194 protein-coding genes, 5 tRNA genes, 1 rRNA gene and 1 pseudogene (1 of these 201 cut by a window edge) are annotated in these 230,686 nt (G+C 43.7%); 97 read left to right on the top strand and 104 right to left on the bottom strand.

Translation table 11 applies throughout. From position 1 onward, the window contains the following. The 5 genes from KHS38_RS09920 to KHS38_RS09900 form a co-directional block, all read right to left on the bottom strand. A protein-coding gene (locus KHS38_RS09920; protein ID WP_213488407.1) for a GH92 family glycosyl hydrolase crosses the window boundary here: on the bottom strand, nucleotides 1-1,113 show its 5' portion. The gene continues 1,215 nt to the left of window position 1, outside the view; 1,113 of the gene's 2,328 nt are visible here — the first part of the coding sequence; the start codon lies at nucleotides 1,111-1,113; its stop codon lies off the left edge, out of view. Between the two features lie 196 nt (nucleotides 1,114-1,309). Further along, complete coding sequence (locus KHS38_RS09915; protein ID WP_213488406.1) at nucleotides 1,310-2,458, bottom strand: TlpA disulfide reductase family protein; 1,149 nt, start codon at nucleotides 2,456-2,458, stop codon at nucleotides 1,310-1,312. Between the two features lie 447 nt (nucleotides 2,459-2,905). Further along, a complete protein-coding gene (locus KHS38_RS09910) occupies nucleotides 2,906-4,066 on the bottom strand; it encodes a beta-1,2-mannosidase (RefSeq protein WP_213488405.1) in 1,161 nt (386 codons plus the stop codon). A gap of 12 nt (nucleotides 4,067-4,078) precedes the next feature. Beyond that, entirely contained in the window at nucleotides 4,079-6,799 is a 2,721-nt protein-coding gene (locus KHS38_RS09905) for a glycoside hydrolase family 2 protein (protein ID WP_213488404.1), read from the bottom strand. A 153-nt stretch (nucleotides 6,800-6,952) separates the two neighbouring features. Beyond that, on the bottom strand, nucleotides 6,953-7,540 hold the full coding sequence (locus tag KHS38_RS09900) for a sigma-70 family RNA polymerase sigma factor (RefSeq protein ID WP_213488403.1): 588 nt from the start codon (nucleotides 7,538-7,540) through the stop codon (nucleotides 6,953-6,955). Nucleotides 7,541-7,830: 290 nt separating this feature from the next. On the opposite strand from KHS38_RS09900, the gene KHS38_RS09895 reads away from it, so the two are divergent. The 3 genes from KHS38_RS09895 (at nucleotide 7,831) to KHS38_RS09885 (ending at nucleotide 14,186) form a co-directional block, all read left to right on the top strand. After that, nucleotides 7,831-8,988: a FecR family protein gene (locus KHS38_RS09895; protein WP_213488402.1), complete on the top strand. Its 1,158-nt coding sequence runs from the start codon at nucleotides 7,831-7,833 to the stop codon at nucleotides 8,986-8,988. A gap of 138 nt (nucleotides 8,989-9,126) precedes the next feature. Then, nucleotides 9,127-12,522 carry a TonB-dependent receptor gene (locus tag KHS38_RS09890; protein WP_213488401.1) on the top strand — a complete coding sequence of 1,132 codons (3,396 nt, stop codon included), beginning with the start codon at nucleotides 9,127-9,129 and terminating at the stop codon, nucleotides 12,520-12,522. Nucleotides 12,523-12,536: 14 nt separating this feature from the next. Continuing rightward, nucleotides 12,537-14,186: a RagB/SusD family nutrient uptake outer membrane protein gene (locus KHS38_RS09885; protein WP_213488400.1), complete on the top strand. Its 1,650-nt coding sequence runs from the start codon at nucleotides 12,537-12,539 to the stop codon at nucleotides 14,184-14,186. Between the two features lie 106 nt (nucleotides 14,187-14,292). On the opposite strand, the gene KHS38_RS09880 is transcribed toward KHS38_RS09885, so the two are convergent. Further along, nucleotides 14,293-15,858 (bottom strand): family 43 glycosylhydrolase, encoded by a 1,566-nt coding sequence (locus KHS38_RS09880; RefSeq protein WP_213488399.1) that lies wholly within the window; start codon nucleotides 15,856-15,858, stop codon nucleotides 14,293-14,295. 519 nt (nucleotides 15,859-16,377) lie between these two features. On the opposite strand from KHS38_RS09880, the gene KHS38_RS09875 reads away from it, so the two are divergent. Beyond that, complete coding sequence (locus KHS38_RS09875; RefSeq protein ID WP_213488398.1) at nucleotides 16,378-19,575, top strand: ligand-binding sensor domain-containing protein; 3,198 nt, start codon at nucleotides 16,378-16,380, stop codon at nucleotides 19,573-19,575. Next, nucleotides 19,572-20,345 (top strand): response regulator transcription factor, encoded by a 774-nt coding sequence (locus KHS38_RS09870; RefSeq protein WP_213488397.1) that lies wholly within the window; start codon nucleotides 19,572-19,574, stop codon nucleotides 20,343-20,345. The genes KHS38_RS09875 and KHS38_RS09870 overlap by 4 nt, the downstream gene beginning before the upstream one ends. A gap of 72 nt (nucleotides 20,346-20,417) precedes the next feature. Here KHS38_RS09870 and KHS38_RS09865 read toward each other — a convergent pair whose 3' ends face one another. The 9 genes from KHS38_RS09865 to KHS38_RS09825 form a co-directional block, all read right to left on the bottom strand. Continuing rightward, nucleotides 20,418-21,170, bottom strand: a complete 753-nt coding sequence (locus KHS38_RS09865; RefSeq protein ID WP_213488396.1) for a 3-keto-disaccharide hydrolase — start codon at nucleotides 21,168-21,170, stop codon at nucleotides 20,418-20,420. Nucleotides 21,171-21,177: 7 nt separating this feature from the next. Further along, nucleotides 21,178-22,056 (bottom strand): sugar phosphate isomerase/epimerase family protein, encoded by an 879-nt coding sequence (locus KHS38_RS09860; RefSeq protein ID WP_213488395.1) that lies wholly within the window; start codon nucleotides 22,054-22,056, stop codon nucleotides 21,178-21,180. A gap of 13 nt (nucleotides 22,057-22,069) precedes the next feature. After that, complete coding sequence (locus tag KHS38_RS09855) at nucleotides 22,070-23,140, bottom strand: DUF6807 domain-containing protein (RefSeq protein ID WP_213488394.1); 1,071 nt, start codon at nucleotides 23,138-23,140, stop codon at nucleotides 22,070-22,072. A 5-nt stretch (nucleotides 23,141-23,145) separates the two neighbouring features. Then, the gene (locus KHS38_RS09850; RefSeq protein ID WP_213489044.1) at nucleotides 23,146-24,501 is read right to left on the bottom strand and encodes a Gfo/Idh/MocA family protein; all 1,356 of its coding nucleotides are present in this window, start codon (nucleotides 24,499-24,501) and stop codon (nucleotides 23,146-23,148) included. Between the two features lie 472 nt (nucleotides 24,502-24,973). Next, nucleotides 24,974-26,077, bottom strand: coding sequence for a glycoside hydrolase family 88/105 protein (locus KHS38_RS09845; RefSeq protein ID WP_213488393.1), 1,104 nt, complete (start codon nucleotides 26,075-26,077; stop codon nucleotides 24,974-24,976). A 119-nt stretch (nucleotides 26,078-26,196) separates the two neighbouring features. Further along, on the bottom strand, nucleotides 26,197-28,125 hold the full coding sequence (locus tag KHS38_RS09840) for a RagB/SusD family nutrient uptake outer membrane protein (protein WP_213488392.1): 1,929 nt from the start codon (nucleotides 28,123-28,125) through the stop codon (nucleotides 26,197-26,199). Nucleotides 28,126-28,136: 11 nt separating this feature from the next. Next, complete coding sequence (locus KHS38_RS09835) at nucleotides 28,137-31,436, bottom strand: SusC/RagA family TonB-linked outer membrane protein (RefSeq protein ID WP_213488391.1); 3,300 nt, start codon at nucleotides 31,434-31,436, stop codon at nucleotides 28,137-28,139. Between the two features lie 1,352 nt (nucleotides 31,437-32,788). After that, nucleotides 32,789-32,878, bottom strand: a tRNA-Ser gene (locus KHS38_RS09830). Between the two features lie 77 nt (nucleotides 32,879-32,955). Next, on the bottom strand, nucleotides 32,956-35,022 hold the full coding sequence (locus tag KHS38_RS09825) for an HD family phosphohydrolase (protein ID WP_213488390.1): 2,067 nt from the start codon (nucleotides 35,020-35,022) through the stop codon (nucleotides 32,956-32,958). A gap of 200 nt (nucleotides 35,023-35,222) precedes the next feature. Here KHS38_RS09825 and KHS38_RS09820 point away from each other — a divergent pair, with 200 nt between their 5' ends. The 3 genes from KHS38_RS09820 (at nucleotide 35,223) to KHS38_RS09810 (ending at nucleotide 38,836) form a co-directional block, all read left to right on the top strand. Further along, entirely contained in the window at nucleotides 35,223-36,137 is a 915-nt protein-coding gene (locus tag KHS38_RS09820) for a hypothetical protein (protein WP_213488389.1), read from the top strand. Nucleotides 36,138-36,247: 110 nt separating this feature from the next. Further along, nucleotides 36,248-37,966, top strand: coding sequence for a peptide MFS transporter (locus KHS38_RS09815; protein WP_213488388.1), 1,719 nt, complete (start codon nucleotides 36,248-36,250; stop codon nucleotides 37,964-37,966). 135 nt (nucleotides 37,967-38,101) lie between these two features. Beyond that, nucleotides 38,102-38,836 (top strand): polyprenol monophosphomannose synthase, encoded by a 735-nt coding sequence (locus tag KHS38_RS09810; RefSeq protein WP_213488387.1) that lies wholly within the window; start codon nucleotides 38,102-38,104, stop codon nucleotides 38,834-38,836. Between the two features lie 108 nt (nucleotides 38,837-38,944). Here KHS38_RS09810 and KHS38_RS09805 read toward each other — a convergent pair whose 3' ends face one another. Both KHS38_RS09805 and gltB read right to left on the bottom strand, forming a co-directional pair. Continuing rightward, the gene (locus KHS38_RS09805) at nucleotides 38,945-40,417 is read right to left on the bottom strand and encodes a glutamate synthase subunit beta (RefSeq protein WP_213488386.1); all 1,473 of its coding nucleotides are present in this window, start codon (nucleotides 40,415-40,417) and stop codon (nucleotides 38,945-38,947) included. 6 nt (nucleotides 40,418-40,423) lie between these two features. Beyond that, a complete protein-coding gene (gene gltB / locus KHS38_RS09800; protein WP_213488385.1) occupies nucleotides 40,424-44,953 on the bottom strand; it encodes a glutamate synthase large subunit in 4,530 nt (1,509 codons plus the stop codon). 240 nt (nucleotides 44,954-45,193) lie between these two features. Between gltB and KHS38_RS09795 the strand changes: the two genes are divergently transcribed. Further along, nucleotides 45,194-45,685: a D-glycero-alpha-D-manno-heptose-1,7-bisphosphate 7-phosphatase gene (locus KHS38_RS09795; RefSeq protein WP_213488384.1), complete on the top strand. Its 492-nt coding sequence runs from the start codon at nucleotides 45,194-45,196 to the stop codon at nucleotides 45,683-45,685. Here the strand turns inward: KHS38_RS09795 and KHS38_RS09790 are convergent. Genes KHS38_RS09790 through KHS38_RS09780 form a run of 3 tightly spaced genes read right to left on the bottom strand, consistent with a single transcriptional unit; the run spans nucleotide 45,674 to nucleotide 48,580 of the window. Next, complete coding sequence (locus tag KHS38_RS09790; RefSeq protein WP_213488383.1) at nucleotides 45,674-46,264, bottom strand: D-glycero-alpha-D-manno-heptose-1,7-bisphosphate 7-phosphatase; 591 nt, start codon at nucleotides 46,262-46,264, stop codon at nucleotides 45,674-45,676. The genes KHS38_RS09795 and KHS38_RS09790 overlap by 12 nt on opposite strands. Before the next feature lie 9 nt (nucleotides 46,265-46,273). Beyond that, a complete protein-coding gene (locus tag KHS38_RS09785; protein WP_213488382.1) occupies nucleotides 46,274-47,566 on the bottom strand; it encodes a glycosyltransferase family 4 protein in 1,293 nt (430 codons plus the stop codon). A gap of 42 nt (nucleotides 47,567-47,608) precedes the next feature. Further along, nucleotides 47,609-48,580, bottom strand: coding sequence for a glycosyltransferase family 4 protein (locus tag KHS38_RS09780; RefSeq protein WP_213488381.1), 972 nt, complete (start codon nucleotides 48,578-48,580; stop codon nucleotides 47,609-47,611). Between the two features lie 221 nt (nucleotides 48,581-48,801). On the opposite strand from KHS38_RS09780, the gene KHS38_RS09775 reads away from it, so the two are divergent. From KHS38_RS09775 to KHS38_RS09765, 3 genes are all read left to right on the top strand, one after another. After that, nucleotides 48,802-49,086 (top strand): hypothetical protein, encoded by a 285-nt coding sequence (locus KHS38_RS09775; RefSeq protein WP_213488380.1) that lies wholly within the window; start codon nucleotides 48,802-48,804, stop codon nucleotides 49,084-49,086. Between the two features lie 246 nt (nucleotides 49,087-49,332). Continuing rightward, complete coding sequence (rbp, locus tag KHS38_RS09770) at nucleotides 49,333-49,713, top strand: RNA-binding regulator (RefSeq protein WP_213488379.1); 381 nt, start codon at nucleotides 49,333-49,335, stop codon at nucleotides 49,711-49,713. A gap of 818 nt (nucleotides 49,714-50,531) precedes the next feature. Then, the gene (locus KHS38_RS09765) at nucleotides 50,532-53,297 is read left to right on the top strand and encodes a M16 family metallopeptidase (protein ID WP_213488378.1); all 2,766 of its coding nucleotides are present in this window, start codon (nucleotides 50,532-50,534) and stop codon (nucleotides 53,295-53,297) included. Between the two features lie 61 nt (nucleotides 53,298-53,358). Here the strand turns inward: KHS38_RS09765 and KHS38_RS09760 are convergent, their stop codons facing one another. Beyond that, nucleotides 53,359-53,643 carry a hypothetical protein gene (locus KHS38_RS09760; protein ID WP_213488377.1) on the bottom strand — a complete coding sequence of 95 codons (285 nt, stop codon included), beginning with the start codon at nucleotides 53,641-53,643 and terminating at the stop codon, nucleotides 53,359-53,361. A gap of 404 nt (nucleotides 53,644-54,047) precedes the next feature. Beyond that, on the bottom strand, nucleotides 54,048-54,743 hold the full coding sequence (locus KHS38_RS09755; RefSeq protein ID WP_213488376.1) for a S24 family peptidase: 696 nt from the start codon (nucleotides 54,741-54,743) through the stop codon (nucleotides 54,048-54,050). A gap of 198 nt (nucleotides 54,744-54,941) precedes the next feature. Between KHS38_RS09755 and KHS38_RS09750 the strand changes: the two genes are divergently transcribed. The 3 genes from KHS38_RS09750 (at nucleotide 54,942) to KHS38_RS09740 (ending at nucleotide 56,248) form a co-directional block, all read left to right on the top strand. Then, on the top strand, nucleotides 54,942-55,133 hold the full coding sequence (locus KHS38_RS09750) for a hypothetical protein (RefSeq protein WP_213488375.1): 192 nt from the start codon (nucleotides 54,942-54,944) through the stop codon (nucleotides 55,131-55,133). A gap of 54 nt (nucleotides 55,134-55,187) precedes the next feature. Continuing rightward, a complete protein-coding gene (locus KHS38_RS09745) occupies nucleotides 55,188-55,613 on the top strand; it encodes a hypothetical protein (protein ID WP_213488374.1) in 426 nt (141 codons plus the stop codon). Nucleotides 55,614-55,723: 110 nt separating this feature from the next. Beyond that, the gene (locus KHS38_RS09740; RefSeq protein WP_213488373.1) at nucleotides 55,724-56,248 is read left to right on the top strand and encodes a BON domain-containing protein; all 525 of its coding nucleotides are present in this window, start codon (nucleotides 55,724-55,726) and stop codon (nucleotides 56,246-56,248) included. Nucleotides 56,249-56,278: 30 nt separating this feature from the next. Here the strand turns inward: KHS38_RS09740 and KHS38_RS09735 are convergent, their stop codons facing one another. Beyond that, nucleotides 56,279-56,782, bottom strand: coding sequence for a GNAT family N-acetyltransferase (locus KHS38_RS09735; protein ID WP_213488372.1), 504 nt, complete (start codon nucleotides 56,780-56,782; stop codon nucleotides 56,279-56,281). A 77-nt stretch (nucleotides 56,783-56,859) separates the two neighbouring features. Next, nucleotides 56,860-57,195 carry a hypothetical protein gene (locus tag KHS38_RS09730; RefSeq protein ID WP_213488371.1) on the bottom strand — a complete coding sequence of 112 codons (336 nt, stop codon included), beginning with the start codon at nucleotides 57,193-57,195 and terminating at the stop codon, nucleotides 56,860-56,862. A 165-nt stretch (nucleotides 57,196-57,360) separates the two neighbouring features. On the opposite strand from KHS38_RS09730, the gene KHS38_RS09725 reads away from it, so the two are divergent. The 18 genes from KHS38_RS09725 to KHS38_RS09640 all read left to right on the top strand — a co-directional run bounded on the left by KHS38_RS09725 (nucleotide 57,361) and on the right by KHS38_RS09640 (nucleotide 77,535). Continuing rightward, a complete protein-coding gene (locus KHS38_RS09725; protein WP_213488370.1) occupies nucleotides 57,361-57,840 on the top strand; it encodes a terminase small subunit in 480 nt (159 codons plus the stop codon). Nucleotides 57,841-57,979: 139 nt separating this feature from the next. After that, a complete protein-coding gene (locus KHS38_RS09720) occupies nucleotides 57,980-59,188 on the top strand; it encodes a PBSX family phage terminase large subunit (RefSeq protein ID WP_213488369.1) in 1,209 nt (402 codons plus the stop codon). Nucleotides 59,189-59,246: 58 nt separating this feature from the next. Continuing rightward, nucleotides 59,247-59,993, top strand: coding sequence for a hypothetical protein (locus tag KHS38_RS09715; RefSeq protein WP_213488368.1), 747 nt, complete (start codon nucleotides 59,247-59,249; stop codon nucleotides 59,991-59,993). A gap of 162 nt (nucleotides 59,994-60,155) precedes the next feature. Next, entirely contained in the window at nucleotides 60,156-60,611 is a 456-nt protein-coding gene (locus KHS38_RS09710; RefSeq protein ID WP_213488367.1) for a hypothetical protein, read from the top strand. 79 nt (nucleotides 60,612-60,690) lie between these two features. Then, nucleotides 60,691-62,808, top strand: a complete 2,118-nt coding sequence (locus KHS38_RS09705; RefSeq protein ID WP_213488366.1) for a hypothetical protein — start codon at nucleotides 60,691-60,693, stop codon at nucleotides 62,806-62,808. Nucleotides 62,809-62,842: 34 nt separating this feature from the next. Beyond that, complete coding sequence (locus KHS38_RS09700; protein ID WP_213488365.1) at nucleotides 62,843-64,906, top strand: hypothetical protein; 2,064 nt, start codon at nucleotides 62,843-62,845, stop codon at nucleotides 64,904-64,906. Nucleotides 64,907-65,002: 96 nt separating this feature from the next. Continuing rightward, entirely contained in the window at nucleotides 65,003-65,644 is a 642-nt protein-coding gene (locus KHS38_RS09695) for a hypothetical protein (RefSeq protein ID WP_213488364.1), read from the top strand. A gap of 63 nt (nucleotides 65,645-65,707) precedes the next feature. Further along, nucleotides 65,708-66,349, top strand: coding sequence for a hypothetical protein (locus KHS38_RS09690; protein ID WP_213488363.1), 642 nt, complete (start codon nucleotides 65,708-65,710; stop codon nucleotides 66,347-66,349). 73 nt (nucleotides 66,350-66,422) lie between these two features. Then, nucleotides 66,423-68,984: a hypothetical protein gene (locus KHS38_RS09685; protein ID WP_213488362.1), complete on the top strand. Its 2,562-nt coding sequence runs from the start codon at nucleotides 66,423-66,425 to the stop codon at nucleotides 68,982-68,984. Nucleotides 68,985-69,038: 54 nt separating this feature from the next. Continuing rightward, the gene (locus KHS38_RS09680; protein WP_213488361.1) at nucleotides 69,039-69,329 is read left to right on the top strand and encodes a hypothetical protein; all 291 of its coding nucleotides are present in this window, start codon (nucleotides 69,039-69,041) and stop codon (nucleotides 69,327-69,329) included. A gap of 233 nt (nucleotides 69,330-69,562) precedes the next feature. Continuing rightward, nucleotides 69,563-70,774 (top strand): head maturation protease, ClpP-related, encoded by a 1,212-nt coding sequence (locus KHS38_RS09675; RefSeq protein ID WP_213488360.1) that lies wholly within the window; start codon nucleotides 69,563-69,565, stop codon nucleotides 70,772-70,774. A 128-nt stretch (nucleotides 70,775-70,902) separates the two neighbouring features. Next, nucleotides 70,903-72,114 (top strand): hypothetical protein, encoded by a 1,212-nt coding sequence (locus KHS38_RS09670; RefSeq protein ID WP_213488359.1) that lies wholly within the window; start codon nucleotides 70,903-70,905, stop codon nucleotides 72,112-72,114. Nucleotides 72,115-72,226: 112 nt separating this feature from the next. Then, nucleotides 72,227-72,811, top strand: coding sequence for a hypothetical protein (locus KHS38_RS09665; protein ID WP_213488358.1), 585 nt, complete (start codon nucleotides 72,227-72,229; stop codon nucleotides 72,809-72,811). 131 nt (nucleotides 72,812-72,942) lie between these two features. Next, nucleotides 72,943-74,229, top strand: a complete 1,287-nt coding sequence (locus KHS38_RS09660) for a hypothetical protein (protein WP_213488357.1) — start codon at nucleotides 72,943-72,945, stop codon at nucleotides 74,227-74,229. Nucleotides 74,230-74,261: 32 nt separating this feature from the next. After that, nucleotides 74,262-74,879 (top strand): DUF6712 family protein, encoded by a 618-nt coding sequence (locus KHS38_RS09655; RefSeq protein ID WP_213488356.1) that lies wholly within the window; start codon nucleotides 74,262-74,264, stop codon nucleotides 74,877-74,879. Between the two features lie 3 nt (nucleotides 74,880-74,882). Next, entirely contained in the window at nucleotides 74,883-76,442 is a 1,560-nt protein-coding gene (locus tag KHS38_RS09650; RefSeq protein WP_213488355.1) for a hypothetical protein, read from the top strand. Beyond that, nucleotides 76,442-77,272 (top strand): hypothetical protein, encoded by an 831-nt coding sequence (locus tag KHS38_RS09645; RefSeq protein ID WP_213488354.1) that lies wholly within the window; start codon nucleotides 76,442-76,444, stop codon nucleotides 77,270-77,272. Before KHS38_RS09650 ends, KHS38_RS09645 begins: the two co-directional genes overlap by 1 nt. Next, nucleotides 77,269-77,535: a hypothetical protein gene (locus KHS38_RS09640; RefSeq protein WP_213488353.1), complete on the top strand. Its 267-nt coding sequence runs from the start codon at nucleotides 77,269-77,271 to the stop codon at nucleotides 77,533-77,535. The genes KHS38_RS09645 and KHS38_RS09640 overlap by 4 nt, the downstream gene beginning before the upstream one ends. A 347-nt stretch (nucleotides 77,536-77,882) precedes the next feature. Here KHS38_RS09640 and KHS38_RS09635 read toward each other — a convergent pair whose 3' ends face one another. Next, on the bottom strand, nucleotides 77,883-78,038 hold the full coding sequence (locus KHS38_RS09635) for a hypothetical protein (RefSeq protein ID WP_213488352.1): 156 nt from the start codon (nucleotides 78,036-78,038) through the stop codon (nucleotides 77,883-77,885). 70 nt (nucleotides 78,039-78,108) lie between these two features. Between KHS38_RS09635 and KHS38_RS09630 the strand changes: the two genes are divergently transcribed. The 3 genes from KHS38_RS09630 to KHS38_RS09620 all read left to right on the top strand — a co-directional run bounded on the left by KHS38_RS09630 (nucleotide 78,109) and on the right by KHS38_RS09620 (nucleotide 80,611). After that, nucleotides 78,109-78,921 (top strand): hypothetical protein, encoded by an 813-nt coding sequence (locus tag KHS38_RS09630; RefSeq protein WP_213488351.1) that lies wholly within the window; start codon nucleotides 78,109-78,111, stop codon nucleotides 78,919-78,921. A 528-nt stretch (nucleotides 78,922-79,449) separates the two neighbouring features. After that, complete coding sequence (locus KHS38_RS09625) at nucleotides 79,450-79,965, top strand: glycoside hydrolase family 73 protein (protein ID WP_213488350.1); 516 nt, start codon at nucleotides 79,450-79,452, stop codon at nucleotides 79,963-79,965. A 193-nt stretch (nucleotides 79,966-80,158) separates the two neighbouring features. Further along, a complete protein-coding gene (locus tag KHS38_RS09620; protein WP_213488349.1) occupies nucleotides 80,159-80,611 on the top strand; it encodes a hypothetical protein in 453 nt (150 codons plus the stop codon). Nucleotides 80,612-80,631: 20 nt separating this feature from the next. Here KHS38_RS09620 and KHS38_RS09615 read toward each other — a convergent pair whose 3' ends face one another. Then, nucleotides 80,632-81,006, bottom strand: coding sequence for an AraC family ligand binding domain-containing protein (locus KHS38_RS09615; RefSeq protein WP_213488348.1), 375 nt, complete (start codon nucleotides 81,004-81,006; stop codon nucleotides 80,632-80,634). A gap of 199 nt (nucleotides 81,007-81,205) precedes the next feature. On the opposite strand from KHS38_RS09615, the gene KHS38_RS09610 reads away from it, so the two are divergent. Continuing rightward, the gene (locus tag KHS38_RS09610; protein WP_213488347.1) at nucleotides 81,206-81,493 is read left to right on the top strand and encodes a hypothetical protein; all 288 of its coding nucleotides are present in this window, start codon (nucleotides 81,206-81,208) and stop codon (nucleotides 81,491-81,493) included. A gap of 42 nt (nucleotides 81,494-81,535) precedes the next feature. Here the strand turns inward: KHS38_RS09610 and KHS38_RS09605 are convergent. Then, nucleotides 81,536-81,619 (bottom strand) — tRNA-Leu (locus KHS38_RS09605). Between the two features lie 86 nt (nucleotides 81,620-81,705). Further along, nucleotides 81,706-81,789 (bottom strand) — tRNA-Leu (locus KHS38_RS09600). Nucleotides 81,790-81,985: 196 nt separating this feature from the next. Between KHS38_RS09600 and KHS38_RS09595 the strand changes: the two genes are divergently transcribed. From KHS38_RS09595 to KHS38_RS09575, 5 genes are all read left to right on the top strand, one after another. Next, a complete protein-coding gene (locus KHS38_RS09595; protein WP_213488346.1) occupies nucleotides 81,986-82,423 on the top strand; it encodes a DUF2147 domain-containing protein in 438 nt (145 codons plus the stop codon). A 57-nt stretch (nucleotides 82,424-82,480) separates the two neighbouring features. After that, complete coding sequence (locus KHS38_RS09590; protein WP_213488345.1) at nucleotides 82,481-83,455, top strand: WD40/YVTN/BNR-like repeat-containing protein; 975 nt, start codon at nucleotides 82,481-82,483, stop codon at nucleotides 83,453-83,455. 128 nt (nucleotides 83,456-83,583) lie between these two features. Further along, nucleotides 83,584-83,656, top strand: a tRNA-Lys gene (locus KHS38_RS09585). A 121-nt stretch (nucleotides 83,657-83,777) separates the two neighbouring features. After that, nucleotides 83,778-83,850: transfer RNA gene (locus KHS38_RS09580), tRNA-Lys, on the top strand. Nucleotides 83,851-84,224: 374 nt separating this feature from the next. Then, nucleotides 84,225-85,853: an ArnT family glycosyltransferase gene (locus tag KHS38_RS09575; RefSeq protein WP_213488344.1), complete on the top strand. Its 1,629-nt coding sequence runs from the start codon at nucleotides 84,225-84,227 to the stop codon at nucleotides 85,851-85,853. A 72-nt stretch (nucleotides 85,854-85,925) separates the two neighbouring features. On the opposite strand, the gene KHS38_RS09570 is transcribed toward KHS38_RS09575, so the two are convergent. Next, nucleotides 85,926-86,279 carry a hypothetical protein gene (locus tag KHS38_RS09570; RefSeq protein ID WP_213488343.1) on the bottom strand — a complete coding sequence of 118 codons (354 nt, stop codon included), beginning with the start codon at nucleotides 86,277-86,279 and terminating at the stop codon, nucleotides 85,926-85,928. 188 nt (nucleotides 86,280-86,467) lie between these two features. On the opposite strand from KHS38_RS09570, the gene KHS38_RS09565 reads away from it, so the two are divergent. The 6 genes and pseudogenes from KHS38_RS09565 (at nucleotide 86,468) to KHS38_RS09535 (ending at nucleotide 93,158) form a co-directional block, all read left to right on the top strand. Further along, complete coding sequence (locus tag KHS38_RS09565) at nucleotides 86,468-87,913, top strand: RtcB family protein (protein ID WP_213488342.1); 1,446 nt, start codon at nucleotides 86,468-86,470, stop codon at nucleotides 87,911-87,913. A gap of 51 nt (nucleotides 87,914-87,964) precedes the next feature. Continuing rightward, nucleotides 87,965-89,368 (top strand): annotated as a pseudogene (locus KHS38_RS09555) (KAP family P-loop NTPase fold protein). Between the two features lie 152 nt (nucleotides 89,369-89,520). Continuing rightward, entirely contained in the window at nucleotides 89,521-89,967 is a 447-nt protein-coding gene (locus KHS38_RS09550) for an SMI1/KNR4 family protein (protein WP_213488339.1), read from the top strand. 789 nt (nucleotides 89,968-90,756) lie between these two features. Further along, complete coding sequence (locus KHS38_RS09545; protein WP_213488338.1) at nucleotides 90,757-91,254, top strand: hypothetical protein; 498 nt, start codon at nucleotides 90,757-90,759, stop codon at nucleotides 91,252-91,254. Nucleotides 91,255-91,726: 472 nt separating this feature from the next. Next, entirely contained in the window at nucleotides 91,727-92,440 is a 714-nt protein-coding gene (locus KHS38_RS09540; protein WP_213488337.1) for an endonuclease III domain-containing protein, read from the top strand. Continuing rightward, nucleotides 92,415-93,158, top strand: coding sequence for an SOS response-associated peptidase (locus tag KHS38_RS09535; RefSeq protein ID WP_213488336.1), 744 nt, complete (start codon nucleotides 92,415-92,417; stop codon nucleotides 93,156-93,158). Before KHS38_RS09540 ends, KHS38_RS09535 begins: the two co-directional genes overlap by 26 nt. Here KHS38_RS09535 and KHS38_RS09530 read toward each other — a convergent pair whose 3' ends face one another. Beyond that, nucleotides 93,159-93,734 carry a DUF6252 domain-containing protein gene (locus KHS38_RS09530; RefSeq protein ID WP_213488335.1) on the bottom strand — a complete coding sequence of 192 codons (576 nt, stop codon included), beginning with the start codon at nucleotides 93,732-93,734 and terminating at the stop codon, nucleotides 93,159-93,161. 142 nt (nucleotides 93,735-93,876) lie between these two features. On the opposite strand from KHS38_RS09530, the gene KHS38_RS09525 reads away from it, so the two are divergent. Then, complete coding sequence (locus tag KHS38_RS09525) at nucleotides 93,877-94,488, top strand: class I SAM-dependent methyltransferase (RefSeq protein WP_213488334.1); 612 nt, start codon at nucleotides 93,877-93,879, stop codon at nucleotides 94,486-94,488. A 4-nt stretch (nucleotides 94,489-94,492) separates the two neighbouring features. Here the strand turns inward: KHS38_RS09525 and KHS38_RS09520 are convergent, their stop codons facing one another. Next, a complete protein-coding gene (locus KHS38_RS09520; RefSeq protein ID WP_213488333.1) occupies nucleotides 94,493-94,819 on the bottom strand; it encodes a hypothetical protein in 327 nt (108 codons plus the stop codon). A gap of 118 nt (nucleotides 94,820-94,937) precedes the next feature. On the opposite strand from KHS38_RS09520, the gene KHS38_RS09515 reads away from it, so the two are divergent. The 5 genes from KHS38_RS09515 to KHS38_RS09495 all read left to right on the top strand — a co-directional run bounded on the left by KHS38_RS09515 (nucleotide 94,938) and on the right by KHS38_RS09495 (nucleotide 100,738). Further along, nucleotides 94,938-95,600 (top strand): MBL fold metallo-hydrolase, encoded by a 663-nt coding sequence (locus KHS38_RS09515; protein ID WP_213488332.1) that lies wholly within the window; start codon nucleotides 94,938-94,940, stop codon nucleotides 95,598-95,600. Between the two features lie 68 nt (nucleotides 95,601-95,668). Next, nucleotides 95,669-96,505, top strand: a complete 837-nt coding sequence (locus tag KHS38_RS09510; RefSeq protein WP_213488331.1) for an MBL fold metallo-hydrolase — start codon at nucleotides 95,669-95,671, stop codon at nucleotides 96,503-96,505. Nucleotides 96,506-96,649: 144 nt separating this feature from the next. Next, nucleotides 96,650-99,613 (top strand): PAS domain S-box protein, encoded by a 2,964-nt coding sequence (locus tag KHS38_RS09505; protein WP_213488330.1) that lies wholly within the window; start codon nucleotides 96,650-96,652, stop codon nucleotides 99,611-99,613. A gap of 126 nt (nucleotides 99,614-99,739) precedes the next feature. After that, the gene (locus KHS38_RS09500; protein WP_213488329.1) at nucleotides 99,740-100,138 is read left to right on the top strand and encodes a response regulator; all 399 of its coding nucleotides are present in this window, start codon (nucleotides 99,740-99,742) and stop codon (nucleotides 100,136-100,138) included. Between the two features lie 231 nt (nucleotides 100,139-100,369). Then, the gene (locus KHS38_RS09495; RefSeq protein WP_213488328.1) at nucleotides 100,370-100,738 is read left to right on the top strand and encodes a response regulator transcription factor; all 369 of its coding nucleotides are present in this window, start codon (nucleotides 100,370-100,372) and stop codon (nucleotides 100,736-100,738) included. Nucleotides 100,739-100,811: 73 nt separating this feature from the next. On the opposite strand, the gene KHS38_RS09490 is transcribed toward KHS38_RS09495, so the two are convergent. Continuing rightward, nucleotides 100,812-103,328, bottom strand: a complete 2,517-nt coding sequence (locus KHS38_RS09490; protein WP_249665350.1) for a BamA/TamA family outer membrane protein — start codon at nucleotides 103,326-103,328, stop codon at nucleotides 100,812-100,814. A gap of 354 nt (nucleotides 103,329-103,682) precedes the next feature. On the opposite strand from KHS38_RS09490, the gene KHS38_RS09485 reads away from it, so the two are divergent. Then, nucleotides 103,683-104,363, top strand: a complete 681-nt coding sequence (locus KHS38_RS09485) for a phosphatase PAP2 family protein (RefSeq protein ID WP_213488326.1) — start codon at nucleotides 103,683-103,685, stop codon at nucleotides 104,361-104,363. 65 nt (nucleotides 104,364-104,428) lie between these two features. Here the strand turns inward: KHS38_RS09485 and KHS38_RS09480 are convergent, their stop codons facing one another. From KHS38_RS09480 to KHS38_RS09460, 5 genes are all read right to left on the bottom strand, one after another. Further along, complete coding sequence (locus tag KHS38_RS09480) at nucleotides 104,429-106,777, bottom strand: hypothetical protein (protein ID WP_213488325.1); 2,349 nt, start codon at nucleotides 106,775-106,777, stop codon at nucleotides 104,429-104,431. A gap of 64 nt (nucleotides 106,778-106,841) precedes the next feature. Continuing rightward, nucleotides 106,842-107,717: an SdiA-regulated family protein gene (locus KHS38_RS09475; protein ID WP_213488324.1), complete on the bottom strand. Its 876-nt coding sequence runs from the start codon at nucleotides 107,715-107,717 to the stop codon at nucleotides 106,842-106,844. A gap of 24 nt (nucleotides 107,718-107,741) precedes the next feature. Next, on the bottom strand, nucleotides 107,742-109,784 hold the full coding sequence (gene ppk1 / locus KHS38_RS09470) for a polyphosphate kinase 1 (protein WP_213488323.1): 2,043 nt from the start codon (nucleotides 109,782-109,784) through the stop codon (nucleotides 107,742-107,744). A gap of 11 nt (nucleotides 109,785-109,795) precedes the next feature. After that, a complete protein-coding gene (locus KHS38_RS09465) occupies nucleotides 109,796-111,067 on the bottom strand; it encodes a Pycsar system effector family protein (RefSeq protein ID WP_213488322.1) in 1,272 nt (423 codons plus the stop codon). Between the two features lie 288 nt (nucleotides 111,068-111,355). Next, on the bottom strand, nucleotides 111,356-111,595 hold the full coding sequence (locus KHS38_RS09460) for a hypothetical protein (RefSeq protein WP_213488321.1): 240 nt from the start codon (nucleotides 111,593-111,595) through the stop codon (nucleotides 111,356-111,358). A 119-nt stretch (nucleotides 111,596-111,714) separates the two neighbouring features. On the opposite strand from KHS38_RS09460, the gene KHS38_RS09455 reads away from it, so the two are divergent. Next, complete coding sequence (locus tag KHS38_RS09455) at nucleotides 111,715-112,362, top strand: DUF47 domain-containing protein (RefSeq protein ID WP_213488320.1); 648 nt, start codon at nucleotides 111,715-111,717, stop codon at nucleotides 112,360-112,362. On the opposite strand, the gene KHS38_RS09450 is transcribed toward KHS38_RS09455, so the two are convergent. Next, entirely contained in the window at nucleotides 112,363-113,457 is a 1,095-nt protein-coding gene (locus tag KHS38_RS09450; protein ID WP_213488319.1) for a DUF3810 domain-containing protein, read from the bottom strand. A gap of 221 nt (nucleotides 113,458-113,678) precedes the next feature. Between KHS38_RS09450 and KHS38_RS09445 the strand changes: the two genes are divergently transcribed. Continuing rightward, entirely contained in the window at nucleotides 113,679-114,593 is a 915-nt protein-coding gene (locus KHS38_RS09445) for a hypothetical protein (protein WP_213488318.1), read from the top strand. 121 nt (nucleotides 114,594-114,714) lie between these two features. Next, nucleotides 114,715-115,419, top strand: a complete 705-nt coding sequence (locus KHS38_RS09440) for a DsbA family oxidoreductase (protein ID WP_213488317.1) — start codon at nucleotides 114,715-114,717, stop codon at nucleotides 115,417-115,419. Between the two features lie 74 nt (nucleotides 115,420-115,493). Here KHS38_RS09440 and KHS38_RS09435 read toward each other — a convergent pair whose 3' ends face one another. The 3 genes from KHS38_RS09435 to KHS38_RS09425 all read right to left on the bottom strand — a co-directional run bounded on the left by KHS38_RS09435 (nucleotide 115,494) and on the right by KHS38_RS09425 (nucleotide 118,379). Then, nucleotides 115,494-116,504 (bottom strand): fatty acid desaturase, encoded by a 1,011-nt coding sequence (locus KHS38_RS09435; protein ID WP_213488316.1) that lies wholly within the window; start codon nucleotides 116,502-116,504, stop codon nucleotides 115,494-115,496. 147 nt (nucleotides 116,505-116,651) lie between these two features. Next, nucleotides 116,652-117,173, bottom strand: a complete 522-nt coding sequence (locus KHS38_RS09430; RefSeq protein WP_213488315.1) for a hypothetical protein — start codon at nucleotides 117,171-117,173, stop codon at nucleotides 116,652-116,654. 75 nt (nucleotides 117,174-117,248) lie between these two features. Further along, entirely contained in the window at nucleotides 117,249-118,379 is a 1,131-nt protein-coding gene (locus KHS38_RS09425) for an alpha/beta hydrolase (protein WP_213488314.1), read from the bottom strand. Between the two features lie 169 nt (nucleotides 118,380-118,548). Between KHS38_RS09425 and KHS38_RS09420 the strand changes: the two genes are divergently transcribed. Next, nucleotides 118,549-120,750 (top strand): penicillin acylase family protein, encoded by a 2,202-nt coding sequence (locus KHS38_RS09420; RefSeq protein WP_213488313.1) that lies wholly within the window; start codon nucleotides 118,549-118,551, stop codon nucleotides 120,748-120,750. A 33-nt stretch (nucleotides 120,751-120,783) separates the two neighbouring features. Here KHS38_RS09420 and KHS38_RS09415 read toward each other — a convergent pair whose 3' ends face one another. Next, nucleotides 120,784-121,575 carry a DUF3050 domain-containing protein gene (locus KHS38_RS09415; protein ID WP_213488312.1) on the bottom strand — a complete coding sequence of 264 codons (792 nt, stop codon included), beginning with the start codon at nucleotides 121,573-121,575 and terminating at the stop codon, nucleotides 120,784-120,786. A gap of 145 nt (nucleotides 121,576-121,720) precedes the next feature. Here KHS38_RS09415 and KHS38_RS09410 point away from each other — a divergent pair, with 145 nt between their 5' ends. Further along, nucleotides 121,721-122,389: a hypothetical protein gene (locus tag KHS38_RS09410; RefSeq protein WP_213488311.1), complete on the top strand. Its 669-nt coding sequence runs from the start codon at nucleotides 121,721-121,723 to the stop codon at nucleotides 122,387-122,389. Here KHS38_RS09410 and fmt read toward each other — a convergent pair. Continuing rightward, on the bottom strand, nucleotides 122,379-123,296 hold the full coding sequence (fmt, locus tag KHS38_RS09405; RefSeq protein WP_213488310.1) for a methionyl-tRNA formyltransferase: 918 nt from the start codon (nucleotides 123,294-123,296) through the stop codon (nucleotides 122,379-122,381). The genes KHS38_RS09410 and fmt overlap by 11 nt on opposite strands. Nucleotides 123,297-123,485: 189 nt before the next feature. After that, nucleotides 123,486-124,727, bottom strand: a complete 1,242-nt coding sequence (locus tag KHS38_RS09400; protein ID WP_213488309.1) for an exo-beta-N-acetylmuramidase NamZ family protein — start codon at nucleotides 124,725-124,727, stop codon at nucleotides 123,486-123,488. Between the two features lie 88 nt (nucleotides 124,728-124,815). On the opposite strand from KHS38_RS09400, the gene KHS38_RS09395 reads away from it, so the two are divergent. Further along, on the top strand, nucleotides 124,816-126,036 hold the full coding sequence (locus KHS38_RS09395; RefSeq protein WP_213489043.1) for an FtsX-like permease family protein: 1,221 nt from the start codon (nucleotides 124,816-124,818) through the stop codon (nucleotides 126,034-126,036). A gap of 1 nt (nucleotide 126,037) precedes the next feature. On the opposite strand, the gene KHS38_RS09390 is transcribed toward KHS38_RS09395, so the two are convergent. The 4 genes from KHS38_RS09390 to mazG form a co-directional block, all read right to left on the bottom strand. Next, nucleotides 126,038-127,537 (bottom strand): hypothetical protein, encoded by a 1,500-nt coding sequence (locus KHS38_RS09390; RefSeq protein ID WP_213488308.1) that lies wholly within the window; start codon nucleotides 127,535-127,537, stop codon nucleotides 126,038-126,040. Beyond that, complete coding sequence (locus KHS38_RS09385) at nucleotides 127,534-128,085, bottom strand: RNA polymerase sigma factor (RefSeq protein WP_213488307.1); 552 nt, start codon at nucleotides 128,083-128,085, stop codon at nucleotides 127,534-127,536. The genes KHS38_RS09390 and KHS38_RS09385 overlap by 4 nt, the downstream gene beginning before the upstream one ends. A 46-nt stretch (nucleotides 128,086-128,131) precedes the next feature. Continuing rightward, nucleotides 128,132-128,566, bottom strand: coding sequence for a hypothetical protein (locus tag KHS38_RS09380; RefSeq protein ID WP_213488306.1), 435 nt, complete (start codon nucleotides 128,564-128,566; stop codon nucleotides 128,132-128,134). Between the two features lie 66 nt (nucleotides 128,567-128,632). After that, nucleotides 128,633-129,436 carry a nucleoside triphosphate pyrophosphohydrolase gene (gene mazG / locus KHS38_RS09375; protein WP_213488305.1) on the bottom strand — a complete coding sequence of 268 codons (804 nt, stop codon included), beginning with the start codon at nucleotides 129,434-129,436 and terminating at the stop codon, nucleotides 128,633-128,635. Nucleotides 129,437-129,662: 226 nt separating this feature from the next. On the opposite strand from mazG, the gene KHS38_RS09370 reads away from it, so the two are divergent. Next, nucleotides 129,663-130,235, top strand: coding sequence for a hypothetical protein (locus tag KHS38_RS09370; RefSeq protein WP_213488304.1), 573 nt, complete (start codon nucleotides 129,663-129,665; stop codon nucleotides 130,233-130,235). A gap of 117 nt (nucleotides 130,236-130,352) precedes the next feature. Here KHS38_RS09370 and mnmC2 read toward each other — a convergent pair whose 3' ends face one another. From mnmC2 to KHS38_RS09350, 4 genes are all read right to left on the bottom strand, one after another. Then, complete coding sequence (gene mnmC2 / locus KHS38_RS09365) at nucleotides 130,353-131,033, bottom strand: tRNA (5-methylaminomethyl-2-thiouridine)(34)-methyltransferase MnmC2 (protein WP_213488303.1); 681 nt, start codon at nucleotides 131,031-131,033, stop codon at nucleotides 130,353-130,355. Nucleotides 131,034-131,037: 4 nt separating this feature from the next. Further along, on the bottom strand, nucleotides 131,038-132,375 hold the full coding sequence (locus tag KHS38_RS09360; protein WP_213488302.1) for a rhodanese-like domain-containing protein: 1,338 nt from the start codon (nucleotides 132,373-132,375) through the stop codon (nucleotides 131,038-131,040). Nucleotides 132,376-132,487: 112 nt separating this feature from the next. Beyond that, the gene (locus KHS38_RS09355; protein ID WP_213488301.1) at nucleotides 132,488-133,324 is read right to left on the bottom strand and encodes an aminotransferase class IV; all 837 of its coding nucleotides are present in this window, start codon (nucleotides 133,322-133,324) and stop codon (nucleotides 132,488-132,490) included. Nucleotides 133,325-133,344: 20 nt separating this feature from the next. Continuing rightward, a complete protein-coding gene (locus tag KHS38_RS09350) occupies nucleotides 133,345-134,391 on the bottom strand; it encodes an RluA family pseudouridine synthase (RefSeq protein ID WP_213488300.1) in 1,047 nt (348 codons plus the stop codon). A gap of 82 nt (nucleotides 134,392-134,473) precedes the next feature. Here KHS38_RS09350 and KHS38_RS09345 point away from each other — a divergent pair, with 82 nt between their 5' ends. The 3 genes from KHS38_RS09345 (at nucleotide 134,474) to KHS38_RS09335 (ending at nucleotide 137,511) form a co-directional block, all read left to right on the top strand. Further along, entirely contained in the window at nucleotides 134,474-135,418 is a 945-nt protein-coding gene (locus tag KHS38_RS09345) for a 1-aminocyclopropane-1-carboxylate deaminase/D-cysteine desulfhydrase (protein WP_249665349.1), read from the top strand. Nucleotides 135,419-135,563: 145 nt separating this feature from the next. Beyond that, nucleotides 135,564-136,895, top strand: coding sequence for an L-lysine 6-transaminase (gene lat, locus KHS38_RS09340; RefSeq protein WP_213488299.1), 1,332 nt, complete (start codon nucleotides 135,564-135,566; stop codon nucleotides 136,893-136,895). Nucleotides 136,896-137,085: 190 nt separating this feature from the next. After that, nucleotides 137,086-137,511, top strand: a complete 426-nt coding sequence (locus tag KHS38_RS09335; RefSeq protein ID WP_213488298.1) for a hypothetical protein — start codon at nucleotides 137,086-137,088, stop codon at nucleotides 137,509-137,511. A 57-nt stretch (nucleotides 137,512-137,568) separates the two neighbouring features. Here the strand turns inward: KHS38_RS09335 and bshB1 are convergent, their stop codons facing one another. The 3 genes from bshB1 to KHS38_RS09320 are packed head-to-tail and all read right to left on the bottom strand — an operon-like array spanning nucleotide 137,569 to nucleotide 139,426. After that, nucleotides 137,569-138,291 carry a bacillithiol biosynthesis deacetylase BshB1 gene (gene bshB1, locus KHS38_RS09330; RefSeq protein WP_213488297.1) on the bottom strand — a complete coding sequence of 241 codons (723 nt, stop codon included), beginning with the start codon at nucleotides 138,289-138,291 and terminating at the stop codon, nucleotides 137,569-137,571. After that, nucleotides 138,285-138,809: a glutathione peroxidase gene (locus tag KHS38_RS09325; protein ID WP_213488296.1), complete on the bottom strand. Its 525-nt coding sequence runs from the start codon at nucleotides 138,807-138,809 to the stop codon at nucleotides 138,285-138,287. Before KHS38_RS09325 ends, bshB1 begins: the two co-directional genes overlap by 7 nt. 5 nt (nucleotides 138,810-138,814) lie before the next feature. After that, nucleotides 138,815-139,426: a DUF4294 domain-containing protein gene (locus tag KHS38_RS09320; protein ID WP_213488295.1), complete on the bottom strand. Its 612-nt coding sequence runs from the start codon at nucleotides 139,424-139,426 to the stop codon at nucleotides 138,815-138,817. Between the two features lie 110 nt (nucleotides 139,427-139,536). Here KHS38_RS09320 and KHS38_RS09315 point away from each other — a divergent pair, with 110 nt between their 5' ends. From KHS38_RS09315 to KHS38_RS09300, 4 genes are all read left to right on the top strand, one after another. After that, nucleotides 139,537-141,768 (top strand): RelA/SpoT family protein, encoded by a 2,232-nt coding sequence (locus KHS38_RS09315; protein WP_213488294.1) that lies wholly within the window; start codon nucleotides 139,537-139,539, stop codon nucleotides 141,766-141,768. A 132-nt stretch (nucleotides 141,769-141,900) separates the two neighbouring features. Further along, nucleotides 141,901-142,371 (top strand): Fur family transcriptional regulator, encoded by a 471-nt coding sequence (locus KHS38_RS09310; protein ID WP_213488293.1) that lies wholly within the window; start codon nucleotides 141,901-141,903, stop codon nucleotides 142,369-142,371. A gap of 224 nt (nucleotides 142,372-142,595) precedes the next feature. Next, nucleotides 142,596-143,873: an adenylosuccinate synthase gene (locus KHS38_RS09305; RefSeq protein WP_213488292.1), complete on the top strand. Its 1,278-nt coding sequence runs from the start codon at nucleotides 142,596-142,598 to the stop codon at nucleotides 143,871-143,873. 156 nt (nucleotides 143,874-144,029) lie between these two features. Next, entirely contained in the window at nucleotides 144,030-145,301 is a 1,272-nt protein-coding gene (locus KHS38_RS09300; RefSeq protein ID WP_213488291.1) for an anthranilate synthase component I family protein, read from the top strand. Here KHS38_RS09300 and KHS38_RS09295 read toward each other — a convergent pair. The 4 genes from KHS38_RS09295 to nadC are packed head-to-tail and all read right to left on the bottom strand — an operon-like array spanning nucleotide 145,294 to nucleotide 148,431. Next, nucleotides 145,294-146,019: a YqjF family protein gene (locus KHS38_RS09295; RefSeq protein ID WP_213488290.1), complete on the bottom strand. Its 726-nt coding sequence runs from the start codon at nucleotides 146,017-146,019 to the stop codon at nucleotides 145,294-145,296. The two genes, KHS38_RS09300 and KHS38_RS09295, sit on opposite strands and share 8 nt — an antisense overlap. A gap of 39 nt (nucleotides 146,020-146,058) precedes the next feature. Next, entirely contained in the window at nucleotides 146,059-146,859 is an 801-nt protein-coding gene (locus tag KHS38_RS09290) for a M48 family metallopeptidase (protein WP_213488289.1), read from the bottom strand. Nucleotides 146,860-146,881: 22 nt separating this feature from the next. Then, nucleotides 146,882-147,532 carry a glycerol-3-phosphate 1-O-acyltransferase PlsY gene (gene plsY / locus KHS38_RS09285; protein ID WP_213488288.1) on the bottom strand — a complete coding sequence of 217 codons (651 nt, stop codon included), beginning with the start codon at nucleotides 147,530-147,532 and terminating at the stop codon, nucleotides 146,882-146,884. A gap of 41 nt (nucleotides 147,533-147,573) precedes the next feature. After that, nucleotides 147,574-148,431, bottom strand: coding sequence for a carboxylating nicotinate-nucleotide diphosphorylase (nadC, locus tag KHS38_RS09280; RefSeq protein WP_213488287.1), 858 nt, complete (start codon nucleotides 148,429-148,431; stop codon nucleotides 147,574-147,576). A 219-nt stretch (nucleotides 148,432-148,650) separates the two neighbouring features. Between nadC and gpmI the strand changes: the two genes are divergently transcribed. Beyond that, nucleotides 148,651-150,174, top strand: coding sequence for a 2,3-bisphosphoglycerate-independent phosphoglycerate mutase (gene gpmI / locus KHS38_RS09275; RefSeq protein WP_213488286.1), 1,524 nt, complete (start codon nucleotides 148,651-148,653; stop codon nucleotides 150,172-150,174). After that, nucleotides 150,161-150,706 (top strand): hypothetical protein, encoded by a 546-nt coding sequence (locus tag KHS38_RS09270; protein ID WP_213488285.1) that lies wholly within the window; start codon nucleotides 150,161-150,163, stop codon nucleotides 150,704-150,706. Before gpmI ends, KHS38_RS09270 begins: the two co-directional genes overlap by 14 nt. A 284-nt stretch (nucleotides 150,707-150,990) precedes the next feature. Here KHS38_RS09270 and KHS38_RS09265 read toward each other — a convergent pair whose 3' ends face one another. Then, nucleotides 150,991-151,611: a tetratricopeptide repeat protein gene (locus KHS38_RS09265; RefSeq protein ID WP_213488284.1), complete on the bottom strand. Its 621-nt coding sequence runs from the start codon at nucleotides 151,609-151,611 to the stop codon at nucleotides 150,991-150,993. Between the two features lie 370 nt (nucleotides 151,612-151,981). On the opposite strand from KHS38_RS09265, the gene lon reads away from it, so the two are divergent. Both lon and KHS38_RS09255 read left to right on the top strand, forming a co-directional pair. Continuing rightward, complete coding sequence (gene lon, locus KHS38_RS09260; protein ID WP_213488283.1) at nucleotides 151,982-154,456, top strand: endopeptidase La; 2,475 nt, start codon at nucleotides 151,982-151,984, stop codon at nucleotides 154,454-154,456. Between the two features lie 102 nt (nucleotides 154,457-154,558). Continuing rightward, nucleotides 154,559-155,521, top strand: coding sequence for a lipid A deacylase LpxR family protein (locus KHS38_RS09255; RefSeq protein WP_213488282.1), 963 nt, complete (start codon nucleotides 154,559-154,561; stop codon nucleotides 155,519-155,521). On the opposite strand, the gene arfB is transcribed toward KHS38_RS09255, so the two are convergent. Then, nucleotides 155,518-155,922, bottom strand: a complete 405-nt coding sequence (gene arfB / locus KHS38_RS09250) for an alternative ribosome rescue aminoacyl-tRNA hydrolase ArfB (RefSeq protein WP_213488281.1) — start codon at nucleotides 155,920-155,922, stop codon at nucleotides 155,518-155,520. The two genes, KHS38_RS09255 and arfB, sit on opposite strands and share 4 nt — an antisense overlap. Nucleotides 155,923-155,988: 66 nt before the next feature. Here arfB and cmk point away from each other — a divergent pair, with 66 nt between their 5' ends. Further along, nucleotides 155,989-156,672: a (d)CMP kinase gene (cmk, locus tag KHS38_RS09245; protein ID WP_213488280.1), complete on the top strand. Its 684-nt coding sequence runs from the start codon at nucleotides 155,989-155,991 to the stop codon at nucleotides 156,670-156,672. 79 nt (nucleotides 156,673-156,751) lie between these two features. Here cmk and KHS38_RS09240 read toward each other — a convergent pair whose 3' ends face one another. Together KHS38_RS09240 and KHS38_RS09235 are read right to left on the bottom strand one after the other, a co-directional pair. Next, the gene (locus tag KHS38_RS09240) at nucleotides 156,752-157,234 is read right to left on the bottom strand and encodes a deoxycytidylate deaminase (RefSeq protein WP_213488279.1); all 483 of its coding nucleotides are present in this window, start codon (nucleotides 157,232-157,234) and stop codon (nucleotides 156,752-156,754) included. Nucleotides 157,235-157,242: 8 nt separating this feature from the next. Then, the gene (locus KHS38_RS09235; RefSeq protein WP_213488278.1) at nucleotides 157,243-158,712 is read right to left on the bottom strand and encodes an MFS transporter; all 1,470 of its coding nucleotides are present in this window, start codon (nucleotides 158,710-158,712) and stop codon (nucleotides 157,243-157,245) included. A 159-nt stretch (nucleotides 158,713-158,871) separates the two neighbouring features. On the opposite strand from KHS38_RS09235, the gene KHS38_RS09230 reads away from it, so the two are divergent. Beyond that, entirely contained in the window at nucleotides 158,872-159,528 is a 657-nt protein-coding gene (locus KHS38_RS09230; protein ID WP_213488277.1) for a LysE family translocator, read from the top strand. 164 nt (nucleotides 159,529-159,692) lie between these two features. Here KHS38_RS09230 and KHS38_RS09225 read toward each other — a convergent pair whose 3' ends face one another. From KHS38_RS09225 to ubiE, 26 genes are all read right to left on the bottom strand, one after another. Next, nucleotides 159,693-161,600, bottom strand: a complete 1,908-nt coding sequence (locus KHS38_RS09225; RefSeq protein WP_213488276.1) for an amidophosphoribosyltransferase — start codon at nucleotides 161,598-161,600, stop codon at nucleotides 159,693-159,695. A 155-nt stretch (nucleotides 161,601-161,755) separates the two neighbouring features. Next, nucleotides 161,756-163,066 carry an ammonium transporter gene (locus KHS38_RS09220; RefSeq protein WP_213488275.1) on the bottom strand — a complete coding sequence of 437 codons (1,311 nt, stop codon included), beginning with the start codon at nucleotides 163,064-163,066 and terminating at the stop codon, nucleotides 161,756-161,758. A gap of 102 nt (nucleotides 163,067-163,168) precedes the next feature. Next, on the bottom strand, nucleotides 163,169-164,677 hold the full coding sequence (locus KHS38_RS09215) for an NADH-quinone oxidoreductase subunit N (protein WP_213488274.1): 1,509 nt from the start codon (nucleotides 164,675-164,677) through the stop codon (nucleotides 163,169-163,171). A gap of 4 nt (nucleotides 164,678-164,681) precedes the next feature. Then, nucleotides 164,682-166,556, bottom strand: a complete 1,875-nt coding sequence (locus KHS38_RS09210) for a DUF4139 domain-containing protein (RefSeq protein ID WP_213488273.1) — start codon at nucleotides 166,554-166,556, stop codon at nucleotides 164,682-164,684. 128 nt (nucleotides 166,557-166,684) lie between these two features. After that, nucleotides 166,685-168,277 (bottom strand): complex I subunit 4 family protein, encoded by a 1,593-nt coding sequence (locus KHS38_RS09205; protein WP_213488272.1) that lies wholly within the window; start codon nucleotides 168,275-168,277, stop codon nucleotides 166,685-166,687. Nucleotides 168,278-168,282: 5 nt separating this feature from the next. Beyond that, complete coding sequence (locus KHS38_RS09200) at nucleotides 168,283-170,343, bottom strand: NADH-quinone oxidoreductase subunit 5 family protein (RefSeq protein ID WP_249665348.1); 2,061 nt, start codon at nucleotides 170,341-170,343, stop codon at nucleotides 168,283-168,285. A 4-nt stretch (nucleotides 170,344-170,347) separates the two neighbouring features. Then, nucleotides 170,348-170,653 carry an NADH-quinone oxidoreductase subunit NuoK gene (gene nuoK / locus KHS38_RS09195; RefSeq protein ID WP_249665347.1) on the bottom strand — a complete coding sequence of 102 codons (306 nt, stop codon included), beginning with the start codon at nucleotides 170,651-170,653 and terminating at the stop codon, nucleotides 170,348-170,350. Continuing rightward, the gene (locus KHS38_RS09190; RefSeq protein ID WP_213488271.1) at nucleotides 170,650-171,198 is read right to left on the bottom strand and encodes an NADH-quinone oxidoreductase subunit J family protein; all 549 of its coding nucleotides are present in this window, start codon (nucleotides 171,196-171,198) and stop codon (nucleotides 170,650-170,652) included. The genes nuoK and KHS38_RS09190 overlap by 4 nt, the downstream gene beginning before the upstream one ends. Then, nucleotides 171,195-171,791 (bottom strand): 4Fe-4S binding protein, encoded by a 597-nt coding sequence (locus KHS38_RS09185; RefSeq protein WP_249665346.1) that lies wholly within the window; start codon nucleotides 171,789-171,791, stop codon nucleotides 171,195-171,197. Before KHS38_RS09185 ends, KHS38_RS09190 begins: the two co-directional genes overlap by 4 nt. A gap of 75 nt (nucleotides 171,792-171,866) precedes the next feature. Continuing rightward, the gene (gene nuoH, locus KHS38_RS09180; RefSeq protein WP_213488270.1) at nucleotides 171,867-172,937 is read right to left on the bottom strand and encodes an NADH-quinone oxidoreductase subunit NuoH; all 1,071 of its coding nucleotides are present in this window, start codon (nucleotides 172,935-172,937) and stop codon (nucleotides 171,867-171,869) included. A gap of 165 nt (nucleotides 172,938-173,102) precedes the next feature. Beyond that, nucleotides 173,103-173,972 carry a glutamate racemase gene (murI, locus tag KHS38_RS09175; protein ID WP_249665345.1) on the bottom strand — a complete coding sequence of 290 codons (870 nt, stop codon included), beginning with the start codon at nucleotides 173,970-173,972 and terminating at the stop codon, nucleotides 173,103-173,105. A 31-nt stretch (nucleotides 173,973-174,003) separates the two neighbouring features. Then, complete coding sequence (locus KHS38_RS09170; protein WP_213488269.1) at nucleotides 174,004-174,516, bottom strand: OmpH/Skp family outer membrane protein; 513 nt, start codon at nucleotides 174,514-174,516, stop codon at nucleotides 174,004-174,006. A 49-nt stretch (nucleotides 174,517-174,565) separates the two neighbouring features. Next, a complete protein-coding gene (locus KHS38_RS09165) occupies nucleotides 174,566-175,096 on the bottom strand; it encodes an OmpH/Skp family outer membrane protein (protein WP_213488268.1) in 531 nt (176 codons plus the stop codon). Nucleotides 175,097-175,107: 11 nt separating this feature from the next. Beyond that, nucleotides 175,108-177,663 carry an outer membrane protein assembly factor BamA gene (gene bamA / locus KHS38_RS09160; protein ID WP_213488267.1) on the bottom strand — a complete coding sequence of 852 codons (2,556 nt, stop codon included), beginning with the start codon at nucleotides 177,661-177,663 and terminating at the stop codon, nucleotides 175,108-175,110. Between the two features lie 60 nt (nucleotides 177,664-177,723). Continuing rightward, the gene (uppS, locus tag KHS38_RS09155; RefSeq protein WP_213488266.1) at nucleotides 177,724-178,464 is read right to left on the bottom strand and encodes an undecaprenyl pyrophosphate synthase; all 741 of its coding nucleotides are present in this window, start codon (nucleotides 178,462-178,464) and stop codon (nucleotides 177,724-177,726) included. Nucleotides 178,465-178,783: 319 nt separating this feature from the next. Continuing rightward, nucleotides 178,784-179,299, bottom strand: a complete 516-nt coding sequence (locus KHS38_RS09150; protein ID WP_213488265.1) for an ExbD/TolR family protein — start codon at nucleotides 179,297-179,299, stop codon at nucleotides 178,784-178,786. A gap of 110 nt (nucleotides 179,300-179,409) precedes the next feature. Continuing rightward, a complete protein-coding gene (locus tag KHS38_RS09145) occupies nucleotides 179,410-180,546 on the bottom strand; it encodes a hypothetical protein (protein ID WP_213488264.1) in 1,137 nt (378 codons plus the stop codon). A gap of 2 nt (nucleotides 180,547-180,548) precedes the next feature. After that, entirely contained in the window at nucleotides 180,549-181,976 is a 1,428-nt protein-coding gene (locus tag KHS38_RS09140) for an MBOAT family O-acyltransferase (RefSeq protein WP_213488263.1), read from the bottom strand. Between the two features lie 128 nt (nucleotides 181,977-182,104). Beyond that, nucleotides 182,105-182,893 (bottom strand): type IX secretion system protein PorG, encoded by a 789-nt coding sequence (porG, locus tag KHS38_RS09135; protein WP_213488262.1) that lies wholly within the window; start codon nucleotides 182,891-182,893, stop codon nucleotides 182,105-182,107. 9 nt (nucleotides 182,894-182,902) lie between these two features. Continuing rightward, the gene (locus KHS38_RS09130; protein WP_349627921.1) at nucleotides 182,903-183,784 is read right to left on the bottom strand and encodes an NAD kinase; all 882 of its coding nucleotides are present in this window, start codon (nucleotides 183,782-183,784) and stop codon (nucleotides 182,903-182,905) included. Nucleotides 183,785-183,793: 9 nt separating this feature from the next. Further along, nucleotides 183,794-184,453, bottom strand: coding sequence for a CBS domain-containing protein (locus tag KHS38_RS09125; protein ID WP_213488261.1), 660 nt, complete (start codon nucleotides 184,451-184,453; stop codon nucleotides 183,794-183,796). Nucleotides 184,454-184,456: 3 nt separating this feature from the next. Next, complete coding sequence (locus KHS38_RS09120; protein ID WP_213488260.1) at nucleotides 184,457-185,224, bottom strand: alpha/beta fold hydrolase; 768 nt, start codon at nucleotides 185,222-185,224, stop codon at nucleotides 184,457-184,459. 125 nt (nucleotides 185,225-185,349) lie between these two features. Next, nucleotides 185,350-185,799: a GatB/YqeY domain-containing protein gene (locus tag KHS38_RS09115; protein ID WP_213488259.1), complete on the bottom strand. Its 450-nt coding sequence runs from the start codon at nucleotides 185,797-185,799 to the stop codon at nucleotides 185,350-185,352. 95 nt (nucleotides 185,800-185,894) lie between these two features. Beyond that, a complete protein-coding gene (locus KHS38_RS09110) occupies nucleotides 185,895-186,659 on the bottom strand; it encodes an SDR family NAD(P)-dependent oxidoreductase (RefSeq protein WP_213488258.1) in 765 nt (254 codons plus the stop codon). 135 nt (nucleotides 186,660-186,794) lie between these two features. Further along, nucleotides 186,795-187,532 (bottom strand): type IX secretion/gliding motility protein PorT/SprT, encoded by a 738-nt coding sequence (gene porT / locus KHS38_RS09105; protein WP_213488257.1) that lies wholly within the window; start codon nucleotides 187,530-187,532, stop codon nucleotides 186,795-186,797. 3 nt (nucleotides 187,533-187,535) lie between these two features. Continuing rightward, the gene (gene ubiE / locus KHS38_RS09100; protein WP_213488256.1) at nucleotides 187,536-188,267 is read right to left on the bottom strand and encodes a bifunctional demethylmenaquinone methyltransferase/2-methoxy-6-polyprenyl-1,4-benzoquinol methylase UbiE; all 732 of its coding nucleotides are present in this window, start codon (nucleotides 188,265-188,267) and stop codon (nucleotides 187,536-187,538) included. 148 nt (nucleotides 188,268-188,415) lie between these two features. Here ubiE and KHS38_RS09095 point away from each other — a divergent pair, with 148 nt between their 5' ends. Then, nucleotides 188,416-188,700 carry a DUF3072 domain-containing protein gene (locus KHS38_RS09095; protein WP_213488255.1) on the top strand — a complete coding sequence of 95 codons (285 nt, stop codon included), beginning with the start codon at nucleotides 188,416-188,418 and terminating at the stop codon, nucleotides 188,698-188,700. Between the two features lie 65 nt (nucleotides 188,701-188,765). Then, nucleotides 188,766-189,755, top strand: a complete 990-nt coding sequence (locus KHS38_RS09090) for a glycosyltransferase family 9 protein (RefSeq protein WP_213488254.1) — start codon at nucleotides 188,766-188,768, stop codon at nucleotides 189,753-189,755. On the opposite strand, the gene KHS38_RS09085 is transcribed toward KHS38_RS09090, so the two are convergent. Beyond that, entirely contained in the window at nucleotides 189,756-190,169 is a 414-nt protein-coding gene (locus tag KHS38_RS09085; RefSeq protein ID WP_213488253.1) for a BLUF domain-containing protein, read from the bottom strand. 23 nt (nucleotides 190,170-190,192) lie between these two features. Beyond that, nucleotides 190,193-190,564 carry a response regulator transcription factor gene (locus KHS38_RS09080; protein ID WP_213488252.1) on the bottom strand — a complete coding sequence of 124 codons (372 nt, stop codon included), beginning with the start codon at nucleotides 190,562-190,564 and terminating at the stop codon, nucleotides 190,193-190,195. Nucleotides 190,565-190,786: 222 nt separating this feature from the next. Here KHS38_RS09080 and KHS38_RS09075 point away from each other — a divergent pair, with 222 nt between their 5' ends. After that, the gene (locus KHS38_RS09075; protein ID WP_213488251.1) at nucleotides 190,787-191,365 is read left to right on the top strand and encodes a Crp/Fnr family transcriptional regulator; all 579 of its coding nucleotides are present in this window, start codon (nucleotides 190,787-190,789) and stop codon (nucleotides 191,363-191,365) included. Between the two features lie 129 nt (nucleotides 191,366-191,494). Here KHS38_RS09075 and KHS38_RS09070 read toward each other — a convergent pair whose 3' ends face one another. Beyond that, nucleotides 191,495-192,931, bottom strand: a complete 1,437-nt coding sequence (locus KHS38_RS09070) for an ATP-dependent DNA helicase (RefSeq protein ID WP_213488250.1) — start codon at nucleotides 192,929-192,931, stop codon at nucleotides 191,495-191,497. Nucleotides 192,932-192,994: 63 nt separating this feature from the next. Here KHS38_RS09070 and KHS38_RS09065 point away from each other — a divergent pair, with 63 nt between their 5' ends. The 5 genes from KHS38_RS09065 (at nucleotide 192,995) to KHS38_RS09045 (ending at nucleotide 196,556) form a co-directional block, all read left to right on the top strand. Further along, entirely contained in the window at nucleotides 192,995-193,807 is an 813-nt protein-coding gene (locus KHS38_RS09065) for a DUF3822 family protein (RefSeq protein ID WP_213488249.1), read from the top strand. After that, the gene (locus KHS38_RS09060) at nucleotides 193,783-194,322 is read left to right on the top strand and encodes an RsmD family RNA methyltransferase (protein ID WP_213488248.1); all 540 of its coding nucleotides are present in this window, start codon (nucleotides 193,783-193,785) and stop codon (nucleotides 194,320-194,322) included. The genes KHS38_RS09065 and KHS38_RS09060 overlap by 25 nt, the downstream gene beginning before the upstream one ends. A gap of 170 nt (nucleotides 194,323-194,492) precedes the next feature. Continuing rightward, nucleotides 194,493-195,410: a ligand-binding sensor domain-containing protein gene (locus KHS38_RS22355; protein ID WP_213488247.1), complete on the top strand. Its 918-nt coding sequence runs from the start codon at nucleotides 194,493-194,495 to the stop codon at nucleotides 195,408-195,410. 108 nt (nucleotides 195,411-195,518) lie between these two features. Then, the gene (locus KHS38_RS09050) at nucleotides 195,519-196,238 is read left to right on the top strand and encodes a pirin family protein (RefSeq protein ID WP_213488246.1); all 720 of its coding nucleotides are present in this window, start codon (nucleotides 195,519-195,521) and stop codon (nucleotides 196,236-196,238) included. Nucleotides 196,239-196,247: 9 nt separating this feature from the next. Continuing rightward, the gene (locus KHS38_RS09045; protein WP_213488245.1) at nucleotides 196,248-196,556 is read left to right on the top strand and encodes a response regulator; all 309 of its coding nucleotides are present in this window, start codon (nucleotides 196,248-196,250) and stop codon (nucleotides 196,554-196,556) included. Nucleotides 196,557-196,630: 74 nt separating this feature from the next. Here the strand turns inward: KHS38_RS09045 and KHS38_RS09040 are convergent, their stop codons facing one another. From KHS38_RS09040 to KHS38_RS09015, 6 genes are all read right to left on the bottom strand, one after another. Further along, nucleotides 196,631-196,939, bottom strand: coding sequence for a hypothetical protein (locus KHS38_RS09040; protein WP_213488244.1), 309 nt, complete (start codon nucleotides 196,937-196,939; stop codon nucleotides 196,631-196,633). A 91-nt stretch (nucleotides 196,940-197,030) separates the two neighbouring features. Then, complete coding sequence (locus tag KHS38_RS09035) at nucleotides 197,031-197,540, bottom strand: GNAT family N-acetyltransferase (RefSeq protein ID WP_213488243.1); 510 nt, start codon at nucleotides 197,538-197,540, stop codon at nucleotides 197,031-197,033. A 138-nt stretch (nucleotides 197,541-197,678) separates the two neighbouring features. Next, on the bottom strand, nucleotides 197,679-198,479 hold the full coding sequence (locus tag KHS38_RS09030) for an SDR family NAD(P)-dependent oxidoreductase (protein WP_213488242.1): 801 nt from the start codon (nucleotides 198,477-198,479) through the stop codon (nucleotides 197,679-197,681). Nucleotides 198,480-198,594: 115 nt separating this feature from the next. Further along, the gene (locus KHS38_RS09025) at nucleotides 198,595-198,819 is read right to left on the bottom strand and encodes a hypothetical protein (RefSeq protein ID WP_213488241.1); all 225 of its coding nucleotides are present in this window, start codon (nucleotides 198,817-198,819) and stop codon (nucleotides 198,595-198,597) included. Nucleotides 198,820-198,919: 100 nt separating this feature from the next. Then, nucleotides 198,920-199,255 carry a cupin domain-containing protein gene (locus tag KHS38_RS09020; protein WP_213488240.1) on the bottom strand — a complete coding sequence of 112 codons (336 nt, stop codon included), beginning with the start codon at nucleotides 199,253-199,255 and terminating at the stop codon, nucleotides 198,920-198,922. Between the two features lie 72 nt (nucleotides 199,256-199,327). After that, nucleotides 199,328-201,283, bottom strand: a complete 1,956-nt coding sequence (locus KHS38_RS09015) for a KUP/HAK/KT family potassium transporter (RefSeq protein ID WP_213488239.1) — start codon at nucleotides 201,281-201,283, stop codon at nucleotides 199,328-199,330. A gap of 200 nt (nucleotides 201,284-201,483) precedes the next feature. Here KHS38_RS09015 and KHS38_RS09010 point away from each other — a divergent pair, with 200 nt between their 5' ends. From KHS38_RS09010 to KHS38_RS08965, 10 genes are all read left to right on the top strand, one after another. Beyond that, nucleotides 201,484-201,981: a T9SS type A sorting domain-containing protein gene (locus KHS38_RS09010; protein ID WP_213488238.1), complete on the top strand. Its 498-nt coding sequence runs from the start codon at nucleotides 201,484-201,486 to the stop codon at nucleotides 201,979-201,981. Between the two features lie 73 nt (nucleotides 201,982-202,054). Beyond that, the gene (locus KHS38_RS09005) at nucleotides 202,055-202,666 is read left to right on the top strand and encodes a fumarylacetoacetate hydrolase family protein (protein ID WP_213488237.1); all 612 of its coding nucleotides are present in this window, start codon (nucleotides 202,055-202,057) and stop codon (nucleotides 202,664-202,666) included. Nucleotides 202,667-202,670: 4 nt separating this feature from the next. Next, nucleotides 202,671-204,386 (top strand): M23 family metallopeptidase, encoded by a 1,716-nt coding sequence (locus KHS38_RS09000; protein ID WP_213488236.1) that lies wholly within the window; start codon nucleotides 202,671-202,673, stop codon nucleotides 204,384-204,386. 4 nt (nucleotides 204,387-204,390) lie between these two features. Continuing rightward, nucleotides 204,391-204,855, top strand: coding sequence for a thioredoxin-dependent thiol peroxidase (bcp, locus tag KHS38_RS08995; RefSeq protein WP_213488235.1), 465 nt, complete (start codon nucleotides 204,391-204,393; stop codon nucleotides 204,853-204,855). 114 nt (nucleotides 204,856-204,969) lie between these two features. Then, nucleotides 204,970-205,524, top strand: a complete 555-nt coding sequence (locus KHS38_RS08990; protein ID WP_213488234.1) for an RNA polymerase sigma factor — start codon at nucleotides 204,970-204,972, stop codon at nucleotides 205,522-205,524. A 50-nt stretch (nucleotides 205,525-205,574) separates the two neighbouring features. Continuing rightward, complete coding sequence (locus tag KHS38_RS08985; protein ID WP_213488233.1) at nucleotides 205,575-206,519, top strand: hypothetical protein; 945 nt, start codon at nucleotides 205,575-205,577, stop codon at nucleotides 206,517-206,519. 11 nt (nucleotides 206,520-206,530) lie between these two features. Next, nucleotides 206,531-207,001: a hypothetical protein gene (locus tag KHS38_RS08980; RefSeq protein WP_213488232.1), complete on the top strand. Its 471-nt coding sequence runs from the start codon at nucleotides 206,531-206,533 to the stop codon at nucleotides 206,999-207,001. A gap of 54 nt (nucleotides 207,002-207,055) precedes the next feature. After that, a complete protein-coding gene (locus tag KHS38_RS08975) occupies nucleotides 207,056-208,246 on the top strand; it encodes an aspartate aminotransferase family protein (protein ID WP_213488231.1) in 1,191 nt (396 codons plus the stop codon). Nucleotides 208,247-208,633: 387 nt separating this feature from the next. Further along, nucleotides 208,634-210,913 (top strand): glycosyltransferase family 4 protein, encoded by a 2,280-nt coding sequence (locus tag KHS38_RS08970; RefSeq protein WP_213488230.1) that lies wholly within the window; start codon nucleotides 208,634-208,636, stop codon nucleotides 210,911-210,913. Then, the gene (locus KHS38_RS08965; RefSeq protein ID WP_213488229.1) at nucleotides 210,914-211,924 is read left to right on the top strand and encodes a glycosyltransferase family 4 protein; all 1,011 of its coding nucleotides are present in this window, start codon (nucleotides 210,914-210,916) and stop codon (nucleotides 211,922-211,924) included. 68 nt (nucleotides 211,925-211,992) lie between these two features. On the opposite strand, the gene KHS38_RS08960 is transcribed toward KHS38_RS08965, so the two are convergent. The 4 genes from KHS38_RS08960 to KHS38_RS08945 all read right to left on the bottom strand — a co-directional run bounded on the left by KHS38_RS08960 (nucleotide 211,993) and on the right by KHS38_RS08945 (nucleotide 216,292). After that, a complete protein-coding gene (locus tag KHS38_RS08960; RefSeq protein ID WP_213488228.1) occupies nucleotides 211,993-213,459 on the bottom strand; it encodes a glycoside hydrolase family 130 protein in 1,467 nt (488 codons plus the stop codon). Nucleotides 213,460-213,627: 168 nt separating this feature from the next. Continuing rightward, nucleotides 213,628-214,548 (bottom strand): DUF58 domain-containing protein, encoded by a 921-nt coding sequence (locus tag KHS38_RS08955; RefSeq protein WP_213488227.1) that lies wholly within the window; start codon nucleotides 214,546-214,548, stop codon nucleotides 213,628-213,630. 70 nt (nucleotides 214,549-214,618) lie between these two features. Then, on the bottom strand, nucleotides 214,619-214,939 hold the full coding sequence (gene trxA, locus KHS38_RS08950; RefSeq protein WP_213488226.1) for a thioredoxin: 321 nt from the start codon (nucleotides 214,937-214,939) through the stop codon (nucleotides 214,619-214,621). A gap of 150 nt (nucleotides 214,940-215,089) precedes the next feature. After that, the gene (locus tag KHS38_RS08945) at nucleotides 215,090-216,292 is read right to left on the bottom strand and encodes a glycosyltransferase (RefSeq protein ID WP_213488225.1); all 1,203 of its coding nucleotides are present in this window, start codon (nucleotides 216,290-216,292) and stop codon (nucleotides 215,090-215,092) included. A gap of 284 nt (nucleotides 216,293-216,576) precedes the next feature. Here KHS38_RS08945 and KHS38_RS08940 point away from each other — a divergent pair, with 284 nt between their 5' ends. Further along, nucleotides 216,577-217,878 carry an O-antigen ligase family protein gene (locus KHS38_RS08940; RefSeq protein WP_213488224.1) on the top strand — a complete coding sequence of 434 codons (1,302 nt, stop codon included), beginning with the start codon at nucleotides 216,577-216,579 and terminating at the stop codon, nucleotides 217,876-217,878. Between the two features lie 84 nt (nucleotides 217,879-217,962). On the opposite strand, the gene dnaE is transcribed toward KHS38_RS08940, so the two are convergent. Continuing rightward, a complete protein-coding gene (gene dnaE / locus KHS38_RS08935; protein WP_213488223.1) occupies nucleotides 217,963-221,547 on the bottom strand; it encodes a DNA polymerase III subunit alpha in 3,585 nt (1,194 codons plus the stop codon). Nucleotides 221,548-221,877: 330 nt separating this feature from the next. Here dnaE and KHS38_RS08930 point away from each other — a divergent pair, with 330 nt between their 5' ends. From KHS38_RS08930 to KHS38_RS08920, 3 genes are all read left to right on the top strand, one after another. Next, nucleotides 221,878-227,040, top strand: coding sequence for a translocation/assembly module TamB domain-containing protein (locus tag KHS38_RS08930; RefSeq protein WP_213488222.1), 5,163 nt, complete (start codon nucleotides 221,878-221,880; stop codon nucleotides 227,038-227,040). Between the two features lie 4 nt (nucleotides 227,041-227,044). Further along, complete coding sequence (gene tamL, locus KHS38_RS08925; protein WP_213488221.1) at nucleotides 227,045-229,303, top strand: translocation and assembly module lipoprotein TamL; 2,259 nt, start codon at nucleotides 227,045-227,047, stop codon at nucleotides 229,301-229,303. A gap of 95 nt (nucleotides 229,304-229,398) precedes the next feature. After that, nucleotides 229,399-229,842: an aspartyl protease family protein gene (locus tag KHS38_RS08920; protein ID WP_213488220.1), complete on the top strand. Its 444-nt coding sequence runs from the start codon at nucleotides 229,399-229,401 to the stop codon at nucleotides 229,840-229,842. A gap of 718 nt (nucleotides 229,843-230,560) precedes the next feature. Here the strand turns inward: KHS38_RS08920 and rrf are convergent. Beyond that, nucleotides 230,561-230,672, bottom strand: a 5S ribosomal RNA gene (gene rrf, locus KHS38_RS08915). Nucleotides 230,673-230,686 lie beyond the last annotated feature (14 nt).

The following is a 230,686-nucleotide window of genomic DNA, read 5'->3' as shown; positions in this document are numbered from 1 at the left end:
CGACTCTTTTTCAGGAGCAATAAGGGTAATTAATGGGTGGCTGGTACGGTAGGTATCCCAAATGCAATAGAAGTCGTCAAAATAGGGCGCGTCACTTTTCCACAAAGGGTTCTCCCCTGTTTTATCTGTTGGCTGCATCAAGGTATGATATAACGCCGTGTAAAACTTCACCTTTTCGGCTTTATCGGTAGTTGCTATTTCAATCCGGCCTAAATAGCTATTCCATTCGGCCTTAGCTCGTGCCACTGCCTGATCAAAAGACAGACCGGCTGCTTCTTTCTGACAGTTTTCTTTAGCCTTTCCTATGCTTAGGAATGAAATACCCACACGCATCTCTACCTGTTGTGGGGCATTCTTGTTGAATGAGAACCATGCGCCTACAGGTTCGCCCGAATCATACTCCATTTTATTACCTGGGTGCTTGGCGCCTGATTTCCATGTGCCAAAAGAACTGGCTGGTGTATTAAACTGCGCATAAAAGTAAACTGTAAACGGTTCTCCGATATTCCACCCTCCACTAACGCGGTTATATCCGGCTATTTCGGTATTCGATCGTATTTCGATCTCAGATCCTAACATCTTCTGATTCTCATGGCAGCAGGCCTGCTTTCCCAATATACTTCCGGCATCTATCAGTATCCCGGTTTGTCCGGCTTTGTTGAAAGTATATCGATGAAGCCCGGTTTTAGGTGTAGCAGTCAGTTCGGCCAGGATATTCGATTCTTTCAATTCAGCAGAGAAATACCCTGCCGTAGCCGTTTCCTTGCCTCTATCGGACCCATATCCCTCTATTTTGACATCACCGGCAAAAGGATAGACTAATATGTTTCCATATTTGGGACCACCGCCTGTACCACTAACATGCAAGTGACTAAAGCCTCTTATCTTGCCTGTTTCTTTGTACCCCATATTGGTACTTAAGTCGTCACAATCAGGCCCTAATTTCACCATTCCAAACGGATAGGTTGCTCCCGGAAACGTGTTACCATTGCCTTGCGTTCCAATAAACGGATCAACGAATGTAGCCAAGCTGGTCTGTGAGCGCTCCTGTGCTTTTATACAAGGCGAAAAAAAGAAAATATTGAGAATAACTGCGAGTGTGACAAGTTTCATAACCTTCCAAATAATCTAAGCGAATAAAATGAAGAAGGCTAAAGTAGCAAGTTTTATTTAAGTCTGCCTCCGAAACCAGCCTGCTTTATATTAAAGTAAAGGGGGTGTTTACCTAAGTATAATAATTACAATTATTAATGCTGGCAATCAATCTTAAGGAACCTGCCTCTCTTGGATAAACAACTTGGTGTATCATTTACTTAAGAACTTCTGCAATTTCCTTTTTCACCGCGTGCTCATCACCAGAGGCTATAATTATGTTTCCTTTTTTATCTATTAACACAAAATAAGGGAGGGAATGTACGTTATATTGTTGACCAACTCTACCTGATAAAGTTCCCGGTGGAGCGTCATCGATAACTTGCGTCCAGGGCATTTTCTCTTGATCGAGTGCTATTTTCCAGCTCTTCCAACTTTTGTCATCCGTTATGCTGATGATATTGAAACCTTTCTGATGATATTTCGCGTACACTTTTTTCCAGCCAGGAATGCCAGCCCTACAAGGCTTGCACCAACTTGCCCAGAAATCTAGCATAACAACAGAGCCCAGTGTTGTTGAAAGCTTAAATTTATTATTATCTCTTTTTAGTAAAGTAAAGTCAGGTGCAGGTTTACCAACCCGAATGTTTTCCAATCGTAACAATTCACTCATTAGCGACTCATAATAAACCGATGACTTTGCTGGACCGGAAAACTGACTTATAATCGACCTCAAATAGACAGACGAATTTTTACCTAATTCATGAAAATATTCTTTGAATATATAAACTGCTGGAATGGATGTAGGATGTTGTCGAACATAGTCTTCAACCCAAATTTTAAACTTTGGAGGAAGCGCCTTGCGAAGCGAATCGACCTTTTCATTAAAATAGGCTACAGAATCATTTTTGGCTAATCTCAATTTTCTGGTGAAATAAAGAAGTTCTGCTAAGCCTGTTCCCTTTTGATAACTATCGTAAACATCAGCGAACGGAGAGCCGGTCTCCTTAATTTGACGTATTAAGGGGTAATCTTTACCAGCAAAATAGTAATGCTCTGCACCGGCAGTGTCTATGTCAAAGGTGATACGCGGGGCATCTACAAACGCTGCAAATTCCCATTGTCCGGGGTTGAGCCTGAATACTTTTTGTTCGGGCAAATAAAGTTTTCCGCTGATGGAAAATTGTCCTTTGACAATATCAGCACTGTCGATCACCTTTCTATCGGACGAGAGGCTGTATATTTTTCCTGAATCGATACCGGTAATGTTGCCGTTAATTACATAGGTGGGACTATTAGTAATTTGTGCATAAGTCTGCAGCGAAAATAAAATAAGTAAAGGGAATGCGCTTAATACTTTGTTCATGTTGAACTTTGAAAGATTAGGTTGTTGCCGCCGATATGAAGTAGCGTGTTGGTAAAGTAGCTGTATTTAATTAAAAAAGCAAGGCTCATTGCCTTAAATTACCATTCCAAAAAACGACTTTTTTCTGATTTGGGTCCAAATCACAAACAGTAAGGAATCTGAGATAACCAACAGTGCTTTTAAATTGCCTAAAGCCTTTTTTTCGTTTTTATACCTGATTCTTATAATCTAAATTCAATATTCAACAAGCAGCACGTAGTTTATAATCCTGATTATCTGATAGAAGATGAAATTAAGCAAACTTAAATACAACGCTACCTTTTGGATCTAATACCAGCCTCCCGACAAGCTTGAACCCTAGCCCTCTCCTATCATTTAAGGCGGGTTTGAAGGATGATTTAACGATATTTGCCTATTCCACGGAAAAGATGGAATAATTTATTTTATTCAATCCTCAATTGGATCCGGTGCAGTTCTTTTTTTGGGATCGTGAACAGCAACACCAACCCTTGAATCGGCACAGCCATAGTAAAGAAACCATTTATGCTTAAACCACACCATACCTTCAATAAATACTGTGCCACTGGAATATTGTCCCTTCCTTTCAAATGCCTCCATAGGCCGAAAAAATGGCACATCCAAGCGTCCAATCATTTTTGTCAGATCATTTTTATCAAATAACAGCTGACCTGCAGAATAAGCCCCCCCACCAAATCTTTTATCACCACGAGTGCCATTGCTGTTTCTACCATTATAAAGCAGCACTACGCCCTTTTCTGTCATAATCGCCGGCGGACCACATTCTGTAAAATCACTATCAAAAAACCCGTTTCGCGGCGATGCCAGTTTTAATAATTTCCCTTCAGCATCTACCAACGGTGTCCAGTCAACAAGATTTACTGACGTTGCTGCATAAACATTTCTTTCCCCCCAGTACATAAAGTACTTGCCATTGATTTGCATGATGGTTTGCTTATCATTTTTAACCTGCGTTACAATAGATGCTGATTTGGTTGGTATGTTCATGAATTCACCATTAAACGCGTCCTGAAATATCGGCCCATGCTTTTTCCAATGAATAAGATCTTTAGAAGTAGCGGCGCCTAACCGAGGCACTTTGCGGTTCCATTGGGTGTAAATAACCAGGTAAGTACCATCTTTCGTAACCGCTACCCGTGGGTCTTCACATCCACCTGGCCACTCAAATTCCTTCTGATCATCATTGTCTGGATACAGAACGGGCTTGCCGCTTCGTTTAAATTCAAGGCCGTTCTTACTAACCGCATATCCTAAACGTGAGGTACGGGTACTGATTTTGATACCACTTTTATCTTCTGAGCGGTAAAGAACAACCACCTTTCCATCTTTAACCACTGCAGCAGGATTGAACGTATCGTTATCTTCCCATTTCGTTCTGGTATTCGACATTGGATCAAGAAATACAGAATTAGTATCGGGCGAAATGATGGGATTAACGCCTTTAGGTCTTACAAAGCCACCAATTGCCCAATCTGGCAATACATTCTTAGTTTGCGCGGAAGAACGTTCGCCAACCAACAAGGTAAGCAATAGAACAAATAAGCTATGTTGTAATTTTATATGTATCATATCTGGCTTGCTTTAATTTTTGATTGCTGTAACGTATTCTTTGGAGTTAAGTGCGGAGGTAACCAATACGAGGTCGCTTTTACTTGCTATCAGTGGAATTTCAACATTGATTTGCTTTACTTCGCCGGGAAGTAACGAAAAGAAATTGTTTGAAAAGTAGGTGGGCGGATAACTGTTTCCTTGGCGGTCCTGAACTCTTAGCTGTGTAAAAAAAGATAAGTTTTCAGAAGAATTGCGCACCACGACCTTTAAGATTGGTTTTCGGCCGATAAATTGCTTCTTTGCAGAAACATTTAGATCCGTTTCAGGCAGGTTGTTAATATCTTGAAAGCCCGAAACGGCCGGTCCGGTCATCGTCCAGGCTCCTTTATAAGTGTCAGTAGAGCGCCAGTAAAAAGCATCATTTACCAGCTTACCGCTTTTGTCGAGCAACTTTAACTTAATGAAATGCACTTTGGTGATGTCTTGAGGGAATGAAACCTGAATGGCATCTTTTACCACCCCATCCGCAGGAATGTTAATTGACGAAGAGGTAGACCAAACCGGCTTACTGTTGAAATCATAGACGGTTGCTTCGACCCGGTAACCGGCAAAAGACCTGCGATAATCGTTGTATACAGATACCGTATTCTTTAAATAATCGAACTGCGGGTGTAGCGGGGCTAACCCATTTTGAGAATAGTATAATGCGGCTGTGGGCTCCAGGTACCAATCATACATTCGTGAAGCGGTTTGTGGTAACGCACTGTTATGATACCAGAACAAGAACCCGGATGCCCATCGATCGCCAAAACCAAATTTGTTATAATTCCACGCCTCCCATATTGCTCTGAAATTCATTGCACCAACCAACTGCGCTTTTTGTGCATAATCTTTAATTGATGATGCTTCGCCATAATTATTGACAGCCTGTCTAAATTTTCCAGTTACGCCATGAAAACCATTGCCATCCAGGTAGTTCCAAACGGTATCGTTGATGGGCCACAGGTCTTTCTCGGGCATCATGCGCTGTAAAGAGGAAAGTACAGGTGTAGAGAGTGTACCATACTCGGGATTGAACCCGTCAACGCGGCTGCCCCGGGGCGATGCCGTATTTTCATAATACTGCATTGGATTTTCATACTTATACGGACTTCCGTCATGTACACCGCAGCACTCTGATTGTTCCTGATAGCCATGAGTGGGGTCAAGCTTGCTGATTAATACGCCAGCGCCGGGAACCTCCTTGCCTTCATTTGCACCTACATAATAGGCCACCGAAGCATGATTTCGGATACGCTTAACGGTACTGGTCAAGTTTTTAAAATACATTGCAGTATCTGACGGAAGCTTAGTGTCCGCAGTAACCCAGAATTCAGTCCAGACCAGAATCCCATATGTATCACACAACTGATAAAAATAATCGGACTCTGCTATGCCGCCGCCCCATAGTCTTATCAAATTCAGGCCGGCCTGCCGGGTATAGCGCAGCTCGGCTTGCGTACGGTATTCGCTGTTTCTGAGCATAGCCTCCGGAATCCAGTTTGTGCCCCTTATAAAAACGGGAACGCCGTTGACCAGAAACCTTCTCGACTTGTCGGGCGTGTTCTGATCGGTCTGAACCTCGCGTATACCAAACTTGGAAACCAAATTGTGTGAAACCTTATTTTGGGCGCTGATGAACCGAAGCGATAAAGTATACAGTGGCTGATTTCCTTTATTAACCGGCCACCAAAGCTTAGGTTTAGCAATCTTCAGGGCAGCGTATTCAGCCGGCGAGAACTGAACAGTTTTTGTTTCATTGGGTAAAAGTGTTATGGCTTTATTAAAGCGCTTTCCTGTTTCAATAATAACGCCAGACACCGTTCCTGTCTGTTTTTTGGCGGATGCGTTTTTTATTTCTACAGTAACCGTTTCACTTGCAGATGACGTATCCGGCAACGGAAGCTTGGTTTTCACAAACGCATTTTCCAGTACCACGTCGCCTGTTGCATATAATTCCACATCGCGCCAAATACCCGTATTACGGTCACGTATGCCATCATGCGCTGTAAAATCCCAGCCAACGCTCATTAGCATGGTTACGTCTTTTCCAATTTCACCATCTCCCCCATTATGATTTTCACCAACGGCGCCTGTCTTGTTTTTACCGGGCTTGAATGTAGTACCCGGATTGTCAACCGGCTGAACATCTACTGCTAAAATGTTATGGCCATTCCATTCAGCTATCCGGGTAATGTCAAAACTTTGATCATTGAACATACCGGCCATCTGCCCCAAACGCTGGCCATTTAACCAAATGGCGCAACGGTAATTTATTCCATGAAATTTCAACCACAACCGCTTTCCTTTGAACCTAGCGGGGATGCCAAACCCGGTTCTGAACCAATAATGATAAAACGCCCTCCCAACGTCAGAAATGTCGGGAATGAGTTTATTTGTTTTCCGGTTGTTATCACTAAAATAAGGTTCGGGATATACTTTATTGGCAACTAAACTATTGAGTACCGTGCCCGGTACAATAGCGTTGGTCCAGCGTGCGGTATTGTAATTGGATGTAGAGATGATTTCCCCACCTGCCTGAGCGTCGGCAGCCTTTACCATTTGCCACGAATAAGCGCCTCGGTGGGATTTCTGAGACCTCAAAAAAACTGAGTTTTCGGATGAATGTGATACGAGCGAGGCACTTCCTTGTGCTAATGCTATACCACAGGTTGCAATATAGGTTAGCATACACCATAAAATTGTTTTCATTCAGAATTTAGCAATTGGCTTATGTACTATAAGAGCACAATTGCCATCCTGAACTCACACGAGCGTAAAAGAAATATAAGACTTAGGAGATATTATATATCGTTGAAGAGAGTTGAATGTTTACGAAACGATGGGTTAAGTTGAAGTAAACGTTTATTGCAGCAAAAATGCGATGAGGATTCCAAGCGCAATATTCTTAGAATTTTGTTGGATAAATTTTTGGGCAATCGATATCTGGTTTTCAACCGTTCTTTTCGAAATAGCCAGTTTTTCAGCAATTTCTGTATTAGTTAGATTGCCAAGCCGGCTTAGCAGGAAAATCTCCCGGCATCGTGCGGGTAACGATGTTAGCAACGCCTCAATCTCGCTTTGCAAATTCAAATATCGTATTTTCTCTTCACCTGTATTTGTTACTACGATGCTGGAAGATAGCTTTTCATAATCTGCAACATAGGCTAACTTAAGTGATTGTTTTGCCTTGAGCACCTTGTACACATGGTAACGGGCACTGGTGGTTAAGTAATTTTTAAATGAAGCGATATCTATAACTTCCCTTTTCTGCCAAATATTAAAAAAGGTATCGTTGGTTATTTCCATAGCCACGTCCCTGTCATGCAGAAAGGAAAAAGCAGTTGTATAAACAGCCTGCCAATACTTATCGACCAGCGATTCAAAAGCAGAAACACTACCTGCTTTAATGGCTAACCATAAAGCAGCATCAGTAAAATTTTTATAAGGCATATAATCGGTTCCATAAAATTAGAATTAATTATCTTCAAATTAAAGATGCGGATACATAAATTTAACCGCAGGTATTGCAATTGATATACCTATAGCGCTGTTTGTAGGAAGCAAACGATCCCCACCTTAGGCTTATTAATCAGTGGAAATAGCCTATCAGCTATCATGCAGAACACCTTTTTACTTAAATTTTTTTAATCGTATGAGTTCGGTAGGTGAAAAAGTCTCTATATTATTAAAACCAATTGAAATTTAATTTTTGCCAGTTATTGTCTTAACCGACAGTTTTCATGACTAAAGAGGAATTTGTAGCGCTTTATGAAAAGTGCCAGACAGAACAATGCACCACTGAAGATTTACGATTGCTCGAAAAATATCAGGATGATTTTGAGTTGGAAGAAAGGCCATGGCTACCGGAGATGGGCGATAAGCAGCAATTAAGAAATCAGCTTTTAAGCGAACTCCGGGCAAAATTACCTTCGCCTAGAAAGGAGGCTCGTTCGTTATTTCGCAAAATGGCTTTTGCAGCCGCCATCCTTGCCTTTATTTCGACAGGTATATTTTTCTATCATCGATGGAACGGGCGTGCAGTAGATGTAAAGGATCATTTCACCAAAGTAAAGGATGAAAAAGCGCCCATACTGCCAGGAAGAAACAAAGCCATTCTTATACAAGCAAACGGAAACATGATTGACCTGGACGGATCGGGTAACGGCCATCTATCAAAAGAAGGGGGCGCGGACGTAACGAAGCTGGCCAACGGAAAACTGGTTTATAACAAAGGAGCCGTTCCAGAAGGCCAAAACATAACGGCCTATAACACCATAGCAACACCCCGGGGAGGTCAATATCAACTAACGCTTGCTGACGGAACATCTGTATGGTTGAATGCCGCTTCATCTTTAAAATTCCCTACCACCTTTTCTGGCCGGGAAAGAATGGTTGAGCTAACAGGAGAGGCATACTTTGAAGTTGCAAAAAATCGAAACATGCCATTTAGAGTATTAGCCAATGGGGTGAACGTAAAAGTTTTAGGAACACATTTCAATGTAATGGCCTACCCAGATGAAAACGCTGTTCAAACAACGCTTTTGGAGGGTTCGGTAAGGTTGCAGAAAGATAGTGCGGAAGTAATGCTGACCCCGGGAGAACAAGGACAGATACGACCTGGGGCGCGTGCATTCAAAGTCCGCGAAGTAAAAGTTAATGACGTTATCTCCTGGAAGAACGGTCTGTTTACGTTTGATAATGAAAACATAAAAACCATTATGCGAAACGTTTCCAGGTGGTATGATGTGGATATTGAATATGAAGGGCAGCTTGGTAAACAGAATTTTGGTGGATCGGTATCTAAATTCAATGATATTTCATACCTGTTGAAAACCCTCGAATTAACGGGAACCGTTCATTTTAAAGTAGACGGAAGGAGGATAACTGTTATGCCGTAATTTTTACTCTGCACCTAAAGTGGATTACTGCATAAACGAAAACCAGGAGCGTTGGCCCGCTCCCGGTAATCTGCCGTTAGGCGTAAGCAATCCCATCAATCGTACCAACAATCAATTACGAATTAACTTATTAACCAAATGTATAAATTTCTCCATGCATTTCCATGCAGGATACCCTCCTGCGTGCTTTTAAAACTCAGTCGTATCGTGAAGCTCGTGGTTATTATTGTTACCGCCTGTTTTTTGCAGGCCAGCGCGGCAACCTTCGCCCAGGTTATTAGTATTTCAGTTAAAAACGCCTCCATTACACAAGTGTTTGATAAGTTGAAGCAACAAACCGGTTACAACTTTATATACAACACCGAGATGCTAAGCGAGGCAAAGCCGGTGACCTTGTATTTAAAAAAGGTCCAGCTTAAAGATGCGCTTGACGAGATTTTTGCCAATATACCACTTACTTATGTCATTTACCAGAAAACGGTAGTTGTTCAGAAAAAACCTGCAGTTGTGCCAATTAGGGTTACAGCAATTACCGTTAATGGTATGGTTAAAGACACGGAAGGGCAACCGGTACCCGGCGTTACAGTTGCCGTAAAAGGGTCAACCGGTGGAACAGTTACCAGCCTTAACGGAACTTATACGATAAAACTGCCCGATGGAAACGAAACCCTTGTGTTTACAGCTATCGGTTTCGAACCGCTTGAAATAGCTGTTAACAACCAAACTCAAATAAATGTAACGTTAAAGAAAAAGGTCTCTACAATGAACGAAGTTGTAGTAGTAGGTTATGGTTCTCAGAAAAAGGCCGATGTTACAGGTTCTATAGCCTCTGTTAATGAAGAGGCATTAAAAAGCGTGCCTGCAAGCAATTTGCTGGGTGCACTTCAGGGCCAGGCACCGGGTCTGGATATTCAAAAAAGCGGCGGCAACAGCCACCCGGGATCAACCCCTTCCATATCTATCCGCGGACAGCGGTCATTAGGTGCATCTAATGATGTGCTTTACGTGGTAGATGGAATTCCCTATAACGGCACTTATATTAACGACCTGAATCAGGATGATGTAGTTTCGGTTCAAATATTAAAAGATGCATCGGCAACTGCCATTTACGGCTCAAGAGGCGCAAATGGTGTTATACTTATCTCAACCAGGCGCGGTAAAACCGGAGCACCTGTAATAACTTATAGTGGTTACGCCGGGGTGATGAAACCTTTGGGCTACTACGATGTGATGGAACCGGCAGAATATCAGGTTTATAAAAAGTGGGGCAGCTACAATGCAAACAATCCAAATGTTGCCAATGCGCCTAACCCTTACAACGGGATAGATGATCCCAAGTTTTATACCGACGGGATAACTTTTTTGCCGGCCGAACTTGCAGGCTTACAGAATGGAACGAATACGAATTGGCAAAAACTTATTTATAAAAATGGTTTGCGGACTAATCACCAATTGGGCGTTTCGGGCGGTACAGAGCAAACCAAGTATGCAATCTCGGCCGGATATTTTAATGAAACCGGGGTGTTTCCCGGACTATCTTTTCAACGCTACAGTTTTAAGGTAAGTATTGACCAGCAATTGGGCAAAATCTTTAAAGTCGGTGTTAGCTCACTTAATTCAGTAAGCCGCACCAACGGCGAGGGCATCAATCCAATATCCCAAGCCCTGCAATCCAGCCCGCTAACCGTTCCGTATGATGCGGCAGGCAATTTGATTCCGTTTCCGGGTGGTGGTTCTTTAATTTACAACCCGCTTGCCAATCTCGTTCCTGGTGCCGTTGTTCAGAACCGAACCCGTTATAACACCTTCACCACCGTATATGCCGAGGCCAAATTTACGCCTCATCTGAAATACAGATTTAACGGCGGCGTAGAACTAACACCTGAAACCTACGGTGATTTTTACAGCAGTGCTACTTTCCAAAACTTAAGTGGCCCATCAACCGCCCGGAACACCAACTATGATTACCACAACTTTACGCTGGAAAATCTTTTGGTTTACGAGAATACGTTTGCTCAAAATCATCACGTTACTGGCACCGGGCTTTTCAGCTATCAGCAGGATAACAAGTCTACCACGTCTCTGACCTATAATAATATCCTGGCAGATTATGCACAATATTACAACCCCGAGTTGGGTTCCAACTTTAAGGGAACAGGTGCATACTCCAAGTTCTCCATCGTATCTTTTATGGGCCGCATTAATTACGACTATAAAAGCAAGTACCTGCTTACGCTCACCATGCGCTCTGACGGGTCGTCCACGCTGGCTCCCGGTAATAAATATCACTTGTTCCCGTCCGCAGCAATTGGTTGGAACATTTCGGAAGAAAACTTTATGAAACAAATCAATGCCGTATCCAGCTTAAAACTACGCGTTGGCTATGGTACAGTGGGTAATGCAGCAGTTAGCCCTTATCAAACCCTGGGTGGCCTTGCTATTATCAACTACAATTACGGAACAACCAACACAACCGGCACTTACCCCAATAATGTACCTAATCCGAAGCTCGGCTGGGAGTATACGGCGTCGTTAAATATAGGTGTGGATTTCGGCTTGCTTAAAGAGCGTATAACCGGTACGGTAGATGTTTATCATCAAAAAACCAATGACCTGATACTTCCTCAAAATCTGCCGATCACCACGGGCTATACTTCGCAATTTTTGGCCAACGTAGGCAAAACGGAAAATAAGGGTCTGGAAATCACTATTAATTCGGTAAATATTAAGGCAAAGTCAAGAAAGGATTTCGGCTGGACAACCAATTTCAACATGACCTTTAACCGGAATAAGATTACTGCATTACAAAATGGTGTTACGCAAGACATCGGCAATAACCGGTTCGTTGGGTCACCAATAAACTCGTTGTATAATTACCAGCAGGTAGGTATCTGGCAAAATACCAGGGCAGACTCCGCCGAAGCCAGGCGCCTTAATCTGACCATGACTGGCGCAGGCTCTGTTATAGGCACCATCAGAGTAGCAGACTTAAACGGAGACGGTGTAATTAACTCCAACGACCGTACGATTGTAGGCACACGGCAACCAAAGTTTTTTGGCGGTTTTACCAACCGCTTCAGTTACCGGGGCATTGATTTGGCAGTGGTTGGCTCTTACCGCGTAGGCGGAACGCAAATAGCTACCTGGCTGCAGCCGGCCAGCAACGTTAATGTGCTTAACGGCAGGGCTAATAACTTAAATGTTGATTACTGGACGCCCTTCAATAACGCAAACAAGTATCCCAAACCTAATTTCAATTTAGGTTCACCCGCTTATGGCGACTTATTGGGTTACTATAACGCATCTTATCTAAAAATCAGGACCATCAGTTTAGGTTACACGTTCCCTTCAGTGATTGCATCGAAAATCAGGGCCAGATCTTTAAGACTGTACACCTCATTAAATGATGCCATCATCTTATTTTCTCCACTGCACAAGCAATTTAGCGGGGTCGACCCCGAATCGGCCGGTACGCTCGGGGTGGATACACCGCCGGTTAAATCCCTGTTATTTGGTTTAAACGTTTCATTTTAATTGATTTAGTAGACATGAAATCATTTCTATATCGAATTGTAGCTATCGCGTCAATAGCTATCGTTATTTCCGGTTGCACTAAGCAATTGATTGAAGATCCCAAATCTTCGCTTACACCGCAATATTTCAATACGGCACAGGGTTTCCAATCTGGGCTTGATGCTGCGTATGCAGGCAACCGTAATTTATGGGGATCAGAAAGTTTGATGACCATGACGGTGCCCGGAACAGATGAATTTAAATCAGGCGGCGGCGGAAACTCCAACTTTAATATTTATTCCAGCAGTTATGACTCCAGCAGTGGATTTTTGTCGGGTGTCTGGAACCCATGCTATACCTTCATTAATACCTGCAATGGTGTAATTGATAACGGCGCAAAGGTAACTGGCCTTGATGCCAACACGATTAGGCAGAAAGTAGCAGAAGCTAAGTTTTTGCGTGCCAATTATTACTTTCTATTAGTTAGATTTTTCGGGCCTGTAACGCTAAGCAAGAATTTTATCAGCGAACCCAGCACCAGTGCAGACAGAGCGCCAATTGCCGATGTTTATAACTTCATTGTGCAGGATTTGAAAGATGCGATTGCGGCCCTTCCTGCAAGCCCCACCCAGAACGGGGTATTACCAGGCAAGGCAACTGCGGCGGCCGCTTCGCACCTGCTGGCGAAAGTATATTTAACCAGAGCTTATTCATCTGCCAAACAGCCTGACGATTTTCAGAATGCTTACAATACGGCAAAAGGGCTTATTGATAATGTTGCAGCTTTGAACTTAGGCTTATTACCCGATTTTGGGTCCGTTTATGCAGAAGGTAACGAGGCTAACAAAGAAGTGCTTTGGAGCGTGCAGCACACTTCAAATTTGACTTATAATGCTATTAGCAATGAATTGAATTTTCATTACGTAATGGGCTATGAAAACTTTCCCGGTCTTGTTCGCTCCATGACATACGGGCGACCATATGCCCGTGTACAATTGACCAGTTGGCTGGCCAATGTTTGTTTTGCCGATAAAACTAATGACACCAGGTACTATAAAACTTTCCAATCTGTATGGCTATCCAATTCAGCCGATAAAATTCCGAAAGTTAATGGTGTACCGAAATACGCGCTGGGTGATACAGCCATTTATATGCCGGGGGTTGATGTTACCAACGCCAAAATCAATGCAAGCCGCTACTTATTAGTCCCTCCACGCAACTATACCTTACAGCTATACCCAACCATGACTAAATACCAGGACACCAGACGGGCCGGCATAAACGATCCGTCGGTTAGACCGGTAATCGTTTACCGTTTGGCAGAAACCTATTTGCTGGCTGCGGAAGCTGCGTTTAACCTGGGTGATAACGTTAATGCCGCTAAATACATCAATGTGGTAAGAGAGCGTGCAGCTTACCCCACAGGCAACACTGCGGCCATGACAATTACACCGGCACAAATTACGCTGGACTATATTTTGGATGAGCGTGCCCGCGAATTATGCGGGGAGCAAACCCGCTGGCTCGATCTTGTTAGAACAAATAAACTGATAGAGCGCGTTAAGCTTTATAATCCGGATGCCGCACCCAACATTCAGGAAAGGCATATTTTGAGGCCCATTCCGCAAAGTCAGATTGACCGCATAATTACCGGACCAAAATACCCGCAAAATAACGGCTTTTAACCTAAACCTTCCTTTTAACACTTACCTTTTACCCTTGAAATGATCAAAGGATTATATTAGCAAAAAAAGCAACCCTTTTGGGTTGCTTTTTTTTGCTAATGAATGATTATTCGCCAATTGGCACACTAAGCTTAGTGCCCAAGGCTACCGCCGTACCAAAATCGGGAGAACCATCCGCATTCCAGTTCAGTTTCTGCATTCGCGGCATACGCCCGCCATTGGATGTATTGGCTACGCTCCGGGCATGGTAGATGAACCAGTTTTCGGACTTCAATGTACCATTGCCATCAGTATAGCTGCTTGTAAAGAACCCATTATGCCCGGGCGCGTATACGGAGTTCGCGTCGTTTCTCACAAACACCTGCTTTTTATTTATCCAATCGGTGGCAATGGTTGGGTCTCCACCACTTTTCAGTTGTATCTGGGCAAGGCAGTAATTATCGCTGGTATACCTACTGGCCGAGTAGATAATGAAAACAGGGCTGTTCGCATCCTTGCTCAAAGCTTCAGGTCCCTCATTTACACCAGCTCCCAGGTTGCCACTCGGCTCGTACCTTTCCCAATTGTTGGTAGGCGATGATATTTTCACGCGTGTGCCCGTAATTGTCCACGGATTAAACATGGGTGCTAAGTAAAGATATTGCTTGTATTTTGAGGAAGTACTCTCCCAGCCCGACCACACAAAATAATTGTTTGTGCCAATGGTGAGTACGGTTCCGTCTATTGCCCACTGATCTGTTGTATCATGTATCCTGCCTTTAAAGGTCCACGTGCCTGTTGTAGGATCAGCGTTTGGATTTTCTATTACGAACATGTGATGGCTATCGTTAACGCCAGCCTCTGCGGCAGCAAAATAAATATACCACTTGCCCGACAAGAAGTACAATTCCGGAGCCCAGATGTTCACAGAATGGTCTGTACCCGTAGGAGGAGTCCAAACGGTTGTTTCACCTGCATTTGCCAGCAGAGACATATCCTGCGTTTTGCTTATGGCAATCTTATTTCCTTTGGTATAAAGGAAGTAGTAATAGCCATCCTTTTGCGCCACATAAGGATCTGGACGACTTGCGTTGATAACCGGATTTTGAAATTCAAGGTTGTGGAAGTCAAACCTATCCTGAGTTCCGGTTACCGTACTTTTTTGCCTGATCTTTGATCCGGGTGTGTTTGTTTCCGGGTCAATCACCATCTTCATGCCTGTTGCCTTGTTAGTGAGCGTATATATGCTTCCGCTACCTGCGTAAGACACGGCCCATCGCTGTGCATCTGTACCATCATCTGTTCCCTGCACCAGGATAGATCCTGATGTTGCATCGGGCGACTTTAAGCACTTGCTGCTGGTTAGGTTGACCAGCTTGTAATAGGTTGCATCCGTTTTGATCAATCGCCACTTTTGCCCGCCATTTGGAAACCATGACCATTGCTGAATTTGTTGATTTTCTGCCGTTGAGTTTCCGGTCACTTCTACAACCGGGCCGTAAGGCAAAGCCGAGCTTGCCCTTAACCTGTATACACCGCTATCTACCAACGTGCCTAACGCAGGTGCGGCATTTGTTTGATAACGCCCGGTTGGCCCTGCACCATTGGGTGCATTAAGTTGTGGTTGCTCTTTTAAACAAGCCGTAACGAGGAGGGTAATACTGGCAAGCGCCGTAAGTAATTTGTTTCTCATAATAAAAACTTTAGGTTAAAAAATATAATTGATTATTGGTAAGCTATGGGTAGGCAAACGCGGCTGGAAATATCGTTTCCTGCGGCGAGCGTACTGGTTGCATTGAAGCTGCGTTATGCTATATATGGATCCCCTTTCGGGGCGAGAAATGTATGGCTTAGCTATTGGTTAAGTCAAATAAACAGATAAGTAAAATTAATTTTATCTCAACTTTTTGTCGATGTGTATCAATGTACAGAGATGTTTTGTGCGTGTGCCGGTTTCCGATGAATTTATATCATTTGTAGCTTACCAAAGCATATTGCCCGGCTAAGCAGTAGTTAACTAGCCCAATGAGCATTGTACAAACTGTTCAACTTTTTGTCCATTCGTCTCAATTTTTTACATACCTGTAATCTCAGGGCCTTAAAACAACCCCATCATAGCATTTATTTAAAATCACAGAATTTATCAGCTATATCAACCCTTGCAGCGCGACGAACAAACCGGGCGTTTTGTTATATTTGAAGTTAACCGATTATGCGCCTTTACTTACGTTTGATATGCTCATTCACTTGGGTAATAATTGTTGCTTTTACCTGCCATGGACAGTCTTACTATTTTAAGCGGTTTCAGGTGGATGAAGGCCTATCGCATAATTCGGTTACCACCATATTACAGGACAGCAAGGGATTGATGTGGATTGGTACACGCGGAGGTTTAAACCGTTTTGACGGTTACACCTTTAAAACCATAAAAGATCCATCAAATCAGCTGGGTTACATAGGTAATAATCAGATCACGAGCATTACGGAGGATAGACAAGGCATGTTATGGATAGGCACCGGCAAGGGTTTATTCAGGTACGATCCCGTAAAGGAGCTTTTAACACCACTGGACATTGTTCCTAAGTTTTACATCAGAGGTTTGGTAATTGATGCTCAAAACAATTTGTGGCTTCTTTCAGGTTATGAACTGTTCAGGTATGATCCGGTTCGGAAGAAGCTTGAGGATATGAAGCTATTAGGTTTTTGTATTGCGATCGATAAAGAAATGAAAATCTGGCTGGGTACCGGCGATGGTAGTATCAAAATCTTTTCAACGCAAAACAGGTCGTTAAAAACCCTAAAGATCATCACAGACGGCGTTTCCGAACAGCAGAAATCAATCAGTAAAATACTACCGTTAGAGAATGGCAAGGTTTTAATCGGATGCTTTAAACTGGGATTAAAAAGCCTCGACATGCATACAGGGCAGGTTCAAACGATACCGTTAAGCAAAAGCGCCAAAGACGAAATATTTGTACGTGACATAACAGCCGCCAGCGATCATGAATTTTGGATTGCTACCGAGACAGGCATTTACATCTATAATTTTTTGAACAACACCAGCCGCAACATCCGCAAAAGTGCCGGCGACCCCTATTCAATTGCAGATAACGCAGTCTATACAATTTGCAAGGATCACCAAAACGGGATGTGGATTGGAACCTTCTTCGGTGGGTTGAATTATTATTCGCTCGATAACGCACGCTTCGAAAAGTTTTATCCGAAGCTCGGCGTTAACTCCATATCCGGCAATGCCGTTAGAGAAATCTGTTCTGATTACAAAGGCACTATCTGGATAGGCACTGAAGATGCGGGACTAAATAAACTTAACCCGAAGACAGGAAAATTCACCAATTATACAGTAACAGGCAGCAGCAAGGATCTATCATACCACAACATTCATGGCCTCATCGCGGTGAAGAATCAACTGTTTATAGGGCCATTCTTCAACGGTATGGAGATCATGGACCTCAATACCGAAAAGATAACTGACCGTTTTAAATATATCGGCAATAGAAATGACAATAAAAGCGATTTTATTTTGAGCATGTGTCTTACCCGTGATAGCACACTGCTTGTTGGAACAGCTTATAACGCATCGGGGCTATTTAAATACGACATCAAGAAAAAGACGTTCGACCGGATTAAACAAATACCCTATAATTCGTATGTGTTTGACATTTACGAAGATGACAAAGGCAATATCTGGACAGGCAGCGTATCTCAAGGGGTTTTTTATTACAACCCTAAAACCGGCAAAACCAACAACATACATTTTGGCAACACCAATAAAGCGAATTTCTTCGGTGAGTTTGCTGTGAGGTATATTTTGCAAGACAGCAACCATTTGATGTGGTTTGCAACTGAAGGAGGCGGACTCATTAAATTGGATGCAAACCTAAAGACCTTTAAGCGATATACCGTAAAAAATGGCTTGTTAAGCAACGTGATATTCAGTATACAGGAAGACGATGCCAAACATTTATGGATTACCACTACACGTGGACTGGCCTGCCTGGATCTGAAAACTGAAAAAATTATAACCTACACTAAAGCCAATGGATTGATTACCGACCAGTTTAATTACAGTTCGGCTTATAAAGATGGGAAAGGAAAAATGTATTTCGGATCGGTAAAGGGAATGATCGCCTTTAACCCGGCCGACTTTTTTAAACGGGAAACAAATCCGCCAACTTATATTACCGGCTTTCAGATTAACAACAAAGATATTGCACCGGATGAAAAAGCCGGGCCTCTTTCGCGCTCAGTTCTGTTTACAGACACCATTGTACTGGCACATGATCAAAGCAGCTTTAGTATTGAGTTTGCGGCACTAAACTACTCATCGCCCAATGTAACACGTTATAAATACCGCATGAAGGGCCTTGATAAGGAATGGACCTACCTTAATAGTAACCGCAAGGCTTATTTCACTGATCTGTCTGCCGGTGATTACACGTTTACGGTACAGGCAGAAAGTAATACCGGTAGCTGGACGGGAAAAGAACGTCGCTTGTTCATCAGGATTCTGCCCCCATTTTGGAAAAGTAGTACGGCCATTTGTTTTTATGTTCTTGTATGTGGCTTAAGCCTTTACTACGCGGTTCGAAGTTACCATGCCAACAACGAGCGCAGAAATACCAACAAGTTGCGGCTGTTTGAACATGAGAAGGAAAAGGAAATTTATCAGGCTAAAATTGAGTTCTTTACTAACATTGCTCACGAGATACAAACGCCGCTAACATTGATTGTCGGTCCGGTGGAATGGCTCATCAAAAAGACGGAAGACCAGCCGGGAATAAAGAAAAACCTGCTGATGGTAGAAAAGAATGCCAAGCGGCTCTCTGCACTAACAGCTCAACTTTTAGATTTCAGGAAAACCGAAATGCACCAGTTTGGGCTCAACTTCGTTAGTACCGATATTACGTTGCTGCTGAAAGAACAAGTCGCCATTTTTAGAAAGGAAGTGGAGAAAGCTAATATTCAGCTTGTTTTAAATACCCCTCAGGCCCATCTCAACGCGTTTGTTGATAGGGAAGCATTAATTAAGATTTTCAGCAACCTTATCTCCAATGCAATCAAATATGCCGCCACAAAGGCAACGGTATGTTTGTATCTGGCGGCAGATGCGTCGGATGAAAACTTTAGCGTTTGGTTCGAAAACGACGGAGATTTGATACCAGACGAATACCGTGAAAAAATATTTGAACCGTTTTACCGGCTAAAGGGCACAAACAAACCCGGTACAGGCATCGGGCTTTCTCTTGCTAAATCACTGGCAGAGCTGCACAATGGCCGCCTGCAACTGCTTGAAAATAGCCCCCAGATAACCGTTTTCGAATTGAGCCTCCCTATTCATCAGCAGTTTGAATTTAATTTAAGCACTTGGAAAAAAATGAAACAAGTATGAACGATAGCATCTTGATAGTTGACGACAACGAAGAAATTTTAGAATTTTTATCTGAAGTATTGACTGACAGTTACACCTTGCACCTGGCAACTGATGGCGAAAAAGCGCAGGCCATTCTTGCGAAAGAGATGGTTCACCTTATTATATCGGATATCATGATGCCGGGTATTGATGGCTTCGAGCTGTGCAACCAATTGAAATCCAACGTGGATTTCTGTCACATTCCCATTATTCTGTTAACGTCAAAAAATACGTACAGCGCCCATATTGAGGGCTTGGAAGCAGGTGCTGATGCCTACGTTCAAAAGCCGTTTTCACCCGAATTGCTACAACATCAGATAGCTAATTTGTTGCGAAACCGGAAAAAGGTCAAAGAACATTTTTCCGGTTCTCCTTTTGAAGACATCAGGGTTATGGCGCATTCGAAAACGGACGAAGCTTTTCTGAAAAAATTAGACGAGTACATCCGCAAGAACATGAAAGACCCCAATCTGGATGTCGAGAAGTTATCGGATCATATGATTATGAGCCGACCTACCTTCTACCGTAAAATCAAGTCGCTTTCATCACTTTCTCCCAAAGGGTTAATTGACTTAACGCGGCTTAAGAAAGCAACCAGCCTTATAGCCGAAGATCAGTACAGTTTGTTTGAAATATCCAAGGCTGTAGGATACAGCTCACAAAGTCTTTTGACACGAAAGTTTCAGAAATATTTCAAAGTTACACCAATGGAATATTTCAATTCTTTGCCGAGAGAAGCCAGGCAGTAGCGTGCTAAAAAGCGGTAATAGTTGCAGCTTGTGGCGTTAACTATTACCGCTCGTCAATCCGGCAATTGCCTGTTACTTTAATTCCCTGATCTTTATATTCCGGTAACTTACCTCGTTACCGTGATCCTGTAATAAGATGTGACCTTTATCGGCTTCGCCAAAATCTTTCCAAACCTTGTGCTTGCTTAATTTTACCAGCTCGCGATATTCCGGCGATTTGCGTTCATACTCCAAAACTTTAACGCCGTTTAGCCAATGCTCAACGTGATTGTTGGGGTAAATTATAATTTTACCTGTGTTCCATTCGCCAATGGGCTTAACTGCACCCGCTTTTGTTGAGGTCTTTAAATCATACAGCGATGCCAACGTGCGGTTTCCGTCGCGGCCCAGTTTTGCATCCGGATGAACATCATCATCAAGAATCTGGTACTCCAGGCCAATTGCCGACGCGCCTGATTTTTCTTGAAGTGTAACAAAGTATTTTACGCCGCTGTTAGCACCGCGGGTAAGCTTAAAGTCAAAGCTCAGCTCAAATGCCCCATATTCGCCGGTTGTAACAATGTCGCCAACGTTTTTAGATTCCGCTCCGTTAGCAGCCTGAATTGTTAATGTACCATCTTTAATTATCCAGCCGTTTGCAGCCGTTGGAAACGTATCAGCATTAGCACTGCGCCAGCCTTTGCTGCTCTTTCCATCAAATAGCAACTTCCATCCGGCTTTTTTTTCAGCAGGTGTAAGTGTGTTCAGTTGTGCCGATGCTGTAAAGCCAAGTAGCATAAAAAGCGCAGCACATTTTAATGTTTTACGGTAGTTTATAAATTTCATATGTGTGTTATTTTTTCAGATTTTTAAGGTATTGGATACTTAAGGGCACTTGTTCTAATGCCAAACTGCTCTCATCTTCCAGGTAATAATGCTGTATCCCGGCCTGGCGGGCTGCCTTGATTACTGCAGGAATATCAATTTGTCCGGCTCCTAACACAACGTTATTATCATGATCAGTTTTTCCCGATGTATTTCGGGCAACATCTTTCTTCAGGTCTTTCAAATGCAATGCCTTATAACGTTGGGGATAAGTATTAATTAACCTTGCAGGATCCATGCCTGGCAAGTAAGCCCAAAGAATGTCCAGTTCAAAGCTTACGTATTCGGGATTAGTGTTCTGGACCATGTAGTCATATAACGTTCCATTTTCATACGGAGCAAATTCATCACCGTGGTTATGGTATAGCAATTCAAGTCCATATTCCGTTTTCAACAGCTTTCCAACGCGGTTAAACTCAGCAACGGCATTTTGGGCGTCGCCCGGTGTTAAAGCCGGGCCTTTATGCGGAATGCTCCCTAAATGGATGTACTGTGCGCCCAAAGCTTTGGCAGCGACTGCAACTTCGGTAGTTTTGTTGATAACATCGTTCCACCCGGTGCCAAATACAGAGCATTTTAAGCCCCGTTCATCCAGCATCTTACGAAGCGCTTCCTGTTCCAGTCCGTATAGCTTGGAGAATTCTATATCTTTAATTCCAAGATTGCGAATTATATCTAAAGTTGCAGGTACGTCCTTGGTGAAGTTTGACCGGAAAGTATACGATTCGATACCCGGTGCCTCTGGAAACAACAGCTTTTTACTTTGCGCTTTTAATTTATATATGGGCAAGGTAACCGCCAACAGAGCAGCTGTAAGAACTGTAGCTTTTACTATTGAAAATTTCATATCGGTTTGGAAATCATTTCGATTTTTGTTCGTTGGAGAGATACATCCCCGCAAAGCTCTTGGCTGAAGCATTCAACAGTTGTTTTGAGGGCGTTTGCGTGCCTTGATTGATGAGTATCCTGAATTTGAACGTAACTGATTTTCCTTTTTCTAATTTTAAATTTTTAGCGGACAGGCCATTGGTAAAAATCTGCTCCCCTAATGGGTTCGCTGCAAACAGACCATATCCTCGGGCATGCCAAAAAGTAGGATAACTTGGGTTATCCGGATGATCAATGATAGTTACGCTCACCGAGTCGGCACCTATTTTGCCGAATGCGTTACACCATACAGCGCGGCTGCTCCAAGCGTCGTTGCCCGTTTTACCCTCACTGGTTATATAATTACCTGTCGGCACCTGATCCGAACCTCCTTTTACAACCGTGACGATGCCTTTGCTATCGCTAAAGCTTTCATCCTTTTGAGTAGGCATTTGCAGTTCATGTGCCAGGCGCAACCCCAGCAGGCCATCTTTTGCATCCTTAAATAGCGCAACCTGCACAGCTTTTAATGTAGTAATGCGGTCTATTTGCCGGGTGGTTTTGCTTCCGCTGAATACAAAGCGCGTGGTTTCTGTTAAGATCACATGCCCCGCCTGGTCCGTCCAGTCGGCAGTATAGGCCAGTACTCCACTTTTACCGCTTCTTACTTCTTTTATATTTTTGGTTCTGATCCAGCCATAATGGCTCTTTTTGGCCGCAGGAATTGCATATGAGTTGTTCCAGAAGTCTAAACCGTTTACGTTTTCGAAGTTAAACCACAGCCCGATATGATGGGGATGATCAGTAGGATCTCCCGGCCTTGGATCAAGCGGAAATCCACGTGTGACCACCTTTCCTCCTGCTGTCCGTAAAGGGTACAAAACGGGTTTCTCTAAAGAATCAGGATACATAAAAGTGGTAAACGGTTTACCGCCTATCAGCACCTCTACTTTTTGTTCCTTATCGTACCGTTTAATGTCAACTGCTTCATCCTGAGCGATAGCTGCAAATGACGAACAGAACATCATGAAGACTAAGCAGGTTACGTTTTCGGCTGGGAGCATGGTAATTAGTATTTGAAGACTTTATTGTTCACCATAACCTCCTGGGTTTTCTCATCAAAGGTTGCTTTAGACCCGGTATGCGCCGCTGCCGTTGTCATGATGTTGGCAATGCTGTGGCTGTAACCCGCTTCAACCGGGGCATTTGGCTGCTTGCGGCTGCGTACGCATTCCATCCAATTACGTATGTGGTTAGAAGTGAGGCTATCACCACCGGTATTGGCCGAGGCTACCACCTGTTCTGAATTATCTAAGCTTACTTCCGGTAACAAATTCGCTTCCATATTCATTGCTGCCGCGGCTTTTTGGGTCAGTCCGCCTTTGGGCGAAATTTTGTTGGTAATTAGATTAAGTTCGCCACCGTTTGAGTAGTAAATTTCTGCCGGATGCTCATCGCCGTTGTGCATGCGAGACCCGAAGGTTACCTGAAAGCCTTTGGTAAGGTCATCCTGCGGCCCGTAATCAAAAGCCGCCATAATGGTATCCCAATTACGTCTGCCATCTTTCCACTGGTAAATTCCCCCGTTGGCTACCACACTGCGTGGATGTTTTAAGCCGGTGAACCAATGCACTGTGTCTATCTGATGGCTCATCCATTGCCCGGGCAAGCCAGACGAGTAAGGCCAAAACAAGCGGTATTCGAGATAGATGCGCGGATCGAATTTTTCAAACGGGCGATTCATTAAAAAGCGTTTCCAGTCGGTATCCTGCTCTTTTAATTGCGGCAGAAGCTCCGGACGGCGCCAGCGGCCGGGCTGATTTACATTCCAGGTAAGCTCCACCATGGTTATAGGTCCAAATTTACCGGATTTAATAAAGTCGTTAGCTGCATGGTAATTGGCACCACTGCGGCGCTGTGAACCTATTTGCACAATTTTACCGGTTTCCTTTACTGCTTTCAGGGCTGCTTTATTGTCATCCATGGTTTCAGCAAAAGGCTTCTCAACGTAAGCATCACAACCGGCTTTTACAGCTTCAATAGTATGCAGGGCGTGTTGAAAGTCGGCTGTCCCGATAAATACAGCATCGACCGTTTTACTGCTGTATAGTTCATCGTTATTCCGAAATGCCTTTACATCATGCTGCATCTTATCCTTCCATAGCGCGGCCCCTTCTTCTCGTCGCTTTTTCCAGATGTCGGATACAGCTACAATCTCGAAGTTAAGCTCTTTGTAATGATTCAGGAAACATGGCATGTGCGAGGACCGGTGGCGGTCGGAAAACCCCACTACGCCAACGCGTACCCGGTCATTGGCACCAATAATGCGTTTATAACTTTTGGCGCTCCAGCTCGTTTTACTAAGCAATACGCCGGCCCCGGCTATAGATGCCTGCCTGATGAATTGACGACGGGTATTCTCCATCATTATTTAAGTTTAATTTGAACAGTAAGGATAATTGGCGATTCACGGCTATAAGCCGGCTATTCTCAAATATCGGTGATAAATCTTGTAGATGTACTATCTTACTTCAAACATCTCACGCCCATACCCCTCTGCAAGCCAGCAAAACACCACATTATCAGTTAATTAAAATCAACAGCAGAAATCAATCGTTTGAATTATGAGACGAATCCACAAAAAAATGAACAGTTTTTTGTAACGGTTTACTTCAAATGCAGCGAGTTCTACAGGCAAAGCCTATCATTACAGGAAACATAAGGCAAGCAATAGCTCATATAAAAGGGGTATGCTTCTTATGCTTTATTTATTTGAGGGGGAGGTAAGGTAGTTGACGTAAATGCAGATGGGCTTGTAAAGCTTAGATAACTTTGAGCGCGGAACAAATCCGTGCTCAAAGTATTAAGGATGTTTTCGGCTTAACTATCTTGTAGGGTTATTTTTCAAGTAAAGCTACCGTACACCATAAATACGGAGCCTGTCCATGGTAATCTCCGGTGTGTCTTGGACGATCGTAATAATATTGTTTATCATTCTTTTTATTCGTTCCAACACAAACCTCGGTTACATTTCCATCCTCATTGATGTATGGAACCATAGCCATCCAGGCTTTCCGTGCAACTGGCCCGTATTCTTTTTCATTTAACCATCCCGCCTTTACTCCCGAAATCATGGCAAAGGTAAACATGGCAGTTCCTGAGGTTTCTGCCCAAAAGCCCGGCTCATCTATTAACTGGTTCCACATACCACTTTTTGTCTGGAAGTTTTTGAGGCTTTTCATCATTGCTTGATAACCTTTTAATATACGGGGGCGGTATTGGTTGTTTTTGGGAAGCTCTTTAAGCAATTCAGTCATTCCTGCGGCCATCCACCCGTTACCGCGCCCCCAATAAAATGGCGCATCGGGAGCATGATAAAATAAACCATTAGGCTTTTGCAGTGAATCCAGATAAAGAACCATCTCTTTTGCTGCACGGTCTATGTACTTTTTATCGCCTGTAATTCTGTAAGCCTGCGTTTGTACGATGGTTATCATGTACATATCATCAATCCATAGGCGGGTTTGCCAGGAGTAACCCTTGTTGGCCCAGGCTTTTTCGGTTGCATTTGCATTTTCGGGTACTATCCATTGCGTTTCTGCATAAGGCAGGGCAACATCCAGATAGCGCTTGTCTTTAGTTACCTTATAAAGTTCAAAAGGCAAGCTTCCGAACATGTTAACATCCACATGATTCATGATAGGCAAAAGCTGTTTTTCCGTTGTGAATAATGGCTCAAACCTTGCCTGTAGCTTGTTTATCAATTCCTGATCTTTAGTAAGTGACGCAAACTTTAAAGCACCCATCCAGTTAAAAACTTCCGGGTAGCCAATCCACTTGCCCATATGCAGCGCATGTTTACCCTCAACGAAACGGTTAGCCAAACGTTTGCCAACTACTTCCGGCTCATACCCACTTGGAAAATCCTTGAGGGTTTTAGATTGCGCAAACAGTAATTGGAAGGGTAGTAATAGTAGTAGTGTCAGTAATTTCTTATTCATGAGTAACTTTATTGCTTAAAAATTTTATTGATTTTGTCCTGTGAGTTCGGTGTTTCTTGTGGTTAATTAGATTAGAAACAGCCTCGATTAATTATAGCCTTTTAAGATAAGGAGATGTATCAATTGGTGTCTTCATCAGCTACCGCATCCTGCCATTTGGTCCAAACAGAGGTTCCGGCATCAAAACCGGTATAGCCTTCATTCTGGCGTATTTTGCCATAAAGGTTGGAGTTTATTGCGGTTTGTGGAATTGGCCAGTAAATGTTATAAGCCGCGATGGTGTAACTACGATTTCTTACAGTGACTTTGTTTTTGTTGTAATAGTCGTTATACTTTTGAATACGCTGAAACCAATAGTTATTGGTTGATAAGGCATCTTTGGTGTATACATTCCCAAATTCATCTGGCTTGCCACTTAGGGCCAAACTGTATGATATCCGGCTCAGTTCCATATGCCGCCACTCCTCCATGTATAGTTCGCGTGCGCGCTCATTCACAATATCGCCTATGTTAACGCTGGTATAAAACTGACTGCACTGCGCTCTTCTTCTTACTGTGTTAACATCTTCGGTTGCTGCAGAAATGTTGCCCTTGTAATACTGCGCTTCGGCCCTGAGCAAGTAGGTTTCGGCCAAGCGGTAGCAATACCAATCGGCGGCCCCACCGTCGTTCCTGTTAGAATTGAGATTGGCCTGATAAACCGGATCATCAATATAAACTTTATAATGAGGCCAGTTAAACCAGCTACGAATGGTATCTGTACACAATAAGGTCGTCCCGTTATATAGTCTCAGATTCTGCCCATAAAAGGAATCAGCGGGATCGTTGTACTTCAGTGCTTCCATGGTTGCCCAGTTACCAACCGCGGCGCTATGCCGAAGATCGGTTGCGTCGTTTACACCATTGATTTGCCAGAGGCCGAACTGCGCAAAATGGGTGGGCCTGATCATACCCAGCCCGCGCCCTACCGAACCATTAATATCATACTGGGCTCTGTAATTGGAAGCTGTTCTTGCTGCTGATAAAAGCACTTTTCCGCTGGGCGACTTCAATGCTGCCTGGTTCCACATTGGTCCCCAGTTACGCATTGATTTGTACCTGATCGTAGCATCGGTATTTTCGCGGTTAGGCATCAGTAATAAAACTTCCTTATTTGCCGCTATGGCTTTATTTACAGGCCGGTGAAGATCCCATATCACATTTCGGGTAACCGGCCAGGCTAATGGAGACGGATTATCAAACGTACCGAACGTATTGGTCATTAATGCATAGCCCGAATTATTAATCAGTATATTAGCTTGCACTATCGCCTTATCCCACTGGCCGGTGGCCAAGTAACATTTGATGAGCAGTTGGCGGCAGGCCGCTTTATTAATCATGCCGATATACTGCATACCCGATTGATCAGGAACCCATTCCACTGCCTTTTCCATATCAGCGGTGATCATTTCCAGAATAGCCTCCCGGCTCGTGGTTTTATAATTTTGTTTGGGCACTGTCAGTATTTTAGTTACCAATGGAACGTCCTTAAACTGGAAGCAGAGCGCGAGGTACCGGAAAGCACGGTGAAAATAAGCCCGCCCCAGATACTCCTGTTTAGTAGCCTGATCCAGCCCTGGTACATTATCGATAAAGCTGGTAATAGTATTTGCATACTTAATACCGTTATAGGTTTCTCCCCAAAAAAATGATATCATATTCACATCATCATTTTGTATACCATTGGTTGGCGTTAAGCGAGTGGAAACATCGGCGAAAATATTACCATCATCCGTTTTACCCGAAACGGCAATATCTGAAAGCATGTACTCGGTATTAATAGGAACTGATATGTCTCGAGTTGTTGTGTGGCTCCAATAAGTGCGCAAATGCCTGTCGGCCATAGCAATGGTTGCATCAAGGCCGGCCCGGGTCTTGAACGTAACTTCGGGTGAGTAAAAGGAGAGCGGATCGGGCTTGAGATAGTCTGTTTTACAACCACTGAAAACAGTAGCAGCCAATATCCCGATTAATGAAAAGGCTGATCTATACAAATTATTCGCTTTCATACTTAATTCGATTAAAAAGTTAGGTTTACGCCGAATGTGAATATCCTTGGCGCCATTTGCCCGGTTTCGATATCCCAGTATCGCCAGTTCTTATCTTTACGCCATACTGCTACGTTGCGGATAGAAGCAAACACCTTCAGATTTTCGATATTATAAGTTGATATGGCCTTTTTCGGGATGCTATACCCCATTGTAATGTTATCGAGCCTGATAAAGGAACGATCAAAAATTCGTTGTGGTGCATTCAGACCGGCCGGCCCTTTTGATTCCAGGCGCGCCCAAAATTCGCTGGGATTCTCCGGCGTCCAGTATGGCTTCTCGTAAGTATTGGCAAGTCCCTGACTAATGGTAGATGTACCATTGTCCTGGTTTAGATAAGCCCCGTTGAGGCTCTTGTGTCCCCAATAAGAGTAAATATTGAAGGAGAAATTGAAACTTTTGTAGGCAAAGTCGTTACGCAACGACCACATGATCGGCGCTTGTTCCTGACCCAGAAATTCCTTGTCATCATCATTGTAAACCGGTGTAATGCTTCCATCTGCATTTTTAGTATCATTCGCACTATTGCTGTTAGCTATTTTAGGGTCGCCGGGACGCTGACCGTATTTGGCAGCTTCAGCAATTTCGTTAACCTGCCATATACCAGTCACCCTGTAGTTCCAGATAGTACTGATGGGTTGCCCGATAAACCAGCCATTACCGATATCGTTTACTTCCCTGCTTGATACAACGTTACCGTTCGCATCCAATACATCCTCAAAACGGTAGTACAAGTGCTTGATCTTGTTCTTGTATTTGGAAAAGCCAAAAGCGGTATTCCATCCAAAGTTTTTTGTTTTTATGTTTTGTGATGAGATAGATAGCTCAAAACCATTATTCTGCACCTCCCCCAGGTTAGTAGTGATACTACTGAACCCTGAAAAACCCGGCAGGGATTGATTCATGATCATGTCAGTAGTAGACATCACAAAATAATCTAAGGAGGTGGTAATGCGATCTTTTATAAATCCAAGATCGAGACCGACATTGAATGAAGCCGTTTTTTCCCATTGCAAATCCCGGTTAGCCAGGCGGTCTATCCGCAGGTAAAAGAACTGTACATAATCCCCGTTTGCATTGATATAGCCCTGGGTGCCGGCGCCGTTAGCCAGATTGGCCAACGCGATGTAAGGGTTATCGAGAGAGCGATTACCATTTTGACCGTACGATAAACGCAGCTTACCGTTGCTCAGAACATTATTCCACTTAAAAAACTTTTCGTTGGTAAACGTCCACCCCAGTGCAGCCGAAAGGAATGTTGCGCGCGGATTGGATGTGCCGAATGCTGAATATCCGTCGCGACGTGCAGAACCTGTGAACATGTACCTATCATCATACGAATAGAACAGACGGGCCAGTAAACCATCGGCTGTTTGACGGCCATCGTCTGTATCGAATGAGCTCAAAAGCCGGTCGCCATTTGAGGTTTCATGAAAGCCCAAAGCATCAGTAGGCGTTATATTTCTTGCCCTGATTACGTCATACCATGACTGTCGTTCTTCGGCTTCTTGTACCAGGGTTACATTGACCCTGTGCTTTTGGGCAAAAACTTTCTCCCAGTTAATGGTATTATTGAGCGACCAGTCAAAACGTGAACTGTTCTCGCGATCAACTCCGGCATTGTTAGACAGGGGGCTCCAGTCGGGATGAGACGACGAAGCAAAATAACGCCTGTAAAACCATTGTTGTCGCGGAGAATAATTGAAGGAGTAATTAATATTAAAAGGCAGCTTTACCTTAGCGTTGAAAATAGTGTTCAACACACTGTAGCCGCTCTGTAGATCCTGATATTGCCTGTTGAAATCATAGTTATACCCCCTAACCGTTCCTGTAAGACCATCGCCCTGTGGATGCACAACCAAGTTACCGTTGTCATCTTTATAAGAAGCAAAAGGGCTGTTAAAAATGATAGCATTACCCCAATCCGTAGCAATATTTCCATCAGAACGGTTCTGATAGTTAACGTTAGCGCCAATATTCAGCCATCTGGTAACCTGCCCGTCCACTTTCAAATTTGCACGAATAGCTTTATAATTATCGCCTACAATAACGCCCTGGTTGTTGAGGTAACCCGCAGACATATAGTAATTGATCTTATCGCTTGCACCGGAAACGCTAACATTATGATCCTGATTTAAACCATTACGAAAGCTATGGTCATACCAGTCGAAGGTTTTCCCGGACAGGTAGTTTGCCATAACGTTATGATCGAGCCCGAGGCGCCTTGCATAAATCCGTTCATCAGATGCACCTGGCTCGTTAACAGAGTATGCTCTCCATGCATCTAAGGTGAGGCCGTATCTGGATAACATTTCTGCAGTGGGTTTATCATAATAGCCCGGTTTACCTGCAGATTCTCCTGATGTGGCATTATAAGACTCGTAATTTCCGGTTGACGGCTTTGTACCGTAAGTAGCAGACTTGTACCAGTCCTCCCGGTATTTCAAATACCCTTCTGGTCCCCAAACCGGCCTGTTCGCCCCCATGGTTGATAGTCCAAAGTTAGAGGTAAAATTGATCTTCGGCTTACCCTGCTTTCCGCGCTTGGTGGTAATAATAAGTACTCCATTTGCCGATTGGGCACCGTAAACAGCGGCAGCCGATGCATCTTTAAGCACATCTATTTGCTCAATATTATCGGGATTGATTTCTGACAGTTCGCCATAGAAGATCATGCCGTCGAGAACAAGTAATGGTGAATTGTGGTTGCCGGCCGTGTAAACCGACCTCTGCCCCCGTATGTTGATCGATCCGCCGCTTTTTGCTGACGGATCCTGCCCGATGATCAGACCCGGGGTGCCTCGCAGAATATCCTGTACGGTACGCGGATTCTCATCCGCGATCTTATCCGGCTTAAGCTGTGTAATAGCACCGGTAAGGTCTTTCTTTCTTGCGGTACCATAGCCAATCACCACCACATCGCTAAGACTATTGGTAGACTCGCGCAACCTGATATTCAAAGGAGCACCTCCATCCGCCACAAGTTCACGGCTAACGTAGCCAAGTAAAGACACAACCAAAACGGCACCTTTTTTTGCGCGGATATTAAAGTTGCCGGCTACGTCTGTACTTGTGCCCACAGTTGTCCCCTTAACAGTTACAACCGCGCCCGGTAGCGCTATGCCGAGTGTATCAGTCACTTTTCCCTTAATTGATACGTCTTGTGCGCGCACGCTCAAGGAAAATGATATGAGCGTTAAAATGATCGAGAGCAGCTTGCCACGGCTGGCAAAGACGCAGCTCCGCCTGTCTTGATGTAAAACTTTCTTCATATGGTTTACTATTAGGTATTGGTTATAGGCAACTGGTTAACTACCGACTGCTATTACAATTCCGGGCGCTTCTTACATTTTTACACTTCATCTATCCAGGATGTGTCAGATCCGGGCGTTCCAGCTCATCTTAAAAAATAAGGCCGCCAAAAATAAGGCGGTCACCGATTTCATTAATTCGTGTACTCAAGGTAATTAGTTAGCCACAGTAGAGTGAATGCCTGCGGCAGCGCGGTTTATAATTTGTTTACAATGTCAAAGTAAACGGTTAGCCAATATATATTCTGTTCATCTTTTTGTGGATTCGTCTCATAATTTCATCAAGCCATTGATTTATACACTTTATGAGTTTATAAACTGCAAGTTTACTCAACCAATTATTGACATGCACCTGAATACCTTGACAGACGAAGACTTATGATCTTTAATCATTAAAGATAATTATAGAGCATTCACCGTACTTTTTGATCGCTACCGGTTAAGACCGTTTAAAACTGCACGCAATACATCCATAATTAGACTGCCTGTGAAGAGGTAATGCACGGCCTTTTTAAACCTTTGGAACAGAGAAAAACTTTGGGTTATCTAAAAGCTTTAATTATTATCTAAAGAGTCCAGATCCGCTACGATGAGACCGGCAGAGAAACTGGTATAACTAACTTGGTGGTGACTTCAGATTTTTAAACCAGAGTAGAAGCCAGCAACGACAGTAAACAAAAATGTGTATTATCACATCAAGCATTGAAATGAGCGATCAGGTAACATCAAGGTTGATCTCACCAATAGAATTATTTATGGTGAGATCAACTCAGTTTCAAATGCCGGAATCAGTAGTAAGGTCGCTAATTCGCCAGAATAACCGTTCGGATAAGGTTGTTAAAATGGTGGCTATACCCCCACTCGGGCTTTCTTCGGGAATAATCTGTGTCTTGTTGTCTCCGGCTTGAGCCTTATAATTCCAGCGCGTAGAGGACCAAGAACGTTTCACGGACACTTCCATGGAACGCCGTCTACCATAACTTTGAGGTAAACGTACATCAAATCTGATTTTTAATTTCTTTGCTTTCTGAGGTAAAATAAAATACCAAAACTTTTTTCCAACATGACGACACATTTTTTGGGTGAATAAATATCGAAATGCGGCTAAGAAAAATCAAGATGTACATCTTGTGAACATCCTATCAAACAGAGTATTGCAGGCTTCTCATTGTGGCTTTTCTCTTGGAAAAAAGTCACAATGAAAGTCACAACGGAATTATGTGAAAATATGTGCGTTTTACGATATGACTGAGAATAAAAAAAGCCCGTAAATGCATCATTTACAGGCTTTTAATGCGTTTTACTATAGTTGCTGGCGGTGAGGGAGGGATTCGAACCCTCGGTACAGTTTCCCGTACGTCAGTTTAGCAAACTGATCCTTTCGGCCTCTCAGGCACCTCACCTTTTGCGTTAGCACCCCGTGTTTGGGGACTGCAAATATAGGAAACAGGTTAATCTTTCAAAACTTTTTTAAAAATTTTCAATAATCTATTCGCACGTGATAAATACTCATCAGCATGCGTTTAAATATGCTTTTTATCGTCTCTATATCCTTCAAAGTTATATCACTGTCTTTCAGTTGGTTTTGATTTAGTTTGTAGCTTACAATCCGATCCACAAGATCATTGATGGATTGTGCGTCAGGTTCACGAAGGGAGCGGGATGCCGCTTCAACCGAGTCGGCCATCATTAAAACACCTGTTTCTTTGGAGAAAGGAATAGGCCCTGGATACCGGAAAGTATTCTCGTCGACAAACTTTTCGGGGAAATTTTTCAGAAAAGATTGATAAAAATAGTCTACCCGGGTATTGCCATGGTGTGTGCGTATGAAGTTGATTATCGTTTCGGGCAGGTTGGCTTTGCGTGCCATTTCCACGCCTGTACGCACGTGCCGTATGATGATCTGGGCACTTTCTTCATATGATAGCTTATCATGCGGGTTAAAGCCCGAACTTTGATTCTCGATAAAATAAAGCGGGTTCTCCATTTTACCTATATCGTGATACAATGCCCCTGCCCTTACAAGTAAAGCATTACCACCTATGGCATAAATAGCATTCTCGGCCAGGTTAGCTACCTGTAGGGAGTGCTGAAAGGTACCCGGTGCTTTAAAGGCCATTTCACGCAGCAATGGTGCATTGGTATTAGTGAGCTCAATTAATGTAAGATCGGATGTAATACGGAATGCCTTCTCAAATGCATATATTAAAGGATAAGCCAAAAGAGTAAGCATTACACTTACAATGAACGGCAAAAATTCTCCCCATTCAATACTGTTGATATTCCCTTCCCGTATCAGCGATATCCCAACAAAGGCAACAAAATAATTAAGTGTAATAATTACCGCTGAGGTAAGGAACTGCCCGCGACGCAGCAGATTTTTGATACTGTAAATAGATACCATGCCTGCCGTAATTTCATAGTAGGCAAACTCAAAACTGTTGGGCACAAAAAATCCGGCAATTAATATAACCAGTAAATGGATATTGAGAGCCAAACGCGTATCAAACAGAATGCGGATGATGATTGGAACAATGCAATAAGGTATATAGTACAAGTTGGGAATCTGTACATAAATAGCCCATGACAAGGTGGCCAGCATGGCCGTTATAACCAGCAGTATCAGGCCAACTAACCGGTTGTCGTAATAAATATCTTTACGGAAAAGACGTAAAAACACCACCAATAGCAGCACCACAATGCATACCAGCAAAAACTGACCTAACAATACCAATTTATGGTCGCCATTCGTTTGGGCATTATCCTCAAATGATTGCTTGTAAGATTGTAGTCTTTGGTAAACCTCATCGTTAATTACCGTTCCCTTGGTTACAATCAGCTCTCCCTTTTGCACCACGCCCCGTGTAGTCGACAGGTTTTCCAGCACATCGTTTTCCAGTTTCCGGGTAAGTTTATCATCGTAGTTCAGGTTGTTTTGCAGGCGGTTTTGCAGCACATCCAGCATAAATGCTTTATCCACCAGGCTGTATCTATTCAGTTCAGCATTGCAGTAAGCCAATGCTTTTTCTTTAGTATACAAACCGGTAGTATTTTTTTCGACAGCAACGTTATGATTTACGATAGTTATGCCATAGTTTTCGGAATGGCGCAGGTATTTCGCATTGAGCGTAAGCAAGCCCGTTTCGTAAACGTGTTTTAATAAGGCCTGTCCTGCCTTCAGATGTACGTTCTTTAACTTTTCGCTGATGCCGGAGTTGGCCCATTTAATATCAAAGTCACTTTTGAAGCCCTCCATCTGTTGCTGCTCAACGGCTGCATCAAGCTGATAAATGGGAAAAACACTTTTTAGCGCTTCTTCCTGATCGGCTTCTATTTGCTGAGGGCTTTTCAGGATAGCAAAGCTGTATGGTGCTACCAGATCTTTCTGGCTCCAGATACGGCCTTTCTCAAACTCGTACCTGAACTTAGCTTGTCGGGGTAAGCACAAAACGATCAAGCACACGCTCGATAGGATCATTAAAAACTTAACACCGACGGCGTATTTACGTAATAAAGCCTTTTGGCGCGAAACCGAAAATTTTGCCATCTAATTAATTAAACTATCAACTACAGTTGCATGTCAAAGGTAAAAGTAAATTGCTTAACATTTCACCACATTACCCGCTATTTGCTTCGTTTGCTGCAAAGGCATGTATGGTTATCTTTACAGCTATTATTCATTTCAACCTTTTTCTCCAACAATTTAGCACTATAAAAGCTTATTATACGATTACACACAACATGCGCATGAAAAAAATTCTGTTTATCTGTTTGCTTTGCAGCATTTTACCAATAGTAACACGTGCCCAGGCACACATTACTGGGCAAGATGCCAAGGTGTTGCAAACCTATCATGACAGCCTAACACGCATTGGTCGCCGGATAATTAATAATCCAAACGAGGCGGAGCGTAAAAACGCCAATTACAATTTTATACGAACGTTGGTAAGCGCATTGAAAGTTAACAACTCCTTTGCCTATGAGTTTGATTCGTTGAAAACGATCAGCATACTGAAGTCGCCAGACAACAAGTTCCGTATATTCAGCTGGTTTGTGATGAATGAGGACGGCAGTTATCGTTTTTACGGCGCCATGCAAATGAACTCCCCTACCCTGGTACTGCACCCGCTTGAAGATTACTCGCCTTTGTTAAAAAACCCCGAAGACTCGGTAACAGATAACCGCAAATGGTACGGTGCCGAATATTATAAAATAATCCCGGTAACCGGCGTATCACCTTATTATGTATTGCTGGGCTGGAAGGGCAACAACGTAAAATCTACCAAAAAGGTAATCGAGGTATTATCATTTAAAAACGGCAAGCCGGTATTTGGCTCACCCGTATTGCAAAGCAAGGGCAAAACCCGGCACAGAGCCGTATTTGAATACAGCAGGCAGGCTTCCATGCTGCTGCGCTACATACCCGAGCAAAACCTGATTGTTTTTGATCACCTGGCACCACCCGACGAAAAGCTGAAAGATCAGCCCAATTTATATGGCCCCGATTTTACCTATGATGGCTACCAGTTAATGAAAGGCAAATGGATATTGAAAGAGAATCTTGATATGCGCAATGTACCGTCAGCACAGGATGTAGATATTGAAGATCCTAAAAAGCAAGCCCTGCGCGACCGCTCAACAATTCCAGTACGCAGAAACTGATGTTATTGCTTAAAACCAGCAAATTATAAATCTTTTTTGGTAAAGATTTCAACACAAAATTTCGATTGCGTGGAAATATAGTATTTTTAGAAAATTTTTTAAAAAACTATATGAGTAGAGATCCTGAATTTGCCTTAGATGAATCGCTGGCTCAGCAACCGGCAAAAGGCCATCCTAAAGGCTTATATGTACTGTTTTCGACCGAGATGTGGGAGCGCTTTAACTTTTATGGTATGCGCGCCCTGCTTACCCTGTTTCTAGTAAGCGCCCTGAAATTTTCTGACAAAGATGCCTCCATTATTTATGGCGGATTTTTAGGCCTGTCATACCTTACGCCTATGTTTGGCGGCTATATATCCGATAGGTATCTAGGCAACCGTAATTGTATCATTTTGGGCGGTGCCATTATGGGTGTTGGCCAGTTGCTGCTTTTTTTAAGTGGCTATACCTATGCAGGCAACCTTAGCCTGGCAACAAACATTGCCTGGGCTGCATTGGCAGTTATCATTATAGGTAATGGCTTTTTTAAACCCAATATCTCATCAATGGTGGGGCAGCTTTACCGTAAAGGTGATACACGGTTAGACTCTGCTTTTACCATATTTTATATGGGTATCAACTGCGGTGCTTTTTTAGGCATGAGTATATGTCCGTTTTTGGGCGATGTAAAAGTTGGCGAGGTACGTGTAGTCGAAGCTTTTAAATGGGGCTTTTTGGCAGCTGGCACAGCGATGTTTTTAGGCGTAATCCTGTTCATCTTCCTTAAAAATAAGTACGTAACCGATCCGGAAGGAAAGGCAATCGGCACCAAGCCCGATTTTTCCAAATCAACGCTTAGCCCTACCGGCGAGGCTGAAAAGGCACAGTTTACAACCGCATCTATCCTGGGCGTATCTGTATTCATGATCCTTGCTTTCTTCGGCATTCACTATTTGTCTATTGACCCTAACCCCATCAAAAGCTGGGTATATCCATTCATTTATGCATCGGGTATTAGCCTTGCCATTTTAATCCTTACCGATAAAACCATTACTTCTGTTGAACGCCAGCGTATTATTGCACTATACATTGTAGCATTCTTCGTTATTTTCTTTTGGGCGGCATTTGAGCAGGCAGGCTCATCGCTTACGTTTGTGGCCGATAAGCAAACCGATCTGAACTTATTCGGATTTTTATTACCACCAAGCTTTGTGCAGAATGCTAATTCAATTTTCATTATCGTTTTGGCGTTTCCGTTCAGCTGGTTCTGGCTACAGTTACAAAAGCGTAACAGCGAGCCTATATCACCCGTTAAACAAGCTATTGGTTTGGCCCTGCTGGCATTAGGTTATTATATTATTGCCGTACAGGTAAAAGACATCGGTACCAGTGGTAAAGTGGGTGTGATCTGGTTAATTGTAATGTATTTGTTTCACACCATGGGCGAGCTTTGCTTGTCACCTATCGGCCTGTCACTGGTGGCTAAATTAGCTCCTAAGCGCTTTTCATCATTATTGATGGGTGTATGGTTCATCAGTAACGCCGCTGGCTATGCATTGGCTGGTACATTGGGCGCTATCATTCCACCAACCGGCGACAAGTTTGCTTTTGCAGCATCTAAAGGCATTGACCTGCAAGGTGTATTAGACGGTAAAATACAGGCTACAGCCTCGCAGTTAGCCGTATTAGCTAAAGAGAATATTGATATCCACTACCCTACTTTTGTAGGCTTCACTATCCATAACTTGTATGAGTTTTTTATGGTGTTTGTAACCCTATCTGGTGTTGCAGCTGTTTTATTATTCCTGCTATCAGGCATCTTGAAAAAGCTGATGAACGGTGTAAGATAAAACCGGCCTTTGCGCTTTAACTCTTTTTAACAAAAGCCGGCTGGTTTAAACCAGCCGGCTTTTTGCGTTTTTAGCGCCGAATTGATACTTTTGTTGCCTTGCATTGTTTGCAATATCTTTTTAAACATTATCCTGGTGCCAGATAGCATTGTTATTATACCCACTTACAATGAAAAGGAAAATATTGAGCGTATGATACGCAAAGTATTTTCTTTACCTCATGATTTTCATTTGCTGATTATAGATGACGGCTCGCCCGATGGTACAGCGGCTATTGTAAAAGGCTTGCAGACTGAGTTTCCGGAGAGGTTATTTATTGAGGAGCGGCAAGGCAAGCAGGGGCTGGGTACGGCTTACATTCACGGCTTTAAATGGTCCATACAGCACAAATATGATTTTATATTTGAAATGGATGCCGACTTTTCGCACAACCCGAGCGATTTGCTGAAACTGCGCCAGGCTTGTGCAGAGGGCGCAGATATGGCTATAGGCTCGCGCTATGTGAAAGGGGTTAACGTAGTTAACTGGCCCATGAGCCGGGTGCTCATGAGTTATTATGCATCTGTTTACGTACGCTTTGTTACCGGCATTGATGTACATGATGCTACAGCCGGCTTTGTATGCTACAAACGCCGAGTACTGGAAACCATCAGGCTGGACAAGATCAAATTTGTGGGCTATGCCTTCCAGATTGAAATGAAGTATACCACCATTAAACATGGCTTTAAGGTGGTAGAAATTCCAATCATATTTACCGACCGTACGGAGGGTACGTCTAAAATGTCGACCGGCATATTTCGTGAAGCATTCTTTGGCGTGATACAGATGAAGTTCAACAGCATTTTCCGTAAGTATCCGGAAGGGGAATAATGCTGAAGCTACCTACCCTCTCTTAATTGCTTTCCATTCTCACTTAATAAAAAAAGTCGCCTGCGGTTTAACACAGACGACTTTTTAGTTTTATAATGGTTACTGATTTTAGTATTCAAATGCAGCTACGGCATCTTTAGTTTCCAGTATGGAATGGCCCATCAAAAACTGATCTACCTTACGGGCAGTTTCACGGCCTTCGGAAATAGCCCAAACCACCAGCGACTGGCCACGGCGGGCATCGCCACAGGCAAACACCTTACTTACGTTAGTGCGGTATAAACCTTCCTGAGCATGGATATTTTTGCGCTGATCAACCACCACGTTCAGTTGCTCCAGCAAGCCATCGTATTGCGGATGGGAAAATCCTATGGCTACAAATACCATATCGCAAGGTATTTCACGTTCCGAACCTTCTACCTCCTGGAATTTTACCCTGCGGCCAAAATCATCCAGTTCCCAACTGATATCGGTTACCTGCAGCGCACGTACGTTGCCATTCTCGTCGCCTAAAAAGGCTTTGGTATTAACTCCCCATACACGCTCGCAACCTTCTTCGTGCGAACTGGTATCGCGCAATATTGTTGGATAGCTTGGCCATGGCATATGGATGGTACGCTCGGTTGGCGGCTGCATCATCATACCGAATTGTTTAACCGACTTTGCCCCCTGACGGTTGGCCGTACCCACACAGTCCGACCCGGTATCGCCATTACCAATTACAATCACATGCTTGTCTGTCGCAAACAGATCGGTGCCATTAACCGGCAAGTTACTGTTACGTTTATTTTGCTGGGTTAAGTAATCCATAGCATAATAAATGCCTTTCATCTCACGCCCCGCAATAGGTAAATCGCGCGGCACGGTTGATCCGGTTGCTAAAATCACAGCATCATAACTCCGCACCAGCTCATCGGCCGGAATATCTTTACCGATTTCGGTATTGCATACGAAAGTAATATCACTTTCTTCAAGCAGTTGAATACGACGATCTATCACCCATTTTTCCAGCTTAAAATCAGGGATACCGTAACGCAGCAAGCCGCCCGGGCGGTCATCGCGCTCGTAAACGGTTACCAGGTGCCCCGCTTTGCTTAATTGCGCAGCAGCAGCCAACCCGGCCGGACCAGAGCCTACCACCGCAACCTTTTTACCGGTTTTAATTAATGGGCTATGCGGTTTAACCAAATTCTTTTGGAAAGCAATTTCGATAATATGCTTTTCAATTTCTTCAATAACTACCGCCGGCTTGTTGATACTCAGCACGCAGGCCGACTCACAGGGCGCCGGACATATACGACCGGTAAACTCCGGGAAATTATTGGTTGAGGACAGTATTTCATAGGCCTCAACCCAATTCTTCTGATAAACCGCTTCATTAAACTCAGGAATGATGTTGCCCAGCGGGCATCCTGAATGACAAAACGGAACACCGCAATTCATGCAGCGCGAGGCTTGCTGGTTCAGCTTTTCATCACTGTACAAACCAACAAACTCGTTATGATCTTTTACCCGCTCGGCAGGTGATTTTTTACCAGGAAGTTCTCTGTCAAACTTCTGAAATCCATTAGGGTTTCCCATATTATATTAGTGGCTAACGGTTTGATACTGTTTTTGCTGTAAAACTCTCTTGTATTCTTTCGGGAATACTTTTACAAACTGGCGGGCAGCTTGCGGCCAGTTGGCCAGCAGGCTTTGGGCTACCTTACTTTGGGTAAGGTTAAAATGCTTTTTCAGCAGCGCTGCGATCTGCTCTTCATCCTCGCGTGATAATGGATCCAGGTCCACCATTTCGTGGTTGCAGTTATCGGCAAAGGTATTTTCGGGATTGTATACCCAGGCAATACCGCCGCTCATACCGGCGGCAAAGTTGCGGCCTGTTTTACCCAGAATTAACGCGCGGCCACCGGTCATGTATTCGCAGCCATGGTCGCCTATGCCTTCCACAACGGCTGTAGCGCCTGAGTTACGCACGGCAAAACGCTCACCGGCCATACCACGCACAAACAGCTCGCCCGATGTAGCACCATATATTGCCACGTTACCGATAATAATATTATCCTCCGATTTAAATTTTGCTTCTGCGTCTGGATAGATGGCTAACTGAGCGCCCGATAAGCCTTTGCCTACATAGTCATTAGCCTCACCTTCCAGTTCAAAGGCAATACCTTTGGCTGCAAACGCGCCAAAGCTTTGCCCTGCCGAACCTTTAAATTTGAAATTGATCGTATTATCGGGCAAACCTGCCGAACCGTAACGTTTAGAAATTTCGTTGGATAACAAAGTACCAACGGTGCGGTCAATATTTTTGAGATTGAATGACGCAAACACAGGTGTACGATCTTCCAGAGCAGGTTGTGCAGCCTCCAGCAGTTTCCAATCAATGATATTATCCATACCATGATCCTGTTTTTCGCTGTTATACAGTGTATGCCCTTTGGTGTTGTTCACCGGGTGCAACATACCCGACAGATCTATCTTTTTAGCTTTCCAGCTCTTGATATTATCTTTTACCCGCAAGAACTGAATACGGCCTACCATTTCGTTAACGGTACGGAAGCCTAACTCAGCCATAATCTCACGCATATCCTCAGCCAAAAAGCGGAACAGGTTTACAATATGTTCAGGCTTGCCGCTGAATAGCTTACGCAATTCGGGATCTTGGGTTGCAACACCTACCGGGCAAGTATTCAGGTGGCATTTACGCATCATGATACAACCTCCGGCTACCAATGCAGCGGTAGCTACGCCCCACTCTTCGGCACCCATTAAAGCGGCAACAATTAAATCGCGACCTGTTTTAACCTGCCCATCGGCCTGCAATATAACACGGCTACGTAGTTTATTGCGTACCAGCGTTTGGTGCGCTTCGGTTAAGCCAAGCTCCCATGGTAAGCCAGCGTGCTTGATGGAACTGATTGGCGATGCACCTGTACCGCCGTCAAAACCGGCAATAAGTATCACATCGGCATGGGCTTTAGCCACACCGGCAGCAATAGTACCTACGCCAGCTTTAGATACCAGCTTAACGTTAATACGTGCATCACGGTTCGCATTCTTCAAATCAAATATCAGCTGCGCCAAATCCTCAATCGAATAAATATCGTGGTGAGGTGGCGGCGATATCAAACCTACACCCGGTGTGGAGTGGCGGGTTTTGGCAATCCACTCATCTACTTTGTGGCCCGGCAGCTGCCCGCCCTCGCCTGGCTTAGCGCCTTGCGCCATTTTAATTTGCAGCTCATCAGCATTGGTGAGATAATTGGCTGTCACACCAAAACGGGCCGATGCAATTTGCTTAATAGACGACCGCATGGAATCACCATTGGGCAGCAATTGGTACCGCATTTCATCTTCACCACCCTCGCCGGTGTTGCTTCGGCCGCCAATGCGGTTCATGGCAATAGCCAGCGTGCTGTGCGCCTCGTGCGAGATAGACCCGAACGACATAGCACCGGTAGCAAACCGTTTCATTATATTTTCAGCGGGCTCTACCTCATCTATCGAAATAGCTTCGCGGTGATGGGTGAAATCCAGCAAGCCTCGTATGGTAAAATGCTTTTCGGATTGCTCGTTCACTAAACGGGCATAGTTTTTATATACGTCGTAATTATTAGTACGGGTAGCATGTTGTAGTAAATGCACCGTTTCAGGGTTAAACAGGTGCGCTTCGCCGCGGCGTTTCCACTGGTAGATACCGCCTTCAGGCAACAACTTTACTTCGCCTTTGGAGCTGCTGAAACCAATTTTGTGTTTGGTTAGCGCCTCACGGGCCAGTTCATCCAAACCTAAGCCCCCAATGCGGGTTACCGCGCCGGTGAAGTATTTGTTTACAACCTGCTGGTTAATGCCCAATATCTCGAACACCTGTGAACCGTGATAAGATTGCAGGGTTGATATACCCATTTTAGAGAATATCTTCAATAAGCCATCGCATACTGCTTTAACATAGTTTTTATGCAGTGCTTTATTATGCAGCTCGGTTTCCAGGCTGCCATTGTTTTTGATGGTTTCAATAGTAGATAATGCCAGATAGGGATTAATGGCCGTAGCACCAAAAGCCAGCAAACAGGCAAAGTGGTGCACTTCCCAAACATCTCCAGCCTCAACTACCAAGCCTACCGAACCGCGGCAACCTTTTTTAATAAGGTGATGATGCACGGCTGATACAGCCAATAACGAAGGTATAGGCGCATGCTCAGAGTCAAGCGCACGGTCTGACAGAATCAATACCTCAAAACCATCTTCCACCGCATCTTCGGCATAGCGACAAAGGCGGGCAATACCTTTTTCTAAAGAACCGGGTTGACCATCGGCTTTGAAATAAGTTTGCAGCGTTTTGGCGTGAAACAAGCCGGTATCAATACTGCGCAGTTTTTCCAACTGATGGCTTTTCAGTATCGGGTGTTTCAGCATCACGCCGTGGCAATGCATCTTATCCTCATCCAGCAAGTTACCGTTGTTACCAATAAAGGTAGCCAAACTCATCACTAACCGCTCACGAATTGGGTCTATCGGCGGATTGGTTACCTGAGCAAAAAATTGCTTAAAGTAGTTAGAAATATGCTGTGGCTTGTCGGATAGGATAGCCAATGGTATATCTGTGCCCATTGAACCTACGGGTTCTTTGCCATCCAGCGCCATCGGTTTAATGATGGTATCAATATCCTCGCGGGTATAGCCAAATACCTGCTGATAACGGAATACAGAATCAGGCGTTAAGCTGGCAAAAGCCAAACGCGGCTCGGCCAGTTCGCCTAACTGTATTTTATAGTTTTCGAGCCAGCGGCCGTAAGGCTGACGGCTGGCCACTTGCATTTTAATTTCTTCGTCGGTAATAATTTTGCTCTGCTCGGTATCTATCAGCAGCATTTTGCCTGGTTGCAAACGACCTTTCGTTACAACAGTGCTTTCATCAAGCGTTAATACGCCAGCTTCGGATGCGGCAATAACACGCCCGTCACTGGTAACGGCGTAACGCAATGGGCGCAAGCCGTTACGATCAAGCAAGGCGCCAACCAGTTTACCATCGGTAAACGTAATAGCGGCCGGGCCGTCCCATGGCTCCATTAATGAGGCATGGTATTCATAAAATGCTCTCTTAATCGGATCCATCTGCTCATTACCATCCCAGGCCTCAGGTATCAGCATCATCATTACATGCGGCAGCGAACGCCCCGAATGTAATAGTATTTCGACAATATTATCCAGGCAGGCAGAGTCCGACTGATTATTATCGATCACCGGCAACAGCATCTCCATCTCCTCGCTGGTAAAGTAGGATGATGCCAGCGATTTCACACCCGAGTAGAACCAGTTCAAGTTACCGGTAAGGGTATTGATTTCACCGTTATGGGCAATGAGCCTGAAAGGCTGTGCCAGTTTCCATGACGGGAAGGTATTGGTTGAGAAACGCGAGTGAATCATGGCAAAGCCCGATGCAATACGCGAATCGGAAAGATCACTGTAATATTTGCGCAACTGGTAAGTGGTCACCTGCCCCTTGTAAACCATAGTTTTGCAAGAGAAAGAGGTAAAGTAAAAATACTCACCCGCATCAGGCACAGTTTCAGTTACGGTTTTATTTATGTAGCGACGCAGCACATATAGCTTGCGCTCAAAATCTTCGGTATTATTAATATTGGCTGGCCGTAATACAAACACCTGCTCTACATCGGGTTCCGCCATGCGGGCAGTTTCACCAATTACTGATGGATCAACCGGTACTTTGCGGAAACCGAGCAGTGGCAAACCAAGCTTTTCAATAGCATTGGTAATAATAGTGCGGCAGGCTTTTTTAAGCGTTCCATCTTTTGGAAAAAAAAGCATCCCTACACCGTACTCGCCGGGCATAGGTAAACTTACTTCCAGATTATTAGAACATTCTTCCATCAGAAACTCGTGTGGTAACTGAATCAGTATACCGGCGCCATCGCCCGAGTCTGGATCACATCCGCATGCGCCGCGATGCTCCATATTTTCGAGCATGGTAAGCGCATCGTCGATGATCTGGTTCGACTTATGCCCATTAATATTAGCTATAAAGCCGGTTCCGCAGGAGTCGTGCTCAAATTCCGGCCGGTAAAGGCCCTGCTGGTTACAATTAGCTTGATCCATATTTACAATTTCAGAAGACTATCAGTGAAGGTGTAATCACGAATATACTATATCAGGAACATAGTTAAAATAGAAGCAATAGATTTTTATGGATTTACAAAAACTTAACACTCAATAAACTATTATTTTATGATTTTCGCAATACAAGCCCCAGAATTATTACTTTCCTTGTAGCAAACCGGGTAAAAGCGCGTATCTACCTGGCTTTTTTTATCTTTGCCCGATAATTTATTATAGAACATGACAAAGAATAAGGCGGTATTTTTGGACCGCGATGGCGTTCTGAACCGCGAAATGGGTGACTACGTTTGCCGTATAGAAGATTTCACGGTACTGGAACACAATCTTGCGCCACTGAAAGAACTTCAGGACCGGGGTTATATGCTTATTGTGGCCACCAACCAGGGCGGTTTAGCCAAAGGCTGGTACACAGAAGAACAGCTGGCAGAGATGCACCAGCATTTGAAAAACGTATATGCACAACACGGCGTTACCTTTGCTGATATATATTACTGCCCCCACCACCCTAACTTTACCGGCGACTGCGATTGCCGTAAGCCAAAGCCCGGCATGCTATTAAGAGGTATTGAGCAACATAACATAGACCCAACACAATCTTATTTTATAGGCGACCGTGAACGCGATGTTGAAGCCGGAGAGGCTGCAGGTGTAACCGGTATATTAATTAACAGCGATCAGCCCATCAGTGAGGTACTGCACTTAATTAAGTAACTGGCAGGTAATCGGGTCGGGCGTTTGGTTTAAAATATATTGGGCTGCCTGTATCATATCTGCACAAACAAAATCTGGCTCGCGAAACTCATTGTCTTTAAGCCATTCTGTTTCGCCACCGTTATCAATTAATATGGAGCGGCAACCGGCACGGTTGCCCGCCTCCACATCATGTAGTATATCTCCTATCATCCAGGAACTTTCCAGGTCTATATCAAATTCCGCTGCCGCCTGTAGCAGCATGCCCGGCATGGGCTTACGATAATTGCAGGCAATATTATAAGGTGCAACTGTCCCCTCAGGATGATTAGGACAATAGTAAAAAGCATCTAACCGCAATTGGTAGGGCTGCAACAAATCCTGCAAACGATGCTCCACCGCTGGCAGGGCATCTTCGCTAAAATATCCTTTGGCTACGCCGGCCTGGTTAGTAACCATAACAAGCAGATAACCTTGTGCCTTGAGCTGCTGCAAACCCTCAATAACACCCGGCTTAAGCGTAATCAAGTCGGGATTTACATTGTAAGGTACATCATTAATTACAGTACCGTCTTTATCCAAAAAGATAGCTTTATTCATGCTCCTATATTAAGCTGCTTTCTTTTTAAGTTTATGCAATTGTGCATCCAACGCAACCTTACTGCCGGTGTTGAGCATTTTTATATATAGCGTACTAATTTTATCAGCCACATGCGCCCAAGTAAAATAGTTATTTACCCGTTTAATGGCGTTCAAGCCCATTTGCTTTAACAAAGTCGGCTCACTAATCAGTTCTTCAATCTTTTCGGCTAAGGCTTGCGGATCTTCTGGTTCAACCAGCCCGCCGGTTTCGCCATCCACAACGGTATACTTGATACCGCCTACATTCGATCCGATTACCGGTGTACCGCAGGCCATAGCTTCGAGCGGCGTAATGCCAAAAGGCTCATACCACGGGGTGCTGATAAAAATATCAGCCGCTGCATAATAAAACTTTAGCTCCTCCCTGCTTTTACGACCGGTGAACTGTACAGATGCTTCAACACCTAATTCTGCTGCAATTTTTTGCAAACGCCCTATTTCGGGGCAAAGTACAGGATCCGGCTCATCGCAATCGCCTCCAACTACCAGCAGCAATACCGATTGTTTATCTTTCAGCTTACTTAATGAGCGTATTACATTATCTACCCCTTTGCGGGGCACCATACGACCCAGTTGAAGTATAATATGCTTGTCTGTTTCGATATTCAATAACTTGCGGGCTTCCGCTTTTTCAATCGGGTAAAATTCCTTGCTGCTGAAACCGCACGGTATAATTACTATTTTGTAAGATGGCGCCTTATAATAGTTTATCAAATCATCCCTATCTTGCGGACATTCGGCTATAATATAATCGGCTTGCTTAACCACATCCTCTTCAATCTGCAGGCGCTCAGCCGGAAATTTATCACTATCCCCCTGATGAATGCGGCGCACATGCCCCAGCGCATGGAAAGTAATGGCAAACGGCAATCCCAGTATTTTTTTCAGGTTAGCTGCCACTAAGCCTGACATGAAAAAGTTGGCGTGTGAAAGGTCATAAGATATACCTTCGGCCCGAATAAAATTCAATATACTTTGGGTGAATTCGGGCATAAATTCCAGAATCTCCTCCTTAGAAATTATACTTACCGGCCCGGCTTTTACATGCACTACCCTTACGCCCGGCAACCAGTTAATTACCTGCGGCATAGCGGCATCTTCCCAGCGGGTAAATACATCAACCAAATACCCTATTTTGGCCAAAAACTGAACCACCTGAGCTACATAAACATTCTGCCCTCCTGTATCAACCCCACCCAGCGTAGCTAATGGCGAGGCATGTTCACTGATAAATGCAATTCTTGGCTGATTTGACTTCATAAGCTTAACGGATAGATATAATTAGTGTGATATTTTAGAGGATTAGTTGACAAGCAAATCGCTTGTGTTACGGGCCGCTACCTTATTAAGCAGTGTCTCCCAATCGCGGGCAAACCTTTCAATACTGAAACGCGTTTGCGCCAACTCTCTACCGGCCGAACCAATGCGGCGGGCCAGTTCAGCATCCTCAATCAATAGGTTCATTTTATCAATCAGGTAATTTACATCGGTGTGGATGAAACCTGAACGTTCATTATCGATAACGGCCGAAAGTTCTGTAGTAGCTAAACCAACAACCGGTATGCCCTGCATCAGTGCCTCGCATACAGCCAAACCTAAGCTGGTGTAGCGAATTGGGTTGAAAAAGAAACGGTATTTAGACACAAACGTAGGCAATTGCGGGTGCAGCACTTCGCCTAAGCCCAAATCGCCGGTACCCATACCCACCAAATCAAGTGGAACATGTTCACGAACTTTCAGAAAGATATCCAGCCCAAGCAAACGGCCACGGCTTGGTAAATTATTAATTACTACAATGCCGCGTGGCGTTTCGCCGGTGTAAGGCGCATTAGGGTCAATTACGCCATGATCTATAACTGTAGTAGGCGTTTCGCCGCAATCCCACATTAGTTTATTGAAATGTGTTACATGCACCAAGGTAATATCTTTATCGTTTACCGCATGTTTAGTATCTGTAGGATGTTGGCGGGGCGGATCATGCTCAATATAAACCTTAGGCAAAGCACGTTGCTCTTCTGACAGTATTTCGTATTGATCTTTTAAATAGTTCTGGTTGGTTTGATATACAATTACATCAAAATCCTGATTTCTTACCTCTTCGGCAGGAACTTCAATTACATTTGGGCCAAATGGAAAGGTTTCGCCCAAGCCATAATAACCCTCTGTTTTTTCGGGTTTGGTTGGTATGTAAATATCAAAATCACCTTTTGATAGATAAAACAAGTAGCTACCGTGGATATGCCACGTAAAAATTTTCAGTCTGGGTTGTGCCATAAGTATGAGTGGTATTCTGGCACAGTTAAACAATTTTAACACCAAAGCTGGTTTATACTTGTCAGAAGCGCTTCTGCCACTTTTTCAGAAGCGCTTCTTAGTACATTATTGTCCAATATTGTGTACTAAGCGTAATAGTTAAATTGTAACGTTTATGTTAACGAATTAAACTTTATCAACAATCGTGAGTTCAAGATGTGAATAACTTAATAACCGATACGATGAAAAGACTAAAATTTTTAATGATAGCACTGGTTACAGCCCTATCATTTTATGCAGCAGAAAGTAAAGCAAGTACAATTAGTACAACCCATAACTCGCGTATAATTATGAAAAACGGACCGGGGCCAAGGTATTACCATCGCCGTGTTTACCGACGCCCAGGTTATCATCGCCCGCATTATTACAACAGGCCACATTATTACAGCAAGCCCCGTTATTATCGCAAACCTTACTATAGGCCATACTACCGTCGCCCTGCCCATTCAAGATACTATCGCTATTAACTAATAAATAATAATTGCGCTTGCCTGGGCAAGCGCAATTATTATTTATTAGCTATTTATGCAAGATATAAATGCCTGTTTATATACATCAAGCCAAAGACTATTACCGAGATCTGGCTGCATTAACTCGTTAATGCACAGTTAATTTAACTTAAAAAAAAGTATTGTAAATTATTTTGAATTATATAATTTTTTTTACGTTAATTGCGTCATCAAGCAAATGCTTGACGTGTAATATTAAAATTGATGAACATTTTTGTAGGAAGCCTTCCTTATCGCTTAGAGGAAGCAGATTTAAAAGAACTCTTTGAAGCATACGGAGAGGTAAACTCAGTAAAATTAATTATTGACAGAGAAACCGGTAGAAGCAAAGGTTTCGGTTTTGTTGAAATGCCTGATGACGAGGCTGCCCAAAAAGCCATTGCTGGCTTAAACGGCGCTGAAGTAAGCGGCAGAAGCATTGCTGTAAGCCAGGCTGAAGACAGAAAACCAAGCAACGGTGGCGGTGGCAGAAGCGGTGGCTTCGGCGGCGGTAACCGTGGCGGTGGCTACGGTGGCGGTGGCAACCGTGGTGGCGGCGGTGGCTTCCAAAGAGACAACAACAGAGGCGGTGGCCGTTGGAGCTAATCAACGGTTTAACATAGATCTTTCTAAAAAGCCGGGGTTAAACCCCGGCTTTTGTTGTTTTGTCTCCTTTCAAGCTTTAAAAGTTACCTATTTTATTCTCACCTCTATCTCCTACGTCTGCAGTGACGCGTATTATTTGAAGTGACTTTTTATCTCACACACCCCTTTTAAAACTTAAGGTTGTAACTTTTTACATTTATAATTAAACCTTAAAATCTCTCATCCGTCATACCGTTATAAGCAAGATGCCAACGCATCATCAACTTAATACGAACAACTATGAAACGGATTTCATTTTTAGCATTACTAATTATTGGTTTATTTTCACTTAACTCAGCCAAGGCACAAGTTGGTGTGCACATTGGTGTAAATGTAGGCGGCCCGGTTTATTATGAACCTGCTCCTCCTCCGGTTTATTACGGTCCTGAACGTGTAGTAGTCGTTCATCACCGCCCTGTCTATCGCCCGTATGTATATTATCGCCGCCCTGTAGTAGTAGATCGCGGTTATTATGGCCCTCGCCGAATGATGGTTCCTCCAGGCCACTATAGAAGACATGGATATGGACACGGACATGGCATGTACCGCAGATGGTAGTTGATATATAAATGTGTTGTACTGGCCCTTTAGCTTTTTAGCTAAGGGGCTTTTTTATTTATTTAATCTGCTATCAAAGCTCTATTTTCTAAAAGCTTCTTCGATTTTTTTAAATCACTCACTCTAAAAGCTTATAAATGCTACTTGTAGCCTATTTCTATGTTTGTTTCAGCACAAATTTGATATATTAGGCTACAAGAAACTTTAATCACAAAATATAAATGGTAACAATCAAAAAAACCATGCTGACTTGTGCTATAGCAGCAGTACTGGCTTTGCCTGTTAGCGCTCAAAAGAAAGCTTCGGCAACTAAAACCCCAACGGCTCCGGTAAAAGTAACCACGGTTGAAGGCATAACCGAATATCGTTTAGGCAATGGCCTGCGAGTATTGCTTTTTCCGGATCAAACCAAGCAAACCGCTACCGTTAATATCACTTACTTGGTAGGCTCCAAATTTGAGAACTATGGCGAAACAGGTATGGCTCACCTACTGGAGCATATGGTATTTAAGGGCACTCCCAAACACCGCAATATTCCACAGGAGCTGAGTGCACATGGTGCCAATCCTAATGGCACTACCTGGCTTGACCGTACCAATTACTTCGAAACCTTTGCTGCCACAGATGAAAACTTAGCCTGGGCGCTTGACCTGGAAGCCGACCGTATGGTAAACTCATTTATTGCCAAAACAGAGCTGGATAAAGAGTTCAGTGTTGTGCGCAACGAAATGGAGTCGGGCGAGAACAGCCCGCAACGCATATTGAATGAGCGTGTACAATCAACCATGTTTTTGTGGCACAACTACGGCAAATCTACCATAGGCAACCGCGCCGATGTAGAGAATGTACCTATTGACCGCCTGCAAGCATTTTACCGCAAGTATTACCAGCCAGATAACTCGGTATTAACCGTTGCCGGCAAGTTTGATCATGCAAAAACACTGGCTTTAATTAACCAGAAATTTGGAACCATACCTAAACCAGCCCGCGTATTGCCAGCAGTATACACTGTTGAACCCACGCAGGATGGCGAGCGCACGGTTACTCTACGCCGTGTAGGCGATGTACAGGTAGCACAAACCGGCTACCACGTACCATCGGGCCCCCACCCTGATACCCAGCCGCTGAACGTTTTGATAGGCTTACTTACAGACCAGCCCTCAGGCCGGTTATACAAACAACTGATTGAAACCAAAAAAGCAACCAGCGTTTATGGTTATGACTATGAAACAGCCGACCCTGGTATGGCGTTTTTTGGTATTGAGGTACCTAAAGACAAAAACCTGGATGAAGCTAAAGACGTACTTATTAGTGCTGTAGAAAAATTCAGTGATGAGAAACCTACCGCCCAGGAAGTTGAGCGCATTAGAAACAAGCAGCTTAAAAATATTGAATTGCAATTAAATTCGTCTGAGGATGTTGGCTTGGGTTTAAGTGAATATATTGCACAGGGCGACTGGCGACTGCTATTTTACCAGCGCGATCAGTTGAAGAACGTAACACCTGGCGATGTGGTTAGAGTAGCCAACAAGTATTTTAAACCATCAAACCGTACGCTGGGCGTGTTTATCCCAACCGATAAACCTGACCGTGCTGAAGTACCCAAAACGCCTGATTTAGCTGCTATGCTGAAAGGCTATACCGGCTCACAAACTATTGCACAGGGTGAAGCATTTAATGCCACCCCGGCCAACATTCAAAAACGCTTGGTTAGCAGCCAGGCAGGTGGCGTTAAACTGAACCTGCTCAGCAAACAAACACGCGGCGAAGCTGTGGTAGCATCAATGGTATTTCGCTTTGGTAGTGTTGCCAGCCTGCAAAATAAAGGTACCGTAGCCGGCCTTACTGCTGCCATGTTAAATAAGGGTACCAAAAACAAAACCCGTCAGCAAATTCAAGACGAGCTGGATCGCTTGAAAGCGCGCGTTAATTTTGGAGGTGGTGTGAATAACTTAGCCGTAAATATTGAAACCACCAAGGCAAACTTCCCGGCTGTATTAAAACTGGTTGACGAGATCTTAAAAGAAGCCAATTTCCCGGCTGATGAACTGGATAAGTTGAAACAACAACGCATTGCCGGCCTTGAACAGCAACGCAGCGAACCTACTAATATCGCCGTACTTGAACTACGCCGTTATGCCAGCCCCTATGCAAAAGGCGACCCACGTTATGTAGCTACAATTGATGAATCAATTGAAATGCTTAAAAATGTAAGCGATGGCGACGTTAAGTCATTTTACAAAGACTTTTATGGCGCATCAAATGCAACCATCAGCGTTGTTGGTGATTTTGATGCTGCACAAGTAAAAACCTTGCTTACGGAAGAGTATGCCAACTGGAAAAGCCCGCAGCCATTTGCACGTCCGGAAAGCAGCTACAAAGATTTTGCAGCTATTAATAAAAGTATTGAAACGCCCGATAAAGCCAACGCCTTTTTCTTTGCCATGCAACCGGTTAAGCTAAGTATTAAAGACGCTGATTACCCGGCGCTGGTTATGGCTGATTATATCATTGGTGGCGGCTTCCTGAATTCAAGACTGGCTACCCGCATCCGCCAAAAAGAGGGCATCAGCTATGGTGTTGGATCGGGCTTGAACGCCGGGTACTTTGACCAAAACGATGGTCAGGCGGTTTACTACGCAATTTATGCCCCTGAGAATGCAAGCAAATTGGAAGCTGCGTTTAAGGAAGAAATAAATAAAGCTGCCAATGAAGGCTTTACTGTACAGGAAGTAACCGAAGCGAAGAAAGGTTACTTACAATCGCGCCAGGTAGATTTAGCCCAGGATAATGTTTTGGCTGGTACATTGAATAACTATAGTTACTATGGCCAACCTATTGCCTTCTGGCAAAAAATGGATGATGCTATTGCTAAGCTTACGCCACAGCAAATAAACGCCGCTGTGAAAAAGTATTACGATGTAAACAAAATAAGCATTGTAAAAGCAGGCGACTTTGCGAAAAAGAAACCTACCGAAAGCAAATAACAAAGCCATAAACAAAAAAGCCGCTCTTGAAAAAGAAGCGGCTTTTTTGTTTTTATATATGTTAACTGGCTATACGGTAACGATAGGAGTTTGATATAACGTGCTCATACCTTTCTTCCACTTTTTGATAAGATGTTTGTAGCATATGGAAGCACTTAGCCAAAAACAATACATCGGTTTCAAACACTGTAGTGTTATGGATACACCTAAGCTGCTGGATAATTTGTTCCTTGTACGTGTCAAGAAATTGCAGCTCACCAGCTACGCTTAACCCTGCCGAAGGCTCATACACTACCTGCAAGTGATTATCAGCAACGTTACCCCAAAGCTTTTGATTAGTGAGCACCGTTGCTAACTTTTTGAAAATGAATTGGATATTTTTATGAAGATAGATCAATTCCAACTTCAGATACTCACTCTCTAATTGGCTGACCAACGTTTTATATGATTCTAATATACGTTTACTTTCAGCTGCGTATAATAAATATTGGTCATAAATTGCTTCAGGCAACATGGGTAGTTCTGGATATATACTATTAAAAAATTATTATGCGGATGTAAACGCAAAGTATATACCAGTAACTTATTTCAAACACAGGAATGCATTTGAAACTTAAAGATGGATTGCTTACGCGAGTATAGGGAGATATTTAGGTATTAAAATAATGCCTTTTCAAATTTTGCTTACAAAAATGGCACATGGTTACTAACCCCGCTTTTGTACAAAAATCACTACAGCCCGGCTGTATCTTAATGATTATGCTTTTTGTGAATATCCTTCACTAAGCAAAGTTTTTTGATTTCGCCCTTTTTGATCACAAAGGGAGCATACTTTTGCTTACCTGCTACCAGCTCTGTGGTGTTATCAGACATGGCTATTACTTCGTCATCCTTATCACCAACTATTAACCGCTTATACATGCGATAATCCCCCCATTCAATATAATATACCTCCCCCGGCAATATCTTCTTGTCATGTATAATTTTAAGCGCCACCCAGCAGCCATTTTCCAGATAGGGATACATGGAGTGGCCCCAAACTGGCAAGGCAAAATCACAATCCTCTATCCCCGGGAAATACATATAACCTACCGGCTGCGTATCATTAATATCATTATACACTTCTACACCCGATGCCGTTGCGCTTACCTCATACATAGGTATACCCGGATAAGACTTGGCAGGTGTAGGTACAACAGGCGGATGCGCCTGGCCATCCAGAAAAGCTTTATACTTTTCTTTAAACACCCGGAGCTTTTCTGTATCTATATTTTGCCTACTCTTTATTATTTCTGTAATAGAGCTAGGGGAATTAAACCCTAACGCTTCGGCCAATTCGGCATTACCGTTAAATGCCTTTCCCTTAAGCTGATTATAAAGAATAATGAACTCTAATGTTTCGGAGCGTACCGTTTTAATTTTGCCGGGCTTTGTTCTGTATTCCATATTTGTTAGGTTGTTGATAACTTTTCTTGATTTAAATACAGATATTTCTTTATATTTGTTCTGTAGCAGCAAAGAAATACAAAAGATATGAATTTTGCAAATTATATTCATTATGGCTGATTAAGCCCAGCCCCTTAACAGTAGTTATCAATTGCTATTACAATTCCATTTACTCATCATCACAACACCTAACTTATTATGCATATCATCTATTCAGCCTTCAGAAATTCGGATACTAAGAAGCAGCAAGTAAATAAACCCAAGCACCGTCAGGCTAACAAAGAGAAAGATCTGCGCTACCAGGGATACAGAGCCGCATGCCATAAGTATGAGAAAGAGATTGCGGCCATCAGGCAGTATCTTCCCGATTGGAAACCTGAATTTAAATAAGGTAAGCAATCTGTTCCTTACCTATAACCATTATAACATTTACTGAACACTATTATGATAACATTAACTCCAAAAATTAAAAATGAGCTATGGTGGCTCATTATATCTGTAGACTATAATTATAGCCGCATTGCAATTGCCGAGCACGAAATAAACGGCCAGCACTTGACCATTTGGCTGGAAGACAAGCAGGATTTTAAGAATACTTTAGAGGAATGCTTAAAGCTGGATATACCATTGAAGCAGTTTAAAAAGTTTATTAAACTTGCCAATCTTAATTGCTATGAAGGTACACGCATGCATCCCAAAAAACAGTTTCTGTATAAAACACTGATTCCAATTAACGACCCGCTGCAATGGTACCTGAATGATGCCACCCCTACCGAACAATTATGGACGAGAGACAACCTGCTCAAACACATATTAACTCAATTAGTTGAAACAGATATTTGCCAAAATCGGTTAAGTTATCTGGAATAATATATGCCATTTGGCAACTTCAACATAGTTGATATTGATATTAAAAACATTCAAGCAATTCAACCCTTAGTCCTTTAATAGATAAAATTGTGTATTTAACCAGTAAAGAGATGAGTGTTAAGATAGATTGTTCAACAAAGACATCAGTAGGTATTAGTAGTAACAAAGCTGGTATAATTTCGGCTTGCTGCATTGCATTACTTATTATCATTTTACAAAGCTGCAGCCAACCACAGCGAGATAAGGAGATCAAAGCAGACATAGCTACGAAAACAAAATCTGATCTTAATTTTGCCGGGGTAAATTATACTGTTAATGATGGCATGGTAACATTGACCGGTAAATGCGCCTCGGAGAAGTCGAAAGCAGAAGCAGAGCAAACGATTAAAGGCATCAATATTATCAAAGGCATAAGTAACCAGATTATAATTGCACCGGTAACTATTGGTACAGACCTGCCACTTAAACAAGCCGTTGACAGTGTACTAAAAAGCTACCCTGCTGTACAAGCCGATGTGGCACAAAACATTGTTACCCTGACAGGAAAAATAAAGAAGCAGGAGGCTGCTAAACTGATGCCAGCAATAAATGGCTTACGCCCTGCCAGCATCAATAATCAAATGATGGTTCAGTAAGTAAACCAACTGAAATAATGTTTAACTAAGCTAAAGCCGTTTCTCGAACGCAAGAAACTGCTGATCGGGGCGATTATGTAAGGTTATTTCCCCAGCCATGTGATAGCCTAATTTCATAAACAGATTTTGCATTGGCCGGTTGAGCGTGTTGGTATCCAATCGGAGCAGTTCTATATGTTGCTCCCTGGCTACTACCTCACATTGTTGCAATAAAGCAGCTGCTAATCCTTTACCACGGTGATGCGGACTTACGGCCAACCGATGCGCAACAATCGCACGCTCGGTTATATCCCATCCGGGTATTTGACCGTACTCTTCTTCCTGCTTATCAGTAACAGCAATAACACCGGCAACTACACTGTCTATCTCGGCAATCCATAAGTAACCGGCATTTATATCTTGCGTAAATATATCAGCATTAGGATAACTGGCATCCCACTGTTGGTTACCAGCTGCCTGCATCAGCGACACGGCCTCGCGAATGAGCTGCATAATGGGTTCAATATCCTGATGGTTTGCCTTGCGAATGTTCATAGTATTTAATAGTGTATAAAAAGATACCCTGCATAAGCCATACAGGGTAATTAAAAAATATTTTTGGGATGTACCTATTAAAGCTGCTGTTGCTGCTCCTTACTTCCCTGCCCTATTTCCACCAGTTCTTCATCAAAAGCTTCTTCTTGCTGCTGGGTAGCATAGCTTAATTTCCGGAAACGCCATATGGCAAAGGCCGGCTCCTGATAGCGGTTAATGAGTCTGAAAAACTTAGGGAAGTTATGCACTTCTTCCAATAATATACCTGTAGCTATTCCGTCATTATCCAGTATCTCGCGTATGGTATATTCTTTATCTCTGGTAATCCAGATTTCAAAGTCCCGACGTATTTCTTCTATCTTGTCCGGGTCAATCTTATCGTTAATGCAAATTACTTTATCTCCGGGTTTCATAACGCAAAGGTGAGAATTAGTTACCAGTATTATCAAGCTAATTTAATTTTAACTCATATAAACACATTAACGATCCATCTATATTTTGCTAAAAATATTTGCATTTTACAGATTTTTTACTTACTTTTACAATACCAAATATGCCAAAAGGCAACCTTATCATAAATGAAAAACAAGATGCCGACGTTTGCTTCGGCCACGAAGCTAACAACATTCATAGACGATTACTTTTCTTGGATAGCGGGCAGTTATCATTGGGAAGAAGCACAAGCAAAAACAGCAAAAGGCTCTACAACCGAAACCTCGAAGCAAAAAGTATGGGACCGTGAACCCGAGCCGCCTACCCTCACCGGGCTTGCGCTCCATTTAGGATTTAACAGTAAAGAAGCATTTGAGGAATACGAAAGAGAAGGGCGCTTTGCCGATATTCTGAAAAGAGCACGGTTAAGAATAGAGGCTGAATATGAAAAAAAGCTCCACTTTCAATCGTCAACGGGAGCCATATTTGCGTTGAAAAGTATGGGGTGGACAGATAAAGACCCATCCAAAATTGAAGACCTTTTGCCAGAAAACTTTTTGTTAAAGGTAGAAATTTTAAAGACCGGCCCATCAACTGCAAGCAGCGAACAAGCCGTTCACCTTTAGCTTCGTTACATCTTACCTTACAACATGATTGACGCATTCCTTGTGCCGATTAACCACAAAACTACTAACCTTATTTCCACTATAATTACATAAGCTTAAATAAATCAGAATTTTATAAGCTTTACATAATTTAATAATTATGCAAGCGTCTACATTATTTGAAATTAACTACTTATGCACCTCACACATTACTATCAACCAGGGTGGTACAAGTTCGGGTAAAACATACGCCATTGAACAAGTACTTTTTACTTTAGGTGCCCAACAGGCCAAGCAGGTAATCACCGTTGTAGGTCAGGATATTCCAAACTTAAAAGCCGGAGCCCTGCGCGACGCACTTAACATTTACCAGCAATCGGCACCGATAAACCAAAGCATCAAATCATTTAATAAAACTGACCGCATCTTTGAATTTCATAATGGCTCCATTATCGAATTCAAAAGCTATGAGAATGCCCAGGACGCAAAGTCAGGCAAGCGTGATTACCTGTTCTTGAATGAGGCCAATGGCATCTCTTTTGAAATTTATACTGAGCTTGCGTTACGGACGCGTAAACGAATCTTTTTAGATTACAATCCTAACGCCTCTTTTTGGGTACATGATAAGCTATTGGGCCAGCCGGACGTACAACTAATCATTTCTGATCACAGGCACAATCCGTTTTTGGATGAAGGCATGCGTAAGAAGATTGAAGACTTGAAACTGATTGATGAAGAACAATGGAAAGTTTATGCCCGTGGGCTAACAGGCAAAATAAGCGGCTTAGTGCTCACCAATTGGTTTGTATGTGAAAATATACCACCTGATGCCAGAAAATTAGCCTACGGGCTTGATTTTGGCTTTACGAACGACCAGACGGGACTGATAGAAGTATATATGCAAAACGGTGAGCTTTGGGTTAATGAATTACTATATGAAACAGAACTTACTAATCCAGATATCTCGAAAAAAATGCAGGCCGCAGGCGTGAGTAAAAACACAGAGATTATTGCCGATTGCGCCGAGCCCAAATCCATTGAAGAACTAAGGCGCTTAGGCTGGTATATGATAGCGGCTAAGAAAGGCGCTGACAGCATCAAACACTCCATTGATATTTTAAAACGCTACCGCATCAATGTAACCAGAAGCAGTACTAACCTAAGGCGCGAACTGGGCAGGTATCACTGGAAAACAAATACCGGTGGCCGCAGCATAAATGAACCAATTGATGCGTGGAACCATCTTATTGATCCATTGAGATACATTGCGCTAAGTAAGTTAAAAATCAGCAACTTAAAACCCAGTAAATCCAGGTTGCCATACCCGGTTGCTCCTGCACTGCCGGATGAACTGCAAGGAATGTGTTAAACACAGCTCCCTTGCTTATTGTAACTTCTTAAACTCACCTACTTTCAGTATAATACAGATGATTACCAAAACGCTGGATACCCTTAAGGGAAACCTTAACATAACCATTCCTACAGAATTAAAAGAACTACAGCTTGGGCAACTGATTACCATGCAGACAACAACAGCTATGACTGATCTGGATGCGATTCATATCTTATCTGGTATTCCGGTTAAAGATTTGAAACAAATTCGTAACTACAATGACCTGCAACAGTTCAACGAGCATGTATCGATCCTTGTTAGTCAAATTAAGTCACTGTACAACAATGTACGTATACCCAAGCATGTAAAGATCTTTTTCAATAACAGCGAAGTAACAGTGCCTGTTATGAAGAACCTTTCCATTGAGCCGGCAGGAGCCTTTATGGCAGCGCGCGATATTATTGCGGACGAAATAAAGAGCCATATTGATCAGCACGGCGAAGAACACTGGCAAGAACACTTTAATCCATCCCTACAGGCATGCTGCCAAATACTGGCACATTATTTTTACTGCCCGGTAAGCCATGCACCATATGATGAATACCAAGCATCACTGTTTGAAGAACAAGTAAAATTGCTGCCTGTTACCGATGCGCTACCTATTGCCAGGTATTTTTTTTTGAGCTATCCAAACTTATCCAAACAGAAAACCAACTTCTGGCAGCGCCTGCTTCGGCGCTGGAACAACGGGCAGGTATTAAAGAGTTTGAGCGGTTTCGCTTTATCAACACGGTCAACTCACTGGCAGGGGGCGATGTCACCAAATGGGCAACCATTATGAGCTTACCATACAACCGGGTGCTCACTAAACTATTGCTCAACAAAACAGAAGCCGCTTTCCAAAAACGCTATAGTGAGTTATTGCAAAATAACAACAAATAATTATTCAACTAAAGCTTATAAAAACCTTATAAATAATGTCTTATAACTATAAGAACTTGATATGCCTATAAGAAACCACATTGAGGCTATAACCACAACACTTACCGCAAAACCAACTTTTGCTTATGGCACGGCCAATGAACTTAACCGCTTGGCAGATGAACAGCACTTCCCGTGTGTATTTCTTTTCGCTATACCTGCCATTGAGTTATCGCCGGCCATAAACGGCTCGGTAGACAACACTTTTACTGTTTATCTTGAATTCCTTTTCCAAACGAATTTTGACCAGTATACCGCCGATAATGAAATGTATGTAAGTAAGGCTTTACAAATGGCCAACGAGTTTATAGCCAAAGCGGCCCAATACCGTGCGCACCCGACCGAGGCAAGGTTTTTTAAGATCAAATCGGGTATTAAAGCTAAGTGCACGCCTGTTTACAATAAATATGATGTTAATACCACGGGTGTTGGCCTTACACTGGTATTGGAAACGATGAGCTTTGATGCCATTCACTAAATCTGATCCTATTAACCCTACAAACAGTTACTTTATCACACAGGCCCTATACAGCTAACAATAAACATCTTAAAACAACATGGCAAAATATGCAAAAATAAAAATAGAGAATTATAGGACTGATTTTAAGTATGAAGCTAACAACTCGTCAGTTCCGGTTTTAATAACCCGAAACTTTGGTGATATTGTTATTGAGGTGGTTGATGAAAATAATAATCAGGTCGATAACAATTACGGAAATGTTAATTATCAGGAATACTTTAACGGCGTTGCGGGACAAAAAAGCTCAGTAGCGTTCGGTGGGCCACTCCACCTTCTGGCTCAAAACAAGCTGTTAAAAGAATATAATTCGCAATCGCTCCAAACATATGATATTATTATCACAGGCCCCGTTGAAGAAAACAATGGCGGTTACATTCCCCCTGGTACATCTGATTTAGCCATTATAAGCGTAGCTGTAAATAAACAAGAAAGCTATCCCGGAGCGGCTGATGGTGAAATTATAATCAACGCGCGCTCGTCTTACGGGCCAATACAATACAGTGTAGATGGCGTTAATTATCAAGACAAAGCTACTTTTAGCAAACTAATTGGCGGAGGATATACGGCTTATGCTAAAGACGGCATTGCTAACAGCATCCGTTCACAAACGTTTAATTTGCCAACTATAAGCAGTCTGCTAACTGGCGACCCTTCAGTGGCTTTTGCAAACGGGAACATCAGCCGGTGGAGTGCTGCTTACAACCCGGTAGTATTCACCTACCAGCGCAGGGATTTTGCCGTAACAGGTATCTACGCGGATAGCTATTCCGGCAAAGTTTGCTTTACAATTGACCAAGACCTGGCCGGATTAAAAGAAGGCGATACGATATACCTGCAAGCAGGAATCAAGAACGGCACTTATGCTTATCAGGGGGGATACGAAGTTGCTGCAGTAGGCTGGCAAACTGTTTATATAAAAACCCCTTACATTAAGCCTGAGGTTATTCAAGGGTTTGTGAATATAGATGCCCTTCGTCCGTACTACAAAGTACAAACCCGTATCACCTATCAAGACACTTTAACCGGCCAAACCAAAGCTATCACAGCCACACACAGGCCCGATGGAACCGGCTTGGTGAAGGCCGATTTGTCGAACTTTTTACAAAGCTTATTACGCATACAAGATGCCAGTGATTATACCCAGATTAATTACCGGGATGACAACCTGAGCGCCAGCTACACCATTGCCTATGCTGAAACCTGGGAAGGTCATGAGCCGGTTTATATAAATTCAGACACACCGTATTATGTTACTTATTCAGCTAAACAGTTAGGTGATGAGCATGGTGGCAATATGGCTGGTTATGTGCCTTTTAAAAAGTATACATCTCCATCCCAGCGGGCCAAATGGATAACCGATTTTACAGAGCCTGCTTACAGCATTGGTTATCCGTTTGATATTGGATTTATTTACAGCGAACACATAGCCGGACTAAGTGTGTATTATGAACTTACACCACTTGACATCAATCGCTCTCCCCTACCCGATGGCATTAAAACCAGTTACCTGCTTAATGAGGATAGCTCCTTTTTACTTAACCAAGACGGCAGCCGCCTGATTATTGCAAGACAGGCTGTTGTTAATAAACCAATCACGCAGCCCATAGCCCAGCACATTGGGCTAAACCGGTTGCTGATTAATCAGCGCTTTAGCGATCAGGTATGCTACTTTAACATAGCGCTAAAATACGATAATAGCGAAGGTTCACATTACCTGACTCAAATACAGACCATACGTATCGATAATGCCGTAGATGAACAATCGGTTTATTTACGCTGGATCGGCTTAACCGGCTCATGGAACTACTACCGGTTTGTATATAATCAGGAAGTAACGCTGGATGTGCAAAACGCTGTGATTGTGAAAAATTATGTGCGCGACTGGTCGGCCCAGCAAGGCATTGAAGAAGTAGTGAGCAAGAGTGCCGGACAAAAGATGAAGGTTATTGCCGAAGATTTATCCATTGCCGATATCAAAGGTTTGCAATCAATAAAGTACTCGCCCAAAGTGCAAATGCTGGTTAATAAAAATCCGGTACGCTGGCAAACCGTAGTACTTAATACGGCCACCTTTGCCGAGTACGAAACCCGCAACGGCCAGGCACCATTCAGTATAACCTTTAACCTGCCGGCATTAAATATACAAACGCAGTAATACTGCTTTTTCACCGGTTCAACCCCTATTGCAAATGAATCAGATACAACTCTTTCTTAATGACCACCTGGTTGATTTAAGCGACGACAACCCGATTGCACTATCTTTCCAGATCAATAACTTGGCCGAGGTAAAAAACCAGCAGGGTAACACCAGCAATCAGTTCAAGCTGCCCCTTACACAACGCAACCGCCAGATACTGGGTTTTCCGGATGAGGTGGCTTTTACTACGAATGATCCGTATAAGCAGTACAAGGCCAAAATAGTGCAGGATGGTTTGGAGATCATTCCGTTTGGTGTAGCCGAATTGAACGGAGTAGAGCAGGATATGGCCTCCATCACCGTATTATCTGGCAATGTTGATTTTTTTGATGCGATTGATGGCAAGCTGTATGACATGGGCGACAGTACGACTACCTGGGGTGTAAGAAAGCCGTGGTTTATTTACGCCCATGAATGGAGTTTGTACAATGTGGCCCAATCGCAAACCAAAACCAGCGGCTGGATATGGCCCGTAATTGATTACGGCAACCTGAAGTATGACGAGCGCAACACGCCCGAAATTAATGTAAAGAACTTGCGGCCCGGATTCTTCTTGAAAACGGCAGTTGAAATGATTACCCGGAATGCAGGTTTTAAACCCACCGGATCTTTGCTGCAAGACGAACTTTACAACAAGCTTATTGTACAATTCGCCAACGACAACTTTGAGCATGGTACCGATCAGCAAAGCCTGCGTGAATACAATTCCATCAGCCTAAGCAATAGTATGAAATTTAAAGCAGGTAGAGGCTTAGGATATGCGGACAGATTTCCGTTAAATACAGTTAACCCCTACCCTGTACACAACAACAGCTATCCTAACGATACTTTTAAACCGGCCACTAACGAGTATGTTGCCCTGCAAAACTGTAGTGTGTCGGTATCTTTTACGTATGATGTATCTATTGATAGTAAGGAAAAACCCAGAAAAGGCGGCGGTATAGAGATTCGCCTAAAAACCAGAGATCCGAGAAGTGGGGCACACAGTATACTTACTACTTTAACAACAAGTTTGACTGACAAAGCAACAGACGGTCATGGACAATACACTGAAGATCTGAGAAACCAAAAGCTAACTTATGATATAGATCTAGTTAAAAACCAAACATTATATATCGAATACAATGTTAACAACAGCAGTAATACCTATGTATACATTGCAGCTGGTGCTATATTTTCAGTCACTAGCAAAACAAAAAATATGTTGTACGGCCAGCAGGTACAATGCGAGCGCATTTTTCCGGACATTGGTCAGAAAGATTTACTAAAAGACACCCTACAGCGCTTCGGTATTATATGTCAAACCAATAATGAAACCCGTAAAGTTAATTTTGCTTTCTTTAGTGAAATCATTAAAAATATATCGCAAGCAGTAGACTGGACAAGCAAATGCCTGGACCAGGGCAAAAGCATCAGTTTTAAATTGGGCAATTATGCGCAGATCAATTATCTGAAACATAAGGAGGATGACAGCATCATCCCAAAAACGCTCGGGCAATCGCAAATACTGGTGAATGATAAAACCCTACCCGCCACTGCCGACTTGTTTGAAAGTCAGTTTGCTCCCTCCCTTAACCGGCCCTTTATTGGCGGCACCATTGCGCTCATTAAAAAGGTGGATGCCGATGCAGACGAAAATGATTTTAGCTTGGGTACCCAGCCCCGGTTGCTGGTAGATCAAAAACTGTCACTAAACCAAAAATCCGTAAAGTTTGTGGACGACGATGGTAAAAGCATAGTGGTTAATGATTATGTATCTGTTCCCTACTTTTACAAGCCAGATGGCGAGCACAACTTGTGCTGGGCAGACATGCCATCTAATGGAACCGAAAATATTAAAGGTTTAAAAAGCCGGTATTATACCGACCTGGAACATATCCTTAAACAAAGCAAAAAGATAGTGCGCTGGTTTTTACTTACCCCGCGGGATATACTGGAGTTAAACCTGCTCATCCCGGTATACCTGCAACAGGATGGTGCTTATTACTACATCAACAAAATCGACAGCTGGCGCAAAGGGCAGCCTACCAAAGTGGAGCTGGTGAAGCTGGGGTAATGCATAAAGCACTTTTAAATGATATTACAAAAGCATTGTGCCTTTCAAATAAACATCTTATTTTTACCAATAAAATTAGCAACTATACTTATTACAATGGCAAACTTTAACGAGATAAAGGATTACGCTGAAAAGCGCGCTTTTTATGACGGCTTATCCAGCTTTTTCAGCACAGGCAACACACTTAACAAAATGTTCTACTCCGCATTGTTTGCAGTGCTGGGTATCTTTTTTGTTATATGGTTTTTTGCAAATGCAGAAACCTGGGACTCTAACGGCACCTGGGATGTAGTGAAACCCGGCGATAAACTTTACGCTTACCATATGTACTTTGAAGACACTTCCACGTATCATTCTCTGACGGTTTACCGTAAGATGCGCCCGCCAACCTTTGCTGATATTGATAAGATGAATATTGCAGAATGGGAAAAAAGAAAATTGAAGTTGCACCTGGATACCACATTGAAACTGTCCATGGAACCACAAACCATTATCATTGTTCCGGATTCTTTGATCAAAGAAAACTCTGCTTTTATCGGCACATACCTTAAAAAGGACAGTGTAACTGACTGGGGAACTGACCGTGCAAAATGGTATGCATTTAAACCGAACTTTAAAGTAACGGCCCCTGCCCCGAAATATGACACGCCGCCTAATTATGTAATTGACGACAGTTTATATTATGTAATGATAGGTGATGTTGAATTAATAGAATACGAAAAATTTAAGAAGAAGTAAAGCGAATCATATAGCAAATACACATGTTCAATAACGCCGAAAGCATTAACTATACTTATTACAATGGCAAACTTTAACGAGATAAAGGATTACGCTGAAAAGCGCGCTTTTTATGACGGCTTATCCAGCTTTTTCAGTACAGGCAATACACTTAACAAAATGTTCTACTCCGCATTGTTTGCAGTGCTGGGTATCTTTTTTGTGATATGGTTTTTTGCAAATGCAGACACATGGGACTCTAATGGCACTTGGGATATAGTAAAGCCTGGCGACAAGCTCTACGCTTATCATAGGTTCTTTGAAGACACTTCCACGTATCATACTCTGACGGTTTACCGTAAGATGCGCCCGCCAACCTTTGCTGATATTGATAAGATGAATATTGCAGAATGGGAAAAAAGAAAATTGAAGTTGCACCTGGATACCACATTAAAATTGTATATGGAACCACAAACCATTATCATTGTTCCGGATTCTTTGATCAAAGAAAACTCTGCTTTTATCGGCACATACCTTAAAAAGGACAGTGTAACTGAAACCAGAACCGATCAGGCAAAATGGTATGCATTTAAACCGAACTTTAAAGTAACGGCCCCTGCCCCGAAATATGACACGCCGCCTAATTATGTAATTGACGACAGTTTATACTATGTCAGGATTAATAATGTCGAATTAGCAGAATATGAAAAATTTAAGAAGAAGTAATATCGCATTATGTAACACTGAAGTGTTATATAATGCGATATGCTATGCCAAATAGCACATCAAACATAACCTAATGAACAACGAATTATATAATAAAGCTATTGGTGAAGTTAACGTCAACACCGATAAATTAAAAAATGAGGCTATTAGTCTTGACAAAGAACTTAAGGAGCTGCTTAAACGCCAAAATGAACTCGCCGCAAGCGGTGAGAAGAACACTAAGGCTTATCAGGATATAGCCGTTCAGGTACGAATAGCAAAAGATACTATAAAGGAAACTACCGCCCAGATAGATGGTAATGTTAAAGCCTTAAACCTTTCAAAAGGGTCGCTTGACCAAAACAAGGCCTTACTTAAATCGTTGCAAGACCAATATACGGCCCTATCACAAAAGCAGGGAGATAACAGTAAGGAGTTAATACAACTCAATACTCTGGTTCAGGGTGTATCCCAATCCATAGAACGGCAAGAGGAAAAAGTAAATAAAAGCCGTGAAGTTTTTGATTTACATAAAGGCAGCATTGATGCTATTAAGGGATCGTTCGATGATATAAAATCCGTATCCGGCGACTTTGGGCCCAGCCTGGAAGAGGCTGCTAAAGGATTTACCTACATGCAAAAAGGATTAACCGCTGTAAAAACAGGTTTTACCAGCGTGGGGGGCGCCATTAAAACCACAGGCTTTGGCCTATTACTTTTAGTGTTAGAGTCACTGGTTCAGTATTTCACGAAGAACGCCGATGGCATCAAAATATTTCGGGGACTTATTTCGGGCTTGGGCAAAGCCATTGATATGGTTAAGAACGCTTTTGGTAACCTGGGTGAAAAGATGGTAAACGCAGTTACGCACCCCATAGATAGCCTCCAAAAGCTGGGCAACATCATCAAAGAAAACTTGCTTAACAGGTTTAAAGCTATAGGCGTTATACTGGACGGTATTGTGCACATGGATTTCAAAAAAGCATTTAACGGTGCTGTACAATGGGTAACCGGTATTACTAACGCTACTGACAAAGCAGCAAAGGCATTTACAACAATTAAAAAGAAAGCAATTGAAGCCAAAAATGAAATTAAAAAGGCATATGAGGAGGGTAAAAAACACACTGAAAAGCCGGCTGAAAATACAGATACTGGAACTAAAAAAGTTGTAAACCTACATCAAACCCGCATTAACCAAATTAAAGAAACGGTAAATGTAACCAATGAAGCACATGATGAACTTATAGCCTCACAAGCGCGGATGAGCCAGACGGTACTACAAGGTTACGCAAAAGAAATTGCTGATACGGAAACTCATTTCAAACAACTCAAACAAAAATATCAGAATAATAAAGATACGGTTGAGCAGCTGAAAAGAGAAGAAGCTGCTGCTATTGCATCTATCAACAAAAAGTTTCGTGATGAGGATGCAGTAAAATTAAACGAGTACCACAGCCAACTTAGCCAAATGGCTTTAAACTATACGGCAGATGCTAAACAAAAAGAACTGACCGCACTTGAGGAAGAAACAACGGATAAACTTGCTAAATTAGATAAAGCTACATTTGGCATACTTAACCATATACAAACGCAGCAAACTTTAATTAATACCCTTAACATTCAAGGCAATACGGAACAGGCTCTTATTGAACAAAAAACGCTTGATGAAGAAATGAAGCGGCTTGAAAGTTCGGGCAAGATTAGGTTAGCTATATTGCAAGAGCAAAAGAAAAAAGAAGACGATATCAATCAAAAATCTATTCAGGATACAGAAGATAAAAAAGAGGCTCCGTTACAAAAGGGTATTAACAATGCCCGCGAAAGCGGCCACGAATCGAGCGCTTTACAACAAGAGTTAGTGTTACTTGATATGCAGCATCAATTTAAACTTGAACGAGAAAGACATACAGAACAAGAACTTCTTAAAATAAATCAGGAGTACGCTAAAAAGAAAGCGGAAATTGAAGAAAAGCTTACCACATCCAGGATACATGCTGGCGATAAATATATTGATGCCGTACTGAAAAATACCAAGAAGGATTCGGCCATTTATAAAGCAGCGTTTGTGGCCAAAAAAGCTACAGCCATTGCCGATGTGATTATGAGCACCAAAAAATCCATCATTGCTTCGTTCGAAGGATACTCAAGTATGCCCTTTATTGGCCAGGCCTTGGCTATAGCACAGGGTGCCTTTATTGCAACACAAGGTGCCATGTCGATTGCAGAAATAGCCAAACAAAAACCAGGCTTTGCCCAAGGTGGCCAATATACTTCTGATGGTCGTGGTGCTTTACTTTCAGGTTATAGCCGCACAGATAACACGAATGCGTATCTGCGCTCCGGCGAAGCCGTAGTGGTATCAGAAGCAATGCGTAATCCATGGGCCCGCAATTTGGTAAGTGCCATTAACGTGGCATATGGCGGCCGAGATTTTTCGGCCACTAATCCGGGTTACGGCTATGCAATAGGTGGCATATTTACGGATGGCGGCAATGCCAACCGCTATTATAGCCAGCCCATTAATGATCAGAAAGATTTGGCCAATACGCTGGCCTATCAAATGATCAACAACTTCCCTCCTATCTACGTAGACGTGAAGGATGTAAACAACCAGCAAAACATCCTGGCCCAAACCGTGAACCGGGTAAACTTATAGTTTCTGCAAATCGACCTAAGCTATCCGGCCTTTGAACTAAAATTATTTTTAATTATGACGATTCAATTAGCCAACGCCCTGTACGAAGCCGGCACGCTGTCGGAGTTGTTTAAATCAGGATTTATAACCGATAAGATTTTTACTTACCGCGAGATATACTTATGGGTACATACCCAGATGCGAATACACAGCATTACTAAAAATAAAGCCGTGCTGGAAGCCCAAGGTAAGTTTGATAAAGACGAGCGGACTATCTGGCGTGCATTAAACAGCTTTACAGATACTGAAAACTATATTACCAATAGCCTGGATTCAAAACCGCCACAACTATGCCATTCAACATAATTTACATAAAGCAAAGACTATACTGACACACTTGTGTCACCACTTATAAGCCGGAGATTACCGATATTTGAAATATCAAATCGGGCAAAAAGTTTCTTCAAGCAACTTTAAGTAAACCCGCCGGCAGTATAAGCTTCTCTGCTTTCAGGCCATCACTACCACTTCTTATACTCATCGCTAACATTTGCGTTATTTCACCAGACGCCGCGATTTACCAGCATTTAACTACCATTATGCCTTATAACATTTATCTTTATGATACCGACCAGGACGGTATCGGCTCCGGCAGCTTGTCATCAGCCTACCTGCAGCAGCAACTGCAAGCAGCAGCGGGTCAGGATGTGGAGCTACACATCAGTTCGGCCGGCGGCTCGGCCTTCGATGCCATAGCCATCTATGATCTGCTCAAGAAATATCCTGGCCGCATCACTACTTACATTGATGCGCTGGCGGCATCAGCTGCATCCATAGTAGCCATGGGCGGCCAAACTATCATCATGAGCAAATATGCTTTACTAATGATACACAAACCTATGGCCGGTAGCGGCGGTAATGCCGATGAGTTACTGAAAGATGTACAGATGCTCAATACGGTACAAACGCGCCTGGCACAAATTTATATGGACAAAACCAAGCTCGACGAGGCGACCATCAATAGCCTCATTAATGCTGTTACCTGGATGACGGCCGACCAGGCACTTGCCCTTGGCTTCATCGATCAGATTGAAGACTACCAAACACAAGCTACCAATAGCGCCATTATCCGAAAATGTACGGGCACCGCCCCAGCTGTTTATCAGCGCTGCATCAGCAAAATTTTAGTTAACAACCATAAATCACCCCGTAACGCAATGAACATGCAAAACACCGACCTCATCGAGAAAACCAGCTCGGTTCTGGATAAGATGATGAACTTCTTTAAAAAAGTAATGAACAAGCAAACCATGACCGACAAAGGCCCGCTGCACCACACCGGCGACCTGGAGCCCGATACAGAAGTTTATCAGGATGAGGATTTAACAAGCCCGGCCGTAGATGACGTATATACCACAGCAGATGGCCAGCAGCTTACCACAAAAAGCGGTAAAGTTAAAAAGCTTACCCCCTGCCCTGCCGATCCTGATACCGAAGCGGACGATGAGGAACTGCCGGCCAGCAAACTAAAAAGCAAAACCAAACCGCATGATGTACAAAACCAGATTGCCGCGCTAAAAGCTAAAGTACATGCGCAAAACGCTTTACTTACCGAGGCCCGATCAGCATTGGAAACGGCTGAAGCTCGTTTAAAACAAAGCCGATACGATGTCAAGAACGAGATCAGATCTACTTACACTCCGGAAGGATCAAAACGCAGCAACAAAGCTACTGGCGAAACCCAGCCTTTTTTTGCACCGCAGTCGGCCCTGGCTAAAAATGCAGTTAAGCAAGCTGTAAAAAACGCTTAGCACTTCCTCTTCATCAACCTACCTTATCCAATTATATAAACCTTTGTCCGCTTAGGGCATCCCTTATCCCTATAAGGTTCCTTCACTAAACCAATACTTCTGCTTTAGGGGGCTGGGAGTAACTATCAATGGCTCAATTTACCTTTACCAACAACACTTATGCCGGCGAAGCATTAGCCGGATTTATGGCCAGCACCTTGCTTGAGGCCGACTCCGTAAAACGCGAACTACTTACTGTAATTAATGATGTAAAATCAAGAAAAGTTATACTGGATGTGGATGACGATGTTAAACTGCAAGATCCATCGGGCATGTTTAGCGATCAGGGCACCACAGCCAAACAAGATGAAACGTACCTTGATCCAGTAGTTTTTGAATTTATGAAACAAGAGCAGTGGGACAAATTGGTACAATCATGGGAAGCTCAAAGCCTTACCCCTGGCGCCTTCGGCGATTACGAAGGTGTGGTAGACCTGTCCGACTTCATGGTGCAACGCTACCTTTCCAAAATTCAAATTGCAAATGAACGCCTGTACTGGCTGGGCAAATCAGCAACCAAAGAAGCAACCTTTACAGCACCGTTCACCGGTTTACTACCAAGCATAGCAGCCGCTTCGGGCGTATATAAAGTTGGCTTAAACAAACCGGGCACATCCTTATCAGCAACTAGTATTGATGCAAGCGGGGTGGTAACAGTAGGTAGTACTGCAACTCTGGCCGATGGCGACGTAGTTACCATAGCTGCTGCAACCGGAAGCAGTAAAGATACCACCAATGGCGCAACAGGCATTAACATTGCGGGGCAATCTTACTTCATTCAGGTACTAAGCGCAACTACATTTAAACTGGTACGTAACTACAACGAAATCAATACACGTAAACCAGCTACATTTTTGGGCACCTCATCTGCAGCCAGTATCACCTACATCAATGCCAGCAACGTACTTGGTGTATTAAGCAACGTATTTTCTCAACTTGATCCGGCCGACCGTATTCAGGATGATTTTAACCTACAGTTGCCGTTACACATTGGCTATGCCTATGCACAAGCACAAGCCAATCAGGCTACCAATGTACTAAACGCCTTTACTGATAAAAAGAAAATGGACTATCTGGGTGTTCCGCTACAACTGATGAACCACTGGCAGGCTAATACCATATTGGGCGCTCGTTCATCCAACCTGTTTTTGGGTGTCGATCTGCTGGGCGACGCATCAGAGCTATCAACCGTATACATGAAACCCTATACTAACGATAATGTGGTGCGCATGAAAGCCCGTATGAAGGCAGCCGTAAACTTTAAGTTTGCCAACGAGTTGTTTTACCTTTCTGCAATTTAATCTGCGCATCTCTCTCCGACAATCTTTCGCCTGAACCATATCCGGCAACCTACCTTATCACAACTTACCGGGTTGAATACTATCCATAAAACCAAATACAATAAATCCAAACATGTCTATATATAACAAAATTACTGCAGGTTTTAGCCTGAGTGCCGACAAGCCTGTTACATCAGGCATCGAAGATGTTATTTACATTTTTAATGACGAGGATATAAAAATCACCTATGACATTAACAATCCTCTAATTGTAACCAACCTTGAAGCTACTGCCGCTGCTAAAGTTTACAAATTTGAGGGTACCAACAATAGCTTCAACGCTATGTCGAAACTGGCTAAAACACAAGTTGGCCCACGCTATACGGAAGAGATTGACTTTAATATTGCCGGGCTTTCGGTAGAAGTTAAAGCGCAATTACGCGCCATGGGCTATGGCCGTGTAAAAGCTGTGGTAATTAACAATTACAAAGACAGCAATTCTTCAATCGAACTGTTCGGCGCGGTTAATGGTCTAATTTTAACCGAGGCTGAACGCAACGCTGCAGACGAAGCTTTAGAAGGCGGCTACAAACTCAAATTAGCCAACCCCGACAAACTGCGTGAACCCTTTCCACCACGAGCCATCAGCATTGCACCAGCTTCAGGAACGGCAACTTATGCCAGCACACTCGAATTACTGGAAGAACTGACCGCCTAATTATTTTGCCAGGTAGTATGTGTTTTTATTAAGCATAGAATATCCTTATCACTACGAACCCTATACTTAGAGGCTCAACTCCTATTACAACACTGCTACCTGGCAATTCCTATCATCATCTAATTTAATTAATGAAGACCTACTTACCACAGATTGAACGCCGTATAAGAGTAAGGCCAAACCAAACTTATGGCATCCTGAATTATGACATTGACAACGCCTATCCGCAACGCATGCTTGAATTGGTTGCCGGCTCACCTACGGCTAAAGATTGCTGGAATAAGCGGGCAAAGTTTATTGCAGGCAATGGCTTTGAAGAAAAAGATTTAGGAAAGCGGATAATTAATGATAACGGCCTTACACTTGCTAAATTACTTAAAGCTGTAGCAACCGACAAAGCCTTGTTTTCCGGCTTTGGAATACATGTAAATTATAATGCCAACTACAAAATATCATCTGCCAACTATGTGAAGTTTGAAGATGTGCGCATGGGTAATATAGATTGTGCTGAAACTTGCGGCAAGTATGCTGTTTACAGCGATTGGGGGCGCAAGACATGGAAAAGCATTATGCGTTCAAAAATCACCTTTCTGGATAAGTATAATCCGGACCCGGCCATTATTGAAAAACAGGTGTATGAAGCCGGAGGTTGGGAAAACTACAAAGGGCAATTGTATTACTTTAACCCAGAGGTAGACGATTATCCGCTTATTGAAGCCGATAGTGTTTGGGAAGACTTTGAAACCGAAGCAGGCATCAAAATTTTTAATAACCGGGAAGTTACCACCGGCTTTTTACCTTCAACCATGCTGTTTATGCAGGCTCGTCGTGAAGAAGCCGACAACAGCGGACCTGACAACGCTATCTCCGGTGCTAAGCAACCTTCTCAACTCGAAAAAGATTTAGGCGCTTTTCAAGGTGCCAAGAGCGCACAAAAAATTATTGTGATTGAATATGAAGACGAAAGCTCCAAGCCCGAATTCCAACCCTACTCTATCCAGAATAATGACAGGCTTTTTGAAAGTACAGAAAAATCGGTCGAAGCTCGCATCATTAAAGGCTTTTCTGTGCCGAAAGAATTAATTAATGCTGAAAAAGCTTCTGGTTTAAGCAATGGAGGTGAAAAGAAGGAGGCCATCAGGGAGTTTAATGACAATACAGCAGCCGACCGACTGGAACTTAGCGAGGCATTTCAAGAACTGTTCAGCAACTTTCACGAAAGTTTGAACCCAAGAAACAACTGGAACATTTTACCCGTACCGGGCAATGTTGCTGATGATAGCGTTGGGATGAAAGCAGGTAGCAGCATTAACCAAATACTTTTGTCTGACCTGCCACAACCCAGTAAAGTAGCGGTACTTATACATGCTTATGGCTTTAAGCAGGCTGAAGCAGAAGCCATGACCCACATAGGCTAAACACCCCATTACCAATCCTTCCCTTTAAAATCATGAATACTTTATTAATTGACACTGCTGCATTTCAGCAGTATGAAGATATATCTATCAATATAAAGCCCGAACGCCTGCAGGCGTTTATCAAAAAAGCGCAGGAACTGGACCTCAAACCTTTTTTAAGCGCAGCCTTTTATTACGAGCTCCAGAAATGGATGGAAACCGATGGGCAGATCAAAGAAGATGCGCCTGTAGCCTACCAAAACCTTTTAAAAGGCTGTGAATACACCGACCAATGGGGACACATCATCAGTTTTGAGGGCCTGATAGCGATGCTGGTATACTTCACTTTTGCCAGGTTTATTGAAGGCAACTCTGTTTTTTACACAGCTACCGGCCCGGTGATTAAACAATACGATAATGCGCAGGCGGTTAGTCCGCAAGATGTAATTAAGTTGGTTCAGCAGCAACGCAGTATTGCCAACGCCTATGCTAATAATGTAGAGAAGTTCTTGCAGGACAATCAAAGTCAATACCCGTTGTGGTACTACAATAGCAGGAACAAAACAGCCCGCCAACCCGGTCCACGCATTCGTAGTGTTGACAAAACCGACTTCAATTATCCAACGCAAATGCCGCTTGAGGATTATTACCTAACCTTAAACAATTTTTAATACATGCCTACCGACTTAAAAATCACAGAGCTCCAGGTAGCATCATCTCTTACGGGCGACGACATAGGTATACTGGTTAAAAATGATACTGATTACCAGTTCACATTCCAAAAGTTGCTCCAATTTGTAGTAACAAATCTACCTATTGAGAGCTTTGGTAGCTCAATAACATTTGTTCGTTCAATCCCACAAAACAACCTGGGTAAGAATGGAGATGTGGCAATAAGCACACCCAATCAAACTTTCTACCAAAAGATAGAAGGCTCGTGGATACAATGTTACCAGATTGCTGCTTCGTCAGCCAATACAGGTTCCAGTAACGCCATCCTCTATGGAATAGAAAATATAGAGCCGAACGCGGGAAATATCGGGGACACCTATATTAATACCCGAACTGGTGTATTTTATAAAAAATCGGACAAAGGATGGGCTCAAGTATTTTCTATGCTTAGCGGCCCTGCCGGCGGGCCGGGACCTAAAGGAGACACCGGTGCACCCGGCGCTAATGGAAAAACCATATTGCATGGTGAGAGTAATCCATCAAATTTAGCCGTAGGTACCGACGGTGACTTTTATATTAATACTACTTATTACACCTTATTTGGGCCTAAAACTAATGGCGACTGGGGACAAGGCATTCCAATTACAGACAACATTGACCTGATTAATCAACTATCTGAAGCGATAGGCGACTTAACCGATCTTAATACGGAGGCGCATACTAATTTAGTATCAGCCATTAATGAGGTTTCAGCGGCCAATAAACCGGCTGTATTTCCTGAAGCATTTGTAGTTAGCCTGCCAAACGATCCGTTAGGTTTAAATGGTTACCAGGTTAGTAAAGATGATACTATAGCCGCTTTTTTAAAAAAGGCGTTCAGGAAAGCCAAGCCTGCATCCTATATACAACCATCAGCCAGCATGACCACCAGCTATACAACAACTAACATTGAAATAGGTACCATAATACCAAGCCTAACCTTAAGAGGCGTTTTTAATAAGGGGGATGCGGGCGACATCATATCTGAACGCATTTTAAAAAACAACGCAGCACTGGCACAGGCCGGTACAGCTACTGACTTAAACGTTCAGATTACTGATTCAGAAACCGTTTACCAGTACGAAGTAAAATATGCCCAAGGCGATGTAAAACCAGATAGCTTTAACGATCCTGATCCTACGAATCAAATACCTGCAGGCACCAAAACTTATACAGTTACATTTAAGGGTTATCGTTACCTTTTTACGAGCTTTGATACTTCCACTTTAGTTAAAAAAGTAATAGATCCGAAAGATGGTACAACGTTCGATTTAAGCATACCAGCCGGATCACAGCGCGTGCGGATTATTTACCCTGCCTACTTGCGCGACTTTACAAGAGCCAACGGCAGCAAAGCGTTATACGTTGAGGATAGCAATAAAGACATAACCGGGAACTTTACCATGTCGGCCCAGATACAGCAACCTGGGGCATCTGGCTATCAACCTATTGCATACAAAGTAGCCGAGTTTGTGCCGGTAGAACCTTTTCCTTCATCAGTAACCTATAAAATAACTATTTAATGGCAGTTGTAGTATTACCCTTAGCCAATCAGGTACAGCGGCAGTTTGCCGACTTTCCTGATGTTGACATGAAATTTGCCACTAAAGCAGATTTCGAAACCGCTATCAAAACTATTGCCCGAATTCCGGATGGTTGGTTGGCCTACTGCACCTCGGATAAGAAATGGTACCAAGCCGACAAAGCATCAGGCAAAGCTTTGCAGATTGCTGCCGATACGGATTCATCGCCAACTATAGCCAGTAGTAAACCTGTACAGTCGGGCGGTGTGTATAATGCCTTAGCGCTCAAATCGGATACCGGCAAGAACCCCGGCGACATTAACGACATCAACCAGATTGGAGACGAAAACCGGGGTGGCTTTTTTAGGATGGATTTTGGCAACGCCCCTATTGGCAACTTCCCTGAAACCACAAATTGTGCTTTGGTTATGCAACAAGGTAACTTGGTACGAGGGTTGCGCATTATGGCCCCTTATGAGAAGGATAACTTTTATATACAGAGAGCTAATAATAATTGGAATGGGGCTTTTCAGCTTTACCATACAGGCAATTTACAACGTGGATTTACTATTAGCTTCTCTACGCCTTCAAAAGAATTCAGTGATTATTTTGAAAGGCAGGCTGTTATTAACGCAATTATCCTCAAAGACGCCACAAGCTTTCAATATAGCATAAACGATGGTACCAACTACATTACGCCCTCTCTGCCGCTACCCACTGATGGCTCTAGAAACATCACTATACAGGCAGGCACTTGGGTGCGCTGGCGCATTACTTACGCGCCAAATAAAGCCATAGCATCTGCTTACATCAAAATATCATCTTCATGACGACCTACAATTTAAAAGACGGTATTACCTGGAATACCGAACTACTACTTTATGAACAAGTAGGCGAAACCCGGAAACTGACTTATACAGCAATATTGCAAGCGCCGATTAAGGAAACTACCGAACCAACAACTTACAGCTTGTACATAGAATTAACGCAGGTCTATGCGATAAATGAGTACTACTGCAATATGCAGTACTTATATAATGAATTACCCACCTCAAAGAATGAGCAGGTCTGGAAAATACCTTTTACAATTTAAGCATTACTATCGATGGCAAATAATTTCAGAATAATTATACCCACCGGGTCAATTCCCTATTACGTAAGCAAGGCCGGGGATGACAGCAAGGATGGTAAGACACCCGAAAATGCGAAAGCGACTATTTCGGGTGTTATGGCTGCAATTGCGGCTTTATCCATAGCAACGCAGGTTTGTATTGTAGTTGGTGTGGGATTATATGAAGAGGCGGTTACATCCGCAAGGGAGTTGGCACAAGGATCTCAAATGATTGCCGATGGACAGGTAACATTTAGGGGGAATGGAGTAAATAGCTTCTCATTGGCTCTTTCTTTTGGCTGTGTAATAACAGGCTTTACAATTGAAAATTATGCTTCGGTAGCATTTAGAAACGGGGTGATAAACTGCATGGTCAGAAATTGTCCCAGCGTTGTTCCTGGTATTTCTAACGCAATTGTCAGCAACAGTATTTTTGTCAATTGTACAATAAATGGCCAACCTAATATAACTTCTTCGATTTTCATCGATTGTGTGCTGACTGGGCCTATAGTTTATATGCAAAGCTCTTACTTCAATGGAAATTGTTTGTTAACCATGAATATGGTGTCTACGGTGACAAACAACCCAGACTTTAATAACATTATGGGGATGCTCCGCAATGGAACAAATGGTATATATAAAAATCTTGCCGACTTTAAAGCCGACTTTCCTACATACAATATTAATAGTATTAATCTACCACCTAAGTTTAACAATCCAGCGAAGTATGACTTTACCCTGCAAGCCGACAGTCCGCATATCGGGGCGGGCAGTGCTGATGGTTCAAAAAACATAGGCGGTACCAGTTATGGCGTACCATATGTGGCTGGTCTTGCACCGCAATGGTTAGAAGCGAACAGCGCGGTGATTAGCCGGAGTGATGGCAGCACCCCCGACTTAGTTCTGAGCGGTAACGATTTAGTGCTAGCACCAGGGAAGGTATCCGGCCAGATAACATCGGCACCAATGCGTATTTCGCTAAACCCAGCAGCAATACAACTGCTACAATACAATGGCTTTTTAGGGTTTAACAAAAGCCAGGCAGGCGGTTCAGCCACCAATAACAATGTACCGGACGCAAATGTACATGCCGGTAATACCACAAACGGTGCTGGTAATCCCGATAGATTATCTTATGAAATGCGCTGGACGGATAATGATGTAATGCCTGGCTCGGATGTGGACTGGACCGTGACACCAATTGTTACTCCGGGCACTTTCCTTCATTTTGAATGGAATACGCAGCCCATGTTCGACACAATGGGCTTTGGCAATGGAAATGCCTTGTTCAATAAAAATGCTAGTCCATCACCTGTATCAGCGGTATGGATCCAAGTCAGGGTCACCTTAACCAACAACTATGTATAGTATCACTATTGTAGTTAAGGCCGCCCAAAGCATCGAGCCTCTAAAAGGATTTAAGGGACTCACCATCACGACCAATAAGAAGCAAACAATGGAGCCGCCAATCGGCTTTAAAGGAATATGTGTAGTAATTTTAGCTTCACAAACTGGCAATATGGCTAAAATTGTTCATTACAAATGACCCCTCCAAAATCGCAGTTTAGATACTAAGCTAATAACAGTTAATTTCTATGATAGTTATTCCCATGCATTAAGCTACTTTACATTTATAAGATTTTATAAGTGTAAGCTTATACTATAAATTAATCTTCCCTAATAACCGAGGAGCACAATCAGTATATTTAAATTTTGCGACTATATCCATTAAGTAAGACGTATTCACCGATAGCTATCTGTGCCAGCCGCCAGATATCAAACATCACAAAGTGATGTTCTCCGTCTTAGGTATTATAAGTATTCTTAAAAAGAACAATACCCATATTACAACTTTTCTTAATTCAATCATAAATCCTCAAATCCTTTTTTAATGCCATGCAAACCCCAACCACCTTCATTAATCACATTGCACCAACCGCCATCGCTGCATGCGATGGAAAAAGACTTTTCCCATCATTAATGATAGCACAAGCGTGTCTTGAAAGTAATTACGGTCAATCTAAATTATCTTCATTACACAACAACTTCTTCGGAATTAAAGCCAGTGCGGGATGGAAAGGAGCTGTAGCAACTTTCAATACCACTGAGTATGTAAAGCAAAGGAAAATAGTAATTCAACAAAGTTTCAGATCGTATCCTTCACTGGAAGCTGGCTTCGCCGACAGGACGCGTTTTTTACAGGTAAACCCTCGGTACGCATCAAATGGTGTTTTTAAGGCTAAATCACCAGAAGAGCAGGCCCTTTGCTTTTTAAAAGCCGGTTACGCAACCGATCCTTCCTACCCTCAAAAGCTTGTGCGTATCATTAATCAATATAATCTCAAAAAATATGACAGCTTATGCAAAACGTCAAATCCCTCTATCACTACTTCAACTACAAACCCCATGTAGGTATTCTATCAGCCATATCAAGCTACCTGATCGCCATCCAGGGGCTGTTGCTTACTGATGAAACACTACGACTGGTTGCAGCCATATCCTCATGTGCAGCATGTATTGTGGGTTGCGCTACGGCTTTATCCTGGATAATACGTAGCCTGTTCTGGCTTAAAAAAGTCTATTTAACTTTTAAAAATAAAAAAACATGAGTTTATCTAACTGGCTTAAAAAATTATGGAAAGCAATCCGGTCTATCTTTAATGGCTTTCCGGCAAACTTAAAGAAGGCTGTTCACACGGGCGTTATCATTACCGAAAACATCAAGAAATTTGTTGAATCCCCGGCGGCAGATATATTAACAGCCATTATACCAGGCGACCTTGACGAAAAAGTAAAGGTTGCATTACGCAAATCTTTACCTGCTATTTTGATACAGCTCAAATTGGCCGACAAATGCAGCCAGGCATCAACGCCCGAAGCCATTACTGCTTGTGCCATAGAAACAATTCAAACTTTAACTGGCGACATCAAAAGCGCTTTCCTGCACAACTTATCAATCATGATTGCCCAAGTTGCAGCCGACGGGAAGCTAAGCTGGCAAGATGGCGTATATATCATGGAATGGTACTACCAGCACAAATTTAACACAGCAGAATAATAAGCCTTATTGAGTCTGTATCAAACGTCTTCTACTCCTTCATCAGCCACAAAGTTTAATCCTGTATTTTCATTAAACACAACATAAGCCCGCTGCCACGGATCATCACCCAGTAACCGCCATTTATGCCCCGATCCGGTGGTATCCATCGCTATCAATACCTCTCCCGGTTTCAATAAAAAAGTTTCGCCTTGGTAAGTGGTAAACTCCAGGGTACCGCGCAAATTAATCACAAATTGTACAGTAGGCGCCGGATGCCAATCGTAAACAGAACCTGGAGGCGATTCTTGAAAGCGAATGGATTCTGCCTGTGTGATAACAGCTTCTGATACATTGCCCGACTTAAAATAAGAGTGTCCATCCGGACCTGTATATAAATGGTATGCCTTAATCATATTATTATTTATTCGGCTATATTAGTAAATTAGGTAACTATAATTATTGCAGCTACAACAATATACTACCAGTTTTCAAGACAAATAGTTTGCTTGTGCATAAAGTAGATAGCCAAATGAGAACACATGTAGCCACTCATTTAAGATACAAACATTTTTACTTACTCGCCTGTCAATAAGCTAATAGATCAAATATTTTATGGAACCATTTGAAATACCAGTAGGACCAAGTCAGCGGCAGTTAAGAATTGAACCGCAATCAGATAGCAATACATTTAAAATTTTTGCTGTGGATACCTATCAGGACTGGATAGATCATGAACAGGCAAGGTCTGTTGATATTCCTGCAGACGGACTGTTAGGCACAATCAAGATTAAGAGTGAACGGGATTTTACATTTGATGGTGTTGGCGCGTTTTCCGGTGACGAATTACTAGGCATTGCAGCGCAGATAGTAAGACATCCTTCTTATGGACAGCCTTCCTGAGAGCATAAAAAAAGCGGATAAACATTTATCCGCTTTTTTTTGTGCCCAGAACGAGATTCGAACTCGTACATCCGTACGGATGCCACCCCCTCAAGATGGTGCGTCTACCAATTTCGCCACCTGGGCTGTTGCCTAAAAATAAAATAGCACCCTAAGAAAGTGCTATTTTATTTTTGTATTAAGATCAAGACTTTTGACTTGATTTGATGGTGTGCCCAGGGAGAGACTCGAACTCTCAAGAGACAATTCTCAACGGCTTCTGAGACCGCAACGTTTACCAATTTCGCCACCTGGGCTGATTTTCAGACTTAATTTATGAAGTGTAATTATTAGCTTTTCAAGCCATCACTCATAAACACAAGCCCTTATCAGTATTGAGGCTGCAAATATAGCAGTTAATCATAATAACACTAACTATTTTGAAAAATATTTTTCACTTATTTGCTATCCTCCTAAATACCTGATACTTTAGAATTCATTTAATTTAAAATTATGATTAAGAAAGTAAGTTTTTCGATATTACTATTTAGTATCTTAACTGCTACCACTGCTTTAGCACAACGTGCTGACGACATTTTGGGTAGATGGGTAAACTCAAGCGGCGAAGGGCAAATACAAATTTATAAGAAAGGAAGTGAGTACTTTGGAAAGCTATCCTGGATAAAACTTCCTAATGATGAAGCCGGGAAACCCAAAACCGACAAAAAAAACCCTGATCCTGCACTTCGGTCGCGCCCAATATTAGGATTGGAAATATTGAAGGACTTCACCTTTGACGATGATACTTATGAAGGCGGTACCATCTATGACCCTAAGAGCGGCAAAACCTACAGTTGCAAAATGACTTTAGATGGCACCCGCTTAAAAATGCGTGGCTATATTGGTGTATCCCTGCTTGGACGTACTGAAATTTGGACACGTGTCAAATAAAAGAGGATGAAGAATCTTTTATATACCGTTACTCTATTACTGAGTAGTTATTTATGCATGGCTCAATCTGTTAATTTAATAGAACACGGCAAGCCATGTAGTATACGTGGGCTCTCTGTTGTTGATGAACATATAACCTGGGTAAGTGGTAGTAAGGGTCATATAGCTAAAAGTACCGATGGCGGCGTTACCTGGCAATGGCAGCAAGTAGAAGGCTTTGAACAAGCTGATTTTAGAGATATCGAGGCTTTTTCGGATAAACAAGCTATCATCATGAGTTCGGGCACGCCAGCGCTTATTTTAAAAACCATTGATGGCGGCCGGAGTTGGAAGACAGTGTATCGAAATGATGACCAAGCTTACTTTTTAGACGCTATGGCATTTTCGGCCGATGGTAAGACGGGGTACATTTTAGGCGACCCCATTGACAACAAATTTCTAATACTTGAAACTAACGATCACGGTTCAAGCTGGCATAGTTTCGCTTACCTTCCCCCTGCCCAGCCCCAGGAGGCGGCCTTTGCTGCCAGCGGAACATGTTTGCAATTAACCGGAAGCAACCCTACCCCGGCGTTTGTTACGGGTGGATCAAGCGCTCAGTTCATTGAATACCTGAGCAGTAAAAAGTCTTGGCAAGCAATTCAGCTATCACTGGCACATGGCAAAGCATCGCAGGGTGCATTTTCATTTACTCACGGGCCAGACCGTATTATTTTTACAGGCGGCGATTATGCGACGCCCAACAACAGCGATTCTGTAACCTGCATTTCACCAAAGCATCCATATAAAAACAATCATCAACTACACCTAAGCCAGCAACAGCCAGCCGGGTACCAATCTTGTGTTATTGAACTTTCAAAGGCTAGCTACCTGTCTACCGGCACCTCGGGTACTAATATCAGCACGGATAACGGGGAAACATGGCGACTGATTGATAACACAAGCTTCAATGTTTGCCAGAAAGCTAAGCGTGGGAAACTGGTTTTACTGGCGGGCGACAAAGGTAAGATCGCAATTTTAAAAAATCATTAAGCTGACAATAAAGCGTTTAGTTTATTCGTTACAATTATTTTTATTTATCTCTTGCACACAATTACAAATAGCCCTATATTTGCACCACTTTAAAGGAAACGGTTAAACGTTTCTGATATCGAAGTGATGATTCCGTAGCTCAGCCGGTAGAGCATAACACTTTTAATGTTGGGGTCCTGGGTTCGAGTCCCAGCGGGATCACGGAGATAAAAAACAAAAGGCCTTCCGCGAAGGAAGGCCTTAAAATTGAAAAGCTTAATACGCATTAACGTAATGTTTAAATTAATCACCGGTGATTGATGATATGCGCAAATAAAAAATTGATTCCGTAGCTCAGCCGGTAGAGCATAACACTTTTAATGTTGGGGTCCTGGGTTCGAGTCCCAGCGGGATCACTAAAAGCAAGCTAACTTTAGCTTGCTTTTTTTGTTTAAAGCCAAATTTAAACTTTGTAAGTTCAGCCCCATTCTCAATAGCACCAAACTCCTTTAATATATCTTATCCCGTGATTTACATCAATCCTAATTGCGATACTTTCGATAACGTTCGCACAATTCAGTACCCCTCACAACAAAGTCAAAAGCACTTACAAACCCAATTAATCCACATTTCTTACTAATTTAGACTATCATTTAATTCATATTTTACCGTTCCTCTGCATATTGTCGGTAAAATCGGTTTGTGGCGTTGTATATTTGCGGCCGATTTTCACACACAACTACGCCGCTACTGCCGGCACAATTAACACACATTACAAGCAAACTATTGCATGAAACAACTAACCGAAAGCAATGCCTACCGCTACAGCCTGTGGCTTATTGGCATTACCTTTTTACTGCGTTTGTATGTAGCCGCCTTTACCGGTTTGGGTATAGGCGAATCCTACTACTTTCGCGGGGCAATGCACCTCGACCTGAGTTATTTCGACCAGCCGCCACTGTTTTTTTGGCTGGGTGGATTGAGCATTAAGCTGTTTGGGCTTACCACGCTGGGGCTGCGGTTTCCGTCGGTATTATTATTTGCAGGTACCGCCTGGTTTTTGTTTTTGGTTACACGGTTGCTGTTTAATGCACGGGCGGGCTTTTGGGCAGTGCTGCTTATAAACCTGAGTGCCGTATTTACCATCCCTATTGCCTGCTGGTTTCAGCCCGATGCACCGCTGATGTTTTTTTGGATGCTGAGCACCTACTTTATTTTGCGGCTGCTGCTTTTACAGCAAAGTACCCAAAGCCAAATTAACTGGCACAGCGGCAAAATATACCTGCAATGGCTGCTTATTGGCTTATGCATGGGGTTGGCTATACTGAGCAAGTACCATGTTGTCTTTTTATTTATCGGGGTATTTGCATTCATCATCACCAATAAAAACCAACGGCACTGGCTTACCCACCCCGGCCCCTATCTGGCCGTGTTGCTGTCTATCATCATTGCATCGCCGGTTATCTGGTGGAACTATGAGAACAACTGGGTATCGTTCGTGTTCCAGGGATCGCGGGCAGGCGCTTCGGGTAGTAAGTTTCATTTGCACTTTGATTGGTTTTTCCGCAGCATATTAGGGCAGGCGATATGGCTGCTGCCCTGGATATGGGTACCCATGATTGTGCAATTCATCAAAAGCTTTAAGCTGCGCAACCAGCAGCAATCGTATAGCTTTATCTTTTGGGTATCGGTGTTTCCGCTGGTGTTTTTTACGCTGGTTACTTTGTGGAGCGATTTACAGTACCACTTTCACTGGCAGGCACCCGGCTACATGATGCTGTTCATACCGCTGGGCTACGCTATTGACAACAGCCTGAGCAAGGCAGGCTCGCCCAACTATCTTTTAACCAAGCGCTGGATGCGGTTCACCATCTGGTTTACCGTAATTACCATCAGTGTTATTACCATACACATGGTTACGGGTTTTTGGCAGGCATACGGACCCAAATGGGTGGTACAACGTGGTGGCGGCAAATCTGACCCTACCATGCAGGGGGTTGATTACGATGACATTTACACCCGTTTTGAAAAAGAAGGCTGGCTGCAAAACAAGCACGTATTTACCGGCAGCACCCGCTGGTGGCTTACCGGCAAGGTAGACTGGGCCCTGAAAGGCCAAAAATCTATCATTGTGTTTGATGAAGACCCGCGCAACCTGGCTTTTTTGGTGGATCCGAAAACGCTGATTGGCGATGATGCCGTAATATTCGGGCAGGAACACCAGGCCAGCATACCGCTCAACGTAGTACCGTTTTTTGACGAGGTAAAGCAACTGCCCGATGTTATTGTACACCGCAACGGCGTTGGCGAACTGCACCTGCAGGTATATTACTGCAAACGCTTCCATCTGCCTAAGCAGCCGCTGGAGCAGTTTCCGGTTTACCGCCAGCTTACGGGCAGGCCGCCTTTTGGCAAGTAAAATTTACGCAATCATCAACAAGCCCTTTCTGCCGAGCAGAAAGGGCTTGTTGCTTTTACAGGTTTGCGGCTGTTAATGACCGTTCTGGCTATCTACACCCGGATTGTTTACGGTTTTCTTTTTGTTGGATGTACCTGCCTTTTTGCTGTACTTGTTTTTGCTGGCCCGCTCCTTTGTTTTTTGCTGCGCCGAAATTTGCTTTTTCTGCTGACCGGAATCTTTAGTGGTGGCGGTGGCACCTGCGCCGTGCGTGCCGGTAGGGTTAAAAGGCACACCCTGGTCGGTGCGTACGCGTGCAGTATTAGCCGTGTTGTTTTTTAAACTTTTTTGCGATTGCACCTGCTTATCTTGGCTTTGCGCCCATGCGCCGCCGGTGCAAAAAAGCAGGGCAGCCATTACGGTGGTTAATGCTATCTTCTTCATCATTTCATTCCTCTTTGTTGTATCAGGATAACAAGCCACACATACAGCGGTTTTTAAATTTATTTCTTTAAAAGAAAATCTAGTCTCCAACAAAAATCATAAAACAGCAACCCATTCCACATCTTTTGCTGTTATAAATATTGTTAATTGAAGTACAAAACTTAAAACTCCCCTTTAGGGGACCTGGGCATATGGAAAAAATAAGCAACAGCGATATAACGGCATTGGGTGTGGCAGACCTGGATTTACTGGTACAGTTTAGCCGTGTAGCCAATGGCTTGTTAAAGCATGGGGTAATGGACAAGGCCGAAATACTCACCAACCTTGAGTCGGTTATTATTGACCCGATGCCTTATGCCAAACAGGGCGGTAAGTTTAAAAACATAGCCGACGAGGTGATACGTCTGCGGCAGGAAGGCAAGTTCCCGGCGCCCGAGCATAAGGTACAGCAATTGAAGAAGGAAATTGCCGACTTTCCGGTTTATGGCATGGAGCATATTGAGCCGGGTGCGCTGGCCCAAATGCGCAATGCCATACAGCTACCTATCTCGGTAGCCGGGGCGCTGATGCCCGATGCCCACCAGGGCTACGGCCTGCCCATTGGCGGGGTGCTGGCTACCAGTGCAGATGCCATTATACCCTACGCGGTGGGCGTGGATATTGCCTGCCGCATGTGCCTCAGCATATTTGACATGCCTGCCCGCGCGGTAGATACCCAGCAGGAACAGCTAAAAAGCCTGCTGCTTAAAAACACGCACTTTGGCATGGGCAGCGAAACCAAACACCACTTTGATACCAGCTTATTTGACCACCGCGAGTGGAAAGCTACCAAGCTGCTGCGCGATTTGCGCGACAAGGCCTACCGCCAGCTGGGCACCTCGGGCACGGGCAACCATTTTGTGGAGTGGGGCGAGCTATCGGTTGATGAGGGTGTGCTGGAGGGCGTACCTGCGGGCCGCTACCTGGCCCTGCTGTCGCACTCGGGTTCGCGGGGGTTTGGGGCGGGTGTGGCCAACCACTACTCGGGCATTGCCATGAAAAAAACGCAGCTGCCGCATGAGGTGCGCCACCTGGCCTGGCTGGATCTGGATACCGAAGAAGGGCAGGAATACTGGCTGAGCATGAACCTGGCCGGCGACTATGCCAGCGCCAACCACCACGAAATACACAATAAAATAGCGCGCGACCTGCAACTGCAACCCCTGCTGCGCATCGAAAACCACCACAACTTTGCCTGGCAGGAACAACTGGCCGACGGCACGCCCGTAATGGTGCACCGCAAAGGCGCCACCCCTGCCGGCGATGGTGTGCTGGGTATTATACCGGGCAGCATGAGCACACCGGGCTTTGTGGTGCGCGGCAAGGGCAACCCCGAATCCATCAACTCGGCCAGCCACGGGGCGGGACGGGTGATGAGCCGCAATGTGGCCTTTAAAACCCTGAAACGCGAACTGGTACAGGCCGAACTGCTCGACAAAAAGATAACCCTGCTGGGCTCCGACCTGGACGAAGCCCCCATGGTTTACAAAAACATCCACGCCGTAATGGAAGCCCAGCACGATTTGGTGGATGTGTTAGCGAAATTTATGCCGCGCATTGTTAGGATGGCGGATGCAAAGGAAAGGCCGGAGGATTAATGGGCGATTGAGCTAAATATTTATATCTTAGTTACAAAACAACCACCCTTAATGAACATAAAGCATCACGATTTAGTCATTCCTCAGGATGATCCTTTTAAAAATTGCAAGCTCGATAGAAAACAATATGCTATAGCGCTTACAAGCATCATTCAGACCTACCCTACTGGGTTCGTTCTATCCATAAATAACTCATGGGGAACTGGAAAAACTACGTTTTTGAAAATGTGGCAATAAGCATTGCAAAACGAAAATTATAGAGCATTATATTTCAACGCTTGGGAAAACGATTTTGACAACAGCCCCTTAACTGCAATTATGGGAGAATTGAAATCATTAAACCCTAAAGACGATGATAACTCGTTTAGATCTTTGATTCAGAAAGGTGCCCTTATTTCAAAAAATCTGGTCCCTCTTGTTATTAAAACTATAGTTGAAAAATATATTGATGTAAAAGAAGTAAGCGATATAATAAATAATGTCACAGAATCAGCAGCTGAAATTTTCAAAGATGAGATTGATGAGTATGCGAAGAAAAAACAGGGGTTAAAAGATTTCAGGCGAGCCCTTGAGAGTTTTATTCGTAATAATGGTGAAGGCAAACCTATTATATTTATTGTTGACGAATTAGATAGATGCCGTCCAAGTTACGCGGTTGAGGTCTTAGAGCAAGTCAAACACTTTTTTAATGTTCCCAATATAATCTTCATCCTTTCAATTGATAAAGTCCAATTATCAAATTCAATAAAAGGATTTTATGGCAGTGAACAATTTGATTCTACCGAATATTTAAAACGTTTTATAGATCTGGAATTTAGAATGCCCTTACCTAATAGAAAAGCTTTTCTAAACTATCTATTTAGCTATTTTGAATTTGATACCTTTTTTAAGTCGCAAGATCGATCTCAATACAGAGAGTTTACGGAAGACATCAATCTATTCTTAGAGCTTTCTTATACTCTATTTGAGAAAAAAGGGCTTACGCTAAGACAGGAAGAGAAATTATTTGCCCATGCACGGCTGGGATTACATTCATTTAAAATGAACAACTATGTCTTTCCTTGTCTATACATTTTTTTAATTTATTTAAAAGATTTTAACAACGATTTTTATAAAAAATTGCAAGGGAGGCAACATAGTCCGCAAGAGATTATAACTGAATTAGAAAGTATTTATCCGACGAATATCGAAGAAAAGCATATCTACCCCTACGCTATTGTAGAAGCACAAATTGCACTATTTTATAATAATTACTACAATGAGATCAATTCTTATAAAAGCCAAATAATTGAAAGAGAGTCAAGTAGCACAGTCAAATACCACCTCCTTATCAATACAAGATGGGATTCTTATGTATTAGATTACTTGACACGATTCGATCGCTCCAACTTTACTTCACTAACGATAGACTACCTGTTGAAAAAAATTGACTTGTTGGAAGCTATAGAAATGTAATAATGCTTCTTCCCTCGTGCCACAAGCGTCTCCCCTTTGTAGTTTACAATTATACATAACGCGCCTACAAGTGAGACGCTTGCGGAGCAAACAATAGCGCATTTAATTAACCGAAAATTTAAATTCGAACTAACCAATTGGTATTTTGCGATATGAACAACTATTACTTGGCTAAGGAAACGATCGAAAGCAACAGTGATATCGTTAACTTCGGTAGCCATGAGGAAGGTATAACAGACGAATGGATACGCGCAGCGGAAAAGAGGCTTGAAGTTAAGTTTCCACCATCCTATACTTGGTGGATGAAAAACTATGGCGGAGGTGACATTCTGGGCGATGAGATTTTTAGCATTTATGGAATCAACTTCGATGAGGTTGTTGGAGGAGACGTTGTTTATATCAATGAGTTAGATAGAAAAAACGGCATTACAAACAATAAACAGGTGTCCATTCAAAAAAACAATCAGGGTCAAAGTTACTATATCAACTTAGACGAAATTGACGAAACTGGTGAATCACCTGTATATAACCGTATTACAAAAACCAAGTATGCTGATAACTTTTTAGACTTTATAATAAAGCAAATTAAAGAAGCTTAATCGATTGCCTCCGCAAGCATCCCGCTTGTTATTTATTAGCACAACTGTATAACACGCCATCTAAAAGCGGGATGCTTGCGGCAGCAAGTGGGATTGAATAAAATCACAATACGTAGATAACGAAATATTATTATATTTGTGTAATGGCAGACTTGCAGGTATATAACGATTTATCGACTACAATTATTAATGCTTTTGGCATTGTAGGCGCTCTTTATTCCTGCTTTTTAGGTTTAAAAAAAACCACCGAAAAAATAATATTTTATTTTAAAAAACGGAATTTATTTCTTACCTCTGCAATCGCATTTTCCACAATCACAACTAACTGATTTTCAGCCACTAAGTAATTTTATTTCTAAAATATTATTGAGACGAATTAGGATTTTAAGAAGAACGTTAAAATATCTTTGATACTTTGATTTATCCCCCTACTCCCGCAAGCGTCCCGCTTGTAGTTTATTGCTCAATACCATAACACACATCCACAAGCAGCACGCTTGCGAAAGCAACCTTTAAAATGGCTGGTCAAAGAAGTGCAGCCCCTTATCCTGCTATCCCCCTACAGTTCACATTCTGTTAACAAAACCCACCAAAAGTTCAAAAAAGCGGACGACTGTTTACTGTACATACCAAGCATCACCCATACAGCCATTATCCTAAAAATTAAACAATTGTTTTAACAGTATTTTTAATTCATAAATGGCGAGGTATTTTTCCAAAATTTCGGCACATACAAACGTTTGGTATTATAGTTGGTAAGCGTTGTGTAATATTTATCAATCTTTTATCATGAAAAAATCTTACTTATTATTAGCATTGGCCTTTGTGCTTTCCGCTACTGCTTCCTTCGCACAAAGAAGAGGCCGTACTTCAAGCGGTGCCAGCTACAACACTGCGTTAGGTTTAGGCCTTGATTTTGGTAACGGTGCTACATTGGTAGGTCCGAGTATCAAACATTTTTTTGACGCCAACAACGTAGGCCAGGCCGACCTGTTATTTGGCGGCGGCGGCACTTACCTGGGTGCTTACTACCAGTACCATGCGCCAATTGCCAACGCACCTGGTTTAAAATGGTATGTAGGTTTAGGTCCGCAACTGGGCTTTGGTAACGGCGATACCGACTTTTATATTCGCCCGATGTTAGGTTTGGATTACAAATTTACACCTGACGTTCCTTTGAGCCTTGCGTTCGACTGGAGACCATCTTGGTACATCAGCGACAATGATTATTATGGCAACCAATTCGAAGCCGGTCGTTTCGGTTTAGGTTTCCGTTTCACTTTCTAAAACCCGCAACATATTGCACATCATCTACCTATAATATAAACAAGCAAAAAGGCTGCTCATTCGGGCAGCCTTTTTCGTTTTAGGGGCATATAGCTTTTTAATGTTTGAGCTACGCCTTCTTGTTATACCGAGCAATAGCGCAGCCAATCCCGCGCACAGTAACCTTGCAAGGAGATAGCCGCGTTGTTATCGCTCCCCCGCCATACCAAGAAAAAAGTACTGACACAATCGTGTCACGAGTATAAATACCTGTACCAAACTGTACCGGGTGTTCCAAAGTGTACCACTTTTTTTGAACGGCCTCTGCTTGCTGCAAATGGCGTTTTGGGTGTACCAAAGTGTACCACCTGTTCCGCTACGTACCGGTTTGTTCCGCTTTGTACCACTCTCAAAAGTGGAACACCCGGAACAGTGTGGAAATGCAATCGGCACAACAATTGGGCACCCTAACGGTTAACCGATACAGAAACCTATGTTAGCCATTACAGAAGATAAAGCCGCCTTTGTGCTCGAAGTGCATCACCGCCTCAGCGAGGTGTACGGCCGGGATATACGCTATTTCCATGACCTGGATCCGTTGAGCGAGCTGGTATCGGCACTGCTGTCGCACCGTACCACCAACCGCAACTCGGGCCAGGCGTTCCGCAACCTGCGCGAGGTGTTCGGCACTTGGGAGGCCGTTCGGGATGCGCCCGTGGCCGAGGTGCAGGCCGCCATATCACCTTGTACCTGGCCCGAGCAAAAGGCCCCGCGCCTGCAGCACGTACTGCGCCTCCTCACCGAGCGCTGCGGCACCCTCTCGCTCGATTTCCTGACCGGCATGAACGTAGCCGAAGCGCGCCTGTGGCTGGAAGAGCTGCCGGGCGTAGGGCCCAAAACCAGTGCGGCCGTGATATCATTCAGCAATATGCGGGGCAAGGCCTTGCCGGTTGATTCGCACCATTTCAGGGTGGCTACCCGCCTCGGCATCATCAATGCCAAAATAGGCGAAGCCAAAGCCCACAAAGCACTCGAAGATTTGCTGCCGCCCGAGTTTACCGCCCAGCAGGTGTATGACCACCACCAGGTGATGATGCGCCACGGGCAAAAGGTTTGTTTCCACTTTAAACCCAACTGCCGCAACTGCGTGCTGCTGGATTTGTGCCCAACCGGTAAGGCACTTGTTAACGCCACGCCCCAACCCTGATGCCAACAACCCGGCGTTTGTAGGGTTATTAAATAAAGAAGTTATGTGTGCACGCTATTCGCTCAGCAAAGATACCCAGATCATCGAAACGGAATACACCGCCAAGGTGATCGACCCGTTTGCGCCGTCGTACAACACGGCCCCCACCATGAATTCGGCCGTCATTACATCCGGTCGACCAGACGAGGTACAGCAGTACCATTTCGGCCTGGTGCCGTTTTGGGCGCAGGACACCAAAATCGGGCTCAAAATGTTCAACGCCCGTGCCGAAACGCTGCTGGAGCTGCCATCATTCAAACCCCTGATGGAAAAGAACCGCCGCTGCCTGGTGCTGGCCGATGGGTTTTATGAGTGGGAGAAAGCAGGCAACGAAAAACTGCCGCACCGCTTTACCCTGCTCAACCAGCCCGTGTTTGCCTTTGCCGGGCTGTACAGTTATTGGAAGGATAAAAAGACGGGCGAGGGCTACCCAAGCTTTACCATCATTACCACCGCATCCAACAAAACAGTTGGCCAGCTGCACAACCGCATGCCCGTGATATTAAGCAAAGAATATGAAAGCCTGTGGCTGGCCAATGATATACCCATGAAAGATCTTACCCAACTGCTTACCCCCTACCCCGACGATGAGATGGAAATGTACCGCGTTAGCAAAGAGGTAAACGTAGCCCGTAACAATCACGCCGGACTGATTGCGCCGCTTCTCAACAGCCAGTAATTAATTGCTGGTGTAAGTATATGGCATGGCGTTAAACTGCCCTGCCGTAATGTTGGCTACGTCAATAGAAATCACATCGCCGTTATTGGCTAATGTTTTTTTGGTTGATGTAAAGCTGAACGAGCCGGTGATGGTTTTGGCAGCAATATCAATGGATGATAGGGTAAGCGTACCACTACCGGCTTCAACGGTGCCATGTTGCACAAATACGTAGTTACCGGTAGCATCTTTTTGCTGGGTGTAGTATGCCATGTTTACGTTGGTAGTTGCGTTTACATTGTAGGTGCCGGTGGTAAAGCTATTGTCGTTAGTTGCGTTGGTAAGCGTTATGGCAACCGTTACACGCTTTTGTGCCTTGGTGCCGGTAAGGGTAAGCACTTTGGTTTTGGCAGCGGCATTAAAGGTGATGGTTGCGGCCGTGGTATCGGGCTTCCATACCGTACCGTTAATGGTAGCTTGGAACATTGCTGATGTGGCAGGTGCAGAATTGTCGGTGCTGCTGTCAGCACTCTTTTTGCAGCTTTGCAGGGCTACCGCGCCGGCAATGAATAAGATAAGTAGTTGTAAATGCTTCATACCTGTTTTACGGCATAAAGCAACGGTGCATAACACCCACCTCCTACTTTTTCATACATTTAACATTTGGGGATGGCTAACGTAAAGTTCTGCATCTTCGAAGTCAATAAGGATCCTATCTTCGCCCTAAACTATACATACCATGCAAAACCAGCTGCACCAGGCTTTCGGAAACATAGATATCTACCTGTTCGATCAGTTACTGAAAGGCACATACAGCCACTGCCACAAAGTGCTTGATGCCGGCTGCGGCGGCGGGCGTAACTTGGTCTACTTTCTGCAAAACGGGTTTGATGTGCATGGAATTGACCCTAACCCGAAGGCTATAACAGCAGTAAGAGAGCTGGCAGCTATTTTAGGAAAAGATAGTACGGCCAACAACTTCCAGGTAGCACCGGCAGAAGACATGCCTTTTGAGGATGATAGCTTTGATCTGGTCATCAGCAGTGCTGTGCTGCATTTTGCACATAACGAGCAGCACTTTGAAGCTATGCTGGATGAAATGTGGCGGGTGCTAAAACCAGGCGGATACTTTTTTGCCCGCCTGGCTTCCGATATTGGTATTGAATCGCTGGTTAAGCCATTAGGTAATAACCGTTTTCTATTGCCGGATGGTTCCGAACGTTATTTAGTGAATGAGCAAGCTTTGTTCCATCACACCCAAAAGCGCAACGCTTACCTGCACGAGCCCATCAAAACCACCAACGTGCAAAACCTACGCTGCATGACCACCTGGTGCCTGCAAAAGCAATAAACTTTTACAGCAAATCAGGGTCGGTACCGCCGGTATTGGGCGTGGTAATTTTGCTGAGGTTAAAGGAAATTTCGCTATCCTGCTCATGGCCTTTAATCAGACCTTTTTCATACAGGCCCGTCAGTACCTGTTCGGCCTGGCGGTGCAGTTCCTGGGGGGCTGTTTCGGTATCGTATTCGGTAAGCTTGGCGGCAACATCGGCTGCATTGCCCTCACTTATCTGCGATAATGCATATAAAACTTTATCCTGCACACTGGCATCCGGTTGGTAAGACTCGGGCGGTGCCACAGGTTTAAACTCTTCGTTGAATTGCTGGTCGGCTCTGTTCATAGTAAATGGTTAACAGGTATCGCGATGGTTTGTTTACGCTCTGTCCTCACCACCATCTTGTCATCTTACTTAAAACCTTTTTAGCAAGGCAGGGTTAAAATCATAAACTTTAACACCTATGAGAATTTCCAAATATCTGCACTCATGTTTATTGTTTGAACAAGACGACTACCAACTGCTGGTTGATCCGGGCCTATTTTCCTTTACCGAAGACCTGGTACACGAGCAGCAATTTGCTAATGTAAATGCCATCATTGTTACGCATAAACATCCCGATCATTTGGATATCAATGTACTGAAAAGCATTACCTCGCTAAGCGAAGCTACCGTTTACACTAATGCCGAGGTTGGCGGGTTATTAGCAGCGGAAGGTTTATCCTATCAGCTATTGCAAAACGGCCTTAACCGTATTGGCCCTTTTGAACTGGAAGTTTTTGAAGTAGTACACGAACCTTTGTTGGACAACCCTACGCCGCAAATGACAGCTTTTATTGTTAACGGCAAGGTACTGCACCCGGTAGATTCGTTTGAGGACAAGCTATTGCAGCACAAAGGTATTGAACTGGTACTGCTGCCCGTAATGGCACCTTTTACTACCGAGATAAAAGTAGCCGCCTTTGCCGATCAGTTGCAACCCAAACGCATACTGCCCGTACACGATGGCTTTGCCAAACCATTTTTTGTAAACCAGCGCTATCAGAATTATAAGCAGCATTTCGACAAAAAAGGCATCCTGTTTCATATTGTGGATGATATCGGCGAAAGCATTACGGTAGAGTAGTCGGTGTTGAAATAAATTTAATTTATTATTAATTATATCGTCAAAAACCGGTTTCTTTGTATTCCGCTATGGCTTTATATATTACCTCACTCAATTCCGGCAGCAATGGAAATTGCTACTACGTAGGCAATCAGCACGATGCTGTGTTGGTTGATGTGGGTATTTCCTGCCGCGAGGTTGAAAAGCGGATGCTGCGCCTTGGGCTCAACATCCGCAAAGTAAGAGCCATATTTGTATCGCACGAACATTCTGACCATATACGTGGCATTGCCGTATTATCCAAAAAGTATCAGCTACCGGTTTACATTACCCCGGCAACGCACCGTTACTGTGGCTTGCAATTAGAAGCCCATTTGGTACGCCCGCTGCAAGGATACGAGGCTGTACATATAGGCGAATTAGCGGTAATTGCTTTTCCTAAATTTCATGATGCGGCGGAGCCACACAGCTTTGTAGTATCCTGTAAAGAAATTAACATAGGGGTTTTTACCGACATCGGCGCACCTTGCGATCACCTCATTCAGCATTTTAAAAAATGCCATGCAGCTTTTCTTGAGGCTAATTATGATGAGCAGATGCTGGCGCAGGGCCGCTATCCTTATCATCTTAAAAAGCGTATAAGCGGCGGGCACGGGCACCTGAGCAACCGGCAGGCACTGGAACTATTTAAAACGCACAAGCCGTTATTTATGAGCCACCTGCTATTGTCACACCTCTCCAAAGACAATAACTGCCCCGACCTGGCACGCAACCTGTTTAATGCTCATGCGGGCGGCACGCAAATCATTGTAGCCTCCAGGTATGAAGAAACACCGGTTTACCAGATCAGCGATCAGGAACCGCGCAGTATCGAACTATCTTCTGTAACGGATGACGGTTTACAGCAGCAGTTCTCCTTGTTCTGACAATCAACACCAATTGTCAATACATCCAAACCAAAAGGCATTTTAAATGTATCTTGCCTGTTACAAAGTCGCTTTTATGGGCAGGCTATTTGCCCCGAAAACTGACTTGACTTAAATATACTAACCGATACGCTTGCAGCCTTCATGGAACATTTTTCAGCAACAGATGCAGATGTGCTTCACGCACTGATTCAGGAATCTCCTACCCCAACCGGCCTTTACGTTGGCCTCGAAATGCGTATACATTTGGCCAACAAGGCCATGATACAAAACACCTGGGGTAAGGATGAATCAGTACTGGGTAAAACAATTCGTGAAGCTTTGCCCGAGCTGGAAGGTCAACCCTTTCACCAGTTGCTACATGATGTTTATACCACAGGTGTAGCCTATGAAGCACGCGAGGACCTGGTAAAACTGGAAGTTGATGGTCAGCTACAAGAGTTTTATTACAATTTCACCTACAAACCGCTTAAAAATAAAGATGGCAAAGTTTGGGGCATTTTAAATACCGCCACCAATGTAACCGATCTGGTAATGGCCCGCCGCCGGGCCGATGAAGCTGAAGAACGTTTGGCCTATGCGCTGAATGCTGCCAATGTAGGCACCTGGGATTTAGATATACCCAATAATAAAGTAACCTGGGATCAACTCACCAAACAATTTTACGGCTTTTCGCAAAGTGATGTGGTACCGTATGAGGAGGTATTAAAACACATCCATCCCGAAGACCGCCGTCAGGTAGATATTGCCGTGCACCTAGCCCTCACGCCCCAATCGGGCGGGGTATATGATATTAAATTCAGAACCGTTGGCGCTGATGATCAGAAACTGCGCTGGTTGCACTGCACAGGTAAAGTATATTTTAATGAAAATAACGAGCCGTACCGGTTTTCTGGTATTGCGCAGGATATTACCAACGCCGTACAAGCGGATGTGAAAGTACAATCGGCCGAGCAGATGACGCAACTGGCTGTTGAAGCCGTCGGTGCGGGTACTTTTATCATCGACCTTGTAAGCGATGCCATGACTTACACGCCGCTGTTTGCCAAAACATTCACCGGTATGGAACGAACTGATTATACCCGTAAAGATTTTATCGGCCGTATACATCCAGAAGACCGCATGACGCGCCATCAGGCTTACGAAACGGCCGCTAAAACAGGTAAGCTCCGTTATGAAGCACGCTTTATTTGGGATGATGGTACCGTGCACTGGGCCCGCACTGTAGGCACTTACATATTCGATGAGAATAAAAAGGCCATCTTACTTTTAGGTATAGCCTATGATATAACTGCCGAGGCTGAAGCTAAAGAAGAACAGCAAAAGCTCTTGTGGCTCATTGATAACAGTAATGACTTTATAGCCCTGTCTGATTGGAGTGGTAAGCTTACCTACCTAAATAAAAGCGGGCAGCAAATGATGGGTTTCAGTAGTATGGAAGCTGCCTTGCTGCAAAACACGGAGTATGTAATGCCCGAAGAAGCACACCGGATACAGGAAGAGATAAACCCTATACTGCTTAAAAAGGGCCGCTGGAGTGGCTACATCAATTACCGTAACCATGCAACCGGCGAGCGCATACCGGTGTATGTTACAACATTGTTGTTTAAAGATACTACAACCGGGCAACCCCTTGGCCGCGCAAGCGTAGTGCGCGATTTACGCCCCGAGATGAAGGCAAAAGAAGAGCAGCAAAAGCTTATTTCGATTGTTGAAAACAGTTTTGATTGCATAGCCATCATCAACATGGAGGGAGATATTACCTACCTCAATCAGAAAGGCAAGGAAATGATCGGTTATCCGCAACAGCCTAACGTGCTACTCAATGCAGGCGACTATTATTTCGAGGAGGATAGACAACAGGGTACAGCTGCGTTTGAAACAATTGTTCAACACGGCCATTACGAGGGCCATCAGCGCTACCGGAATCTTAATACCGGAGCCGAAATATATGCGTTTGTACACGCTACACGAATTAATGATGCCATTACCGGCGAGATGACAGGGTTTTCGGTAGTGATCAGAGATCTGGGACCCGAGATAGCTTCACAGAAAGCATTGCGCGATAGCGAAGCACTGTTTCGTGGCATTACCACGGCCTCCCCTGCGGCCCTTTGGATGGCAGACCAACAAGGCAGCATCAATTATGTAAACCAGATATGGGTTGATTGGACCGGCCGCGACATGGCGCAGCATCTGGGAACCGGTTGGCTTGAATCTGTAACCAGTGATGATGTTGAACAGACCCGTAAAAGATTCATGAGCGATTTTACCGAACGGCGTTTTCACGAAAGCCAGTTCCGTATTAAGCATACATCTGGCAGTAACCGCTGGGTAGTTTGCACCGGTAATCCGCAGTACCGAGAAGACGGTACGTTTACCGGCTATATTGGCGCCTGTGTTGATATTACCGAACAAAAACAATTGCAGCAGCAAAAAGACGAGTTTATTGGCATTGCAAGCCACGAACTTAAAACGCCGGTAACCAGCATCAAAGCCTATACGCAGGTACTGGAAGCCATGTTCAGGAAAGAAGGCGATGCCCGGAAAACGGCTATGCTAAGCAAAATGAACAACCAGATTGACCGCCTGACCAACTTGATCGGTGATTTACTCGACGTGACTAAAATTCAATCGGGCCGTTTGCAGTTCAATGACGATTACTTTGACTTTAATCAGCTTGTTGCAGAACTGGTTGAAGATTTACAGCGTACCACAGACCGGCATGAACTGACACTGCAATTAGACACTGCAGGTTCGGTATACGCGGATAAAGACCGCATAAGCCAGGTAATAACCAACCTGATTACCAATGCCATCAAATACTCGCCCGGCGCCAATAAGATCATCATCACCTCGGGCATTAAAGATAATGAGGTATTGCTTTGTGTGGAAGATTTTGGCATAGGCATAAGTGCAGATAAAAAGGACCGGGTATTTGAACAGTTTTATCGGGTAAGCGGCGATAAGCAGCACACCTTTCCGGGGCTGGGCTTAGGTTTGTACATTTCATCTGAAATTATAAAGCGCGAAGGCGGGCGCATATGGGTAAATTCCATTGAAGGCGAAGGATCAACTTTCTGCTTTGCATTACCTGTGGTGAAATAGATAAACAGTTACAAATTTGAAAAACAATTGGTTACTAAAGCGTGCTGAATAAATCATAACTAAAAGTTTAATTTTTTTTGTGCGCTTAATTTACATTTACTTAATTTGCAGATACCTATTTACGACATGCCGAAGCGAATAATGATAGCAGACGACGATCCGGGTATCGTGGATGCTATAGAGATGATGCTTGACTTTTATGGATACGATGTTAGTTCAACCTATAACGGAACTGATGTTTTAGCATTGAAAGGCAATTATCCCGATCTGTTTTTATTGGATATCTGGATGTCGGGATGCGACGGAAGGGATATTTGTAAGGCGCTAAAAGCTAATGACGATACGCGAAGTATCCCTGTACTGATGATATCTGCAAGCAAAGACATTAAGCAATCGGCCTTGGATGCCGGCGCTGATGGTTTTATTGCCAAGCCGTTTGATATGGACGAACTGTTATCAAAAATTGAAACGCTGGCCGAAAAATGTACCCAAGCCAACTATTGTGGCAGCATTGAAGCCGTTTAACATTCTTCGCTAACACCTCCTCTTTATTTTGCAGCAGTACTAAATACAGTACAGCAATTTGTTGATACTGCGTAACATTTAGGACAATACAATTTTATTTGATTGTATAATTACTATATTTGTTCGGCTATATTAACGGTTTGCTTACAATTTAGCTGAGTACCTTCAACTTTATACTATAATTAGTTTACTGTTACCAGCTTAGCTGCTGTTAAAAAATTAAAAAGACCCATGCTGAAGAGGATTTTGGTTTTAGATGATAACATGGACATACTCGAAATAGTTCATGAAATTTTGAGTTATGAAAAGTTTGAGGTGAAAAGCACCTCAGATAGCACCAATATTATTGCTATTGCCGAAGCTTATCAGCCAGATCTGATTATCCTTGACTATAAACTGATGGATGCCAATGGCGGCGATATTTGCCGTACCATCAAATCGCATCCATTAATGCACCAAACGCCGGTTATTATTTTTTCAGCTTACTTGCAAAGAGATGTTGATTTGTACAGCTTTGGCTGTGATGCCGTTATTGCCAAACCATTTGATTTGAACGAGTTTATAGATACTATCAACCAGTGCTTGCTGGCCAGTAGCTAACAGACCCGTTTAAAAGCCTGATGCTCCGGCACAGCAATTGTTAATCTGCTCCGCACATTTTTAGCCGTATCTGCTAAAAACGATATCCCAAATTTACGTACACCATATGCCCTTCGCTCGATTTTGCGAAGGTTCCCTGAATCAGGAACAGGTCTGCCGGCACCAGGTACAAGCCACCGCCATAGCCATCATGCCAGCGCGCTGACGATTCGCCGGGCGTCCACACACGGCCAACATCATTAAATACGGTCATGCCTAAACTTCCGGGAAAAACGTAAGCGTTAAAATCAAACAGCTTGAGGCGCATTTCCAGGTTATTATATACCATGCTTTTGCCGGTAAAGCGCCAGGTACGATAACCGCGCAGGTTATCTGAACCTCCTAATTTCATTTGCTGAAAATATTCGGCGCTGCCAAAGGTGGTTCCCCCTCCTATCCGTGCAGCAAAAACCAATATGGAATCCTTATCCGGATTTACATAAAAGCTGAATTCGGATGATAACTGTGCATACCGGCTATGGTCCTGGTTAATTTGCTGTACACCGTTCAATGTGGTATTCCAGTAAACACCCTTGTTGGGCATTAAACCATTGTTACGGGTATCCAATTCGGCACCTGCAATCAACCCAGCATAGCTTTTGCTTGAGAATACATTTTGATCGGGCCGCTGTGCTGAGAAAGTACCCAGAAAGCGGTTCACATTATCTTCGGCACTGCTGTAGTAAAACTGACCAGTAACACCGCCGCTTAAACGCCAATCGCCATACTTATGGCTTAGGCGCGCATCACCGTACACATGGTCATATCGGTTCCTGAAAAAGCGGATGTTATCATTTTCGTCCCGGTAGCTGGTTTCGTTACCAATACCAAAGAAGTTGCTGATGTTATGTGGCCCGCGTGAGGTAACGCGAATATTCAAATCATTATTACCAATCAGCTTAATAAAATCGCCTCTGTAATTGATACGGAACGATTGGCGGTGAAAGGCATAACTAACCAGCAATTCCTGCCGCCACTCATACGGATCTTTGCGGAAGCCTTGCTTGGTATAAACCACCCCACCTGTCAGTATAACGCCGTAGTCATTATTATAACGGGCATAAATGATTGGCTCAAAGCGGTTATAAAGGAAGTTTTTACGGTCGAAGTAATTAACCGACGTATCCGCAGCCGTACGGATGCGCGCTTTTGACCGTTGCGGGTACACATTATCCTGATCCGACCGATCATAAACATACAGCTTACCTTTATTATTTACCTCATCGGCAACCCGGAAGGTATCCACATCAGATCCGCCTACCATGCGCACTTTAATGGGCGATTTGCCTTGTCCGGTTACATCAAAAGCATCGTTGCCGCCAAAGCCGTAAATGCGAACCTCATGGGTATAAGCCGGGTCAAAAGTACGGTGATAGATTTTGTGTGCCTCGGTACTGTCCTTCTTTACTTTATTGATGGTTACCTCTACCTTGCCGTTTTCTTTCTGCTCTATACTCACATGCTCGCGCTTGGCAGTGGCCGGCACATCTACTACGCCCGACAGGAAATGGAAGTACTCTATAGCCTGTTTACTCATAGCAGCACGTCGCGCTTTCATGATGCGCATGGTTTCGTCACCTACCAGTGCATACGCGTTAGACGGCATTTTATGCAGTGCCTTATCAATCACGTCGTCCGTTAAATGCGTTTGCACATAGGCAATCTGCTCCTGCCAGTCCTTTTCGTCCAGATCAGTGAGGAAGTAACGGTCAAAATAGCGGGCATTGAAGTTCCAGGTATTAATGTCGCGTATCTCTTCACGGTAAGGCTGAAACTTGGTTTTTAACCACTGATGCGCCACAATCCAGGGCAGTACGCCTGATGTTTTATAGTACACCTGGTCGCGGTCGCGCGGGATGGGAGTATAAACCGTCTTTTTCTTGGTCTTATCCTTGTCCCACCGCCACTGATCGTCGTGCCGGTCCCAATCGCCGATGATCATATCCAGCAGGCGTGCACGCAGCACCATTTTCTGGTCAACACTTACATCATTATCACCCCGCAACTTTCCCTGTACCTTTTTGGTATTGTCGGTATCTTCTGATTCTAAAGGTTCGCGTTCTTCAAATAAATAAACGGCATTTTTATAATCGTTCCGAAACTCGCCCAGTCCCGGGTCGTCTCCCACATACACAATCTCGGGGTTAGCGTGCGGAATGCCAAGGGCATCGGCCAGTGTAGGTACGGTTAAAGCAGCAAAGGGATTTGACGTTGATATCTGATCCTGTAATATGGCTTTGGCAATGGTAGGCCGCAAGTTGGCCGGCAAGGCCCGCTCAGGATACTTCTGTACCGAGCGCAATACCCATTCATGCCCCTGCTTGTCTTTTAACCGCAGGGAGCGGGTTTGCAGACCACCGCCTTTTTCGAGTACAGTAAGCCCGCCCTTTTCGTTACCCAGATGCATAACCCGCATATTGACGGGAAGCGCCCAAAGTTTGCGGTAGTTTTCCCCAAACAATACGCGGTGGGCCTGACTTACGTTGTTATAACCAGGCTCAATAGCTTTGGTTACCTCACCAGTTTTACCGGCTGTTTGCGCTGATGCCATATGCACTATGGCGAGGAAGGATACAAAGAAAGAGGAAAAATATTTTGCCTTTGGTTTATATATTACCATATTACGGAACAATAACTACCGGAATTTATCGTTATAGAAATCAATATCTAATGCACAGCGTGCTGCCAACTACAACACGCAACGTATCATTTTGTGATTGCAGATTATTAAAAATATATTAAATACACCACTTTGTCAAACAATCATCATTTGATTTAACTTCTTGAACCTTTATTTAATACCGGCGTATAAGTAACCAATTAGCCGTTCAACCCCTGATTATTTTATCATAAGTACTGTTTTTGAGGAAACTGTAAAACTTAGTAACCAATTCTACTTATATAAATGAAGTTTAAACTAATTGTATTAACTCTATTACTGCAGGCATCAATTGTACACTCTCAAAACTGGGATGTAAATTTGTTGAACAAATTAAACCCTAATGGCGGCGGCGAAAGCAGAGGATGGCGAATGTTATCAAACAATGCGGTTGTTATTTCGGCAGCAACCCCATTTACTATGTTCGCAGTTGGCGCTTTAACACATAATCAGAACTTAAAACACAATGCGCTTACGGCCGGTGCTGCTTTAATTGGTAATACATTAATTACTTATGGTATGAAGGATGCGCTTCAGCGCCAGCGGCCTTATGTTACCTGGGCTAATGAAATTACGCCGCAAGGTAAACCGGCAGGGGGTTACTCCTTCCCATCAGGGCATACATCTACCGTATTTAACATCGCAACTTCGTTAAGTTTATCTGTACCTAAATGGTATGTAATAGCACCTGCCTTTACATTTGCCACTGCTACCGCTTACTCACGCATGTATCGTGGCGCTCACTATCCGAGCGATGTATTAGGCGGAATTATTGTTGGTGCAGGATCATCTTACCTGACGTTTAAAATGCAAAAATTGATGTACCGCAACCGTTACCGTCGTGAGGCTGCACTGGCCAAACAAAACGAAACGCCGATGTACAACCCCATAGCATTATCAAAAACAGATACCCTCGTATCAAACTAAATATAAAAGCAAAACGGCCGATTAATGAATAACCGGCCGTTTTACTTTTATAACAGGCTATAGTTCTACTCTTCAAAGTTTACACTAACACGCAGGGCTTTTAAGCCGGCAACACCCTGTAACTCTTCCAACTCCAGATACTCAATTTCGGGTAACAGCATATTTTGCTGTTGCAGTTGCTTAATATAAGTTACCTGCTCGTCAGCTTCGCCATCTGTAAAATACACCAGGGCTATTTTACCGGGCTGCGTAAGGCGCTCAGTGCTGTTAGCCAGCTGCACTTTATCAATCCGTTTTTTAATTACCTCGTACCGGATATTATACGAGCCCTCCACATCAAACCTGCGCTCATCATTCCGGAAGCTGATATCAATAGGCATACTGTGTATAAATATCATTTGCGTGGTTTGCAGGGAGGCCGGCATATTTTCCAGCAGCCGGTGCGTTATCCGGGCCACTTCAACCATTGATGTTAGTTGCCAGATACGCATCTGTTTCAGGTACCCCGGCTGAAATGTAACTTTGGGCGCTATGGATTGCCCCAGGTAAATATCATACTCTACACCATCGGTACGTATCTTTTCAAAATAGCAGGGATATAGTGCCTGCAAATGCTTTTCGGCCTGTTCAAAATAGTTGTTTACCGCGCCGTTAATCATTTGCATGGCCATTTCAAGCCGGTTACGATGCGTAAAGGCAGGCCCTTCACAATCCCGTCCTATAATATCCAGGTATGGATCCACCATATCAGCAGCATCCGGGTACTGTTGCTTGATGTGCATCAGGTGCAAACCGGCGTCGCTTTCCAAAAACTGCTCAATTTGTATTTCATCACTGGTGTTGATGAAACCACCGGCCACTTCCAGCCATTTACTCGATTCCTCGATCAGGCCTTTCCACTTGGCATCCGGGTAATGCTCGTTAAGTAAACGTAGTGATTTAAGCAATAGGTTTAGCACACGCCTCATATCTTGCTGCAAGGCCAAGTTGCGTTCAATGGTTGAGTTACGAATATCTATGGCACCATAAAGCGGATAAACATCACTAAAAACTATGTTACCAATTTTAACCTGGTTGTTCTTGTTTTTAGGGATGCGTAACCATTTCCAGGCCACCTCATTAAACTTCCATTGCACAGAAGGCTGCAGGGAAGTGAACTTATCCTTAATAACCGCATCTATCCTGTCATTGAAGTGCTCCACACTGTTTTGCAGCAGCTGTGCGATGAGCGGCAGCGCAAACTCCAGTCGCGAAAGCAAATTCTCGTAAAAAACCAGCTCTTTCTCAGAGTACAATTCCATTACCCCAGCTATATGGCGGTGATAGAAAACGGGTATCACCGCGTACGATTTTATGCCAGCCTGCTTAAGCGTTTTCAGGAAAAAGTACTTCTGCTGCTTAGCCTCAGATATGGAGCTGAAAAAAACAGCTCTCGGGTCGGACTCATAGCGGTCAACCAAAGCACAAAACATTTCTTCGGCCAGTCCATATTGCTGGGCAGTTTTAATAAGGATACTTTGTGATCCCGAAGCATAATCGAATACCGGCCCGCCGTTTAGTTTCAGGAACGGTAGTAAGCCAAAATTAACGTTATCGTCTTCGGTAAGGGTTTTGAGTGAGTAAATTACCTGTTTATACAGTTCCTCCTCATTGTCAACCACGTTGTTTATAGCTTCGCGGATGTTGTCGATAGACCGGCGAAGGGTAACATCTTCCATGGTAATTACAGAGAAACCCTCAAAGCGGAAAAGGCTAAGCGGTAATATATCCATTAAAATATCTACGCCGCCTTCCTCATGCAGGTAATTCTCTATGGTTTCAAAATCAAGCTCGGGCAAATCGCCTTTTACTTTGATTTCTACAAAGCTGGTATCGATGTGTATGCGGTAATAACGGCTCAGGCCGGTATGCGCATTAGCGTAAGAGTAGTAAACATGGTTGCTTAGTACCGATGTAAAATCATACAGCCTTTTTAAAATCAGCCTGTATATGTATTCGAGCTGCTGCTGATAGAAAGCATCTTTATTGCTGATGATGGATGGCTTTACATTGTCGTTCGCCTGATCGTTTACAAATTCATAAAAAGCATCGGTACTGTACAATATTTTGTTGGGCACCGGTGTGCTCAACGCCCACAGGTAATCTTTTTCGCTTAGCAAGGCTGGCGAAAGGGCGCTGTAAATCAGTTCAAGCGCATACTCATCCCGTTTAATTTGATTGGCCTCGGGCGCATGCCCTGCCTGCATGTACTCCTCAAAGTGATCGAGCACAAAGCGGTAGAACCTCCCTTTTACCGTATGCTCTTCCAGCAAACGTTGTTGCAGATGGTCGGTAAAAGACTTAAAAGATAAAGCTGTTTCTACCAGCTTCAGGTCCGACAAGCTTTTGTTTATATAAAATGACGTAGTTTGCATAGATTGCCTCAGGCAAATCAATCATTAAGATTTGATTAGAACAACGAATTTACAACTAACTACCTCACTTTTTGTTGGGGAAATACTGAAATTCTAAAATATTACCTTTATTTAACTCATCTCCCTCGTTTGAGATAAATAAATCGCCCCGTTTATTAAAAGCCATCCCCTCAGGTTGCCTAAAATGTTTGGAATTTGTAGTATAAGCTGCCTTAACCTGAAAGTTTGCATCGGTAACTACAAGCAGATTGTTTACGGCCGATATGATAAACCATTGCTTGGTGCGCGGATGCAGTGCCATAGCCGACGGGCGGAACTTGATTTTTTTATCGCCGGTTATCTGTTTTATCTGGTCTACTTCTATCTTGAAATTACCGGCAGCCTGTAAATTGCCATCGGGTTGCAGGTTAAAGATATAGCCCGAACTGCTTTGTGACGTTTTTTCGTCATCACAGTTTTTGCAAAGCACGTATACTTTTTTGGTTGCCTCATCGGCATACATACTCTCATATTCGCCAGGTGGCAACAGATCATCAAACTCCCGTACATTGGCTACTTCGGGGCCATTGATTTCGCTTAGCGGAAACTCATACAGCTTGCCATTACTTTTCAGCACAATCACACGGTCGTTACAGATGGCTATATCCTCGTAATCGCCGTGCTTGCCAAATTTGGTTTTCTGAAACTTTGGCGCAGTTACCCTGCCATAAAACAACCGGCCGTCTTCATCCTGTATGGCATAAACGGTTTTGGAATCCAGTTTATTAAAAGCTATGCCCGATATTTCCAGCAAATCCTCGGGCATACCGTGGCGTTCTGGCTCGCGAAAGTTATACCCCACCGGACTTTTATATACCTGCTGGTTACTCTGTCCACAAGAGGAAATACCTGTCATCCCAATAACGATAGCCAACAAAGGGGCAATAGCAGTTTTAATCATATAGTTTATACTCTTTAATGATAATCAGTTTCCCGGCTTGCTTTTCAGCAACTCATAGATCTGCTGCTGTGACCGCACGGGTGCATTATTATCTTCAACAGGAATATTGTTAAGTTGTTCGTCAATGCGCACAGCTTGTTGATTGTCGCGCAGTTGCAGGTCCAGCAGCTGCAGCATTTCTTCACGTATATTAGTATCCTCTACCGGGAAACAAACCTCTATGCGGTGGTATACATTGCGGTTCATCCAATCGGCCGAACCCATGTATATTTTAGGTTCGCCCTGGTTACCGAACACAAATATGCGCCCGTGTTCCAGGTAGCGGTCAATGATGCGGGTTACTGTGATATTTTCGCTCATGCCGGGTACACCGGGTATAAGGCGGCAAATACTGCGCACCAGCATTTTAATTTTCACCCCGGCCTGTGATGCCTCGTAAAGTTTATTAATCAGCACCTCCTCTTCCAGATTATTCATCTTGATGTGGATGTAGGCCGGCTTGCCTTGCCGGGCTAAAGCAATCTCTTCGTCTATCAGTTCCAGAAAGCGCTTTTGCAAATTAAACTGCGCTACCAGCAAATGCTGAAACGGAATCAAATCAGCAGCCGACGGCTTTTCACGCCGGGCCAAGAACAGGAACAGCAGCTCCATTTCGCGCAGTAAATGGTGCCTGGCCGTAAACAGCACATGGTCGGTGTAAAAGCGGGCGGTATTTTCGTTGAAATTGCCTGTAGCCAGCAACCCCCGGTATTGCGTACGCTCGCCCGAAGCCAGTTTTACCAATGCTATTTTGGCATGTACTTTTAACGCGGTAACGCTGTATATGAGTTTTGCCCCCGCGGCCTTTAGCTTTTTAGCCCACTTTACATTGTTGGCCTCATCAAAACGGGCCTTCAGCTCAATCATTACATGTACCTGCTTGCCATTTTTTGCAGCGCTTATCAGGGCGTTTACAATTTTGGAATCACTGGCTACACGGTATAGGGTTACGTAAATTTCCTGCACATCGGGCCGAATGGCTGCTTCGTTAAAAAAACGCAGTACGGCATGGTAATCCTGATACGGCGGGTGCAAAATAAAATCGCGCTCGCCTATGCTGTCAAGTAATGATTGCTCCAGTTTTAAAGCGCCAGGTCGCAAAGCCGGCCACTTGGGTGCTGACAGCGCCGGGTTTTTAACCGGGAATGATGACAAGTCGCGCAGGTTGTGGTACATGCCACCGGCCACCAGGCTACCATCCTTCAGGTTAAATAGTTGCGCTATGATGTTAAGGGCTCGCAATGGTAAGCCCGGTTGGTACAAAAAGCGGGTAGCCAGGCCAAAGTCGCGCTTGTTCAATTGCCTTTCTACCGCCTCGGCCAGGTCAACGTTGTACTCATCCTGAATGTCTAAATCAGCATCGCGGGTTACCTTAAAGCTATAGCATCCGGTAACGGTACCTGTAAATATTTTATCTAAATGATAGCGGATAACATCGTCCAGAAAAACAATATAGGTTTCCTCCCCGGCACCTACCGTGTGGAAGCGTGGCAATTCATCTGACGGGATATTGACTGCCATCAGTTTCTCTTTGCCATCCTGTTGTAACAGCACCAAAAAGTAGAGCTTATTATTTTCAGGAAAAAAACGGCTTTCATCTGTAATTTCAACAGGCTGCAAAAAGGCCAGCACTTCACCTAAAAAATAGTCGGTTACATCCTGCCTGATCTCTTGGGGCAAGGGCAGGTTATACAGCAGCTGGATATGATTTTGCTGTAATTGAGGCAAAATCTCTTCGCGCAAAATCTGGCCGTAACGTTCCTGCTGAACCTGTATCAAGTTCTGCGCCTGCAGATAAGCATTGGCCTGCACCTCTATGTTTACCGCTTTATGATTGCGATTATGTAGCTTTTCCAACGCCCTAAGCACCGGCATGCGCACCCGGTAAAACTCATCCAGATTGGAAGAGTAGATAGACAGGAAACTAATCCTGTCGAGCAGGGGTACGGCTGGGTTTTCAGCTTCCTGCAAAACCCGCCCGTTAAAGGTAAGCCAGCTTAAATCACGGTTAAAAAACTGAGGTTGCATAAGGGATGCTGTTAATGTCCGTTTCCGTTAATAACTGATGCTACGATGAAAGCAAGCACTGATATAATCAGGCCAAACATAAAAATGTTGTACGATGCACGCAGCAGGCGGTACTTGCGGCCCAACACAATGCCTTGCGAGTATACGTCGATAATAAGACTGCCGTATAAAAACTCACGGTCGGCCATTACATCGCGCATACCGGCGATATAGTCCTGCAGGCTCATGCGGTAAAAGTTACCAAAAAACAGCAGGTTTACCTTTTTCTCGTCCACATCCTGGCGAGTAAATGTACCCGGTGGCAAAGATGGACGGGTAGCCAATATGGCAAAAACCATGGTGGTAAGGCTTACCAATAATATAATGGCAGTTGGTATGATCAGGTAACTATAATCTTCCAACCGGCGCAACAGCAAACTGATAATGGCTGATAGAATAATGGAGTTAACCGTAATCATGATATGCGCCTTGTTATCGGCCATATCGCTCAGGCGCTGGTGATTGCTTGATGTTACCCGGAACATCGTTTCAATACCTTTTTCGGGGCGTTCTTTTTTATCCACCTTTTTTTCCTGGTATATTTTGGTGGCTTCGGCTACGGCCTGCGGTGCATTTTGCACCGGTTGCGATTGCAATTTAGATTCCGGCTTTGATTCCACCACAGGTGCGGCCTGTAATTCGGCCTGCCATGCAGCCTCTTTATCTTTTAGCGCCTGCACGTTACGTACCTTACCGGCATCCAACAACAGCCGGGCATAATCGGTATGGTAATGGTGGCTCTCTAAAAAGCGAATGGTTTTCTGGCGCCAGTCGTGCTTGCTCATATCGCGGTTAAACACGGTATTAAACTCTTTGCGCATCAGCTTATTCTTATCGCTGAAGGTATCGGTGCCTAAATGAAACAAATCGGCATCGCAAATAATTTCCTGCAGCAAACCCGTTGGTGCTTGCGGCATTTTGGTTGCCATAATGCAGCCCTTAACTTCGGTAATAATGGCCTCATCTATATGCTCGGAGCGCAAATACCCTTCGGCAATGCGGGCACTTTCTTCTTCATGCTGTTGCATGTTTACAAAGTAGCCGGTGTCATGAAACCAGGCCGCGGCAATTACGATAAAGAAATCCCGGTCATTCAGCTGGTAATGATTACTGATTTGGGTAGCCGATTTAACTACTTCCTGTATATGTGTAAGGTTGTGATAAACCAGCATTTTGGTATCCTGACCGGCGTAGTATGAAAGCACGTACTGCTTTACGCGATCCAGCGTTTCTTGATAATTCATAGCAAAAGATAAAAGGTTACACTAAGGTAGTAACTTGTGCAAGATAACTGATAAGAATGATATGTTCATTTGTACAGCTAACGGCTTGCTGTGTGTAAATATGCAAAACGGCCGTTTGGTTTTATTTTGTACATCTAAAGTGATAATCTGTACAATATTTTGTCGGGATTATGACAAGGCTGCCATGCCTCCTTACTTATAATCATCACCTTTAAAAACAAAACTACCGGCCCAATATACTGGTGCCGGTAGTTCAATCATCTTTTACGCGCTGTAAACAAACTTCACTTAAGCTTTTTTAAAGGTATCAGCAATAGAGAGCAACTCGCCGCGGGTTATCATTTCAGGATCATTAAACTGTTGCATAACGATGCTTCGCGGAAAGTTGATATGCCCCCGGCTTGTGAGTACCACCACGCCACCGTCATGTGTACTATGGTCTTTATAGTTACCAATTTGTGCATTAAACTCAGACAGGCGGATCAGCAATTCAACAATAGCGTAAGTGGGTAAATCGTCTTTTGGCATGGCGCAAAATTAAGTTAACATATTTATAATTATGTATTAACATTATGTTAACACATTTTCAATTATTTAACATTATGTTGATAAAATTTTATATTTAAGCCATTACTCAAATTTCACCTATGAAAACTTCTTTTTTTGGACAGATGCTGCCTGATAACAACCAGATGTTTTATGGCTTATTCAACAAGGCGGCTACAACCAGTACCCATATGGCTAAACTGCTGCACGAAGCCGTGAGCAAAAACATGGTATTAGGGCAAAACACCTACTTTAGCCAGATTAGCCGTTACAAAAATGAAGCAGCCGAGTTAAAGCGCCAGGTATATGCTGTATCTGGCAAATCGCTTATTTCGCCGTTTGAGCGTAATGACATGTATGCATTGGTTACGGCATTATCAAACGTGTCTGATTATATCGACATCTCGGCCCGGCGGATCAATTTATATACCATTGACAATATCACTACGCCAATTAAAGACTTTTGTGAAGTGATAGTAGAAGCCAGCCACGAACTGGAGAGATGCGTACGCTCATTACACAATTTGCGTGATGCCGAAACTATTACCCAAAGCTGCAATCATATCAAACAACTGGAGCATAACGCCGACAATATTTACGACAAAGCAGTAGCCTCATTGAATGCCGAGGAAACAGACATATTTCAGCTAATTAAATATGGCGAAATATATGCCGCCCTGGAAAGAACAACCGATAAGTTTGAGGATGTGGCATATATTATTGAAAGCATTCTGGTAAAAAACAGCTAACTAAGGCTGTTTAGCTGCTTTTCCAAACAGCCCGGGCCTACGGTGCTTATAGTAAACCATCGTTAGCCTGATCATCTGATTGTAGGTAAACAGCCCGGCTGGCTGGTTATTCGCTTTCAAAAAATGGTCGTACAACAAAGCACTCAATATCCCTGCCTTGCTTTCAAAACCGGTCCAGTAGGCTCTATCTGCTTTGATATCCGCCTTTACTATGGGTGATAAGCGTTGCTTGTATTGTTTTTGCAATACGGAATCGCGTTGGCGAAGATGATGTAAAAACTCTACTGCTGCCATGTAATAGGCCGAGTAACGCAGCAACCTGTCGCCCGATTCAACACCTGCCACAAAGCCTATATAATTCGCCTCATCCTCACGCCCGTATCCCATCTGGTGCCCCATTTCGTGGCAGCAGGTTACCGGCTTGTTCACAACAGGCATCTGGTAATTCATCTGCGCTTCGCCTGTAAAGGGATTATAGTAGCCTAAAGTACTCATGAAGTTGAGCGCCGGCGTAAACATAGCAGGCTTTACATGCGGGTAACGAGCCAAAAAGGCCGGCTCTTGTCGGCCTACTTGGCCAATGGCCAAAACAGCATGCTGGTATATGTCTGTATTGCTTTGCTGCCTGTCGGCCGGTGTCAAGGCAGCGGCGCTGGCGTTTACGCTGTCAATCAACAACGCAGTTACATTTTTCAGGTCGGTAAGCGTGTAACTGGTATCTTGCCGGTAAACGGTTTGCGCTATAGGCGGCCTGAAATAGTTAAGGCCCCAAAAGCTATAAAACATTACAGCAACAAGCTGTAATACCACCACTACTTTCAGAAACGTGTAAGTAGCCAAGCGGTAATTCTTTTTAACGAGCCACACCACAGATCTTATAAGCGCATATACTAACCATACAATGAGAAGCACATAGCCGATATCACCTAAACTGAACGGCAGCCAGTTCAGCAAGGCATGCAATAAGCTGGCAATAACCGGGTAGAAACGACGTGAATAATACTGCTCTATAAAATCAGGAAAATGCGATGCAACATTTAATGCAACCATTATGCCGCCCAATATAGCGACGATTAGAAGTCGCTTTTTTACCATGTGAGTCGATATATCGGGTATGCGCATGCCGACAAATTAGTGCTGATTGCTCACATGTACAAGCTAAGCTGCATATAATGACTTTAAGTAAACGATTGCTCACGCCATTGCACAGCCAACAAACTCTCAAACAAACCAATCGCTTATTACAAAATCATTATCAAATACACTAATTTAATATTAACATCATATCAAAACCATTACTTTTGCGTTATAACGTTATGCTGATCAATAAACTGCGCAAAAAGAGATTGCTGTTGCCCATCCTGATTTTCATTTTGGAACTGGCGGCTTATGCACAAAAGAAAGGCGAAGATAAAGGCTTAATAAGCGGGCACCTGCAGTCTGCAATATTGGATGAAACATCGGGCGTGGCAGCATCGTGGACACATCCTGACATCTATTATATTCATAATGACAGCGGCGACACCAGTCGTTTTTTTGCCATTAACCCGCAGGGGCAGTTAAAGGGCACTTATTATTACAAAGGTGAATCGGCCGGTAAAGGCCGCTTTGGCGTGATGGATTGCGAAGACATTGCCGTAGGCCCCGGTCCGCAGGCTGGTAAAGGCTACGTTTATGTGGGCGACATTGGCGACAACAATGCATTACGCAAGCATATCACGGTGTATCGCATACCCGAACCTGCCTTAACCGATAGCTCGATCAACCTACATGCTACACAACTGTATTTAAAATATCCCGACGGCCCTAAAGATGCAGAAACCATGATGGTTGACCCGGTAGATAAGCTGTTGTACATTGTATCCAAACGGCGTGGCTCCGTAAACGTTTATACCGCACCACTTAATTACCAGGATAAAGATACGGTAACTTTAACCCGGCAATGCCAGTTGCACTTTAAAGGCTTGCAGCCACTCAAATGGATTGTAGGGGGCGATATTGCCAAAGATGGTTCGCAGATTTTATTGAAGAGCTACGCCAAAGTTTATTACTGGAAACGCACACCGGGTCAGCCCGCCTGGCAGGCCATGCAGCAAAAGCCGCAGGAATTACCTTATGAGCAGGAACCGCAGGGCGAAGCTATTGGCTTTGCACCCGATGGCAAAAGCTACTACACCATCAGCGAAAAAGCCAAAGCAGCTATTTATCATTACCCCATACCACAAAAGTAGCTCGCGGATCATCACTTGTACACATCATAGCCACTGTCATGCCTTCGCAACATAACTGAGTATAGTTGCCCAACAATAGCCTATCCCCTATTTTTGCTTTACACCGCAAAATTGAACAAAAATGAAAGTAAAAATATGGTCGGATGTAATGTGCCCGTTTTGCTACATTGGCAAGCGCCGCTTTGAGCAGGCTTTAGCTTCTTTTGATTTTAAAGACCAGATTAAGATTGAATGGAAAAGCTTTCAGCTTAACCCTTTACTAAAAACCAACACCGAGGTTAATATCTATCAATCACTGGCTGATAGCAAAGGCTGGCAGCTGGACTACTCTAAACAAGTACACAGCCAGGTAACCGAAATGGCTGCACAAGCCGGGTTAACGTACAATTTTGACCAAGCCATTGTAGCCAATAGTTTTAAGGCTCACCGCTTTAGCCACCTGGCCAAACAACATGGCTTGGGCGATGCTGCCGAAGAACAACTCTTTAAAGCTTACTTTACCGATGGCAAAAACATTGACGATACGGATACTTTGATAAGCCTGGGCGTTAACTTGGGCTTAGATGCCCAGGAAGTAAAGCAAGCGCTGGAAAGTGAAGCTTTCACCGACAAGGTGTATGCGGATATTGAGGAAGCCGAGCGTTTAGGCATCAGGGCTGTACCCTTTTTTGTAATGAACGACAAGTATGCCGTATCAGGTGCGCAGGCTTCCGAAGTGTTTTTCAGCACACTGGTTACCGCTTATAGCGAGTGGCAGCAACAGCAGCCGGCAGGTTTACAAGTTATTGAAGGCCCTGCTTGCGACATAGATGGCAACTGCGACTAATAAAAATATAACATTAAATACGAAAGCCGGCATACATGGAGTATGCCGGCTTTCGTATTTATATTGATGTAAACTTATACTGCTGAAACATTTGCCTCTGGTGCAACCGGTGCATCTTTGTATTTAGGCGTACCAATTTTACCACGGTTAGATCTGGCTGTACGTGAAAATACAGACAATTCCCTGTCGAACAAAAACTCGAACAGTAAGCGGGTATAGGAGGTATGATAGCCCAGATTGTCATAATGACCGTTAGCCATTGCTTTTAACTTAGGCAGGTTGTTCCAGGGCACTGATGGAAAATCGTGGTGCTCATTGTGGTAACCTACGTTCAGGTTAAATACATTCAGGCGGCCATAATAACTTTTGGTTTCCTGCTCGCCGTGAGTAAGAAAATGCTCTTGTACCCAACGTGCGCCAAGCGGGTGTAAACCTACCGAAAAGAAAAAGCTCAACATCAGATACAGTACAGCCATACCACCAAAAAAGTAAGCTACTGTAGCTACAAATGCTATTTCAACTACCCAGTTTACAATGGTCCAGCCATCAATCAGGTTAATTTCTTTTAATCTGAACGGACGTAGCGCCTGAAATATAGGGTAAAACAACAACCACATAGCCTTGCCGAAAGTAGAATTATTGATCAGCTTAGCTTCCCATCTGAATGGCATATCGGCATCCATAGCCTCTACCCCTTGATAGGTATGGTGTTTTAAGTGATATTTTTGGAAAGATACCGAACTTGGCATCATGAGCGGTAAATTGGCGAAGATACCAGCCCATATATTAAGCGTTTTGTTTTTGAACACCAGGTTGTGCGAACACTCGTGAATACAAACAAACAAACTATGGCAGGCAAACGCGCCAACGCAATAAGCGGCTAATGCATTCCAGTACCAGGCAGCATCTCTAAGTACCCAGGCCATTACTACCTGTAAACTTACACAAAACGCAATTACCAGGAAAGTATAAGGATTGCGGCCTATTAACTGCCGTATTTCTGGATGTTCTTTAATGATAAATTTAGTACGCTGCTTGTGTGGTTCGCTCTCATCCGACCACCGGAAACTCTTTTTCTTTGCCATTTGACTGTATCGTGTGTAGTTTTTTAACTCTATAAATATAATTATATTGTCAAAATGGCCGAAATAATAATATAAAAAAACCGCGAAGAGAACTTTAAGGATGTTCTAATCGCGGTTTTAAGGAGTATAGTAGTAATGTACTTGCTGTTAAATTAAAACACCGTATGGTACAAGTACTACTCCCTGATGTGAAGATGTTACACCATTGGCATAATCATCGCCATCTACAAAATACTTTTCGTTTTCGATCAAAATACGGTGACCACCTACTCTGAAATCACCTTTAATGTGAAATACGGCACCCGGTTGCTGTGCTGCAATCTCGTTTACAATATGGCTTGAAAGGCCGGCCACATCGCTTTCGTCCAGTTGATGAACTTCCAGTATAGGATGGTGGTTGGCATCGCGGTAAAAACCAATACGCTTGTCGTCAGATTTGATCATGATATTGGTACCTACCTGTGGCTGATTATTGGTGATACCGATCACTTCGTCATCAGTCGAATTAACATTAGCATCTACAGCAAGCAAATGATCGGCTCTGCTATCATGATGACTGTATGGTGAAAGGACTTTTAAAAATTCGATACGTTGATCAGCATCCGCATAGCTAACCGTAGGCTGCTCGCTTATAAAGACACTGGTTCCGATAATGAATGCATATTTCATACAATTAGTGGCTATGGTTAATAACTAAACAATAAACTACCGCCAAAAATGTTTTAACCCGCCTTTAAGATATAGCTATTTAACCACCGATTGCAAAAAGCGATTCACAGCATAAGCAGACAATTGCCCGCCCGGCCCATTCAGATGATAATCAAACCCATGGGTGGCCCAGTGCAGCTGTAGCCAATAATGCGGTATGCCGTTGCTTTGCAATTTGGCATCCAGCCGCCGGCTGTGCTCATAAGCAACCAGCACATCATTGCCCCCATGGATGATGAGCGTAGGTACGGTTTGGCGGTTCACAAATTCAATGGGTGAACTAGCTGCATAATTTTGCGGTGCCTGCGGGTAGTAGCCGCCCAAATAGTTGGCCATTACCCGGCGCGAATCCATCACCAGTTTACTGGCCGGAACGGAATAACCCCAAACCATATCTGCCGGGCCATAAAAATCAACAACCGCTTTTATACCCGCATGTGGCAAAGTGTAGCCAGCCAGTAAGGCTACCTGTGCCCCGGCCGAACGGCCTAACAGCACAAACTGGCTGATATCAATTTGCAACTCATCTGCATGGTTGCGCAGATAGGTTAAAGCCGCGTCTACATCCTGCACAGGGGCGGGGCTTTTCCATTTTGGCGACAGCCGGTAATTGATGCTGGCCACCTGATAACCGGCTTTTGCCAGATATGTATTCAACTCGGGCAACTGCCGGCTATCGCCGCTGCTCCATGAGCCGCCATGAATAACCACCACGCATGGCCGCTTACCTTTTGCAGCGGCAACATAATAGTCAAGCGTTAAACTTATATCGGGATAACTTACGTAAGTCACGGTTTTATACGATTGTTGGTCGGCATTTTTAAACAACCGGCCAAAAGTGAATGGCGCTGGTAAAGGTTGTGCGGCTGGCGCGCCACATAATAGCAAAGCCTTATCCATTTCCTTTGGCAGCGTTTTACCTATACGCCAGGCGCTCACTATAGGCCATAAAAACAACAGAAGCGCAGTTACGCCAAACAAGGTGCCGGCCAGCCGGTACTTCCCTACCCACCAGCCCGAAAGCAGCAGCAACATTGTACCACCAATAAAGATGAGTGAATACTCGCCCGCCATAATAGCCAGCATCCACAAATGATAAGTAGGCGCATTAAAAACTACCAGTATTGAAATCAGTAGCAATACGATTAACAGAATAAGGCGAAGCATAATGTTTGTTGTAAGGTTAAAGATGTCAAAATGTTTGATAATGCTTTGCACTCTCTTTGGCAGAAAGGTTATTCGACATAAAATTATTACAATACCAACTCAGGAAACAGCCGTCAAAACACCTCGAAATTCGCTACTTTTCATCCGGTAATACATTGCACTGCTTTACATGAAAAAACTTTTACTCGCCTTGTGCTGCCTGCTACCGGCACTGGCTATGGCACAAAAATCAACCCTTGCTGAAATTACCCGCTACCAGGCACAAGCCAAACGGGTTACCATTATTCGCGACAACTGGGGCGTACCGCACATTTATGCCAAAACAGATGCCGATGTAGTATTTGGCTTACTGTATGCGCAATGCGAGGAAAATTTCAAAGGCATTGAACGTAATTACCTGTACCAACTGGGCAAGCAGGCCCATGCAGATGGTGAAAGCAGCTTGTATACCGATGTGCAATTACAATTAATTGCCGACAGTGCCGATGCGATCAAGGAATACAGGAACAGCCCCCTGTGGTTTAAAAAGCTGATGGATGCTTTTGCTGATGGCATAAACTACTATTTATACCAACACCCGGAAACTAAGCCACAGGTGCTTAAACACTTTGAGCCCTGGTATGCCCTCATGTTTACGGATGGCAGCGTAAGCGCCACCGTTACAGGCGGTATCAATTTGAATGAAACCCGCCAGTTCTATTCTGGCGCGCCCGATGCCAGGTACGGCGCGATTAAAGCACCGGCTTTAAGTTTAGAGGATAAAGCTTTTGACCGGGAGATTGGTTCAAACGGCTTTGCCATTGGTCCGGCCAAATCGGCCTCGGGGCATGCCATGCTGTATATCAATCCGCATGTACCGTTTTATTTCCGGTCGGAGGTGCATTTGGTGAGCGAGGAGGGTTTGAATGCTTACGGTGCTGTTACCTGGGGGCAGTTTTTTATATATCAGGGCTTTAACCCACACTGCGGCTGGATGCATACCTCGAGTAATGCCGATGTGGGCGATGTATACTTGGAAAAAGTAACTAAAAAAGGCGCTGCATGGTTTTATGAATACAACGGCCAGCAAAAGCCGGTTACGCAGCGTAAGCTCACCATCAACTGCAAAAAAGGCGACAGCATTGTACCGGTAACTATCACCGGCTTTTATACACACCACGGCCCGGTGCTTGGCAGTCGCAATGGGCAGTGGCTTAGCATGAAAGCCAATAACCGCTCCTACAATGCCTTGCTCGAATCATGGCTCATCACCAAAGCCAATAATTATGCGGCGTATAAGAAAGCGATGGACCTGCTATCCAACGCTACCAATAATACCGTTTATGCGGATGACAAAGGCAACATCGCTTTTTGGTACGGCAACTTTATGCCGAAGCGAGACGCCAAGCTGGACTGGACGCAGCCTGTAGACGGCACCACCCCTGCAACCGAATGGCAGGGCCTGCATACCCTGAGCGAGATTGTGCAGCTACACAACCCTAAAGCCGGCTGGATACAAAACTGCAATGCCACACCTTATGCATCTGCCGGAGCGGAAAGCCCTGCGGCCAGCCAATACCCGGCTTACATGGCACCCGATGGCCAAAACTATCGCGGCATAAATGCCATCCGTTTATTTGACAACCCAGAGAAACTAACACTGGATCAGTTGATTGGCAAAGGTTACGACCGTTACTTAGCAGCGTTTGATGTACTATTGCCGCCTTTATTCAAAGCTTATGAACAGGTGAGCGACACCGCACTTAAAAGAGTTTTAACGCCGCCAATTCAACACTTGCAAAAATGGGATAGAAATTCCGCAGTAAACTCGGTAGCTACTACGCTTGCGGTTGAATGGGGAACCCGGATATTGGGCGCATTGCCACGGCCAGCATCAGCCGAAGAAGGAACCTACCAAACCAAACGAGTGGAACAATTGATTCAATCAATCACATCAGAGCAACTTATGGCGACCTTGCTGGAAACCATGGCCGACCTGCGTAACCGCTACGGCACCTGGCAGGTACAGTGGGGTTATATTAACCGCTACCAGCGCCCGGCAGATGGCATTACATACAATGATAGCTTGCCCAGCTTACCCGCTGCATCTACGGCATCTACCTTTGGGCAGCTGCCATCGTTTGTGAGCCGTGTTGCGACAAACACACGCAAACGTTACGGGTACTCAGGCAACAGCTTTATTGCCGCAGTAGAATTTGGACCGCGCATCAAAGCCAAATCAATTATTACCGGTGGACAAAGCTTTTCGCCTGCATCCAGGCATTTTGCCGATCAGGCACAGATGTACCTAGACGGCAAATTCAAAGACATATTATTTTATAAGGAAGACGTGCTTAAGCACGCTGAAAGAAAATATCACCCCGGTGAATAATCGCCCGGGTGATATTTATTAATAGAGTATAACTTATACTAACTGACCAGCTTCGATAGTAGTGAGGATACCGTTCCACAAGGCAATGCGTGCCTGTAGGGCAGCTTCAACTGCCTGCGCAGCCTCTGCCCACCTGCCTTCATCTTCGCCGCAAAGTTCGGCTGTCATCTGGTAGGCTAGGTGTGAGTGATGGTCGCCATCTACCTCAATATGGCGCTCCAGGTAATACAGCAATAAATCAACTTTACCCGGAAACTGGTTATTGATCTCTTTTACCATACTGATAAACATATCCGGTATCAAATCCTCGCGGCCAAAGGTAAACACGGCGGCTTGCAAGTGAGCCTGATTGGTATCAATCACATCAAACGTGTGCCGGGTAAAACGGCGGGCGGCTTCAGGTATATCGGCAATAATCAGTGCTTCATCTATATTTTTGCCGTTTTGCAATTCATGAAACAACGCATTAATGCCTTTAGCACCGCTACCCGATTGCTGCATAGCGCGCAGATACAGCTCGAAGTGGCTTGTACGGTTGCCCTGCTCATCGATATCGCTTTCCTCACCAGTTACAATTTCGTTGATAAGGTAACGGGTGTTGGCGCTTCCTACCGGCATCCAGGGCACATGTGTGCAGGTGAGCTTTTGCTGCAAGGCTTTCAGTAACGACATAAAATCCCATACGGCAAAAGCATGGTGTTCCATAAACGTATTCAAATCATCCAGGCTGCTAATGCGGCGGTACAAGGGATGATTGATTAGCTGCTGTCTTAAAGGTTCAATCTGTTCTTTTAATCGGGTGATACGGAAATTCAAATCTGCCATAAAAAATTATAATCGTTGCCGAAGCATCAAAGTTAACAGGCGCAACCGAATAAACCTTGCGCAGCAACTTTTTTGACGATAATTTGATGGCCCACACCAACAAACCATCTACACAGCTGCTTTGTTGCGTATCAAAACCTGTGCAATGTTACAAGCTCCTACCCCGCCCGATGGTGGCATGCTGTATACCGAAACCAACTTACAACACTTATTCCCCGAACCCTGGAACATGGTTACCTCGGCACTGTTCCTGATACCGGCCTTTTATTGGATTATAAAACTAAAGGTATTTAACCGCGAGTACACCTTTTTAAGCATTGCTGTATGGATACTGCTGGTTGGTTGCATAGGCAGTACAGTTTACCACGGCTTGCGCCAATGGCGTATCTTTATTTTTATGGATTGGGTACCCATAGCCCTGCTTTGCCTGCTGGCCAGTATTTATTTTTGGATGAAGCTAATCGGCAAGTGGTTGTATGGCATGATTGCCCTCGGGGTGTTTGTAGGTACAGAAATCATCCTAAGACAGCTATGGAGTGGCATAAGCATGCATATCCTTATTAGTGTAAATTACGGCATTATGGTACTGATGATTGTGCTGCTACTAATTTTATTGCTTGTTAAAATGCGCGGCCACAATGCCTGGCTGGTAGCTATCGCTTTTATGATGTTTGCCTTAGCGTTGTTTTTCCGCGTGGCCGATCAATGGGCGTGGCTAAGCATCGGTACACATTTTTTATGGCATACCTTTGGCGCTATAGCCACGTCCGTTATACTGGTATTTATTTACCGGTTAAAGCAATTTAAAGCCTGATGCCGCGCAGAAATTCTTCGACGCCCATACGCTTTTTACCTTCCAGCTGTACATCGGTAAGGTTCAAATAACCGTTATCGCACACAAACTTCAGGAAAGTTTTATTATCGCTTACAAAGGTACCAGGCTCTGCCTCGGGTGCGGCATACTCTTTTTCGGCCCGGAATACTTTAAGCGTTTTGCCGTTAAGCTCGGTAAAAGCTGTAGGGTACGGACTCAGGCCGCGAATAAGGTTGTACACCTTATCAATCGGTTGGTTCCAGTTAATGCGGCAATCATCTTTAAAAATTTTAGGTGCGTGCTTTAGCTCCTGCCCTTCAATCAGCTGCTCCTGCGGGTTCTCGGTATAGCGACCGCTCTCAATAGCTTTTACTGTTTTAACCAGTAAACCTGCGCCTTTCGCCATCAGGCGGTCGTGGTATTCGCCGGCAGTGGTATCATCGGTAATACCCACCTTTTCTACAAATAATATATCGCCGGTATCTATCTCGTGCTTTAAAAAGAAGGTAGTTACCCCGCTTTCAGGCTCGCCGTTGATGATGGCCCAGTTAATAGGCGCTGCACCACGGTACTGCGGCAGCAATGAGGCATGCAGGTTAATGGTACCTTTAGACGGCATGTTCCAAACCACCTCGGGCAGCATTCTGAAAGCGACTACTACCTGCAAATCTGCATTCAAAGCTTTAAGCTGCTCTAAAAACTCTGGGTTTTTCAGCTTTTCGGGTTGCAATACCGGTAAGCCGTGGGCTACCGCATACTGTTTCACGGCCGATTCGCCCAGCTTTTGCCCACGGCCAGCAGGTTTATCGGGAGCTGTTACTACACCCACCACTTCGCATCCGGCTTCCAGTAAAGCATCCAGTGAAGCTACGGCAAATTCGGGCGTACCCATAAAAACTATTCTCATAGCAGTTGTAAATTGTATAGATGTTTAAGTTTACTTAGTTGTATTTGTCACGGCTATAAAGGAAGCATATTTTGCCCTTGGTTGTTTGCCATGAAGCAGAATTTTACTTCCTGATTGCGAACAAATGATGGCATCGCCGTTCACTTTCGCAACCAAGCCAATAGTTGCTGCAAGGTACAACAAATACCATTATTGGTAAATCAGATACTTGTTGCGCATTTCTTTAAACTGGCTGAGTGCAGGTTCCCAACTTTCACGTATCGCCTGCTCGGTTAAGCCGGCTTCTATCTGCCTGCGCAATTTATCTGTACCGGCCAGCTTGGTAAAGTAGGCATTAAAAAAGTGGGCCTTGTCCGGAAAAACTTTATACATGCTCAGCAGCCAGCTTAAATTAAGCTGCTTATTTTCCCGGATGAGGTTAGTATCATAACCACGCAAATCAATGCCATAGCATACTTGATTTTTTTGTGGCGGATTATCGCTCATGCCCGCAATACTCACCGGCTTAAATGAAAATTTATATTTACCCTTTAAAGCCGGATGTCCCACCACCTGAAACGGAAACATAGTACCCCTACCTAAACTAAGCGTTGTAGCCTCAAAAAAACACAGACCCGGATACAACAGTATGGATTGCTGCGTATTAAGGTTAGGCGATGGGTTTACAGGTAAATCATAAGGCATATTGTGCGCATAGTTAGCCATCTGGATTATTTTAAGTTTGCACTGCACTTTGTTTTTCAGCCAGCCTTCGCCATTAATCATTTGGGCATATTCGGCTATAGTCATGCCGTGCAGCACCGGGATGGGATGCATACCTACAAATGACTTAAATGCGGTATCGAGCACCGGGCCGTCTACATAAAAGCCATTGGGGTTAGGCCGGTCAAGCACCATCAGTTCAATGTTGTTTTCGGCGCAGGCTTCCATCACATAATGCAATGTTGATATATAGGTATAAAAGCGCGTGCCTACATCCTGAATATCAAACACCATCAGGTCAATATCTTTTATATCATCAACCGAGGGCTTGTACTTGCTGCCATATAAGGATACCACCGGTATGCCGGTTTTGGCATCCACACTGTTATTTACGGTTGCGCCATCACTGGCATTGCCCCTGAAACCATGCTCGGGACCGAATATCTTTTTGATGCTGATACCGGCTTTAACCAAGCTATCCACCAAAGGCATTTTTGTGGTACCTATTATTGAGGTGGGGTTAACTACCATACCAATCTTACGCCCTTTCAGGTAGTCGAAATACAAATGTGGATGATCGGCCCCGGTAACTATAGCCTGCGCTTCTGTATGCCGCGATGGCGCTTGCCTGATGGCTCCGATGGGGCGTTGCTTTTTAAACTGCCCCTGGCAGGTGGTGCTTAGCAAGGTAGCTAGAGCTATAACAATGGTATTGAAGGTAAATTGCATGGTAGATTAAAGTTAAAAAACAATTGGACAGTCCATTAGGTTTAACAGCAAATCCGCATATTTGCGAAAGTATAAAAAACTATCATCATTGAATTTTTCGTCGTTCATAGCCTCGCGTATTACCTTCCAGTCTAACCGTACCTTCTCTAAACTGAGTGTACGCATAGCCATCGTGGGTATTATGCTGGGATTGAGCGTTATGATCTTATCTGTTGCTATTGTAAAAGGATTTAAGCGCGAGATACAGCAAAAGGTACGCGGCTTTGCCGGCGATATACAGATCACCAAGTTTGACAATAATTTTTCGTACGAGAACACGCCATTCAAAACTGATTTAGCATTTGAACAAAAGGCCAAAGCCCTGCCGCAAATTACCCAGGTGATGCCTTATGCTACCAAGCCGGCCATCATCAAAGCTAATGGCGAAATTGAAGGCGTGGTGCTGAAGGGGGTGGATAAAAGCTATAACTGGACTACTTTTAAACATACGCTGATAGCCGGCAAGGTAATTAACACCGCCGATTCGGTCGCCGCTCAAAAGCAGATCATGATATCGAGCTATACGGCTGCCAGACTAAAGCTGAAAGTGGGCGACGACTTTTTGATGTACTTCATCCAGGAAACATCGCGCAAGCGTAAGTTTACCATTGTAGGTATTTTTAATGTGGGTGTGGAAGAAGTAGATAAAACCTTTGTGATAGGCAACCTATCCATCATTCAACGGCTAAATAACTGGGAATACAACCAGATTGGCGGCTATGAAGTGCAGGTAGCAGATTTTGACAAACGCACTACTGCTTTTGATAAACTGAACAGTGTACTGCCTACCACCCTGCGCGCTTACATGATTGACGACACCTACCCTACCATTTTTGAATGGCTTAAACTGCTGGATGTAAATACCAATGTGATGCTGGCGCTGATGCTGGTGGTAGCCGTTATTAACATGATATCGGCCCTGCTGATTATGATACTGGAACGCACAGCCATGATTGGCATGATGAAAGCCTTAGGAGCAACCAACTGGAGTATACAGAAGATATTTTTGTATAACGCGGCCTACCTTATAGGGCTGGGCTTACTGTTGGGCAACCTGATGGGCATTGGTTTGGGCGTATTTCAGCATTATACCCATATCCTGAAACTGGATCAGGAATCCTATTACATGAGTTTTGTGCCTATTGAGCTAAACACGCTTGATGTTGTTTTGCTGAATGTAGGTACACTGTTCCTCTGCTTGCTGGTATTATTGGTACCCTCTACCTTAGTAAGCAAGATATCGCCCGTTAAGGCCATTCAGTTCAAATAACCTATTTGTTAGATTTCTGGAACCTCAATTTTAAATTCACCCCACCTGCACCGAAACGGATATCCTGCGAGCCTAAGCCACTTAGCGGATATTTAACAAACGGCTCAATAACCAGGCGGTTGCTTTTACCGAGTGGCATACCCACCCCAACGGCTACGTTAAGCGTACGGGCAAAATCAAACCGGCTAAAGCTGGTGCTGCTGCTGGCATCAGGGATAGCTTCGCTGCTTAAGCCAAAGGCATTCTGCAAACTGTTATCGTATTGATAACGATAGGTTTCATTAATAAAGGTGCTTGAACTTAAACCAGCCGAAATGTAGCTGTCCGTCTTTTTCGGGTTAAACTCATATTTTAGGTTGATAGGTACATCCAAACCGGTTAAACTTACATTATAGCCTTTTACCGAAACACTGGACACGCCATTGCGTGGTGCAAACTCAGAAATTTTATTAGGCAACACCGCATTCATGGTGCTTACATCAGCATTGAGCCTACTGGCCTGTATAGCTGCAGTTCGCAAACCGGGTTGTGTTGGCTCAGCGTTATAATCTAGCTTATTTTGGGCAATGGCTAAACCGGTTGATAGCTTGAGGTTGCCTACCAAACGTATGTCTGACGTGAAGCCTGCACCAATATTAGCCTGTGTACTGCTGCCTTTGGCGTAGTTTACGTAAGTAGCCGCATACACACTATAGATAATGCGTTTTTCAGCATCTGTCTTTTTATCATCCTTCGGCTTGTTAGCCCGCTCCTGCGCTTCACGTGCAAACAGATCGTTCATGCCCGGCTTTTTAAAAATACTTTGGGCTGATGAATCTTTTTGTATCGTAGCAGCTAAAACTTGTTTTACTTTTTCCAGAGCTTCAAAATCGCTGGGCTCTTTGCCTGCAGCTTGCTGACCGTTAACTGTTGCAGGAACCTTATTTCCTGCTAAGCCATTATTTACCGACTGATTAGTTGCGGAGCCTGGTGTTGAAATATCTGCTGCTAAGGGAGGAAGACTGGGATTATTTAACTTAGCATAAGTTCTATCATCCGCTATTTCAGCTACACTGCCCGGCCATCTAACATCCAACCGTTTTTTGTTTGCATAAAGTGACTTTTGCCCTGGCACATCCGCATCAAGGCTTTGCGGCTGATTACCTGCAAAGGTTTCCGTTGGTGATGGAACCGGCTTTTGAGTAACAGAATCATCCGGCAACTGCGGCAACTTGTTGTTAACTGCCGGCAATTGATTTGACGGTTTTACAGGCTTTACAGCGAGCTGATTTTCATTAGCTTGACGTTTGCTAAGCCATAAACCAAACATACAAAGCAATAAAAGAACAGCTGCGGCTGCGCCACGCCATACCCATACGCCGATGATGCGGCGTTCTTTTTGTGGCGGAAATTTTTCACGAAGCATAAGCCAGCCTTCATCAGCTGCTGTGGTATCTTCCTCATAATGGTCAAATACCTCGCTGATGCGCTTTCTTAATTCATCGTCCAGCTCTTCGTTCATGGCTTTAATATTTCTATGTTTAAAGCTTTTCTCAATTTCTCTTTAGCCCTGCTTAAGTACACCCTTGATGAGCTTGCCGGGATAGATAACATTATGGCAATTTCATCATGGTTATAACCATCAATTTCATACAGGTTGAAAATAGCCCGCTGTACAGCCGGCAACGTTTTCATCATTTTTAATATATCCTGTGCGTTAAGTGCGTCTACCGCGGTATGTGTGTGGCCTATATGACCGGCATCTTCAATATCCGTATGTAACTGATATTTCAGATCCTTGCGCCTGCGGTCAATAGCCGTATTGATAACCACACGGCGCAGCCATGCTTTAAACGGACGCTCGGTGTTATAGGTTGTAATGGTATTGAATACTTTGATAAAAGCATCGTTTACCACCTCCAAAGCATCATCCCGACTGATACTGTAACGCAAGCTTACCCCCATAGCATAGCCATAGAACCGCTTATAAAGCTGTTCCTGCGCTTTCAGGCTGCCTTTTTGACAATGCTGAATTATTTCTAATTCAGCATTGCTATTAAGTTGATGCATTCAGGAGATAAGTTGATTCAGGTTATCAACGATTGATGTAAAAGTGTTATTTCTTCAAGTCGTAAAAATGCACCAGTGTATCAGTTTGTGCCAATACTTGCAATCTGGTACCATCATATTGGTACCTGAAAATGCCTGCCAGATGTATTTTTGGCAACTTGGTTATATCCTTAGTGTTTGCAGGCACTGTTGCATCCTGAAACTGCATATAAGCACCGTCATAAGCAAAAGGGCCTTTACTGCCGGCATGTTTGGTTGTATCGCCAGTTACAGCAAAGTTGTTGCCGGTAAGTGTAAGGTTCAGGTTAATTTTAGTTGTATCCCAAACCTGTTTGGAATTTACCACACGTGGGTTTCTCAATTTCAGGAAGGTTCCGCTGAAAGCACCCTGTGGCTGTACAGGCGGCGGGATATCTTCTGTTTTTGAACATCCGGCAGCCAGGCCTAACACAATTGGTAAAGCATAAAGTAATCTTTTCATAAAGTCAGTATTTTATAACATTACGTATATTCTGTTGCGTGCGTAACACCATTAACCTAAAAAATTTTACAGCAACTTTGCTTCGTTCCAGTACACATCCATCTCGGCCAGGGTCATATCCTGCAGCTGCTTGCCCTGCTCGCGTGCACGGTTCTCCAGATGCTGAAAACGCTTAATAAATTTCCGGTTGGTTTTTTCCAAAGCATCTTCGGGGTTAATATTGATGAAACGCGCATAGTTGATGAGTGAGAACAGCAGGTCGCCAAATTCTCCTTCGGCTTTTTCACGGTCAATGGCTTCGTTGCTTTCGGTATTGTATTCCGCTTTGAACTCCTGCATCTCCTCTTCTACCTTTTCCCACACCTGTTCCTTATTTTCCCAATCAAAGCCTACACCCCGCACTTTCTCCTGTATGCGGGCCGCTTTTACCAATGCAGGCAACGAAGCAGGCACACCGCCAAGTACAGATTTATTACCTTCCTTTAGCTTAATTTGCTCCCAGTTGCGTTTCACATCTTCCTCGTCGTTCACGTCAACATTGCTGTAAATATGAGGGTGGCGGTTAATTAGTTTATCGCAAATACCGTTTAGCACATCAGTTACAGTAAACTGATTGGTTTCGGAAGCAATGCGGGCATAGAAAACCAGGTGCAGCATAATATCACCTAGCTCTTTGCGTATTTCGTCCATATCGCCATCCAGTATGGCGTCTGATAGTTCGTAGGTTTCTTCAATAGTGAGGTGGCGCAGGCTTTCCATGGTCTGCTTTTTATCCCATGGACAGTTTTCGCGCAAATCGTTCATGATGGTTAGCAAGCGTTCAAAAGCTGCTGATGAGTTATGGGCCGTTACCGGCGCTATGATTGCCATAAGTATTTGTTTTATGCAAAATTACGGAATGCAAAGTTAGCCAAACCATTCGTCGCATAACTTAGTGCATTTAAATCAGATTTAAATGCACTAAGTTAATTGTATCTTTATCCTGTTCACCACATCGAGAGGTGGCGAGTATGGTATTTTTTTATAACTGAAATACTTTCTAATCTACAATGCGAAACTTATTTCAACCAAGCCTAACACTTCTTCTAATTATCAAATGAAAAAATTCATAATCTTCTTTTCGCTGGTAGTAGCTACCTTAAATGCTTTTTGCCAGAACAGCATCCCGGAAACGAACAAGCAGCGCCCCAACCGCATTAACTTTACTGATAAACCAGGAAGTTTTATAAGAAAGGATCGCATTAATTACCTTACAATAGGTGAGCTTTTTTTTGAGACATTCACCGTAACCGATTTAGCCAGCAACCACACTTTTATTGAATTAGACATTAAGGGAAGTAAGGGCGAAAAAATTGTATCAACCTTTAATGCAGCTTTATATGCAGATGAATTAGTTGATTTTTTAAAGGTATACGATTATATAGCCACTAATGTCATTAAAACGGATGCCGCTAAAAACTTTGTTGATTTTCAGTATGAAAGCCGCAGCGGCTTCCGATTTGGTACCTGCGGGAAAGAATATAGCCCCTGGACAAGTAAAAGGAAATGGACAGCATACGTACAGTTTGATAAATACACTGACTCTTCTACTTTTTATATTGGCTTCGATGCCTTGTCGAAATTAAAAGACATGATTGTGATAGCTCAATCCAAAAATCAAGTTCCCTAATTAAGCTGGATATAAACAGCATCTTTAATAAAAAAAGCAGAAACTTATTTTTGAATGAGCTTAAGCTCGTCGGCCGCACTTTCAGAAGAATGTGTAAATGATATTAAAGCTAATTATCTACACTGGCTTTATCGCGCGTAGCATTTCGCGTTTGCCAGGTGCACCGGGCGCTTTTTGCACCTGCAAGCCTAATGCTTTAAGCTGCCGCTTTAAATTGCCGGTAATAGCATAAGTAACAAACACGCCCCCCGGTTTCATGAACTGAACTGTGTGCTGTATGGCCTGCTCGTTCCACATTTCGGGTTGATGAATGGCGGCAAAGGCATCAAAGTAAACTACATCATATAATTGTTCTGATTTAAACTCGAGTAATTGGCAATGTGCTGTTTGCAATCGGCAATGATCATTTACGGCAACAAGCTGCTGCAAAGATTGCTGATACTGCTGTAAAAACGATTGCCATACGGGCGCGGATACATAGGCATCATACCCTGTTTGGCTAATCATTTCCTGGCTTAAAGGATAGGCTTCAATACCTGTATAATTGAGCCTTACTTCGTGGGCAGTACAAAAATCGGCGCTGATCAAAAAGTTCAGGCCGGTGCCCAGCCCTACTTCCAATACAGCCACTTCGGTAGCTTCGCTGCCAGCCAGAAAGTAGCGTAAACCTGAGTTCAAAAACACATGCTGGCTCTCTTGCAATGCACCGTGACGCGAATGATAATTTTCGCCCACTTGTGCATTAAATATGGTTTTAGAGCCATCGCCAGTAGTTACAATGGATAAGTTACTGCTCATAAATTTAAACTGCAAATTCCACCACAACCTCACCAAGATCGTACACCGGTACGGTTTTAATTTTGGCAGCAACAATGCTTCGGCCTGCGGCTGAGCGGTATCCAGCAGCACAATGCACTACAATAGGTTTGTCGGCAGGTATCTCGTCCAAGCGATTACGCAGTTCGGGTAGCGGAATAGTAAGAGCGTTATCGAACAACAGCTTTTGGTTAATCTCGTTCCAATTCCGTGCATCAATAATGGTATAATTTTCGGTATGAGCTTTAAAATCATCCAGATGCAGCTCGGCTGCTTGCTCGGTGGCTGTAGCCGGAGTTAACAACGCACCTTTGATTTGCGCCTCATAACCAATTTTAGCCGCACGCTTAATAGCCGTACTAAGGCTTTCCTCATCAGCTGCAACCAGGTAGTAAGGTTCGTTAGGGTTCACCACTGCACCTAACCAGGTTTCAAATTTACCTTTCAATTGCAGGTTTATAGAATCCGAAACATGGCCCTGATTAAATTCAGCCTTCGGGCGGGTATCAATTACAACTATCCCCTCTTGCAACACCGCATCTGCCTGTAAGCGTGGCACGGCATTAATACTTTGCTGATAAGCCGGCGCACCTTGCTTGTTAAGTTCCACATCAAAACCGAAATAGTGCGGCACAAAAGGCTGATCCGTAGTGAGCGTTTGCACAAATTTCAGCTCGTCCATCAATTGCAGTGCATAATTTTCGCGCATCTCTCGGCCAATGGTGCTGTGCAAATCGGGGCTCATGTTTTTACCGCAGAGTGAACCTGGACCATGCGCCGGATAAACGGTTACATCTTCGGGCAGGGTCATCAATTTTTGGCGGGTTGATTGGTACATCTGGCGGGCCAGATCTTCTTTCTTGGCGGTAATATTACCTACCTCTTCACGCAGATCAGGACGGCCAACATCACCAACAAATAGTGTATCGCCGGTAAATATGGCTGTGTCTGTACCGCTTTCATCTTCAACCAGGATGCAAATAGAATCCGGCGAGTGACCAGGGGTATTAATTGCTTTCAACCTAATGTCGGTCAGTTCTATCACATCGCCGTCATCAAAAGTTTGATGCGGGTATGCAGCGCCCAGCAGGTGGCTGGCATAGATTGTAGCGCCGGTGGTTTCATGTATTTCCAGATGCGAACTTACAAAATCAGCATGCGGGTGCGTTTCAATCACGCCAACAATATCGGCCTCGTGCAGCGTTGCAAAATCATAATAAGGTTGTGGATCGCGTGCCGGATCAACTACTATCATTTGGCCTGCCCGTATAATAGCATACGATGCATGCGCCAGATCGGTATCATAAAACTGGTGAATCAACATGGTGCGGCAAAGATAGGAATTGTGATTGAGATGCCCGCCCCGCTTATTTGCGCATCAGGCAAGATATGACTTTCAGATAGCGCACAAGCTTATCAGAAATTGATGAACGGAACTACATCGTATTCAGTTCATCAATCAAATCCTTGCTCAGCTTATTAAAATAACGCTTTACACCATATCCCATCACCCACTGTATGCCCTTGGTGGCATTAGTAAGGAAAACCTCATCAGCCTCGTTTAATATATCGGGGTTGATTTGAGCTTCCGTTACCGGGATGTCGCGCTCTACAGCCGAGTCAATAATTACCTGGCGCATTACACCAGCCACACAACCTTCGCTCAAAGCCGGTGTGTACAGATGATTATCATACCACACAAACACGTTAGAGCTCAATGCTTCGCACAGGAAACCATGCTGGTTTAAAATAAATACATCATCCAGCCGGTGCTGCATTTTATATACGCCGGCCATTACATAGAGCAGTGAGTTGCATGTTTTATGGTTAGAAAGATAATTGATGGGCTTCAATAACTCATTATAAACATTCATGATAACACCGCGGTGGTTTAACTGGTAGGCCAGCCCCTGATCAGGCTCCAACTCCATACACCACCCCGAGCGGTTATCATTAGGTGTGTACAGCCCTCCGGCATCACGGTATACGGTTAATCGTATACGGCCTTGTTTTACTTTATTCCATATGGCCAGTTCTTCGGCCTTTTCTTTCAAAAACCAGGCATCCAGGTTAGAGTAACCATCCATCTTGAGGTCGCGCATGCCGTTTTGCAAACGGTTGGCGTGCAAATCGGCAAATTTAAGCTGGCCATTTACCAGCCGCATGCTTTCAAACAAACCATCGCCATATTTAAAGGCCCGGTTACTGATGGTCAGCATAGCGGTATCGGCCGGTACCACTTCACCGTTAAAATTTATAAAAGAAGGCATCATGCGATAGTGTTAACAATAGTTCAAGCGTTTTGCTCTGTACCGGCGCTAATATATTTCCGCCATTTTTGTAAAACGGCTTCAAAATCGGCAGGCATAGGCGCCTCAAAGTAAATATATTTCCGTGTGGTTGGGTGCACAAACCCCAAAGTTTGCGCATGCAGTGCCTGCCGTGGCATTAATTCAAAGCAGTTTTCAATAAATTGTTTGTATTTGGTAAAGGTGGTACCCTTTATGATTTTATCGCCGCCGTAAGTTGCATCACTAAATAACGGATGACCGATGTGTTTCATATGCGCGCGTATCTGGTGAGTACGACCGGTTTCGAGCTGGCACTCAATCAAGGTTACGTAGCCGAACCGCTCCAAAACTTTGTAATGCGTAACCGACCATTTACCTTTTTCCGGATCATCATAAATAGACATTACGCGCCTGTCGTTCACGCTGCGGCCTATGTATCCGGTAACTGTCCCGTCCTGCTCCAGGTCGCCCCACGCCAATGCTATATACTTACGGGTAATGGTGTGCTCAAAAAACTGGCGTGCCAGCCAGGCCATAGCCCGCTCATTTTTACTGATGAGCAGCAGGCCTGATGTGTCTTTATCGATACGGTGCACCAGGCCGGGCCTGCCATCATTGCCGGGCATAGTAGGCAGCTGCTGAAAGTGGTATACCAGGCCATTTACCAGCGTGCCGGTATAGTTATTATAACCGGGATGTACCACCAAACCGGCAGGCTTGTTCACAATCAGCACATCATCATCCTCATAGGTAATATCCAACGGAATGTTTTCAGGATAAACTTCCGTATCACGCGGCGGGTGCGGTAATACAACCGATATAACATCCTGCGGTTTAACTTTATAACTCGCTTTAATTTGCTTATCGTTCACCAGCACGTTGCCCAGATCAATCGCATTTTGTATGCGGTTGCGCGAGGCGTTTTCCGTGCGGTGCATCAAAAATTTATCTATACGAAGCAACGACTGGCCTTTATCCACCACAATGCGCATGTGTTCATAAAGGTCCTGCTCTTCGTTCTCGTTCAATACAGTATCAGAAGATATCATTAAGGCAAAAATACAGGTTTTTATATGGTAGTACAGCTATCTAACGGTTTTATTGCGGTGGTTAGCATCTATTGTTTGATTAATGAGCGCACTCAGCAATGAGTATAAATACAAGATGTTAAATTTGCACATGCAAATTGCCCTCGAAATATTTAGCCCCATACACCCCTGGCAACACCCGATGTTTGCCCAAAAAGAGCTGAATGTTTTCATTAAGCGCGATGATCTGATACATCCCTTAATATCGGGAAATAAGTGGCGTAAGCTGAAATATGTATTGCTAAAGGCACAGGCCGAGGGTAAAACCCACCTGGTTACCTTTGGCGGCGCTTTTTCCAACCATTTGCTGGCAACTGCGGCTGCAGCGGCCCGTTTCGGCTTTAAAGCAACCGGCTTTGTGCGTGGTGAGGAGGTACAGAACGATACGCTTTTTTTATGCCGGCTGCATGGCATGCAATTAATTTTTGTAAGCCGGGACGCCTACCGAAATAAGCCGGAGCTTTTTCAGCAATATTTTGGACAGGATGAGCAGGCTTTTTTTGTGGATGAAGGCGGCGCATCGGTAGAAGGCACTCAAGGCTGTGCCGAGCTAATTACTGAACTACCCACCCAATATGATCATATTTTTTGCGCCTGCGGCACGGGTACCACAGCAGCCGGCATTATCAAAGGCTTGCAACAGCATCAATTACCAAGCGCCTTTCATGCTGTACCGGTTTTTAAGAACGGAGAATTTATGCGCAATGAGATTGATCGTTTTTTAACTGTACCGGCACCCTACCATTTACATACTGATTATCATTTTGGCGGCTATGCCAAAACCACACCCGAACTGATAAGTTTTGTTAAAGACTTTGTATCATCAACCGGGATACTCATTGAGCCGGTTTACACCGGGAAAATGTTATATGCGTTGCACAACCTTGCATCCAAAGATTACTTTGCACCTGGCAGTAGCATTTTGGCCATACATAGCGGCGGCATATGGGGCTTACTGGGCATGAAAGATAAATTTGCAGGTTCTTAAATATTACGGCCAGTGGCATTTGTCTTAAGCTAAAAAACCTGATATTGCGTTAATAATATCATAGCAATTACTTTCCAATTATTTCATTTGCCGGCCTTCATAAAGAGGCGGGGCTTTACTTACTTTTACTTAAAACTGCTGAATAATGAGTACCATGCCGATCACGCCGCAAAACGTACAATCCGTATTAAAGAAGCACTTAATTGCCGACGGGTTTGACCTGACCTTTGACATGGAAAAGAGCCAGGGTGTATATATTTACGACTCAAAACATGACCGTACCCTGCTCGACTTTTTTACATGCTTCGCCTCCGTGCCTTTGGGCTATAATCACCCTGCCCTGTTAAACGATGAAGCATTTAAGAAAGACCTGATGCTGGCGGCGTTAACCAACCCATCCAACTCAGATATTTTCACTACACAATACGCCCGTTTTGTTGACACCTTCAGTCGGATAGGTATCCCTGATTATTTACCGCATGCTTTTTTTGTGGCAGGTGGCGGCCCGGCCATTGAGAACGCCTTGAAAACAGCGATGGACTGGAAGGTGCAAAAAAACTTCAAAAAGGGTTACAGTTACGAAAAAGGCTTTAAAGTATTGCACTTTGAGCACGCATTTCATGGCCGTTTGGGATATACCATGAGCCTGACTAATACCCTACCGGTAAAAACGAAATGGTATGCCAAATTTGACTGGCCGCGCGTATCTCACCCTACTATTCAATTCCCGTTAACTGACGATAATATGGAGGATTTGCTACGCCGCGAAGCTAACAGCATTGCGGAAATTAAGCAGGCCTTTGCCAATAACCAGGATGATATTTGTGCCATCATTATTGAACCGGTACAGGCCGAGGGCGGTGATAACCATGTTCGTACCGAATTTATGGAACAGCTGCGCCAACTGGCCGACGAGAACGAGGCGATGCTGATTTACGATGAAGTGCAAACCGGTGTGGGCCTGAGCGGTAAGTTTTGGTGCTACGAACATTTTGGCGAAAAAGCCCGTCCTGATATTATTGCCTTTGGTAAAAAGATGCAGGTATGTGGTATACTGGCCAGCACACGTGTGGATGAAAACGAAGAGAATGTATTTAATGTATCCTCACGTATTAACTCTACCTGGGGCGGCAGCCTGGTGGATATGGTAAGGATTACCAAAATTTTAGAAGTAATGGAGCAGGATGATCTTTGCAACTATGCCGCACAAATGGGAACTTACCTGCAAAGCCAACTGTTGCAACTGGCTGATAAGCACCCTCAAATCAGCAATATACGCGGCAAGGGGCTGCTATCTGCCTTTGACTTTCCAGATAAAGAAACGCGCGACCTGTTTATTAAAAAAGGCATTGAGCATAACGCAATGTTTTTGGGTTGCGCCCAAAAAACCATCCGTTTCAGGCCTGCGTTAATTATGCAGAAAGAAGATATCAACGCCGGTATAAGTATTATGGACGAGGTATTGAAAGCTTTATAGCTTGTAATAATATGGTTACACGGCTCATTTATTAACTATTAGACAACCTTTTTTTATTGATAATATAATATAATTGTCCTGTTACGTTAATAATAGTAACAGCGTATTATTATCATATTACGCAAATGATATCAACTGCAATACTTGCAATGATATACGGATAGTTAAAGCAAAATCTACTAAGTAAAAAATGAGCAAACAAACTGAGAAATTGAAAAAACAGCTTCTCGAGCTTTCTGATGTTATTAACGTATTCCAATCTGAAGCGGTACAGGTAAAAATAATAGACAGACTACTCGACACAATACTGGATGGGGATAAAGAGGGCGATGATGTTTCGCACAAAAGAGTAAAAGGATCGGTAAACCAGCGCGATGCTGAACAAGGTATTAAAAAGCCAGGTGCCACTAAGGTGCTGAACCAATTACTAAGCACTACATTTTTTGATGAGCCACACTCTATTGCTGACATTGCCAGCCATTGTAAAGAAGAATTCGGTTCGGAATTTAAAACGTCGGAGTTATCAGGCATCCTGCTAAAACTGGCAAACGAGAACAAGCTTCGCCGTGAGCGCAGCCACGAGAACAACCGCTTTGAGTATGTAAAAGCATCTTAAACAACAAAAGCCCTTTGCATAAGCAGGGCTTTTGTTGTTTTAAGACAGTATCAATAGCTAACGCAAATCGAATAAGTTATCTACACCTAAAATCTTTCGGGAAGTAAAGCCTTCGGCATATTTTGCTTGGATGCTACGGCCAAACTCGCGGGCACGAGCCTCTACATTATGCACAAATTCGGGGGTAGAAATGTAGGTTTGGGGTTCGTCCTTCCAATCAGGGTTGTAAAATTGCGAACTGTAAGCCATCACACTTTCAATTTTTGTATTCATGTAGTCGGTAATATCAACCACCACATCGGGCTTAATGTAAGTATCCTGTACAAAATGCAGTACTTGCTTAGGTCGCCAAGCTTCCTGCACCTGCCCCTCATTCAAAGTTTCTATTTTACGCAGGCCCGACAAAAAGCATGATGCTTCAACCAGTTCACTTGCCCGGCCATGATCCGGATGGCGGTCATGATAAGCGTTAGTAATTATAATTTCGGGCTGGTACCGGCGAATCACTTCTATCACCTTAAGCTGGTATTCGGGTGTGTTCTGGAAAAAGCCATCCGGTATACCAAGGTTTTCCCTTACGGCCAAACCCAAGATCTCAGCCGCCCTGGCAGCCTCCTGCGCACGTATCTCGGCAGATCCGCGGGTGCCTAATTCGCCCTGGGTTAAATCTACAATGCCACATTTTTTACCAATGGCATTATGTTTCAGCAACGTTCCGGCACAACCAAGTTCGGCATCGTCGGGATGTACGGCCAAAACCAGTATATCGAGTTTTAACATGCTTGTGTGTGAATTTCGGGCTGCTCGGCAATTAACTGAGCAATACGCCTTTTTAAGCGGGCTGCCGTAGGCTTGGTAAACGGATAAAAGTAATCGATCACTTCGCCATTACGGTTAATGAGGTATTTGTGAAAGTTCCAGAGCGGTGCCGATTGCACTTTGCCATTCTGCTTTTTGCTGCCCAAAAATTTAAATAACGGGTGAGCATCTTCGCCTTTAACTTTTACCTTACCAAAAACCGGGAAATGAGCGCCAAAGTTTATTTTACAAAACTTACCGATCGAACTGCCATCAAGCGGTTCCTGGCGGCCAAAATCGTTAGAGGGGAATGCTAATATTTCAAAATCCTGCCCTTCAAACTCGTTCCTCAAATCCTCCAGCTGCTTAAGTTGCGGAGTAAAACCGCATTGTGATGCGGTATTAACAATTAACAGAACCTTATCCCGGTAATTGTTTAAATTGATTTCTTCACCGTTCAGCTTGGTAACGCTAAAGCGGTAAATACTATGTTCGTCCATGTACACTAATATCTGTTAGCATAGTAACCGGCTTGCCGCAGTATCGCTTCAATATCGCGCTCCTGCTCCGGATCGTATGTTTCCTTTAAATTGTGGCCAAATATACGAGCTACAGATTGAAACATAAAGGCATGAAACCCACCTTTTAATTGTTTGGCCAATTCATAGCTGGTGGTTCCGGTTTCGCGATCAATTAATTTGATCAGAATTTCACCTTGTGATATGGTCAGATTCTTAACCTCACGGTTAAAAAGCTCCTTTACCTGTTTCTCGCAATTCTTAACCATTTCCTTTTGCTTGCCCTTGTCAGAGGTAGTAGCCAGATCGCGTTGCAGCTGACGGTATTTATCGCCTGCAATACGGGCATAAGGTATAACTTTGTAAACGTTATACTTTAAACGGTTGTAAGCACGGCGGTCGTCCTCACTGGCAAAAATGCGCACATCAACAATGTTTACATCCTGACCAACAATCCACGGTACCAGTTCGCCGTCAAGCTCTGTCATGTACGTTTTAATGGTATCATTTTTGCCCATCTTAACGCGGGAAAGCTTGGTTTGCGACATGCCCTGAACTGCAATACAGCAAAGAAATAGTAAAAAAGCAATAATTTTCATATATTTACTGTAAGACAAAATTAACGCAATTTTCCGGTGTTTTTTCCTATTACGGGCAATAAAATTTATTTATTGACCGATTATGATACATAGATAACAAAATATTATAAATGAAAGAGTTAGTGATTGATCTGGAAGCGGAAAAAGCGGAGATACTGAAGAGATACCGGGCCTTGCTGCGTGCATCCAAATCAACGCTGCAAAAAGGTGACAAACGCATGATCCGGAAGGCTTTTGAAATAGCTGTTGAAAGCCATAAAGACATGCGCCGTAAATCGGGCGAGCCTTACATATACCACCCTATTGCCGTAGCGCAAATAGCTGCTGAAGAGATCGGTCTGGGTACTACCTCCATTGTGTGTGCCCTGTTGCATGATGTTGTTGAAGATACCGATGTTACCCTTGACGATATTGAGAGAGAATTTGGCAAAAAGGTAGCAAAAATTATAGACGGCCTTACCAAAATTTCGGGCGTTTTTGATACCAACAGCTCCCTGCAGGCCGAAAACTTCAGGAAGATGCTGCTCACGCTGGCCGATGACGTGCGTGTGATATTGATTAAGCTGGCCGACCGCCTGCACAATATGCGCACCATGGAGTTTATGCCGCGCGATAAGCAGCTGAAGCTATCATCAGAAACCGTATACCTTTACGCTCCGCTGGCGCACAGGCTGGGGCTGTATGCCATAAAGTCAGAACTGGAAGATCTTTCCATGAAATACATGGAGCGGGAAACCTACCAGTTTATTAAAAAGAAACTAAACGAGAAAAAGGCCGAGCGGGAAAAATTCATTGCCGATTTTATTGGACCAGTAAAGAAAGTATTGGAAGAGCAAGGGCTGCATGCTGATATTTTTGGCCGGCCAAAATCCATACACTCCATCTGGAATAAGATGAAGAAAAAGGCTATTCCTTTTGAGGAGGTGTATGATTTGTTCGCCATTCGAGTTATATTAGATAGCCCGCCTGAGCAGGAAAAGTCCGACTCCTGGAAGGCTTACTCCATTGTTACGGACCTATACCGCCCTAACCCCGACCGCTTACGCGATTGGATATCCTCACCCAAAGCCAACGGTTACGAATCGTTGCACACTACGGTGATGGGGCCACGCGGCCAATGGGTGGAAGTGCAAATACGCACCAAGCGAATGAACGAGATTGCCGAAAAGGGTTTCGCCGCACACTGGAAATACAAAGAATCATCATCAGACAGTGGCTTGGACCAGTGGATAAACAAGGTGCGTGAATTATTGCGCAACCCGGACAGCAACGCGCTCGACTTTTTGGATGATTTTAAGATGAACTTGTTTTCTGACGAGATTTTCATCTTTACACCCAAAGGTGCGCTCATTCAGCTGCCATCCAACGCTACGGCGCTTGATTTTGCTTTCGAGATTCACTCCGATGTGGGTGCCACTTGTATAGGCGCCAAGGTAAACCACAAGCTGGTGCCGCTAAGCTATAACCTGCAAAACGGCGATCAGGTAGAGATTATCACCTCCAGCAAGCAAACGCCTAAAGAGGATTGGCTCAACTTTGTGGTGACGGCTAAAGCGAAAGCTAAAATCAAATCATCTTTAAAAGAAGAGAAACGACGCATTGCCGAAGACGGTAAAGAGATACTGGAACGTAAGCTAAAATCATTAAAGATCACTTACAATACCGATAATATCCAGAAACTGACCTTCTATTTCAAGCTTCCTACCTCGCAGGACTTGTTTTATAATGTAGCCAAAGGCATTATTGACCTGAAAGACCTGAAAGAGTACCAGGCATCCGAAAGGGTAATTGAGAACAAGCCGCAGGATAAAATTGAGCAGGAACAGGTGCAAAGCTTACTGCGCAATATCAAAGCTAAGGACAGCGATATACTGTTGATTGGCGAAGATATGCAGAAGATAGATTACAAACTGGCATCCTGCTGCAACCCAATTCCGGGCGATGATGTATTTGGTTTTATCACCGTTAACGAAGGCATTAAAATACACCGCACCAACTGCCCTAACGCGGCTAAGCTGATGGCCAACTATGGTTACCGTATTGTAAAAGCCCGCTGGACAACACAGCATGAACTGGCGTTTTTAACCGGCTTACGCATTAAGGGTATTGACGATGTGGGTTTGATCAACAAACTGACCACCGTAATATCGAACGACTTTAAGGTAAACATGCGGTCGATCACCGTGGATAGCGATAACGGTATTTTTGAAGGCACCATTATGGTGTATGTAAATGATACCGAACATCTGGATAATCTGATCAAAAAGCTGAAACAGGTTAAAGGCATCACCTCCGTAACCCGCTTTGATTCGGCCTCTGCCTCTTTTGAAAAAGCATCCTGAAAAGTCAGAGCTGAGAGCTAAGAACCAAGAGCTAAGGTATATCATTTTAGCATCATCTTGGTTCCTGGCTCTTTGCTCTTGCTTCTCTATTCCACTATAAATTCTTAACTTTGATGCTTTAAGTATTATACTATGCCTCAACAGGAAACCATTGATATGGTTAAAAAGATTTTCGAGGCGTATCTCGAAAATAAAAGTTTAAGAAAAACACCTGAGCGCTTTGCGATTCTCGAGGAAATTTACTCGCGCAGCGATCACTTCGATGTGGAATCATTGTATATCCACATGAAAAATAAGAAGTACCGTGTAAGCCGGGCCACGGTTTACAACACGCTCGAACTGCTGGTATCGTGCGATTTGGTGACCAAGCACCAGTTCGGCAAAAACATGGCCCAGTTCGAAAAATCATACGGTTACAAACAGCACGATCATATTATTTGCATTGACTGCGGTAAAGTGGTGGAGTTTTGCGACCCACGAATTCAGCAGATACAAAGCATGATGGGCGAATTGTTAAAATTTGACATCAAACACCACTCTTTGAATTTGTACGGCAACTGCAGCAAATTGAAAGAAGGGCATTGCGACAGAAAGATATCTTAAGCCGCGGTTTTAACGGCCAGATATTCTGTGCATAATATTTTATTGACAGATACTATTATAATCTTACTTTTGCAGCTTTGTAAAAGTTGGATATCACTTAATTATAACAAATAGGTCATGCCGGATTTGCTTCGGCATCCCACACCAGGTGAAGCAGCACAAACAGTTGCTCATTGCGTGAGATGCCGGACTGAATTCGGCATGATGATTTTAAAAAAATTCAAATGGCTGTTGATGTATTATTAGGCCTCCAGTGGGGCGACGAAGGCAAAGGAAAGATTGTTGACGTACTGAGCGCTGGTTATGATCTGATTGCCCGCTTTCAGGGCGGTCCGAACGCCGGGCACACTTTAGAGTTTGACGGTAAAAAGTTTGTACTGAATACCATCCCTTCAGGCATCTTTTTTGAAAACACCATGAACCTGATTGGCAATGGTGTGGTGATTGACCCAATTACCCTGAAAAAAGAGCTGGACAAGCTGAAAGATGCCGGTCATGACCTGTTAGCCAAAGGTAACCTGATGATTGCCAAAAAGGCTCACCTGATTTTACCTACCCACCAATTGCTGGATGCCGCTTCTGAAAAGAAAATGGGCGAAGGCAAGATTGGTTCGACCCTAAAAGGTATTGGCCCAACTTATATGGACAAAACCGGCCGTAATGGTTTACGCGTAGGCGACATTACCCTACCCGATTTTAAAGAGCGTTACCAAAAACTGGTTGCCAAACATACATCCATGCTGCAATCGCTTTATGGCGAAGTAGTTGATTTTAGCGAACGCGAACAGGCATTTTTTGAAGCTATTGAATTGATCAGCAAATTCCAGTTGGTAGATTCAGAACACCTGGTAAACGATTACCTGAAACAAGGTAAAAAAGTACTGGCTGAAGGTGCTCAGGGCGCCATGCTGGATATCGACTTTGGTTCTTATCCTTTTGTTACTTCATCCAACACCACCACTGCCGGTGCCTGCACCGGTTTAGGTATTGCACCACGTGAAATTGGCGAGGTGATTGGTATTTTTAAAGCATACTGTACCCGTGTAGGTGGTGGCCCCTTCCCTACCGAACTGGATAATGAGTTAGGCGAAGAGCTGCGCCAGCTGGGCCATGAATTTGGTGCCACTACTGGTCGCCCGCGCCGTACCGGCTGGGTAGATTTGCCAGCCCTGAAATACGCCATTATGCTGAACGGCGTTACCCAACTGGTAATGACCAAAGCGGATGTATTGAGCGGCTTCGAAAAGATTTACGTGTGTACACATTACAACTATCAAGGCGAAACCATTGATTATATGCCATATGATATCTGCACCGTAAAACCAGAACCAGTACTGAAAGAGATTGAAGGCTGGCATGAAGATTTAACCGGCATTACCGAAACCTCGCAAATTCCGGCTAAGCTACAGGCATACATTGCTTTCCTGGAGCAGGAAGTTGGTGTACCGGTGAAATATTTATCTGTTGGGCCGGACAGAAAGCAAACTTTGGTTTTGCAATAAATCATTTCGTCATTGCGCACGATAACGTGGCAATCCCATTACTGGTATAGCGACGAGATTGCCAGATCGTTATCACGCCTAGCAGTGACACTTTTATAAAATAAGAAAGGCCGGAAAGTATCCGGCCTTTTGTGGTAAAGAGGTAATTTTGTCTCCATGGTTTTTGAAGTTCTGGATATTGGGTTATTTAAACAAAGAGCACTACAGTGGGCCAACACCTTTGAGGTGGCCTGCTACCTGGATTCCAATAACTTCAAAAACAAACACAGCAAATTTGATACACTGATTGCCGTAGGCGCGTGTGAAGAAGTTACCGCCCCGGCGGGACAAGCATTTGACGCACTGCAACAATTCAGGCAAAAGCATACAGGTTGGATAACTGGATTTTTTGGCTACGATTTAAAGAACGAAGTTGAAGACCTTAGCTCCACTAATCCCGATCACCTGCAATTTCCTGACCTTTACTTTTTTGCGCCGCTGCATTTGCTTATCATTCGCGGCACCCAGGTTGAAGTTATTACCGATGAGCCGGAAGCTATTGTTGCAATTATTGAGCAACAAGTGATAGGCCAGCCGCAATTCAACATAAACATTCAATTGCAGGCCCGTTTCAACCATAACGAGTACCTAACCACTTTTGAAAATATTAAGCAACATATTGCGCGGGGCGATATTTATGTAACCAATTTTTGCCAGGAGTTTTTTGCAGATGATGCAGATATCAGCCCATTGCAACTATTCCTATTGCTTAACCAAGCATCTCCTAACCCATTCGCATGCTTTTTTAAGCACTACCGGCAATACATTTTATGCGCCTCGCCCGAGCGCTTTTTAGCTAAGCGTGGGAACCAGCTTTTATCACAACCTATTAAAGGAACTGCCCGGCGCGGACAAACAGCTCAGGAAGACGAAACCATCAAGCAACGGTTGCGACAAAACATAAAAGAGCAGCAGGAAAACGTAATGGTGGTGGATTTGGTGCGTAATGACCTGACTAAATCGGCCAAACGCGGTACAGTGCAAACCGAAGAGCTATTTGGCATCTATAGCTTTAAGCAGGTGCATCAAATGATATCCACAATAACCTGTGAGCTGGATGACAGCATTACAGCCATTGAGGCTATTAAAAACACTTTCCCGATGGGTAGCATGACGGGCGCACCTAAGCTAAAAGCCATGCAACTAATGGAACAATACGAGCGCTCACGCCGCGGCGTATACTCAGGCGCTGTTGGCTATTTGAGTCCGGATGACGATTTTGATTTTAATGTAGTGATACGCAGCTTGTTTTATAACGCAGCCAACCGCTACCTCTCCTTCCAGGTTGGCAGTGCCATAACCTACAATGCTGTTGCTGGGCAGGAGTATGATGAATGCCTGTTGAAAGCACAGGCCATATTGCAGGTATTAGGTGCTCAGATTACTTGATCCTGATCTTTTGCGCCACTCTTACCACCACATCCGATCCTTTAGCAAAGAACGCAGAATAAGGTTGCTTTAGAAACGGTTCAAACTCTTTACCATACAAGGCCGCAACATCCGCATCAAATATGGAACTGCTAACTGGCGACACCTGCCAGGGTATATGCTCTACCGCATATTCCAGTGTGGTATTCTTATTAATTTGGTTATAGCCCCAGTAATGCTCAAAAATGAATTCTTCCGGACTGGTCGGGTCAATCGGTACAAATTCATTGCTGATGGTAGCCCCCAGTTTATTCCAACGGCCATTCAGTTTCCACTCATACAAATACGCAGCATGGCCGCTATCTAACAATGTTACCGAATCCCGCATAGGCATGGCCTTGTAATGCTCATTATATAGGTTATTAGCAATAATAGGGATGATGGCCTTAGGTGCAATTTCGCTGATAAATACGGCGCCCCGTTTCCACTCCTTGCCGTCAAAGTGCTTTACATAAAAGCGCAGGTTTACCTCCTCAAAATTAATGTGCCAGGGCCAGCGCACACCCAAAACTCGGGTATCCAAAAACATAAACCCAACCATGCTTACCAATGCCTTGCCCTGCCATAAATCCAGCTCGGTTGCTGCCGGCAAATAAGGTTTCAGTATATCAGGATCAACCTCATAGTTCAGCATGATCAGATCATGCCACTTGGCTTGTAGGAATTTAACTTTTGACATAAAAAAATCCCGCCGGTTTTACGGGCGGGATAAAGTAAGTTATTTTTTATAATATTTCATGGCTTCCGGCAGCCTTGCCTGTATATCCGCTATACGGCGCTGATCGGAAGGGTGCGTGCTCAGAAACTCGGGCTGTGATTGTCCGTTGCTTTGGGCAGCCATACGTTGCCAAAAAGATACAGCGGCATGCGGATCATAACCCGCCATTGCCATAAAAGTTAAGCCCAAACGGTCGGCTTCTGATTCCTGGCTACGGCCATAGTGTAATAGCGCTAACTGGCTGCCGGTACCGTAAAGCTGGCTGGTTAATTTAACCAGTGGTGATGCGGTGTTGTTAGAAGCCACACCAACAGCCGTACCCAAGCCCTGGGCCACGTACTCCTGCGAGATACGCTCGGCAGAGTGACGGGCAATAGCGTGGCCAATTTCGTGGCCCATTACGGTAGCTAAACCTGCATCGTCTTTTGTGATAGGCAATATACCGCTGTAAACGGCTACTTTGCCACCGGGCATACACCACGCGTTTACCTCTTTACTTTGAATCAGGTTAAATTCCCACTGAAAATTATACTGGTCGCCATAACCATTTTGCTTTAGGTAACGCTGAATTGCAGCGGCCAGTTGATTGCCCACACGCTTTACACGTTGCGCATCCGCACTGCTACTGATAACAGTAGTTTTAGGATCGGTTAAGAGTTGCCTGTAACTTTGCGCTGCTGATTGATTTACCTGATCATCGCTAACGGCCAGAAACTGTTTACGACCAGTTAAAGGTACAGTTGAGCAGGAAAAAAATACAACGGCGGCTAAAATTGCTAATAGTAGTTTTGATGCTTTCATAATAGGTGTTAAATGTATTTCGTTAAGCAGCAGCCTTGCTTTTAAACAAATTCACTTTTGATTCTGTGCCTTTCAGCAACCGCTCAATGTTTTTCTGGTGAGTTACCAAAATAAGCACGCAAATGCACATTCCGTAAATAATTACCGATTTGATATAAACCGGAAATATAAACGTTACGCCGATGGGATACATAAAACCGGCGACGATGGAACTTAGCGACACATATCTGGTTATCAGCAAAACAACAATAAATACCCCCACACAAAGCAATGCTGCCTGCAAGTTGATAGCTAAAACCATTCCAAACAAGCTGGCAATTCCCTTACCTCCTCTAAAACCAGCAAAAACCGGGAACAGATGGCCCATTACAGCGGTAACCCCCAGTGCCAGTTCGTAATTCACAAAGGCCGCAGAGTGGTGGTTGCCTGTGGTAGATACCCCGATAAGATAAGCCAGGTTAGTGGCCGTCCACCCTTTTAAAATATCAATAAGCATTACCGGTATACCGGCTTTTTTTCCGAGCACCCTGAAGGTGTTGGTTGCACCGGCATTGCCGCTGCCATATTCGCGAACATCTATTCCATAAAAGGCCTGTCCAATCCAAACCGCAGTTGGAATAGAGCCGAATAAGTAAGCAAGTATCAGAACCAGGACAGAATAGATTGAAATCATTTCAGCACAATAATACTAAATGGATATGGTAATTGTTTGTTTTACTGTTTAAACGCTTTTAAGCTTAAATCCAAACTTTTTACCGAATGTGTTAATGCGCCTACAGATATATAGTCAACTCCGGTTTCGGCATAGCTGCGAATGGTATCAGCGGTAATACCGCCCGATGCCTCGGTGGCATAACGCCCGCCAATCAGCTCAACCGCTTTTTTCAAGTCGGCCACACTGAAATTATCAAGCATAATACGATCAATACCACCGGTTTGCAATGCCTCTTCCAGCTCGTCAAAGTTTCTTACCTCAATCTCAACCGCCAGCTGTTTGCCGTTCGCTTGCTGATATTGTTGCGTATTCTGGATCGCATTTTTGATACCGCCCGAATAATCTACATGGTTATCCTTAATCAGGATCATGTCATATAAGCCAAAACGGTGGTTAACGCCGCCGCCAATCTCAACCGCCCATTTTTCAAAATAGCGGAAGCCGGGCGTAGTTTTGCGGGTATCTAATACGCGGGTGTTGGTGCCTTTTAATGATTCAACAATATCATGAGTGCGGGTAGCAATGCCCGACATACGCTGCATGCAATTGAGCACCAGCCGCTCGGCCTTCAAAATGCTGTGTACGCTGCCTTCCACTTCAAAAGCTACATCGCCATTTTTTACGTTGGCACCATCCTGTAAAAAGATGTTCAGCTTCAGGTTAGCGTCTATAACTTTAAATATTTCGATAGCCAGTTTCACTCCGGCCAGTATGCCGTTATCTTTTATCAGCAGGCGTGCTTTGCCGTTAGTGCCTTGTGGTATAGTGGCCAGCGAAGTATGATCGCCATCCCCTACATCCTCGGCCAAAGTGTCTTTTATAAACTGATGTACAAGTTCTGTATCCAATGTATTCATTTTTCGAGGTTCAAAAGTAAAAACAATTGGCGATTATTTAGTTTTTGATAAAATAACATATACGTTACGTGTATAGTTCATGGTTAACGTTCATAAGGTAAGCCTGCATCATGACTTCCTGTTTCAGAAGAAGGGAACTTTATTATTATAACCTATCATCAATGCACGGTGAACTCATAAAGAACTAATGAACATAATAATAAAATATATATTTGCACTGTGGAACAACAAAAGAAACTCGCCTTATTGATACTGGACGGCTGGGGATACGGTCGTCAGGACAGTTCGAACGCCATCTACTCGGCCAATACGCCATTTTTTGATTCGCTGCTGGAGAAATATCCAAACTCCAAGCTGGTTGCCTCCGGTACTGCCGTGGGTTTGCCTGAAGGACAAATGGGTAACTCAGAAGTAGGTCACATGAACCTGGGTGCAGGCCGCATCGTGTACCAGGAGCTGGGCCGCATCCATAAAGCGGTTGACGACCACGAACTACCTAACAACCCTGTAATTAAAGATGCTTTTGAATATGCAAAAGCTAACAATAAGAATGTACACTTCATTGGCCTGGTATCTGATGGTGGCGTACACTCACACATAAATCACCTGAAAGGCTTGTGCGATGCTGCGACAGAGCACGGCCTGGAAAATGTTTTCATTCACGCCTTTTTGGATGGACGTGATACCGACCCTAACTCGGGCATCGTTTACATTACCGATCTGGAGTTATACATTAGCCAGCTTCCGGTTAAACTGGTATCGGCTATTGGCCGCTATTACGCCATGGACCGCGACAACCGCTGGGAGCGTGTAAAACTGGCTTATGACCTGATGGTAAACGGCGAAGGCCGTCCGGCCATGAACATGATCGAAGCTATTAAAGAATCATATGCCGAAGGTGTTACCGATGAGTTTGTTCAGCCGATTATCCGTACCGATGTAAACGGCCAGCCTATAGCCACCATTAAAGATGGTGATGTGGTGATCTGCTTTAATTTCCGTACCGATCGTGGCCGCGAAATTACTGTAGCTCTAACCCAAAAAGCTTTCCCGGAGCAAAACATGCACCCGCTTAACCTGCGCTATATTACCATGACGCCTTATGATGAGACGTTTAAAAATGTACAGGTTATTTTCAATAAAGAAGATCTTACACAAACTATAGGTGAAATTTTGCAGGATGCCGGCAAGACTCAAATACGTATTGCCGAAACAGAAAAGTATCCGCACGTTACCTTCTTCTTTTCGGGTGGGCGTGAAAAGGAATTTGTGAACGAAAAACGGATCATGATTCCTTCACCTAAAGTAGCTACTTACGATTTACAGCCCGAAATGAGCGCCGAGGGTATACGCGATGCCATTTTACCTGAACTGCAAAGCCGCTGGGCCGATTTTATCTGCCTTAACTTTGCCAATACCGATATGGTAGGCCACACCGGCGTATTTGAAGCTGTTGTAAAAGCTGCCGAAACAGTAGATGCCTGTGTAAAAACATTGGTTGAAACCGGCATACAAAATGGTTACTCTTTCATCATCATTGCCGACCACGGTAATGCCGACTACATGGTGAACGAAGATGGCTCACCAAACACGGCGCACAGTACTAACCTGGTACCTTGTATTGTGATTGACAAAGATGTTACTGCCGTGAAAGATGGCAAATTGGGCGACATTGCCCCTACGGTATTAAACTTATTAGGTGTGGAAATACCTAAGGCCATGACAGGAGATGTACTGGTATAAACGTTTGTTTACATACAGCATACTGTTCACGCTATCCGGCTTGTATTCGTGCAAGCCGGATATCCGTGAAACCGGTGCTTCCCTAAAATACTTCGACTTAAAAAAGTTTATTCAGGCTGATACAGCCCGGTTAAACAGCTTGCGTCCGCTGGTTACCAAAACCGTGGCCCATAATCACGAAACAGCTCAAACACTTCAACTCCGCATCAGTAACTGGGGTCGCGAACTGGACTTGTTTGCTGCTTCGGATATCAACAAGCCTGCCTGGCGCGAAAGCTATACCATTGAACAGGCTGGCGACTCGGTGGTATACACAGCCAAAGATTCTAAACTGACTACCCGCCGCATGGTAATTCAAAAAGCCGGCAACGCAGTTAAAAAGATAGCCATCCAGAATTACTCTCATAATATCCTTTACCAGGCAACCGAAAAGCTGGTTTACTATCCCGATTCGTTGTATCTGATTGACAAATTGCAGCAGGTAAGGTTTCTGGGCGACAATCAGTATGTAATTAAAGGGAAGATTAAGTAGATATTCTCACTTGAGGCTTTTTGAACTTCTATTAGTTGAATATACCTCTTATAGTCTGCTCATTGCCGTATAGGAATACTTCTTTCCAATATCTTATTTTGTATCTAAAAGCAACAAGCATTTGATGACGAGCGGTAGCGGAACCATCCTGTCGTATATAAAGCAAGTAAAGAGGTAGCTACATCACCATCACAAAAGAAATCCCCTCTCTGTGCAGGCAATAAGAACAAGAAAATGTCTGAATATCTTATGCAATAAAATAATTAAGGAAAGAATAGCAGCCGTTACCTATGCCCTACCAAAGTAGCCATACGCTCTTTGGCTACTTCAAGCAAATTAGATATATCGGCACGACTGGGATTGTTGTTGAGTACGCGCTCAAAATCGGATACGGCAGCTTTTAAAGCTGTTATTCCTCGGTTCTTGTCGTAGGAGTGGTAGCTGGGTTGTAGTTTCAGATCAGCATAATCACGATAGGCCAAACCTCGATTCTGATAAAAGCGATCCTCGTTAGGCTTAATTACCAGCGCCCTGTTTAAATCTTTAATGGCATTGAGCAGGCACTTTTCCCGCTCACCAACACTTATCTGGCCGTCTTTTGCCATATTGCTTTGCGCCTTGGAGCGAAAGTAATAGGCCGATTCGTCGGTAGGATTCAGTGCAATAACACGGCTATAGGCAGAAACTGACTTTTTATAGTTTTCACTATGGAAGTAAGAATAGCCCAGCATCCATAACGCATGCGTACTGTTGGAGTCAACCTCGCAGGCTTTTTCGAGTTGCCGCACAGCGCTTTTAAAATCTTTATTCATCATGGCCTGATAGCCCAACTGCACATATGCTTTTTGTGCAATACCATCAAGGGATGAAACAAGTAAAAAAGACAATATAACGGACAACCTCATCACCAGTTTATTACGTTTTAATACTTTAACTTTTAACTGCCGCTTTTATTATGCAAGGCGTAATATTAATACAAAAGTTTTTACCCTGCAACTTTGTTTGATGAATTAATGCTACTAACCTGACGTTTTTTCCACGCCTGATAAGTATCGCCAAAACGGCTACCTGAATGTATTCGAAAATACAAACACCTACTTATCAACACCTTAACTCACCACCAACGATAACTTGTCATTTAGCACCGTCTTGGCATATCTATTGAACAACCATACGTTAAAATATAAAACAGTATTTTTGCGTTGTTTTTGACTGACTGTTCCCCGAACAGACTGACAACATGACGTTAACCTACCATATTAGAAAGGGTATTTAATGAGTTTCGATCCGTTTGATTTTAAAAGTGCTTTACCGGTTATCAATGAAGACTCCGAATTTTTTCCGCTGATGTCAACAGAGGATGAAGAGGAGATGAACAATGAACAGGTACCGGAGGCACTACCTATATTACCGCTGCGCAACACGGTGCTTTTTCCGGGTGTGGTAATTCCCATTACCGTTGGCCGCGATAAATCCATCAAACTGATACGCGATGCCAACAAAGGCGACCGCCTGGTGGGCGTTGTAGCCCAGCAGGACGTTAGCGTTGAGGATCCTACCTTTGATCAGTTGCATCAGGTGGGCACCACGGCGCTTATCATCAAAATGCTGCAGATGCCTGATGGCAACACCACTGTTATTTTACAGGGTAAAAAACGCTTTGTATTAAAAGAAGAGCTGCAAAGCGAACCTTACATCAAAGCCGCCATCGAGCCTTTTAAAGAAACCAGCTTTAAAGAAGATAAAGAATTCAAAGCCATGGTATCGTCTATCAAAGACATGGCCATGAGTATTATCCAGCTATCGCCCAACATCCCGAGCGAGGCAGGTATTGCTATCCGTAATATTGAAAGTACGTCGTTCCTGATCAACTTCATATCTTCTAATATGAATGCAGATATGGAAGCCAAGCAGCGCCTGCTGGCTACGCCAAGCCTGCGCGACCGGGCCAGCATTGTGCTGGAACACCTCACTACCGATTTGCAGATGCTGGAACTGAAAAACCAGATCCAGACAAAAGTGCGTACTGACTTAGACAAACAGCAGCGCGATTACTTTTTGAACCAGCAGCTCAAAACCATTCAGGAAGAGTTGGGTGGCAATACACCCGATCTGGAAATAGAAAACCTGCGTAAAAGGGCCATTAAAAAGAAATGGGCTAAAGAAGTAGGCGATCACTTTAACAAAGAGCTGGAAAAGCTGCAACGCATCAACCCTGCCGCGGCTGATTACTCGGTACAAATCAATTACCTGGAGCTTTTGCTCGATTTGCCCTGGAGCGAGTTTACCAAAGATAACTTTGACCTGAAACGCGCCCAAAAGATATTAGATAAGGATCACTTTGGTTTAGACAAGGTTAAACAGCGCATTATCGAGTACCTGGCCGTGCTGAAGTTAAAGCACGACATGAAAGCGCCTATCCTTTGCTTGGTTGGCCCTCCGGGCGTTGGTAAAACGTCATTAGGTAAATCTATAGCCAAAGCTTTAGGCCGTAAGTATGTACGTATGGCACTGGGTGGTATTCGAGATGAGGCCGAAATTCGCGGTCACCGTAAAACTTACATTGGTGCTATGCCTGGCCGCATTATACAATCTATTAAAAAAGCCGGCGCAGCTAACCCGGTGTTTATTTTGGATGAGATTGATAAAGTAGGCAACGATTTCAGGGGCGACCCATCATCTGCCCTGCTGGAGGTACTGGACCCAGAACAAAACAACACTTTTTATGACCATTACGTAGAATTGGACTTTGATCTATCTAACGTAATGTTCATTGCTACTGCCAACTCACTAAGCACCATACAGCCTGCCCTGCTGGATCGTATGGAAATTATTGAAGTGAATGGCTATACCATTGAAGAAAAGATAGAGATTGCCCGCCAGCATTTGCTGCCTAAACAACGCGAGGCCCACGGCGTAAAAACAAAAGACGTTGTGGTTAAAAACGACGTGATGGAATCGGTTATTGAAGGCTATACCCGCGAATCGGGCGTACGTAGCCTGGATAAGCAGATTGGCTCCATTGTGCGCGGCGTGGCCAAAAGCATTGCGCTTGAAGAAGAATATAACCCTACTGTAAGCAAGAAAGATGTAGTGAAAATACTCGGTGCGCCATTCTTTGACAAAGACCTTTACGAAGGCAATGATGTAGCAGGTGTGGTTACCGGTTTGGCATGGACACAGGTTGGCGGCGATATCCTGTTTATCGAAGCCAGTTTAAGCCCCGGCAAAGGCCGCTTAACGCTTACAGGTAATTTGGGCGATGTAATGAAAGAATCGACCACTATAGCTTTAGCCTATTTGCGGGCTCATGCAGGTCAGTTCAATATCAATCCAAAGCTGTTTGATCAATGGGATGTGCATGTGCACGTACCGGCCGGCGCTACGCCTAAGGACGGCCCTTCAGCAGGTATCACCATGCTTACGGCTTTAACTTCGGCCTTTACCCAACGCAAGGTGAAACCAAATTTGGCCATGACCGGCGAAATTACCCTGCGTGGCCGTGTGCTGCCTGTAGGTGGTATCAAAGAAAAGATTTTGGCAGCTAAGCGTGCCGGTATCAAAGAAATCATTTTGTGCGAATCGAACCGCAAGGATATTCAGGAGATTAAAGAAAACTATATTAAAGACCTTAAGTTCCATTACGTAAAAAACATGCGTGAGGTAATTGATCTGGCTTTGTTAAACGAACAGGTTTCGGATGCGTTGGATTTGACGATAAAAGAAGATTCCAAACCGGTGGTAGAATAAGCAACCACCATCTGCACGTAATTAAATTTTTGCTTTATAATAATAAGAAAGCCGGATTACCATCCGGCTTTCTTATTTTAGCAACCTCGAGCATCATTATTAATGAAATTTAAAGCACTTATAGCTACGGCTTTATTAGGCCTTGGCTTCTCACCGCTATTTGCGCAAACCAACGCTCATGCCCACGAGGCTGGCTTGCAAAGCGACAACGATTCGTTCCTGGCGCAAGGCATAGACCGGTATTACACCAACGGACTGTTCCTTTTTTACCGGCAGGCGCTTACTGTTCAAAACCCCGAGACGAGTAAATTGGCCAATAAAGTATTGGGCATCGAAGCGGGTCAAAAAATGTTTAACCCCTACTCGGGTTACGTACCCGATCCTGCCCGCGTTGACCGGCCTTTTGCAGGCTACCTGTATGCAGGCGCTAACTTGAACTTGCTATACAAGAACGAAAGTAATTTAAAACTTGGTGTGCAAACGGGGGTTATCGGTCCGGCAGCATTAGGCGAGGAAGCGCAAAAGCTAATGCACAAAACGTTTGGTTTTTATGAACTGGCCGGTTGGAATACCCAGATCCAAAACAGCTTCCAGCTCAACCTATTGGCCCAATACAACAAATTGCTGGCAAGAGCATCATGGATTGATTTAAGCGGCAGTACTTATGGTAACTTAGGTACAGGCTTTACGGGTGCTGGTGTAGGCGCTATAGTACGTGCAGGTAACTTTAACCAGTTATTTAACTCCGTAAGTACGCAAAGTACAGCAACGCGCAATAGCAGCATAGCACCTTTACATAGTTATGAACTTTTTGCATACTATAAGCCGTTGTTTAATTATGTAGGTTACGATGCTACCATACAAGGCGGATTAGGTTCGGACAAACATCCTCAAGAAATCACCTTCAGCCCTAACCGTACACTATTTACGCACGAAATTGGCGTGGCCTATGCAGGCAAACGCTGGGTGCTGAATGGCGCTGTTACCATCAGTGGCAAGCAGATCAATAGCATGGTGCACGCGCACCAATGGGGATCCGTAACGTTATTGTATCGCTTCAATTAAAAGTCGTTGCGCCGCAGTTGCTTTTTGAGCGATTGTATGCGCTTACTATCTAAACGGGCGGCCTTGGCCGCCTTGCTTATTTTAGTAGGTTTACGTACTCTGGGCTGATGTAGTGCTTTTACCAGCAGCATAAACAGCTTGTCCAGTGCACGGTCTTTGTTTAAAAGCTGGCTTCGCTCCTCTTCACTAATTACCTGAACATAACCATCTTTATTAAGCCGGTTTTGCAGCTTAGCGGTCAGGAGTGCTTTCTGCTCGTCCGTAAACAAAATTGACTGCGCTACGTCTAAAAGCAGTTCAACCTTGGTTGATACCTTATTGACATTCTGCCCGCCTTTGCCTCCGCTTCGCGAGGTCTTGTAAATTACTTCCTTTTGTAAATCGGCCCTGGTAAAATCCATTTTTCAAAGCTAAGTTTAATTAGCTACCCGCAAAAATTATGACAGATTTTGTACCTTAGCTCCCCGATGAGCAAGAACATTGTGGTAGCAATTGATGGATATTCATCTTGCGGAAAAAGTACCTTAGCCAAAGCGTTAGCCAAAAAACTTCATTTTATTTATGTAGATAGCGGGGCCATGTACCGCGCTGTTACCCTTTACTTTTTGCGCAATAACGTTGATTTAAACAACCCCGAACAAGTAGCCGAAGCTTTAAAAAACATCCATTTAAACTTCCATTCGCGCGATTACGAAACACACATTACACTGAATGACGAAGAAGTTTCGCACGAGATCAGGCTGATGCCTGTATCGCAGAACGTAAGCCCAGTGTCTGCAATACGTGAGGTTCGTAAGGAGATGGTTGCCCAGCAGCAACGTATGGGGCAGTCTAAAAACATAGTAATGGATGGCCGAGATATTGGCACTGCCGTATTCCCTAACGCGCAGGTAAAGCTGTTTATGACCGCCGACCCCAAAGTACGTGCGGAACGACGCTACAAAGAACTATTACCGAACAACCCTGATATTACATTAGAAGAGGTATTTGAAAACATTGCACACCGCGATTACTCTGATACCACCCGTAAGGAAAGCCCGCTGGTACGAGCCGATGATGCCATTATTTTGGATAATACAAATATCACACCTGAACAGCAACTACAGTTTGCCTTAGATAAAGTGGAGCCATTTTTGAAGAAGCAAGCTTAGAAAAAGACATCAGTACATAAATAAAAAAGGAGTAATCTTGTTGATTACTCCTTTTTTATTTATAAGCCTATCGTATATTTCAAAAATGCAACCCTATACCATCGGGCTGTTCTTCAAATTTATGGGCTTTAACACCAAATCGGTTCAGAAAATCGACCCCTTCATCACTTGGTAAACCTTTATACTCGGCATACGAGAAACGGTAATATACCTGGGTAATGCCGGCAGAATAAATGAGGCGTGCACAAGGCAAGCAAGGCGACAGCGTGGTATACATCGTAGTACCTTCCAGTCTGGTACCGTTTTTTACAGCGTACAGAATGGCATTCTCCTCAGCATGCAGGGCCAGCGAACAACTACCTCGTGCATCGCGCGGACAGCCTGTTTCGGGCCATTCCTCATCGCAGTTATGCGTACCCGCCGGCGGACCGTTATACCCTACCGATATAATGCGCGTATCTTTAGTTAAAACAGCACCGACCTGGGCCTTAACGCAATGAGAGCGTTTGGCCAGGTCGGTTGCCAGGTTCATAAATATCTGATCGAAACTCAGTTTACTCATGCTGTAAATTAGTGTCCGCCTTTCATTTCCAGCTCATCGAAGTTAATACCTTGCGATTTTAACACTCGTTGCGCAGTGATGGCATAAAAAGCCAAGTAAGCAAAGCAGACTACACCCACCAGATAAGACCATTGTATACCCAACAGGCTAGGTGCCGATACATACCCCTGTACCAAACTGATAACACCACCACCCATAATCATCATAATCAAGAAGCTAGACCCCTCGTTGGTGTGCTTGCCTAAGCCAGATACGGCTAAAGTATAAATACATGGCCATAAAGTAGAGCAAAATAAACCAACGCTCATAAACGCATAAACGCTAACCATCCCACTAGCTAGCATACCAATTGCTAGCGCAGTAATACCCATTAGCGAGAAGATTAACAGCTGTCTGGCAGGGTTACCTTTACTTAACAAGTCGCCTATAATCATAACCACTATAATCAACGCGTACAGATAAAACGGCGTAATATCATGGCTTGCCAGTTTGTTTACTACTAAAAATATACCGAACGCAATGTAAGGCATCACAAATCGCATAACCTTTTTGGCACCATCACTCATGTTAAATGCACCAACAGAACTGGTCCATCTGCCAATCATCAAACTGGCCCAGTAAAGTGATACAAATGGCGCTGCGCCCGAGGTAGCGATATTCAGCTTCTCTTTCATAAACTCCGGCAAGTTACTGGCAGTTGAAACCTCTACACCCACGTATAAAAATATCGCAATCATACCCAAAACGAGTTGAGGATAACCTAAAGCGCTTTTAGCATTTTTACCATGGTCACTAACTAGTTCGGTAGCAATATCACTGTTCTCCTCTTCATTAACGTTAATTTTGTTGGGTAGAGATGAGAATTTAAATATCAGGGCTACTACCAGGAATAACACACCTAAGATAAGATAAGGTGTTTTCACTGACTCAACGCTTGCAACTTGCGCTTTTTCGGTTACTGATCCAAAAATGGCTAAACCAACAATTACCGGACCTATGGTTGTACCAAAGTTGTTTACGCCACCGGCTAAGCTCAACCTTTGAGAACCACTTTTTGGATCGCCCATGATAATGGCAAGTGGGTTGGCAGCCGTTTGCTGTAATGAATACCCTAAACCTATGATAAACAACCCCGCAATTAATAACCCAAATGAAGCAGTTTGTGCTGCAGGATAAAACAATAAAGCGCCTAGTGTCGATATAACCAAGCCTAATGCTATACCATTTTTATATCCTAGGCGATTTAATATGTCACCGCCAGTTACTTTAGAAACAAGGAAATAAATAATTGCACCTACCGTATAAGCCACATAAAATGCAAATGAAATCATTTGCGATTGCCATTGCTCAAGATGTAGTTTTTCTTTAAATACGGGAATCAGGATATCGTTGCTCGCAGCCACGAATCCCCAAAAGAAAAAAACAATTGTAAGCGTAAAAAATGCCGACGAGTTGTTTTTGGAAGTAGATTGGTCCATAAAAATATTTAGTTAAAACGGTATTATTTCAAGGTTACTAACATAAATCTAATTCTTAAATAATCGGTATTCTTTTTTACAATTTTGTCAACATTATTAACTTTTTTTGTTTAACAGATAAGTTGCATATTCGCGAGGTCAAATTTTTAGCCCATATAAATGATAGAAGCTATAATTTCTGGTATTGGTATTGGCTTAGTGCTTACGTTTTTAACCGGCCCCGTTTTTTTCGCGCTGATCAAAACCAGTATCGAAAAAGGCTTTCAGGCAGGCTCAGCACTGGCGCTGGGTGTAGTTACCAGTGATGTGGTGTTTGTGGGCGCCATTATATTTGGTTCGCAGTTATTCGAGGTACCTAAAGAAATGAAGGTATGGTTAGGTGTAATCGGAAGCGTTATTCTCTTTATCATCGGTATATATTACCTCATTAAAAAAGCTGAGGTAGACTATAATTCCCATACCCCAGCTACGGTGAACCGTGCGGGCTACTTCTTTAAGGGCTTTTTGATGTGCATCTTTAACCCTACCCTGCTCTTTCACTGGATTACGGTTATTGGCACGGCCAGTACGGCTTTTCATGAAGGTATCCCACACCGACAGTTAAAGATTGCTATTATGTTTACTACCATCCTTGTTATGCAGTTTGGGATGGATATACTCAAGGCTTTTTATGCCAATAAACTGCGCGACCGGATCTCGGTAAAACTGGTACACCGCCTTAATTACTTAGCCGGCGTAGCACTCATTATTGCGTCCCTGGTGATTATGGATAAGCTGGTTACGCATTTCGTATTTTCACCGATAGCAGCAGCGTAATTTTCTTCATTACAAAACCTAATGTATCATTTACACAAATTTAGGTTTGAGATAGAATTTGAGGTAGTGATCCGTTAAAGCAATATTCACAGCAACAAAAAAGCCCCGGCTACTTGCCGGGGCTTATATATTAAATACTGATTTGGTAAATCAGCAGTTCCATCTTACATGTAAGCACGCTGGTTCTTACCTTCCATCCAGTTGATAAAGGCGCGGTTTACAACCTTGTTACCACCTGGTGTAGGATAGTTTCCAGAAAAATACCAGTCGCCTAAGTGATTAGGACAGGCCACATGCAGGCTATCCAATGTTTGGTAAATTACCTGCACTTCAGCTTTCAGGTTTTTAGGCGTAATGATTTGTGCAATACGGTCTGATATCTGCTGATCGGTGAATGGTGCATAAATAGCTTTTACATGGTTTTCAACCTGCTCCTTTGGCAAGTTTAAACTGGCTTTGGCTTGTTGATAAGCCTCCAGAATAATATCCTCCTGGCCGCTTTCTCTAAGCAAACTAACCGCTGCCTCAAACGCCACAAACTCACCCATGCGCGACATATCGATGCCATAACAATCAGGATAACGTATTTGCGGAGCAGATGATACAATGATGATCTTTTTAGGACCTAAGCGATCCATAATTTTCAGGATACTTTGTTTCAGCGTAGTACCACGAACGATAGAATCATCCAATAAAACTAGTGTATCGGTGCCGCTGTTTACCAAGCCGTAGGTGGTATCATAAACGTGTGCTACCATCTCGCCACGGTCGGCATCCTGAGTAATAAAAGTACGCAGTTTTACGTCCTTTATAGCCAACTTTTCAACCCTTGGCGCCATAGCTAATACCTCGCTTAATTCCTCGTCGGTAATTTTGTCCTCACGGTTAAGCAGGCGATCGCGCTGGTATTGTTTAATATATTTATTTACCCCTTCAACCATACCGTAAAACGCAGTTTCGGCAGTATTAGGAATGTAGGATAATACCGTGTTCTTTATATCGTGGTTAACAGCTTCCAGAATCTGGTCGCATAAAAGGCGGCCCAGTTGCTTACGCTCGCGGTAAATGGCCGCATCACTACCACGTGAAAAATAGATACGCTCAAACGAGCAAGATTTCTTTTCTCTTGGCTCCAGGAACTGCTCCTCGCTTACTGTACCATTCTTTTTAATGATCAGCGCATGGCCCGGAGTAATTTCCTTAATCTTCTCAAGCGGAACATTAAATGCAGTTTGAATAGCCGGACGCTCTGATGCAACCACTACTACTTCGTCATCCACATAGCTAAAGGCTGGGCGAATACCTGATGGATCGCGCATTACAAATGCATCACCATGACCTAATATACCAGCAATCGTATAGCCACCGTCCCAGTTTTTGGCCGATTTTTTCAGGATCTTGGCTACGTCCATATTATCGCCAATCATTTTACTGATCTCGATATTATCATCGTTGCCCTCACGTTTAAACTGATCGAACAGTCCCTGCACTTCGGTATCCACAAAGTGGCCGATTTTTTCTAACACCGTAACGGTATCGGCTTTTTCTTTTGGATGCTGGCCCAATTCGTACAACTGTTGCAGCAGTTCATCAACATTCGTCATGTTGAAGTTACCGGCAATAACCAGGTTACGGGTCATCCAGTTGTTTTGGCGTAAAAACGGGTGGCAGCTTTCAATACTGTTTTTACCGTGTGTACCGTAGCGCAGGTGGCCCAACAATACTTCGCCGGTAAAGCTGATGTTTTCTTTCAACCATTCAGCATCCTTGATTTTTTCGGGCTGTTCTTTTTCTACATCCGCAAATTTTTTCTGGATGTACTCAAAAATGTCGGCTACTGCGTTGGATGCCATAGACCGATGCCTGCTGATGTAGCGTTTACCGGGTTCAACATCTAACTTAATGGTAGCAACACCGGCGCCGTCCTGACCGCGGTTGTGCTGTTTCTCCATCAGCAGGTACAGCTTATTAAGGCCGTACATAGCAGTACCATATTTTTGTTGATAGTAGGATAGCGGCTTTAACAGGCGGATAAAGGCAACTCCGCATTCGTGCTTGATCTGATCGCTCATGTCTGGAAATGAAGCCACGAAATTACAAATTTTTTATCTGATTTCGGGGCCTATAATTTGTCATATAAAAGCATTAATAGCGTCAGCATAAAATTACAAAACCCGGCTTTTGAGAGCCGGGTTCATCAATAGTTAATTAAGAGGGTATAAGGTTCTTATAGTTTTTCGCCGTGCTGACTGATGTCCAGCCCCACGGTTTCATCTTCCATGCTTACGCGTAATGGCGAGATCAGATCAGTAACTTTTAAAAGAATAATGGAACCGACAAAGGCAAATGCAGATACCCCAACCAACGCGGTTAGTTGTACCATAAACAGTTTGGTTTCGCCAAAAAACAAACCGTTACTTACATTTTTAACAATTGGGTTTACGTTTTGATGTGCAAAAACACCGGTAAGCAGCATACCAACCATACCGCCTACCCCATGGCACGGAAACACATCCAGCGTATCATCAATTGAAGTGCGTGTACGCCATTCAACCAGCAGGTTACTTACAATGGCTGATATAATACCTATTGATAAGGCATGTGGAATAGATACAAAACCGGCGGCAGGTGTTATAGCAACCAAACCCACTACCGAACCAATACATGTACCCATAGCCGAAGGTTTACGACCGCGTAGCATATCAAAAAACACCCAGGTTAACCCTGCGGCGGAAGCTGCGGTAGTGGTAGTAGCCAATGCTACGGCAGCCAAAGGAGATGCCCCTAAAGCAGAACCTGCATTGAACCCGAACCAACCGAACCATAATAAGCCAGTACCAATAATTACATAAGTAATACGCGCCGGTGCGTGATTAGCCTCATTACGGCGTTTCAGAAACAGCGCAGAGGCCAAAGCAGCCCACCCGGCCGACATATGCACTACCGTACCACCTGCAAAATCGAGCACACCCATTTTGGCTAAAAAGCCATCGGGATGCCAGGTGCAATGTGCCAGCGGTGCATAGATGAACAGGAAAAACAGGAATACGAAAACAAGGTAAGAATTAAAGCGGATACGCTCAGCAAAAGCGCCGGTAATGAGCGCCGGGGTAATAATGGCAAACTTTAACTGATACATAGCAAAAAGCACCAGCGGAATGGTAGGCGCTCCAGGCCATACTGCACCATCCATCATGCCTTTCATCATAAAATAGGTAGACGGATCGCCAATAATACCATGAATGGACTTGCCAAACGACAGGCTAAAGCCAAAAACTACCCAAGTAACGGTAATGATTACCATACAGATAAGGCTTTGTAGCATGGTTGAAATTACGTTCTTTTTATTAACCATACCACCATAAAAGAAGGCGAGTCCGGGTGTCATAATCAACACCAACGCTGTAGATACCAGCATCCAGGCAATATCACCGGTATCATATTTGGTATCCGGATGAGGCGCAACCTCTACGGAGGGGAAAGCAAACGAAAGAACAAGTATTAGTATAATAATTGCGAATGGCAGGTACCGCTTCATGATTTAGAACTATCAAAAATTAACGGCCTCAAATTAACAATTCTATCAATAAAACTTGAATTAATTATTAATCTTTCTACAAAATACAAGATAGATGCCCGTTTACAAAAATTTAGCTAAGAAATTAGGAAACAATCCTAAAAATAAAACCACAAAAGCAGACAAGGCGCAAAATACGACCAAGCTAACGCTAACAGGTTTACCCTCTTGATGGTCTTCGGGCTTTTTAAGAAATAAATTAAGGGGAACCTTGATATAATAAAACAAGGAAACTACCGTGGTAAGCGCTCCCGTAATAAGTAATAGCAACAAAACAATGTTGTGATTTTGCTGATAGGTAGAATAAACTGACGAGAACACCAGTAATTTGGCATTGAAACCGGCAGATACCGGCAGACCTGTTAAGGATACCACTAAAATAACAAAAGACACGGAAGCTACCGGGTATTTTATACCTAAGCCGCGATAATCGTTTAGGGTATGCGCATTAGCCGCATTAGCAAAAAAGCTTACCAACCCTAAAGCGGCTATGTTGGCTATAGCATATACGGCCAGGTAAAAGTTAAGCGCGGTGATGCCTTGTCCGCTGAAAGTTACGATAGCCATTAAGCCAAACCCGGTATGGCCTATGCTGGAGTAGGCCAGCATACGTTTTACATTCTGCTGCCAGATGGCGGCAAAGTTACCGGCCACAAGCGTAATGATGGCAGCCACCGATAAAGCCAGCCTGAAATCAAAAATAGTGATAAACCCGACCGACGTAATAAACGGTGTAAGGAAGTTGATAAGCATACCAAAGGCTGCTATTTTAGGCAATGTGGACAGGAATGCCGTAACCGGCGTTGCAGCCCCCTGGTAAACATCGGGCACCCAGAAGTGCAAGGGTACCAGTGAAAGTTTGAAACCCAATCCGGCCAAAATAAACACAATGGCTAAACCAATGCTTAAACTATTGCTAACCTGCTGCAGGTTGGCTACCATTTTAGGATCGAACAGCGCAAGCGTGCCGGTGAACCCATAAAAAAGCGATATACCGTACAACATAACGGCCGATGACGCCAAACCAAACAGCACGTATTTCAAACTTGCCTCGGCACTGAAACTATTTTCGGAACGATAGGCCACCAGGAGATAAGATGCAAGGGATACCATCTCAACCGAAAGGAAAATGGTAAGCCATGTACCAGACATTACCATCAGGTGCATACCCAAAACGGATGCTACAATAACTGTATAAGCATCGCTTAACCCTTTAGGGTGCGATTGCAAACTTACATCCCAAGGCATGTACAGCAATATGATAACTGCTGCTGCATCAATTATCATTTTAAGCACTATGGCTGTATGATGCAGCAGCAGGTTATTGTTAAAAAAAGAACTTACCGTATATCCCGAAAACACTTTATACTGCGCCACATCAGCAGCCAATACAAACAATAAGCCGCCGCACGCCAGTATACGCACAATCCAGTCAGACTGCTTACCAAAAATCAGATCGGTTACCAGTACCAGCAAAAACAATATGCCCAGGCACAGCTCGGGCCTGAAGAGCGGCAAGCTGCTTAAAATATCGTTTAACTGGTTGTGTATATAGGGTGTAAATTCGTTCATCAGTTTATTGTACAATAACAGATTGATTTTTGGGATAACGCACCTGGTATTTCAATCTCAGTTTCTTTTCGGCTTGCGAGTGTAAGTTCACATTCCATGAAATGATGCCGGTAACGGCATCAACCTTACCGCCCGAAAGCTCCTGCGTTTCAACCTCAATAGCCGAATTTTGCGAAACCGGAACCAAATCCTGCACCAGCAAATTTACGTGTTGTGTTTTACGATTTTTAACGGTGATGAGCCAGTTGCGCGTTTCTTTTTTGGTTGATCCTAACAGGCTTTGCTTACTGGTTAAGTCTTGCTGCAAAGTTCGTGTTACTACAATGCCTTTATCCACTCCCAATGAAAGGTTCAGCGTATCATTGGTTGCACGTGTATCTATTAAAGATTTGCCAATAAAGGTACCCTCGAAAAACAAGTTGGCCTCGCCTGGCAAAAAGCTGTACTGATTCCAGTCGGTTAGCTTGGCCGTCAGGAACACATCGGTACTAATTTTGGGCGCTACATAATATTCGTACGCTGCAGGTACGCTCACCTGGTTAATTTCTACCAGGTAGGGCTTCCCGTCGCCAGGTATGGTGTATGGGTTATCTATATTAAATTCTACGTTGGTTTGATTTTCATTTTGCTGCACTACAACCGGGTTGGTTTGCAAAGCGGATATACCACGCAATCTTACCTTATCATTCACCGCTATACCAGCTACACGCCCTTGGAGCGCACTAATATAGCCAACTGCCACCACTTCATTCAGTTGGTTAGCATGGGGTTTCAATGCAACATTTATTAGGGCTGATGTTACCGGGATTTCCTGAGTTTCGTAGCCAACAAAATAATACTCCAGCGTAGAACTTCCTTGTGGCACCTGTAAATTGTAATTACCCGTTGCATCGACCGTTGTGCCGATAGACGTTCCTTTAACCCGGACATTAGCTCCGGTAAGCGGCTGATGATCATCCTGCCCGGTAACCCTGCCGCTTACACGTGTAATACTTGCTGCCTGATTGGCATATAACATCCCAAAATTTAGATAGTAAGGATTTAATTCCGGCTTGCTGCCGCTGGTTGACGGGTTGCCTGTTGAAAGGCTGAGCTTAACATTATTCCATTCCTCGCCGCACTGTTGGTTTACATTGGCTTTGTAAGCGATAGTAATAGGGTTGTTCACATTCTTAGCCCGGATATCATAAGTTGGATACCAACCAGCCTGTTTCACTACGTAACTTAGAATAAAATTTGATTGTAAGGCGCTTTTTGAAGATACAGCTACCAGTATCTTACCACTACTTTTATTGTCTGGTTTATTGATATCGGCTATTTGCAGGTCGTATTTTTCCAAGTCAGCATTAATCAACTCGATCTGCTCACTTACCAGCTGCTCTTTCTTTTTTACCTCAGTTAATCTTGCTGTTTGGAAATCGAGCGCCTGTTTTAGTTTGGCTACATCCAGATTGGTATTGGCCCCGTTGATTACCTGGTTTTTCAGCAGCATATTTTCTTCTTCTTTATAAATACTTAGCGCATTGGTTTGCACCTGCAATTTGTTGCGAATAGCTTTTTGCTGATCCAGTAAATCCTGTATACGCTTTTGCTTGCTTTGCTTATTTATAAAATCAAGTTCGTGCTTTACCGATAAGATGGTAAAATCGCCACCGGCTTTTACCTGCAGGCTTTGCACATCAATATCGGGCGATATGCCATCAAAAACCAAAGTGGAATTGCCGGGTGCGATACTGACCTGTGCCGTACGGGTAACTTGTGCGCCGTTTAGGAACAATACCACTTTCTGGACCTTTGAGGGAACTTTTGGCCCCGCATCGGCCAGTGCAGTGGTTGACAGGTAAAGAAAGCCTGCTGTGAGTAATAAATTTTTGATCATGATTCGGTTACTTAAATAATTACATCCTGTTATTTTTTCCCGCATCGGCATTACAGCAGATGCAGAATACATACAGGATGCAGCAACAGGCTCAATTCCATAAAATATTTTACCCGCTTCAATCATTTTTATTTAAGCTGTAAAAAATGGATAAATGCCAGTACCGAATCGTTAATTTTATCTAAAGCCAATGACGGCATAATGCCCAGCAACAGGGCCAGTAAAGCCAATGGCAGTAAGGCTGCCTTTTCGCGTATATCTAATTTTGACAAGGCTGTTTTCCACACCTCGCCGCCTTTAAGCCGTGCCTGACCAAAGAACATGCGCTGCAAGGTCCATAAAAAGTACGCGGCGCTCAGTAAAATACCTACTGAACCACATACGGCCATCCAGTGCGGTAACAGCGTTGATTTAAATGCTCCGGCCAGTGAAAAGGCCTCAGCCACGAAGGCTGAAAAGCCTGGCAGACCTAAGGATGCAAAAAAGGCGATCATCACATAAACGGTATAATCAGGCATCAGGGTTGCCAGTCCGCGGAAGTTGTAGATATCACGATCATGCACGCGGTTGTATACCACCCCTACCAGGAAGAACAGCATAGCCGATAAAAATCCGTGACTGATCATTTGCATCATAGCGCCACTTACACCTTCAGCTGTTTGCGAGGCTACGCCTAAAAGCACAAAACCCATGTGCGACACAGAGGAGTAAGCGATAAGGCGCTTCAAGTCTCGTTGCGCCAATGCATTAAGTGCACCGTATAGGATAGATATTACGCCCAGCAGGCCCAGCCAGAAAGCACCTGATACAGCTACCTCTGGGAATATGCCCATGCAGATGCGGATAATACCATAACCGCCAATCTTTAACAATACACCAGCCAGAATGATGGATACCGGTGTAGGCGCTTCTACGTGGGCATCGGGCAGCCAGGTGTGGAACGGCACAACCGGCACCTTAATGGCAAAAGCCACAAAAAGCACCACAAAGCCCACTATCCTTGCCGGTATACCAAATAAGGTTTGCTGCCCCAATAAAGCAAAAACCGATCCTTGCTGGTAATTGGCCGGATTCATCATCTGCACAATATTGAAGGTATGATTGCCCGTAGCCGGATCGGTAACCGACAGGTATAAGCCCACCATCACCAGCAACATAAATACCGAACCAAACAGGGTATACAAAAAGAACTTAATTGCTGCATACTCGCGCCGCGCGCCTCCCCACATACCAATAAGGAAATACAAAGGCAGCAGCATCAGCTCATAAAATAAATAGAACAGGAAGAAATCCAGCGCACTGAAAACACCCATTACGGCCATATCCAGCATCAAAAACAATGCGAAGTAACCTTTCAGGTTGCTTTTAATTTCCCAGGAAGCCAGTGTAGCAATCACCATCACCACAGCACTCATTACCAGCAGCATGATCGACATACCATCCACACCCACAAAATAATCAATCTGCATTTTGCCGGTACTGCCCAGGTTTAAGCTAATCCAAGGGAGCTTTTGTACAAACTGGTACTGCCCTTCCTGATTAAAGCCGCCAAAAGCTGCCCCCGTTTTAAAGTTGAGGTACATAGAAACGCTCATGCCAACCTGCAAAAGCGCAGCCAGCAGCGTAATATATTTATAGCTTGCCCGCCATGATGATGGCAACGCCAGTATGATGAGTCCGAACAGTGCAGGAGAAAAAATGAGTAGAGTTAATATATTCATCAGGTTCAGATCAATAATTTGATAATAAACAATGCCAGTATTACAGCCAGCATACTAAATAGGTAGTATTGCACCTTGCCGCCCTGAAAACTGCGGAAAAAGTTGCCAATAGCGCTTGCAATGGCTGCTATCAGGTGCAGTGTGCCATCCACAATATACCGGTCGGTCCAGGCAGTTAACGCGGAAAGCCAGCCGGTGACTTTGGTGAGCAAATGCACTAAACCATCCACCACGTTGCGGTCAAGCCAAAACAGCACCTGGCCTAATTGTACTGCGGCATTAGCAATTACTTTGCGGTAAAAGGCATCAATATACCATTGGTTATAAGATAAACGGAACAAAAAGCTGGTTTGCGGAAACACCAGCTTACGCTGCTGAATGTACACGGCGTATGCCCAGTAAGCCACAAATACACTGGCTAGGTTAATAATAACCGGAATGATGGTATGATATATACTTTCACGAGCCAGGTAGTTGGACGGAACAAATCCTTTATAGAGCCATGCATGCTCGTATAGAAATGGATTTAAGGAAAACAACGGGAACAGGCTGCATAGCGACAAAAATATTAACGGCAATGTATACTGCCAGCCACCATCGCTGATGTGCAGGTGCACATCAGGCAGAATTTCTTTCAACCTGAACTTACCGAAGAAGACTTTAAAAATTAACCGGGCCACATAAAATGCGGTAAGGCAGCTGGTAAGCATAATACCTACCGGTATAAGATAGCCCCAAGTACTGCGCCCCTCTGCCCATTCAAACGACTGGATCAGGATACCATCTTTAGATAAATAGCCCGATGTAAGCGGCAAACCCACCAGTGCCAGGCAGCCAATTACACATGCAATAAATGTAATGGGCAGCTTTTTGCGCAGGCCGCCCATATACAAAATGTTTTGCGGGTCGATGTCCAGCTGGTTCTCTTCTTTAATATGTTGCATCTCGTGGATGATGACACCAGAGCACAGAAACAGCAGACATTTAAAGAAAGCATGGGTAACTAAATGGAATAATGACGAAGCGTAAGCATTGATACCCATAGCCATAATCATATAGCCTAATTGCGATATGGTTGAATAAGCCAGTATACGCTTCAAATCGTTTTGTGTAAGCGCTATCGTAGCAGCCATAAAAGCGGTAAAACAACCTATAACCGCCAACGCATCCAGCTCCTGAATATTGAACATAGGATATACCCTACCCAGTAAGAACACCCCGGCAGCCACCATGGTAGCAGCATGGATAAGTGCAGATACCGAAGTTGGCCCTTCCATGGCATCGGGCAACCAGGTATGCAACGGAAACTGGGCCGATTTTGCGGCCACCGCCAGGAAGATTCCGATGCAAGCTACGTATTGCCAGGTAGCCGCTATTTGGCTTACCGGACCAATCCATCTATCATTCTTGATAATTGATTTTACTACAAGGCCGTTATCACCAAACAGCTGTATTAAATCAAAGGTATGATACTGGGAGAACAGGATAATTATGGCTGTAAGCAGACCAATATCCCCTATACGGTTCATAATGAAGGCCTTTTTGTTAGCCTGAACGGCACTGTCGCGCGTGAACCAGAAACCGATGAGCAGGTATGACGAAAAGCCAACCAGTTCCCAAAAGGCATATAGCAGTACCAGGCTATCCACCACCACCAGTGCTAGCATACTGAAACAGAACAAACTGAGGTAAGTAAAATAGCGATTATTTTCGTGCGTTTTAATGTAGGCAGTTGAATAAACATGCACCGGTAATGCGATTACAGTAACCAGCAATAGCATCAGCACCGAAAGATTATTGAGCCAAACACCCGCATATACCGGAGTTTGCCCTATAGTGAACCACAGTTGCTGCGCATGTATGGCATGACTATTCCAAACACGGCCAAAAACCATAACTGCAAACACTGCACTTACCAGTATAGCACCAGTAGATACCCAACCCGAGATTTTACTGTTTTTGCCTGATATAAACAGGTTGACCAAAAAAGCAGTAAAAGGCAGTACTACTGCAGCTAATGCATAGTAAACGGTTTGAAGATCAATATTGGGTAAAGGTGTATTCAATCTCTCAATCTTTTAACTGGTTAACTTTCCCGGGATCGATGGTACGATACCGGCGGTAAACATTCAGGATAATGGCTAATGCTACGGCTGTTGAAGCCGCGGCCAGTACGATAGCAAACAAAGCGAAGGTTTGCCCGCTATTGTTTAGCTTATCAAACCTACTGAAAGCAACCAGGTTAAGGATGGCAGCATTCAGCATCAGTTCAATACCAATCAGTATCTGCACAGCATTCTGCTTAGCCAATATTACATACAGGCCAATGCAGAACAAGCCGGCGCTAAGTACCAGGTAATGCGTCATGGTAATCATAGCGCTTCCTCCTTTCGGGCCAGGTGTGCTGCGCCAACCAAAGCCATCAGCAATAAAATGGATATCGCTTCAAATGGCAGCAGGTAAGTTGTCATGAGGTTTACCCCCAGGTTATTAATGGTTACATCCGCAGGTTGTATCACGTTGTGCATCTTCTCGGCTTGTTTAAGCCAGGGTAAATTATCAACGCCTGCCATAATCACGATGTTAACCAATACCACAAAAAACAAGGTCACCAACAAAAATGCGGGTAGGTTTTGTACTGCAAACAAACGATTTTTACTTTGCTGCAAACCAGCCAGCGATTCGCGGCCCGATAACATGAACGCAAACAGGATAAGTACCAGTATCCCTCCTACGTAAACTACAACTTGGGTTACAGCCACAAAGTCGGCCAGGCACAATACGTATAAGCCAGCGAGTGCAAACAGCGTAACAAAAAACATAAACACGGAACGAACCAGATTTTTACTGGCGGCCACATACAATGCCGACCCTAACGCAATAATAGCCATCAAATAAAACATTACCGTTACTAAGCTCATGATGCACCTCCTTGTTTGGCTTGCAGCGCCGCCTGCTTCGCAGCCAGCTTTTCGGCTTGTTGTTTTTCAAAGGCAACTTTTTTCTCGTCTATCTCGTCGGGTGTCATCACCGAGAACTTATAAGTCAGCTCATCCAGATGGCGTACGGTACGGTCGTACTGGTTGGTCATGGTGATGCATTCTGTGGGGCAGACTACCGTGCACAAACCACAGTACATGCACTTGGCCATATCAATATCAAACTGGGCAGCATACAAACGCTTGGTTGACCCATCAGACGTTTGTCCTATCGCTTCCGTAGCTTTGATAGATTCAATACGAATGCAATCAACCGGGCAGGCTTTAGCACACAGGTCGCACACAATGCAATCATCTATTTCTACATCCAACTGATAGCGGCCTACTTCCGGTATGGGTATCTCTTGTTTAGGATACTGAATAGTGTTAGTACCTTTTTCCAGCTCCTTAAAATAATTGGCAGATTTGATAGGTGCCACCTCCCGCTTTTTGGTTGAGCCAAAAAGGTGCCTTAAGGTAAGGGCCAATCCTTTCCAGGCAGTTGCGAGGGCGTTATATGTTTTATTGACAATCAATCTCTTTTAAATTCTAAGTTCAAATTCTAATGCCGAATTATGATTAGGAAACCAATATTCAGCATCAGCCAATTTTTACATTACCCACAAACGCCATATGCCCGATATAATCATACAGGCAAAGGCTAATGGCGTAAGCACCTTCCAGCACAGGTTCATGAGCTGATCGATACGCAGGCGAGGTAGTGTCCAGCGTATCCACATTTGCACACCTACTAAACCAAGCGTTTTAATAATCGTCCACGCAATGCCCCATGCGGCACCGGTGGTCCAGTCGGCCAGTTTCACAACGCCCATATTAGGAAATGGTGTGTTCCAAGCGCCCAAAAAAAGTATTACGGCCAGCATCGATACCAAAAACATCATGGAGTACTCCGCCAAAAACACAAAGGCAAAACGTAAACCTGTATATTCTGTATGGAAGCCTGATACCAGCTCAGATTCGGCCTCGGGTATATCGAATGGTGCGCGGTTACTTTCGGCCAGCGAGGCGATGAAATAAATCACAAACGCTACAATAAGATGCGGCGCCCTAAAAATATTCCAGGATAGCAAACCGCCAATATGGGTTACATCCCATGCACCTAAAAACTTCACTTTTTCTACGGAAAGGATACCTTGCTGAACTGCGGCTGCCTGCAGATCAAGTGTTTGAGTAATCATTACCGCCGAGATGAGCGCGAAGCCGGCGGGTATTTCATAAGAAATGATTTGCGCGGCCGAACGCATGGCCCCCAGTATGGAAAACTTATTGTTAGATCCCCACCCTGCCATCAGGATGCCCAGAGTTTCAATAGAAATAATAGCAAAGATATAATACAGCCCGATGTTAGTTTGTGATGGCACTAAGCCGGGCCCCCACGGCAAAGCTGCAAAGCCCATATAAACTGCCACAAATATGATGATGGGTGCCAGCATGAACAGCCATTTATCGGCTGCTGCCGGTGTAATCAACTCCTTTTGCAGGAGCTTTACAATATCGGCCAGCGTTTGTAAGGAGCCAAACTTACCGGTTTCAGTAGGGCCAAGCCTATCCTGAATAAAAGCAGAAACCTTACGCTCGGCATAAACCGCAAACAGCGTAAACATTGCTATAAATGCAAACAGGCCAATGGCTACCAGTATATGTATGATATAAAAACTCAAGGTAAATTTGCTGTTACGGTGCAAACTTAGGCAATTCTGCTAATATACTGTTATGCGTATTTGGAATTATTCCAGATTAGATTCTTGGTTCATTGATTCATTCGTTCATTGGTATTAATGTCCGTGCGTTATCTAAGCACCAGTTAACCATCAAACCCAACGCCCCTACTCTTTCATAGAAACAAAAGACGATTTTATTACGTCGCCAAAAAACAATGATGCATGCCGGTCAAAGTCTTCTGTATCATCGGTAGTAGTATAAAACTTTCGGGTTCCGTTCTGTGTAAGCTGCTCTTCGATTTCGGCATGCCGCTTTAGGTAATCAACCAAACTATAAGCCACAATATCGCCCTGAGCCACCACGGTAAAACCGGCCGGTAAATAGGCCTGTATTTTACTTTGCAGCAACGGATAATGTGTACAGGCCAGCAGCATGGTATCTATATCAGCCGACTGGGCCATTATTTGTTCCAGATATTCTTTCACGTAATAATCGGCACCGGGCTTGTCATATTCTCCATTTTCAATTAAAGGCACCCATAGCGGGCAGGCTTGCTGGTACACCTTCACATCCGGAAAAAATTTATTGATTTCAATTACATACGACTCCGACTTTACCGTACCATTAGTGCCCAATACGCCAATTTGCTTGGTTTGGGTATAGTTACCAATCACCTCGGCTGTAGGGCGAATTACGCCCAACACCCGCTTATCATGATAAACACCAGGCAGGTTACGCTGCTGAATAGTACGGAGGGCCTTGGCCGATGCCGTATTGCAAGCCAGTATAACCAACGGGCAACCCTGATTGAACAGCCACTGCACACACTCCCAGGTATACTGATGTATGGTATTGAAAGAGCGATCGCCATAAGGCGCACGCTTGTTATCGCCAAAGTAGATATAATCATACCCCGGCAACTGCTCAACAATGGACCTGAAAACGGTAAGGCCACCTAAACCTGAATCGAAAACACCAATGGGCTTGTTAGACTGCATAACAGCAAAAATAAAAAAAGCGAATGCTTGTGGCATTCGCTTTTGTAAGTTTAAATTACCGGGTTAATTATTTCAAACCTAATTTTAGCTTCACTGGAGCCATCAGGTTATCGCCAGCAGGCGATACGATTAATGAAGTTTGTGAAGAATCGATAACATAAGTATAACCTTTTTCTTTAGCTACAGCAGTTACTGCAGTACGTGCTTTTTCGAAAATTGGTTTGCTCAGCTCCTGGCTTTTAGCCTGTACTTGTTGCTGTGAGTTATTTTGGTAATCCTGTAAACGTTTGTTCAAATCTTGCAACTCGGTTTCGGCAGCGGTACGGGCAGCGTCAGTCATGCTGGCTCTGTTTTTTTCGTAAGCCTGGCCTTTATTTTGCAACTCGGTATACATAGTCTGCATCTGATCGGTAAACTGCTTTTGGTAGGTTTGCAACTGGGTGTTTACAGTTTTAGCTTCGGGCATACCTGAAATCAGCTCATCAAAAGCGATGTAGCCGATTTTTGATTGTGCTTTGGCAAAACTTCCCGCCAGTAACATACAACCTGCAACTAAAGCAACTCTAAATAATTTTTTCATCTGTTCTCTTTGTTCTTTGTTTATGGGTGCTATTTTATATTAAAAATTTTTATTTCGCAAGTACACCGGGCTTTAATCCCAAACGGGTAACAACGGCATCGCTTTTATTGTACCGCGGATTGGCATACAGCATCATCACTTCGCTATTTTTATCAAATACCATATCCAGGTTTTCATCCTCAGCTACAGCTTGCACTGCTTTGGCTACTCTATCCTGAATGGGCTTCATCAACTCATTGCTACGACGGGCCAAATCGCCATCAGGACCGAATTTTGAACGTTGAAAATCTTTGGCATCTTTTTCCTTACCTACAATCTCGGCCTCACGGCGTTTTTTCATATCACCGGTCATGAGTACCTGATCTGCCTGATAAGCTTTATACAAGCGGTCAATCTCCTGAAAGCGGCCATCCACTTCTTTTTGAAATTGGGTTGATAATGCGCCCAATTGTTTTTGTGATGAGGCATACTCGGGTATATGTTTCAGAATATAATCCGAGTCAACATATGCAAAGCGTTGTGCCCATGCTGATGCTACTGTTATTAACGTTAATGAAAGTGTTATCAGTATTTTCTTCATAAAATAAATTATTAATTGAAACCACCATTCAAGCTTTGGGCAATTGAGAAGTGGAACTGGCCTTTGTTAGCATCCGGACTTCCCGGAATTCTGTCAAAACCATAACCATAATCAAGTCCCAGCAATCCAAATATAGGTAAAAATATGCGAGCACCTACACCTGCTGAACGTCTGATGTTGAAAGGATTGTAATCACTGAAACGATCCCAGGTATTACCACCCTCAGCAAATCCAAGCAAAAATATAGTGGCTGATTGTGACTGTATTACCGGATAACGTAACTCCATAGTAAACTTGTTATAAATGGCATTACCCGGATTGTTGTTAGCATTGTAATTTGATCCTACCGGAACTATCGAGAAGTTTTGATAACCTCTTAAACCAATGATCTCGCTACCTTGCAGGAACTGGTACGTTGCCATACCATCACCACCTAACTTAAAGCGCTCAAACGGCGATGAGCCAACCAGCTTATTGTAACTACCCAGGAAACCGAAACGTGTTTGCGACATCAGCACCAGTTTACCAGAGATACGGGTGAACCACTGTGCATCAAATTTCCATTTGTGGTACTCTACAAATCTGTAACGCTCCTCTGGTGTAGCTATACGATAGTTGGTACCATTGAACAGCGAATATGGTGGCGTAGCCTGAACCGTGAAACGGATGTTCGAACCATTAGTTGGATAAATAGGCGCATCAACCGAGTTACGGCTCAACTCCTGCGTTAACTTAATGTTGTATGATGTACCGGTAGTAAACAGGTAACCAGGATATCTATCCAGTGTGTAATGGTCAAAGTTAAGCGAGTAATTAAGCTGGAAGTAGTTATCCGGCCAGTTTAAACGTTTACCTAAGGTTACACCTAAACCATTAATACGCAGGTAATTATACCGGGAGTCGCTTTTTGAATAGAACTGACCGCTTGAACTTAATTGCGTATAGGCTGATAAGCTGAAATAGATCGGCTTTTTACCACCTAACCATGGCTCTGAAAACGTGAACGAGAAGTTCTGATAGTTTTTACCGTTGGCCTGGCCACGTAAGCTCAGTTTCTGACCATCACCTTTTGGCAGCGGGCGGTATGCCTTACCATTAAACAGGTTGCGCACCGAGAAGTTGTTGAACGTTAAGCCCAGCGTACCCACCAGCTGACCGCCACCAAAACCACCCGAAAGCTCGATCTGGTCTGACGGTTTTTCAACCACGTTATACACAATATCTACCGTACCATCCTGTGTATTGATGTTGGTAGGTTTCGGTTCGATCTTTTGCTCATCAAAGTTGCCCAGCTGGGTAATTTGACGAGTACTGCGTACAATCAGTGATTTTGAAAACTTTTGGCCTGGTTTGGTTGCCAACTCGCGCATTACTACCTTATCATTCGTAACATCGTTACCTTTTAGGATAATGCGGTTGATGGTATACTGCGCACCTTCGTATATACGAATGTTCAGGTCTACCGTATCATTGTAAATGCGGGTTTGTACAGCCTCTGAGTTAAAGGTCAGGTATCCGTCATCAAGATAAAGTGAGTTCACATCACTACCATCAGGCGAACCGCCATTCAGGCGTTTGCTTAACTCTTCCTCGCTAAACACATCTCCTTTTTTAATGCTCAATACTTTCTCAAGTGTTGATGCCGGATAACGTGCATTACCAGCCCAGGTAATGTTACCAAAGTAATACTTGTGACCCTCGTAAACTTTAATTTTTACGTTTACACTCTCATCATTGTGCTTCCAAACAGAATCGCTCAGAATTTCGGCATCGCGATATCCCTTTGACTGCATTTTATCAACCAGTGCTTGTTTGTCCTGGTCGTACTGATCTTGTTTGAACTTTTTGGAACCAAAAATATTGTAGAATTTCCGTTTACGTGTTTTTGGTAAAAACTTTCTGAGCCTTGCGGTACTGAAAGCCTGGTTACCCTCAAATATTACATCGTTGATTTTTACCTTTTTCTTTTTATCAACGGCAACATCCAGAATTACACTGTTCTCATCAGCTGGGTCTTTACGCTGCTTAATGTCTACAGATGTATTCAGGTAACCTTTTTCGTAAAAGTGCTTTTTGATAATTGCCGTAGTGGTGCTCAACAGGTTTTCGTTTACGATTTTACCTGTTTTATCGTTCAGCTTTTTCTGAATGTCTTCAATCTCGCCTTTACGGATACCGGTCAGGTGCAGACGCGATAAGCGCGGACGCTCCTGTACGCTGATTTCGAGATATACCGTATCGAGGTTAATTTTAGTAACATACAGTTGCACATCGTCAAACAAACCAGGCGACCACATGTTCTTTAGTATATTGGCCGAAGCTTCACCCGGCAGATTGATCCTGTCGCCTTTGCTAATTTTAGCCATCTGTATCAAAACATCCTTGTCCAGATTTTTGGTACCGGATACAGTGATGCCGCCAATGATATAATCTTTGGGGTTAAGATAGCTTATACTATCGGCAGGAAGAGCAGATTTAAACAACGACGACTTAGGTTGTCCGTTAACTTGCGCTAACGCCGCCGTGCTTGCTGATGATAACAGAATAGCAAAAAATAATTTATTCATTCGAATATTTTGTGCGCTAAAAATAGAATTTACAGTTGTTAAAAATTGTTAAAAGAAAAATTAGTTCACCTGCTCGCTGGTTTTGCCAAAGCGGCGCTCTCTTTTCTGATAATCTAAAATGGCTTCGAATAAATCTTCTTTCCGGAAATCGGGCCATAATTTGTTGGTAAAGTACAGCTCGGCGTAAGCTATCTGCCAAAGCAGATAATTACTGATACGGTACTCACCGCTGGTTCTGATCAGCAACTCAGGGTCGGGCATGTTAGCCGTGTACAGGTTTTGGGCAAACACATCTTCGTTGATGTCGTCGGCTTTCAATTCTCCGCGTTCTACTTTGGCGGCGATGTTTTTAGCCGCCTGCATAATTTCACGGCGCGAACTGTAACTTAATGCAAGCGTTAGTACCAACCCGGTATTGGCAGACGTTTTTTCGATTGCCCCCAGCAGTTCTTTATGACATTTTCCCGGCAGCATATTCAGGTCACCAATGGCATTCAGGCGCACATTGTTCTGCATTAGTTTTTTAATCTCTTTATTAATGGTGCTTACCAGCAGCTCCATAATAGCCGTCACCTCAAAACTCGGGCGGTTCCAGTTTTCGGCCGAAAAAGTATATAACGTCAGATACTTCACCCCTATCTCGCCGGCTCCTTCTACCACATCCCGTACTGATAATACACCGTTATGGTGTCCAAATATCCTTAACTTACCTTTACCCTTTGCCCACCTGCCATTACCATCCATAATAATGGCAACATGTTCAGGAAGCTTCAATAAGTCGATCTGATCTTTATACCCCATGTTCTTAATTCGTACAGCTTTTTAGCCTGTATATTAACGGTAATACGCTACTTAAAAAGCAGCCACCGTTTGTATTTTTATTTGTATTGAGTAAATCACTGTAAAAATTGATCGGGCCTCAATTTGGCTTGCTACCAACTTGAAACTCAAAATTTTCAGGGTACAAAGGTAAAACTATACTTTGGTTTTTTTATTATACATAGCAAAAAGAAAATACCGTTTTACAGCCCTTAAAAGGCCCAATCTACCAAATGCACCGGGCATAAACAAAAACAGCCTTGCCAAGGCAAAGCTGTTAAGATAATTTGATAACGAAATATTAATATACCGACTGCTTTTGCATCAAACCAATATCATCCGGTGTAATGTCCACAATGGCAAAGCGGTTTACTTTGGTAATGTGCAATTCATCCAGCGCATCAACTAAATTACCATATTTAGAATGCTCACTGGGCTTAACCAGCACTATCATATCCTTACCTGTAGCTTTAAAAATTTCCTGCTGCTTTTGTAACAGCGCCTCGCGCAGGCCGGCCTTGCCGTAATCTACAACTTGTGGTGCGGCGTTTTCAATGAGGCCACTGTATAGAAGTGCTTTATCATTGTTTCCTAGGCACACTGTAATTGTACGCTTGTCGGAAACCTGCCCTGGTTCAGGCTCTTTATCGGGCATGGCAACATCCATTGCTTTTGGCTTGCTTAACGTAGTGGTGAGCATAAAAAAGGTAACCAGCAAAAATGCCAGGTCAACCATGGCAGTCAGGTCAACACGAAGATTTTGAGTTTTGCGTTTTGAGCCATTGCCTTTTTCGGCGGAGGCGTTCAGTTCGGCCATAAGGGTAAAGTTTTAAGGTTAAGTAATTGGTTTATTACTTGTTTAAACGCTTATACCTCAGGCTTTGTTATGGACTTTTAAATTATTGAGATAACGGCAATATATTTACCCTATTCGGTAGTAAATGCTAACGGGCATAAAGGTTTTTTATCGATTATTTCTTTCAAATAACTCGGATCCCAATCAGGGAAATCCTTAAATTTAACTTTATTGAACGCCATATAGTTATAAAATAGCTTGGCAACCATTATTTCGCCAGGATGTATGCCATCTAACATATAGTCATCCGTTAGGCCAACCTGTTTGGGAGTACAAAAAGGAATTACACGATAGTTCTCTTTTATCAATTGATTTTGAATACTTAAATAAGTCGTAAATAAACGTTGAAAACCTTTATTTGTAACAGCATAATTGTAAAAGTCGTCAGATGCGGGCGGGCAATAAACAATAAGCTCTATCCCCATTTGCTTTATAGCCTCCAGGTTTTTAAGTAGCAGTTTAAGCTTATGCTTATCCACTTCCATAGGCGTATTATAAATGAAGGTGTTTGCTTTGAGGTTCTCTTTAAACTGGTACATATCGCTATAATGCCGGTTTTTTAAATAAGATTTTATTTGATTCCAGTTATGCATACTGCCATCCCTCCGGTAACCATTGCCCTGCATGCCAGCCTTACCATAACTTGATTTAGAAAAAGCAGCATCATCCAGCTCGCCATCAACTGCCTGGTGCAAAACATCTTGAATTGCCCCTATATGCTTGTTTAAATTGCGTACGCCATCTCCCTCAGTATTCAAAATATTATTATTAAAATCGTTTCTGTAGTCTTTTTTGATCCAAGACGGATCAAAGCCGAAAACAATGAGCTTTGGCCGGTGCACCTCATGCTTACGCATCAGGTCTGTATAAGAATCAAGATCGTAAACGTTTTTTAGCAAATAGCCGCCGTTATAGAAACTTTTCTCATACGGATGGAAATAAAAGTCGCGGTATTGCAGCACTACAGATATGCCCAGTGTTATAATATCAGGCTTTTTCACTTCCATCATCTTCATCTTAAATGCTGGTTCGGGCGTGTTTAAAAAGGACCTGAAAAAATACATCTCTTTTTTACTGGCCAACTGCTTGCTAATAACAGTACTTATGGGCACATTTTCGCGATATTTATATAACAGCCATTCTCCTGCTAAAATATAAACCAACACTGGTATACTAAAGATGAAGAACCTGAGCAGAAATCTTTTCATTATTAGAACTTAAAGTAATAAAACGTGGCCTGACCAAAAAAGCCCATATATAAAATAAGAACAATCATACCTACCTCTACAGCCAATCGATACGGATGCATCAATTTGCTGATCTCGAATTGATGAGGCTTATTTTGCTGTATCCATTCAAATGCGAAAAACAGCACCAGTATAACAGCCCACTTTATTGTATCGGCATCAGGCACACCGAGACCCTGAAAACTGAACAAGCGACGGTAATAAGTAAAGGCCACATGGATATCAGGGGCCCTGAATAAAACAGTTGTTAACCCAACCAATAAAAATGTAAACACAATGGATATCTTAGAAAAGAACGGGTGCTCCTTCAAATAGGTAATTGCTTTTTTTACACTTGATGACTGCTTAGAAATAATATTGGGGATGTAATACAAACCATGCAGTATACCAAAAACAACAAACGTAAAATTTGCTCCATGCCATAAGCCTATCAACACAAACAGTACAATTGTACAGTACAATCGCCAAAGCAAACTCTTTTTGTTTTTACGTACTAAAGGCAGGTAAACATAATCTCTGAACCAGGTAGTTAATGATATATGCCAGCGCGTCCAGGCTTCGGGGATGGTTTTTGCAAAAAATGGCGTTCGGAAATTGGTTACCAGCTTAAATCCAAAAAGCTTGCCGGTGCCAATAGCTATATCAGAATAACCGGAAAAATCTGTGTAGAGTTGAACCACAAAAAATATCATGCCCTTAAACAATTCGCCGCTGGTAGCATGCTCATAGTTAAAGAAAAGCTCATTTACTCTTAACGCCAGGTGATCGGCAATGACCACTTTTTTGAAGATGCCATACGTAATTTGCCGCATACCGTCAACAGCCTGGTAATAGTTAAAATGCCGTGGATTTGACAGTTGGGGGATCAATTGTGCGGCCCGCTCAATAGGACCGGCCAGCAACTGCGGGAAAAAGCTCGTAAAGCTTAAAAACACTAAATAATTGGTTGTAGGTTCGATTTTCCCTTTGTAAATATCTAATGAATAGCTAAGTGTTTGGAAGGTAAAAAAGCTTAACCCGACCGGCAAAATAATATTGAGCGTGTGTAAACTGTCATTAATGCCAATACTGGCCAGCGTATCATGAAAAGATGCTATGAAAAAATTGAAGTATTTAAACACAAACAGCACACCAATATTCAGCAGCAAACTCAAGTTTAAGTATATCCGCTTTGCCTTTTTATCCGCCTTATGCATTTTGATGCCGATAAAATAGTCGAGCGTTGCGCAGACAAATATCAATAGCAAAAACCGATAGTCCCACCAGCCATAAAACACATAGTTGGCAACTAAAATGAATATATTTTGTGCCTTGAGCTGCTTATTTAATGCCCAATAAATGGTAAAACTGATAATTAGAAAGAAAGCGTAGTCAATGGTGATGAAATTCATTAGCAGATGTAGCCTATGCGGAAAGCTGCCACAAAATAGGAAAAATCAACCACTGATTAAATTAAAAGATATATTTTTTACAATAAAGATTATTATCAAGCGTTACAAAGCACTTGAATTTCGTTTGATTAATAATAACACTTATCGCTTACAAAAGTGTAAGATATAGTGAACCCGAAAAACATGTAAGTATCACGCTTGCGCAAATCGCCACGTTGGGTGCCGGGTTGACCTGTAAAAATACCATTACGTTCGCCGGTTCTATCGGAAAGACCTCGTGAAACCGAATTTGTAAAATTTGATTTTGGCGCGTAGTAACCGCTTACATCATCCAAATAATCCGTAAATGCAGTGCGGTAACCAATATCAGCAATTAAGTTCAATTTACCGGATACATTATATTTAAAGCCTACGCCGTAAGGTATGGCTAAGGCGGTTTTACTATAAGGCTGCGCCTGCCCTTCGGTCATGAGTGGCCTCAGGTCGTAAGTTTCGCCCTGATACATGGTTTGCGGGTTAAAGTTAACCGCCGCAATGCCGGCATATATGAAAGGCGTATAATAATTGCGTGAGCTGGCAGGCTGAAACTCCATAAAATTGAACTCCCCTATCAAACTCAATTCATGCAGCCTGCTGGTAAAGCTCAAATTACGTTCCCGAAATTCCTGGTATTTAGACGTACTGTCGGCCGCCCCAATCTGCCCAAAATTGTATTGCACTTTAGCCGACAGGTAGCCGTTAAAATTCCGTTTAAGATAACCGCCAATGGCAAAGCCGCTTACCTGCGCCAGGTTGCGCTGGTTTAAATCGCCCATATACCCATTGGCTCCTGCGTTTAACCCTATCTCCCACGTTTGTGCCTGTGCAGCCGTAATGCCCAACAAGCTAACAATCAATACCCTTATAATACGCCACATTTTACAAATTTAATAATTACGGGCGTCTAATCCCCACATTAATTTGCTTCTTAGGGTAGATAAATATTCCTGGTTATTAAGCCTTACTAAATTCAGCCTGAAATTAGCTTTACTGACCTGAAACTTCATACTTTTATCAATTACCGCCGTACGCGAATCGCAGGAAATAAGGTAGTTGGCACTCCGGGTTTCAACCTCAAAGGTAAGTATGCTATCATCAGGCAGTACGATTGGCCGCACATTAAGGTTATGCGGTGATACAGGTGTTACTACGATAGCTTTGGATTGTGGGAAAATAATAGGGCCGCCACAGCTTAATGAGTAGGCCGTAGAGCCTGTTGGGGTAGAGATAATGATACCATCGCCCCAGTAAGAGTTTAAAAACTCGCCATTCAAGTAGGCATGCATGGTAATCATGGCCGCATCATCGCGCTTGTGGATGGTAATATCGTTCAACGCAAAGTTATCCGGTCCAAAAACGGCCGGGTCCGAATCAATACGAATCAGTTCCCGATCATCAAGCGTATACTGCCGGTTTACTACGGCCATCACGGCAGCGGCAATGTCGCTTTTGTTGATACTGGCCAAAAAGCCCAGTCGGCCAAAATTGATACCGATAACGGGCACCCCTGTATCGCGAACCAAACTCACAATATCAAGCAGGGTACCATCGCCGCCTAAAGTAATAAGTACATCTATTAAATCACACAGCTGGCAGTTGGTATCCAGTACCAGGTATTGGGCATTAATTATTTTGCCATCCAAAAATGTGTATAATTGCTGATGCACATATACCTGCACCTCGTGCTGGGTGAGCGCATCAAACACTTGCTGCACGTAAGGCAATACCGTATCATTGAACGGACGTCCGTAAACCGCTATTCTCATCATTAAGTATTACTACATATTCAGATAGTTCATAAATGAATCATAACGGTCCATTGAATCATCGTCATTATCATTCTGACTAAAGGTGGCTTTTACATCATATCCGTAACGCAAAAAGGCAGCGTTGATAGATGCAATATCCGGCTTGTTTAATTTAAGGGTAACTTCGATACGGGTAGAGTGCGGAAAAGTGCGCACATACGAACTCAATATCTGTGCATTATCAGCCTCTACGATCTGTGCCATTTGGGACATGGCATTATCTTTATTGCTGATTTCGAGCACAATGATACCGCCCGGCTCATTCACCGCAGTTATTTCGGCAAAGCAGTTGCTCATATCATTAAGCGTAATGAGGCCGGTGTAGTTTTTTGCAGCATCCAGCACTGGTACAGCGCTTAGCTGATGCTCGTAAAACATGCGGATCACATCATACACGTGCTGCTCCTGGTACACAAAGGTATTTACCAGCAGCGGCACATGTGTATCAATTGACAGATTATGGTCGGGCTCGGTAATATCACTTTCGGCCAGCAATCCCACAAACTGTTGCTCGTTTACAATTGGCAGATGCCTGATACGGAACTCCACCATGCGGTCAATCGCTTTTTGCAAGGTATCACCAGTGGTAACCGGCGGAATAATATCGGCAGCTAACTCAATTGCAAGCATGTTCTATACTTTTGGTTTAACGTTTTCCAAAAATTTGCGAAGCAGCCGGTTAAATTCTTCCGGTTGCTCCATCATCGGGGCATGGCCGCACTGATCAATCCAGTACAGTTCTGAGTCGGGCAATATCTGGTTAAATTCAACCGCTACTTCGGGCGGTGTAATTTTATCGTTCTTTCCCCATATCAGCCCCACGGGTATCTTGATCTTATGCAGATCCTTACCCATATTATGCCTGATGGCCGATTTGGCCATGGCCAGTATGCGTATTACTTTTGAGCGATCATTAATGGTGATAAACACCTCATCAACCAGATCTTTGGTCGCTGTTTTCGGGTCGTAAAAAGTATATTCTACTTTTTCTTTCACAAAATCATAACTCTCGCGGCGCGGAAACGAACCGCCAAAAGCGTTTTCATATAAGCCCGAGCTACCGGTCAAAATAAGCGTTTTAACCTCTTCAGGATAGGATAAGCAGTAAATTAGCCCTACATGCCCTCCCAAAGAGTTACCCAGCAGGGTAATGTTGGTTAAGTTTTTATGCTTTACAAACTTGTGCACATACTTGGTAAGGGTTTTTACCCCTGTAGTAAGTAACGGCAAATCGTAAATGGGTAGTATCGGTATAATTACCCGGTATTCGTTTTTAAACTCTTCTATTACTTGTTCCCAATTGCTTAAAGCACCCATTAAGCCATGCAGCAGCAACAATACGTCGCCCTCGCCCTCATCGACGTAAATAAAACCCTTTTCTTCTTTAAGCGCATAGTTCATAAGTCGCAGTACAATATTGTTATTAGTGGCAGCCTTTTATACCAAAAACGTATTTGGTATAAAAGGCCTGAAATTTGGGTATAAATTTAGTTTTTTGAAACCGAGTTACAACAATTATAAATTAATTATGCCAGCAATTGTTTTACCACTTCAGAGATTGTTTTGCCGTCGGCTTTGCCGGACAACTCTTTATTAGCGGCGCCCATCACTTTACCCATATCTTTAACCGAGGTAGCGCCTACCCTTTCAATAACATCCTTCAGGTAAGCTTCAATTTCGGAGCGATCCATTTGCTTAGGCAAGTACGCTTCTATCACTTCCTGCTCTTCTACTTCAATCTGGTACAAATCAGGGCGGTTTTGCGCCTGGTAAATATCGGCTGACTCTTTACGCTGTTTCACCAGCTTTTGAAGTACTTTTATTTCCGCATCCTCGGTTAATTCGTCCGAAGCACCTTTTTCGGTACGGGCCAGCAACAGGGCGGACTTGATTGCACGTAAGCCACGCAGCTTTGCTTCCTGTTTGCCAAGCATGGCCTGTTTAATATCCTGATCTATTTTTTGTATTAATGACATGGTAAGTTGAATTTTCTATTAGGAATTGCCTGCTAAAACAATTCACAGTTATTTATTAAATAATTATCATTTGTGCATTTGCGCACATCGCCACTTTAATCCGCTTTGCGGTTAATCAACGTAGCAGTTGCCTGGGCAGTTGGCATCAGCAATAAATCGTTGATGTTCACGTGGGCCGGGCGCGATACCACAAACCAAATGGTTTCGGCTACATCTAATGCCGTAAGCGGGGTAAAGCCTTCGTACACTTTTTTAGCACGATCTTTATCACCTTTGAAGCGCACTTCCGAAAACTCGGTTTCTACCGCGCCGGGATGAATAGCCGACACCTTGATACCATGCTGCAGCAAATCAATACGCATACCTTTGCTCAGAGCATCAACAGCAGCTTTGGTTGCACAGTAAACATTGCCGTTAGCGTATACCTCTTTACCCGCAATAGATCCCAGATTAACAATATGCCCGTAACCGTTGCTGACCATCCAGTTGGATACCACCTTGCTTACGTAAAGCAGTCCTTTAATGTTCGTATCAATCATGGTATCCCAATCGGCATAGCTGCCTTTTTGCACAGGGTCTAACCCCTGGCTCAGGCCAGCATTGTTAACCAGTACATCTACCTTTTTCAGGTCATCGGGTAAGCTTTCCAAATGATGAATTACCTGCTCCTTGTTGCGGATATCGAAAGCAGCAACAGCAATACGCACATTATAATCTTTGTTAAGTTGCTGCGCCAGGGCATCCAAACGGTCCTGCCGGCGGCCTGTCAAAATCAGATCATAGCCATTGCGGGCAAATATATAAGCACAGGCCTCGCCAATACCGGCAGTGGCTCCTGTTATTAAAGCAATTTTAGCCATAGATAAGTAACTAATGGCAGCGAAATTATGTTTTTTATAATAAATGAAAGGATTTTAAGCCTGCCGATGCCATGAATTTATAAACACATGACTTTGCCAACTCGTTTTTTTATCACCAGGAGAACTTTGCAAATACTACTCGAAATGCAGCGTAAACATCAGGCTGCGCAGAAACAGCTTGTCGATAGGTGACGCAAATGGGTGATTCTCGGGCACTAGCACATTGCCAAAGGAATTAGCCAGCTTGATTTCAGGAGACAGTTTAAAAAATTCAAAGTAGATGTCACAACCTATACCAGCCTCATAAGAAGCAAAACCACGTATATTTTTTAGCTTTTTTTCCAACGGCAAGGCGTTAGCATCACTCTGGCCTTTGCCGCCCAGCGCTTGTGAGTACTTAACACCGCCTACTATGTAAGCCCGAAAGTCGTGTACACGATCAGACTTGAGTTTAATTAATAATGGAATATCAACCATTGTACTGGATACCGCGCGGCTGGCATTTTCATTCGGATTCTCAAAGGTATAATCTAACTGACGGTCGGCGAAAACCAGTGATGGCGTGGTACGCGCTTCCAAATGCTCGGTAAGGCGGTAACGCGTAATAAAGCCTACACTAAAACCAGGTTTCCCTTTAGAGCTAATACTTGTTAGCGGACTGGTTAATTGAGTAAAAGGAGCCTCTGTATCATAGAATGGCCTCTGCCAATCCGGCTTCTTAACAATCTTATATTCCTGCATCACGTACTGAAAGCTAAAGCCGAAGCTCAGATCATTCTGATCGGCGCCGCCACCCCAGGCCAATGCCTGGGCCAGCACCGCATTGCTGAACAAGCCCAGCACGGTTAGCATAAACAGTACTTTTTTTACCATAACTTATTTTATACCGGTATAAACCGAACAAATACCAAATAACAGCGGCCGGTTCTTGGTTTGTTTATAACCCACCTTTTCCATCAGCGCAGTAAAACTTTTTCCGTCCGGAAAGGCAGCTACCGATTCCGGCAGGTAAGAATAAGCCCTTGCGTCTTTTGAAAAAAGCTTACCTATACCTGGTGTAATATAATTAAAATAAAAGTTATATAATTGTTTAACCGGAAACGCTTTTGGTTTAGAAAATTCCAGCACCACTGCCTTTCCGCCTGGTTTTAATACTCTTAGCATATCGGCCAAGCCTTTCTCCAGATTCTCGAAATTACGTACACCGTAAGCTACTGTAACCGCATCAAACTCATCGCCGTCAAACGGTAACTTTTCCGAATCACCCAGTTTTACTTCAAACTGATGAGAAAGGTTACGCTTTTTTATTTTTTGCTCAGCAATATCCAGCATCCCACGAGATATATCCACCCCGATAATTTTTTCGGGTTTCAGGATAGATAACGCTTCAAAAGCAAAATCGCCGGTGCCAGTGGCAACATCGAGTATGTGCTTCGGGCGAACGGCTTTCAGCTCATTAATGGCTATTTTACGCCAGATGATATCAATGCCCAGCGACATGAAATGGTTCAAAAAATCGTAGGTTTTAGATATGTTGTTGAACATATCAGCCACCTGCTCTTTCTTGGTAGCCTGCTGGTTTTGGTATGGCGTTACAGTTTTACTCATCAGGGTTCAAAGATAAGTAATTTGTAGGACTGGAAGGTGAAATACCGCCTGTAGTTATTTGCGTATGCTGGCTGGGCCGACTAACTTTCCACATCAAAAACAAATCCCAGTTGCTAAAGGTTAAATCATCCAAACAAACGATATAGCCATGGCAAACGTAAATCTACCGGAAGAAGAAGGAAACCTGTTTGAAGATAACGGTGCAGATAATACTGCAAATAGTGATGACCAAACCAAGGGATCGAACACCGTAAAGGACCCTGATGAGTGGACCACCGGCGATGAGCCGATGACCGGCGCACAGCACTCGTATCTCAAAACCCTGTCAGACGAGGCCGGCGAACCTTTTGATGAAAAACTCAACAAAGCCGAAGCATCAAAACGGATTGACGAATTGCAACACAAAACCGGTCGCGGCTTAAACAACGAATAACTCTACCAACGCAGTTCTGCAGTATTGTGCTGTGGAACTGCGTTTCAGCATACCTTATATCTATAATGAAACTACCCGATCACGAGATCAAAAAAATAGCTATTTTTCGCGCCCTGCAACTGGGCGATATGCTGTGTATTATACCTGCCATGCGTGCACTGCGCTACGCCTACCCTTCGGCACATATCACTTTGCTGGGCCTGCCATGGGGCAAAAGCTTTACCGAACGGTTCAGCAGTTATTTTGATGATTTTATTCACTTCCCCGGCTTTCCGGGTTTACCCGAGCAGCCTTTTAATGCAAAAGAAACGGTTGACTTTTTAGCAGGCATACAAGGCAAATTTGATTTGCTGCTGCAAATGCAAGGCAATGGCACAGTCATTAACCCCATTATGGAGTTGTTTGGCGCATCATATACCGGCGGCTTTTATACCCTGGGTGATTTTGCCGGCAATCAGGACTACTATATGCCTTATCCAAACTTTGGCCCCGAGCCTGAGCGCCATTTGCTGCTGATGGAACATTTGGGCATAACAGCGCATGGCAATGATTTGGAGTTCCCGCTCACGGAGAAGGATTATGCAGATTTTGAGAAGCTGCAATTACCAATTGAACCCGGTAAATATGTATGCATACACCCAGGCTCGCGCGGATCGTGGCGCCAATGGCCTACGGCGCATTTCGCAGCCCTGGCCGACTATTGTGCAGAGCAAGGCTATAAAGTAGTGATAACCGGCACCAAAGAAGAAGCACCTATCATTAATGAGGTAATGAGCCACATGAAACATCCGGCTATTGATACCGCAGGTATTACTACCCTGGGGGCTGTTGGCGTGCTGATCAAAAATGCACGGGCACTTGTATCAAACTGTACCGGCGTATCGCACATGGCTGCCGCTTTCAAAACACCAAGTATCGTAATTAGTATGGATGGCGAACCTGAGCGCTGGGGGCCAATCAATAAAAACATACACTATACCATAAACTGGCTCGAAGAACCGGGCTTTGATTATGTATACAGTAAAACAGTTGAATTGCTGCAGCAGCAGGGTTAACTACATGCGGTTAACATCGGCAAAAGTTTTAAGCATGCCTATAATAGCATCCGTATCGCCCTGCTGCAAAAAAGACTTGTTATCAGGATTAATGTAACCTTTAAACTCAGCCAGTTCCGTAGCATTGGCTGATTTGAAACCCATGGCCCATTCCGGAAAATACCTCTCGGTTATTTCTCCCTGGGCCATTTTAATTATATTATGATGGCGTGAGTCTGCTTCAATGGTTTGGTAAGTTTGTTTCAGAGTTTCAGGATCGCCTTCAAGCAATTGTATAAACGTACCTTCGCCGTATAGCAGCATACCAGTCAGGTTATGCCGGATATTGTTATACCGGCTTGCCGTCAGGATATCCAGCAGGTCGTTCTGATCCATTAGCTTTTGAGCTGTGCTTAGGTAAACAAGGTATTCCATCTATTTTTAATTATAACAAAGCATCAGGCAGCTAATGCCAGTTTAGACTGTACCATCTGCAGCAGTTGATTCATATCAAAAGGCTTGGGCAGCAAACCATCGGGCGGGTTGGACTGATTGATGAGATCGTCGATATCATGCCGGCCCGAACACATCACTACCGGTATGCTTTTCATAGCATTCGACTCTTTAATCTGCCGGCACAAGTCGCGCCCGTCGCCGTCCGGCAAAGAAACGTCCAGTATGATCAAACTTGGATTAGAAGCTTCGATCTTATTCAGCAAACCATCCGCACGGTCAGACACCTCCACATGATAACCTTCATTATCAAGAATGTAGGTCATCAAATCTAATATAAACTGATTATCGTCAACTACTAATATCTTACTTTTCATGGCTATACTCCGTTAGACAAAGAAAATGCCATGAACTTAACTTGCAGTAAATTAAAATGAATTTTAAATAACTTTAAGTTCACAACCCAAATTATTGCAGGAGGCTTGCCTGCTATTACAAACAATTAATCTATCTAAATTTAAACACTTATGCATCCAATACCATACAAAGGCAGATGTTTTCATCAATTGCTGATAAAGATTGTTGTTTATATTTAGCCGATGATATCCGACTTTGACCTAATTTTGAACAACGTTGGCAAGCATATTACGCTTACCGACGACGAGAAAGCTATTTTCACTTCCCTGTTGGTTCCGAAACAATTGAAGCGTAAAAAGCATTTATTGACTGCAGGTGAAATTTGCAAGCACTCCGCTTTCATAACATCAGGATGTTTACGTGGCTACAGCATTGATGTGAACGGCTTTGAACATGTATTAAGCTTTGCACCGCCCGACTGGTGGATGGCCGATATGTACAGCCTGATTACCCATCAGCCCGGTTTGCTTAATATTGAAGCGCTGGAAGAAACAGAAATGCTGTTACTGCCCAAAACCAGCCAGTTAAAACTTTATGAAATGGTGCCTAAATTTGAGCGCTTTTTCAGGATACTGACCGAAAACTCTTTGGTAGCCTCACAGCAGCGCCTGATTGATAACCTGAGCCTGCCTGCAGCCGAACGCTATGCCCGCTTTTGCCGCCGCTACCCTACCCTCATCTACCACCTGCCCCAAAAGCAAATTGCTGCCTACATAGGTGTAACACCGGAATTCTTCAGCAAGATGCGAAAGGAGATGTAACTGGTTCATTAGTTTATTAGTGGCGATGATTTTTACTTTAGTTGTTTGCTCTATTACCAATTTATCTCGGCAATTGTCTATGAACTATTACTCATCAATGAACCAACACTACCAACCACCAATGAACCACTAATACGTCAAAGCTTCATCAGTTCCGTTTTTGTAGAACTTTTCGTTAAAGTTCACTAAAAACAGCTCGGTAGTGGCGCGGGTACAGGCGGTATAAAACCAACGCAAAAAGTCGGTATTTACCATCTCGTCTGTCAGATAACCCTGGTCAACAAATACTGCATCCCATTGCCCCCCCTGGGCTTTATGACAGGTTACGGCATAGGCAAATTTAATTTGCAGTGCGTTATAATATGGATTCTGCTTTAATTCTTTGAGCTTGGCCCGCCTGCTGGCAATGTGCTCATAATCTTTCATTACTTCCAGGTAAAAGCGTTTCTGGTCAATAGGTTGCAAAGCCGGTGCATCAGAATATAAGGCATCCAACAACACCTTACACTCAATCACCGGATCTTCGGCATAGTCAATAAACTCCAGCTGCACATCGGCAAACCTAAAGCCATACATCTCTTCAAAGCGGCGTACTTTCTTGATACGGGCAATATCACCGTTTGCAATAAAACCGGTGCTGTCCTCTTCGTGCACCTGCATCCAGAAATAGTTATTGCGCACCACCATAATCTGGTCGCCGCCGGTAAGCTCTTCCTCCCGCATTAATATACGATTGCGTATTTGCCGATTGTACAGGTTGGCGTTTTTGTTGGAACGGCAGATCACCAGCGAATTTTCATTCCCATATTTACTATAAGCATAATTCAACCCCTCTTCCAGGCGTTCGCCAGTCATCCGGAAAACATCTTTATAACCCTTGGTGACGATTTGCGGATACATTTCTTCTCCTTTACGAATGATGTCTCGCACGCCGGTTACATTGTATAAGATACCGGAGTTTTTTTGCTGACGAAGTACCTCCGTCATTTCAAAGCTATTCACATCCAGTCCAAATTGATCTTTCAAGATTTTAGCATCCAGCGCCGGACTGAACATAGAGCCCACCGGTGGCAGCTGAGCCGTATCGCCCACCAGCATGAGCTTGCAATTTTTGAAATTGTATACGTAATCAATCAGATCTTTTAGCAGCGTTTCATAATTGTTTCCGCTGATGTCGTCTGATATCATGGAAGCCTCATCAACAATAAACAGTGTATTTTCGCCAGTATTTACCGACAGGGTAAACGACTCATCGATGTTCATGGCCGACTTTTTACGGTAAATACGCTTATGAATAGTAAAAGCTTTACGCCCGGAATATGCCGTTATTACTTTGGCAGCACGACCCGTAGGCGCCAACAATACCGATTTCAAGCCGTAAGAGCGTAAGGCCTTAACCAGCGCACTCACTACGGTAGTTTTGCCTGTACCGGCATAACCTTTCAGCAAAAAACACTCGTAGCCGCTGTTGTTTTGTAAAAATGTATGCAGCCTGCCAAACAGCTCCAACTGCTGCCCCGTAGGCTGATGTTTAAATGATTTACTTATCTGTTCGTTTTCTGGCATGTATAAATTGGCTTTACGCCTTTAACAAAACAATGAAAAAATATTTACTTTTGTTCACAACTGATGGACGATACCTTATATCATTATATTGACCCCGGCTTTAGCCATACCCAGGTGCATAACTACACCCTGGTGGTATTGATCGGTTCTGCACAATTTTCACTTGCCATTGTACATCAGCATAAATTAATGGTTTGGCGAAAACCGGCTCCGCTTAGCGAGCTTGCGCAACCCGGCGAAGTACAGGAGGTATTGAATTTCGCCTATCAAAGTATTCTTTCCGGGGCTAAATCATCAGCGTTTACGCTTGTACCGCAACCCCTTTTTAAAACCGAGACCGTTGCCCAGGTAGCTCGCTTTTTAGACGTACAACCACAGGATACCGTGTTTGCGCAACCACTGGATACCGAGAATCACATTGTGTTTAAATTGAATGAAACCAGCACCATGGCAGCCGCCCGGTTTGATTTAGGACAGACACTTTTTGGCGCTTCCGGCTGGATACAGGCCATTGCCGGCAACCAGCCTTCGGAGTACAATTTGTATATAAATATAAACGAAAACAGGTTCGATTTAGTCTATTTTCGGCAAGGCAAACTGCTGCTTTTTAACACGTTTGAATGTGCAAATGCAGACGAATTAGCTTACTATACCCTATTTGTAACCGAGCAGTTAAACCTAACTGCGGCTGATGTAAACGTACTCCTGAGCGGCTCTGTAAATGAAGGGGACGCTTATGTGCAACGCCTTGCCAATTTTTACAAATCGGCCACTATCAATTCAGTTCAGGTAATTGATATACCTGAGCATTTACCTAAACACCAGTTGCTGGCTCTTAGTGCCCTTACCCTATGCGCATCATTGGCGGACGTTTAAAAGGCTTACGGCTTAACCCACCTAAAAACCTGCCCGTTAGGCCTACTACCGACCTGGCCAAGGAGGCTTTGTTTAATATTCTGCAAAACCAAATTGAGCTAGAAGGTATTAAGGTGCTCGACCTGTTTAGCGGCACAGGCAACCTTGCACTGGAATTTGCATCGCGCTTTGCGGAAAGCATTACAGCGGTTGACCGCAGCATCCATTGCGTTAACTATCTTAAAGACACCGCACGCCAGCATGGGCTTACTCAAATAAGCACATTTAAGGCTGATGTATTTAAGTATCTGGAACTGGAAAGCGAACAATATGACCTGATATTTGCCGACCCGCCTTACGACCTGAGCCGTATACCCGAGCTGCCCAAAATCATCTTTGACAAAAATTTGCTGCTGCCCGGCGGTTTGCTCATCATTGAGCATCAATCCTTGCAGAACTTGAGCAACCATCCGAACTTTACGGAGCAAAGAAGGTACGGACACTCTTCATTCTCCTTTTTTGAGATGGAAGAATAAGTTTTTTGCAAAAGCCTGTAGCACATACAGTCCTAAATGCGTCATCATGGTAACCTTAAGCATTATCCATGTCCATAAAATGCATTTATCCCTTTTTCATTCTTCTATCTTTGATTTCAGTTGCGGGCTGTAAAAAAGACAAAATTTCTATAGTTGATCCACCAGTTAAAGTGCCAACTCCTGACACATCTACCGAAGCCGGCTTCTGGACTATCTACAATCCAAGCAACTCCCCTTTACCTAATGAACAAGTAAATGCCATTGCTATTGATAAGCAGGATACCAAATGGATTGGTACTGCCAATGGCCTTGCACAATTGAAGGGAAACAAGTGGACCCTATTTACGCCCACCAACAGCAGCCTACCATCGGCAGACATACGGGCACTGGCCGTTGCAAACGATGGTTCCGTTTGGATTGGTACAGATAAGGGCGTAGCTCACTACAACGGTACCGACTGGCGAATTTATACCACAACCAACAGCGCGCTAACCAATGGCAATATCAAATGCATTGTTCATGACAGCCGCCACAATACCACATGGATTGCAACGGATGATGGTATAGTTAAGATAAGGGAAGGACAGCAGGAGCACATTGAAGGCCCGGATGTAATCCTATCCATGGCTGTTGATCATGATGGCGCTTTGTGGCTGGGTACTTTCAATGATTTGGCTTTTATTGGACTAATTAAAAAATACACCGGTGGCAAATGGACTTCTTACCGGTTAGATCAACTCGGTTATTTATCGGCATTACCTTACGGCTTGGTTATTGACTACGAAAACCATCCGGTGGTTGCATTGGCAGGCACTGTCGTAAAATCGGTCATCCGCTTTAACGGCACGCAGTGGAATGAGCTAACCATCCCTGAAAAAGCACGCGGTTTTAAATCACTATTGATGGAAAATACTAAAGTATGGATTGGCGGTGACGCACTGTGTTTAATTGGCGCAAAGGACACCGCTCCCTTGCGCATTCCCGGTACAGATTCTCCCATACAATGCATGGCCCTCGACAGCAAGAACCGAAAGTGGGTAGGCACCATTTATGGCGGCCTGGCCGTTTATGGTGTTCAACTCAATTAATTATCCTTTGAAAAACTTAGCAGCATACCTATAAAATCATTTCTTAACCTACATTAAGTTCCATGCAGTGCCAGTGGCGTAGTTTTGCAGAACTAAAACTTAAAGACTATGGCACACACTGTTTTTCATAAAGCTGATACCCGCGGTCATGCCAATCATGGCTGGCTGGATAGCCACCATACATTTAGCTTCGCCAGCTATTACAATCCCGAACGCATGAACTTTGGCGCGTTACGGGTTCTGAATGACGATATTGTTAGCGGCGGGATGGGATTTGGAACTCACCCGCACGATAATATGGAAATCATATCTATCCCATTGGAAGGCGACCTGGAACATCAGGACAGCATGGGCAACGTAGCTGTAATTAAAAAAGGTGATATACAGGCCATGAGCGCCGGTACCGGCATTTATCATAGCGAAAAAAACAAGCATGAAAACGAGCGGGTTAAGTTTTTACAGATATGGATTTATCCGGATCGTAAAAATGTGGAACCACGTTATGACCAGCTTACGCTTAATCTGCAAGACCGTCACAACCGCTTGCAACAAATATTATCGCCCAGCAAAGATGATGACGGCATATGGATTTACCAGCAGGCCTGGTTTCACATGGGCAAGTTTGATGCAGGCGTAAGTACCCAATATAATTTAAAGGGTGGCGCCAATAGCGGCGTATATGCGTTTGTTTTAAACGGCAAAATTAATATAAACGGCCAGGAGCTAAACACCCGCGATGGTTTTGGTGTTTGGCATACAGATCAACTTAACATCACTGCTGAAAGTGATGCCGAGTTTTTACTGATGGAAGTACCAATGAAGTTTTAATTTAGAGCGATGGGGCAGGTAAATATTTTGATTGTAGGCAGGCACGAACAGATACTGCAAACGGTGGTGAGGTTAGTGAACAACAACCCTGAATGGCGAGGCGTAGGCGCACTAACCGATAAAGAAGCTATACAGCTATTTAGCCATGAGGTATTTGACCTTATTTTACTCAGCAGTGGTATAGAGCCTGAATCAGAAGCCAACCTGCGCGCCTACTTTATCGATCATCGCCCCGAAACAATCATTGTACAGCACTATGGCGGCGGCAGCGGCCTGCTCACTGCCGAAATTTATGAAGCGTTAAAAACCAGATCATAACAACACTGATATGTAGCCAAAGTTAGAGCCTGACCTTAACAGTCAGGCTTTAACTTTTTATGCGGTTTGCAGCATCAGGTTGTCCAAATCAGGAGTGATTGCGCTGCTTGTTTAAAAACGTTTTCTGAAAAAACTTTATCAAGTGCATTAACACAAGCCTCAACCAAGTACTCATTTAAAGTACGCGAAACATATAATTTGGGTTGAAGTGTAGATAAGTCGAGATGGCATTGTACTGATTCAATCAAATTTACTGCGCTTTTTGCAGGCTGGTCTTCTGTAAGTTTCAGCAAATACGAGTCTTCAATAGTTTGCAGCTCATTATAAAACTGACTCCGGGCAGCAAGGAACTGCGCCAAAACAGTTGGGTTATTACGGATCATCAAATAGTTTAATTAGTGATCCGAATTTAGAATATGTAGTGTTAATTCTATAAAAACAAACGATAAAATCTTTCTACACAAAAGCCCTTTTTCAAACTACTTGTTCCTCCATTATCATCAACTCAACCGGCTGTTTAGCTACGCTGTTATGTGTTGCCAGCGGCATAGTTTGCCCTGTGGCAACAAAGCCCCTGCGCTGGTACCAGGCAATAAGTTCGTGCCGTGAGGTGATAACTGATATCTTAATTACAGTACACCCTATCTCACGGGCAAAAGCAGTTGCTGCTTCCAGCAATTGGCGGCCAATACCGCCAGCTTGCAGCGTTGGCTTTACCGTAAGCATGCCTAAGTAAAGTTTATTATTCTTCGTTTTTTCGAGATATACAAAGCCAATGATTTCGTTTGCTTCATTGGTATATTTCAGCATCGTTACTTCGGGGTGGGCAAAATAACTGGTCAGCTCGGCTTCATCAATCCGGATACCTTCCAGCAAGTGGCTTTCACTTGTCCAGCCTTGCTTAGAGGTTTCGCCACGATAGGCGCTGTTAACCAAGGCTACAACCTCGGATACGTCCGTTATAAGGGCTTTTGTTATGATCATACTATATTTCAATCGGGGCAGCAAAGCTAACAGCTTTAATACTCTTTACATTATTGAAATATTGGTAACCATACAAAATAAAAACACCCCAAACCGGCAATGCCTGGTTTGGGGTGTTTACGTTAGTCCGGCAATTAATTATTCACTTTTATCTACCGGCTTTTGCATTTCATTCATATTATGAGCTACCATACGCTCTGGTGTAACGTTACTCATGGCAATCATGGCTTTATTTTTAAAGCCGGATATTACTTTATCTTCGCCGGCCATTAATGCATCATAGCCATCCTGCGCTACTTCGGCAGGGTTTGACAGGGAGCTTTTATCCTGAACAATCTTGCTGTCCAGCATTTCGGCTTTGTTAAAGAAATCCGTATCAGTAGCGCCTGGCTGCAGTACTGTAACGGTAATATTGGTATCTTTCAACTCCTCGCGAATAGCTTCAGAGAATGAAAGCACAAAGGCTTTGGTGCCATGATATACCGATTGCCAAGGACCCGGGGTTTGGCTGGCAATAGAGCCCAGTTGCAAAATTTTACCCTCATTACGTGTCACCATATCTTTAAGGAAGCACTTGGTCAGGATCACCAGCGATCCGATATTCAGTTGGATGATATCCAGCTCACGCTCCAGTTCGGTATCTTTAAACTGACCGTAATAGCCTTGGCCTGCATCGTTCACCAATACATCTACCTGCAATCCTTTGGCTTTTACTTCGTCATAAACAGCAAAAGCTTCTTCGCGGTTAAACAAATCCTTGGAAATGGTAACCACGTCAATACCGTTCTGCTTTAGTTCAGAACCACATTTATCCAGCTCTTGCTGATCGCGTGAAACCAGGATGAGGTTGTATTGTTCTTTGGCGAATATTTTGGCCAGCTCATAACCGATTCCGGAAGTGGCACCGGTAATCAGCGCATATTTTTGTGTTGTTGACATAAGATTACAATTTAATTTATTAACTACAGATTAAATACAGTAATCCTGCCTTTTGTTTTCAATATTTATTTTTTCAGAACTTTTTTCGCCACTCATTTATAAACACGCAATGCCGTTAAACACCTGACTTGCTGCTTCTTTTAATCAACTCATCCCTGATAATAGCACACTTCTCATAACGCTCCAGCGAAATATTCTCCTGCAGCATATCCTCTAATTCCAGTCGCGATTTGCTCACAAATTCAAGACTATGCGTGGTTAATGAAGTAATACTCTGAAAAAATCCATCGGCGCTATAAAAGCCCAGACTGCTCACATTGTTGTTTGCTTGGTGTTCCATCTTCGTTTAGTTTAATTAAGGTGAGCTTAAGTTAAGAAATTATTCTTTTAACATTAAGCCCACCTACAAAGATTTTTTCAGAGAAACACCAACAGCATACTTACAACGCCGCGTAATCTTCGCGCACAGGTGTAAACACGTCGAGCAGTTTGCAATCGGTTATAGCCTTGCCGCCATGCGGCACGTTAGGCGGTATCACTACATACATACCCTTATCCAATATTTGCGATTCGCCGTTCACTGTCATTTCAAACTGCCCCTCCAGCACAAAGGCACATTGATGATGCATATGCTGGTGTATGGCTGATACTGCACCGGCTTTTACATCAATAAAGTTCAATGTATTGGTACCTGTATGTATCATTTTAGCCAGGTAGCCCGGCGCAATCTCTTTAACAGGCAGGTCGTTGAAATAATTAAAAATATTGGTATCCATAATTTTGCTGTATTATATAAATAACTATGGCGCTAAATTGAAGTTTTAGCGCCATAATTGCATTCATTATATTTAAACAATCCGTCGTATCTGCACTGATTCGGGATCGGCCAGCATAAGCGGCACCTTCTCAATGGTTACAAAGCTTAAATCGAGTCCAAAGCCCCGCTCTTCTGATATACTTACCTTTTTAAGTTGGGTATAAGCGGCCATAACCATACGTTCGTAAAAAGACAGGTTATGCGAGCGCGACAGCACTTTTTCAATCACCACAAAACGGAAGTCGCCCACAATTTTGTGCTTATTTAGTGAGTCATATCTACTGGTAATATCAACTTCACCGTTTTTAACCATATCCTCAACCACCTTGCGGAACAGCAGGTTAATTTGCTGCCCTACCCTAAAGCCAAGTTTAAAATCAATACGGATCAGTTTGTTAGGCACCAGTACATCCACCTCATAATCGCGGGTATAGGGCTCGTCCATTACATCTACGTGTACCAGCCAGTAAATGTCGGCCCGTTTAGGTTGCTTTTGCAGAATAGAGTAGATGATCTTCGATTCAATTTCCGAATTGAAGTTAGCACTGGTAAGATATACCAGTTGAGAGGCGTACTTAGGTACCGATTCATCGTCGCTCAACTCCTTCAGAATGTCGTAGTAATCCTCAATTTCAACAAACTTAACGTAACGGTTACGAATTTTACGGGCGGTATGCCAGGTCCACATTACGCCGAACAGCACAAAGCCAATACTCAATGTAAACCAGCCGCCTTCAACAAATTTGCCCAGGTTTCCATATAAAAATATGCCTTCCACCAGGAAATAAACCACTAAAAACAAACTTATGATATAGTTGGGCACCTTACGGCGTTTCAGGAATTTGGATACCAGGATGGTAGTCATCAGCATGGCAATGGTGATACTTAAACCATAAGCCGCCTCCATTCTTTCTGAACGCTGAAACAGCAGTACAACGCCGATACAGCCGGCACATAGTATCCAGTTGATGCTTGGCACGTATAACTGACCTTTTTGCAGTGACGGATAGTTGATTTTTACCTTAGGCCACAGGTTTAAACGAACAGCCTCAGCAATTAACGTATAAGAACCGGAGATCAAAGCCTGACTGGCAATTACCGCAGCCACCGTTGCAATACCAATACCGAAGATCAAAAAGCCGGGAGGCATAATCTGGTAAAAAGGGTTCAGCAGGTTAAGATCGAGTTTCTGACCGTTATGCTGTAACAGCCAAACCGCCTGGCCCAGGTAGTTTAGTATCAGGCATGTTTTTACATATACCCAGCTTACTCGAATGTTTTTACGACCGCAGTGGCCCAAATCAGAGTACAATGCCTCGGCACCGGTAGTACACAAAAACACAGCGCCAAGCACAGCGAAGGCCGTTGGGCCAGCCTCACCAGAGGTAAGCAGCTCATAAGCATAATATGGATTCAGCGCCTTGATGATAGACGGCATCTGGACGATAAATATAATGCCCAGCACCCCCATCATGGTGAACCACAAAAACATGATTGGCCCAAAAGCCCGACCCACCAGCGAGGTACCAAACTGCTGTATGAAGAATAAAAATGCAATTATCGCAATTACCACCTGCATGGTTGGCAGGTTGGGATACTTAGTATGCAAGCCCTCAATTGCCGATGAAATGGTGATGGGCGGTGTAATGATACCATCGGCCAGCAGCGCACATCCGCCTATAACAGCTGGAACAATAAGCCACCTGGCCCGCCTGCGTACCAGTGAAAACAAGGAGAAAATGCCCCCCTCGCCTTTGTTATCGGCTTGCAGGGTAATAGCTACATATTTAATAGTGGTTTGCAGGGTAAGCGTCCAGAATATGCAGGATACGCCACCTAATACCAGGGTTTCGTTGATACGATAATCGCCAACAATGGCTTTGAATACGTACAGCGGCGAAGTACCAATATCGCCGTAAATAATTCCCAGACTGATGAGCAGCCCGGCTGCTGTGAGCCTTTGCAGGTCTTTGTTATGTGATGACACTTTGAAAAATAAAAAATATCAAAAAACTTTGAACTTCCGTAAAACAACCTTACCGGCCGTTATCTTGTTTTTTCAACAACAGGCTATTAGCATAACCTGCTAAATTCACTTTTGTTAAAATTTGTTAAAAAAACTTTAATTAAAAACAATTCTACATTGGGTTATAGCATTATTTATACCTTTGCAGGTAATCAGGATATATGAGGCAAAGATATACTTTTAATTATTTATGGATAACAATTGTTGCGATAGCAATATCCATAAACTTTGCCTTTTCTGCCGTATTGCAAAATGCCACTGCTGATACCAGCTACCTGTTTAAAGCCAGAAACGCAAAAAAGGGCTTTTTGAAGAATGGTATAGCCGTTAACTCATTGCCTACATTCAAGCCTTACGTAGTTAAAACCACCCCGCCTAAACAGCAGGAGGATGATAAACTGTTAAGCAATGTGCAGGTTTTTCCAAATCCGGTGGTTGATCAAATCAATCTGCGTTATACCGTTTCGCGCAACTCCAACGTTACCATTAAAATTATGGATGTGCTGGGCAACAATGTAGCTACCCTGTTTTCGCAAAGGGTTGATCCGGGTGAGCAGAAATTTACGCACTACCTTACTAACAAGCTTACCAGCGGCTTTTACTTTGTAAGGGTGATGGTAGGAACCGAATCGGTAATTAAACGCATTACCGTACTATAACTCAATTTTTACCGGGCAATTATCCGCAGCGGATAAAATATTTTTAGCTTTGGTTTTTACTTTAACCACTGCTATGAAAATTATTGCCATTGGCCGCAATTACGCCGAGCACGCCAAAGAACTGAATAATCCTGTACCTACTACGCCCGTTATTTTCATGAAGCCCGACACGGCTTTACTAAAAGATAACAAACCTTTTTATCTGCCTGATTTTTCGCAGGATGTACATCACGAAATTGAACTGGTGTTAAAAATCAGCAAAGAAGGCAAACACATCAGCGAAAAATTTGCTGCCGATTATTTTGAAGAAATTGGCTTAGGCATCGATTTTACTGCACGCGATATTCAAAGCCGTCATAAAGAAAAAGGCTTGCCCTGGGAACTGGCAAAGGGTTTTGACCACTCTGCCCCTATCAGCAACTTTTTACCTAAAAGCCAGTTTACCGATTTATACAATCTGAACTTAAAACTGAATGTTAACGGCGAAACCCGCCAGGACGGTAATACCAAAGATTTATTATTTTCTTTTGAGCGCATTATTGCCTTTGTATCTCAATACATTACCTTAAAAAAAGGCGACTTGATTTTTACCGGAACGCCTGAAGGCGTATCGGCCGTGCAAACAGGAGACCGCTTAGAGGGTTACTTGGAAGGACAAAAACTTTTGGACTTTTACGTAAAATAAAAAGATGATCAGAAAAGCAGGTGCGCTGTTACTGGGATGTTTATGCCTTGTACTCAACTCACGCGGGCAAGGCCGGATACAAAGCAAAGAATATCCTGCCGGCGCGTTTCAATATCCGCTGGATTTACCACCCAGCACAGCCGGCTCATTTGGGGAGTTAAGACCCAACCACTTCCATTCGGGTTTAGATTTTAGAACCAACCAGCGCACTGGCTACCCGGTACATGCGGCCATGTACGGCTATGTATCGCGCCTGCGTGTACAGGTAGGCGGCTTTGGCAATGCGGTTTATTTAACTCACCCAAATGGCTATACTACGGTATATGCACACTTAGATCATCTGTTACCCGAACTTGCTGCCGCTGTGCGTAACTACCAGTACCAGCATCAAAGCTTTGAGGTAGATTTTAAGTTGCAGCCATTTCAGTTTCCGGTAACCAAGGGGCAAACCATTGCCTGGTCGGGCAATACCGGCGCATCAGGCGGACCGCACCTGCATTTTGAAATCCGCGATTCACTTACTGAGGAGACCATTAATCCACAACTTTTTGGTTTAACTATTCCCGATCAGGTACCACCAAGCATTAGCAGTATAGCTGTTTATCATTTAAACGGGCATCCGTTTAGTGAAACCACGCCGCGCCAGTTTATGGCTGTAACCGGCGCTGCCGGCAATTACCGGCTTAGCAATCCGCAAACTCTATCTTTAAGCGGCGATATTGGTTTTGGCATTACGGCTATTGATATGAACAGTACATCAGCCAACCGCAACGGTATCTATTCGCTGGAATTGAAACTCGATGGCCGCACGGTATATACTTTTGATGTGGAGCGTTTTGCATTTGATCAAACGCATGCCATTAATGCTTATATCGATTACCCGCAGTTTGTACTGGCCCGCCGATGGATACAAAAATGCTTTATTTTGCCCGGCAGCCAGATCACCTTATATCCACAGTCAGAAAACCGTGGCATTATCAGCTTTAAAGACACCCTGTTACACGATGTGGAATATCTGCTTAAGGATGCAGCCGGCAACACCTCGTCATTGAAATTAAAAGTACAATCGGGCATACAAAAAGACCGCCCTGTTGTAAATACCACGGGCACCTTGTTCCGTTACAATCAACGCAATGAGTTCAATAACGGACCTGTTAAAATGGTGATACCAGCTGGCAATTTATACGACGACTTGGATTTCAAATATAGCTTACTGCCCCAAAAAGTCGGTGCATACTCAGCTACACACCGTATCCATAACCGGCTAACCCCAATACATGATCATTATGATCTGTGGATAAAGCCCGATGCCAGCATTGGCCAGTTAGCTAACAAAGCCGTTATTGTAAATGCGGTATCAGGCTCGGTAGGTGGCATCTATCAGGATGGCTACATTAAGGCTCGCCCTGCAACCTTTGGCGATTTCTTTATCCGCATAGATACTGTAGCTCCCGTAATTACGCCTTTAAACATTCATGATGGCAGCAACATGGCCGGTATACGCAGTATTAATTTGAAAGTCAGCGATAACCTGTCGGGCATCAAAAGCTGCCGCGCTACTATTGACGGGCAGTGGGTATTACTGCAACAGGATTACCGCACCCGCATTTTAAAGTTTATATTTGATGATACCATTAAACCCGGTAAACATACGTTAGAAGTAACCGCTACCGATCAAAAAGACAACATCACACATTACAAAGCAGATTTTAACCGATAAAAACATGGCTACACTACAAGAAGGCGATAAAGCTCCTGATTTTACAGCTAAGGATCAAAACGGCAATACCGTATCCTTATCCGACCATTTAGGTAAAACCGTAATCCTGTACTTTTACCCTAAAGACGACACCCCCGGCTGCACTGCTGAGGCTTGCGACTTTAGGGACAACTACCAATCGCTGGCGGCAGAAGGCTATGAGGTGATTGGCGTAAGTACAGATGATGAAAAATCGCACAAAAAGTTTGTGACCAAATACAACCTGCCCTTTACCCTGATTGCCGATGATGAGCAACAAATTGTAAACAGCTACGGCGTTTGGGTTGAAAAAAACATGTACGGTAAAAAGTATATGGGTACTGCCCGTACCACATTTATCATTAGCCCTGATGGCATCGTTAATAAGATCATCAGCAAAGTAGACAGCAAGAATGCATCGCAGCAAGTACTTGACCTGTTAAAGGCTTAAAAGATAATTCGGAATTTTATCAGTACTTTAGCTGGGTTTAGGTAAAAGTAACATTTTTGTTATACACAATTAAACCTAAGCGCTAACAATTCATCTTACATATAAGAATCATAAATGTCATTACAAGTTAGTGATACGGAGATACTGGAAAAGTTCCAGAACGAAAGAACCCGGAACGAAGCATTTAATTTACTGCTGAAAAAATACCAGCAGAAAATATACTGGCATGTACGCCGCATGGTGATTAACCATGATGATGCTGACGATTTGGTACAGGATATATTTGTAAAAGTCTGGAAGAACCTGCCGGGCTTTCGCAACGATGCACAGCTGTACACCTGGATGTACCGCATAGCAACCAACGAGTGCATCACTTTTCTGAATAAAAAGAAACAGAAAAATAACATACCGCTGGATGACGTGTCGTATGAACTGGCCGAATCATTGGCCGATTCAACTTACTTTAACGGCGATAAGGTGCAGATGAAACTGCAGCAGGCGCTGCTTACCCTGCCCGAAAAACAGCGGTTAGTTTTTAACATGAAATATTTTGATGATATGAAGTATGAAGAAATTTCTGAAGTGCTGGGCACCAGTGTAGGAGCATTAAAAGCCTCTTTTCACTTGGCTGTCAAGAAGATAGAAGCATATTTACTATCAAAAGATTAATTTCATTTTTTAATTAAACCTTTTGGTTTTAAACTAATCTAACACGGGACATGGAAATCGATATGGAAAACAAGCAATGGCCGGAAGAAGAAGGGCTGCTGAAGCAGTTTCCGCAAGGAAACCCGTTCACGGTACCCGCCGGTTACTTTGACGAATTAGCCCAGCGATTACAATCGTATGTACACTTAGATGCGCTGAAGCAGGACGGTACAAACCACGGTTTTATCGTTCCGCAGAATTATTTTGATGATTTAAGCAGCCAGGTACAAAGCCGCATTGCGCTTGAAGAAGTTTTGGGCGATGAGCCGCAGGGCTTTGCTGTACCGGATGGCTATTTTGAGGATTTAAGCAACCGGATACAAAGCCGCATTGCTATCGAAGAGATAGCGCCGGCAACTGAAGACGCTGGTTTTGGTGTACCGCAGGGCTACTTTGAAGAGTTGAGCAGCAACCTGCAGAGCCGCATAAGCATTGAGCAACTGGCTGGGCAACCTGATGATGCAGAGTACGCTATACCGGATGGTTATTTTGAGCAGTTACAGGATCAGATTACCAGCCGCATACAGTTGGAAGAGATGGTAAATGCCGATAACGCTTTTGCCGTTCCTGACGGATACTTTAATAATTTAACCGAAAGTATCCTGAGCCAGACCAGTGAAAAGCAGGAGGCCCGCATAGTGGTTATGCAACCATCAAACCGCAATATTATACGCAGGCTGGTATCATCGGCCGCTGTAAAATATGCCAGTGCGGCTTGCTTTGCACTCATTGTGGGCATAACTATTTATATTAAACAAACATCGGGGCCGGTAGCTGAGCATGATCGTACTTATCTGCACAAAGAGCTTTCGGAAATACCTGCCAGTGCTATTGAAAACTATCTGGAGCAACAAACCGATACTTATGATTCTGAACATACGGTAGTAACGGCTGGTACAGAAGTAGATGCCAACAGTTTAAAACAGGCCTTAAAGGCTAACCTGGATGCGCAATAGATAAGAAGGAAATGGATAAGAGAATTAAACATATTATAATCGCGATATTACTGTTCACAGGCTTTGAGGGTTTCAGCCAGTTTGTACCGCCGGCATCGTTCAGAGAAAACAGAGCCAATACCGGTACGGTAAGAAAGCTGGATGCAGTAAAGGAAAACTACGTTAAAGACAAACTGAATCTAAGTGATAGCGAAGGTGCCAAATTTTGGCCGGTATACCGCCAGTACCACAGTGAGATTGCAGAGATTCGTCGCAAAAAACGCCTGAATAATTCGAGCGCGCAAACTAACGGTGCCGATCAGGTAAAGATGGAGATGTACTACGACGAAAAGCTGGTAGAAATTAAAAGACGCTATACACAAGAGTTTTTAAAGATACTGCCCCCTCAGAAAGTAAGCCTGATTTTCAAAAGCGAACGTGAATTTACCGATGAGCTGATCAGGCAACTGGGCGAACGCAATGCCCGACCCGATCAATACTAAATGATATTGCAAAAGGCTTACCTGATAATGGTAAGCCTTTTTTATTTTTGCAGCATGCTTACCTTACGCCAGCTTTTTTTAGCCAACAATGCCCAAACCACCGATTTTCCGCTACTGCTTGAATTTGAGCGGGCAGAAGGTGTATATATGTATGATGCCGGCGGTAAAGCCACGATGGATCTGATATCGGGTATAGGCGTAAGTAACATTGGCCATAGCAACCCTTATGTTATCGATGCCATAAAACAGCAGGTAGATAAATATATGCACCTGATGGTTTACGGCGAATACGTGCAGACACCGCAAGTGCGTTTTGCCGAAAAGCTGGTATCCCTGCTGCCTGACAGCCTTCAATCCGTATACTTCACTAATTCAGGGGCAGAAGCGGTTGAAGGTGCCCTGAAACTGGCCAAACGTTATACAGGTCGCCACCAAATGATTGCCTGCTACAACTCCTACCACGGCAGCACACACGGCGCTTTAAGCATGATGGGCAATGAGGAATTTAAGCAAGCCTACAGGCCGTTATTACCAGGTACCTCATTTATCCGGTTTAATCATACTGGAGACCTTGAGCTGATTACACAGGAAACCGCCTGCGTAATTTTAGAAACCATACAAGGCGAAGCCGGTATCCGCGTACCCGACTTAGCTTACATGCAGGCACTACGTGCGCGTTGTTCCGCAACCGGCACCCTGCTCATTCTGGATGAAAACCAAACAGCCTTTGGCCGTACGGGTAAACTTTTCGCTTTTGAGCATTTTGGCATAGAGCCTGATATTTTGGTATTAGGAAAAGCCTTGGGTGGCGGAATGCCGCTTGGTGCTTTCGTTGCGTCAAGCCAAATAATGGGTGCACTTAAAGATAACCCTATATTAGGTCATATCACCACCTTCGGCGGGCATCCGGTTTGCTGCGCCTCGGGTTTGGCATCATTGGAGTTTTTACTAAAAGAAAACCTGGTAAGCCAGGTTGCCGAAAAAGAGGCCATATTTAAACATCTCCTTATACATCCGGCTATTAAGCAGATCAGAGGCAAAGGCCTGATGATGGCTATAGAACTGGAAAGCTTTGAGTTGAATAAAAAGATCATCGACCGTTGTATTGAGAACGGCATTATTACGGACTGGTTTTTACACTGCAGCAACTCGATGCGCATTGCCCCACCACTTATCATCACGCCCGCAGAAATTGAAAAAGCCTGCGATATTATATTAGAATCTATTCGATTTTATACTAACTAACATCAAACCTACTTATATTCTAATGCCAGTGTTGTGCAAGCACATACTTATACTTGCACAACACTGGTATTGGACATGCCTTCTATATTCTTGATGTTGTACTTTCTGCATCACTTAAATTAATAATTGTGTACCAGGAGTGCATTAATTTTTAATTAATTTCATCAACAAGGCCTTAATCCTGCAATTTCTTCGTTATTATTTATATTGGTATAATTTGTGCAAGCAGTAGTACCGGGGCGGTAAATTTGTGCGTTTAGCCTCCTTTTTTCTTATCAGCTATATATAATTGCCCTCTTTTCAAGTCATACTGAAGCCGGGGCGCATAAGTATACATAGCATTTTCAGTACACTCAGCACATTTTTTAATACGATACGCTTAAAGATATGAAAGTAGCCTACATCTCAACCTATCCCCCACGCGAGTGCGGAATTGCCACGTTTAATCAAAACCTGATGCGTGCAATAAATGCTAACTTTCCTGAACGGAAATCATTATTGCAAGGCGGCTATGTGGTTGCCGTTAACGATTCAAAAGACTTGCAGGAGTACGAATATCCTGAAGAAGTAAAATATATAATCAGGCAAGATCACCAGAAAGATTATATCCACGCGGCTAATTACATCAATACCAGCGATGTGGATGTGTGCATTATGGAGCACGAGTTTGGGATTTATGGTGGCGAAAGCGGCATTTATGTATTGCCCTTACTTAATCGCCTCGAAAAACCGCTGATTTCTATTTTACATACCGTACTTAAAGACCCCAGCTATATCCAAAAAATCATCACCCGTGAAATAGCCGAACAATCGGCTAAAATTGTGGTGATGAGCAAACGCGCGGTAGAATTTCTGACTGAAATTTATGAAATTCCGGCAGAGAAAATACAGATCATAGAACATGGTGTGCCGGATTTGGAAGCGCCAAAAGAGAACCCGCTACGTAACCTGAGCGCATTTAAAGATCGCCGCGTAATGCTTACCTTCGGTTTAATAAGCCGTAATAAAGGGCTGGAAACCGTAGTAAAAGCCCTGCCTAAAATTGTTGCCCAGCACCCCGATGTAATGTACGTGGTGCTGGGCAACACCCACCCCGGCGTAGTGAAACACTCGGGCGAAGAGTACCGTGATTACTTAAAATCATTGGCTGCGCAACTTAAGGTATCTAACCATTTAACCTTCATCAACAAATTCGTTTCTGAAGAAGAATTGATGAACTACCTGTCTGCGGCTACCTTATATGTTACACCTTACCATAACGAGGCGCAAATTACCAGTGGTACCTTATCGTATGCCGTAGGTGCAGGTTCGGCGGTGGTTTCAACCCCCTACTGGCACGCTACCGAACTGCTGGATGAGAACCGCGGCCGCCTTTTTGATTTTAAAGACAGCGATGCTTTGGCTGATGTGATAAACGAACTATTAGGCGACGAAGCCGAATTAGCGCAGATCAAGAAAAATGCTTATGAATATGGTTTGCATTTACGCTGGCCTAAAACAGGAGCACAATACATCCAGATAGCGCAGGAAGCCTGCCTGCGCCACGATTTCAGGGACAAGATACTGCGTAACAGCATTGTTGACCCCGAAATTATGCCCAATTTTAGCCTTACCCATGTACTGCGCCTTACCGATGGTACGGGCATAGTACAACATGCTAAATACGGCATCCCGAACCTGAAAGAGGGTTACTGCCTGGATGACAATGCACGGGCATTAATTATGGCCTTGATGGCTTACCAGCGCAACAAGAGCAATGAGGCTTTTGAACTGCTGCCGGTATACTTAAGCTATATCCACTACATGCAAACGGATGATGGTAACTTCCGTAATTTCCTGAGCTTTGACCGCCGGTATCTGGATGATATCGGTTCGGAAGATTCGTTCGGTCGTACGATATGGGCATTGGGTTACCTTATTGGCTGTGCAGCCAGCAACTCTTACCGAGAGTTTGCATTGGAGTTATTCCATCGCTCGTTCGGGCATTTTAAATCGCTGGTTCACCTTCGCGGTATGGCTAACACCATTATTGGTATATGCCATTATCTTAAAGTTTACCCGACTGACGATGGCATGGTGAGTGAACTGATCAGGTTAACTACCCCATTGGTTGAAGCTTATGAAAAAACTGCATCTCCTGACTGGCAGTGGTTTGAAGAAGGTATGACGTACGATAACGCCATTTTACCGTTAGCCTTATTGCACTCATGCGAAATAACCGGGGATGAGAAAGTAAAACGAATTGCCATGGAGAGCATGTCATTCTTAGACAAGCTTACCCTATCTAACGGTTATTTAAGCCCCGTAGGTAATGATGGCTGGTATTACCGTGGCGGCACCTTCCCTACTTTCGATCAGCAAGCTATTGAAACCATGGCCATGGTACTGATGTACTTCCAGGCCTACCATACCCTGCGCGAGCCGGAATATATCGAAAAAATGTTCCTGAGCTATAAATGGTTCCTGGGTGAGAATACCTTACGTGCTCCGCTTTACGATCATGAAACCAAAGGCTGCTGCGACGGCTTGCTGCCAACCGGTATTAACCGTAATCAAGGTGCCGAAAGTACTTTGGCGTACCTAATATCGCACCTTACTGTATTGAAAGCCTTTGAGCTGGAGTATGAGTACAAAAAGTACGATAAGAAAAACTGTGAGGTGTGCTAAATGAAAGTTGCCGTATTAGCACCGGTTGCCTGGCGCACGCCGCCCAGGCATTATGGGCCCTGGGAGCAGGTAGCCAGTAACATTGCTGAAAGACTTATAAAAAAGGGTGTTGATGTAACCCTGTTTGCCACCGGCGATTCTATTACCGCAGGCAAGCTGGATGCCGTTTGTGCTACCGGTTATGAGGAAGACCGCACGCAGGATGCCAAAGTGTTGGAATGTTTGCACATCAGCAACGTAATGGAAAAGGCGGGGGAGTTTGATTTGATACACAACAACTTCGACTTTTTACCGCTTACTTATTCGGGGCTGATTGCTACACCGGTTATTACCACCATACATGGATTTTCATCGCCGTGCATTATACCTGTGTATAAAAAGTATAATGCCGGCACACACTATGTATCCATCAGTAATGCCGACCGTAATGCTGAACTGGATTACTCAGGTACGGTTTATAATGGACTAAACACGGCTGACTTTGCATTCAATAATCAGCCGGATGACTACCTGCTATTCTTTGGCCGCATACATCATGACAAAGGCGCTGCCGAAGCCATTGAGATAGCGCGTAAAAGCAAGCGCCGTTTATTGATGGCGGGTATTATTCAGGATGAAAACTATTACCGGGAAAAGGTAGAACCTTATATTGACGGTGAACAAATCGTTTATGTTGGCCATGCCGGCCCCGAGCAACGGAACGAGCTATTAGGTAACGCAGCGGCACTATTGCACCCTATTAACTTTAACGAGCCTTTTGGCATGAGTGTAGCTGAGGCGATGCTTTGCGGTACACCGGTAATCGCATTCAACCGCGGATCGATGCCGGAATTAATTAAAGACCAACAAACCGGCTTTTTAGTTCACAATGTGGAGGAAGCTGTTGAAGCGGTTAACCAGCTTGCAACCATCGCCCGTAATGAATGTCATCAATGGGCCAGCTCACAATTTTCGACAGAAAAGATGGTGGATGATTATTATGCGCTTTATCAACAGATATTAAACAGGTAAATATTTGCTTTTTTATAAAAGAAAAGGTCCGGCTACTTAGCCGGACCTTTTCTTTGTGTTATTCTTGCCTATAAACCATCTTCCTTCAATCTGTTTAGCAAAGTTTTTAGATCTACTTCAGCAAATGAGGTTGAATAATCGGACAAGCCATATGGGATAATTAGTTTCCCGTTATGAACAAATGAACCGCAGGAATAAATAACGTTAGGTACATAGCCCTCACGCTCATCACTGTTTGGAGAAAGCAAAGGTTCTTTTAAACGGCCAATCTCCACAGCAGGGTCATCCAGTTTTAGCAAACTTGCACCCAGTACATATTTACGCATCGGGCCAACACCGTGGGTAATTACCAGCCAGCCTTCTTCCGTTTCAATAGGCGAGCCACAGTTGCCAATCTGTACAAACTCCCAGGGAAATTTCGGCTGTTGTAACCGTTCAGGCTTTTCCCATATATTGATTTTATCGGAATACATGATATAGTTGTTCCAACCATCAATGCGGGATATCATGGCAAACTTGCCATTGATTTTGCGTGGAAACAGGGCCAGGTTTTTATTTTGTGCCCCTGCGCCATACAATGGCATTATCCGGAAGTTGATAAAATCGGTGGTTTGCAACAGCTTAGGCATAATGAGTGCACCATCGTAAGCAGTATAGGTGGCGTAGTATACAGAGCTGCCGTCATCATTGGTAAACTTTACAAAACGGGCATCCTCAATACCTTTACGCTCATACTCCGAGATAGGGAAAATAACCCGGTCGGATATATCGGTATCCAGCGAAAAAACAATTTCATAATAAGAGTCGGCCAGCCAAAGTATTTTATCATACTCCAGTTTAAGCAAGTCGTTTTCCTGTAACTTCTGCGAATCGGTTATCAAGCGGCGTAAGGTGGTATACTCAAATCGTTCATCCAGCTTTCCTTCCAACTCGCGCAATACGTCTACATTTATTTGGGTAGTAATCGCCTTATCAAAAAACAGCTGCTTATTATAAACCGCGTTGCGTACTATTTCGGCTTCATCAATATAGTTACCTGCCGGTAATACGGTAATATCATTGTTCTTATCTATCAATGCTCTGCGGAAGGTGATAGATGAGATGTGCCCCTCACCTACGGCCCTGAAACTGATAATAACACGGCGCTCGCCGTCCTCCAAATCGTTTTGATCGGGATCGTCTATAATTGACGGGTTAAAAAACGCGGCCGATTCAATAGAATACTCATGCGTAAAATAGGAACCGATCAACAATTTGCGATAGGTAGACAGTGCATCGTATTCTATGTTCAATTCTTTGAACACATCACTCAGCTTGCTGCAATGACGGTTAAGTACACGGGTAATGTTGCGGTGGCGGCTTGAGTACTCCTGCAACAAAGGAGAAATCAGGCCAAAAACTTTATCTTCATCCAGCTCCATTACCTGCTGAATTACTCCTTTTGCCCGCTCGCTTCCATTAAAAAAGAACCGGGCAATAACACGCTTAGCATCGGGATTTACTCTAATAGCTTTACGCTCGATAGAAAGTCTCATAGTAGAATTTATAGTTGTTCAATTAATGGACGGCTGGCCTGCTTAACAAGTAACAGCCGTTTAGCATCTGCATTTTCTGTATTGCTGATTTTGCCTTATCAACACAATTAAGAATATATTAAGTTTTGTTATTTGTAAAACTACAAGACCGCCATTAACTGTTTGTTGCTAAATCATTTTATTTCGTTTTACCAGATAGGCTTTCAGCAACTCATTATAACCGGCATGGATATGAGCATCCACTAAATCGACTTGGTATTGTGCGCACTTTAATGTAAGATCGTGACGGTATTGCTGCATAGCCGCCTGGTAACTTTCGCGTACACGGTTGGGATGTACTTTAATTTCTTCGCCGGTTTCTATATCCACAAAATGATGCGGACGGTTATCAAAGCCAAAATCAACCTCGTGTTGCTGGTCGTTCACATTAAATAGGATTACCTCGTGCTTATTGTACTTTAGGTGCTGTAGGGCAGCAAATAAAGCCTGTGCCTTTTCGGCGCTCAGGCTATTTTCGAGCATATCACTAAAAATGATAATCATGGAGCGCTGATGCACTTCTTCGGCTATGTGATGAATAACATCCGTCAGGTTAGTTTGGGTATTTGTGCGGGGTTGACGGTATGCCTTTTCGAGTTCGGCAAACAAGTAAAACATGTGGCTGGTAGTAGAACGGGCTGGGCTTAGCCAATCCACTCTATCTGAAAACAGGCACAACCCGAAAGCATCGCGCTGCTTTTTGAACAGATACATCAGCGAGGCAATGGCATAAACTGAAAACTGTAGCTTACTCAGACCCTTTTGCGGATAGTTCATAGATGATGAGGTATCCAGCAGCAGATAACAGCGTAAATTAGTTTCTTCTTCAAACTGCTTGACGAATAATTTATCTGTTTTGGCAAACAGCTTCCAGTCAATGTTCTTAACCGATTCGCCGCTGTTGTACAACCGGTGTTCTGCAAACTCTACAGAAAAGCCATGAAAAGGGCTTTGATGCAAGCCGGTAATAAAACCTTCAACCACCTGTCTGGCCAGCAGTTCTAAATTAGCCAGCTGTCTTATTTCCTGATTGGTATTTAAATCAGCCATCGGTTTAAAGTAATAAAAAAAGCGTTACTGTTAAGAGTAACGCTTTTTTTATATTGATTTAATGGAATGCTTAAGCCAGTTGTTTAACTAATTTATCAGCTAACACTGATTTTGGCACTGCACCAATTTGTTTGTCTACAATTTGTCCGTCTTTAAAGAACAATAAAGCAGGAATATTGCGAATACCAAACTTCATAGAAATACCGGGATTGTTATCCACGTTTACTTTACCTACTACGGCTTGACCGTCATACTCTTTTGCAAGTTCTTCAACCACAGGGCCAACCATGCGACACGGACCGCACCATTCAGCCCAGAAGTCAACTAATACTGGTTTATCTGATTTTAATACCAACTCCTCAAAGTTAGCATCGGTAATTTCTAAAGCCATGATTTTTATTTTTAATTTGTATTAACAAATATATAATAATCAAATTGCTTGCCACAAGTGCCCGCGTGACATTCTGACAATTTAATTACGGGATGCGCTCAATTAAATAAACCTCTGACAATGTGACCTCACTTTACCAGTCAAAGTGCCCTAACCGGTTTTGCCGGGCAGAAACAACATAGCATACCTTTCGGTGCACACACTGCCAGCTGCTAACTGGCTGATATCTTCAAAATAAACTTCGGCCAGTTGCATCCAATCCAGTTGCTTGCTATAACTATGCGCCTTACGCCTTATACGATCATATAGCATATCATCAGCGAGCAGCAGATTGATCCTTTCCAGGTAATCTGCTGCGTTATTAGGTTGGCATTTAAAGCCATTCACACCATCTTCAATCAAATCAGCAGCACATCCTCCATCAGCAATTACGCAAGGCAGCCCCGAGGCCATAGCTTCCAACACAGCATCGCCATCATTTTCGGAGACAGCGGTTGACACAAACACATCTACCGAAGCGTAAAGTTCGGCCAGTAAATTATGCTCCAGCTTACCAGTAAATACGGCATTTTTCATACGCTTCTGATACAGCTTTCTGTTTATTCCATCTCCTGCAATAATCAGGTTACAGGCCGTTTCACAATCCTGCAGGTCATCATAAATACTAAACAATATTTCCAGATCTTTTTCGCAAGTTAAGCGACCTGTAAATAACACATTAGGGTTATTATTACCGGTAAGGTACTGCATTAAGCCCCGGTTACGTTTACGCGGCGAAAACAGCAGAGTATCTACACCACGTTTCCATATTTTGATTTGGGTAGCCTTTACACCCAATTGCTGTAGGTGCTGCGCTGTATTTTTAGCCGGTACATACAACATATTGCAGCGATCATAAAACTCTTTTTTGAGAGCCGCTGCTTTAGGCTTTACCCAACCTATCAGGAACGGCATCCATTTCGAATAATAATCCACATAGAACGTGTAATGGGTATGGTGAATGGATATAACCGGCAAACGCTGCTGATTAGCAAATTGTATGGCAAAGGCGCCTAATAAAGATGGCGTTGCGATATGAACTACATCCGGCTTAAATTCCTGTAGCTTTTGAGATAACTCTTGAGCGGCCAATTGCGGTAAGGCTATCTTATAAGTGATGTTTGCCGGCAGCTTTACAGCCGGAATCTGTAGACACTCAAAGCTATACAACTTGTCGGGCCCTGCACCGCACACAAATAAAAACTCGAAGCGATGGCGTGGAATGCGCTTAATGAGCTGAAACATGGTGCGTGTAGCGCCATCAAAGTTCTCAACCAAAACGTCAGCAAAAAAAACGACCCGTATTTTATCCATCAACCTGTCTTTTAATGCAAAATACCAGTCCGGCTTAATCTGTGTATAACGTTAAGGTTAAATTTTTAAGCCGAGTAAAAAAACAGGCCTGTTCTAACATTTTGTCTGTTAGCTGGTTATACAGTTCAATAAATTTAGAGCAATAAATACATCATTCTAAAGTTATTTTTATTACATCCATGTTAAATTTTTAGCTCTTTAATCAACAAGGCAATTTTAGCAGAGAGCAATTATATACTTAGGGAGTAGCCATCAGATTGAGAGCAATAAAGTCAGTAATGTAAGTGAGCTTAGGCAAAAAAATCTACATCTACCTGCTTGTACTATTCTTAATCGCCTTTCCAAAGGGTGGTTTCAAGATAGACGAAGTACCTATAACTTGGGGGTACGTGCTGCTTGCTATTACTTTTTTTCTGATTTGTATACGTACGTTGGTTTCACCCCGCATCAATATATCCAAAATCCGGATGATCGCTTTTGGCGCTATTGTGCCATTTCAGCTTTACTGCCTGGTTGTGTTTCCGTCTAATGGGATAGCTAATCCGGGCTTTTATATGGCGCTGCTTACCAGCTTTATATTTATGCCTATGTTTTTCTTGCTTAATACAGGCGGATATTTAGACCGGATTGACTTGCATTATACTTTTAGAGTAATTAAAAATGCAATATTATTTGTGGCCGCTTATGGCATTATCCTGTTTTTCATTAAGCTGCACACCAAACAGTTTATTGAAATACCTTACCTAACGGTAAATGCCGACGATGTAGGCCAGCTGGAAAACAAATACATTAACCGGGGGTCTATGTTCAAGCTGATTTCCACCTACAACAACGGCAACATTTACGGCATATCTGTACTGATGCTTTTACCATTGTTTGACCAGCTTGAAAAGAACATTTTGAAGAAAGCAGTAGTATACCTATCCCTTATCTTAACCCTCTCGCGCACGGTTTGGATAGGCATTATTCTGTTTCAGGTTCTGCGGCTTTTCAATAAAAAGCTCAATATTAAAACCATTGGCATGCTGGCTGTATCGGTTGTTGTGCTGAGTGTAGGTATTTTTTATATGCTTGCCTTCATGAATTCGGACGCCAGCTTTTTGTTCGATAAAAACTTAGGTGGCAGAACTACGCAATTCACATCACTCCACAAAATTGAGCTGATCAGCAGCAAAAAGTTCCGGCTCATTGCCGAAATCATTTACATATCTGTACTGGCCGAATTTGGCGTTGTGGGACTGTTGTTGTTTTTGACAGCTATGCTTACGCCGCTATTTTTATACGTTACCAAACTGATTCGCTATAAGAATTCACCGGTAAAAAAGGCTTTATTTCATGGCTTGCTGATGTATTTGATCCTGTCATGGTCTGACGGGGCCATACTATACATACCAGTAATGGCTTTTTATTGGATGATCGTCGGGTTACTGTTATCCAAAAACCCTTACTTTCAGGGCAGCATGTATCAAAGCACTTCTACAAAAAAAATCACCCCATCGCCTGAAAGCTATCTGCTACTGCTACCACACAACCTACAGGGAGCGGGTAGATTGGCCACACCTAAAGATGTACCAGACTCGGTATAACTTATTAGCAGGTTGGATTATTATTGTACCTGCTTCCATAATTAAGTTTAAAATTTGATGAAAGCAGGTACAATACCAGTTGAATTACTTCAGCACCGGCGGCACATTAGTTAAATTTAAAATCTCTTCCAGCAAATCGTCGCTCGGGTTTACTTTAAAGTTTTTAGACGGCAGGTCGATAAATAATTTATCCTCGCTGTCTTTAATCATAAAGCGCAGGGCGCAGTTACGGTTAGCATACTTTTCGTTGTTCTTGTTTACCACTTGCTGCAGGCTTTGCAACATCTGCTCATTCAGGTTATGCAAGTGCAGGCAAACGGTGAGCGACTTGGTAAACTTATCGCGCATTTCTGACAGCAGGTTGATAGCCGACAAGCGCAAATCCCAGTTATCTTTCTGGCGGTACTTTTCCTCAACATTACCTTTTAGCTGAACAAAATAACCGTCGCCCAGCAAATTGCGGAACTTGATGTAATCATCACCAAACAGTGCAAACTCATAAGAGTCGTTATAATCTTCTAATATAAAGGTACCAAAAGGCTTACCCGTTTTGGTCATTTTATGCTGTACGTTGGCCATTAATCCGCCTATGCTCAGCTCACCCATCCGGCGTAGCTGGTTAAAGCGTTCAACAGTATCTTCCTTCGCCTCACCGCTACGCATAGCAACCAGTATTTTTAAGTCAGATACCCTGCACTGGCAGTATTTCTCTAACTCCAGCTTATAGTTATCCAATGGGTGACCGGTAAGGTAAATACCAATCACATCCTTCTCGTACTTCAGCTTTTCAATCAGCGGCCACTCTTCCACCTCAGGCATGGCCGGCTCTGGAATATAAGCTGCTACCGAACTGCCAAATAAGGAAGCCTGTGATGAGCTTTGGGTATTTTGATAGTCGTTAGAATACTTAGTTAAGCGCTCAATACCGGTTAGCAAGCCATTTTCCGTCTTGGCAAAAAACTGAGCGCGCCTGTGTCCGAAACTGTCGAAAGCCCCGCTATACACTAAGTTTTCGTATGCTTTTTTATTTACGTTGCGCGGGTTACTGCGCTGCGCAAAATCATATACCGATTTATACGGACCACGCTCCCGGCGCTCGTCAATAATACTTTCTATTGCTTTTTCACCAACACCTTTTACACCGGTTAAACCAAAACGCACATGCCCCTGCTTATTTACAGAGAATGCCATATCCGATTCGTTTACATCGGGCCCAAGCACATTGATACCCATGCGTCGGGTTTCTTCCATAAAGAAAGAGATTTTCTCGATGCTGTTCTGGTTATTCAACACCGCAGCCATGTATTCGGATGGATAATGAGCTTTTAGATAGGCCGTTTGGTAAGCTACGAATGCATAACAGGTAGAATGCGATTTGTTAAATGCGTACTGCGCAAAGGCTTTCCAGTCGTTCCAAATTTTGGTCAGCTTGTCTTTAGCGTGGCCTTTAGCCGTAGCGCCTTCCACAAACTGCGACTCCATTTTGTTCAGTACCTCAATTTGCTTTTTACCCATTGCTTTACGCAGCACGTCGGCATCGCCTTTACTAAAGCCTGCCAGCTTTTGGGATAAAAGCATCACCTGTTCCTGATATACGGTAATACCATAGGTTTCTCCCAGGTACTCCTCCATATCAGCCAAATCGTAGGTGATAGGTTCCAAACCATGCTTACGCTTGATAAAGTTCGGGATGTACTCGAGCGGCCCCGGGCGGTAAAGCGCGTTCATGGCAATCAAATCCTCAAACTTATCGGGTTTTAGTTCGCGCAGGTACATTTGCATACCGTCACTTTCAAACTGGAATGTACCGTTGGTATCGCCACGCTGGTATAGCTCGTACGTTTTCTGATCGTCGAGCGGTATATAATCAATATCTATCTCGATGCCATGATTTTGCTTAATCATGCGCAAGGCATCCTTAATAATGGTCAGGGTTTTTAAACCCAAAAAGTCCATCTTAATAACGCCAGCATCCTCAATTACACGGCCATCGTACTGGGTTACCAGCAGGTCAGAGTCCTTGGCGGTAGCTACCGGTACAATGTTGGTCAGGTCATCCGGTGCAATAATTAAACCCGCGGCATGCACGCCGGTATTCCGTACCGAACCTTCCAGCTTTTCGGCCTCGCGAAGTACGGTACCGCGCAGATCACTACCGTTTTTAATGTCTTGCAGTTCGGGAACCTGTTCAATAGCCTGTTTAAGTGTGATACCTAATGTATCGGGCACCAGCTTTTTCATGGCATTCACTTCCGATAGCGGCATATCCAACACACGGCCCACGTCCTGTATACTGGTACGGGCAGCCATAGAACCATAGGTAATGATTTGCGCAACCTGATTTTTGCCATACTTATCTACCACGTAATCAATTACGCGCTGACGGCCGGCATCGTCAAAATCCGTATCAATATCGGGCATCGACTTACGGTCGGGATTCAAAAACCTCTCGAACAGCAAGTTATATTTAATAGGATCGATATTGGTGATACCAATACAATAGGCCACAGCCGAGCCGGCTGCCGAACCACGGCCCGGCCCGATAAACACGCCCAGATCACGCCCGGCTTTAATAAAGTCCGATACGATAAGGAAGTAACCTGCAAACCCCATGGTTTTGATAGTAAACAGCTCAAAATCGAGCCGCTCCTGCACATCGGGCGTAATTTCTTTATACCGCTCTTTAGCGCCGGTAAAAGTTAAGTGTTTTAGGTACTCCCACTGGTTTAGGTTCTCCGCCTCCGCACCCTGGTGTATTTTAAACTCCTGCGGTATCGGGAAGTTGGGCAGCATGATGTCGCGCTTCAGCTTCAGCACGTCTACCTTATCTACAATTTCGTTGGTGTTATCTAATGATTCGGGCAGGTCATGAAACAGCTGCCCCATTTCGGCCTGGGTTTTGAAATAAAACTGGTCGTTCGGAAAACCAAATCGATAGCCTTTACCACCTTCCTCGTCGGTAGCAATAGGCGTGCTTTGCATATCGCCGGTGTTTACACACAGCAGAATATCATGCGCATTGGCATCTTGCTGATCCACGTAGTGCGAATCATTAGAGCAGATGATTTTAACGTTATGCTTTTTAGCGAATTTAAGCAGTACATTATTAATAATCTCCTGCTCTGGAATTGCGTGGCGCTGCAACTCGATGTAGTAATCCTCACCAAATATATCCAGCCACCATTTAAATTCCTGCTCGGCCTCTTCCTCGCCTTTTTTAAGGATAGCCTGTGGTACGGATGCACCAATACAGCAAGAGGTAGCAATTAAACCTTTATGATGTTTTAAAATCAGTTCCTTATCAATACGGGGCCACTTACTGTACAAACCTTCCATATATCCATATGAGCAAAGTTTGATGAGATTACGATAGCCCTCCGCATTTTTAGCCAGGAATAGTTGGTGATGACGAACGTCCTTTTTCTCTTTAGTGAATTGCTTTTTATGCCGGTCTTCCACCACGTAAAATTCGCAGCCTACAATGGGTTTTACATTGTGCTTGGCAGCCTCAGCCACAAATTTAAACACACCAAACATGTTGCCATGGTCGGTAATGGCGAGGGCCTTCATACCATCCGAAGCTGCTTTTTTATACAGCTTGGAAATATCGGCAGCGCCATCAAGTAAAGAAAACTGGGTGTGTACGTGTAAGTGAGAAAAATCTGGCATATCTAAATCCGTTTCAGCATTACAAATTTACGAAAAAGAAAAGAGCCATGAGGCAAGAAACAAGAGTCAAGACTTTTATTTATGTCATATTACACAGCTCTTTTAAGAGCCGGTCTTGTTATCAGGCGTTTATATATTTTACAAAAACTGACAGCTAATTCTTGCAAACCGGCCTTATGCACCACACCTCAATTGTTAGAGGAAAACATTTTGGGCACTTGTAAGTTTTGAGTTACAAACGGCATTTAATCGCCCTTGACAAGCCGGAGGCACACGGTTTGTATATATCAAATACAACTCTATTCTTCACCCTGCGAAAACTTACATAAATTGGAAAAATTTGGACGTATAGCTTTAAAAACCATACTTTGGATAATTGCGAGTGTCATTTTTCTGGTGCTACTTGTATTCGTTTTGATACAAGTTCCCGCCGTACAACAGTTTGCTAAAAATAAAGCGGTAAACTTTTTAGAAGGAAAAATACACACCAAAGTCGAAATTGGCCACATTACTCTCGGCCTGCCTAAACTACTGGTATTAGAAGATGTTTACTTTGAAGACCAGAAACGCGACACCTTAATTGCCGGCGACAAACTAAAAGTTGACATCAGTTTGCTAAAACTGCTTGACAGTAAAGTTGAGGTAAATGAAATTAACCTGCAAGGCATTACTGCCAAAGTAAGCCGTGGTGCCGACAGCACTTTTAACTTCGATTACATTATTAGAGCCTTTGCCGGCGAACAAAAAAAGGAACCGAAGCCTACCGATACCACTTCAACCATGAAGTTTTCGCTGGATAAGATTATCCTTGATCGTATTAACGTTACTTATAAAGATGTTATCACAGGCAATGATGTTAAATTTTTGCTTGGCCACTTTGATACCCGCATCAAAGATTTTGACATGGATAAAATGAAGTTCACTATCCCGAAAATAAACCTTTCGGATGTGAATGCACGCATTATCCAAACGCCGGTTGGCTCATCCATTGCCGAGGCTGCAACTGTTGATACCGCTACCCAACCCATGAACATGACCTTGAACCTGGGTACTATAGACGTATCTAAGATCAACGTGGATTACCGCACCAAAGAGATGCAGAGCAAGGTAAACCTGGGTAAGTTTTTGGTAGAGATGGATGCTATCGATCTCAAGAATCAGAAAGTAGGCATTAAAAGTATTGAACTGAATGATACGCGCGCAGGCCTAACCTTAGCTAAGCCGGAAACCGTACAAAAAGCAGTTGAAAAGACAGCAAAGAGGTTAGATACCCTGATTACCCCACCGCAAAGCAACAAGGGCTGGGCAGTGACTTTAGGTAAGCTTAGCTTAGCCAACAACGATATTAAGTTCGACAACAACGCACAGGCTCCGCTACGCCGCGGTCTGGATTTCGGTCACATGGACATTCACGGGCTGACTGTTGATATCGAGAACCTGAACTACAGTACAGATAGTACCTCGGGTAAAATTAACCAGATTGCCTTTAGCGATAAAAGCGGCTTTAACCTGAAAGAGGCCCGTACAGCATTCTTTTACGGCCCTAAAAATGCATCCCTGAAAGATTTATATATTGCTACTCCGCAAACCGTATTACAACGCAATGTAGAAGTGGCTTACCCTTCTATAGATGCCATTACAAAAGATATAGGCCGCCTGAGCATTAATGCCAATTTAGATGGCAGCCGTTTGGGCTTGCGCGATGTTTTACTGTTAATGCCTACGATGGCCTCTATGGAGCCCTTTAAAAGCTCGCCGGGTTCGGTAATACGAATCAACGGCCGGGTGATTGGACAGGTGAATAACTTACGCATCAATAATTTTGAGCTTACCGGGTTATCAAATACCCATATTAAAACATCGGCTACGCTAAAAGGCCTGCCTGATGTAAATAAGGCCTATTTTGATGTAAACATTGCCGACTTTAATACCAGTCGCGGTGATATTTACCGCCTGGCACCCCGAGGTACCATTCCGGCCACGGTGAGTATCCCGGAAAACATAAACCTGAAAGGCAATTTTAAAGGCGGTATGCAGGCCTTTGATACCCGCCTCAACCTCCGTTCAAGCTATGGTGCTGCTGATGTTACAGCAAACGTACGTAATGCCATGGATATGAAACGCATTGCCTACAATGCCAAAGCCAAAGTAAATAACCTGAATGTAGGTGCGTTAACCAAACAACCTAAAACGGTAGGTCGCTTAACGCTTACTGCCGACATTAAAGGTGCAGGTGCCGATCCTAAAAATCTGAACTTGCAGTTTGCGGCCAATGTAATCAGTGCACAGGTGCAAGGTTATACCTACCGCAACCTGGCTGCCAAAGGTAGTGCCCGCAATGGCGCTTACGTGGCCACTGCCCGTATGCGCGATCCGAACATTAACTTTAGTTTGGATGCCAAGGCTAACATGAATAAAAAATATCCATCTGTTAAGGCAACGGTACTGGTGGATAGCGTGAACCTGCAAAAACTGCATTTTGTAAAAGACGATATGCGCTTTCACGGCAAGCTGGTTGCCAACCTGCCAACTGCCGACCCGGATTATCTGAACGGTAGCGTAATGCTAACGGATATGATTCTGTTAAATAAAGGCCAGCGGATTCAGATTGATACCATAAGTGCCGTGTCTACCGCCAATGCCGATAGCAGCAGCCTGCGTTTGCATACACCTTTCCTGAATGCACATTTGGACGGTAAGTATCAGCTTACGCAAATTGGTACTGCTTTACAGGATAACATCAATAAATATTTTAACATGGCTTTAGCCAGTGGTGCACCAGCTACCCGTACGGCTAAAACTACTGCGCGCAGCGCTTATCCGGCACAGCAATTCAACTTTGACCTGCGACTGGTAAAAACGCCGCTGGTTACACAGTTTGCACCCGATTTGAAACAGTTGGATCCGATATTGATTAACGGCAGGTTCAACAGCCAAACAGGCGAATTACTGGTGAATGGTACCATGCCGCGTATCGTATACGGCACTAACGTAGTAAGCAATGGTAAACTGAACATCAATACCCAGAACAATGCATTAAATTACGGCTTAACCTTTGACCAGATACAAGCCGGCAGTAGCTTAAAACTGCTGTACCCAAGCATAACCGGTAATGCCCAGAATGATAAATTGAACCTGAGTTTGCAAATACGCGATGCTTCACAAAAAGAACGCTACCGTATAGCCGGTATATTTAGTGTACTGCCGGGTGCTTACCAGTTCAGCTTTTTACAAAACGGCTTATTGCTCGATTACATGACCTGGGCCGTTAACCAGAATAATGCCCTGCAGTTTGGTAGCCGCGGTATCATGGCGCGCGATTTTACCATCAGCAACAATAACCAGATACTAAGCGTAAACAGCACACCACAACAGCCCAATGCGCCAGTCAATGTACAGTTCACCAACTTTCATATTGAAACGCTAACCCGTTTGGCACAGCAAGATTCGCTGTTGGTAGGCGGTACCATTAACGGCCGTGCCGATGTGAGCAACCTGCAGGCATCACCTGTTTTTATAGCCGATATGAATATTGGCGACTTTAGTTTTAAAGGCGATACCGTAGGTAACATTGCTGTAAAAGTGAACAACCAGACAGCCAATGCTTATGCTGCCGATGTACGGATCACGGGGAAAGGTAACCAGGTTAATCTCACCGGCTTGTATTACACCGGCACCCCGGCAGGCCGTATGGACATGACGTTGGACATTGCCAACCTAAGCATGAAGAGTATTGAAGGTTTTAGCTTTGGTAATATTCGTAATGCAAAAGGTAATATCACAGGTCAGCTTAAAATTAGTGGTACCACATCAACACCACAGGTTCGGGGCGATGTAAACTTTAACCAGGTTGGCTTCAATGTATCCATGCTGAACTCTTACTTCACCATGCCTGATGAGCGAATTAGCTTTAATGATGAGGGTGTGATGTTCAATGATTTTACGTTGGTAGATTCGACCGGCAATAAAGCCATCATCAGTGGCGGAGTTTATACTAAAACATTTACCGACTTTAGGTTTGGCCTGGATATCAGAACGGATGATTTCCGTGCGGTAAACTCAACACGTGCCGATAACAAGCTTTTCTACGGCAAGCTGTACATCGATAGCCGCATCAAAATACGCGGGGATATGAATAAGCCAGTGGTTGATGCTTCCCTTACCGTGAACGACAAAACCGACATGACCTTTGTGCTGCCTACCACCGATCCAAGCATTGAAGACCGTAAAGGCGTAGTGGAATTTATTGACGCCGACGCACCAAAGCTCGACTCTATTTTACTGGCCAAACAACTGGATTCGCTGCGCAAATCAGACATTAATGGTATGGACGTTACCGCAACCTTAAAGGTGAGCAAAAACGCTAACTTTAACATTGTGATTGATGAGCGTAACGGCGATGTGGTGCATATTAAAGGCGATGCGCAACTGGAAGCAGGTATTGACCCAAGCGGCAAAATCAACCTCACCGGTACTTATACAATTAACGAAGGTTCTTACCAATTATCTTACGGACCGGTTAACCGCCTGTTCCAGTTCAAAAAAGGTAGTACAATTGTTTGGACCGGCGACCCAACCAGCGCCAACATCAACTTAACTGCGTTTTATATTGCCAACGTACCTCCTATCGACCTGGTTGATGATCAGTTGGCTGGAACAGACGCACAACGTACCGTTTACAAACAAAAGCTGCCGTTCTATATCAACCTGAACTTAACCGACCAGTTACTGACTCCTAAAATCGGTTTCGATATCGTATTACCGGATAGCAATTATACCGTACCGCAAGATGTGGTTAATAATGTGAACACCCGTCTGGATCAGATTAAACGTGACCCTAACGAGCTGAATAAACAAGTACTGGGTGTGCTGGTATTAGGCCACTTTATTGGCGATAACCCGCTGCAAAGCCAGGGTGGAAGTGCCGGTGTAGAAGGTGCCGTGCGTAATAGTGTGAGCGGTTTATTATCTAATCAGTTAAATAAACTTGCCGGTGACTTTATTGGCGGTGTAGATTTGAACTTTGACTTACAATCGGGCCAAGACTACTCAACCGGTACGGAACAAAACCGAACCGACCTTAATGTGGGTTTATCCAAACGATTCCTGAACGACAGGCTAACCGTTACCGTGGGTAACAACTTCCAATTGGAAGGCAGGCAGCAGCCAGGACAAAGATCAAGCACGATTGCTGGTAACGTAAACCTGAATTACCGCTTGACCAAGGATGGCCGCTACATGCTGCGTGCTTATCGTCGCGATCAGTACATCGTAATTCAAGGCCAGGTAATTGAAACAGGGGTAGGCTTCTCATTAAACGTAGATTATAACCGCTTTAAAGAGATCTTCTCGAAAAACAGCCGCGAAGACAAAGCTTTATTACGTCAGAAAAAGCAAGAAGAAAAAGAGAAAAAACAACAACAGGAACAAAAAGATAAAGAACAAAACCAACCGGCTGAGGAGCCTAAGCAAACCACAGACGATTCACACTAAACCAATGAATAAAAATTTAGCGCAATTATTAATTCTTGCTACTTTTATTTCGGCCTGTAGTACAACTAAAGATTTGCCCGCCGGGCAAAAGTTGTACACAGGAGGCGAAATAGATATTACTGACAAAGACCTTCCTAAAAATGAAAAAAGCCTGCTGAAGAGTGATCTGCAGGCTTTGCTGCGACCAAAACCGAACGGTAAAATTGGGCCTTTCCGTTTTAAGCTATGGGTTTATCAAAAAACCCGCACGACCAAAACCAAAGGTTTAAAACACTGGCTTAACACTAAATTTGGCGAACCGCCTGTTCTGGTAAGCGCTGTTGACCTCACTCAAAACAGTTCAATTCTGCAAAACCGTTTACAAAACCGCAGCTATTTCCAGGCGCAGGTAACCGGCGATACAGTAGGTAAAAAGAAAGTGGCTAAGGCTGTATACACAGTTACCACCGGGCCATCTTACAAATACCGTAATATCATCTTCCCTACCAGTAAAGATGTTTTAGACACTGCCATAGCAGCCACATCAGCCCGTTCTGTATTGAAAAAAGGCGATCAGTATAACCTGGATGCGATCAAAGCTGAACGTGTGCGCATTGACGCCCGCTTGAAAGAAAAAGGCTTTTATTACTTTGCTCCCGAAAACCTGATTGTACGTATTGATAGTACCATTGCAGGCCATCAGGTTGATGCTTACGTAAAAGTAAAAGATGATGTAAGCGACCGTGCCCGCCGTGTTTACTCAATAAAAGACATCTATGTTTATCCACGTTATTCCCTGCGCGACACCGCTTTAAAACTGGATTCGGCCGAAAAATACCGTTGGTACCATGTGATTGACCGTCGCCATACGGTGAGGCCGTTTGTGTTTAAGAACACTATTTTGCTGCACCCCGGTGAGGTTTATAACCGTACAGATCACAACAACTCTCTGAACCGTTTTATTGAGTTAGGTCCGTTCAAGTTTGTGCGTAACCGCTTTGATGATGTATCCACTGCCGATTCAGCTAAACTGAATGCATTTTATTTCCTGACCCAGTATCCACGTAAGTCTTTATCGTTTGACGTATTAGGCCGTACAACTTCGGCTAACTACAACGGTACGCAGGTAAATATCAACTGGCGCAACCGCAACGCTTTTAAAGGTGCCGAAGCTTTAACCGTTACTTTGTTTGGTAGTACCGACGGCCAGATATCCGGCCAGTTTGGTGGTGGTCATGCGTTGTCTCAAGTAGGTATTCAAACCACCCTATCATGGCCTCGCTTTATCAGTCCGTTCAATTTTAAGGCCGACAACGCTTACATACCACGTACCAACTTATCAGTAGGTTACTCAATTGTGAACCGTAGCGGCCTGTATAACCTGAACTCTTTTAACGGTTCATTTGGTTATCAGTGGAAACAAAGCGTACACAAATCGCATGAGTTGAACCTGATTAACGTTACTTATGTAAAACCTGCAAGCGTAGACACGGCTTATACCAATAACATTGAGGTTACCCGTAACCCTACTTTAAAACACGTTATTGACCCTCAGTTTACCATCGGCCCAAGCTATAGCTATACCTATACTAACACTACCGAAACTTACCGTACCAACACGATTTATTACAATGGCCGTATAAGCACCTCGGGCATTATTTCGGGTTTAATAATGGGCGCCGATACTTTGGCAGGTAAATCTAAAAAACTGTTCGGCAGCAACTTTAACCAGTATATAAAACTGGAGAACGAGATCCGTTATTTTCATAAAGTTGGCCTGAAAAGCCAGATAGCAGCGAAGTTTATTGCCAGTGCAGGTTTACCTTATGGTAACTCTACCATACTGCCTTACAGCCAGCAGTTCTTTATTGGTGGAGCTAACAGTTTAAGAGGTTTCCGGGCACGTTCAATAGGTCCGGGTGGTGTTGACCCATCGCAGTATATCACTACCAACAATGGCTTCATTGCCGACCAATCGGGCGATATAAAGCTGGAAGCAAGTTTGGAATACCGTCCGCATTTATTCAGCATCGTGTATGGTGCTTTGTTTGCCGATGCCGGTAACATCTGGAATGCCAAACCGCATCAGGCAGGCGGTACCTTTGGCCCTAACTTCTTGAGCCAGATTGCTGCCGACGTTGGTTTCGGTTTACGTTTTGATGCCAGCGTGCTGGTACTGCGTACCGACTTTGGTTTCCCTGTACTGAAACCATTTACCGCAAGCAACCCGAACGTGAATTACGATAAAATGGTTTTCAACTTAGCTATCGGTTATCCATTCTAATCAGTCATTATAACGATCATATAAAAGCCCTCTCCTACTCCGGAGAGGGCTTTGTTTTTAATATCCAAGCATAGTTTTACTAACTTTACCCTTTCATGAAAATCAGTATCCCCCTCCAGCTAATCGATCTGCACGATGACGGCGTTCATATCCTTGTAAAAGTAACCGTTTGCAATACGCAGTTTAATGTTGTGGTTGATACCGGGGCTTCAAAAACTGTATTCGATCATCATATGCTTTTACAAGCCGAAAGCCCTGTTGAGGTTGTGGCTACAGAAAAGCTATCGGCCGGGTTGGGTACCACTTCCATGCAATCTTTTACAGCCATAGTGCCTGATTTTAAAATAGGGAAACTATACATGACACAATTTGAGGCGGCCGTACTTGACCTATCGAGTATTAACGATGCGTATTCTCAACTGAATCACCCTCAGGTGTTGGGTGTTCTGGGCGGCGACATATTGATGCAGTATCAGGCAGTGATTAATTATGGTCGTAGAAAACTTTACTTAACCTTACCCGAAAAAGATTCAGATTAACGGCAAAAACCGACCTTATTTGCAAATAGACAACATCTTTGTTGCATTACCCAGGAGCACATACGATATTAAAGCAGGTGTGACGATAGTTCACTTTAGCTTTTCAACCAATTACTTAAACCCCTGGATAAATCATTCAGCTGTAGCTGATCGATTCTTAGCGTATGCGGCTTTTATACCATTCTGTTTGACACATTATTCGAGTCTTAATAGCTCTGCTTTAGCTTTTCCTGAGATATGAAGTATCAGCAATATGGTAGTATAATAAGATTTTACTTGCTTTCTTTACAGTCACTTAAAAACAATCAAAAACTTAAATCAACTTATAAGGCGTCAATTGGTTACATCCGGAGTAAAGGCGACTGAAATGACGACCGAATGTTTTAATAATATCAGAAAGATATTACCTGTAGTCACAATTCATCAAGGAAAAGAGAAGCCTCATTCTGCGATAATCTAAAACGTTTTCATCAAATCCGTAAATGCCAAAGGCAAAGAAATGGAGATGTATATAGATTATTAGGACAACCAAAACACAACAGCACTTGATTAATGGGACTTTCCGAAATAAGCTTTTCGGAAAGGGAAGCTAACGCCTTCGGGCGATAGGTGAACAAAAGGGAATGGTTTGAGAAGATTCTGAAAAGGATAATCAACCCTCCCCAAGACGCAAAAAGCCCCTGATGCATATTTTGCAAGAGGGGCTTGGATTTGTAGGGTTTGGCGCCGACCTACTCTCCCACGTGTTACCGCAGTACCATCGGCTCTGGCGGGCTTAACTTCTCTGTTCGGAATGGGAAGAGGTGGACACCGCCGATATAGGCACCTGAATATTTTTATTGTT

Source organism: Mucilaginibacter sp. Bleaf8, from assembly GCF_018390515.1.
In the GTDB taxonomy this organism is placed as follows: Bacteria; Bacteroidota; Bacteroidia; order Sphingobacteriales; family Sphingobacteriaceae; genus Mucilaginibacter.
This window is presented reverse-complemented; position numbering and strand designations above follow the sequence as displayed.

Excerpts from the sequence above, each read along its gene's own strand:
- KHS38_RS09410 (WP_213488311.1), top strand. The coding sequence starts at position 121,721 with ATGTTACAAGCTCCTACCCCGCCCGATGGTGGCATGCTGTATACCGAA.
- KHS38_RS09700 (WP_213488365.1), top strand. The coding sequence starts at position 62,843 with ATGAATCAGATACAACTCTTTCTTAATGACCACCTGGTTGATTTAAGC.
- KHS38_RS09420 (WP_213488313.1), top strand. The coding sequence starts at position 118,549 with ATGAAAAAACTTTTACTCGCCTTGTGCTGCCTGCTACCGGCACTGGCT.
- KHS38_RS09475 (WP_213488324.1), bottom strand. The coding sequence starts at position 107,717 with ATGATTAAAACTGCTATTGCCCCTTTGTTGGCTATCGTTATTGGGATG.
- KHS38_RS09230 (WP_213488277.1), top strand. The coding sequence starts at position 158,872 with ATGATAGAAGCTATAATTTCTGGTATTGGTATTGGCTTAGTGCTTACG.
- KHS38_RS09895 (WP_213488402.1), top strand. The coding sequence starts at position 7,831 with ATGACTAAAGAGGAATTTGTAGCGCTTTATGAAAAGTGCCAGACAGAA.
- KHS38_RS09450 (WP_213488319.1), bottom strand. The coding sequence starts at position 113,457 with ATGGTAAAAAAGCGACTTCTAATCGTCGCTATATTGGGCGGCATAATG.
- KHS38_RS09640 (WP_213488353.1), top strand. The coding sequence starts at position 77,269 with ATGACGACCTACAATTTAAAAGACGGTATTACCTGGAATACCGAACTA.
- KHS38_RS09775 (WP_213488380.1), top strand. The coding sequence starts at position 48,802 with ATGAAAAGACTAAAATTTTTAATGATAGCACTGGTTACAGCCCTATCA.
- KHS38_RS09755 (WP_213488376.1), bottom strand. The coding sequence starts at position 54,743 with ATGGAATACAGAACAAAGCCCGGCAAAATTAAAACGGTACGCTCCGAA.
- KHS38_RS09205 (WP_213488272.1), bottom strand. The coding sequence starts at position 168,277 with ATGAATATATTAACTCTACTCATTTTTTCTCCTGCACTGTTCGGACTC.
- KHS38_RS08965 (WP_213488229.1), top strand. The coding sequence starts at position 210,914 with ATGAAAGTTGCCGTATTAGCACCGGTTGCCTGGCGCACGCCGCCCAGG.
- KHS38_RS09610 (WP_213488347.1), top strand. The coding sequence starts at position 81,206 with ATGGAACCATTTGAAATACCAGTAGGACCAAGTCAGCGGCAGTTAAGA.
- KHS38_RS09065 (WP_213488249.1), top strand. The coding sequence starts at position 192,995 with ATGGACGATACCTTATATCATTATATTGACCCCGGCTTTAGCCATACC.
- KHS38_RS09385 (WP_213488307.1), bottom strand. The coding sequence starts at position 128,085 with ATGCATCAACTTAATAGCAATGCTGAATTAGAAATAATTCAGCATTGT.
- KHS38_RS09215 (WP_213488274.1), bottom strand. The coding sequence starts at position 164,677 with ATGAACGAATTTACACCCTATATACACAACCAGTTAAACGATATTTTA.
- KHS38_RS09720 (WP_213488369.1), top strand. The coding sequence starts at position 57,980 with ATGCAAGCGTCTACATTATTTGAAATTAACTACTTATGCACCTCACAC.
- KHS38_RS09525 (WP_213488334.1), top strand. The coding sequence starts at position 93,877 with ATGCAAAACCAGCTGCACCAGGCTTTCGGAAACATAGATATCTACCTG.
- porG (WP_213488262.1), bottom strand. The coding sequence starts at position 182,893 with ATGTGGCGTATTATAAGGGTATTGATTGTTAGCTTGTTGGGCATTACG.
- lon (WP_213488283.1), top strand. The coding sequence starts at position 151,982 with ATGAGTTTCGATCCGTTTGATTTTAAAAGTGCTTTACCGGTTATCAAT.
- KHS38_RS09515 (WP_213488332.1), top strand. The coding sequence starts at position 94,938 with ATGAGAATTTCCAAATATCTGCACTCATGTTTATTGTTTGAACAAGAC.
- KHS38_RS09915 (WP_213488406.1), bottom strand. The coding sequence starts at position 2,458 with ATGAACAAAGTATTAAGCGCATTCCCTTTACTTATTTTATTTTCGCTG.
- KHS38_RS09870 (WP_213488397.1), top strand. The coding sequence starts at position 19,572 with ATGAACGATAGCATCTTGATAGTTGACGACAACGAAGAAATTTTAGAA.
- KHS38_RS09880 (WP_213488399.1), bottom strand. The coding sequence starts at position 15,858 with ATGAGAAACAAATTACTTACGGCGCTTGCCAGTATTACCCTCCTCGTT.
- KHS38_RS09595 (WP_213488346.1), top strand. The coding sequence starts at position 81,986 with ATGATTAAGAAAGTAAGTTTTTCGATATTACTATTTAGTATCTTAACT.
- KHS38_RS09025 (WP_213488241.1), bottom strand. The coding sequence starts at position 198,819 with ATGGAACACCAAGCAAACAACAATGTGAGCAGTCTGGGCTTTTATAGC.
- KHS38_RS09430 (WP_213488315.1), bottom strand. The coding sequence starts at position 117,173 with ATGAAATATGCATTCATTATCGGAACCAGTGTCTTTATAAGCGAGCAG.
- KHS38_RS08970 (WP_213488230.1), top strand. The coding sequence starts at position 208,634 with ATGAAAGTAGCCTACATCTCAACCTATCCCCCACGCGAGTGCGGAATT.
- KHS38_RS09120 (WP_213488260.1), bottom strand. The coding sequence starts at position 185,224 with ATGAACTATGCGCTTAAAGAAGAAAAGGGTTTTATTTACGTCGATGAG.
- KHS38_RS09620 (WP_213488349.1), top strand. The coding sequence starts at position 80,159 with ATGAGTTTATCTAACTGGCTTAAAAAATTATGGAAAGCAATCCGGTCT.
- KHS38_RS09050 (WP_213488246.1), top strand. The coding sequence starts at position 195,519 with ATGGCACACACTGTTTTTCATAAAGCTGATACCCGCGGTCATGCCAAT.
- KHS38_RS09045 (WP_213488245.1), top strand. The coding sequence starts at position 196,248 with ATGGGGCAGGTAAATATTTTGATTGTAGGCAGGCACGAACAGATACTG.
- KHS38_RS09820 (WP_213488389.1), top strand. The coding sequence starts at position 35,223 with ATGAAAAAAATTCTGTTTATCTGTTTGCTTTGCAGCATTTTACCAATA.
- KHS38_RS09145 (WP_213488264.1), bottom strand. The coding sequence starts at position 180,546 with ATGAAAAGATTTCTGCTCAGGTTCTTCATCTTTAGTATACCAGTGTTG.
- KHS38_RS09890 (WP_213488401.1), top strand. The coding sequence starts at position 9,127 with ATGTATAAATTTCTCCATGCATTTCCATGCAGGATACCCTCCTGCGTG.
- KHS38_RS09835 (WP_213488391.1), bottom strand. The coding sequence starts at position 31,436 with ATGAAGAAAGTTTTACATCAAGACAGGCGGAGCTGCGTCTTTGCCAGC.
- KHS38_RS09680 (WP_213488361.1), top strand. The coding sequence starts at position 69,039 with ATGACGATTCAATTAGCCAACGCCCTGTACGAAGCCGGCACGCTGTCG.
- KHS38_RS09590 (WP_213488345.1), top strand. The coding sequence starts at position 82,481 with ATGGCTCAATCTGTTAATTTAATAGAACACGGCAAGCCATGTAGTATA.
- KHS38_RS09865 (WP_213488396.1), bottom strand. The coding sequence starts at position 21,170 with ATGAAATTTATAAACTACCGTAAAACATTAAAATGTGCTGCGCTTTTT.
- KHS38_RS09150 (WP_213488265.1), bottom strand. The coding sequence starts at position 179,299 with ATGGCCGAACTGAACGCCTCCGCCGAAAAAGGCAATGGCTCAAAACGC.
- KHS38_RS08955 (WP_213488227.1), bottom strand. The coding sequence starts at position 214,548 with ATGGCTGATTTAAATACCAATCAGGAAATAAGACAGCTGGCTAATTTA.
- KHS38_RS09650 (WP_213488355.1), top strand. The coding sequence starts at position 74,883 with ATGCCTACCGACTTAAAAATCACAGAGCTCCAGGTAGCATCATCTCTT.
- KHS38_RS09565 (WP_213488342.1), top strand. The coding sequence starts at position 86,468 with ATGGAAAAAATAAGCAACAGCGATATAACGGCATTGGGTGTGGCAGAC.
- KHS38_RS09125 (WP_213488261.1), bottom strand. The coding sequence starts at position 184,453 with ATGCTTGCAATTGAGTTAGCTGCCGATATTATTCCGCCGGTTACCACT.
- arfB (WP_213488281.1), bottom strand. The coding sequence starts at position 155,922 with ATGGATTTTACCAGGGCCGATTTACAAAAGGAAGTAATTTACAAGACC.
- KHS38_RS09320 (WP_213488295.1), bottom strand. The coding sequence starts at position 139,426 with ATGAAAATTATTGCTTTTTTACTATTTCTTTGCTGTATTGCAGTTCAG.
- fmt (WP_213488310.1), bottom strand. The coding sequence starts at position 123,296 with ATGAGAATAGTTTTTATGGGTACGCCCGAATTTGCCGTAGCTTCACTG.
- KHS38_RS09355 (WP_213488301.1), bottom strand. The coding sequence starts at position 133,324 with ATGATGCCTTCTTTTATAAATTTTAACGGTGAAGTGGTACCGGCCGAT.
- KHS38_RS09035 (WP_213488243.1), bottom strand. The coding sequence starts at position 197,540 with ATGATCATAACAAAAGCCCTTATAACGGACGTATCCGAGGTTGTAGCC.
- KHS38_RS09905 (WP_213488404.1), bottom strand. The coding sequence starts at position 6,799 with ATGAAAACAATTTTATGGTGTATGCTAACCTATATTGCAACCTGTGGT.
- plsY (WP_213488288.1), bottom strand. The coding sequence starts at position 147,532 with ATGATTTCAATCTATTCTGTCCTGGTTCTGATACTTGCTTACTTATTC.
- KHS38_RS09845 (WP_213488393.1), bottom strand. The coding sequence starts at position 26,077 with ATGAATAAGAAATTACTGACACTACTACTATTACTACCCTTCCAATTA.
- KHS38_RS09010 (WP_213488238.1), top strand. The coding sequence starts at position 201,484 with ATGAGGCAAAGATATACTTTTAATTATTTATGGATAACAATTGTTGCG.
- KHS38_RS09295 (WP_213488290.1), bottom strand. The coding sequence starts at position 146,019 with ATGTCAAAAGTTAAATTCCTACAAGCCAAGTGGCATGATCTGATCATG.
- KHS38_RS09520 (WP_213488333.1), bottom strand. The coding sequence starts at position 94,819 with ATGAACAGAGCCGACCAGCAATTCAACGAAGAGTTTAAACCTGTGGCA.
- KHS38_RS09415 (WP_213488312.1), bottom strand. The coding sequence starts at position 121,575 with ATGGCAGATTTGAATTTCCGTATCACCCGATTAAAAGAACAGATTGAA.
- KHS38_RS09370 (WP_213488304.1), top strand. The coding sequence starts at position 129,663 with ATGAAAAAATTCATAATCTTCTTTTCGCTGGTAGTAGCTACCTTAAAT.
- KHS38_RS09075 (WP_213488251.1), top strand. The coding sequence starts at position 190,787 with ATGATATCCGACTTTGACCTAATTTTGAACAACGTTGGCAAGCATATT.
- KHS38_RS09110 (WP_213488258.1), bottom strand. The coding sequence starts at position 186,659 with ATGGCTAAAATTGCTTTAATAACAGGAGCCACTGCCGGTATTGGCGAG.
- KHS38_RS09630 (WP_213488351.1), top strand. The coding sequence starts at position 78,109 with ATGAATATGGTGTCTACGGTGACAAACAACCCAGACTTTAATAACATT.
- KHS38_RS09480 (WP_213488325.1), bottom strand. The coding sequence starts at position 106,777 with ATGCAAACTACGTCATTTTATATAAACAAAAGCTTGTCGGACCTGAAG.
- KHS38_RS09900 (WP_213488403.1), bottom strand. The coding sequence starts at position 7,540 with ATGCCTTATAAAAATTTTACTGATGCTGCTTTATGGTTAGCCATTAAA.
- KHS38_RS09575 (WP_213488344.1), top strand. The coding sequence starts at position 84,225 with ATGAAACAACTAACCGAAAGCAATGCCTACCGCTACAGCCTGTGGCTT.
- KHS38_RS09190 (WP_213488271.1), bottom strand. The coding sequence starts at position 171,198 with ATGAGCTTAGTAACGGTAATGTTTTATTTGATGGCTATTATTGCGTTA.
- KHS38_RS09530 (WP_213488335.1), bottom strand. The coding sequence starts at position 93,734 with ATGAAGCATTTACAACTACTTATCTTATTCATTGCCGGCGCGGTAGCC.
- KHS38_RS09740 (WP_213488373.1), top strand. The coding sequence starts at position 55,724 with ATGAGTGTTAAGATAGATTGTTCAACAAAGACATCAGTAGGTATTAGT.
- KHS38_RS09785 (WP_213488382.1), bottom strand. The coding sequence starts at position 47,566 with ATGAAGTCAAATCAGCCAAGAATTGCATTTATCAGTGAACATGCCTCG.
- KHS38_RS09335 (WP_213488298.1), top strand. The coding sequence starts at position 137,086 with ATGAGCAAACAAACTGAGAAATTGAAAAAACAGCTTCTCGAGCTTTCT.
- KHS38_RS09455 (WP_213488320.1), top strand. The coding sequence starts at position 111,715 with ATGAAAACTTCTTTTTTTGGACAGATGCTGCCTGATAACAACCAGATG.
- KHS38_RS09615 (WP_213488348.1), bottom strand. The coding sequence starts at position 81,006 with ATGATTAAGGCATACCATTTATATACAGGTCCGGATGGACACTCTTAT.
- KHS38_RS09725 (WP_213488370.1), top strand. The coding sequence starts at position 57,361 with ATGAAAAACAAGATGCCGACGTTTGCTTCGGCCACGAAGCTAACAACA.
- KHS38_RS09855 (WP_213488394.1), bottom strand. The coding sequence starts at position 23,140 with ATGCTCCCAGCCGAAAACGTAACCTGCTTAGTCTTCATGATGTTCTGT.
- tamL (WP_213488221.1), top strand. The coding sequence starts at position 227,045 with ATGAATAAAAATTTAGCGCAATTATTAATTCTTGCTACTTTTATTTCG.
- KHS38_RS09170 (WP_213488269.1), bottom strand. The coding sequence starts at position 174,516 with ATGAAAAAATTATTTAGAGTTGCTTTAGTTGCAGGTTGTATGTTACTG.
- KHS38_RS09805 (WP_213488386.1), bottom strand. The coding sequence starts at position 40,417 with ATGGGAAACCCTAATGGATTTCAGAAGTTTGACAGAGAACTTCCTGGT.
- KHS38_RS09300 (WP_213488291.1), top strand. The coding sequence starts at position 144,030 with ATGGTTTTTGAAGTTCTGGATATTGGGTTATTTAAACAAAGAGCACTA.
- KHS38_RS09350 (WP_213488300.1), bottom strand. The coding sequence starts at position 134,391 with ATGATATCTTCTGATACTGTATTGAACGAGAACGAAGAGCAGGACCTT.
- KHS38_RS09550 (WP_213488339.1), top strand. The coding sequence starts at position 89,521 with ATGAACAACTATTACTTGGCTAAGGAAACGATCGAAAGCAACAGTGAT.
- KHS38_RS09435 (WP_213488316.1), bottom strand. The coding sequence starts at position 116,504 with ATGGCAAAGAAAAAGAGTTTCCGGTGGTCGGATGAGAGCGAACCACAC.
- KHS38_RS09790 (WP_213488383.1), bottom strand. The coding sequence starts at position 46,264 with ATGAATAAAGCTATCTTTTTGGATAAAGACGGTACTGTAATTAATGAT.
- KHS38_RS09165 (WP_213488268.1), bottom strand. The coding sequence starts at position 175,096 with ATGAAGAAAATACTGATAACACTTTCATTAACGTTAATAACAGTAGCA.
- KHS38_RS09425 (WP_213488314.1), bottom strand. The coding sequence starts at position 118,379 with ATGCTTCGCCTTATTCTGTTAATCGTATTGCTACTGATTTCAATACTG.
- KHS38_RS08990 (WP_213488234.1), top strand. The coding sequence starts at position 204,970 with ATGTCATTACAAGTTAGTGATACGGAGATACTGGAAAAGTTCCAGAAC.
- porT (WP_213488257.1), bottom strand. The coding sequence starts at position 187,532 with ATGGTAAAAAAAGTACTGTTTATGCTAACCGTGCTGGGCTTGTTCAGC.
- trxA (WP_213488226.1), bottom strand. The coding sequence starts at position 214,939 with ATGGCTTTAGAAATTACCGATGCTAACTTTGAGGAGTTGGTATTAAAA.
- KHS38_RS09080 (WP_213488252.1), bottom strand. The coding sequence starts at position 190,564 with ATGAAAAGTAAGATATTAGTAGTTGACGATAATCAGTTTATATTAGAT.
- bcp (WP_213488235.1), top strand. The coding sequence starts at position 204,391 with ATGGCTACACTACAAGAAGGCGATAAAGCTCCTGATTTTACAGCTAAG.
- lat (WP_213488299.1), top strand. The coding sequence starts at position 135,564 with ATGAGTACCATGCCGATCACGCCGCAAAACGTACAATCCGTATTAAAG.
- KHS38_RS09715 (WP_213488368.1), top strand. The coding sequence starts at position 59,247 with ATGATTACCAAAACGCTGGATACCCTTAAGGGAAACCTTAACATAACC.
- KHS38_RS09710 (WP_213488367.1), top strand. The coding sequence starts at position 60,156 with ATGCCTATAAGAAACCACATTGAGGCTATAACCACAACACTTACCGCA.
- KHS38_RS09485 (WP_213488326.1), top strand. The coding sequence starts at position 103,683 with ATGAAGTTTAAACTAATTGTATTAACTCTATTACTGCAGGCATCAATT.
- mazG (WP_213488305.1), bottom strand. The coding sequence starts at position 129,436 with ATGGCAATCATAGCGCCGGTAACGGCCCATAACTCATCAGCAGCTTTT.
- KHS38_RS09445 (WP_213488318.1), top strand. The coding sequence starts at position 113,679 with ATGCTGATCAATAAACTGCGCAAAAAGAGATTGCTGTTGCCCATCCTG.
- KHS38_RS09545 (WP_213488338.1), top strand. The coding sequence starts at position 90,757 with ATGAAAAAATCTTACTTATTATTAGCATTGGCCTTTGTGCTTTCCGCT.
- KHS38_RS09705 (WP_213488366.1), top strand. The coding sequence starts at position 60,691 with ATGGCAAAATATGCAAAAATAAAAATAGAGAATTATAGGACTGATTTT.
- KHS38_RS09690 (WP_213488363.1), top strand. The coding sequence starts at position 65,708 with ATGGCAAACTTTAACGAGATAAAGGATTACGCTGAAAAGCGCGCTTTT.
- bamA (WP_213488267.1), bottom strand. The coding sequence starts at position 177,663 with ATGAATAAATTATTTTTTGCTATTCTGTTATCATCAGCAAGCACGGCG.
- KHS38_RS09675 (WP_213488360.1), top strand. The coding sequence starts at position 69,563 with ATGCCTTATAACATTTATCTTTATGATACCGACCAGGACGGTATCGGC.
- KHS38_RS09270 (WP_213488285.1), top strand. The coding sequence starts at position 150,161 with ATGTACTGGTATAAACGTTTGTTTACATACAGCATACTGTTCACGCTA.
- KHS38_RS09380 (WP_213488306.1), bottom strand. The coding sequence starts at position 128,566 with ATGAAAAGATTACTTTATGCTTTACCAATTGTGTTAGGCCTGGCTGCC.
- KHS38_RS09000 (WP_213488236.1), top strand. The coding sequence starts at position 202,671 with ATGATCAGAAAAGCAGGTGCGCTGTTACTGGGATGTTTATGCCTTGTA.
- KHS38_RS09735 (WP_213488372.1), bottom strand. The coding sequence starts at position 56,782 with ATGAACATTCGCAAGGCAAACCATCAGGATATTGAACCCATTATGCAG.
- KHS38_RS09780 (WP_213488381.1), bottom strand. The coding sequence starts at position 48,580 with ATGGCACAACCCAGACTGAAAATTTTTACGTGGCATATCCACGGTAGC.
- KHS38_RS09095 (WP_213488255.1), top strand. The coding sequence starts at position 188,416 with ATGGCAAACGTAAATCTACCGGAAGAAGAAGGAAACCTGTTTGAAGAT.
- KHS38_RS09645 (WP_213488354.1), top strand. The coding sequence starts at position 76,442 with ATGGCAGTTGTAGTATTACCCTTAGCCAATCAGGTACAGCGGCAGTTT.
- KHS38_RS09685 (WP_213488362.1), top strand. The coding sequence starts at position 66,423 with ATGAACAACGAATTATATAATAAAGCTATTGGTGAAGTTAACGTCAAC.
- ubiE (WP_213488256.1), bottom strand. The coding sequence starts at position 188,267 with ATGAGTAAAACTGTAACGCCATACCAAAACCAGCAGGCTACCAAGAAA.
- KHS38_RS09310 (WP_213488293.1), top strand. The coding sequence starts at position 141,901 with ATGCCTCAACAGGAAACCATTGATATGGTTAAAAAGATTTTCGAGGCG.
- KHS38_RS09540 (WP_213488337.1), top strand. The coding sequence starts at position 91,727 with ATGTTAGCCATTACAGAAGATAAAGCCGCCTTTGTGCTCGAAGTGCAT.
- nadC (WP_213488287.1), bottom strand. The coding sequence starts at position 148,431 with ATGAATACATTGGATACAGAACTTGTACATCAGTTTATAAAAGACACT.
- KHS38_RS09325 (WP_213488296.1), bottom strand. The coding sequence starts at position 138,809 with ATGGACGAACATAGTATTTACCGCTTTAGCGTTACCAAGCTGAACGGT.
- KHS38_RS09490 (WP_249665350.1), bottom strand. The coding sequence starts at position 103,328 with ATGGCATCAGCGCAAACAGCCGGTAAAACTGGTGAGGTAACCAAAGCT.
- KHS38_RS09005 (WP_213488237.1), top strand. The coding sequence starts at position 202,055 with ATGAAAATTATTGCCATTGGCCGCAATTACGCCGAGCACGCCAAAGAA.
- KHS38_RS09460 (WP_213488321.1), bottom strand. The coding sequence starts at position 111,595 with ATGCCAAAAGACGATTTACCCACTTACGCTATTGTTGAATTGCTGATC.
- uppS (WP_213488266.1), bottom strand. The coding sequence starts at position 178,464 with ATGGGGTATAAAGATCAGATCGACTTATTGAAGCTTCCTGAACATGTT.
- KHS38_RS09255 (WP_213488282.1), top strand. The coding sequence starts at position 154,559 with ATGAAATTTAAAGCACTTATAGCTACGGCTTTATTAGGCCTTGGCTTC.
- KHS38_RS09765 (WP_213488378.1), top strand. The coding sequence starts at position 50,532 with ATGGTAACAATCAAAAAAACCATGCTGACTTGTGCTATAGCAGCAGTA.
- KHS38_RS09040 (WP_213488244.1), bottom strand. The coding sequence starts at position 196,939 with ATGATCCGTAATAACCCAACTGTTTTGGCGCAGTTCCTTGCTGCCCGG.
- KHS38_RS09440 (WP_213488317.1), top strand. The coding sequence starts at position 114,715 with ATGAAAGTAAAAATATGGTCGGATGTAATGTGCCCGTTTTGCTACATT.
- cmk (WP_213488280.1), top strand. The coding sequence starts at position 155,989 with ATGAGCAAGAACATTGTGGTAGCAATTGATGGATATTCATCTTGCGGA.
- KHS38_RS09265 (WP_213488284.1), bottom strand. The coding sequence starts at position 151,611 with ATGAGGTTGTCCGTTATATTGTCTTTTTTACTTGTTTCATCCCTTGAT.
- KHS38_RS09625 (WP_213488350.1), top strand. The coding sequence starts at position 79,450 with ATGCAAACCCCAACCACCTTCATTAATCACATTGCACCAACCGCCATC.
- KHS38_RS09730 (WP_213488371.1), bottom strand. The coding sequence starts at position 57,195 with ATGAAACCCGGAGATAAAGTAATTTGCATTAACGATAAGATTGACCCG.
- KHS38_RS09020 (WP_213488240.1), bottom strand. The coding sequence starts at position 199,255 with ATGGATACCAATATTTTTAATTATTTCAACGACCTGCCTGTTAAAGAG.
- KHS38_RS08960 (WP_213488228.1), bottom strand. The coding sequence starts at position 213,459 with ATGAGACTTTCTATCGAGCGTAAAGCTATTAGAGTAAATCCCGATGCT.
- KHS38_RS09090 (WP_213488254.1), top strand. The coding sequence starts at position 188,766 with ATGAAACTACCCGATCACGAGATCAAAAAAATAGCTATTTTTCGCGCC.
- KHS38_RS09360 (WP_213488302.1), bottom strand. The coding sequence starts at position 132,375 with ATGTTGATTCACCAGTTTTATGATACCGATCTGGCGCATGCATCGTAT.
- bshB1 (WP_213488297.1), bottom strand. The coding sequence starts at position 138,291 with ATGTTAAAACTCGATATACTGGTTTTGGCCGTACATCCCGACGATGCC.
- KHS38_RS09400 (WP_213488309.1), bottom strand. The coding sequence starts at position 124,727 with ATGCAATTTACCTTCAATACCATTGTTATAGCTCTAGCTACCTTGCTA.
- KHS38_RS09220 (WP_213488275.1), bottom strand. The coding sequence starts at position 163,066 with ATGAAGCGGTACCTGCCATTCGCAATTATTATACTAATACTTGTTCTT.
- mnmC2 (WP_213488303.1), bottom strand. The coding sequence starts at position 131,033 with ATGAGCAGTAACTTATCCATTGTAACTACTGGCGATGGCTCTAAAACC.
- KHS38_RS09505 (WP_213488330.1), top strand. The coding sequence starts at position 96,650 with ATGGAACATTTTTCAGCAACAGATGCAGATGTGCTTCACGCACTGATT.
- KHS38_RS09850 (WP_213489044.1), bottom strand. The coding sequence starts at position 24,501 with ATGGAGAATACCCGTCGTCAATTCATCAGGCAGGCATCTATAGCCGGG.
- KHS38_RS09795 (WP_213488384.1), top strand. The coding sequence starts at position 45,194 with ATGACAAAGAATAAGGCGGTATTTTTGGACCGCGATGGCGTTCTGAAC.
- KHS38_RS09840 (WP_213488392.1), bottom strand. The coding sequence starts at position 28,125 with ATGAAAGCGAATAATTTGTATAGATCAGCCTTTTCATTAATCGGGATA.
- KHS38_RS09115 (WP_213488259.1), bottom strand. The coding sequence starts at position 185,799 with ATGTCATTAATACAAAAAATAGATCAGGATATTAAACAGGCCATGCTT.
- KHS38_RS08945 (WP_213488225.1), bottom strand. The coding sequence starts at position 216,292 with ATGGATAAAATACGGGTCGTTTTTTTTGCTGACGTTTTGGTTGAGAAC.
- KHS38_RS09860 (WP_213488395.1), bottom strand. The coding sequence starts at position 22,056 with ATGAAATTTTCAATAGTAAAAGCTACAGTTCTTACAGCTGCTCTGTTG.
- KHS38_RS08920 (WP_213488220.1), top strand. The coding sequence starts at position 229,399 with ATGAAAATCAGTATCCCCCTCCAGCTAATCGATCTGCACGATGACGGC.
- KHS38_RS09315 (WP_213488294.1), top strand. The coding sequence starts at position 139,537 with ATGAAAGAGTTAGTGATTGATCTGGAAGCGGAAAAAGCGGAGATACTG.
- KHS38_RS09140 (WP_213488263.1), bottom strand. The coding sequence starts at position 181,976 with ATGAATTTCATCACCATTGACTACGCTTTCTTTCTAATTATCAGTTTT.
- KHS38_RS09885 (WP_213488400.1), top strand. The coding sequence starts at position 12,537 with ATGAAATCATTTCTATATCGAATTGTAGCTATCGCGTCAATAGCTATC.
- KHS38_RS09235 (WP_213488278.1), bottom strand. The coding sequence starts at position 158,712 with ATGGACCAATCTACTTCCAAAAACAACTCGTCGGCATTTTTTACGCTT.
- KHS38_RS09465 (WP_213488322.1), bottom strand. The coding sequence starts at position 111,067 with ATGAATTATCAAGAAACGCTGGATCGCGTAAAGCAGTACGTGCTTTCA.
- KHS38_RS09745 (WP_213488374.1), top strand. The coding sequence starts at position 55,188 with ATGATAACATTAACTCCAAAAATTAAAAATGAGCTATGGTGGCTCATT.
- KHS38_RS09345 (WP_249665349.1), top strand. The coding sequence starts at position 134,474 with ATGAGCGCACTCAGCAATGAGTATAAATACAAGATGTTAAATTTGCAC.
- KHS38_RS09225 (WP_213488276.1), bottom strand. The coding sequence starts at position 161,600 with ATGAGCGATCAGATCAAGCACGAATGCGGAGTTGCCTTTATCCGCCTG.
- murI (WP_249665345.1), bottom strand. The coding sequence starts at position 173,972 with ATGCCACAAGCATTCGCTTTTTTTATTTTTGCTGTTATGCAGTCTAAC.
- KHS38_RS09290 (WP_213488289.1), bottom strand. The coding sequence starts at position 146,859 with ATGAAAGCATCAAAACTACTATTAGCAATTTTAGCCGCCGTTGTATTT.
- KHS38_RS09875 (WP_213488398.1), top strand. The coding sequence starts at position 16,378 with ATGCGCCTTTACTTACGTTTGATATGCTCATTCACTTGGGTAATAATT.
- dnaE (WP_213488223.1), bottom strand. The coding sequence starts at position 221,547 with ATGCCAGATTTTTCTCACTTACACGTACACACCCAGTTTTCTTTACTT.
- KHS38_RS09305 (WP_213488292.1), top strand. The coding sequence starts at position 142,596 with ATGGCTGTTGATGTATTATTAGGCCTCCAGTGGGGCGACGAAGGCAAA.
- KHS38_RS09750 (WP_213488375.1), top strand. The coding sequence starts at position 54,942 with ATGCATATCATCTATTCAGCCTTCAGAAATTCGGATACTAAGAAGCAG.
- KHS38_RS09815 (WP_213488388.1), top strand. The coding sequence starts at position 36,248 with ATGAGTAGAGATCCTGAATTTGCCTTAGATGAATCGCTGGCTCAGCAA.
- KHS38_RS08985 (WP_213488233.1), top strand. The coding sequence starts at position 205,575 with ATGGAAATCGATATGGAAAACAAGCAATGGCCGGAAGAAGAAGGGCTG.
- KHS38_RS09495 (WP_213488328.1), top strand. The coding sequence starts at position 100,370 with ATGCTGAAGAGGATTTTGGTTTTAGATGATAACATGGACATACTCGAA.
- KHS38_RS09695 (WP_213488364.1), top strand. The coding sequence starts at position 65,003 with ATGGCAAACTTTAACGAGATAAAGGATTACGCTGAAAAGCGCGCTTTT.
- KHS38_RS09660 (WP_213488357.1), top strand. The coding sequence starts at position 72,943 with ATGAAGACCTACTTACCACAGATTGAACGCCGTATAAGAGTAAGGCCA.
- gltB (WP_213488385.1), bottom strand. The coding sequence starts at position 44,953 with ATGGATCAAGCTAATTGTAACCAGCAGGGCCTTTACCGGCCGGAATTT.
- KHS38_RS09635 (WP_213488352.1), bottom strand. The coding sequence starts at position 78,038 with ATGAAAATCGAAGAAGTTATATTAGGTTGGCCATTTATTGTACAATTG.
- KHS38_RS09070 (WP_213488250.1), bottom strand. The coding sequence starts at position 192,931 with ATGCCAGAAAACGAACAGATAAGTAAATCATTTAAACATCAGCCTACG.
- KHS38_RS09390 (WP_213488308.1), bottom strand. The coding sequence starts at position 127,537 with ATGAACGAAGAGCTGGACGATGAATTAAGAAAGCGCATCAGCGAGGTA.
- KHS38_RS08975 (WP_213488231.1), top strand. The coding sequence starts at position 207,056 with ATGCTTACCTTACGCCAGCTTTTTTTAGCCAACAATGCCCAAACCACC.
- KHS38_RS09240 (WP_213488279.1), bottom strand. The coding sequence starts at position 157,234 with ATGAGTAAACTGAGTTTCGATCAGATATTTATGAACCTGGCAACCGAC.
- KHS38_RS09210 (WP_213488273.1), bottom strand. The coding sequence starts at position 166,556 with ATGATCAAAAATTTATTACTCACAGCAGGCTTTCTTTACCTGTCAACC.
- KHS38_RS09665 (WP_213488358.1), top strand. The coding sequence starts at position 72,227 with ATGTCTATATATAACAAAATTACTGCAGGTTTTAGCCTGAGTGCCGAC.
- KHS38_RS09825 (WP_213488390.1), bottom strand. The coding sequence starts at position 35,022 with ATGGCAAAATTTTCGGTTTCGCGCCAAAAGGCTTTATTACGTAAATAC.
- KHS38_RS08980 (WP_213488232.1), top strand. The coding sequence starts at position 206,531 with ATGGATAAGAGAATTAAACATATTATAATCGCGATATTACTGTTCACA.
- KHS38_RS09030 (WP_213488242.1), bottom strand. The coding sequence starts at position 198,479 with ATGTCAACAACACAAAAATATGCGCTGATTACCGGTGCCACTTCCGGA.
- KHS38_RS09130 (WP_349627921.1), bottom strand. The coding sequence starts at position 183,784 with ATGATGAGAATAGCGGTTTACGGACGTCCGTTCAATGATACGGTATTG.
- KHS38_RS09670 (WP_213488359.1), top strand. The coding sequence starts at position 70,903 with ATGGCTCAATTTACCTTTACCAACAACACTTATGCCGGCGAAGCATTA.
- KHS38_RS09500 (WP_213488329.1), top strand. The coding sequence starts at position 99,740 with ATGCCGAAGCGAATAATGATAGCAGACGACGATCCGGGTATCGTGGAT.
- nuoK (WP_249665347.1), bottom strand. The coding sequence starts at position 170,653 with ATGATTACCATGACGCATTACCTGGTACTTAGCGCCGGCTTGTTCTGC.
- rbp (WP_213488379.1), top strand. The coding sequence starts at position 49,333 with ATGAACATTTTTGTAGGAAGCCTTCCTTATCGCTTAGAGGAAGCAGAT.
- ppk1 (WP_213488323.1), bottom strand. The coding sequence starts at position 109,784 with ATGCAACCTCAGTTTTTTAACCGTGATTTAAGCTGGCTTACCTTTAAC.
- KHS38_RS09085 (WP_213488253.1), bottom strand. The coding sequence starts at position 190,169 with ATGGAATACCTTGTTTACCTAAGCACAGCTCAAAAGCTAATGGATCAG.
- KHS38_RS09060 (WP_213488248.1), top strand. The coding sequence starts at position 193,783 with ATGCGCATCATTGGCGGACGTTTAAAAGGCTTACGGCTTAACCCACCT.
- KHS38_RS09510 (WP_213488331.1), top strand. The coding sequence starts at position 95,669 with ATGGCTTTATATATTACCTCACTCAATTCCGGCAGCAATGGAAATTGC.
- KHS38_RS09570 (WP_213488343.1), bottom strand. The coding sequence starts at position 86,279 with ATGATGAAGAAGATAGCATTAACCACCGTAATGGCTGCCCTGCTTTTT.
- KHS38_RS09910 (WP_213488405.1), bottom strand. The coding sequence starts at position 4,066 with ATGATACATATAAAATTACAACATAGCTTATTTGTTCTATTGCTTACC.
- KHS38_RS09655 (WP_213488356.1), top strand. The coding sequence starts at position 74,262 with ATGAATACTTTATTAATTGACACTGCTGCATTTCAGCAGTATGAAGAT.